This is a genomic window from Paenibacillus sp. FSL R7-0273 (assembly GCF_000758625.1).
Taxonomy (GTDB): Bacteria; Bacillota; Bacilli; order Paenibacillales; family Paenibacillaceae; genus Paenibacillus_AQ.
In genome coordinates this window covers 3986725-4217410 of sequence record NZ_CP009283.1, presented here as the reverse complement: position 1 = coordinate 4217410, position 230686 = coordinate 3986725, and the positions used below count along the sequence as shown (strand labels likewise).

Sequence of the window (230686 nt, the reverse complement as noted above, 5' to 3'; positions counted from 1 at the left end):
GAGCTCAAGGTGATGCTGATCCGGCGCAAGAAATGGCCGTGTGCCGGCATGTGGGCGCTTCCGGGCGGTTTCTGCCAGGAGGACGAGTCCATCTATGACGCGGCAACCCGTGAATTAAAGGAAGAGACCGGCGTTGACGGCGGTCATCTGGAATACCTCGGCGTATACAGCACCCCTGGACGGGATCCGCGCGGCTGGATTATCAGCCATGCTTTTTTTGCGCTGGTCGAAGAATGGATGCTGGAGCAGAGACAGGCCTCGGATGATGCCGGTGAGGTCGGGCTGTTCACACTGCAGGAGGCGCTTGAGGAGCTGGAGCTGGCCTTTGACCACCATGATATTATTACGGATGCTTACCTGCGGATTCAGCAGCAGATGCTGCAGACGACGATTGCCCGGCAGTTTTTGCCCCGGCATTTTACGCTGAGTGAGCTGTATCAGGTTATACAAACGGTAGTACCGGAATTCAAGGAGCCAAATTTTATCCGCAAAATCACGTCAACCCGCAGCCGGCAGGGTATATTAAAGGAAGTGCGTGACGAAGCCGGCAACCTGGTCAGCTCGAACCAGTACTCGCAGCGGCCTGCACAGCTCTACATGTTCACTGACCATGAGCCTTTATTGTCTATTTATACTTAAAGCGCGCTGAATCTGCACTACGCACCACCTACCCATTTTCCAGGAGGTATGTACAATGAAGGCATTGATCGTGATAGATTTCACCAATGATTTTATTGACGGCAGTCTGCCGGTCGGACAGCCGGGAATTGATATTGCAGCCAGAGTGAACGAATTGACAGAGCAGTTTGTGAAGAGCGGGGATTATGTGGTTATGGCGGTAGACCTGCATGAGGAGGCTGATCCGTATCATCCCGAGACCAGACTGTTTCCGCCCCACAACCTGCGGGATACACCGGGACGGGAGCTGTACGGCGGTCTGAAGGCGGTCTATGAAGCGAACCGGGAGTCTATCTACTGGATGGACAAGACGCGTTACAGCGCCTTCTGCGGCACGGATCTGGAGCTGAAGCTGCGTGAGCGGGGCATCAGGGAGCTGCATCTGACCGGCGTCTGCACCGATATCTGTGTGCTGCACACAGCGGTGGATGCTTACAATAAGGGCTTTGATATCATCGTGCACGAGGATGCGGTGGCCAGCTTTAATCCGGACGGCCATACATGGGCGCTGGGGCACTTCCGGGGCAGCCTGGGTGCACAAGTGGTACGTGCCGATGCAGAATAAGACAGGTCTAGGAGATGAGGATTTGAGGAGAGAGCTTGCTCTACATACAGACAAATATCAGATTAATATGATGTACGCCCATTGGGTGAACGGTACCCATAAGCGCAAAGCGGTATTCGAGGGTTATTTCCGCAAGCTGCCGTTTGGCAACGGCTTTGCTGTCTTTGCCGGACTGGAGCGGATTGTCCAATATATCAGGGACCTGCGTTTTACGGAGGATGATGTCCGTTACCTCTCGGAGCAGGAAGAGAATTATGCGCCGGCCTTTCTGGAGGAGCTGCTGCAGTTTCATTTCAAGGGCAATATCCATGCGATGAAGGAAGGGGCGCTTGTCTTCCCGGATGAGCCGCTGGTACGCGTTGAAGGCACCATTATGGAGGCCCAGCTCGTCGAAACGGCGATCCTGAACTTTATGAACTATCAGACCCTGATCGCTACGAAGGCTTCACGGATCAAGCAGGTGGCTCCTAACGACACTCTGCTGGAGTTTGGTACCCGTAGGGCGCAGGAGGCAGATGCGGCAGTGTGGGGCGCACGGGCGGCTTACATCGGCGGATTCCATGCCACCTCAAATATGCTGGCCGGCCGGATGTTCGGCATCCCGACCAAGGGCACGCATGCCCATTCCTGGGTGCAGAGCTTCAGCAGCGAGCAGGAGGCCTTTGATGCTTATGCCAAGGTGATGCCGGACGGCGTTACGCTGCTGGTCGACACCTTTGATACGCTGCGCAGCGGGGTGCCGCATGCGATCAATACGGCCAAGAAGCTGGAGGCCCAGGGCAAGAAGATGAACGGCATCCGGCTGGACAGCGGCGATTTGGCTTACCTGTCGCAGCAGGCCCGCAAGATGCTGGACGAAGCCGGGCTGGACTACGTGAAGATTGTAGCCTCCAATGATCTGGACGAGAACACGATCATGGACCTTAAGCTGCAGGGTGCGGCAATCGATACCTGGGGCGTCGGCACGCAGCTGATTACAGCTGCCGACCAGCCTTCCCTGGGCGGCGTGTATAAGCTGGTAGAGATTGAGTCAGCTACCGGTGAGATGATCCCGACGATCAAGATCTCCTCCAATCCCGAGAAGGTCTCTACCCCGGGTAAAAAGGATGTATTCCGCATTGTCGGCGCAAACGGCAAGGCGATGGCTGACTACATTAACTTCCCTGATGAGGCTGCCCCGCTTAACGGCGCCCGCATCAAGCTGTTCAACCCGCTGCATCCGTATCTGCGCAAGAATGTCGACAAGTATGAGGCGCTGCCGATGCTGGAGCCGATTTTTGTGAACGGGTTCCAGGTGTACTCCCTGCCGACACTAGAGGAGATCCGCCGCTACCATGAGCAGCAGCTCGATCTGTTCTGGCCGGAATATCTGCGTAAGCTGAATCCCGAGGTGTACCGCGTGAACCTCAGCGAGCAGGTATGGAACCGCAAGCAGCAGCTGATCGCCGAGCATATGCAGCTGGATAACGAATAGCAGATGTCCCCTTTTAAATGCGAATAAATCAGGCTGTCCTTCCGCAATCAGGCTATGCGGGCAGGGCAGCTTTTTTCATGTTGACAGAGATAAAATGGAATATTATAGTAAATGTGCTGATTCAGCATAGCTGTTAGCTTCGCCAGTCCGCTATGCGGACAGTGCATGTATGCATTGGCTGCAGGACTGATCCCATTTTAAGGAGTGAAGCGTTATTAATAAGACAACCAAGCATACACTGGGGTGGAAAAGCTGCTTAATCCTCTGTCTGGCGCTGTTTATGCTGCCGGCCGGCTCCGCACTGGCTGCGGTCAATAAACCGTTCCCGCAGCATACCGTCTATACAAGCGGCACGATCAAGCCGAACCATGTCACGCAGGCAAGTATGGACAATGCCGTTAAGACAAAGTGGAATGAGTGGAAGGCGGCTTATCTGAAGCCCGCCGGCACGGGTAAATATTATGTGAAATATAATTCGGACGGGGAAACCGCATCCGAGGCCCATGGCTACGGGATGCTCTTCACTGTGCTAATGGCGGGATATGATGCCAACGCGCAGACTTATTTCAATGGACTCTATCAATATTACACCGCTCATCCCAGCTCCATTAACCCGTATCTGATGTCCTGGAAGCAGAACAGCAGCTTTCAGAATATTGAGGGGGAGGACTCCGCAACGGATGGCGATATGGATATTGCCTTTGCCCTTCTTCTTGCCGACCGGCAGTGGGGCAGCACCGGCACTGTAAACTATCTGGCGGCTGCCGGCAATATCATTGGAGCCATCATGGACAATGAGATTAATCAGACGCAGTGGACGATCCGTTTGGGCGACTGGGGCAACAGCGGCTCTTATAATACAGCGACTAGACCTTCGGACTTTATGCTGGGTCATCTGAAGGCCTTCAAGACGGCTTCCGGGGACGCACGCTGGGGAAATGTGACCGACAAGACCTATTCCATTATTAACAGCCTGTATACTGGCTACAGTGCCTCTACGGGCCTGCTGCCGGATTTCGTTATTTATTCGGGAGGTGCCTATAACCCGGCTGCAGCCGGGTTTCTGGAGGATGCCAATGACGGGAATTACAATTATAATTCCTGCCGGACACCTTGGAGGATTGCGACGGACTATCTGATCACCGGCGATAACCGTGCAATCAGCCAGCTTACCCAGCTTAACAGCTGGATCAAGACAAAGGTAAGCAGCTCGCCTGGAAGCATCAAGGACGGCTATAAGCTGAACGGTACAACATTCGGAAGCTATAACAGCGGAGCTTTTTACGCCCCCTTTGGCGTCAGTGCGATGATTTCTTCATCTAATCAGAGCTGGCTGAACTCGCTATGGAGCCATACAGCCGGCAGCGCGGCGGAGGATTATTATGAGGACAGCATCAAGCTGTTTTCGATGATCGTAATGTCGGGCAACTGGTGGACGTACTAGAAACGGATATACTGCAGGCCAGCCCATCTCCGGATGGGCTTTTTGCCTTGTTTTTATTGCGCGGAAAGTGTTTCAGGCACCTGCGGATTGTAAAAAATTCCTCTGTCAAAAGCTATAAAAATCATTGACGCCCATGTCATTGATATGCATTCTCAATTGAAAAATGTGATGAATTTAACATCTTAATTTTTAATTTTATTGCTAAATTAAGAAGACCCTTGTATCCACGGAGCTTTGGAAAATAGCGGATTACACACAATTTTCACATTCTGCAATTTCTATGGCAGGTTATCTTCTTTCTAGGTAACGCAGTACTGTCGCATATAAAGAAATCGCTTGAAATCTATAAATTATTGTGATTCCCTAAGCCGTGGAAATGCAAGATTTGTCACATTCGTTACCATCATTATCACGTTACAATTATTGAAAAAGTCAAAAGGAATGTTTTATTTGACACTCGAAAGGGGTTATGTCGGTGGTACAACTACCAAAAGTCAACAGCCTGGGATTCTTTGAAATCCGGCTGGAATCCATCGGAGGGCTAGGGGCAAACCTGGCTGGTAAGATGCTAGCAGAAGCAGGTGTAGTAGGCGCGGGACTGAACGGCGTGAGCTTCTCATCCTATGGCTCAGAGAAAAAAGGCTCAGCTGTAAAAGCCCATATCCGGTTCTGCGATCTGAATACGCATATCCGTGATACTTCTCCGGTAGAGCGCCCGCATGTGGTCGGCGTATTCCATGAAGCACTTGCCAAGACCGTCAACGTTACCAGCGGAATCAGTGAGGACAGCACCGTTCTTGTGAACTCGGCCAGGACGCCGGAAGAACTCAGAGAATTGCTGAAGCTGAAGGGCGGAACGATTGCAGTCATTGATGCGACCAGCATTGCGCTGAAAGAGAAGAATCGCGTAAATATGGCGATGCTCGGCGCGCTGTTCCGGCTCTGCCCGTTCCTTGACACCGAAACGATGAAGGGCGTTATCGAGAAATCGCTCGGGAAGAAATATCCGCAGGCAGTGCAATCAGCAATCACTACCTTTGAGCGCGGCTACAATGAAGTGAAGTTTATGCACTTCGAGCTGCCTGAGGGAGAGGTCATGCCTGAGTATGTTCGCTCTGACATCTCTCCGCTTGGTTATGAAACTCAGCCGATGGGCGGATCGATTGTCAATCCCGGCAACAGCTTCCTGAAGAATCTCAGTATTTCCCGTTCCGGCATGATTCCGGCTTATGAGAACGAGTCCTGTATCAACTGTGCACAGTGCGATACCGTCTGTCCGGACCAGTGCTTTGTCTGGGAAGAACGGCTTGACCGCAAGGGGCGTTCGCAGATGTTCCTGCTGGGTATCGATTACCAGTACTGCAAAGGCTGCCTGAAATGCGTCGGCGCCTGCCCGACCTCGGCCCTGTCCATCATCCGTGAGCAGGAAGGCTATGCGGACAGCCATACGGTGCATCATACGTTTGATTTGGTCTCGCAATTATAAATCCGGTAAGAAGGGCGGAATGAACAATGGCTATTGATTATGAAAAAGAAATAGGCTCTTCCAAGGTAGAGCAGAAATTCCTCTATGAATCAGGCAATGAAATGGCAGCTTATGCTGCGCACCAGATCAATTATCATGTTATGGGATACTTCCCGATCTCGCCGTCGACCGAGGTAGCCCAGTTCCTCGATACAATGAAGGCGAGCGGGCAGCACGATATTATGCTTGTGCCATCAGACGGTGAACACAGCTCGGCGGGGATCTGCTACGGTGCCTCGACTGCGGGCGGACGCGTATTCAACGCAACCAGCGCACAAGGCTACATGTTCATGCTGGAGCAGCTGCCCGTACAGGCAGGTACGCGTATGCCTATGGTTATGAACCTGGTCTGCCGTTCGATCTCAGGCCCGCTGAATATTCACGGTGATCACTCCGATTTGTATTTTGCACTCAATACCGGCTGGCCGATTCTGATGTGCCGTGACCCGCAATCGGTCTACGACATGAATCTGATGGCACTGAAGCTGGCAGAACATGCGAAGGTCCGTCTTCCGGTAATGGTTGCTTCCGACGGATATTTCACCTCACACCAGAAGCGCCGTGTGCAGGCTTTTGCACACCGTGAGGATGTACACAAATTCGTAGGCGAACAGCCGCCGGCAGGCTTTACAGATACGCTTGACCGCAACAACCCGGTTACCGTCGGTCCTTACATGAATGAGCCGGATTATATTAACAACCGTTACCAGCAGTCTGTAGCAATGTATAATGCCGGTGAGGTGTTTGAAGAGATTGCCCAGGAATTTGCTGAGCTGACCGGCCGCCGCTATGAGATGATCGAGCAGTACCGGATGGATGATGCTGATGTTGCCGTCTTCCTGATGAACTCGGCGTCCGAGATCATCAAGGATGTCGTTGACCAGCTGCGTCTGCAGGGCATTAAGGCCGGAGCGATTTCACCGAATATGATCCGCCCGTTCCCGCAGAAGCAGATTGCCGAAGCATTGAAGAATGTGAAAGCTATTACTGTCGGTGACCGTGCTGACTCCGTCGGCGGACACGGCGGTAACATGGTTAATGAAATCAAGGCAGCCCTGTTCACCTATGGCAATACAACAACCAAGGTAATCAGCCGGATTTACGGCCTGGGCGGTAAGGACTTCTACGCTGAGGACGGCCATCACTTCTTCCAGCTGGCTATGGATGCAGTTGTTGCCGACCGTGTGGAAGTGCCCTTCGATTACTACGGTCACAATCCGGGCGAGCCGGACAAAGCGCCTAAGCGCCTGCTGAAGCCGATGGATTTCGACGCATTGAAATCAGGCCTGATCACGGTCACCAAGAATGAAGAAACCGGCAAGCTGGCCGTTAAGGTTCCGCCTGTACGCAGTCTGATGAAGAAGCCGAGACGTCTGTCACCGGGTCACGGCGCATGTCCGGGCTGCGGTATTTTCTCCGGTCTTGAGCTGTTCTTCAGAGGCATTGAAGGGGATATCGTTGCGCTGTACCATACAGGCTGCGCCATGGTTACAACGACAGGTTATCCGTATTCCTCCCATAAATCGACGTTCATCCACAATCTGTTCCAGAACGGTGCGGCTACACTGTCCGGTGTAGTAGAGATGTTCTGGGAACGCAAACGCCGCGGCGAGCTGGACGGACTGGGTCTGAAAGAGGACTTTACCTTCGTAATGGTTACCGGCGACGGCGGTATGGATATCGGTATGGGGCCTGCAATCGGTGCCGCCCTGCGCGGACACAAAATGATTATCGTCGAGTATGATAACGAAGGCTATATGAACACCGGAGCCCAGCAGTCCTATTCGACTCCGCTAGGTCACCGTACTTCGACTTCGAGCATCGGCAAAACCCAGCAGGGTAAGGTTACACAGCACAAGGATACTGCCCAGATTATGGCGGCTACCAACATTCCTTATGTGTTCACCGGCTGTGAGGCTTACCCGCAGGATCTGCTCAAGAAAGCAGCGAAGGCACAGTGGTATGCACAGAATGAAGGTCTGGTCTACGGCAAGATTCTGATCGCCTGCCCGCTGAACTGGATGAGCGATGACAAGGAAGGGACTAATATTGTATCCCTGGCTGTCGAATCCTGTTTCTTCCCGCTGTATGAGGTGGAGCAGGGTGTTACCAATATCACCTACAATCCTGAAGACAAGAATAAGCGGGTAGAAGTATCTGCCTGGCTGAAGACGATGGGTAAAACCCGCCATCTGCTCAAGCCTGAGAATGAGCCTGCCCTGCGCAGCTTTGAGGGCGAGGTTCAGCGCCGCTGGAGCAAGCTAAAAGCCAAGCATGAGCACCCTGATTTGTAAGCAGCATCCGCAATCCTGTAGCATAATTATTCACAGCCTGACAGAGCTCTGTCAGGCTGTGTTTTTGCCTGCAGAGAAGTTTTCACTTGCGGGGATGAAGGAAAGCTGCATTTTCAGCCGAATTTGATAGAGTAGCATTAATAATGGGTACTGTTAAGCTTCGGCAATTCATTCAATTAAATCCGGTAAAGGAGCGTGCAGGTAATGAAAAAGGTGGACTGGCAGGCTGGCATCTGGAGTAATGAACCACATTCTGTAGCGGACCAGAACGGTAAGCTGATTGTTCAGGCAGTGGAGGGCAGTGATTACTGGCAGAAAACGATGTACGGATTCCAGCATAATAACGGGCATGCGCTGCTCTCGGCATGGGAAGAAGGGACCGCAGTGGAGGTCAGCTTTGCTGCGGGAAGCCTTACCGAGCTGTACGATCAGGCAGGCATAATGCTGTGGCACAGCCCGCTGCAGTGGATTAAGGCCGGGATCGAAATCAATGACGGCGTGCCGCATGCAGGCGCTGTTGTGACGGATCAATATTCAGACTGGTCTCTGTCACCTGTACCGGAATGGGCCGGCCGGACCATTACGATCCGTGCCTCACGCCTGAAGGATGCGGTAATTATCAGAGCCAGAACCGACGGGCACCCCTGGCGTACGCTCAGGGTCGCCAGATTTCCCTATACGTCCCAGGTACAGGCCGGCCCGATGCTCTGTGCCCCGACCAGACCCGGACTGAGGGTGGAGTTCACCGGCTGGGTGATAACAGAGCCGGATACGGATGTTCATGATGAGCCGCCGGGAGAATAGCCTGGTTGGGATTTGTTATCTACAGATAAATCAAGCTTGCATAATTACCGTTTCTCTCAGCCATTCTAATCCTATAAATATCCCGCTGGGAGGAAGATGAGATGAGAGTCCCGATTATATTGCTGGCGGCTGCACTGGCTGCCGGGATAGCAGATACAGCAGGTACAGCAAGCACAGAAGCTAAAGGTAACCACCAGCAAGCCTATATCAAGTCCTCTGGACGTATGGAACGGTTATCAGAAATCCCTGCTGCAAGGCTCTATACCTCTTTGGACAAGGAGAAGGGCAAGTATACCGAGAAGATAAAGGCGCTGCTGGATCAGCTGCTGAGCGGGCTGCATGCCGCCCATTAGCCGCCTGAGTATGCCCTGCACATTAAACAGGCCGGTAGCTGCATCGACGGATGCGTTCCCGGCCTGTTTATACGTTCAGCTATTCCTTCTTATAAATCTCCCGCATCACATGGCGCAGCTCCGGCACAATCAGCCGGCTCATAGCGAGCCTGATCGCGCCTGTAGAGCCGGGCATCGAGAAGACGGCGGTGTTGCCGATCGTGCCGGCGATGGCCCGGCTGAGAATGGCGGCGGAGCCGATATCCTCTGTGAAGCTGAGCAGCCGGAAAATCTCGCCGAAGCCCGGCAGCGATTTGTCCAGCAGCGAGGCCACTGCCTCATAGGTGGTATCACGGGGAGAAATACCGGTACCGCCGGTCAGCAGCACCGCCTCGATGCCGGAATGAACGGAGCTTTTGTAGACCAGCTCGCGGATTTCCTCATAATCATCTTTTACAATAGTGCGCCCTACAACCTGATAGCCGGCTTCTTCAAGCATAGAGGCCAGAAGCTGGCCGCCGGTGTCCGTTTCCGCTGTCCGGGTATCGGAGACCGTAATAACGTAACAGGCTACAGTCTGCGGGGCTTGCTTGCGGTGCTCATCGACAGATGACATTGTATCCACTCCTAACATCCAAGTCTGTTCCTTATCCTCTTATTTACCCATATTCTCCAAATTTATAAGGGCTGCTTCATAGCATTCCTGTCGAGAGCCTTCTGTACAACCGGCATGAAAAAATTCAGAATGAAGCCGCCCAGACAAACCGTCAGCAGCGTCCCGATCCCGACAGGACCGTTAAAAATAAAAGCCGTCAGCAGGAACACCACATACAGGAGGGTCCGGGTAAAAAAGATGCTGCGTCCCGTCAGCTTTTGTAATAATAACGTTAACCGGTCTAAAGGGGAAGGTGCAAATTTGGCGTGCAGATATACGGCAGTGCCCAATCCTGTGACGATTAAGCCTATTACAAAGCAAACCACTTTGCCGCCAAGCAGCTCAGGTTCAATCCGGCTACTCAGCAGAAACAGCCACATATCGATTCCCAGGCCGGTTACAAAAGCAGTAGCCAGGCCCAGAACCTCAGGCCGCGACCGGGACAGGCAGGTGTTACCAATCAGCAGCAGCACGGCAATCAGAATTTCCCAGCTTCCGACGGTCAGCCCGACATTTCCGGAAAGCCCGACCAGGGTTGCATCAAACGGAGATGCCCCAAGGCCGGATTGTATGGTCAAGGAGATTCCAAGCGTTAGTATGAACAGCCCGCCGACGAACAAAGCGCCTGCCGTTACGCGCGGGCTGTTCATACCGGAGATACGGAAAAAGCCTTTGTCATCAAAACATGCGGGATGCCGTCTTCCATAAATTCTGCGGATGAGACCTGGTACCCCAGCTTTTCATAAAAGCCCCTGGCCTGTGTCTGGCCATGCAGCTTGACTCCGGTGAAGCCCTGTTCGTCTGCCAGCTTCTCGAGAATGGCGATAATCTCCTTGCCGATTCCGGCTTTGCGGTACGGCTCAAGAATACAGATACGCTCCAGCTTTCCTTTTCCGTCAAAAGCGCGGATCCGCCCTGTTCCTGCTGGCTGTCCGTCAGCATAAGCCAGTACATGCCGGCATTTGCCCTCCAGTGTATCGAATTCATCGAATTCATCAGCAAGAGGTACCCCCTGTTCCTCAACAAAGACCCGCTTTCTTATTGAAAATGCAGCTTCAAGCTCTTCAGGTAATGCAATAACCTGTACGTTCATTTTGTCCTCAATCCTTTCTGCACATATAAATCATCTACAAAGTATAAACAAAAATAATATTGTTGTAAATGCAATAAAAATTTCAATTGAAAGAGGTGCGCCGTTGTGTGCCTTGCTTGTGCAGTCAGACTGTAGTACACTCGCTACCATACGGAATTTTTGGGGGAGCGATGAAGCATGGAACAACAGGCATTGCCGGTTTATATATTATCCGGGTTTCTGGGAAGCGGTAAAACTACACTGCTGCAGCGGCTGCTGGATCACTGGAAAGGCCAGGGGCTGCGTCCGGCGGTTATCATGAATGAGCTGGGGGAGGTTAATCTGGACGGTCTCCTGGTCGAGCAGGAGGTCCCTATGGCGGAGATGCTGGGCGGCTGCATCTGCTGCACAAGCCGCGGCGATCTCAGCACAGAGCTGACTACACTTGTCAAAAAGGAAGCGCCTGATGTTGTGGTTATTGAAGCTACCGGCGCTGCGAACCCGCTCGAAATCGTCGATGCGGTGACCGAAACCTCGCTGTATCAGCAGGTGGAGCTGAAGGGGCTGATTACCGTCGTCGATACCGCACATCTGCTGGAGCTGTACCGCTCACAGCAGGGGGCTACCTACCGGCTCATGCAGGAGCAGATCCGCTGCGCCTCGGTGCTGATTCTGAACAAAACAGACAGAGTGAGTGCGGAGGAGGCTGCGGAAATTTCGGCGGTGCTGCGGAAATGGAATGCCTATGCCGGGATTCTGCCGGCTGTGCGCTGTGCGCTTGATCCGGAGTCCCTGCTTGGCGGTCTGGGCGGCGTACATTTGGATGGCGGAAGCGAGGACCAGGAGGCTTCCGGTGATGCTGTACTTAGTAAGGAAGAAGCTGCCGGACAACCGGGTAAAGCACACCGGACCCATGACCACGTTATGGCGTATACCCATTATTTCAAAAATGCCGTGAACAGCGAGGAGTTTGAACGGTTCGTGAAGGAGCTGCCGCGCGACGTATACCGTGCCAAGGGAATCATTACGTTCAGCGACACGGCCAGCCGGTTTTTATTCCAGTATGCCTACCGGGAAGCCGATTTTATGAAAATTACCCCGCAGGGGGATGTGCCGGATGTGGCTGTATTCATCGGCGAGCATTTCTCGTCCGGAGAGCTGCGCGATGGGCTTTTACAGCTGGAGAAGCGGTTGTTCAGCCGGCCTTCCGCAGTCAGAAGAAGCCTTTAGGCTATTTTTGGACTGGTTCGTTCCTTTTCTTGCAGGTTAATACATAGGCATACCCTATTCGAATTGCAGGAGGTTTAAGGCTATGACCCGAATTCAATATCAGGAATGCATCGACGCATGTATTAAATGTATGAACGCCTGTAACTACAGCTATGTCTCCAGCCTGAAGGAATATGATCTTGCCTCGCTCCGCGAGAGCATCCGTCTTGACCGTGAATGTGCAGATATTTGTTCCTACGCTGTTCAGGCAATGACCCGGCAAAGCCCGTTTGTGGCGGAGATTCTGCGGCTGTGTGCGGAAATCTGTGAGCGCTGTGCCGATGAGAGCAGCAAGCATATGCAGACTCATTGCCAGGAGTGTATTGATGCCTGCCGCAGTGCTGCAATGGCCTGCCGTCTGATCAGCGGTGCTGTTGAAGTATACGCCTAATGAAATGAAGCTGATATAAGACCAGAACGTTGCAGCAGGCTTGCTGCCGGGTTCTGGTTTTTTTGTGCGGACAGGAGGAAGGGGATAATCCGGCGAATATTTACAGTAGACGGCAGACAACGCTGCAGGGTCCGCTCTGTACCTGTGTCTGCGCAGAAGGAGAGAGAAACGGTATGGTCTCATCAAATACGCTAATCACATTATCCGGTGTCACCAAAATATATGGACGCAGAGCTGTCCTGAATGAAGTCTCCCTCAGCGTTGAGGAGGGAACGGCTACAGCGCTGATCGGCCGTAACGGCTCGGGCAAGAGCACACTGCTGGCTGTAATGGCCGGTCTTCTGAAGCTGTCCTCAGGTGTTCTACGGCAGTCTCCGCCCCGCCTCAGAATAGGTTATGCGCCTGAAGCCTTTACAGGAACCAAGCTGCCGGCTGAGCAATACCTGCGTCACATGGGGCGGATCAGCGGCATCCCGCCTGCCCCGCTGGAGCGGCAGATTACAGAATTGCTGGAGGCCTTTCATCTGCAGCCGTTCCGTAAGGAGCCTGTAGTCAGCTTCTCCAAGGGAATGCTGCAGAAAGTGAACCTCATTCAGAGCCTGCTGGGTGAACCGCAGCTGCTGCTGCTGGACGAGCCGTTGTCCGGTCTTGATCTGCCGGCTCAATATACGCTAATCGACCGCCTGCAGGAGCTTAAACGAAAGGGAACAGCGCTGGTATTGTCCGTCCATGAGCCGCTATGCGTGGAGGCGCTGGAGGCCGGAGTGCATGTGCTTCAGGCCGGCAGGACGGTGATGGTTACTAGTGCAGACAAGCTGCGGGGGGAGTCCTCCTCTTATCTCGTATGCACTGAACTGGCGGAACATGAGCAGCAGCGGATGACAGGCCTCCCCGGATTCATAGCTGCCCGGCCGGTTCAGACGCTCATGGCCCCCAAATGCACAGAATGGATAGTTGATACAGCTTCTGCAGATGATTTTTTGCGGTGCATTCTCCGGCAAGGGGGCTCGGTCATTTCGGTAGAGCACCGGAGCGGGCGCAGCCTGCTTGAAGAGTGGATGGATCCGAAGCAGAAGGTGGAGGAGAATGCCGGATGAGAACGCTGATTGCCTATATGCTAAAAAGCTATTCGACCTCGCAGCGTTATTTTGCACCTGTAGCGGCAATAATCATCTTCGTATTATTTCTGTATACATATAAGCCCAACCCGGTTATGAGCAGCTATGCTGCAACCGGCATCATACTGTTCATCGGCTGCGCCTGGCTGGGCATAAGCTTCCTTAATCATGAACAGGCGGTACAGCGGCAGGTAACCATTGTACAGTTGCGCAGCAGTGTAAAATACAGTCTGGGCGGCATATTGACTCTGGCTGTGCTGACATCGGTGCTGGCTATGCTGGCTGTAATGTATCCGGTCCTTACGGGCAGCTTTGCCGAGCCAGCCGGCATTTACCGGATAGCACTGGCTTTCGCCGGACATCTGCTGCTGGGTATGCTCGGGGTCTCACTTTCACTGTTTCTGCAGACATCCTGGGTACCCAAAGCCAGCTATGCCACAGGCCTGCTGCTGATCATCCTGATATTATCCGTCAGCGGCCTGAAGCTGGCTGACCTTATCCCCGGCCCGCTTGTGCCGCTGCTCCTGCCGCCGGCAGCGCTGCTGATGGATGCCATGATGCACGCGGAGGAGCGTTCCCTTCCCGGGCTGCTGGGGACATTTGCCCATGCAATGGCTTATATCCTGCTGCTCAGCGCATTTTATCTGTACCGCTCCGGACGCATGGATTATGGCAGGCATTTATGAGACAATAAATCAATAAAGAGTGAACAGGCGGGAGGAAAGATGAAGGATACACAAATTCCGGAGAGTGAACAATCCAAAGAGCTATTTGCTTATTTCGGACTGGCAGTTTACTATTGTCAAGCTCTGGAGCAGCAGCTGACCAATCTGCTGCTGCTCACAAAGCTGTCTCAGGGAAAGACACCCACAGAAGCAGATCTCACTGATTTGTATCAGCGCAAGCTCAGTAATTCACTCGGCCAGCTCATCAAAGAAATCCAGCATCATTTTCCTTTCTCGGCGGAAGAGACAAATCAGCTGCAGGACGTATGGAAGCAGCGTAATCATATTGTGCATGATTATTTCAAGGAACGCATTCAGCAGACCTTTACTCCGGCGGGCAGGGCGCACATGATCCGTGAGCTGAAACGGTTCAAGAATAAAGCCAGCAGATTGGAGATCAAGCTGCAGGGCTATTGCACGGAGATGTATGCCAAGCTCGGTCTGGAAGAAGAGCGGTTCATTGAATAGGGCTGCTGCACAGCCGGTGAACGGCCGCCTCCAGCTGACCTAGACCGCTGCCCCCGATGACCTCCGGTGAAAAAGCGACACTGCCGGCCATATTACAGTGTGCCAGACTGGATATGGCTCCGGCCAGCACCGGAATCATCGCGGCTGTCAAAGCCTCGCCGGGCTCCCACCACCAGCGGACAATATTCAGCACCCCGCTCTTCTTGTTCATCACCGGCTCCAGCCGGGCAATAAACCGGTCGCCGTAGAGCAGGGGCAGCACATAGTAGCCGTATTCCCGCTCGGCAGCCGGCTTATATACCTCCCAGCGGTACTGAAAGCCGAACAGCTGGCGGATCAGCTCTCTGTCCCACAGCAGATTGTCGAGCGGAGCCAGCACAGCGGCAAATGTATCCTCCTCAGCAGAACCGCCTCCGTCAGGAGTATTCCCGGCAAGTATAGCCTCCAGTACGTGAGCATCCTCCGTCCGCATATACAGCGGCAGCTTCACATCCTCTACACGCACCTCGCGGATGCTGTCATTCAGCAGCAGACGTTCCACAGCAGCAGTTCTTTCCTTGCTCTTTAACCCGGAAATGCCCAGCCAGCCGTCACCGGATCTGTTCCACTGCAGCCCGATGCTGCCGATCCGGCGCAGCACATACCAGTCATGATACTGTTCAGGCAGCGGATTCGGCTCCACTGCCTTCAGCAGATGCTCCGGCAGCAGTCTGGCCGTAAAATCATAGTAGCGGCGTGTATGCACCCGGTGGTGAACAGATACCTCGCCCCGGAAATACATCGTCTCCAGCGCAGCACGGGTAACTCTCGCCGGAGCCCAGGCCCAGTTCATCTTCTCTTTGCCTTCCAGATCAAGCGAGGAGAGGGGGCCGCGGGCTTCAAGCGCTCCGCGCACCTGCTCCATCGTCTGCAGCAGCAGCTCCTCCCTCTGATGCCTTGACGCTGCAGCCTCGCGCAGGCGGCTGAAATAAGGCCAGTCCTCCGTGCAGTAAATGGACATGTTCTTGTCCCAGCCGTCAATCAGCAGCCGGTCCCTGTACAGCAGCTCATTAGCCATGGCAGGAACAAAATCCGGAATCCGCGCCTGCAGCACCAGCTCGTGATTGTGCCCCGCAATGCTGAGCGGATCATACTGGATACAGCCGGCATGGCGGACATAATCATAGATGCTCTGCTTGCCGCCCGGCAGCATGCCGGGAACCAGCCGCTGGTGCAGCAGCAGGAACTGTCTGGCCTGCCGCTTGCTGAGTGAATAGGTAATCATCTTCTTGCCACCCCGCATATTATGTATTATTTCCCATTATATCCGAACGGATGTTCCGTATTCAAGTGCCAAAAAAACCCCGGCAGCACTCAGGCTGTCGGGGGTCCTAATCAAAAGGTTAGCTGTGCTTCAGCGACGGCTGCAGAACAGCTGCCGGCTTAGCCAGTGCAGCAGCGTCAGCCGCCTGCGCCCCGCCTGCGGCACCTGCTCCAAGCTGCAGCTGGTACATCCGGTAGTAACGGCCTTCCAGCGCCATCAGCTCCTCATGGCTGCCGCGCTCGACAATCTCGCCGTGATGCAGCACCAGAATCTGGTCTGCACTGCGGATGGTCGACAGGCGGTGGGCGATGATGAAGGTGGTGCGGCCTTTCTTCAGCACCTCCAGCGCTTCCTGAATAAGGCTCTCGGTCTCCGTATCGATATTGGAGGTCGCTTCATCCAGGATGAGAATCGCCGGATCGAACGAGAGCGCCCGCGCGAAGGAGATCAGCTGGCGCTGTCCGGCAGACAGCGTGCTGCCTTTCTCTACTACCGGCTCGTCAAAGCCCTGCGGCAGATGGCCCAGCAGCTTATCCGCACCGACTTCACGCAGCGCGCGTTCCACGCGCTCCCGGCTGATCCGTTCATCGCCAAGGCTGACGTTGGACGCAATGGTGCCAGTGAAGAGGTAAGGGTCCTGCAGCACAATCCCCATATGGCTGCGCAGCCACTGCTTGGGAATGGAGGTGACCTCCTGGCCGTCAATCGTAATGCCGCCGCGCTGCGGATCATAGAAGCGGAACAGCAGATTAATGATCGAGCTTTTACCGGAGCCGGTATGTCCGACCAGGGCTACAGTTTCGCCGGGGCGTGCCTCGAAGGAAATGTCCTTCAGCACGAAATCCTTTTTGTAGGCAAAGGATACGTTGTTGAATTCGACCTTTCCCCTGTAACGCGGCATCGAGCCGTCGGTAACCGGTTCTCCCGGTTCGTCCATCAGGGTGAAGACACGGCCTGCGGAGACCATCGAGCTGTCCAGGTTGGCCAGCTGGTTCACCATCCCGGTAATCGGCTGGAACATCCGTCCGAGCACATCGACAAAGGCATACAGCACACCCAGCGATACAAAGGTGGAGCCGCCTAGGCTTCCAAAGCCGAAGTACCACAACACCAGTACAAAAGAGAGATTGCGCAGCGTGTTCACCAGATTGTGTGAGGTGAAGGCATTCAGGTTAAGCATCTTGTTCTGATACTTCATATAATCATCGTTCAGGTGCTCGAATTCGGCGCGGCTCTGCTTCTGGCGGCGGAAAATCCGGATAATCGACATCCCCTGGATGGATTCGTTGATAATGGCATTAATCTCACTCAGCCGCGAGCGGATGATTGTATTGTATTTGGTCGCCACTTTGCGGTAAAGCACGATCCAGAGCACGATAATCGGCACGATGAACAAGCTGATCAGGCCAAGCTTCACATCGAGCAGGAAGAGCGCGATATACACCCCGGTGATGTTGATAATTCCTGTAAAAAAGTTGGACAGCACGGCAATGAACAGATCCTTGACGGCCTCTGTATCATTGGTGACCCGGGAGACGACCTTGCCCGCCGGCAGATTGTCAAAAAAGTGCACCGGCAGCCGCTGGATATGGGCGTATACATCGGTACGAAGCTTGCGGATAACCTGATTGGCCGAAGACTGCAGCCAGTAGGTTTTGCCGAACTCAGCAAGGATAGAGATGACGAGGAAGATGGCATACAGCCCTACCAGCTCATAAATCCCGGGAAACTCCGGCTTGTAAAAAGCAAACACTTCATCTGAAGACAGCTTCACGGCAGGATAAACAGTGATTGCATCCCCGTATTTGACCTCCAGCGCCCCGTCCTTAAAAGTCCGTTCGCCTTCTGCCTGGGCAACGGCTTCATTGATGAAATAGAAGCTTCTGCCAGACTGCAGCAGCCGGACCTCCTGGCCCTTGGCTTCACCCTCGGCAAAGCGGTCGCCGCGTTTGTAATAGTTATTGTTATATACAGCGGCCTCTTCAGGGGAGGCAGTCTGGAAGTAGGGCTGCTCAATGGCAAGCAGATGGTTATCGATCATATTTTTGGCGATAAACGGGCCGGCCAGCTCGGCGGCCACGCCGATGGTAAGCAGCAGAAGGGCTGCGATAAAGGTTTTTTTGGCAGTCAGTGCATACTGCAGCAGGCGTTTGCCTGTACTCTGTGTCAACGGTGACACCTCCTAAAGGGTTGTAAGTCCCAAGCTATAATTCGGGTTATAAAATTTCGGGAAAGGCATCCTGCGCCGCCCTTATTCACCGGTCAGATTGTTCTCCACCTGCTGGCGGTCGAACTGCTCACGGTACCAGCCGTTCAGCTCAAGCAGCTCCTGATGCGTACCGCGCTCTATAATATGCCCGTTCTCCAGCACCAGAATCAGATCGGCGTGCTCGACAGCGGAGAGGCGGTGGGTGGAGATCAGCGTCGTTTTACCGGCGCGTTCCTCACGGATATTCTCAATAATCCGGGCTTCGGTCCGTGCGTCAACAGCGGAGAGGGCATCGTCGAGAATCAGAATATCCGGATTTGCGATAAAGGCTCTGGAGATCGAGACGCGCTGCTTCTGGCCCCCGGAGAGGGAGACGCCGCGTTCGCCGACCATCGTATCCAGGCCGTCGGACAAGGTGCCCAGATCGTTCTGGAAGGCTGCAGCCGTAATGGCCTGCATGATCCGCTCGTCACTGGCCTCGTCATAGCCGAACTGGATATTCTCACGGACGGATTTGGAGAACAGGATCTGCTCCTGCGGAACATAGCCCATCCAGCCGTGCAGCTGGTCGAGGGCGATCTTTTCAATTGGGACATCAGCAATCCTGATATCACCTTTGCCGGCCGGGTATTCATGGAGCAGCTGCTTCAGCAGGGTGGATTTCCCGCTGCCTGTGCGTCCGACGACACCGAGCGTCTGGCCCTGGGACAAGGTGAAGCTCACTCCGCTCAAATTATCGACAGTGGAGGTAGGATAACGGAAGGTTACATCCTCGAAATCGATCCGGGTTGGCTGAGCGACCGCTACCGGACTGGCCACATCTGCCACATCCGGGCGTGTGTTGGTGGTTTCGTCGATCCGCTCAAGTGAAGCACTGCCGCGCTGCATGATGTTGATCAGCTCGCCGATCGCGAACATCGGCCAGACAATCATCCCCAGATACATATTGAACGAGACAAGGTCGCCCAGCGTGATCTGATTGCGGAATACGAGATAGATGCCATATGTAAGTGCGATGATATAGCTCAGACCCACACAGAAGCGGATTGTCGGCTCAAAGAAGGCATCTACGCGCGCAACCGCCATATTTTTTCGGTACACATCTTCAGTAATATCTGCAAAACGCTTCTCATCCAGCCGCTCCTGCACATAGGCACGGATAACGCGCACACCGGATACCGACTCCAGCACCTGGTCATTCATATCCCCGAAGGCATCCTGGGCCAGGCTGTAACGGTCGTGGATTGCTTTGCCGTAGAAAATCATTGCGATGGCAATCAGCGGCAGCGGCAGCACTGCGGCAAGCGTCAGCTTCCAGCTGACCAGAAAGCCCATCGCCAGCAGGACCACACTCAGATAGATGGTGGAGTCAACAAGCGTCAGCATCCCGAAGCCGACGGTGGTCGCCACGGCGCGGATATCATTGGTGGCGCGGGCCATCAGGTCGCCGGTACGGTTTTTTTCAAAGAAAGAGGGGGTCATCGTCATCAGGTGGTTCATGAACCGGGAACGCAGCAGGCGCTCGACCAGGTTGGAGCCGCCGAACAGCTTGTGCATCCAGACATAGGTGATCCAGTAAATAATCAGCATCATCCCGGTGATACCGCCGATGTATTTCAGCAGTGACCCGGTGGTGATGGAGCCGCGGACAATTTCGTCGATGGCATTGCCAAGCAGACGCGGAGGCAGCAGCTCCATTACACCAACTACAATAAGCAAAATCAGGCCGATGGAATAGCGCCTTTTCTCCCGGCGGAAAAACCAGCCGAGATCGCGGAGTACGGAGAACAAGGGTAATCCCTTCCTTTCATGTTTGGGGTGTTGTTGTCGGTTGTTGAATGTGTCTTTGAATGATGATGAAAATAGCGGAAGTCCATTAACAGCATGCAAAAAGGCATACCCTCCGTTAACCGGATGATATGCCTGTAAGATACAGTGATAATCATGTCCACGGTGCTTTAGCGCAGCACAGAAGACATGGAAGAGACTTGCCTGGTGAACTCAAGTACGGTGGATGTACTTGCTTCAGAAGGTTTCCACTATTCGGGCTGCTTCGGTATGAGGTTGTGTATAGTCGCCGACAAAAAAGTAAAAATCAACTGGTACAATAGTCAACACCGAGATCACCCTTTCGTTCATTTTTGGTAATTACTTCAAGACGCTTCGTATGTTCAGAGTTTATCATCAGTATCTGAGACATGTCAAATAGAATTTTGAACAAATTGCGAAGAGGGAGTATCATAGAGAAGGAACGGCTGATCTGGAATATTGCCGGCTGTTAAGGTTCATAATCAAACAAACGGAGGTGCATAAGCAGAAATGGATATGACAATCAGCCCGGAAGCGGCTGCCTGGTTCAAGAAGGAGCTTGCCCTGCAGAGCGGGGATTCTATTCGTTTATTTCCGCGTTACAGCTCGGGCGGAGGGCTGCATCCCGGGTTTTCACTGGGGATAGCCACAGAAGCACCCTCGCGTCCTGCCGTTAAGGCGGAGCAGGAAGGACTTGTTTTTTATATGGAGGAGCAGGATCTCTGGTATATGGAGGGCTACAGCCTGTCCATCGTTTATATAGCGGGGGAAGATGATATCGAGTATGTGTACCAGCCGCTGACCGTGGCCGGTCAGGCCGAATAGACAGACGCGGAATATAATCAGAACAAGGTGGCGTCCATTCAGGGTAAATAGAATGGACGCCATTTTTTTGCTGCGCGCGCCTGTTAGCCGGGAGTTTGTTATGAAGGTGGCACTATGCTAAGGTGTCAATAGCTAAAGCACTTATATTAATTCTTAGGAGGCCGTGAAATGGATTACTCCAAGTCGAAAGCTGCTATTGCAGAGCAAGCTGCCTTATACACCCAGAAATATAAAAAGTACGCCTGGTTTCATGAGCCTGCTTCCCTTTATGATCTGGATACCCTGAAGCTGCTGCAAGTCAGAAAGATCACAACCTACGAGCCGTTAAAAGAATTTACCAGCCTCAAGAAGCTGGAATTCGGCACCACAGACTCCAGCATGACGATCCCCGATCTTGCCGGTCTTGAGGCCGCTGAAAGTCTGGAGCACCTGAGCTTCATAAGCAAATCAACGATTAAGAAGAATATCGAAGCCTTGTCTAAGCTTAAGAAGCTGCAGTCGCTCCAGCTCTTTTATGTCCGGCATACACTGCCTGACCAGCTGCTGGCTCCGCTTAAATCACTAAAGTCGGTCAGCTTTTCGAAATATAATTATGACAGCCAGACGGTTCTGCCGGACAGCCTGGAGACGGTCAGCATGAGCTTTGATGAGATTGTGAATATACCGGCTTTTGCGCCCCATCAGGGCGTGAAGCAGGTGTCTCTGGGCGGACAAACCTGCCAGCTGGAGAGCCTGGATTCCTTCCGAGTTTTCCCGGAGGTAGAGGAGATCAGGCTGATCGCCCCCAAAAAGCTGGCGGATCTTTCCTATGCCGCCGAGCTCCGGAAGCTGAGGGTCCTTGACGCCAATTTTGCTGCCGCGGCGGATTTAAGCCCCTTTTCCGGGCATGGCAGCATTGAGGAGATACGGCTTAGGGGCTCCTCTGTGGAGCAGGTTCACGATATGGGGGTATGTCCAAACCTTAAGACACTGTACCTTGAAAAAAGCAAGCTGAAATCAATCGAGGGCATACGGGAGCAGTTTCCGCAGCTGGAGCTGCTCTGGATATGGGAAACCCCGTTAAAGGATTTGCAGCCATTGACCGGAATGCACAGCCTAAAGAATCTCGACCTGACGAAGCTTAAGCCGGAATCGTGGGATTTCATTTCTACACTTACGGGTCTGGAGGTGCTTGATTTATGTAAAACCTCCTTTTCCGATCCGGGCCTTCTCCTTGAGCTTCCCCGGTTAAAGAAGCTGCGGCTGTCAGGCAGCAATGCTGACCCCCATTCCGGCGTATATAAAGAATTGGAGGACGCTATCCTTAACCGGAACGGCGAGCTGATTCATTAGGCATATAAGCGGACATAAAAAGAGGGCGCCCATTCTAAAGAATGGACGCCGGCTGTGCGGGCAGCGGGGGATACAATGTTGAAGCATTATTGCGAGCTGCGGAAGCTTTCTTCCTCCATCGCAAAGTCAAAATCGTCAATATCATACACCTGGACGGGAATACCGCCCTCAATAATGCGCTGAATCAGCTCGAACTGGTCGGTTAATACGGGTAATTTCTCGCGCACGGAAGTCAGCAGCAGCTCGGTCTCGATCGGGTCGAAGGCCTCGCCATAGGCTGCGTTATCCATGCTGTTGATGATTGTAATCTGTGCATGCTCACCCAGCAGAATACCGGAGCTCTTCTGCCAGGGAACAGCCAGGCAGCGGTTGATTTTCTTGGAATTAAGCGGCTCCTCGAAATAGGCGATCAGCTCACGGATTTTGCTTTTGACATGCAGATCATCATCGGCCCGGTTCATCAGCGGCTCATCGCTGTCCCGCAGCTCATACAGCTCCATAACCGTTGTGTAGGGCACAATATATTCCACAGGGCTTTGCGGCACGAGAAGCTGGCCGTATATGGCGATCATGACTGCTTCCGTCACAAATTGTCTAGACATCCTTATCCTCCTGAAGATCGGTACTGCAATCGTACTTATAGACCTAAAAATATAAAAACACTGTGGGCCGCAAATGTCAACACCACCCAAGCAGGTCATAAAAAAAGAAAGGGCGTAACGTTCTGTGAAGCAATGGAAAGCTTTTTACACCTTTGTCCGGCCTTATATGAAATGGATTGTGCTGACGCTTATCATCGGCATGATCAAATTCAGCATTCCGTTAACCCTGCCGATGCTTATGAAATATGTGGTCGATGATCTGCTGACGCCTTCAGGTCTGACTGCAGCGGAAAGAATCTCGAAGCTGTTCTATGTACTTGGCGGCGCGTTCGTGCTGTTTGTAGTGATCAGAGGGCCAGTGGAGTACTACCGCCAATATTTTGCCCAGCTGATCACAAGCAGAGTGCTGTTCGATATGCGCAACAAGCTGTACAGCCATCTGCAGCGCCTGTCCCTGCGGTATTACCAGAATACGAAGGTGGGCGAAGCGATCTCCAGGTTCATTAACGATGTGGAGCAGTCCAAGAACCTGGTCGAGGTCGGCATGATGAACGTCTGGCTCGACATGTTCACACTGGTCTTCGCGCTGGGGTTCATGTTCTATCTCAATCCGGTGCTGGCGCTCGTCTCGATTGCAGTTCTGCCGCTGTACGGCATTGCCGTTAACACCTTGTACAAACGCCTGAAGGTGCTGACCAAGGACCGGTCCCAGGCGCTGGCGGTCATTCAGGGCTATCTGCATGAACGCATTCAGGGCATAGCAATCATCCGCAGCTTTACGATGGAGAAGGCGGATCAGAAGCAATTCGAGGGCATCAACGGCAGGTTTCTGGAAAAAGCGATGGCCCAGACCCGCTGGAATGCGGTCACCTTCGCCATTATCAATACCCTGACGGATCTCGCCCCGCTGCTTGTTATCGGGTACGGCGGCTACGAGGTGATCCGCGGCAATCTGACAATTGGTACCTTTGTCGCTTTCTTCGGCTACCTGGACCGTATGTATGCGCCGCTGCGGCGGCTGATCAACTCCTCCACCGTACTGACCCAGGCCTCAGCTTCGCTGGAGCGGGTGCTGGAGCTGCTGGATGAGCCTTATGATATTGCAGACCGGCCCGGTGCGAAGCCGCTCAAGAATGCAGCCGGTGCAATTGAGTTCGACCGGGTATGGTTCAAATACAGGGAAGAGAACGAGTGGGTACTGAAGGAGATCAGCCTCAGCATCAGCCCGGGCCAGACGGTTGCGTTTGTCGGGATGAGCGGGGGCGGGAAGTCCTCCCTGATCAGCCTGATTCCGCGCTTCTATGATATCAGTGAAGGCCGGCTGCTGATGGACGGTGAGGATATCCGGGACCTGACCCAGGAAAGCCTGCGGCGGACGGTGGGCATGGTGCTGCAGGATAATTTCCTGTTCAGCGGCTCGGTACGCGACAATATTCTGTTCGGCAACCCGGAGGCAGGTGAGGCAGAGGTTATTGCCGCTGCGCAGGCTGCCAATGCCCATGATTTCATCATGCAGCTGCCGGAAGGCTATGATACCGAGGTCGGTGAGCGCGGGGTGAAGCTGTCCGGCGGGCAGAAGCAGCGTGTGGCCATTGCGAGAGTCTTCCTCAAGGACCCGAAGGTGCTGATACTGGATGAGGCCACCTCGGCGCTCGATCTGGAGTCGGAGCATCTGATCCAGCAGTCGCTGCAGTCACTGGCTTCTGAGCGCACCACGCTGATCGTCGCCCACCGGCTGTCGACCATTACCCATGCAGACCAGATTATTGTTCTGGAAAATGGGGAGATTACGGAGCGCGGGACACATGACGAGCTGATGCTGCTGGACGGCAGCTATGCCCGGCTGTTCAATGTGCAGCGGCTGGACGGGTAGAGGATTGTAACGGCTTCCTTAACAGGGAGGCCGTTTTTTATTGCATTATCGTTATGGTTACAGTACACTGTAACTATAACATCTGACTGTAACTTGTGTGATCTGGAGGCTGATACGATGAATACCTATACCGGCAAACAGCTGGCTGAGCTGGTACAGCAGGAAGCTCCCGATATGAATCTGCGGACGGTGCGGTATTACACGCAGATTGGATTGCTTCCGCAGCTTACGCTCTCCGGTAATAAACGCGTCTACACCGACCGCCATTACAGGCATCTGCTGGCTATTTTGACTTTGTCCAGAAGCGGGGAGAGTCTGGCGGATATCCAGTCCAAGCTGGCGGACATGCCGGATGAAGAGATAGCGAAGATAGGCGGACGCCTGAAGTTTCTGCAGCCGGAACAGCTCCTGTCCGGTGATACGCTCATGGTCAGCGAGGATATTATGCTGACGGTCAGCCCGCGGATTTCTGCAGAGCTGAGGCTGGAGCTTCAAGAAACGATCAGCCGGATGCTGAAGGAGGGGCAATAAGGATGATAACAGCGCGTTTGGCCAAATCGGTGCTTGAGCATGAGGAAGGGCTGAATCATCTATTCATTCAGATCCATCCGCCGGAAAAGTGGGAGCATGCGGTAGTCCGGCTATTAATGCCGGAGGGGATTAGCGCGGGAAAGGCTTACGGTGAGTGTGAGACAGCCGGCTCAGGCGATCTGCTTCTGCTTATTCCCGGCATTATGAATGAGCTGCTGGTGGAGCTTTATACTGGGGAGGCTATCGCCTGCGGCGAAGTAAGTTTAGCTATAATTGTCACGTATACGGACCATCATGGAAATGTTGAGACCGGGCAGCTTGCCCTGCCGCTTATGATTGCGGATGCTGACAGCGCGGAAGCTGAGCAGCCGGAGCTTGACGAGGAGGTTGTTAATAAAGTTAAAGCACTCGCAGGGCTAAAGGGGAAACGTTCAGGACGCAACGAATTTATTGACTGTACGCCGCAGCGTAAGCAGACCGTCTTTGATCCGCATTACCGTTCTGAACTGGAGAAGCAGTATCGTGTAGACGGAGGCGTTAACACCTTAGGCGAAGGGTGAGAAGTCAACGGACCTTGCACCGGCATCCCGGTAAAATATAAAGGCTGGCATCACCGCCTGATTCATGCGGAAGATGCCAGCCTTTTTGAGCAGAGTACGGCAAAAAGATTATCCTCTCCCGATAATCAGCGACAACAGCCCGGCGGCGATCAGCGGCCCGACCGGTACGCCCTTGAACAGGGCTACGCCCAGAACGGTGCCGATCAGGAGACCGGCGATAACGGTCGGCTGGCTGCCCATCAGCACGGCGCCGCGGCCGCCGAGGTAAGCAACCAGCATGCCGATGCCGATGGCAGTCAGCGATTTCCAGTGGAAAAAGGACTGCCAGACCGTATTCAGCGAGATTTTGCCGCTGGCCAGCGGGGTCATCACCCCGATTGTCAGGATGATAATGCCGATCGTCAGGCCGTGCTTTTCCATCCACGGAAAAGTCTGCTGCAGTCCGAGTACTCTCAGCAGCAGTAATACGACCATAGCGATGGTAACCGGCGAGTTGCTGCTGATAATGCCAAGCGCGGCCAGGCCGAGCAGCAGCAGGGAGGTGATATCCATGTAAGCGGGCACTCCTTGTCTTATTTGAGCTTTTGTGAAACGATGTGATCGGCAATCAGCTTGCCGTGCCCGCGTCCGGTCTCGATAAATACCTCATTGGCATTACGGCCGGAGGCGATAACTCCCGCTACATAGAGGCCGGGAATATTACTCTCCATAGTCGAAGGGTCGAACGACGGTTTGTCCAGTGCATCGTCCATGAGCACCCCTGCCGATGACAGCAGTGCCCTGCTAGGGCGGAAGCCGGTCATTGCCAGCACAAAATCATTGTCCAGCTCACTGGCTTCCCCGCTGTGTCTGGTTACAATGACCGAGGACGGAGTAATTTCCGTAACCCGTGATTCCAGGTGTAGTGTGATAAGGCCTTTTGTCACCATGCTCTCAAAAATAGGCCGTACCCATGGCTTAATATTATCGGAGATGCTCGCCCCACGGTAGACCATATCTACGGATGCGCCAACACGGATCAGCTCCAGCGCCGCATCTACTGCGGAGTTGCTGCCCCCAATGACCGTGACCTTCATTCCGGTATACGGATGGGCCTCGCCAAAATAATGTGTAACTTTCGGGAGCTCCTCACCCGGGATGCCGATCATATTCGGCTGGTCGAAATAACCGGTCGAGATGACCACATGGGCAGCCTGCCGGCTCTGACGTTCTCCGCGCTTGTTAACAGTATGTACTGTAAAGCTGCCATCCTCATTATTTTCCACACTCAGCGCTTCTTCATACGCGGCAATTGCAAGGCCGTGCTGTTCAGCTGCCCGGCGGTAATAGACAAGTGCTTCATGGCGGAACGGCTTGTCATTAGGGGAGGTGAAGGGAACATCGCCGATCTCAAGCAGCGAGGTTGTGCTGAAGAACTGCATGCTGGTCGGATACAGATAAATGGAGTGCACGATAAAGTTTTTCTCAATAATCAGAGTGGACAGCCCCTGACGCTGGCATTCAATAGCTGCTGACAGTCCGCAGGGACCGGCGCCGATAATAATAACGTCTTTCATAATGACTTGCGACCTCCTGATGGATAAGTTCTATCTCTGAATGTTACCTTAATTTTTAATTTAACGCCAATGGAGACGTAAAAATCCAGCTGCAGCGGTTGCCGGAAATCCTTAAATTTGATATAATTAGATGTATATCTAAGTATTCTTTCTTTTTGCTCCAGTTTATAAATGTTACGGGAGTGTGACCCTACGTGCAGCTTGATAAAATAGTCAATTACCATAAGGCCTTATCCGATCCGACCAGACTGCGCATACTGCTGCTGCTGTCCAAGGGTGAAGAAATTCACGGCCAGGCGCTGGCGCAGCGGCTAAATCTGTCGCAGCCCACTGTAACCCATCATGCCGCCAAGCTGCGGGAAGCCGCGATGATTACAGAGCGCCGGGACAAAAACACCGTCTATTTTAGAATGAACCCTGAGTTTATCCGGGCAGGCTCCGAGGCTTCGCTGAGTTTTATTTTTTCTAAAGGAACGCAGGAGATGGAGCAGGAATCACCGGAGAACAACCTGAGGGAGTCGGTGCTGCGTAACTTTTTTGCCAAAGACGGAAGGCTGCGCCAGATTCCCGCCCAATACAAGAAGAAGCTGATTGCGCTGCAATTTATGGCCGAGAAGCTGACTCCGGGAACGGTCTACAGCGAGCAGGAATTGAATGAGTTCATTAAGCAATATCATGAGGACTACGCCACGATCCGCCGGGAATTCATCATGCACCAGTTCATGTACCGCGAGCACGACCAATATGAGCTGAACCCGACCGAAATGTGGACGCGCTGGGAAAATGTAAGATAGACGGTTCTTGTCACTTAATGCTCTTATAGTTGAGGAGATTCTGTGACAATTGTTGCCACTGCTGATTAAAGGGATAGAAAAGTGAATAAACTGGAATTGTAAGCGTTATCTGACATATACTTCGAAAGGAGACTTTCAGTATGATATTCAAACGCGCTAAAAAAAATACAATCTCTGAGCCGATCACTGTCACCTTGCCGCAGATCAAACAGGCTGTCAGGCAATTCGAAGAGGATATGCCTGCCCCGATTAACCGTACCGCACTGATACTGGAGGATAAAAGCATTGATGTGTCCCGGCTGAAGCGCTACCTGGGCGGGATTCCCCAGCAGAAATTTTATATGTCGCGTGAAACCTATGAAATTTTTGAGGAAGCTGACAAGCTGGTGCCGTATTATCTCGATCTCGTTCAATCTGCGGTGGATCTTTATATTAGCGATACCGGCAAGCTGCCGCTCATCGAGGATGCCTGGCTGCCGGAGGTGCATTACCGCCTGCTTCATACGGAACGCTATCTGAAGGAGACGCCGCCGTTTCCGCTGTATATTACCGAGGAAGAGATGATGCTGACCCACCGGGCTGAGCATTTTGAATAACCGGAGTAATCTTTTAATAGACCTGGAAGACTGTTCAGCAGGACGTGAGCTTAGAGCACGGTTCTGCGGGACAGTCTTTTCTTTGACCGGACATGCATAGTACAATAAATCTCTGGAATCCAAGCGGATAAGGAGAGTTAGGAATGAGAATGAAAGAGGCTTTGCTGTTTGATCTGGACAACACCCTGATGGACCGCGACCATACCTTCCGCAGCTTCAGCACACAATTCGTAAAGGATGCTCTCGGGCATCTGAGTGAAGAAGAGGCGCAGCGGGTAGTCGAGGATATCATCGTGCGGGATGCGGACGGGTACCGTGACAAGAACGGTTTTTTTGCCGAGCTGAGTGAGGTGCTGCCCTGGCAGACCCCGTTAAGCGCGGCGGAGATCCGGGCATACTATGATAAAAATTATGCCGGCCATGGTGCGGCTATGCGGCATGCGGCAGAAATACTGCAATACAGCCGGGAGAAGGGATATATGCTGGGCCTTCTAACGAATGGCTACAAGGAGCTGCAGGACGGCAAAATCGATCTGCTTGGCCTGCGCGGCTACTTCAAAACGATTGTCATTTCGGAGGAAGCCGGAATCCGTAAGCCGGATCCGGCCATCTACAAGCTGGCGCTGGAGCGTCTGGGCGCCTCTGCAGAGCAGACACTGTTCATCGGCGATCATCCGGTCAATGATATCTGGGGGGCCGGCAAGGCGGGAATGGACACCATCTGGCTCAAGCGGAACCACCCGTGGGATGAAAGTCTGGATGTGCAGCCGTGGAGAACCATTAATGAGCTGGATGAGCTGAAGGATATTATTTAAATTTTCGGGTAGAGTTTGTATATAAAAAATACTTTACCGGGGTCCGGCGTTGACAATGCACAGCCGGGACGTTTATAGTTACAGCATATTAACCGGAAGGAGACGATGTAATATGACAGTTTATACAGCACGTTCATTATCGGTAACAACTGTTGTAGATACGTGTCTTCCGGGAACAGCGGCTGCTCAGCAAGTGTGAAGCAGCTTAGCAGGTAAGCTCTTAGAGTGCCTTTTAGAGCCGTCCGGGACCGTATGTGTTCCGGCGGCTTTTTTGCGTGGCCAGGCGATATTTAATGCGGATCATTCCGTATTTGATGTGCCTGGGGACCGCGCACAGAAATGTGCGGTTCTCCCCTCTCCGGGGAAGACCGCAGCTTTCTGTACCTGATTTTATCACAGCCCTTTCTTATGAGCGAAAGGGGGAAGCTGATGAAATCCGCCGCCGGAACGTTAGGTTCCGGCGGCTTTTTGTGTTCCCGGACAGCATGAGTGGAGAAATAAACAAATATCAGGAGGAATTAACACTACAATGAGGATTGAACAATATGGATGGAATAAGAACTGGCAGGACAAATGGGACGGAATGACCCAGAATCAGGAGCAGGCAGGCAATACGCGCGTTCCCGGGCGGATCACCGGTGACTTCGGCAGCAAATACCGTGTGATGACTGATGCGGGCGAAACCTGGGGTGAGCTGGCCGGAAAGCTCCGGCATACACTGACTGATTCGGGAGAGTATCCGGCCATCGGTGATTGGGTAAGCCTCGCTATGCAGGACGGGGGAGAGCATGCGGTCATTCACGGGGTGCTTCCGCGCCACAGTGTCATTTCCCGCAAGGTGGCCGGAAATACGCAGGCTGAACAGATTGTTGCAGCCAATGTGGACACTCTGTTTCTGGTCAGCGCCTTGAACGATGATTATAATGTGCGGCGGATGGAGCGGTATCTGATTATGGCCTGGAACAGCGGGGCGAATCCGGTCATTCTGCTGACCAAGGCCGATCTGTGTCCGGATGCGGATACAAGAATTGCAGAGATGGAGCGGGCCGCCCCGGGTGTGCCTGTCCATGCGGTCAGCGCCCTGCTTGGCGACGGCCGCGATGAGCTGCTGCCGTATATCCGCAGCGGCCAGACAGTGGCCCTGACCGGCTCGTCCGGCTGCGGCAAATCCACTATGGTCAACTGGCTCAGCGGCCAAAACCTTCAGCTGACCAAGGACGTCAGAGAGGGCGACAGCCGCGGGCGGCATACAACGACGCACCGGGAAATGTTCGTCCTGCCTGAAGGCGGAATTATCGTGGATACTCCCGGAATGCGCGAGCTGCAGCTGTGGGAGGATGAGGGAGGGCTTGAGCTTGCCTTCGGCGATATCAGCAGTCTGGCGGCGGAATGCCGCTACAGCGACTGCAGCCATGAGCGGGAGGAGGGCTGCGCTGTACTGGAAGCAGTCTCCTCCGGCCTGCTGGAGGAGAAGCGGCTTTTGAACTACCGCAAGACGCAGAAGGAGCTCCGCTTCCAGAACAGCAAGGAGCAGCGGCAAAAGCGGAAGGCTGCAGCCCCTGCAGGCAAAGCAAGCGCCCCGCGGCCGCGCAGTGCCTCCTGGCAGCGTCAGCTTGAGGAATATTGATTCACTTTAATAAATAGAAGAAGGCCATCCGTACCCTGCAGCTGACTGCTCAGGTAAGGATGGCCTTCTTATGCTGCAGAGGCGCTGCTCATCTAGGGGCAGCGCCTCTGCTATATATAAATAAAAGTCCGGATTGTGAGCATAACAGATGCCTGATAAGTAATCCTGATGTCTAAACCGTGTACCGGACCTTTAACGCTGGTGCTGTATTAGAACGATGCAGCAGCGGATTTAGCTTCTTCCAGACCTTTTGCAATGATGTTGGCAGATTCCTGCGGGTTCTGGTTGTGGCCTTCGATGATAACCTGGGTGATATCCTGGAAGCCCCAGAAGCTCAGGTTGTTCACGATGAAGTTAACAGCCATTTCAGCGTTTGCTGCAGGGCCTGTGGAGTAGATGCCGCCTCTTGCGTTCAGGACAGCCGCTTTTTTGCCGGTAAGCAGGCCTACAGGACCTTCAGCTGTATATTTGAAAGCAGTACCAGCCTGGTTCACATAGTCAATGTAAGTGTGCAGAACAGCAGGAACCGTCATGTTCCAGAGCGGGAAGCCGAATACTACCTTGTCAGCAGCAACGAACTGGTCCAGGTATTTCTTAACAAGCGCTGCGCCTGCAGCTTCTTCAGGAGTTGCTTCAAAGCCCTGTGCGGCTTTGTAGATACCAGTGATCAACGTGTTGTCGTAGTATGGAAGCTCTTCAGCGAACAGGTCCAGCTCAGTAACCTGATCTTCCGGGTGGGATTCTTTGTAGCTTGCAAGGAATGCATTGTAAAGTTGAACACTTACAGCCTGTTCCGCAGGGCGGTTGTTTGCTTTGATGAAAAGTACGTTAGACATTATGATTTCTCCTTAGATATATATTTAATACTTACTATATTTAATATAGCATTGAATAATTAGTTTGTAAATATCCGTCGAAAGAAAAATATATTTCAGCGACAGCAAACGTCTATGTTTTGCAAAACCACCATATCTCCGGCTGGACGGCAAAAGAAGGGGAACAGAACATCAATATGTAGTAAAAGGAATACGACAACCCTATTTCTTCCAGAAATTAGAAAGTTTGAGCTGCCGGGGACCCGGTTATATAGGTGATACAAGGGAGACAGGAAATCATTTCCTGAATTCATAACCCGCAAGCTATATTGAAAAAGGAGCGATTGACATGTCCATTGACCGTTTCATCATTAAAAAACTGGACAGCTGTCACGAAGAACAGACACGAAAAAATTTAGTGAAGTTGTTCAAGCTGCGTATTCAGAAAGCGGAAAAGGAAGAGAACAAGAGTCACCGGATCAGCTGAAAGCCAGCCGCTGACGTACCGTAAATCAGCCGACATATAGAGCGGAGCACCTTCTTTCCGGGCGGAAGAACGTGCTTTTTTTTGTGCAAAAAAAAACTACCCCTCTGTTTAATAGAGGGATAGGGCTAGTGAATCATTTTCACTGTAACTGTGCAATATAGCTTCGGAGCCTTTAATTTCGATACTGATAAGTGAATTCAAACATTTCTGCAGGGCGCTTTTGCCCTTCTGGATCTTGAGCTCCAGTGTATTGTTCAGGATTCGAAGTACCTTTTGGGTAGGCTGTTTATTTTCTGTAGTGAAGTATACCGGGACTGACTTGTTCTGAAATGTGATGAGCATTCTCATAATTGAAATCACCTCGCTAAAAGTATTTCATGGTATGATCATACCCGTCATTTCTTAATTTTACCTTAAAATTAGCTTATGATAACATAAAGATTGCTAGCTTGATAGATTGAAGCTTTTTTATTGCTGGGCGATTCCTGTATTCCTGGGAATCCGGGAAGGAAATAGGACTGTGAATAATAATGAAAAGGTATATTTAGCGCGTTTTCTGTTTCCCGAAGCAGCGCTGCACGGGAAGGGAATATCCGGTTTGCTGCAAATGGCGGTATCCGCAGAACGAATATGCCGGCTGAAATATTGTGAAGGAGAGCATAATCAGGATCTTTGTCTGCAAGTACATAAAGAACGGACTATTATATCCAGCATAGATGATGAGGATTCGTTCGGATATGAGCTTACGGAGCCCGCCAAGGTGAAACGGGCCTGCTATTATCTGTTTGACTGTGCTGAACAGACGGAAGCGAAGCTTGACGATACAGATATACCTGCACTGCAAATGTCGAAGAGCAGGTTCAATGAGCTTAAAGACAAGGCGGCCACCTCCACCCTGTACTTTTTGGCAGAGTGCCTGACTGAGGAGACGGGAGATCTGGTCCGGTCCGCCCAGCTGGCCAGAGCCTTGAAATACCGGACGGCTGACGGCGAGCTGAGGCTCTGCTCCCGCGGCACGGACAGCTGGACCTTCCAGCATGCCGGATACATCGGAGATACCTCCGGCGGCTGGCTCCTGCGGATGAGCTGTGAATCCGCAGAGGACTGGATCATTGCCGTCCCCGCAAGCAAGGCTGATGTGTGTTATGCATTGTATGAATGGATGCTGCATTCCTCAGAGGTGGCTAATCCAGAATAACAGATGAATACGGCGGCAGGGTGAGTCCGGCTCCGTTCAGCTGCGCCTCCCCCGGAAGAGCCTTGACTACCCGGGTATAGGAGTAACCGTCTGTTCCCTGTACCAGGTTAACCTTCTGGCTGCTGCCTGTAAGATTATGCAGAGCGAGCACCTGCTGCCCGGCCGTTATCCGTTCAAAGGCCATTACCCCGTCATTTCCCGAGGCATAGTCCCGGATGGCTCCATCCCGGAGCGCGGGTATCTGATTGCGGAGAGCGATAAGCTGACGGTACCAGTCCAGCAGCGAGGTGCTGCTAAGCTGGCTCTCCACATCAGCGCCTGTATTCCCCTTATTGTTAGTGTCGGGTTCCCATGTGGTCTGGCCGGCACTGCCCCTGTCTGCAGACCAGGGCATAGGCTCCCGAATTCCTTCATCCGGCTTGCGGCCTAACATCCCGATTTCCTCCCCGTAATAAATAAACGGATTACCCGGAAGCGTGAGCAGCATTGCCGCTGCCATTCTGGCATGATCCGGATTGCTCTCCAGCACGCTCATTACCCGGTTCTGGTCATGGTTGGTCAGGAATGTGGCATCGGTGAAGCTTCCCCCGGAAATTTGGGCAAACAGCTTGTAGGTCCGTTCCAGCGTGAAGGCGGCGCCGCTGTCCTTTTCGCTTTTGGCTGCACTTACCAGCGTTTCACCCAGCCCGAAATTAAAGCCGGAATCAAAGGCTTTATCGAGATAAGCGCCAACCGACACGGCTGAATTCTCCCACACCTCCCCGACAATATAGGCCTGCGGGTTGACCTCGTTCATGGCCTGGCGGAATTCCTGCCACCAGGCTACATTTTTGGCGGTTGTTTCCTCGCTTTTATCGGTTACAAGATCCTCATAAATATGCTTGGCCGCATCCAGACGGAAGCCGTCGACACCCTGCTCCAGCCAGAATCTTCCGATATCCTTCATCTCATTGCGGACCTCCGGATTGTCGAAATTGAGATCGGGCATCCCGTCCCAGAAAATGCCCAGATAGTGGCTCCCCCGTGCAGAATGCCACGGGCTTCCGCTGCCGGCTGCACTGCTCCCGCTGACAGGGCGGCTCTGGTCTTCCGCCCAGACGTAGTAGTCCCGGTATTTGCTGTCCTGCTGTGTAGCAGCTTCCACAAACCACGGATGCTCCTTCGAGGTGTGGTTGACGACAAGGTCCATTATGACCTTGATTCCCCGCTTATGCGCCTCCCGGATCAGCTCCTGCATATCCTCAAGTGTGCCGTAATCCGGGTTAATGCTGCGGTAGTCGGTAACATCATAGCCGTGATAGCTGGGGGAAGGGTTAACCGGCATAAGCCAGATGCCCCCGACGCCCAGATCGCTGGAAGTATCAGGATTTCCGTCATTTAAATAATCCAGCTTCTCTGTCAGCCCGCGCAGATCACCGATACCGTCGCCGTCCGAATCATAAAAGGACCGGACAAAAACCTCATAGTAAACGGTGGACGGCTGTTCATCGATTGCAGTGCCCTGGGCGGTGCCCGGCTGCTGTGCTCCCTGCGGTGCCGGGCTGCTGTCAGGCGCTGGTGAGGCTTCTCCGGTTGTGACTGGGAGTGGTCCTCCATTATCACCGCCGGCAGTATTTCCGTTATTTGTGCATCCGGCCAGCATAGCGGCAGTTAATCCGGTAATGGCTAAGATATTCAGCAGGCGGCGTCCTTTAGGTAAGCCGGGTTCGTATTTCATTGGTTATCATTCCTTCCCGTTTGATTTCTACATTAATATGTATCTCAGTAAGCGCTTTACTAAATATAGTAGTGGAATAATCCTTTTAGGTAAAACGTTTGCACAAGGCTAATAAGAGTATATATGAGCGATTTAGTTCATTTTCGGCATTTAATACCAATAAATCTCTTCAAATCGGCTGAATACTATGAATTTCTTATGAATATAACCATTATTATCTTTTGGGGCCTGTAAATGAATATGATCCGGCGTTTAAATCCAAGATTTCTGGGGCTAAAGAATGCGCAAACGGTGGTCATTTCTGCTTTTAACCAATCTGTAGGCATGTGCATATCCTTTAGGTAAGGGCCAAAGACCCGGGAAGAAAGGAGAATGAAGAATGAATATCAAGAAAAAGCTGATGCTGCCGCTGATGCTCCTGGTCTTGTGCTTCTCAGTGCTCGCCGGCTGCGGCGGAGAAGGGGCGGGAGTAAAGGTGAAAATCGGCGAAGTCACCCGTTCCGTCTTTTATGCGCCTGAGTATGTGGCATTGTCGCAGGGCTTCTTCAAGGATGAAGGGCTGGATGTCGAGCTGCAGACCATTCCGGGCGGCGATAAGACAATGACGGCTCTGCTCTCCGGAGCGATAGATGTTGCGCTTGTAGGGTCTGAGACCTCAATTTATGTAGCCCAGCAGGGTGCGGATGATCCTGTTATCAATTTTGCCCAGCTTACACAGCGGGACGGGACCTTCCTGTTTGCCCGCAAGGCAGAGGGTGAATTCAGCTGGGAGCAGCTGAAGGGGGCGACGTTCCTTGGGCAGCGTGCCGGCGGTATGCCGCAGATGGCTGGTGCATTTACTCTGCATAACAAAGGAATCGATGCCGGGCAGGATCTCACGCTGATTCAAAATATTGATTTTGCCAATATTGCCGGCGCGTTTGCCTCCGGCACGGGGGATTATGTGCAGCTGTTCGAGCCGCAGGCCTCAATTTTTGAAAGCGAAGGCCGAGGTGCAGTCGTAGCCTCATTCGGCGTGGAAAGCGGCTATCTGCCATACACCGTCTTTATGTCCAAGCAAAGCTATATCAGCAAAAACGGGGATACCGTGCAAAAATTCACTAATGCGGTCCAGCGGGCCCAGCTGTGGGTACAGGAGCATACTCCGGAGGAGATTACGGATGCGGTCATGCCGTATTTTGAGAACACCGACCGGGGAATTGTTGTCTCAGCGATCAAGCGCTACAAGGAGCAGGATACGTATGCGCTCAATCCTATTATAGAGGAAACAGAATGGAACAATCTGCTGGATGTCATTGACAATGCCGGTGAGCTGCAGGAGCGGATTCCGCTGGAGAAAATCGTAGACAACAGCTTTGCGGAAAAGGCGGAGGCCGGGATTAAAACTTCATCCGGGAAATGAGGGGCTGAACTATGCTGCCAGTTGTGCAACTGAAGGGCGTGACGCACGCCTACCTGGGGGACCGGGAGGCTTCTCTTGCCATCGAGGACTTAAGCCTGGAGGTGGGGCAGGGTGAATTTGTCAGCCTGGTCGGACCAAGCGGCTGCGGCAAGACAACGCTGCTCTCAATCATTGCCGGGCTGGTGCGGCCATCGCTCGGTGAGGTGACAGTGAGCGGGCGGACCATTGAGGGGCCGTCCTCCGAAGTGGGTTACATGCTCCAGCAGGATTATCTCTTTCCGTGGCGCACCATTCTGGACAATGCATTGCTCGGACTGGAGCTGACCGGAAATTTGACCCCGGAGTCGAAGCAAAAGACGCTGGACCTGCTGGCGGATATGGGGCTGGCCGGCAAAGAACAGGCTTATCCGGCCCAGCTGTCAGGCGGTATGCGCCAGCGGGTGGCACTGGTGCGCACACTCGCGACAGATCCCGGGCTGCTGCTGCTGGATGAGCCGTTCTCCGCGCTGGATTATCAGATCAAGCTGCAGCTGGAGGACCTGGTATCGGAGACACTGCGCCGGCGCGGGACTACAGCGGTGCTGGTGACCCATGATTTGTCCGAAGCGATTGCCGTCAGCAGCAGGGTCATCCTGCTGCAGCGTAACCCCGGCCGGATCCGCAAAATATTTGAGGTGCCGGAGGAAATCCGCAGCACGCCTCCGCTGTATGCGCGCGACCTGCCGGGCTTTGCGGAGCTTTTTCATGAAGTGTGGAAGGAAATGGAGCTGGCAGGAAAGGAGGGACAGTGAGTATGAACGGGCTTAACGAAATGCCGGATTCCCGCGGAGAGTGGCTGCAGCAGAAGCATCTGGATTACAAGAAGCAAAAGCGCCGCTGGGGCAGCCGTGTTATGGCCGTGCGGGCCAGTCTGCTGGTGCTGTTCTTCTTGTTCTGGGAGGCCGGTGTCAGGCTGGGCTGGATCGATGAGCTGCTGTTCAGCTATCCGACGAAGGTATTCCGTCAAATCTGGAAGGACATGGCCAGCGGCAGCCTGTGGCCCCATCTCGGGATGACAGTCGGGGAAACGGCGGTCGGCTTTGTGCTCGGCACACTGCTCGGCACGCTGCTTGCGGTCATCATCTGGTGGTCGCCATTTTTATCAGCGGTGCTTGATCCGTATATGGTTGTGTTCAACAGCATGCCCAAGGTCGCGCTCGGCCCGATTTTTATCGTGATGTTTGGAGCAGGCTTCACAGCCATTGTTATTACTACCTTATCCATCACTGTCATTATCACTACACTGGTTGTCTATAACAGCTTCTGCAGCGTTGATCCCAATCTGGTCAAGGTGGTCCGGTCCTTTGGGGCCTCGCGGGTGCAGGAGTTCAATAAAGTCATTCTGCCTGCCTCTTTTCCGGCAATTGTCTCAACCCTGAAGGTAAATGTCGGGATGTCGTGGGTCGGGGTCATCGTCGGTGAGTTTCTGGTGGCAAAATCGGGACTCGGCTATCTGATCATTTACGGCTTTCAGGTGTTCAATTTTACACTGGTGATGTCCAGCCTGCTCATTATTGCTGCAGTCGCGACGGCGATGTATCAGCTCGTTGTCTACGTGGAAAAGCTGCTTTTGTCGCGGCTTTGAACCGTATGTCATATTGTGTCTCCCTGAAAAATCCTGTACCATGTCTATATCTTACAAGCAAGCTGAAGCAGACAGTCAAGGAGAGGTATTTACATGGGATTCAGGGTTATCAAAACAGCGGCTGCCACGCTGCTGTCCATACTGCTCGCAGCCGCTGTGGGTATTCCAAATGCGCAAAGCGCGGGCCTGCTGGCTATTCTCGGGGTGGAAACAACGCGGAAAAGGAGCCTTCGGACCATTATCGCCCGTTTTTCCGCCTCGCTGGTAGGTCTTTTTATGGGTTGTATCTTATTTGCAATGCTTGGCTTTCATTACTGGGTTCTCGGGCTTTACGTGCTGTTCGGCTTTCCGCTGATCGTCAGATCGGGCTTCAAGGAAGGGATTGTCACCAGCTCCGTCATTGTGTTCCGCGTGTTCGGACAAGCTGAGCTCTCCGCCCATATCCTGCTGCAGCAGATTGAGCTGCTGGCCATCGGGCTCGGCTCGGCCGGGCTGGTCAATCTCATCTATATGCCGCAGACCGCCGGCGTGATCTCGGGCATCCGCAAGGAGGTGGACGGGTATTTCTCGGTCATTTTCAAGCAGATGGCGACGACGCTGCGTGAACCTTCCTATGTATGGGACGGAAAGGAGCTGATCGGGGCAAATGCTGCGGTCCAGCGCGGGCTTACAGCAGCAACCAGGGAGCTGGAGAATCATGTGATTCATCCGGACGAAGCCTGGAATGTCTACTTCTATATGCGTAAGGAGCAGCTGGAGTCCATCCAGAATATGCTGCAGCTTCTTTCCCAGGTGTACCGGCAGCTTCCGCACGGGGATATGGTAGCCGAGCTGTTCGACCAGCTGAGCGGTGATGTGCTGGCCGAAGAATATACCGGGCGCACGGAGCGGCTGCTGGAGGGCGTTGAACAGGAGTTTCAGCGGATGGAGCTTCCTTCGACACGCGAGGAATTTGAGGTCCGCTCAGCCATTTTGCAGGTATGCCGTGAGCTTGCGCTCTATCTGAAAATTGCCAAGCAGCACAAGGTTCCCGTCGAAGTCAAGCCTGTCAAGCGCATGCTGACCCGCCGCGGCAGCTGATATACATAACAGGATTTGAAGAGTATTTCCGGTGCCGGCCAGGCAGAAGACGGCTTACAGTGAGTCCTCCCGTGAGGGCTCTTTTATATACCGGCGTAAGAGGAGGGGACTGTCGCCAGAGGCCTTTACCGGGGTGCCGGAGGCTGATATTGACGGGTGGATATCAAAGATATAACATGGGATGTAGTTGTTGTATGTACAGGTTCTCTTTTTATTTGTTCATTTAATATTCATTTATTAGATGTAAAGAACGATAAAAAAAGTAAGCACAAAAAGTGAGCCGGTAATTTTTTTGCCGTTCATGTAGAGAAGAAGTTCAATTACTGCAGACTGTTCGCTTATGTGAATTTCTGCTCTGGCAGGTGAGGACAATGAACATCAACAATGAACAATATCTCGGCAAGCAGCTTGCAGCCAATCTCTTCAATCATACCGGCGTCTTTGTTCTGCCCGCAATGACACTGCTCAACAGTGACCATATCCGTCTGATCGGCCAGCATAGGATTATACTGGAGCCTCAGGATGTCATTCAGGTGGACAGTGCGGCCTTCTATCAGATTGCCGTTGATGATTGTACGGCTGCGATGGAGAATATTTTTGAACAGCTGCGTTATAACAAAAGCAAACGGTTACCGATGATTGAGCTCAGAAATGAAGTTATTCCTTTTATCCAGCAGGTTAGTGAGAAGAATGATTTCTATGGAATACTGGCTGCACTCCAGCCGAAGGACGATTATACATACAGGCACAATGTCGCGGTCGGTATTCTGTCCACAATGCTCGGCATGTGGCTTAAGCTGAGGCCGGAGGAGCTTGGGATGCTGACGATCGCCGCTACGCTGCATGACATCGGCAAAATCATGATTCCTTCGGAGATCCTGACCAAGTCCGGTTCGCTGGACAAGGAAGAAACGGCCCTGATGCGGAAGCATACTACCTACGGCTATGAGATGATCAGAGACACTGTCGGCACGAATCATATGCAGGCGCTTGTTGCGCTGCAGCATCATGAGCGGATGGACGGCAGCGGCTACCCGTTCGGCGTACTGGGGCACCGGATTACGGATTTCAGCAAAATCGTCGCGGTGGCCGATGTATTCCATGCGATGACCTCCGAGCGGTTCTACCGTCCGGCTGCGCCGTTGTATGAGGTTTTGCGGCAGATGGAGAATGATGTCTTCGGCAAGCTGGATCCTTATATCTGCAGAGTCTTCATTAATAAGCTGATGCAGTCTATGCTGGGCAATGAAGTCGTGCTGTCTGACGGCCGGACCGGCAGAATCATCCTTATCCTGGCCCATGACCCGCTGAGTCCGCTCGTGAACATCGGAGAGGAGTTTTTGGATCTCAGCAGGCACCGGGATCTGGGGATTGTACGGGTCATCCCGCAGTAAGCGGTGTATAGCCGGCAGACCATGATTGCAGAACATGTAAATGACAACAGCGCTCTCCGCAGGGAGGCGCTGTTGTTTTTTTGCCGTGAAGGCCGGGCTGCTATGTATCATAACCTGCTCATTTCAGCAATAAAATGAACTAGAAAGCTCATACTGGACGGACGGGAGGGCTTACCCAAATTTATTTCTACTCTAACAATCAACAAATGCCCAGAACGTGCATACACTTGATAGTGAATGATTGTATGGAGGAGGTTCAAACATGTCATTAAGCCATAAACGTCAAACAAGGGAGATCATTACGAAGGCAATTTGCGGCAAAGGTCGTAAGTTCTCTACCGCAACCCATACCGTAACTCCGCCACATCATCCGACTAGTATCCTGGGGGCTTGGATTATTAACCACCAGTACGAAGCGGTTGCAGCCGGAAACGGAATTGAAGTAATCGGTACTTACGATGTGAACATCTGGTACTCGTATGACAAGAACAAGCAGACTGAGGTAGCCAAAGAAACGGTCTCCTACGTTGAGCTTATCCCGCTGTCATACCTGGACCCGAGACACCGTGCTTCCACGGTTGAGGTCTCTGCGGAGGCAACGCAGGAGCCGAACTGTGTGGAAGCAGGAGTATCGCCGGGCGGCGGGAGTGTAACTCTCCGTGTGGAGCGCGAGTTTGAGGCGGAACTGGTGGCTGAGACCAAGGTCCGCGTGTATGTCAGCGATCAGGCCGACGATCTGGAAGACAAGGATTATGACTTCGAAGGGGAAAGCTTCGACTATGATGATCTGGACCCTGACGCCCTGGACGATGAGCTGTAAAAAAGGAGGGCGCCGCCGCTGATTTCCGGTGGGTTATGGTCCATTATATGTGGAGAGGGCGGCGGCGAAGAGGGCGAACGCCCTCCTTTTTTAATTTTTTTTTGGTGATGGGATATGGGGCGCACAACTCTGCAGGCAGGGATGCTCAGCAAAAATGGAGCGGGCCCGCGAGTTGTTCAAAAGGTACGCTTGCTACGTGGTGCTCAATCATTAGATGGATTTTGAACACTTAATTCCATTCGATTCCTCCTTTTTGAACGATTAGTTGTAAAATCGCTACTTAATTTTGCCCGAAAAGCCCTTTTAACGCCGAAACGGAGAATTTAAGTATCTTTTTTCCAATTAGTCTCTTCTTTTCTGTGGTAAGTCTAAGAATAGTTGACGATTTTCTACTTATTTTAATCAGCAGCAAACTACAAGCTGAACGGCTGCAGAAACTGTTGGGAGGGATAGACCGTGAATGAAGGACTGAGCGTGTTTGTCAGCTTAACACTGCAGCAGCGGGAAGCCAGATTGCGGCGCTGCGGCCTGGAGCCCGCGATGACTCCTTCCGGCCGGGCACAGCTGGAGCTGCCGGGGATTTCTACAGCAGTAGTAAACCCCATACATACAGGTTACTCAAGGCAAACAGGCAGAATCCACAGACAGCAATATATTGTCAGTGTATTCAACCTGCAAGTGGTAGACATTCAGACGCTGGGAACGGGACAGGCTATGCGGCAGAAAGCGGGTATCCATCAGCCGGGAGCCCGGGCGGTGATTAACGGAAGAGATGGCGGGAGCGGGGGAAGGCTGGCGGCTGGTGGTAGCAGCGGGGGAGTGCCGGGAGGTGTGCAGGGTGCGGGCAGTCAGACGGTAATTAACGGAAGAGATGGCGGGAACGAGGACTGGTTGGCGGAGGGCGGTAGCGGGGGAGTGCCGCTTAACGAGTACAATCGCCGCGGGACGGCCGGGCAGCTGCGGGAAATTGCGGTGCGTGCATTGTATAACTTGGGGCTGGATAGCGGAGAGGTGCGCCTGACCGCACTTGGCGGCAGGCAATTTGCTGTTGAGGATGTCATTCCGCTTACTCATGCAGACGCAGGGAAATGGCCGACTGCATATCAGGCGGCTTCGCAGGCGCTGAGCACTGCGCTTGCCGCTGAGCAGCCCGGTCGTACAGGGCTGCTCATGGGCATGGACCCGGAGTTTCTTCTGCTCCGGGAATCCACCGGCCGCGTCGTGCCCGCGTCGCGGTACCTGCCCCTGGACGGCGCCGCTGGCTGCGACGCCGGACCACCGGGAACGCGCGGCACGTTCCCGGTCGCCGAGCTGCGCCCTGCACCGCGCGGGGAACCGCGCGCGCTGCTGGCGCAGCTGATGTCCGCCGCGCGCACGGCGGACCGGCTCATCGCCGACCGCGAGCTCCGCTGGCGGGCGGGCGGCATGCCGCTGCCGGGCTGGGCCCTCGGCGGCCACCTGCACTTCAGCGGCGTGACGCTGACGGCGCCGCTGCTGCGGGCGCTCGACAACTACCTCGCGCTGCCGCTGATGCTGCTGGAGGACGCCGGGGCTGCCGCGCGGCGTCCGCGTTACGGGGTGCTCGGCGATTTCCGGATTCAGCCGCATGGCGGCTTTGAATACCGGACCCTGCCGAGCTTCCTGGTCTCCCCGGTCATCGCCAGAGGCGCGGTCTTCCTGGCTCACCTGATCGTGAGCCGCTACGAAGACCTGGCGCTTCGCCCGCTCGACCGGGAGGAACTGCACGCCGCCTATTACAGCGGCGACAAAACCCCGCTGCGCGCAGCATTCACCCCGCTGCAGGCGCAGCTAAGGGGGCTGCCCGGCTATGCGCAGGCAGCCCGCTATATCGAACCGCTCCTAGGCTACATAGCCGCGGAGCGGACCTGGGATGAGTCGCGCGACATTCGCGGACTGTGGCGGACACAGGAAGCTGCTCCAGCAGCTTCTATCGAGGTACAAACTCCCACGCACCCTCTCACTTAACCTTGCTGCTTATCGATATAGAGCATCGCCCAGGAGCCGATTGTCTGGAAGCCAAGCTTTTTGTAGATCAGACCGGCCTGGGGGTTGTCGTAGAACAGGCAAAGGGATTTGCCCTCAGCCAGCAGCTCAGAGCACAGCCGTGCCATTACATTACTCGCCAGCCCCCGGCCCCGGTAGCCCGGATGGGTTGCTACACCTACAATCATGGCCGACAGGGAGTTTTCAGCGGTGGTTGAAGCCACAGCGATCACCTGACCGTCCTGCTCAACAAAAAAGGTACGGCCGGTGCCGCTTTCCAGCGCTGTCCGCAGGCTTTTCCGCGAATTCTCAGTGCTGCCGGCAAATTCCTCGATCTGGTCAGTGAGTGTGCAGACGGCTTCGACATCATCCACGGTTGCTTTTTTAAACACAAGCGGCAGAGCGGCTGCAGAAGTAATTCTCTCATTCAGCTCCTTCAGCTCGGCGAAAAGCATCTGCTTTTCCTCACGGACCGGAACCCTTCCTTTAAAAGCCTCAACAACCCCGGCATCGCCCGAAATCATCTCAGCCTCACTGTTTTTGCGTATCAGCTCCGCCAGACCCTCTGCATCAAATGCGCCGTCCGCATAAGGCAGGTAACTGCCGTAAAAGCGCAGCAATACTGCTTTTAACGGACCGTCCGGAGATTCGCATTCGCCCCACAGCTCCATAAACTCCTGCTCGAAGCCGAAATTTTCCACGTCCCCGATTATAAACAGATTGATCGACGGGTTACGGCCTGCCAGCTCCATCACCCGTTCCCGGTCTGCCTCATACAGTCTGCGTATCATGCCTAGTCCTCCCCAAAGGTATATTTTGACGTCTGCCCCTAATCTTACATCAAAGAGCAGCGCGGCTGCACCGTAATCTTTCTGTACCTGCGAACCTCTTTCTTCCTATTAGCTGTGAGAGTAACTTTGCCCGGTGACTTTCTGCTATAATAGAGAGTATTGAAGAAATGGCATGGAGGTTAACGATGGCTAAATATACGCCGATGATGGAGCAGTATTTGAAGGTTAAGGAAGGGGCGAAGGACGCGTTCCTTTTTTTCCGGCTGGGCGATTTCTATGAAATGTTCTTTGAGGATGCGATCCTTGCCTCGAAGGAGCTTGAGATAGCATTAACCGGCCGCCAGGGCGGCACCGATGAGAAAATTCCGATGTGCGGAGTGCCTTATCATGCGGCCGAAGGTTACATACAGCGTCTGATTGAAAAAGGCTACAAGGTCGCGATCTGCGAGCAGCTCGACGATCCTGCGGTAACGAAGGGCATGGTGCGGCGCGATATTGTACGCGTGGTCACACCCGGGACTGTCATGGACGGTAAAATTCTTACGGATAAAAGCAATAATTACCTCGTCTGTGTCACTGAGGAAGACGGGATGCTGGCGCTGGCAGCCTGCGATCTGACAACTGGTGAGCTGTATGTGACCTCTGTCCTGTCCGGTTCAGAATGGCTGCGCGATGAGATCGGCATCTATGAGCCGGCAGAAATTATCGGGGATGCGGCATTGCTGGACCAACTGCGCAGCGAGGCGTCATTGCTGGCCAAGCCGGTGGTGTACACTCCGTGGGATAAAAAAGAAGAAGAGCTGGCCCGCCGCCAGTTCGGCGAAGCTGCCTGGGTCCGGCTGGAGAAGGAGCGGGGCAGCTGCCTGGCGCTGCTGATCTCCTATTTAAGTGAAACCCAGCGCCGCTCGCTTGGACAGCTTAGCCAGATTTCGCCGTATGAGCCGGGCAACTATATGATTCTTGACCCGTTCACCCGCCGCAATCTGGAGCTTACTGAAACGGTGCGCGAACGCTCGAAGAAGGGCTCGCTGCTCTGGCTGCTGGACCGTACCGAAACCTCAATGGGCGGACGCCTGCTGCGCCGCAGAATTGACAAGCCGCTGCTGCAGCGCGCGCCGATAGAGCGGCGGCTGGAAGCCGTCGACTATCTCTATAACCAGTTTATTGAACGCGAGGACCTGCGCGGCGCCCTGAAGGAGATTTATGATCTGGAGCGGCTTGTCGGACGGATTGCCTTCGGCAGTGCCAACGGCCGCGACATGAACGCCCTTAAGCTGTCTCTGGACCAGATTCCGGCATTGAAGGAGATGTGCCTGAGCTCCGGCTCGTCAACACTGCGGGATATTGCGGCTTCGATGGATGTGTGCGCCGAGCTGCGTGATGATATTGACTCAGCCATTGTGGAGGATCCGCCGGTATCCGTGAGGGATGGCAACATTATCCGGACCGGCTACCATGAACGTCTGGACGAGCTGCGTGAAGCCAGCACCAGCGGCAAGCAGTGGCTCGCTGAGCTTGAAGCGAAGGAGCGTACAGCTACAGGCATTAAGTCGCTGAAGATCGGCTTCAACAAAGTATTTGGCTATTATATAGAAGTTACCCGTTCCAACCTGTCCTCTTTGCCGGAAGGCCGCTATGAGCGTAAGCAGACGCTGGCCAATGCCGAGCGCTTTGTTACACCGGAGCTGAAGGAGAAGGAAGCGCTGATCCTCGAAGCCGAGGACAAAATGACGGATATTGAGTACAGCCTCTTTACCGAGCTGCGCGACCGGATTGCCGCACAGATTCCCCGCCTGCAGGCGCTGGCCGAAAAGGTGGCGGAAATTGACGTGTACCAGTGCCTCGCCGCAGTCAGCGCCGAGCACCGGTTCGTCAAGCCGAAGCTGTCTGACGGTTACGACCTGCGGCTGGAGGGCGGACGCCATCCTGTCGTGGAGGCGGTGCTGAAGGATTCCAGCTTTATGGCTAACGGCAGTACGCTTACCAGGGATGACGGCAATATTTTGCTGATTACCGGACCGAACATGGCCGGTAAGAGCACCTACATGCGCCAGGTGGCCCTGATCTGTATACTGGCGCAGATCGGCTGCTTCGTTCCGGCATCCAGTGCGGAGGTGCCGCTGATTGACCGGATTTTTACCCGGATCGGAGCGGCGGATGACCTGATCGGCGGGCAGAGTACCTTTATGGTGGAGATGGCCGACATTCAGGTCATGACCGAAAAGGCCACCGCCCGCAGTCTGATCATCATTGACGAGCTTGGCCGGGGAACCTCGACGAGTGAAGGGATGGCTATTGCCCAGGCGGTCATTGAGTACGTGCATGATACCATTGCGTGCAAAGCGCTTGTCTCCACCCATTTCCACGAGCTGGCCCATCTGGAGCAGAGCCTTGGAGGACTGCGCAACTACTCCATGGCGGTGCAGGAGAGCGGCGACAAAGTCAACTTCCTGCGCAAGCTGGTGCCGGGAGCGGCGGACAGCAGCTATGGGATTTACTGTGCCCGGCTGGCCGGCCTGCCGGAGGGCATCATCGACCGTGCGTACGGGCTGCTGCAAAGTATTGAGCAGGCTGCGCCTCCGGGCAGTGCAGCTTTGAATTACGGCGGCAGCGCAGGCGGCGGACTGGGCAGCCAGGTGAAGGAAGCTTCGCAGCCTTCCGGAGAGCTGCACAGTGCGCAGGATACGCAGTCCACGCGGTTAGCGGAGCCTGAAGCCCAGTCTGCAGGCCATGCACATCCGGCTGCTGCTGCCTTCGGCGGCGGTTCTGCTTATGCGGAGGCTGCCGCATCACTCGCTTCCGTGGAGGAGAGTGCCGGACAGGAAGTGGTCCAGCTCTCCATCTTCGGGGAAGAGGAGCCGCGCAAAGGCCGTAAGGGCGGTGCTGACGCTGCAGCTGCCCCGGCCAAGGAGAATCCTGTCCTGAAGGAACTGGTCGCTGCCGTACAGGGCGCGGACCTGATGAACATGACGCCGCTGCAGGCGATGGGCCTGCTGAACGAGCTGAAGCAGAAGGCTAAAGGCTTGTAATGTAGCAGTAGCAGTGGCTAAGCGGCGGCTCCCATAGCAACGGCCCCTATAACAGCGGACTGTCATTGCAGGGAGCACCTTAGAATCAGCTATATAGACGCTTCTGTGTTTGATATTACTGCTGCTGCGGATGATGAATGAGGGATGACTGCCAAGTTAAGTGGAAATTTGTCATCTAATTCCTGGCTGGCATCTGCCAGGAGGATAATAGTTTGATAAACGTCACTTAATTCCGGGGTTTTAGGCTTCTAAGCGGGATATTGGCTAATTTAGATGACCATTTTCCACCTAATGCTGAAAATGGCTGCGGAATAGCGGAATTAGGTGGCGGAAATCCAACTAAATGGTGTGGAGCGTGGAGCCATCATTGAGGATGGTCATTGTGGATGGCCATTGAGGGTCGCGATACCGGTGGACCATGATATGGTCCCCGGTCCCTGCCATCCCGAAATTATTCCTCCCTAAACCTGTCCTCCAGTGGCCCGCTATCTTAGCTCTACCGGTTATTTGTGGATAAGTAAACATAGCTTCTTATTAATATATAAACCGCGAGGTGAAGGACAATGGCCAAAATTCATGTGCTGGACGAGCATATTGCCAACCAGATTGCTGCAGGGGAAGTAGTGGAGCGGCCGGCTTCTGTTGTAAAGGAGCTGGTGGAGAACGCAATTGACGCCGGCAGCACCCGTATTGAGGTCACCGTGGAAGAAGGCGGCCTGCAGAGCATCCGGGTCAAGGATAACGGCTCGGGCATTGAGCCGGATGATTGTGAGACCGCGTTCTACCGCCATGCGACAAGCAAGATTGCGAGCGGCCGCGACCTGTTCCAGATTACAAGCCTCGGGTTCCGGGGCGAGGCGCTGCCCAGTATTGCGGCGGTGTCGAAGCTTACGCTGCTGACGGCCAGCGGCGACGACGGAAAAGGGCGGCAGATCGACATCGAAGGCGGGAAGCTGATCAGGAATGAGGACCAGCCGTCCGCCAAGGGCAGCGATATGGCTGTGCGTGAATTATTCTATAATACGCCGGCAAGGCTGAAGTATATGAAGAGCATCCAGACCGAGCTCGGGCATATCTCGGATGCGATGTACCGGATGGCGCTGGCCCATCCGGACATCTCTTTTACGCTGCAGCATAACGGCAACCAGCTGCTGCGTACACTCGGCAACGGCGATCTGCTGCAGGTCATTGCTGCTGTCTACGGCACCTCCGCCGCCAAAGCGATGCTGCCGGTCAGCGCGGAAGATCCGGATTATAAGATTTCGGGATATATCAGCCGGCCGGAATGGACCCGGTCCAACCGCAATGCGGTAACCACGATTGTCGGCGGACGTTACATCCGCAGCAACGGGCTGAACGCCGCCATCATGCGTGCGTATCATACACTGCTGCCGATTAACCGTTATCCGCTGCTTGTGCTGAAGCTGGATATGCATCCCTCGCTTGTCGATGTCAACGTGCATCCGGCCAAGCTGGAGGTGCGCTTCAGCAAGGAGCCCGAGTTGTATGCTTTTGTGGAGCAGGAGCTCCGCAAGGTGCTGCTCGGCCAGAATCTGATTCCCCGCCCGGGCAGGGAAACGGTGGGCGGGAAGGGCAGCAGCTCCTTTATCCAGGAGCAGTTTGCCTTCTCTAAAGGGACTGCGCCGGCTCCACAGGAGCCCGGGGCAGACTCTTTAGCAGCAGTCTCCGGCGCAAACGCCACAGCAGCATCCGATACAAATGCCCCGGCAGCACCTGGAGCCAACGCCCCGGCGGCAGCCGCAGGCGGCAGTAACCCGCAGCCGTTAGCACCGTCCGGCAGCACCCAGAGCCCGCCTGTACCAGCCGGCAGCTACGCGCCGCCGGGAGCGGCCCCGGGCGGCTCCAGCAGCGCGCCCCTGTTCAGCAGCGGCTCTGCCGGTGCGGCCCTGCGGCCCGGCCAGGCCCAGCCGCAGGCCAGAGAGAGTGCGGCCGCGTACAGCGGCAGCTTCTCCCAGGCACCGGCCCGGCCGCGAACGGACGGGGGAGCAGGCGGCTACCGGCCGCCCGCGGCAGCAATACCGGCCCGCGGCAGCCTGCCGTCTGCGGAGGAGCTGTATGCGCCGGGCCAAGGCGCGGATCCCGGTCTACCGCAGTTTCCGGAGCTGAACTATATCGGACAGCATCACGGCACTTATATTATCGCCCAGAACGACGGCGGGCTCTATCTGATCGACCAGCACGCTGCGCATGAGCGGATTAATTATGAATATTATTACGAGAAATTCGGGCGTCCCGAGGATGCCTCGCAGGAGCTGCTCCTGCCGATTACTATGGAGTTCACGCCGTCGGAGAGCCGCCAGCTCAGTGAACGGCTGCACTGGTTCGAGAAGGCCGGTGTATATCTGGAGCATTTCGGGGGCCAGACCTTCCTGGTCCGCTCCCTGCCTTACTGGTTCCCGGAAGGGGAAGAAAAGGCACTGGTAGAGGAGATGGCCGAATGGGTGCTGAGCGAGCGTTCGATTGACCTGGCGAAGCTGCGCGAGAAATCGTCGATCCTGTGCTCCTGCAAGGCCTCAATCAAGGCTAACCAGAAGCTGACTGAACCTGAGGTAGATGCGCTGCTCTCACGGCTGGCAGCCTGTAAGCAGCCTTACACCTGTCCGCACGGCCGGCCGATCGTCGTATCGTTCTCCGCTTATGACCTGGAGAAGCTGTTCAAGCGGGTCATGTAAGAATCAAGAATGAAGTGAGTACCGGAAATGGAGGCAACATGATTATAACGACGGGCTTTGACCCGATACCGGAAATCGTTCAGCGGGCCAAGGCGCTGGCGGAGCATACCGGAACCCAATTTGTACCCCGGGGTAAATTATCTGTAAGGCGGCTGGTTGAGCGCTACGGAGACGAGGAGATTCTGGTCATTCTCCAGGAGGCGGTCCGGCTGATTACGCCAGGTACACCCCCGATGGAATTTCATCCGAGCATGGGCTTTGTCCGTGCCAAGCGGATTATGAAGGGGGAGCCGGATGCAATGCTGGAGGCAGCGCGGATGGAGCCCGGCGACAGCGTGCTGGACTGTACGGCCGGACTCGGCAGCGACTCGCTCCTGTTCGCCGTGCTTGGAGGAGAGGGCTCGACTGTCACTGCGCTTGAGAGCTCACTCCCGCTGTATGCGCTGCTCTCGGAAGGCATGAAGCACTATACCTCAGGCCAGGTTAAGGTTAACGAAGCGCTGCGCCGCATCCGGGTAGTCCATGGCGAGCATCTGGACTATCTGCGCGCATTGCCGGACAAGAGCGTGGACATCGTCTATTTTGACCCGATGTTCCGGGTTCCGCTGATGGATTCCTCGGCGATTTCTCCGCTGCGCCAGTTCGCCAACACAGCGGCTCTTTCAGAGGAGACGGTTACGGAGGCGCTGCGTGTAGCCCGCAAAACCGTCCTGCTCAAGGAAAAGGCGCTGAGCGGTGAATTTGCCCGGCTGGGCTTCACGGAGCTGCTGCGCGGAAGCGCCAAAATATCGTACGGGGTGATTTACATTGACAACTGAGACGAAACCGAAGGTGCTGGTGCTGCTGGGCCCGACGGCCGCCGGCAAAACCCGGCTGAGCCTTGAGCTGGCCGAAGCCTATAATGCCGAGATCATCTCCGGTGACTCCATGCAGGTCTACCGGGGCATGGATATCGGTACCGCAAAGATCAGCAAGGCAGAGATGAAGGGCATCCCCCATCATCTGATAGATATCCATGATCCCGAGGAAGCCTACTCTGCAGCAGAATTTCAGGAGCAGGGCAAGCGGCTGATCACCGAGATCAGCGGACGGGGCAGACTGCCCTTTATCGTAGGCGGAACAGGGCTGTATATTGAATCACTGTGCTACGGCTTCCGCTTCTCCGAAGCGGTTGCGGACGAGGCCTTCCGCGCTGAACAGGATGCCTATGCGGAAGCGCACGGCGCTGAGGCGCTGCATGCCCGGCTTGCTGCGGTGGACCCGGCCAGCGCTGAGCGGCTGCACCCGAATGACCGCCGCCGGATTATCCGGGCGCTGGAAATTCATCACCAGACCAATACGACCCTGTCCGCCTCCAAAGCGGAGCAGACCAAAGAATCGCCTTACGAGCTGTGCCTGATCGGCCTTACGATGGACCGGAAGATCCTTTACGGGCGGATTGAGGAACGGATTGACCAGATGCTGGATCAGGGGCTGATTACTGAGGTGCAGGGGCTGCTGGATAAGGGCTATCACCGCAGCATGGTAGCCATGCAGGGGCTTGGCTACAAAGAAATCGCCGCTTATCTGGAGGGGGAGCTTACCTATGAGGAAGCCGTGACCCTGCTTAAGCGTGACACCCGCCGGTTCGCCAAGCGCCAGCTGTCCTGGTTCCGCCATATGAAGGAGATACAGTGGATCGAGGATTTCAACGAGCAGAATTATGCCGGCAATCTGGCTAAGGTGCGTGAGATTATCTCCCGCAAGCTTGACAGATAAGCTGAACGTCATTGCCTGCTTCTGATATTTTATGCAGCATGTGAGGGTCCTGGAAGTGTGTGCACACATGCTCCGGGGCCTCTTTTTTATACATTGGAGCATTCACACTCTGCTAATATTCTTCCTTTTTTGCCGGGGTCGGCCTAGCACTTCTAGCTGAATTTGTTAATAGGATGCTAGTGAATTTATAATCGGCAGGAGGCGGACAGAGGATGCAGAACAGGCGCACACATAAACAGAACACAGGCCATCCAAGACATGCGCAGAGGCATGTCCATGAATTTGCCGGCAGCACCAAGCTGGCTGAGGAGGGGGAGGACCGGCACAATCACCGTTTTGCAGGATTTACAGGCCAGTCTATATGGATTGGAAGCAGTCATATCCATGAGATTGACTTCAGCAAAACCGATTACGCCGGACACTTCCACACCCTGAGAAAAATCCGCACCGGACCGGCTATTCCCGTCGGCGACGGCAAGCATGTCCATTTTGTGAGCGGGGAGACCTCTGAAGCAGGCGGCCATGTCCATGGCTTTAATTTTGCAACGCTGATTCAAGCCCCGCTGATTTGAGGTAGAAGATTGGGAGGGCCTTCAGCACTAACCGGAGTACAGGGAATTGACGGGAAGGGGGCGGAAGATTTAACATGTATTTTAGAGAGAACGGACGCTGCATGCTGCCGGAAGCCGCCCCGGCTGTATCAACGCTCATGTTATATACCTTAACTCCGCTCTATTTCGCGAATTGCTGTAACCGCAAATTACGTGGTATAATAGCAGGAAAGTTTCTCTCAGGTGTTGAATATACTTCTGAACAATCTAATTGAACCATTGGGGGTACGTCATATGAACAAGTCCATTAACATCCAAGATACGTTCTTGAACCAGCTGCGTAAAGAGAATATCCCTGCTACAGTATATTTAACCAACGGCTTTCAGATCCGCGGAATTATCAAGGCATTTGATAATTTCACCATTGTGATTGACAGTGACGGGCGTCAGCAGATGGTGTACAAGCATGCGATCTCGACCTTCACGCCGCAGCGCAGTGTCTCGCTTATGCAGGACAACGGAAGCGACGAGTAACATTTTACAGCCTTAAAGCGAAACTTTTTTGTTTATAAACCGTTTGAATAGAGTGCGCGAGAGCAACCTGCGAAGGTTGTTCTTTTCATTCGTGCAGACAAATATGAAGATATTTCCGAAAGGGAGTCAGGAGGCAGTATGTCCAGAGACGAAATATCCAGGACGAACAATAGACACAGACAGCAGAGCCCTGCCAATGGCAAAGGGAAGCCCAAGAAGAAAAAGAAAAAGTTTTTGACCAAGAAGCGTGTGCTGTGGAGCCTGTTTTTTGCGATGGCGCTGGCGATTTTTTGTGCGCTTGGCGGCTACATGTTCATCATGCTGAACGGCCAGAAGCTGCTGACCGCGAACCAGGATAAGCTGACGGTCAATCCGCCGACGCAGATTTTTGACCGGAATGCCAATCTGATCGCCGAGCTGTCACTGGAAAAAAGCGATCCGGTAGAATACGAAGATCTTCCCGCACAATTGATCAACGCGTTCGTAGCCACGGAGGATAAACGCTTCTTCGAACACAAGGGCGTCGACTTCTGGTCAATCGGCCGCGCAGCGGTGAAGGATATTGCGGCACGCAGCATGGTGGAGGGCGGAAGCACCATCACCCAGCAGCTGGCCAAAAATATTTTTCTGACGCGGGACAAGACGTTCTTCCGTAAGGCGACCGAGGTATCCATTGCGGTTGCGTTGGAGAATACCAAGAGTAAAGAGGATATCATTACGATGTATCTTAACCGTATTCCGTTCGGCGGAACGATTTACGGCATCAAGGCCGCTTCCATCCGCTATTTCGGGAAGAGGGATTTGGCTGATCTGGATCTGTGGGAGATGGCTACACTGGCTGCAATGCCGAAGGGGCCTTCCCGTTACAACCCGCTGCGTAATCCCGAGCTCTCCAAAGAGCGGCGCGCAGTAGTGCTGCAGCTTATGTATGATCAGAATTACATCACCAAGGCAGAGATGGATGAGGCCAAGGCGGTGGATTATAACTATAAGCCGCCGGAAAGCAAGCAGCGCTATCAGGCTTTCATTGATTTTGCGATCGATGAGGCTGAAGAACGGTTCAGTCTGACAGAGGACGATTTGAACATCGGTGGCTACAAAATCTACACCACCATGGATAAGCATGCCCAGCAGACGGTGGAGGATGCCTTTGCCGACAGCGATAACTTTGAGAAAAGCGTTGATGATGAGCTTGTCCAGGGCTCGATGACGATCATCAACCAGGAGAACGGCAGTATTGTGGCCCTGATGGGCGGACGCAATTATGAGAAAAAAGGCTTCAGCCGTGTGAACGACAGCCGCCGTTCCCCGGGCTCGTCCATCAAGCCGATCGTGGCTTATGCGCCGGCTCTGGAATCCGGCAAATTCACAAGCTCCTCGATGCTGAGCAATGAGAAGCAGTGCTTCGGCAGCTATTGTCCGAACAACCTGCACGGCTACTCTTCAACCATCAGCATGAGTACAGCGATTACGAAGTCCGAGAATATTCCGGCAGTCTGGCTGCTGAATGAGATCGGTGTAAATACCGGCTTCCAGTTTGCCAAGAAGCTCGGCATTAATCTCAGCGATGATGACAAGAACCTGGCGCTGGCGCTGGGCGGGGTATCGCAAGGCACCAATACACTGGAGATGGCCCAGGCTTACAGCGCCTTTGCTAACGGCGGTGAGCTGCGCGAGGCTTACTCCATCAAGTCGATCGAGAACAGTGACGGCGATACAGTGTACCGTGCCAACACGAATCCTGAGCGGGTGATGAGCGAGGAGACCGCTTATCAGATGACCGAGATGATGCAGGAGGTTGTGACAGACGGTACCGGTAAAAAAGCGAAGATCAGCCGTCCTGTAGCGGGCAAGACCGGTACTACGCAGAGCGGTTACTCCGGAATCAGCTCGAACCGTGACGTCTGGTTCGTCGGCTATACTCCGGAATGGACTGCAGCGGTCTGGATGGGGTATGACAAGCCGAGCAAAACACATCTGCTGAAGAACAGCAGCCCGCTGGCGGCGGCATTCTGGGGCAAGGTGATGGAAGAGGCGCTCGAAGGGGTTCCGGCCAAATCCTTCCCGTCGCCGTCCGGCTCTAATGAACCGGAGCCGACGGCAACACCGGAGGCGGTACAGACGGTAAACGGTCTGTCAGCTGCTTATGATCCGTCCACTATGACGGTTAATCTGAGCTGGGCACCAGTGCAGGTTGACGGTGTGGAATACCGGATCTACCGGCGTGAGAGCTCTGAGGGCGAATTTACGGCGCTCCTGAATACGATGTCTGCCAATGTCGGAGATATCAGCGCGATGCCGGGCTTGACCTACGAATACTATGTGACTGCCTATTATCCGGAGCTGGATCAGGAAAGTGAGCCTTCCGGGCCGGTCACTGTGTCCGTACAGGACGAGATGCCGACTATGGAGCCTGAACCGACACTGGATCCGAATCAGCCGACTGACGATCCCGGCAGCGGCAATAACGGGAACGGCAACGGTGAAGATGGCAGCAACGGCGGTAATAATGGTAACGGCGGTAATAACGGTAATGGAAATAACGGCAACGGTGGCGGTAATGGTAACAACGGGAACGGCAATGGAAATGGCAACGGTAACGGTAACGGTAACGGCGGCGGAGTACCGGTAAATACGCCGGAGGCCTTGCCTACACCTCCTCCGGCCACACCTGCGCCGACCTCTCCGCCTGAAGCGCTGCCGGGCGGCGGCAATACCGGACCGGATAACGGGGCGGCAGATGCAGCCGATCCTGCTGCTGGCATAACAGAAGAGGACGGCAGTGCACAATAGCTTGCTGCAGAGCATTGTCTGAGCACAGCAGTAATATGGCAGGCGGGTTTCTTTCCTACAGGAGGGAGGCCTGCCTGTCTTTTTTACAATCTGGGAATTTATAAGCTCTGTCGTATTATGGAAAGTCTTGTTTTGAGTGTGTCTGCTAAATATGTTAAGCTGGATACACCATTATTCGAGAGGGTCATTCATATGAAACGTAAATTCGGAGACCGGGCCAACTGGCGCCGGATTACGCGCCGCCATTTTGCCTGCCGCTATGTGGAGACCCGGGAATTCAGCGGTTATATTACACTTTATACGATCTACGGGCTGAAGGAACCGCTCTGGAAGAGCTATGGCAGGCATACATACCGTATCGCGGACAAGGGATACTCCTGGCTGCAATATTTCCCCAAGGACAGTCATTATATTGTTACAGCCATGTTTGACGAGCGGCAAAATATCGTACAATGGTATATAGACACCTGCAAGGTCCAGGGTGTTACCGATCAGGGGGTTCCCTGGTTTGATGACTTGTATCTGGATGTGGTGGTGCTGTGGAACGGGGAAGTGTTTTTGCTGGATGAGGATGAGCTTGAGGAGGCGCGGGAACGCAATGATATTACAGACAGTGATTATAAGCTGGCCTGGACAACAGCCAAAGGGATCCTGCGCAGCATAGACGCACACGCCTTTCCTTATTTTTCCCTTTCTCTGAAGCATCGTGCCGAATTGTTTCATCACGGAGAATTCAGGAGGAAATAGAAATGGAATGGTATGCTTATCAAAAGGGCTCGTCACCAATCCGCAAAGTATCGCGGAAAAGACGGTCCCGCCTCAAACGCAATCTGCTGATCGCCTGTGTTACTCTGGCGGCGGCCGGGTTGCTTTGGTGCGCAATCGTGTTTAATCGTGTGAATAGTGCAGCGACGGCTTCGCCGATGGTGCCTGCTGATGCTGGGGTCATTCTCGGCATGTCCATGTGGGGGGACAAGCCCAGCCCCGGCCTCAAGGAGCGCCTGGATTACGGGCTGAAGCTGTATAAGGAAGGGAAGTTCAGCCGTTTCATTGTGTCCGGCGGTCTCGACAATCCGGATTATCAGTACACGGAAGGCCAGGGGATGCGCAATTATCTGGTGGAGCAGGGCGTACCGGAGGAAGTTATCCTGATGGAAAATGAATCTACCAGCACCTATGAGAATCTGAAGTTCAGCCGGGAGATCATGCAGCGCGAAGGCATGACAACCGCTGTGATTATCACCCATACCTTCCACGGGCAGCGGGCGATAGAGATGGCAGCTGAATTCGGCTACACTTCTCCGCAGCTGGGTGTAACAGAGTCGCAGACGATGTCCATGCTCAAATACAAATCACGGGAGATTCTGGCTTATACCAAGTGGAAAATCCAGCAGCTGTTTATGTAACCCTCCAGGGTAAGGATAAAGTTCCCGAATCTGCTAATAACGTCCCATTATCCGGAATAGACTTGAGTTAGAGCAAGCCAGCCCCGGATAGAGGTGATCGAATTGGATGATGCAAGACAGATTACAATTAATGAATCCAGAATGAATATTACCTTCAAAAGCAATGAGGAAAGTGCTAAAGCAACCGTGGCTGTTACCGAACACGCGGCTGCACCGGCACCGGGTTATGCGGATTCCATTAAAGAGATTTTCCATGAACTGGACGATATGATTGGGCTTGAGAAGGTGAAGGAGCTGGTTTATGAAATCTATGCTCTTTTACAGATCGAGAAAGTAAGACAGGAAATGGGCCTTAAGGTTAATCATCATGTGTACCATATGGTGTTCAAGGGCAATCCCGGGACCGGCAAGACCACTGTCGCGAGAATTGTCGCCAAGCTGTTCCAGCGGATGGGTGTGCTCAGCAAAGGGCATCTGATTGAAGTGGAGCGCGCGGATCTGGTCGGTGAATATATCGGGCATACTGCACAGAAAACCCGGGATCTGGTCAAAAAAGCCATTGGCGGTATCCTCTTCATTGACGAAGCATACAGCCTGGCCCGCGGCGGTGATAAGGATTTCGGCAAGGAAGCCATTGATTGCATGGTGAAGATGATGGAGGATAAGCATAACGACCTCATTATCATTTTGGCAGGCTATCCGGATGAGATGGATATGCTGCTGGAGGCCAATACCGGCTTGCCGTCCCGGTTCCCGATAAAAATTGAGTTTAGTGACTACAGCATCAATGAACTGGTTCTGATCGCCGCCAAAATGGCTGCGGAGAGGGACTATACGCTGAGCACCGAGACTATAGCCAGACTCAAGGAGATCATTCTGGACGAGAAGCTGGATGATACGGTCTTTAGCAATGCCCGGTTTGTCAGAAACGTAATAGAAAGATCGATCAGGCAGCAGGCAGTCAGGCTGATGAGTAGGCAAACCAAATTGTCCAGGCAGGATCTGATGCTGCTGCTGCCGAGGGACATAACGTTTATTGAAGAGAGCTTACGGGCAGACAGTAATATAGCCCAGACCAATAAAAAGATACAGGTAAAAGAAGAAGGAGCATTCTATTAATGTCACTAACCCATGATACACAGACAGATGTGCAGGACCGGGCGATTCTCGTCAGTCTCGTCACAGACAAAATCAAACGCACGGGCATTGATCCTGAGCTCTCCCTGCAGGAGCTGGTTCAGCTGGCCGAAACGGCCGGAGTGGAAGTGCTGGATGTACTCCGCCAGAACAAGGAAACCCCTGATTCGAAGTGGTTCATCGGCAAAGGGAAGGTGGAGGAGCTGCGGATGGCGGCAGACGGCCTTGGCGCCAATACCGCAATCTTTGATCAGGAGCTGTCGGGAGCCCAGGTACGTAACCTGGAGGAAGCCCTCGATATGAAAATTATCGACCGTACACAGCTGATTCTGGATATTTTTGCGGGCAGAGCCAAGACCAGAGAGGGCATCATTCAGGTGGAGCTGGCGCAGCATTCCTATCTGCTGCCCCGCCTGTCCGGGCACGGTAAAAATTTGTCCAGGCTCGGCGGCGGTATCGGCACCAGAGGTCCGGGGGAGAGCAAGCTGGAGACAGACCGCCGGCACATCCGCGGACGGATTACAGAGCTTAAGCGTCAGCTTGACGAGGTGGTCAAGACGCGCGAGCTGCACCGTGAACGCCGTCGCAAAAGCGGAGCCGTGCAGGTTGCGCTGGTAGGCTACACCAATGCCGGCAAATCGACGCTGCTCAAGCAGCTGACTGATGCCGATGTCTATATTGAGAATCAACTGTTCGCAACGCTGGACCCTACCTCACGTGTGCTCCAGCTGCCGGTGGGCAAAGAGGTTGTGCTGACGGATACCGTCGGGTTCATCCAGAACCTGCCGCATGATCTGGTCGCCTCCTTCCGTGCGACACTGGAGGAAGTGAACGAGGCTAATCTTGTGCTGCATGTGGTTGATGCCTCATCCCCGATGCGCGAGGAGCAGATGGAGGTTGTAGACACCATTCTTCAGGAGCTCGGAGCTGCCGGCAAGCCGCGGGTGGTCCTGTTCAACAAGTGTGATCTCTGCCAGCCGGAGCAGCTGGAGATGCTGCCGACCGGCCAGGGGTATCTGAAAATCAGTGCATTTAATGCTGAGGATCTGGCCCGTGTCACCGCTTTGATTGCCGATGAGCTGGCCGGAGATACACTGGTATTCCGCATTCCCGGTGACCGGGGGGACCTGTCCTCCCTGCTGTACCGGGTAGGAGAGGTGCTGGAGACCAATTATGAAGAGAACGATGTGCTGTACAGCGTCCGCCTGAACAAAGAGGATTACGACAAATGGGGCTACAAGCTGGAAGCATTCGTTGTGCAGTAAATAATGTTAGGAGCGAATAAGGGGAAATGGCTGTTTTTGCAGAGGATATTTTACAGGCGGCAGAGGCCGCAGAGCTCGAAATAGAAGGTGCGGTAAAAGCACTGGATAAAATTGTGGATCACAATCAATGGAAGGTGATCGAGGCGTTTCAGCGCCAGCACGTCAGCGATTTCCATTTTGCCGGTTCTACCGGATACGCCTATAATGACCGGGGCCGCGAGGTGCTGGACCTGGTGTATGCTGAGGTGTTTGGTGCGGAAAGCGCACTGGTACGACCGCATTTCGCCTCCGGTACCCATACGATTTCTACGGCACTCTTTGGTGTGCTGCGGCCCGGAGACGAGCTGCTGTACATCACCGGCCGTCCATATGACACGCTGCATAAAGTGGTAGGCAAGCCGGGGGACGGAACCGGCTCCTTGGCTGACTTCGGGATCACTTATAAGGAGACGGCCCTTACGCCGGACGGGAAGATTGACTGGGATGAGGTGGAGCTGTCTGTCAACGAACGCACAAAGGTAATCGGCATTCAAAGGTCGCGCGGCTATGACTGGCGTTCTTCCTTTACCGTAGCTGAAATCGGAGAGATGACAGCCAGGGTAAAGGCGCTGAAGCCGGAGGTCATTGTATTCGTCGATAACTGCTATGGTGAATTTACCGAAAAGCTGGAGCCGCCGCAGGTCGGCGCTGACCTCGTCGCCGGCTCATTGATCAAAAACCCCGGCGGCGGCATAGCCGAGACCGGAGGCTACATCTGCGGCCGCAGCGATCTCGTAGAGCTGGCAGCCTACCGGCTGACAGCGCCGGGCATCGGCGGCGAGGTAGGCGCGATGCTCGGGACGACGCGCGGCCTCTACCAGGGGCTGTTCATGGCCCCGCACACGGTCGGACAGGCCGTTAAGGGCAGCATCTTCGCGGCGGCTGTCTTCCAGCGCTGCGGGTTCACGACCAAGCCGGCCTGGGATGAGCCGCGTACGGATCTGATCCAGGCGGTCTCTTTTGACAGTGCTGAGCATCTCATCGCCTTCGTACAGGGCATTCAGCGCGCAGCTGCGGTGGACAGCCATGTCGTTCCTGAGCCTTGGGACATGCCGGGCTATGAGCATCCGGTTATTATGGCAGCCGGAACCTTCATCCAGGGCGGCAGCCTGGAGCTGTCGGCGGATGCGCCGATCCGTGCGCCGTACATCGGCTACATGCAGGGCGGATTGACTTACTCCCATGTGAAATTCGGCGTTCTGATGGCGCTGCAGAGCATGCGGGAACGTAAGCTTTTGTAGAGTGGAAGAATAGATATTGACGGTAGCCCGTTTAACGCGGGAGATCATATGCTGCAGCCCTGCTTATTTGAGCGGGGTTGTTTTTTTGTCTGCGGGCACTGCCGCTGTTCTGAGCCTAGTTAGACAAGGATAGATAGCGGGAAACAGGGAAAAATACCACCGGAGGCAGTGTCCGGACGTGTTAGCTACTTTTGCTTCCGGATTGCCGGGTGTGATATACTGCGGTTGAATTCATCCTATGTAGCTTACACCCAAGTAACCTTCTGTTTCGCAGTAGTCTACTAATGTTGTAAAGAAAACTTACATACCATTGACACGCCAAATTAAGAAATGTACAATGAGATGAGAAAAAGATCATTGGAAGGTTGGATGAGTCATGGGTGATGAAATCCGCAGAAATATGGCATTATTTCCTATAGGAATCGTAATGAAGCTAACCGATTTATCTGCTAGACAAATTCGTTATTATGAGCAGCACAGCCTGATTGTACCTGCGCGTACGTCCGGCAACCAGCGTTTGTTCTCATTCAATGATGTTGAGCGCCTGTTAGAAATCAAAGCACTGATTGAGAAGGGAGTTAACATTGCCGGCATTAAGCAGGTGATGAATCCTGTCTCGAAGGAATCCGAAGAAGCTACGGTTATTACCCCTGACACAGAGGTTAGACGTAGAGAGTTGTCTGATTCACAGCTTCACCGTTTGCTTAAGCAGGAACTGGTTTCCGGTAAAAGACCGGGACAAGTATCTCTTATTCAGGGCGAGCTATCCCGGTTTTTTAATAAATAAACTAATTAGAGTGTTGAAAGGGAGAGGGTATCGTGAGCTTTTCTAAAGAGGATATTATCCGTATTTCCAAAGAAGAAAACGTCCGTTTTATTCGTCTGCAGTTTACTGACCTGCTGGGAACGATCAAAAACGTTGAAATTCCCGTGAGCCAGCTTGAAAAAGCGCTCGACAATAAAATGATGTTCGACGGATCTTCCATCGAAGGTTATGTTCGTATCGAGGAATCCGACATGTACCTGTATCCGGACCTTAGCACTTGGGTTATCTTCCCTTGGGTGACAGACAGCCGGGTAGCACGTCTGATTTGTGATGTGTACATGCCTGACGGAACACCGTTTGCCGGCGATCCGCGCGGTATTCTAAAGCGTTGTCTCCAGGAAGCCGAAGAAATGGGCTACACTGCGATGAACGTTGGACCTGAGCCGGAATTCTTCCTGTTCAGAACGGACGAGAAGGGCAATCCGACACAGGAACTGAATGACCAGGGCGGATATTTCGATTTGGCGCCGATGGATCTTGGGGAGAACTGCCGCCGCGAAATCGTATTGACCCTTGAAGAAATGGGCTTTGAAATCGAAGCCTCCCACCATGAGGTTGCTTCCGGCCAGCACGAAATCGACTTCAAATATGCGGACGCGATCAAAGCCGCTGACCAGATTCAGACCTTCAAGCTTGTCGTGAAGACGGTAGCCCGTCAGCACGGTCTGCATGCTACATTTATGCCTAAGCCGCTATTTGGCATGAACGGATCCGGTATGCACGCACACCAATCCTTGTTCAAAGGCAATGAGAATATGTTCTACGATGAGAGCGATTCGCTCGGCCTGAGCAAAACGGCACGCTATTACATGGCGGGTATCCTCAAGCACGCACGTGCTTTTGCCGCTATCACTAACCCTACGGTTAACTCTTACAAGCGTCTGGTTCCAGGTTACGAAGCGCCTTGCTACGTGGCATGGTCTGCGAGCAACCGCAGCCCGATGATCCGTATCCCGGCTTCCAGAGGCCTTAGCACACGTGTCGAGGTCCGCAATCCAGACCCGGCGGCTAACCCGTACCTTGCACTGGCTGTAATGCTGAAGGCAGGTCTTGACGGCATCAAGCGCCAGCTGGATCTTCCGGCACCAATCGACCGCAACATCTATGTGATGTCTGAGGAAGAACGCATTGAAGAAGGCATCCCGAGCCTGCCGGCTGACCTGAAGGAAGCCCTGAACGAACTAATTCGCAGCCATGTCATCACCGAAGCCCTCGGCGAACACGCGCTGGCTCACTTCTACGAGCTGAAGGAAATCGAGTGGGACATCTATCGCACCCAGGTTCACGAGTGGGAAAGAAGCCAGTACATGACGCTTTACTAGGATGGAGTAACCCCTGACGCCGTTGGCGTTGGGGGTTTTTTTGTGTGGAGAAATGGTTTGGCTGGACATAAAGAGGAGGGAACTGGAAGTAGTAGGCGGCAGACGCATTTTGTACATAAACATGGGGTGCCTGACATTAACTCTATTGCTGTGTTAGATAAATATTGAACAAGCCGTAAAGAAGTAAAATGAGTACAAGGATGCCCGTAATCCGACTCATCAGTAGGGTAGTATAACTTGGTTCAATAGCATCCTTTAATATGTAATTTCGCAGCTTTACAAGGGATGCCGGAAAAATAATAACCCAGATTGCAAGAGCCATTAAAATTTTCACAGTGAAGATAAGTATGATTGCTCAACTCCTTTTTAGGTAATACGCCTTGATGCAGTATAGGTAACTGATTTTCTTGTATGCTGTATTGCGCAGTCGAAGAGGATATGAGTACTGATATTGAGTTTTCTTAAGGGGAGTTCGAAAAAAAAAGCCTCTCCGATAATATGTAAGGAGAGGTTGAAGAATGTAAACGACACAATTAAAAGCAACTATTATTGTCGATCTTCTGTCTCTGCAAAGACTATGAAAGACATTGAGCCTTTTGGCTGTATTCCCTTTTCAATCATCTTCGGAGAAACAACTTTAAAGAAATTGAGAAGCTTTACGAATTTCGGATCTTCCGGAATAGGAACCGGAGCTGATAAAGAGACTCCAATTTGTTGTATATCATTGATTATTCGGTTACCTTGTTCATCTGTTTCTAATGGGAAATCAATATTAAATGAACTTATCGCTGCCCAGCACCTTTTTACAGGGGCATCAAATTTTACAATGCGTTCAACCACATATGCACTTGCGTCGCCGGTATCAATTATGCGGTCAGGGAATGGGGTCATTTCGTGCCCAAAAACTCTAAAATCAAAAGCCATTTTTTAACACATCCTTTTATTATCTATCACCGGTATCATCATTTGGGCGTCCGCTGCCAGTTCAAACATAACATGGAAGAAACTTAGCTATGAATGGAACAAAAATGACGGAATATAAGTTGATAATTTTGATCTGTTTGATTTAGATTTGAAGAAATTATGCGTAGGGCTCCTGAAGAATTGACATCGCAGAAGAACAAAAACGTAGTAACGGGCATATCACAGTGCAGATCCAGCCTACTAGCTCCTAGGCGACTGGATCTCAGCGGTTAAAAATATAGATTGATAACGTTAACCGGTTACGTCAATACAATCCGGTTTTACCCAGTGGGACAGCGGACAGAAGGGAATACCCCAATACCTTAAAGGTGTGTTGGAAGCGCTTGTTTTGGGCATGGTGGTTTTGCGGTAGCATTGTGTACATAATCCTCCAAAGAGTGGGGAGCGAAATCATAAAGATGAATTTGTTGATTTTGTCTTTAATTTACTGAAAATTGATCCAAATGATTTGAAGAATCAGTATAATGACATAGCTAAGATTCAATTTATTTAATTGTATAAAATGCCTATATGTATTTTTGAATATAAGCGCCTCACTGGCGCTTTTTATTTTGCCGCGTGCCCAGAGGCACGCATTATCTAGTTAGTGCAAGTCCAACCATGGGAGGGGCCAAGCCACCTTTGTAGCTAGAATACCTAGACATGGCGAAATTTGTGCGTAGAAGCGTATCGATCGGATCTTTTTGCGTGTGAAAGATTTATTTAGTTAGATCGTTCGATTTTTGGGCGATTTCATCAATTTTCGTCCATGGGTTAGCACCTAACGGTAAATTGAATAGAATACACCGTTAGTGAAAATATTCCCAAGGGAGAGATGAGAATGAAAAATGTTCAGAACAGTAAACGGGGAACTCGCGGAATATTCCCATTGTTACAAGTTGCCCAAGTAAAACCATTTTTGAATCAAACAGTTGACTTTACTTTGAACAGTGGGGAGCGATTGTGCGGGGTTTTCATACATTCAGTTTCACCGGAAACAAACCCTAATAACTCCACTTATGGAGCTTTTACCTATTTGTTTTTCCAAAACGGGAAGTTCCACATGGTTCAAAATAATGTGGCTAATGTGTCCCAAATTGGACTTAGTGGATCCATATGTTTATAAATTTTGAGGCGACACCCTGATTGGGTGTCGTTATTTTTGTACGCTCAGCATGGGGGCATTCCTATAGGGGTGAAAGTCCCTATAGGAGGGATTATACACACCTGCCGTTAAACAAAGGTCCCCACCACGAGGTGAATCTGAAAGATACCGAATGGGAATACACGACTTGAGGGGGCGAATTCGCGAGCTCCGAATACTTGGAGTGCCGGATGAGTCTTTCTCGTGATGGCAAACTTGGGTGAGGCGTACGGGAGTTGTCCCGAGAACACAAATAGTGCATTCCCACTACGAGAGAGCGGAGGATTTCCTCCCTCATTCACTCGATTGTGTGAGAAGAGTGTTTTGGATGCTGGCGTATATTTTGAGTTTGACTAATCAACTAGGGGAATGCCATGGCTTTTTTCATTATAGAACCTGTTGCCTATAGTGCGGTAATAACTCTGGCGACCAATCAAAATAAATATTACTCCAGTACTTAGACATATTAAAGCTTAAAGCGTTATTTTTCAATGAGTGAACATCATTGGTGGTATTCAATCCACGATTAGCAAAATGTACTAGCTTTGATTCAGGTTTTAAGTATTGGAACAGATTTTCTTTTAGTGTAGGCAGAAATCGAAGATCACTATATTTTCCTGAAAAGGGTAGTGCTGAAATACATGCTGAAGAAAAACAGCAGCGAATAGCGACTGCCAAAATAAAGAGACCCTTTCAGTAAAAAGGGTCCCCAAGGGGTACAACTCAAACCAGACTTCTGCTATGTGCCTCTAACAACTCAATAACAATCGTTTGCCCCGTGACGCCGAAATTCCTCAAGCAAAGCAATTCAGTCAATGAAGCCTTCATTAAATCACCAATAGTGACGTAGTTGCTGTCATATAACGAATTAAGAATACGGGAAATGCTTTTGGGGTTTCTGGACGTTCTCTGCCTTAAGGTGTGGATGGATTGCGCATATAAGCTGCGGTCAATGTCAATGTAAGACATGAGGGGAAGCGTATCTGTAGTAGACAAGATCACTTGATGTCTCCCTTCATTCACCTGGTAAATATTATAAATAATTGAGACGATTTTGCAATAGTTTTTCTGTTGAATTTACACTTAAATCTATAGTATTTACATATTGTTGCAGAGCCGATAAAATAGTACTGGCCTATGTTTATACTCTGCCTTTCTAGCATGTCCGGAGGAGAAGCTTTTGAAGAATGATTTTACTGAAAGGCGGAGATATTAGTATGAAAAAAGAAGACATAAGCAAAGCAGCCCGTGCATTGCTCCCGCTTATTTTTATTCTTATCCTGACAGCTGTGCTTAATATGACTACCTTTGCAATAGGTGTTATGGAGCGTTTGGTTAAGGAATCCTATAAGATCGGCTATATGTTCGGCAGTCTGCTGGAAGTAATTATCTAGTCATACATAATAAATGAACCGCCCGGAGTAACATTCCGGCGGTTTTTTGCGTTTAGTTAGAGTACGGAGTTTATCCGGATAGATAATATGTCAGCTATGTGGGTAATAAGTGTTAATCAGACGAGGAGGTATAACATGAAAAAATCGATGCTAGCTACAGCAGCAAGTGTTCTTCTTTTGTCAGCCTCAATTCTGGGTGCATGCAGCAATAATGAGACAGCGAATGAGGCGGAGCCTACAGCGTCTGCTCCAGCCGCAACGCCTGTCAGCGAAGCGACAGCCAGTCCTGAGCCGACTGTGTCACCTGCAGCCACTGCGGCGCCGGCGTCTGCCAGCCCTGAGGCGAGCGCTCCTGCCTCATCCGAGCGTCCGCAGACACAGAGCTTCGGTGAACAGGAGGGTGGTGTTCCCGGGCAGGATGGGACCCTTGAACAGGGTGACGGCTACTCGCTCTATATATTTGACGGCTATACCTTTGATGCGCAGACCGGGCGTCTGTCGCTGACTGCCGACTCCAGCTATTATGCGGAGATTGAGCCCCTGCCGGCCGGATATGATCTTGCTGCCCTGAAGCAGCAGGGACAAACCGAGCTTGCTGGCGCTAAAGACTACAGCGGGGAGCTGTTTGAGCATCCCCTGCGCTTTGCAGAGCTGTACCTGCAGGTAAGTAACGAAAAGGGTACGGAGGATTATATGGTCTGGAAGAACGAGGCCGGAGATGCCTACCTGCTGCGGATACACACACCGGAAGGGGATTCGGCAGACCAGTTTAGTCCGTGGACAACAGTGTCGCTGTCTACCATTGAGGCGGAGTAATCCGCTTTCGCGTAATCCTGTACAGAAGCAAACGGCATGCGGTACCTGAGGGGGACTTCCCGCCGGTATCCGCCGCAGCACAAAATCCGTAAGAATGAGCCTGTGTAAGCAGGCGGAATTCTTACGGATTTTTTTTAATACATAATAATGACAGTGGAGGAATATACTCATGATTGATTAGAGAACACATGTTTGGTTATAATACAAACAAATGTTCTTATTTGTTGGGGGCGATCGGTCATGAGAATGGCTATGGGTCAAATCATTGAAATTGTATATCTGGACAAAGCGGGCAAGATCACTCAACGGAAAATCGAAGTGCTCGCCATCCGTGACGGGCGCATCCGGGCAACCTGTTTGACGGCGGGGGCGCCGCGGGTGTTTCTGCTCTCGAATATTCTGGCATGGCACCCGGTACGGGGGCAGAAATATGCCTAAAGAGCGGATTATTGTGCTGTCGGACTGCCAGTCCTTTTACGCCAGCGTGGAGAAGGCGGCCCATCCTGAATATAAAGATCTGCCGGTGGCAGTGGGTGATCCGGCGCGGATGAACGGGATTGTGCTGGCTGCCTGTCCGCTGGCCAAAGCCCAGGGGGTCACTACTGCCTCGCGTGTTGGGGAAGCGATGACCAAATGTCCCGGACTTGTCGTGATCCGGCCGCGGATGAGCACCTACATTACGGTTTCCCTGCTGATCTCTCAGATCTACCAGAGCTATACGGATATGGTTGAGCCGTTCAGCATCGATGAGCAGTTTCTGGATGTGACGGGCTCACTGAAATTTTTTGGCGGGGAATTACAGGAGGTCATTTCTTCGATACAGCAGCATGTGATGTTGTCCACCGGCGTCTGGACCCGGATGGGGGTCGGTCCAACCAAAATCCTGGCCAAAATGGCCAATAATCTGGCTAAGAAGCAGGCGGGCGGTGTTTTCCGGCTCGGATATGACAACCTGGATGAGGCCCTCTGGCCGCTCCCTGTCCATGACATGTTTATGGTGGGCGGACGGATGACCAAAAACTTTTTCCGGATGGGCATAACCACGATCGGTGACATCGCCCGGATGGAGCTGGGAGAGCTCAAGCGGAGAATGCGGATGACCATGGGCAAGCAGAGTGATATTCAGGCGGAATATTACTGGCAGACAGCCCGCGGGATCGACCCCAGCCCTGTCGTTACGGGAATCCGGCACCAGATCAAGTCTGTGGGCCACGGCAAGGCGCTGCGCTGGAATCTGTATACAAGGCTGAGTGACATCGAGGTGGTGCTGCTGGAGCTGGTGATTGAGGTGTGCCAGCGGGCGCGCCGGTACCGTTATATGGGCTCGGTGGTTTCGATTGCGGTATCTGAGACGGACGGCAGCACTTCCCATTCCTACAGCCGGCAGATGACCCTCCCGGAGCCGTCCTTTCTGACGCATGAGGTGGCGGCAGCGGCCTACCGCCTGTTCGTGGACCACTGGACAGGTATGCCGTTAAGCCGGCTGGCGATATCCGTCTCCCAGTTGACCGATGACAGTGTGATGCAGCTGACCTTGTTCGATGACCGGATCCGCACCTACAACAAAGAGAAAGCCATAGACCAGATCAAAACCAGATACGGCAGCCGGGCGCTCATTCGTGCATCCTCTTTGCTTGAATCAGGGGTTGCTCTGGAGCGAGCTGAACAGATTGGGGGTCATTATAAATGAGCAAGCTGGACGGGAACGAGAGATGGAAGACCAAAATGCTCATGAGCGAGCATGTGGACCAGTATGAGCAGCAGGAAAAAGGAGAGAAGGAGACTGACAGCAGAACGATGCTCACAAATGCTGAACGCACGATGGTCCGGGATCTGATTCTGCTGCCCTACATAGATACGATGGTGAGCAAGAGCATTGAGGAGATCGAACGGTCGGGCAACATGCTTACCAAGATGTACTTAATGGCCGGACGCTATATCCAAAGCCGGGTGATGCAGGACACCTACCGGCTGCAAAAGGAGCTCAGACAGCGTAACATCAAGGTTCTGGCAGATGAGCAGGAGGACTTTCTGATGTATTATAAAATCTTTTTCCGCGGCTACCAGGAACGGTTCGGGCTTACGCGCGATATTATGCGGACAGAGATCAGCCTGAAGCTTACCCGGTACACATCTGAACTAGGGGCAGTGCTTAAGGAGCAGCTGAAATGAAGCGTTCTGTAGAGGCCGGACGGCTGCTATTCCCGTTATTTTGAAAAAAATGAGCAAATAAGGTATACATTAAGGCTGGGATAGGTTAAGGTTAAATTAACTTATTCGTGTGATTCTTATCCAGGGGGCCCTTCACTGCGTGAGCGACAGAAGGGCCCTTCTTGCATATTTTAGGTTGGAAGGGAGTGTTAAATGCATAATGACAAGGCAATAATGGAACACTACGAGGCGATTGAAGAGAGGGTTATCAGGTTTATTACAAATCATTCAGGTGTTGAGTATATGAAGGATTCAGAGCAGATTGTGGAGGGCGGAGTCTTTGCCTGGGCGAAGCTGAGGTCCGGTGACAAAGAAATTCAGACGCAGCTGAGGCTTGATTATGTCAAAGTCTTTGAACTCGCAAGACAACGCATGGAGCGGGCCGGGAGCGAGCATCTGAGTGATTTTGACCGGAGCAGTGAAGCCGTACTCCATTACATCAGGCAAGATTCCATACTGTGGATTCCGTCTCTTGAGGCAGCCGCGGAGGCAGCCAGGACTGAGCTTGCCCTACAGAAGTTTCTTCTTGCTCAAACTTAAATATATAATGTTCGAAGGAACCTGTCAGGATGATGCTGGCAGGTTTTTGCTGTTATTGATACGAGAAGATCAAAGAGGTTACCGGAGCTGCGATGCAGGATCGGCTATTGTATAATTGTGTAAAAAAGTGTTTGACCATTCTCACGCAGGGTGTTAAGCTAGGCAGATGATAAGGCATTTCGCAGAGAGCTGCGGAATGTCTTACTGTTTATTTAGGGCTATTTTACATTAAATGTTAGTGGAGGGGTGATGCGCCATGTGCATTTCGCTGCTATCTAATACATGTGTACCAATATAATGGCAAGTATGTGAACAATGAAAAGGAGAATATCATGATACAGGTAAAAGAGTTTGTGGACGGGGATAATTTTTATGCGGAGAACAAGGCCAATGAATTCCTCAAGGGCTTGGCGGAAGAGCAGGTAGTGAACATCTGCTACGGATCTGTAGTTAAATCTTCACGTGACGGGGCAGAGCATCAGCGGAGTACGATTTTGGTGGTTTATAAGACAGATGACAAATAAGTTCTGGGACCGGGTGTTTACCTGGATGTCATTTGCTTCGACGCTAACGATTGTGATTTTAGTGCTCTTTTACGGACTGGGCTAAAATCAGGAATAGGGCATTATCGGCGGGCTTTCTGCAATAGGGAAGCTCGCGGTAATGCTTTTTTTATATGCCGGCAGTAAGGGGATTATCACATACATACATTACCAATTGTGTTATATTTGAAAAGTATATGTTTATTTGGAAGATAGACAGCTACAAGGGGGAAGCGGATGAACACGACGTATAAGGTACTGGTGTGTGATGCTGATTTGTTTGCTGCGGCGCTGGCTGAGGCGGATATATATGTATTGCAGGTTCGGGAGGGGCAGCCGCCGGTCTTTGCGGATTGTGCCGGTCCGCTGCAGAGGTGGACACCGGAATACATAGAGCTGGGCGGCATGACCTACAGGCGTAAGGATTTTGAATTCCGTGTGCGTATACCCGAAAAATAACAGCTGCCGGATCACACAGGCAGGAGGAGCCATTACAGCATCTCTTATACTATAAAACAGTAAAAGAGGTGTTAATATGGCAGAAAGAGAACGTGTAAGAATCCGCAGAGCAATCCGGGCCCTGCTGGCACAGCGGTCGGTCCTCCTGGAGCGGCTTGAAGAAATCAACGAGAACCTGCGCAGATTGCCTAATCCGAGCCGGGCCAGACGTGAATTGCTGGCGGCAAGGGTGTCGATCCGGGAAGCCCTGCGCTTGAACCGCATCGCTATCAGATTATTGCGCAGTGTGCTGTAGAACAACGCAAATATAGAACAATAAGGGGCATCCCGCAAGCCGTAACCGGCTGCTTGGGATGCCCCTTATTTGGTGATCGTTACTCTTATTGCCTGATAGTGACCCGTGTTCCGACCGGAACAAGCCGGGACAGGGCAAGTACATCTTCGTTATACATCCGGATGCAGCCGTGTGAAACCATGTGACCGATTGAAGCGGGATCATTGGTGCCATGGATACCGTAATGCGGTTTGGACAGTCCCATCCAAAACGCGCCGAACGGCCCGCCCGGATTAGGCTGCTTGTTAATAATGGTGTATTCGCCCTGGGGTGAAGCGGTCAGCATCGTACCGATGCCTACAGGAAAACCACGGGTTACAATGTCGTTATCCAGCAGATACAGCATACGCTGCGACAGATCAACAATGATGCGATAATTGGGCATAGTGATCAGCCCTCCTTCTCATACCAGCATATGTGCGGAATAGGGAGGCGGTTACCTGTGACGGGCAAGGAGGGCAGGACAGCGGGAGAGCGGTGTATCTGTATAGCTGGGTGCGGAGGCAGGAAAAAGGCTGTTACGCAGTTATGCGCAACAGCCTCAAGACAGGAGAATTAATGAATATCGCGGAAAAGTCCGATGACTCTGCCCAAAATGGTAACGCGGTTCAAGCGGAGCGGTTCATAAGCCGGGTTCTCCGGCTGCAGGCGGATATGGTCACGTTCTTTATAGAAGGTCTTAACAGTAGCTTCATCTTCTTCGGTCATTGCTACAACGATATCCCCGTTGTCTGCCGTCTGCTGCTGGCGGACAATAACATAGTCGCCATCCATAATTCCGGCTTCCACCATGCTGTCTCCCAGTACGGAGAGCATAAACACCTTGTTGTCGCCGACATAATGCGTAGGCAGCGGAAAGTAATCTTCGATATTCTCGGTAGCGGTAATCGGCACCCCGGCGGTGACTTTACCAACAACAGGAATACGGGTAACCGTCTGTACGAACTGATGTACATTCTCTGAATCTTCCTGTCCAAGCAGTTCTATCGCACGAGGCTTCGTAGGGTCACGGCGGATCAGGCCCTTCTTCTCAAGACGGTCCAGATGACCATGCACGGTAGAGCTGGAGGCAAGACCGACAGCTTCCCCGATTTCGCGGACGGACGGAGGATAACCCTTGCTGCGGACTTCGTTACGTATGAATTCCAGGATCGCCAGCTGACGACTCGAAATCTTTGACATTGGAATCAACCCCATATAGTATGTTTGGGAAAATTATAACATAGAACTTCCGTTCGTACAAACATAAGTTCTAACTCTTTGGTATGCCCGGAAACAAAGGGGAACAATTGTTCGAAAAAATATATTGATCAAAACACATGTTCGTGTTATATTAATCTCAAATTTAAGAACAAGTGTTTGGAGGTCGATGATATTGTTAAAATACAGTACTTACCGCAGCATCTACGACGAGACAAGTGAGGTTCAATCTGCCGGTGTCTCTGCTTTTGAATATGGTATTAGCCTGAAGAATGGAGTAGTATCCCTGTGCGGAGCAATGATGAATCTGTTCCGGGGAGGCCAGCTGGTGAAGCTTGCCCTGATTTTGATGCTGGTGATTTCCGGTTTTACAGTGGTAGGTAATGTATTTGCAGGTTCAGTATCCTCGGTAACACCAGCTGAACGCGTAGTTGTAGAACGCGGAGACTCATTGTGGAGCATTGCGCTTGAACATAAGCCGTCGGATATGAGGACGGTTGTATATATAGAAGGAATTAAGAAGGCAAGCGGGCTTGAGGGCAATGCTATACAGGCCGGGGATGTGCTGACACTGCCTGCATACTAATAGTTGCAGGAACAGAAGTTACGACAGGAAGAGCTTTCAGGGAGGAGACCTTGACAAGCTCTTTTTCTCATGGCAAAGTTAGAATGAATTTATAGGGGAGGGGAAAGCATTGAATATAGACGAATTGGTCGCACGCATCAATGAATTGGCACGCAAGCAGAAGAGCAGCGGCCTGACAGAAGAGGAACTGGAGGAACGCGCCCGGCTCCGCGAGATTTATCTGGGCAACATCCGCAAGAACTTCCGTGCACAGCTGGATACGATTGAAATCGTGGACAACGATGATCAGGGCAATAAGGGGCTTACACATTAGTCCTGCGGCTTTGTCATAGATATTTTAGGATGACTAGGGGGAACTCACATGGCCCGTTCTTGGGAAAGAATGGTTCAACGCAACACCAAGCAAGTCAATATGCAACGGAAGAAGCAAGGCAAGGATTCCATTTATGCCTCCAAATCATCATCGTCTGCAGGAGGCACTGACATTTTTAAAGGCCGCAACATTGTATTTCCGATCGTTCTGCTGCTGCTCGGGATGATGTTCTGGGTAGTGGGCTCCATTGATGAAGCCCGGGGGCAGGGTATACTGGCCAACTGGCTGGGCGTTGTCCTGTACTTTTTACTGGCAGCCCTGATTTTCTTCCGCCGTCCTTTTCTCAAGGTTGAGCGGGCCAGAGTTTCCACCATTAAATTTAACCGTGAGCGCTGGCTGCAGGCATCAGAGATTGAGAAGATTATCCTGTCCCGCAGCATGGTTTCCCTGAAATATAAAGGCAAACGCAAGCAGTGGGTATTCTCCAGATGGCTGAACCGTTATGATACCGAAGCGATGGGCGCCCGCCTTGAGCAGTTCGCCAAAGCCAATAATATTGAAGTAGTGCGTGAGTAGACAGATAAGATAGACCAGCATAGGGAGAGGGAGCGATATTATGCCGATTACTGCCGTACTGTTTGATCTTGACGATACACTGCTCTGGGATGAACGGAGTGTTGAGGAAGCCTTCCGGGCCGCCTGCGAAGCAGCCGGTGACACTGTTGATCCTCAGGAGCTGGAGGCCGCTGTCCGCAGGGAGGCCAGAAGCCTCTACGAATCTTATGAGACATTTCCGTTTACGAAGATGATCGGGATTAATCCGTTTGAGGCGCTGTGGGCGAACTTTACTGCCGGAGAGCAGGCTGAGTTCCGGCAGCTGGAACAGCTTGCTCCGGCATACCGCAAGGAAGCCTGGCGCCGCGGCCTGGCAGCTCTGGGTACTCAGGATGAAGGACTGGCTGAGCGGCTGGCTGCAAAGTTCGGCGAAGAGCGCCGGAGCCGTCCGTATATGTATGAAGAGACGCTGCAGGTGCTGGATGAGCTGCGCGGCAAAGTAAAGCTGCTGCTGCTTACCAACGGCTGTCCGGCCCTGCAGCAGGAGAAGCTGGACGGCGTGCCTGAGCTTATTCCTTACTTCGATCATGTAGTCATCTCAGGCAGCTTCGGCAAGGGCAAGCCGGATAAGGCAATTTTCCAGCATGCGCTTGAACTGCTTGATATCGCTCCTGAGCAGGGAATCATGGTGGGCGATAAGCTCACAACAGATATTCTGGGCGGCTTGTCCGCAGGTCTGACTACGGTCTGGATCAACCGGACAGATAAAGCACCGGATCCCGAAATTCAGCCGGACTACAGAATCGGCCATCTTTCCGAGCTGCTTCCGCTGGTACAATCACTATAAATTTACGTAAGCCGGCTTCCTCTAGAGGGGCCGGTTTTTTGGTATATAAGTTTATTCTGACTTGAATTAGAGCTTTTTTCGCATACATAATGTTCCAAATAGAGTATACTCGGTTAATACTTTCTGGAAGGAGCTGAGTTACACGATGGTGAGTCAACCCGGATTATTTGTTGGTGGTGCATTTAGTATCTTTTTCTTTTTGATGTGGCTGGCATGCATAGGGGCAGGAGTCGTTGCTTTTGTTCTTTTTGTAAAGCTTGCGCTTAGGGCTATCACGGCGCTGGATTTATATAACCATTCCAAAAACCTGGAAATCCGTGAACGTGAAACGGTCAGAAAGGAATAGGGCAACGGATATAAGACATTAACGCCAATAAAACCAGTCAAATTTGTACCCGGCGATGAAAAATAAAACAATCCATGCCCATAGCATCAGCTTGCGGAAAGATCTGGGTATAACCAGATACTCGGAGTATAGCTTTTTCAGTAATTTCAGTTAAATCTCCCCCTTTATGTCTATTTTAACATGAAATACCCGCAATCCTGTGGATCGCGGGTATTTATGCTGTTATGCTGCTTAGTCCCGGCTGTCATTGCTCCTTCTTTCGTAACCGGTAATGTAATCAAGCCCGGCCTGAGTGACTCCGCTTCCGCTGCTGTCTATATAACCGGCTTCGACAATATGCTTCAGTGCAACAGCAAGGTCTCTTTCGTCCATGCCGGTTTGCCTGAAGTTAGGCGCTCCCTGTTCCTGCAGCAGCTTTAAAATGTGATACACAGGATCTTTGCTAATCAATCTGTTCAACAACCCTTCTGCAGTCATTATGGCGACAGCATATGCAGAGACCGGCCTTATGGTTACAAAAAGAGGCGATGAGACAATAAAAAAACTATGCGCCTGTTTTTAATCCGGTTAACGATTTATACCGGGGCAATATTTAAAATTGTATGTATAATAGAAGCAGAATGGATTACTCGCGCTGTAAGCTTCGAATGGAACCTATTATCCAATCGGGAGGATGCCGGATGATCAAACCTAAGCAGCTGGCGGCTGCACTGTTCGTTATTGCCGTAACTTCGGTGGTCGGCTGCTCGTCAAACAGCACGGAGCATAATCATATGCATGCTGCGGCCAATGTATCCATGGAGCCGATTCAGGTAGAATTAAGCTGGAATCCGGAGCAGGGGAAGGTGGGCGGACAGATCACCTTTCAGGCAGAAGTTACCCAGGCCGGTGAACCCGTGAATGACGCACGGGAAGTGCTTTTTGAAATTGTAAGCAAGAACGACGGTACAGTGAAGCTTGAGCTGGAGGGAGTAGCTGCCGGCAATGGCGTGTATGAGGCGGAGACGGCGTTTGAACTGGAAGGCGTATACACTGTAACTTCGCATGTTACGGCCCGGACGCAGCACTCCATGCCCAGTAAAAAGCTTGTGATTGCACCTTGACGGTGCTGCCGCCCCGGAGCCGCCAAATAATAACAATTATGCAGAGTGGAAAGCAATGCTTTCCGATTTCGCTTTCTTCTGCTAAACTAACTCTAATGTTTTTCGGGGGGGATATGAAGTGGCTAAATATACACTTGCTGAGAGCTTGCAGCGGCGAATACTGATTCTGGACGGAGCAATGGGTACAATGATTCAACAGGTTCCCCTGACCGGAGAGGATTTTGGCGGAGAAGAGCTTGATGGCTGTAACGAAATGCTGGTGCTTACGCGCCCGGAGGTCATCCAGACTATTCATGAGCAGTATTTGGAGGCCGGCGCAGATCTGATTGAGACCAATACCTTTGGCGCGACCTCTGTCGTGCTTGCGGAATATGATATCCCGCAGAAGGCGCGGGAGATTAATCTGGAGGCGGCCAGGCTGGCCCGGAATGCCGCAGACAAATATGATACGCCGGAGCATCCGCGTTATGTAGTAGGGGCAATGGGGCCGACTACGAAGACACTGTCCGTTACCGGCGGCGTAACCTTCCAGGAGCTGGTGAGCAGCTATGAGGAGCAGGCTGTTGCCCTGATCGACGGCAAGGTGGATGCATTGCTGCTGGAGACGTCACAGGACACATTGAATGTCAAGGCGGGCAGTATCGGGATCCGCAATGCTTTTGAACAGACAGGCATTACGCTTCCTGTAATGATCTCCGGTACGATTGAGCCTATGGGCACTACGCTGGCCGGTCAGAACATTGAGGCGTTTTACATTTCGCTTGAGCATCTGAATCCGGTTTCCATCGGACTGAACTGTGCCACAGGTCCGGAATTCATGCGTGACCATATCCGTTCGCTGTCAGAGATTTCATCGGCGGCGGTGAGCTGCTATCCGAATGCCGGACTGCCGGATGAGAACGGCAATTACCATGAGTCGCCGGATTCGCTGGCCCGCAAGCTGGCGGGCTTTGCCGAGAAGGGCTGGCTGAATATAGCCGGCGGCTGCTGCGGAACAACCCCGGATCATATCCGTGCTATGGCTGAGCAGATTACGGTCTATCCTCCCCGTCCGCTGAACGGGGCTCATCCGCCTGCACTGTCGGGAATTGAGCCTGTGTATGTGGAGGATGCGAACCGTCCTTATATGGTCGGGGAGCGGACGAACGTGCTGGGCTCGCGGAAATTCAAGCGGCTGATTGTTGAAGGCAAGTATGAGGAGGCCTCGGAGATTGCCCGGGCACAGGTCAAGAGCGGTGCACAGGTGATCGACGTCTGCGTACAGGACCCGGACCGCGACGAGAGCGAGGATATCAAGAAGTTCCTTGAGCTAGTGGTCAAAAAGGTAAAGGTGCCGCTGATGATCGATACAACGGACCCGAAGGTTATCGATCTGGCGCTGCAGTATTGTCAGGGTAAAGCGATAATTAACTCCATTAACCTTGAGGATGGCGAGGAGAAGTTTGAGCATGTTACCCCTCTGATCCACAAGTATGGTGCTGCCATTGTAGTCGGTACCATCGATGAAACCGGACAGGCAATCAAGGCGGATGACAAGCTGGCAGTTGCCAGACGTTCCTATGATCTGCTGGTCAACAAATACGGCCTGCAGCCGGAGGATCTGATTTTTGATACGCTTGTATTCCCGGTAGGCACCGGGGACGAGCAGTATATCGGATCGGCGAAGGAAACGATTGACGGTATCAGGCTGATCAAGGAGGCCCTTCCGGGAGTACACACCATCCTGGGGATCAGCAACGTCTCCTTCGGTCTGCCGGAAGCCGGGCGGGAAGTGCTGAACTCTGTGTTCCTGTATGAGTGCACCAAGGCCGGGCTGGATTATGCGATCGTCAACACGGAGAAGGTTGAGCGTTATGCTTCAATTCCAGAGGAGGAGCGTAAGCTTGCCGAAGAGCTAATTTATAACACGAACGATGAGACGCTGGCTGCCTTTGTCGCTGCCTTCCGTGAGAAGAAGGTGGAGAAGAAAGAAAAGATCTCCAATCTTTCACTGGAGGAGCGCCTGGCCTCTTATGTTGTCGAGGGAACCAAGGAAGGGCTGATTCCTGACCTGAATGAAGCTCTCACCAAGGACAGTCCGCTGGAAATTATCAACGGTCCGCTGATGGCCGGTATGTCCGAAGTGGGACGGCTGTTCAACAACAATGAGCTGATTGTTGCAGAAGTGCTGCAAAGCGCTGAAGTAATGAAGGCTTCAGTTGCTCATCTGGAGCAGTTCATGCAGAAGGATGAGACCGCTGTGAAGGGCAAAATTATGCTGGCGACCGTTAAGGGTGATGTCCATGACATCGGCAAAAACCTGGTGGAGATCATTCTGTCCAACAACGGCTACCAGATTATCAATCTGGGGATCAAGGTACCGCCGGAGAATATTATCGAAGCCTTCCGCCGTGAAAAAGCGGATGCCATCGGCCTGTCCGGCCTTCTGGTTAAATCGGCGCAGCAGATGGTCACGACTGCGCAGGATCTGCGTTCCGCAGGCATTGACGTACCTATTCTGGTAGGAGGTGCGGCGCTGACCCGCAAGTTCACCAAGACCCGGATCCGGCCGGAATATGACGGCCTGGTCCTCTATGCGAAGGACGCGATGGACGGGCTTGATATCGCCAACAAGCTGATGAATCCGCTGGAGCGGGTCAAGCTGGAGGAAGAGGTGCGCGAGGAAGCCGAGGCTGCTGTGGCGGTTGCTCAGAAGCAGGAGCTGCCGGAATTGACCCGGGCCGTCCGCTCGAAGATTTCAGCGGATGCACCGGTGTTCACGCCGCCGGATCTGGAGCGGCATGTGCTGCGTAATTATCCGCTTGGCCACATCGTTCCTTATGTGAATATGCAGATGCTGCTCGGCCATCATCTTGGCCTGCGCGGCTCGGTGGAAGCCCAGCTCGCGGCCGGAGACCCGCGTACAGTTGAGCTCAAGGAGACGGTGGATGATATCCTGCATCAGGCGATGGTTGAGGGGACGATTGCCCCCCATGCGATGTATCAGTTCTTCCCGGCCCAGTCGCGCGGCAACGATATTCTGATCTACGATCCGCAGGACCAGTCGAGTGTGCTGCATACCTTTACATTCCCTAGACAGAGTGTAGAGCCTTATCTGTGCCTTGCCGACTTCCTGAAGCCGGTGGACAGCGGGATTATGGATTACGTCGGCTTCCTGGTTGTAACGGCAGGTCACGGGGTCCGTGAAATGTCGACCGTGCTGAAGGAGAAGGGGGATTACCTGCGCTCCCATGCCCTGCAGGCAGTTGCGCTGGAGGTGGCCGAAGGACTGGCCGAGCGCGTCCATCACATGATGCGGGATACATGGGGCTTCCCTGATCCGGCGGATATGACGATGAAGCAGCGGCACGGCGCGCGGTACCAGGGCATCCGTGTATCCTTCGGATATCCGGCCTGCCCGGATCTGGAGGATCAAGGGCCATTGTTTAAGCTGATGAAGCCGGAGGACATCGGTGTAGAGCTTACAGACGGCTTCATGATGGAGCCGGAAGCCTCCGTTTCGGCGATGGTTTTTGCCCATCCGGAAGCGCAGTATTTCAATGTGGAGAAGCTGTAATATCCCTGCCCTGAACCACAACTAAGCGCAGGAGGAGTCATCCTCCTCCTGCAGCAGCGGACCTCCCGTAACCGGGAGGTTTTTTGCTTATTAATATGCTGTTTGCGGGGCAAAAGAAAGTGAAGGTGCTTTCAGCGCCAAAAAAGGGTAAAATTCAGAACAGAGACTAAGCAGCTAAGGCCGCTCTGCATATTAAGCGTGAAGAAGGAAGGATCTGAATGGAAATCTATTTTCTTGGCACTAATGCCGGAGTGCCGACACTGCAGCGCAATGTAACCTCCGTAGCCCTCAGGCTGATGGAGGAACGGCGCAGCTTCTGGATGTTCGATTGCGGGGAAGGGACGCAGCATCAGGTATTGCGTTCACCGCTGCGGCTGGGCAAGCTGGAGAAGCTGTTTATTACCCACCTGCATGGTGACCACTTGTTTGGCTTACCCGGCCTGCTGTCCAGCCGCGGCTATCAGGGAGGTACGGCGCCGCTGACGGTATACGGCCCGCCGGGCCTGAAGGCTTTCCTGGACGTGTCTTTATCCGTCAGCCAGTCCCGTGTTCCCTATAAGCTGGAGGTTGTAGAGCACACGGGCGGGCTGATCTTCGAGGATGACACCTTCAAGGTGGAGGCTGGTCTCCTGGAGCACCGGATTGACAGCTACGGATACCGGGTAACAGAGAAGGACAGTCCGGGCAGCCTGAATACAGAACTGCTGCTGAGCTACGGGCTGAAGCCCGGCCCGTTGTACGGAAGGCTGAAGAAGGGCGAGGATATAACGACAGAGGACGGAACCGTCATCCGGGCAGCTGAAGTGGTCTGTGAGCCGAAGAAGGGGCGGATTGTCACGATACTGGGCGATACCCGTCCATGCCCGGGCAGCCTGCCGCTCGCCCAGGGGGCCGACCTGATTATACATGAGGCCACCTTTGCCCATGATCTAGCGGACATGGCTTATCAGTATCATCACAGCACAGCTGCCCAGGCGGCGGAGCTGGCCAGTCAGGCCGGCGGCCGTGAGCTGCTGCTGACCCACTTCAGCTCACGGTATGTAAACCAGGAGGAGCTGGCTCCGCTGCTGGCCGAGGCACAGGCGATTTTCCCCCAGACTCTGCTTGCCGAGGAGTTCTGCACCTTCCCGGTATACCGGAGAAAGTAAGCCCGGAAATGAAGCGGGAAATCAAAATTATTTTCCGGGAAAGCGCAGGAAATGACAGCGGGCTGTCAAAAAAGCACCGTCACTGCAGCGGTTCGCTAACGTTCGACCGGGTGTGTTAAATTTTAAGTAAACAGGGGCCGTTTACTCTACGAAGCAGTGGAGATTATGACGAAACCGGGACATCTCCGGCGGTCTCCAGTGGTCCATTGTGACTATTAAGATCGCCCGGGAGAAGTACTCGCTTGAGCTGTTTCCTTTAAATTAATAGCGTTATTGATTAACAACATGAATTAAAACTGCGGAGACGGAGGGTAAGTGATGAACAATATCGGAGGCTTGCTGATAGATCTGGACGGGACACTGTTTCACGGGGGGCGGATGATCCCCGGTGCGGATAAGCTGATCGAGGGGCTGCGGACGGCAGGAATCCCTTTTTTATTCGTAACAAATAACTCGTCACGTACCGCTGCAGGTGTAGCAGCACATTTGCGGGGAATGGGGATTGAAGCCAGGGCAGAGGAGGTATGCACCTCCTCGCTGGCGGCTGCCCGTTATATCGCCGGGGAATTGCCGGAGGCCAGGGTGGCGATACTTGGGGAAGAGGGCCTGATTGATGCCTGTGCGGCGGCTGGCCTGAATATTGTTGAGGAAAATCCGCAATATGTGGTGCAGGGCATCTACAGGGCTTTTACATATGATTCGCTGGCACGGGCTTCCCGCTGGATTATGGGCGGAGCGAAGTTCGTGCTGACCAATCCGGATCTGATGCTGCCGTCCGATGACGGGGTTATGCCCGGGGCGGGAACGATCGGTGCAGCGATTGAGGCGGCAAGCGGTGTTGCACCGGTGGTGATCGGCAAGCCGGAAGCGCACCTGATTACTTATGCTGCGTCTATCCTTGGCATCAAGCCGGAAGAAGCGGTCGTTGTCGGAGATAATATGCGGACAGATATTTCTGCGGGTGTAAACGCCGGCTGCAGGACGGTGCTTGTGCTGACAGGCCTGACTACAGAGGAGAATCTGGAGCATTATAAAACGGTCACAGGTGTGATCCCTGATGAAATTTGCCGTGATTTAGCTGAACTTATGGTGATGCTCGGTGTATAATGGCAAAGGTGCGATTTTTTTACCAACCTAGAAGGGACGATGAACAATGCCGGAATTGCCGGAAATGGAGAACTACAGAAGGCTGCTCAGCCAGCATCTTATAAATGTGCCGATTACGGGAGTGACCGTAAACCGGGAGAAGACGATTAACATAGAGGCCGAGGCCTTCAAAAATGCCCTGCTTGGTGCACGCATTGTATTTGTGGAGCGCCGGGCGAAGCATATTCTGTTCCATCTGCATGACGGGCGCAGGCTGCTGCTGCATCTGATGCTGGGCGGACTGCTGTATTACGGCACTGAGGCGGAGCGTCCGGACCGAACTACCCAGGTAGAGCTGGCTTTTGGTGATAACATCCTGTATTTCATGGGACTGCGGCTGGGCTATCTGCATCTGCTGTCGGTGAAGGAGGGCGAAGCAGCGATGGGCAAGCTGGGACCGGAGCTGCTGGACCGCCGGATGACGCCCGAGCGGTTCGCTGCACTGCTGAAGGGCCGCAGGGGTGCGCTGAAGAGCCTGCTTGTGAACCAGCAGGTAATGGCGGGGATCGGCAACTGCTACGCGGATGAAATTGCTTTTGAAGCCAGGCTGCTGCCGTCAGCCCTGGTGCAGAATCTGTCCCCGGAGGCCGTTACGCGGCTGTATAACAGCGTGCGCAAGGTGCTGACAGAAGCAACGGATATCGGCGGATATATGGAAATGCCGTTTATGGCCGGTGATACGGTGACCGGCTCGTATAATGACCAGTGCAAAGTGTATGACCGTGAAGGCGAACCGTGCCTGCGCGGCGGGGGAAATATCGTCAAAATTGAGCTGTCCGGACGCAAGGTATTCTACTGCCCGGACTGCCAGCATGAAGGATAGCCCCAAAATCGGGGCTCATGTCAGCATCCGCGGCGGATACGGCCGTGCGGCCCGGTTCGCCTGGGAGAGCGGTGCGGCATGCTTTCAATATTTTCCGAAAAATCCGCGCAGCCTGAAGCTGAAGCCGCTCGATGTGCGGGATGCTGAGGATTGCGCAGCCTTTTGCCGTAAGCAGCAGATGGTATCGATTGCCCATACCCCGTATCCGACCAATCTGGCGGCCGGGACTGCCGGCGCTTCCTCAAGAAGGATTATGGTGGAGTCACTGCGCAATGATCTGGAAATCGCTGAAGCGTGCGGCTCGCTCGGTATTGTGGTTCATTTCGGGACCTTCGGCGCGCTTGAGCCGTTACAGGGCTATCAAAATATTATACAATGTATGAATGAAACGCTGGATTCCTGGGAAGGCCGGGCCAAGCTTCTGATTGAGAACCAGGCCGGCAATCACGGCAGTGAAGGCATGACGCTGGAAGAACTGGTCAAGGTCCGTGAGCTTAGCCGTTATCCTGAAAAGATCGGCTTTTGCTTCGATACCTGCCACGCCTTTGCCGCCGGGATCTGGAACCCTGAGCAGACAGCTGAGCTGCTGGGGCGGGGAACGGAGCTGGGCTATTGGCCTCACCTTGCCGCAGTGCATCTGAATGATTCCATGTTTCCCTACGCACAGCGCAGGGACAGGCATGCGGGTATCGGAGAGGGATATATCGGTGAAGACAAGCTGCGGGAGCTGCTGCTCACAGCACCGTTCCGCCGGGCTGCAGTTGCCATGGAGACTGCCAAAGGTGCTGACGGTACCCACCGCCGGGAAATCGCAGCTGTACGGAAATGGTATGAAGCGGAGGGGTAGCTGTGATTAATATATATATGGACGATTACCGCAGACGCCCGGAAGGCTTCACGCTGGCCAGAACGACAGAGGAATGCCTGCTGCTCCTGCGTGAGTGTGAGGTGGGTATCCTGTCGCTGGATTATGATATGGGACCGGGGGATTACAGCGGGGATGAGGTGGCCAGAAGGATGGTGCTGGAGGGGCTGTATCCGCGCGAAATCTATCTGCATACTTCAAGCCCCGAGGGGCGCCGGGCAATGTATGAACTGCTGTATCCTGCTGTACCCGCAGGAACGGCACTGCATAACGGGCCGCTCAGTCTTGATCAGCTTGCGGGAATAGCAGCCGGAGCTGCAGGAGAATCAGGACAATGACAATATTTAAGCAGATGAATGAACAGGAGCTGACGTTAGCGCTGGAGCAGCCGGGAGAGCCGCTGGTGGTCTTTCTGCATACGCCGCTGTGCGGCACCTGCAAAGCCGCCCGGCGTATGCTGGAGGTTGCAGCACATCTATTGCCTCCGGGCCTCCTGATTGCTGAAGCCAACGTGAACATGCTGCCCGGCATCGTCAGCCGCTACCGGATATCAAGTGTGCCTGCGCTGATGGTCTCCGGGGCTGAACGGACCGGCGGGCCGGACATTCTATATTCGATGGGCTCTGTTGAGCAGATGCTGGATTACATAAGGAGAGTGACCTCATAAATGATATCATTACAACATCTTACCCTGCGTAGAGAGCAAAGCCTGATACTTGACGATGTATCCCTGGAGATGAAGCCGGGCGAGAACTGGGTCATTCTTGGACGAAACGGCTCAGGCAAAACAACCATTCTTGAGATGATGACCGGATACCTGTTCCCGAGCAGCGGCTCGGTGGAGGTGCTCGGCTACAAATTCGGGCAATGCGATGTGCGTGAGGTGCGCAAGGAGATCGGCTATATCGGACCTTCCCTGATGGAAAAGCTGTCCCTGAGCGATCCTGTATGGGAAGTGGTGGCTACCGGTGCCTATGCTTATCTCCGGTTCTATCAGGCCATTCCGCAGCATGTGAAGGAGCGGGCAATTGCATTGCTCGAAGATATGAACCTGGGCGGACTGGCGCATCATCCGTTCGGAACCCTGTCCCAGGGTGAGCGTAAGAAGGCGATGCTGGCCAGATGCCTGATGGCCGAGCCCAAGCTGCTGATCATGGACGAGCCCTGTGCCGGTCTTGACCTGTATGAGCGCGAAAAAATGCTTGCCGAGGTAGATAAGCTGAAGCAGCACAATGTTTCGGTCGTCTATGTTACCCACCATGTGGAAGAGATCGTACCGCTCTTTACCCATGTGGCGCTGATCCGTGACGGCAAGCTGGCCGGCTCCGGCCCCAAGGAAGAAGTATTGACGAAGGAAATGATCATGGCTACATTTGATGTTCCTGTGGATGTTGAATGGGATAGCGGTCGTCCCTGGATAAAAATCAGACCTGGAGGCAATTGATTTGAACGATTTAACACAAGAAACCGGAGAGCAGGCTGCTGCTCCTGAAGAAAAAAGTCTGTCCCGCTATATTTGCACTGCCAATCACGGCTTTGCGCCCTATGCCCAGGAAGAGCTGCGCCGCCTGTTCGGGGCGGTGAAGAGCACGCTGCTCTTGCCGGGCGAGATTTTCCTCGCAACGCTGGAAGGCGCTCCTGCCGATATAGCAGGAACGCTCCACAGCAATCCGCCCGTCTTCCTGCGGCATATCCAGCCGGTGCAGTTTCAGGACCAGGGTGATCTCGCGGCCCTGGAGCGGCTGGCCGTCTACTTAAGCCGGCGCAGCGAGCTGGAGGGCGAGAAGGTATCCCTGCATGTCCGCAAGGGTACTGCTTCCTTCTGGCCGGACAGCCCGGGCGAGCTTCGCGAATGGCTGCAGGAGCGGCTGGCGGACCTGGAGGCAGACTTTACAGTACAGGAGCCTTCGTGGATCATTTCCGTCTATGCGGACGGGGATGCGCTGTATGCCGGGGTTTCCCGGCCGGAGGATAATCTGTCCAGCTGGAACGGCGGAATGATCCGCTTCCGTAAGGAGGACGGGCAGATTTCACGGGCCAAGTTCAAGCTGATGGAAGCCGAGAAGGAATTCGCAATTCCGTTCTCAAGCTTCCGCAATGCCGTGGATATTGGCGCTTCGCCAGGCGGCTGGACCTCCTTCCTGCTGGAGCGCGGCCTGAAGGTTACGGCTATCGATCCGGCGCTGATGCATGAGTCGCTCCGCAATAAGCCGAACCTGAAGATTCTGCGCAAGAATGCTGGTGAAGTCAAATTCAGCGACAATGAATTTGACCTGCTCGTCTGTGACATGAGCTGGAGCCCCAAGCTGATGGCCAAGCTTGTCACCGGTCTGCTGCACAGTCTGGCTCCGGGCGGCACGGCTGTAGTAACCGTGAAGCTGATGCACAAGAAGCCTATGGCTGTAATCAAGGAGATCATCGCCATGTTTGAAGGGGAAAGGATGCAGCTCCAGCGGGCGAAGCAGCTGTTCCATAACCGGGATGAAATAACGCTTTATATGATTAAATATTAATTAGACTAAATATCAGGATGAACAGGGAAAGCCTCCCGTTGTCTGCTCCGCCGGCCTTGTGCCGGCGGCTGCAGCGCGGGAGGCTTTCTTTTTTATAATCAGCTAAGGGGGAGATGACTGATGATTTTTGAATCAAGGCTTGCTGCGGGAACTCTTTTGGGTGGACGATACCGGATTGTACGGAAGCTCGGCTCCGGGGGGATGAGTCATGTATTTCTGGCGGAGGATATGCGGCTGCAGGGCCAGTACTGGGCAGTAAAAGAAAGCTTCGGCCTGCAGGACAGCCTCAGCGGCATAGAGGCTGAGGCTGTTCTGCTGATATCGCTTAGCCACCGGCTGCTGCCGCGGATTGCCGATTTTTTTCCGCCGGATGAGCAGGGCTGCTGTTATCTGGTCATGGATTATATCGAGGGAATGACGCTGGCGGAGTTCATGAAGGACAAGCCGGGACCGCTTGCTGCCGGGTTAATTGTATCCTATGCCTGTCAGCTGCTTGAAGTGCTGCAGTATTTGCACAGTCACCGGCCGCCGGTTATTTACCGGGATCTGAAGCCGGGGAATATTATGCTGACAGATAACGGTGAGCTGAAGCTGATTGACTTCGGCATTGCCCGGAGCTTCAGAAGCGGTGCCGGAGAGGATACGGAGAAGCTTGGGACTGCCGGCTTTGCGGCACCGGAGCAGTACGGAGGCGGGCAAAGCGGACCGGCGGCGGATTTGTATGGTCTGGGCGCCCTGCTGCTGTATATGGCCTCGGGCGGAAAGTACAGCCGCTGGGAGCCCGGAATGGAAGGTAGTCTGCCCGGATTGCCTGACTGCCTGATTCCGGTCATCCGCAGGCTGCTGCGGTATCATCCCGAAGAGCGGTTCCAAAGCGCAGAGGCTGTATTGGAGGCTCTTCAGCCATTGCATGAGCTGGCGGGCCAAGCCCGTCGTGTACGGGGTGCGGCCCCTGTGGTATCCGCCAGGCGCCAGCCCGTTGTTATTACTCTGCTTGGAGTAGCCGCAGGTCTTGGTACGACTCATACCTCACTTGCAGCCTGCTGCGGTTTGGCGCGGCAGGGTGAGACGGCATGGATTGGCCTGAGTCCGGATTCACCGGTGTATGAAGTGATCAGCAGCCAGCTGGATAATCCGCCGGAATCAGCAGAAGCAGGTGCTGCAGAGCTGCCTTTGAGGTGGAACAACATCGACTTCTGGCAGACTCCGGCCCGGGACGGCCTGGCCAAGCTGTATGACAGGAACTATAAATATATTGTTGCAGACCTCGGTACAGGCGGTTATGACGGGGCGTTTGAGGTGTTTGCAGACAGTGATATTCCACTGCTAGTTGCGTCAGGGGCAGACTGGCGGCTGGAGGATACGCTGCGCTGGCTTCGCCGCAGCGGACTGCGGCCTGATAACGGCATACGCATTTGCCTGCCGCTTGCAAGCCGAAGAGCGGCAGCATTGCTTGCGTCGATTCTGGGCGGACAGGCTAAGGTGTACAGTCTCCCGGTTCAGGAGAACCCATTTCAGCGTAACGGCAGGCTGGTTCACACGCTGGAGCAGCTGCTGAGCGGTACCGGCATGCTGGCCGATTCTGCAAAACGCAGCAGTTTGTTTCAGAAAAAAAGCCGGGACAGGTAAAACCCTATTCCGGCACAGCGCATACATGTGCTAAAATGGTCGTTATATGTACAGACAGACTGTTCCTCATGCTAAGCATCATAGGAATTAGACAGAAATAGATAGGAGCTTAACGAGAATTTATGAGTTTACTTACTGTAGAAGACGTTTCCCATAACTTTGGTGACCGACAGCTGTTCAAGGATGTGTCCTTCCGCCTGCTGGACGGCGAGCATGTCGGATTTGTGGGGGCGAACGGCGCCGGCAAATCGACGCTGATGAATATTTTAACCGGAACCCTGCTTAAGGACAGCGGAAAAGTAGAATGGACACCACGGGTCCGGTATGGTTATCTTGATCAGCATACGAAGCTTTCTCCGGGAAAGACGGTCCGCGATGTGCTTAAGGATGCTTTTCTGCCGCTGCTGGAGCTGGAGAAGGAAATGCTGGCGATTACCGACAAGATGGGCGAGGCCTCACCTGAGGAGCTTGAGCTGCTGCTGGAGCAGATGGGAGAAATCCAGGAGCAGCTGGATATCGGCGATTTTTATCTGATCGATGTTAAAGTGGAGGAAATGGGCAACGGTCTCGGCCTCTCGGCGATCGGACTGGACCGTGATGTCGCTTCCCTGAGCGGGGGACAGCGGACCAAGGTGCTGCTGGCGAAGCTGCTGCTTGAGAAACCGACCGTGCTGCTGCTGGATGAGCCTACCAACTATCTGGATGTTGAGCATATCGACTGGCTGACCAACTACCTGAAGCAGTATCCTTATGCTTTTATGCTGATTTCCCATGATACCGAATTTATGAACAAGGTTGTTAATGTGGTTTATCATCTGGAATTCGGCAAGCTGACCCGTTATACGGCTAATTATGAGAAGTTTCTGGATATGGCTGAAATGAACAAAACCCAGCATATTGAAGCTTATGAGAAGCAGCGTGAATACATCAAGAAGCAGGAGGAGTTTATCCAGAAAAATAAAGCGCGTGCCTCGACCTCAGGCCGGGCCAAAAGCCGTGAGAAGCAGCTCGACCGCATAGAGCGGATTGACCGTCCGGAGGAAGCAGCCAAGCCGAGCTTCTCCTTTAAGGAGAGCCGGTCCAGCGGCAAAACGGTATTTGAAGGCATTGACTTCGAAATCGGCTATGACCGCCCGCTGCTGCCGAAGCTGAGCATGACGATTGAGCGCGGAGACAAAATTGCGATCGTCGGCAGCAACGGTGTAGGTAAATCCACGCTGCTGAAGACGATTTTGGGTGTAATCCCGCCATACAGCGGCAAAACCTATCTCGGGGATTACCTCAATTCCGCGTACTTCCAGCAGGAGGTTAAGGCTGCCAATGTTACGCCGATTGATGATGTCTGGAATGAATTCTCCAGTCTTACCCAGAATGAAGTGCGCGGCCATCTGGCCCGCTGCGGTCTGAAAAACGAGCATATTACCCGCCCGCTGAGCATGCTGAGCGGCGGAGAGCAGGCCAAGGTGCGCCTGTGCAAGCTGATGATGCGTGAGAGCAACTGGATTCTGTTCGATGAGCCGACCAATCACCTTGATATCATTGCCAAGGCTGAGCTGAAGCGCGCCCTGCAGGAATATAAAGGCACGGTTCTTCTTGTCTCCCATGAACCGGAATTCTATGAGGATTGGGTAACGAAAACATGGAATGTAGAACAGTGGTCTGCGCAGAAGGTATAGACTAATTTCAGAATCCGGGTACAAGCAGCCTTGAGAGGCTGCTGTTTCCCGGATTTTCAATATAGGGGGCTGTTCAGGAATGAATGACAGTGATAATATCCAAATAACCGGTCGGAACGGCCGCTATTCCCGGCAGGTCCGGTTCGTGCCGTTCGGAGCTGACGGACAAGCAGGGCTTGCCGCGGCAAGTGTCCTGATTGTGGGAGCGGGTGCACTGGGCACCGGCATGGCCGAGACGCTGGCCCGGTGCGGTGTGGGCCGGCTGATTCTGGCTGACCGGGATTATGTGGAGTGGAGCAACCTTCAGCGGCAGCAGCTGTATACCGAAGAAGATGCCCGCCTGCGGATTCCCAAGGCTGAGGCGGCCAAGGCCAGGCTGGAGCAGATTAATTCGGAGATCCGTATCGAAGCTCACATTATGGATGTGCGGGCGGAAGAGCTGGAGCGCCTGCTGCCACATGTGGATCTGATTATGGATGGTACAGATAACTTTGATACCCGCCTGATCATCAATGATATGGCTCAGAAGCATGGTATCCCCTGGATATACGGCGCTTGTGTCGGCAGCTATGGAATCACCTACACTATCATTCCCGGAGAGACGCCGTGTTTGAATTGCCTGCTGGGTACCGTTCCTTTGGGTGGAGACACCTGTGACACTGCAGGGATTCTGCCGCAGGCGGTTCAGCTGGTTACAGCCAACGCGACCGCAGAGGCGCTCAAGCTGCTTGGCGGCCGGCGCGAACAGCTGCGCGGCAGGCTGCTGAGCTTTGATGTGTGGCGCAATGAGCATCAGGAAATCGGAGTGAAGGCGGCTAAGAAAGAGGACTGCCCGTCCTGCGGAAGCCATGCTGTCTATCCTTATCTGACTGCAGCGAATACGGAGCGCAGCGATGTGCTGTGCGGCAGGGATACTGTGCAGATCCGTCCGGCGCAGCGCCGTCAGCTTGATCTGCAGGAGACGGCCGCAAGGCTTGCGAAGCTTGGGAGCGGCAGAGTGGAGAGCAATCCGTTTCTCGTCTCTTTCACGGAGGAGCCTTACCGGCTGGTGATTTTTGCCGACGGGCGGGCATTGATTCATGGAACCAGTGATATTGCTGCCGCGCGCAGTGTGTATCACAGGTATTTTGGCTAAGAAAGGGGACAGATAGCAATGGATACAGGAACGATCAGGCATATGGCGCTCTTTACCTTGAAATATCCCGCTGAGTCACAGGAGGCGCTGGCCTTTTTGAAGGATGGGGAGGAGATTCTGAGTGCAATTCCCGTTGTGCGCCAATTTGAGGCGCTGCGCCAGATAAGCAGCAAGTGTGACTATGATTATTGCTTCTCGATGGAGTTTGCAGGCCAGGTAGAATATGATGCCTATAACAACGATCCGGCCCACCGGGCATTTGTTGCACAGCGTTGGGAGACTGAGGTTGCGAAGTTTCAGGAGATCGATCTCCGGGTTTAGCCGGGCCGGTATCCTGCTGGCTTAGGAAGCTCTTAATAAAACAGCTGGAAAGACCCTTCCTGCGGAATGGTCTTTTTGCTTTGTGGAGATTCTACATTTTATCTGCAGCGGAATTACAGCTCTGCAAGGCCGAATGGATGCGGGGGAACAACCGATGAATGAGATCATTGCCTGGTTTACGGCAAACCATACACCTTACGACGCCGGAAGCGCCGGGGACCCCCTGCCGCAGGCAGAAGCGCACCGTCAGATGGAGGAGCTGCTCAGTGAGCTCGGGCTCCAGACGGCAATAAGCGAAGATCCCGGGGATCTTCGCTTATTGCTGGACAGGGTGCGGCCAGTGCTTCTGCTTGCGGAAATCAGCGATGCCGGGGCATGGCCGGGGTGGGATATCATATCGGAGTACCGGTCACAGGGGGTTTTTATACCAGTGATGGTGATATCAGCCGAAGGGGGAAGCGAGGAGGCCGTAGCTGTATTTGAAGCGGGCGGAAACGAGTATATGAAGCGGCCGCTGCATGCCGGAGAATTCAGATGCAGAGTGATGAATCTGCTGTGGCTCACCGGCCGGCGCCGGGGGCTGGAGGCCCTGATCAAAATTGACGGCCTGATGCTGGATTCCAGCCGGCGTCTGGTCAGCCGGGATGGAGTCCAGATCAACCTGACCCCTAAGGAATTTGACCTTCTTCATTACCTTGCCGTCCATCAGGGAGAGGTCAGCCCGCGCGAAGAGATTCTAAAGCATGTCTGGGGCTACCATTTTCATGCGGATACCAATGTTGTAGATGTCTATATCAGACACATCCGCTTGAAAGTGGATAAAGGCCACCGGAGCAAGCTGATTCATACAGTTCGCGGTACCGGTTATATGCTGAAGGCGCCTGAGGGCAGCCCTGCGGGACATTAGCTAAATAATCAGAATGTCTACAGCACGCGGCGCGCCTTCAGGTAGGTCTTTTTCCAGTTGCCTGAATTCAGGTCGGAAATGGTAACACCCGGTGAGCCGTAGGTGTGCAGGATTTTACCGTTGCCGGCATAAACCGCTACATGGGTAACATTTTTACCGTTGGCTCTGCTGCCGCTGGAGAAGAATACGAGGTCACCGACACGCAGATTGGATTTGGAGACCGCTTTTCCGACCTTGGACTGTGCTACAGAGGTACGCGGCAGGTTAACGCCATATTTGGCAAAAATATATTTGGTAAAGGATGAGCAGTCGAAAGATTTAGTAGTTGAAGTGGATGCGCCGAACTTATAACGGGTACCCAGGTATTTTTTGCCCAGGTTAACTATGCTTTGTCCGGTCGATGCCTTTACAGAAGCTGCAGCAACAGGTGCTGTTCCGGCTCCGGTCGCCATAAGAGTACTAAAGCCGATTGCAGTACACATCCCCACGACAACCGCCTGTTTAAACCATTGATGCTTTTTCATGTTGTAATACCTCCCAGGATTATATCTCTCTTGCATTGTTCTTCCTCTGTTTCGTAGTATAGCAGTTTATCTTAGGCCTATATTTTTCCATAACTGTCTTAAAATCAAGCCGGGCACGGGTTGTAAACGTTTTATTAAAAAAACATTAAAAGTTACAAAAAATTAATAATTAGAGTCCAAACCAGCAGGAAAAAACCGGGGACCCCTTATGGATAAAGGAGATTCCCGGTTTTTCACTTTTGAAACAAAGGTTACAACGATGTCTCCAAGTATGTATCAATCCTTGCTCTGAATGATCAGCAGCAGTCCGCTTTCAATGGTAACCGTACCGGTCTCTTCCAGCAGGCGGTTGCTGACAGCGAGGGATTGGCCCAGCTTAAGCGTTGCATTTTCAAGCGGATACTGGAAGCCCTGCAAGGTAATTCCCGTTACCTCTGGTGTCATCGGAAGCAGGGAGACATAGGTAAAGCCCCGTTCATGAACCAGCGACTGGGAGCCGGTGAGTGTAATGTAATTGTTAGAGTCCATCACAGAACAGCTTACCTGACGCTGCAGTGCCCGGGTCATCATCTGGATGCTGGCCAGCGTATGGTCCATTCTTGTGCCAGTAACCCCCATCAGCAAAATGTATTCAGGCCGGGTGTTTAGCGCCAGGTCGAGCGCCAGCTCACTGTCGGTCAAATCCTTGTCCACCGGGTCGCACGTAACAGTCTCCCTGCTGCCTGCCCTGATCCGCTCCAGCGCCTCCTGAGTGACAGAATCGAAATCACCTACTGCTATATCAGGTGTGATGCCGTGCTCAACAAGAAACAAGGCCCCGCTGTCGGCTCCGATTATAAAATCCTCTTCATCAATATGGCGCAAAAAGTCTGCGGACAGCTCGCCGCCGGCGAAGATAACCACGCGATTGGATGGCAATGTAATCTCCTCCCTCTATTGGTGTTATAGTTCGTCATCCTCCACAAAGTATAAAGCAATCCCAAAAGTTGTACAATTGCAGCCGCTGACGCTAAAATGGATATAGCGGGTTTCTTCTATATAAGAATAGAACAGAACCCGCAACCTGATAACATCGTCAGAGGCTGCCGGGAGGTGAGAGAAATCGTAAACGTATTATTCGTATGTCTGGGCAATATTTGCCGTTCGCCGATGGCGGAGGCGGTTCTCCGCAGCAAAATTGCGCAGCGCGGCCTGCAGGAGTCCATTAAGGTGGATTCAGCGGGAACAGGTGACTGGCATATCGGTAAAGAACCCCATGAGGGGACACGGCGTATTCTCGATCAGTATGGGATCAGCTATGCGGATATGACAGCACGTCTAGTGAACAGCAGTGATTTTGACAGCTTTCAGTATATCGTCTGTATGGATGATTCAAATGTAGTAAATGTCCGTAAGGTTCCCGGAGGAGAGAAGGCGGAGCTGCTGACTTTTATGGATCTGCTTCCGGATGAGGAGCTGCGTGAGGTGCCTGATCCTTATTTCACAGGGAATTTCGAGCAGGTCTATGGTCTTATGGATGCCGGCTGTGATGTGCTGCTGGACAAGATTGTTTCGGAAAAGCTGTAGCCGGCCAGCAGGCGGGCGGAGGCAGTGTGCAAGTTATGTGCAAGCAAGTTTAACCGGTAACCGTCCTTGGCCAAAAAAAGAGGACGGGCACCGTGTGCCCGCCTCAGGATGGAAGCGCAATCAATCTGTATCTATACATAAGCCGGCTGATCGTTCACCGTTTCGTCATTTTATGCTGTTTCATGGGGTTAAGAAATAGAGTAATGATTCTGGGAGCTCTTTTTGCCAAAAACCCCAAAGATGCTTTCCGTCCTTCTCACGGTAGGAGACGGTGGCACCGCGGGCTTCCAGCAGCGCCTTTGTATCCCGGTTCATCTGTACAAAATCATATACGCCGGTGTCTGTCTGATAATCCGTCTCCTGCAGGCCTACCACCATATTGATGTTAAGCCAGGAGAGGTCATCCTCGAGGGCAATAAGATCACGGGATTCCGGATAATATGCTCCGGACAGGCTCAGCACACGGTTGAACAGGCCGGGATAGGCGAGGGCAAGATGCAGCGAGACACTGCCGCCCAGTGAGTCTCCGGCGATAATCCGCTGATCGGGGGTGCGGCGGACCGGATAATTATGTTCAATGAAGGGAATAATTTCTTCGGCGAAGCAGGCTAGATACTGCTTGAACCGGCTGCCGAAGGGAGCGTATTCCTGCGTCCGGACGGCCACGTTCACCTCAACGCCTACAATAATGAACGGCTCAATGTCTTCCTCTATAATGAGCTGTCCGGCGAGGGTGGCGATTCGGCCGAAATTAAAGAATTCTTCGCCGTCCTGGCAATAAATTACCGGATAGCTGAGTACTTCATTGTAGCCCGGGGGAAGATAAATGCGAAGCTTGCGTTCCTCCTGCAGCTGTTCACTCCAAAGGGTTTGCTTAACGATTGTACGTTTCAGAAAAACAGGTTCACTCATCGCTGAATCGTCACCTTTCTTGTCGAATTTTGCATTACACATGCGGTTACGTTAAAATTACCCAAGCGGCAAATGTATCAAAGATCATTTACTAGCTTGAAAAAAACAAATCTGTTATAGGATATTCAAATCCCTGTTATACATACAAAATTTATGGAAACATAAATTTTATGCGTATTTCTTTGACGAAACAGATAAAACAGGTGTATAATAATTCTATAACAGATACCACTGATGTTCAAATTTTTTTATTGAGGTGAAAATGATGACTAGAGTTCCTTATGAAGTGTATACAGAGGACGTGGAGGCCCTTTCGGTGCTTTCTCCGGATGGAGAGGTTATCAACAAAGAAATGATGCCTGCACTTACCGACGATCAGCTGAAAGAGATTATGTACCGTATGGTATTTACCCGCACTTGGGATGACCGTGCTGTTAACCTTGGCCGTCAGGGCCGCCTCGGCTTCTATGCTCCGGTATCCGGACAGGAAGCAACCATGATCGGCAGTGAATTCGCACTGCAGAAAGAAGATTTCGTATGCCCGGGCTACCGCGATATTCCTCAGCTGGTATGGCACGGACTTCCATTATATCAGGCTTTCCTGTATTCCCGCGGTCATCAGCACGGCGGACAGATTCCGGATGGTGTTAATGTGCTTATGCCGCAGATCATCATCGGCGCGCAGATTCTGCATGCTACCGGAATTGCAATGGGCTTCAAGCTGAAGAAGCAGCAGAATGTAGCAATCACCTACACAGGTGACGGCGGTTCTTCCGAAGGTGACTTCTATGAAGGCCTGAACTTTGCCGGACGCTTCAAACTGCCGGTAATCTTCTTCGTACAGAACAACGGTTATGCGATTACGACTCCGTTCGCTAAGCAGACGGCTTCCAAATCCATTGCCCACAAAGCAGTAGCTGTTGGTATTCCGGGAATCAAAGTAGACGGCATGGATGTCTTTGCTGTAATCGCTGCGGTTCAGGAAGCTGCAGAACGTGCACGCAGAGGCGAAGGTGCTACGCTGATTGAAGCTGTAACCTACCGTTTCCGTCCGCACTCTCTCTCCGATGACGCCAGCAAATACCGTTCCAAGGATGAAGAAGGCCAATGGAACGAGAAGGATCCTATCGCCCGTCTTGCCAAGTATTTGGAGAAGAAAGGCCTTTGGACCGAAGAAGATACACTGCGCGTAAGAGAAGAAGCGAAAGCGACTGTAAACGAGCAGATCAAGAAAGCAGAGCAAACCGAAAAAATGACCGTTTCAGGCTTGATCGACAGCATGTTTGAGGTAACTCCGAAACATCTGGAAGAGCAAAAAGCCGATTTCGAATAAGGGGGATATCAGGCAATGGCACAAATGAATATGAAAGAAGCAATTCGTGACGCACTGCGCGTTGAACTGAATCGCGACCCTAATGTTATGATCTTTGGGGAAGACGTTGGTAATGTAGGCGGCGTTTTCCGCGTAACTGAAGGACTGCAGAAAGAATTTGGCGAAGACCGTGTATTTGATACACCGCTTGCCGAGTCCGCAATCGGCGGTCTGGCGTTTGGTCTCGGGGTACAAGGCTTCCGTCCAATCGCTGAAATCCAGTTTATCGGCTTCATCTACGAAGCTCTTGACCAGATCGTTATCCAGGCTGCGCGCCTGCGTTACCGTTCCGGCGGTAAATATAATGCTCCAATCGTATTCCGTACACCATTCGGCGGCGGCGTTAAGGCTGCTGAGCTTCACACGGATTCCCTTGAGGGCCTGATCGCTCAAAGCCCGGGTATCAAGGTTGTTATTCCTTCCAATCCTTATGATGCCAAAGGTCTGATGATCGCGTCGATCCGCGACAATGACCCTGTATTCTTCATGGAGCACCTTAACCTGTACCATGCATTCCGTGATGAGGTGCCAGAAGGTGAATACACCGTTGAACTGGGCAAGGCTAATGTTGTACGCGAAGGCTCTGATGTAACCATCATCACTTACGGTCTGATGGTACATACTTCGACCAAAGCAGCTGACCAGCTGGAGAAGGAAGGCATCAAGGCTGAAATTATCGATCTGCGCACCGTTAGCCCGATTGATATTGATACCATTGTAGCTTCCGTGAAGAAGACTAACCGTGCGATTGTAGTACAGGAAGCTCAGAAGAGCTCCGGTGTTGCCGCTGAGGTTATCGCACAAATCAATGAAAAAGCAATTCTGCACCTTGAAGCACCTGTACTCCGTGTAGCAGGTCCGGATACCATCTATCCATTCGCCCAAATCGAAGATAGCTGGATTCCTACACCGGCGCGCGTAGTTGCAGCCGTGAAGAAAGTTCTGGAATTCTAATAGAGATTATTTCTGCCGTCCTTGCACAAAGGGCGGCACCACTTTCTGCAATATACTTACTACATTAAGCGAATGCTTTCGCTATCCAAAATGAAGCTAAAAACTTTTAGGAGGTTATCAAGGTGGCAAAATTTGAGTACCGGTTCCCTGAGCTGGGCGAAGGTTTGCATGAAGGCGAAATTATCAAAATGCACATCAAAGCCGGCGACAAAGTAACCGATGACGATATCGTAATGGAAGTGCAAAATGACAAGGCAGTGGTAGAAGTACCATGCCCGGTTAACGGCACAGTGCTTGAAGTATTCACTAAAGACGGCCAGGTATGCCGCGTTGGTGAAGTTGTAGCAATCATTGATGCAGAAGGCGATGTTCCTGAGCAGGAAGGCGGCCATCCGGCAGAAGCAGCTTCCCAGGAAGCAGATGCAGCTAAAGGCGGAGCAGATACTACTTCTTCTCCGGCAACCAGTGCTCCATCAGCCGGCGGTGCTGTAAACTTCGAATACCGTTTCCCTGAGCTGGGCGAAGGCCTGCATGAAGGTGAAATCATCAAGATGCACATCAAAGTCGGCGACAAGGTTACCGATGATGATATCATCATGGAAGTACAGAATGACAAAGCTGTAGTGGAAGTGCCTTGTCCGGTTAACGGAACTGTAACTGAAGTTCGTGTTAAAGACGGCCAGGTATGCCGCGTAGGCGAAGTTGTGGCGATTATCGCTGCAGAAGGTGAAGTTCCACAGCAGGAAGGCGGACACGCTGAAGCTCCTGCAGCACAGGAAGCTGCAGCACCGGCAGCTGCACAGGCTACTGCTCCAGCGCCTAACCGTGATATTCTGGCTACTCCAAGCGTCCGCAAAGCAGCACGTGAGCAAGGTGTTGACCTTGCGAAGGTTAACGGCAGCGGCAAGAACGGCAAGATTACCCATGACGATATCGCGGCCTTCCTGAAGGGCGGCTCCGCAGCTCCGGCTGCAGCAGCACCTGCGGCATCCGCAACTGCAGCAGCACCGGCGGCAGAAGCCAAAGCGCCAGCAGCAGCACCGGCTGCAGCAGCATCCGGCAATGCCAGCCTGGAAGAAGAGCGCGTACCATTCAAGGGTATCCGCAAAGCAATCTCCAATGCTATGGTTAAATCGGCCTACACAGCGCCGCATGTTACCATCATGGACGAAGTGGATGTTACTGAGCTGGTGGCTTTCCGTACCCGCATGAAGCCTGTTGCCGAGAAGAAGGGCGTTAAGGTTACTTACCTGCCATTCATCGTTAAGGCTCTGGTTGCCGCTTCCCGTCAGTTCCCTGCGCTTAACGCAATGATTGACGAAAGCACGAATGAAATTGTGTACAAAAAGTACTACAACATCGGTATCGCTACAGACACAGACAATGGTCTGATCGTGCCGGTAATCAAGGATGCTGACCGTAAGAGCATCTGGATGATCGCAAGTGCGATCACAGACCTGGCTGTGCGCGGACGCGACGGCAAGCTGACTGCTAATGAAATGAAGGGCAGCACGATCTCCATCTCCAATATCGGTTCCGCCGGCGGTATGTTCTTTACTCCGATCATCAACTTCCCTGAAGTTGCGATTCTGGGTACAGGCCGTATCACTGAGAAGCCTGTTGTGAAGAACGGTGAAATCGTAGCAGCTCCTGTTATGGCGCTGTCCCTGAGCTTTGACCACCGGATCATCGACGGTGCGACTGCCCAGAACTTTATGAATTACATTAAGACCCTGCTTGCAAATCCTGATATGTTAGTTATGGAGGTGTAATAAATGGTAGTCGGAGACGCTTCAATTGAAATCGACACATTGGTTATTGGTGCAGGTCCCGGCGGGTATGTGGCGGCAATCCGTGCCGCCCAGCTCGGCCAAAAAGTCCTCATTGTAGATAAATCGGAGCTTGGCGGTGTCTGTCTGAACCGCGGATGTATCCCTTCCAAAGCGCTGATCTCTGCAGCTCACAGCTATGAGGCTGCACAGCACGGCGATGTTTTCGGTGTTACTGCCGAGAACGTGAAGGTAGACTGGGCCAAAACCCAGGAATTTAAGAACGGTGTAGTTAAGAGAATGACCACCGGCGTAACCAGCCTGATGAAGGGCAACAAAATTGAAGTGTTCAGCGGCGAAGCAATGTTCATCAGCACAAACGAAGCCCGTTTGTTCAATGACCATGAATCCCCGCGCTACAAATTCAATAACTGCATCATCGCGACAGGCTCCCGTCCGATTGAGCTGAAGCCATTCCCGTTCGGCGGACGTATCCTGTCCTCGACAGAAGCTCTGGATCTGCCAGAGATTCCTAAGAGCATGATCGTAATCGGCGGCGGCTATATCGGCGCTGAGCTGGGTCAAATGTACTCCAAATTCGGCACTAAGGTAACGATCATCGAAGGTCTGGATACTGTACTGCCAGGCTTCGATAAAGATATGACCCGTCTGGTTGCCAAGAACATGGCGAAGACCGGCATCGAGATCGTAACGAATGCCAAAGCGGAAAGTGCTGTTCAGAACGACAAGGAAGTAACCGTTAAGTACTCTGTAGGCGGCGAAACCAAAGAAGTTACAGCGGACTACCTGCTTGTGACAGTAGGCCGTCGTCCGAATACAGACGGCGAGCTGGGTCTTGACCTGATCGGCGTTGAGCTGGATGAGCGCGGTCTGATCAAAGTCGACCACCAGGGCCGCACCAACGTGCCTAACATCTATGCAATCGGCGATATCGTTGCAGGACTTGCTCTGGCACACAAAGCTTCCTACGAAGGTAAGATTGCTGCTGAAGCCATCTCCGGCCACAAATCCGTAGTTGACTACAAAGTCATCCCGGCTGTTGTGTTCACCGATCCAGAGTGCTCCAGCGTCGGCCTGACTGAGAAAGAAGCTAAGGACAAGGGCTACAAGGTAAAAGCCGGCAAATTCCCGTTCGCGGGCAATGGCCGTGCGGTTTCCCTGAACGCTCCGGAAGGCTTCATCAAGATTGTAGCTAACAGCGAGAACAACCTCGTCCTGGGCGCGCAAATCGTAGGTCTGGAAGCTTCCAACTTGATTGCTGAGCTGGGTCTGGCAATTGAAATGGGCGCTACGCTCGAAGATATCGCTCTGACCATCCACGCGCATCCAACCCTTGGCGAAATCGTCATGGAAGCGGCTGAGCTGGTAGAAGGCCATCCAATTCACGTAGTGAAATAATACATTACCGTCTGCTGTAAGGCAGAATCATCATAGAAGGGACTCCCAATGTCATGGTAATGGCTGAGGGGGTCTCTTCTTTTTTTGTAAGACAAGGAAAGGAGTCATCCCATGAAAGCACCTAAACTGCAGGCCGGCGACGAAATTCGTATCATCTCACCGTCGAACAGTCTCGGTATCATAGCACCGGAACAAATTGCGGCTTCTACAAAGCTGCTGGAGGGCTACGGCTTTAAGGTATCTTTTGCAGCGCACGCTTATGAAATGGATCAATTCTCCTCGTCTTCTGTCCGCTCCAGGGTGGAGGATATTCATGAGGCTTTCCGTGATCCCGATGTCAAAGGCATTCTGACCACACTTGGAGGACATAACTGCAACCAGCTGCTCCGCGAGCTCGACTACAGGCTCATTGCAGACAATCCTAAGCGTCTTTGCGGTTACTCAGATATAACAGCGCTGAGCAGTGCCATCTACCGGAAAACCGGGCTGATCACCTATTCAGGTCCCCACTTCTCCACCTTATCCATGCGCCACGGCAATGAATATACGATACGGCATTTTATCCGGATGATGATGGAGGATGAACCGGTTCTGATGCAGCCATCGGCAGAGTGGAGTGATGATGCGTGGTTTCTGGATCAGGAGAACAGGAGCTTTGAAGCTAATGAAGGGCCTTATACAATCTGTTCCGGCTCAGCAGAGGGGATCATTATCGGCGGCAATCTGTGCACGCTCAACCTGCTGCAGGGAACGGGGTATATGCCAAGCCTGAAGGACGCTATACTGTTTCTGGAGGATGATTTTGAATCGAGTCCGGAAACGTTCGACCGTGATCTCCAGTCGCTGATTCATCAGCCGGGCTTTGAGCAGGTCAAGGGGCTTGTCATCGGCAGATTTCAGCGGGCTTCAAGGGTAAATGCGGATATGCTCAAAATAATCATTCAGAGCAAGAAGGAGCTACTGCATCTTCCGGTCGTTGCTGATGTGAATTTCGGTCATACCTCGCCGATATTTACTTTTCCTATTGGCGGCCAGGCTGAGCTGAGGGCGGCTAAAGACACTGTAGAGCTGAAAATCTGGGAATAACAGGAGAACGACAGGAAATTGCATTTTCTGCGCTTAACTAAGTTACAAGGGTGGTCAGGTCATGGTAAACTGGGAGAAGAAAAAAAGGGGGAGTTAAACCTTGCGCAACTATTTAGATTTACTTCAGGATGTACTGGATCACGGCACGGCAAAAAGTGACCGTACCGGTACTGGTACCATATCCGTATTCGGGCGTCAGCTCCGCTTTGATCTGTCCGAGGGTTTTCCGCTGGTTACGACCAAGCGTATTCATCTGAAATCTGTTGTTCATGAGCTCCTGTGGTTTTTAAAGGGAGATACTAATATTTCTTATCTGAAGGAGAACGGGGTTTCGATCTGGGATGAATGGGCAGACGAGAACGGTGAGCTGGGACCTGTATACGGCTCACAGTGGCGTGCCTGGGAGAGCAGTGACGGCCGCCATATTGATCAGATTTCTGCAGTTATTGAATCCATCAAGAGCAACCCGGACTCCCGCCGTCATATCGTAAGTGCATGGAATGTAGGGGAGATTGAACAGATGAAGCTTCCTCCATGCCACTTTGTGTTCCAGTTCTATGTGGCTGACGGCAAGCTGAGCTGTATGCTGACCATGCGTTCAGTGGATACTTTCCTTGGCCTGCCCTTTAATATTGCCAGCTATGCCCTGCTTACCCATATGGTCGCACAGCAGACCGGCTACGAGGTGGGAGACTTCATCTGGTCCGGAGGCGATGTGCACATTTATACAAATCATTTGGAGCAGGTGGCCACCCAGCTGTCTAGAGCGCCGCATCCGCTGCCGAAGCTGAATATTCTCAGAAAGCCTGAGAGCATTTTTGATTATAAATTTGAAGACTTTGAATTTGAAGGCTATGTATATCACCCGGGAATCAAAGCACCGGTTGCCATTTAATCTTTCCGGGACATGATGATTCTTGGAAAAGGAGGGCATAAATATGAGTATAACCATGATTTGGGCTATGGCGGAAAACGGTGTTATCGGTAAAAATAATGATATGCCGTGGCATCTTCCGCTCGATTTTGCCTATTTTAAAGAGCAGACTCTGGGAAAAAGAATGCTTATGGGCCGGAAAACCTGGGAATCGCTTGGCGGTAAGCCGCTGAAGGGCAGAACGAGCATCGTTATAACGCGGGATACCGGCTTTGAGGCAGAAGGGGCAAAGGTCATCCATACGCTGGAGGAAGCCGTCGCTGAAGGGCAGAAGGACGATGAGCTGATGATTATCGGCGGAGCTGAAATCTACGGGATGATGCTTCCTTATGCGGATAAGCTGCTGGTAACCCGGATTCATGAGGATTTTGCAGGAGAGACTACCTTTCCGGAAGTGCGCTGGGAAGAATGGAATGAGGTCTCCTGCGTTCAGGGAATCCGTAATGAGCAGAACCCGTATGATTACCGTTTTTACGTTTACGAACGTACGGTTTAATGAAAAAGCGTTTTCTCTGACACAACATGTGAAATAGTACAAATAATCAGCAGATTAATCCATTACAGTGCGAAAGTATAGAATGCTACTATAGTTAAAATTAGAATTGCTAAACTTAAAAATAGTATAGAATGTGCAGGTACTTCATTGCGCTGAATCGACACGAATCTGCCGCAGTATGCTACAATGTACTATACATCAACACGAAGAGAACGGATGGGGGAAACGTAATATGTCTACACCTACTGGATTTATGGAGTATAAGCGCCAGCTCCCAGGTGACCGCGATCCTGAGCAGCGCGTTAAAGACTGGGAAGAATTCCATCATCACCTTACCGAAGACGAGCTGCGCACACAGGGTGCACGCTGCATGGACTGCGGAACCCCCTATTGCCATACCGGCATTGATATGACCGGAGGGACCTCCGGCTGCCCGGTCCATAACCTGATTCCCGAGTGGAACAACCTGGTCTACCGAGGGCTGTGGAAGGAAGCGCTGGAGCGTCTGCACAAGACAAACAACTTCCCTGAATTTACTGGCAGCATCTGTCCTGCTCCCTGTGAAGGCTCCTGTACCGTTGGCCTGATCGGCCAGCCGGTTACGATCAAGACCATTGAGCTTGCCATTGTAGATAAAGGCTTCGAGGAGGGCTGGGTTGTACCGAATCCGCCTGAGAAGCGCACAGGCAAAAGAGTCGCCATCGTCGGCTCCGGACCGGCCGGACTGGCGGCTGCCGCGCAGCTGAACAAGGCCGGACATACAGTGACCGTATTTGAGCGCAGTGACCGCGTCGGCGGCTTGTTGACATATGGTATACCTACTATGAAGCTGGATAAGCGCGTTGTTCAGCGCCGGGTGGATCTGCTGGCTGCCGAAGGCATTAATTTTGTCGTGAATACCGAGATCGGCAAGGATATACCGACTCTGCAGCTTGTGGATGAATATGATGCTGTCGTGCTGTGCGGCGGGGCAACCAAAGCTCGCCAGTTCAATGTCGAGGGCAGTGAGCTGAAGGGTGTCATGTACGCGATGGATTACCTGACCGGCACGATCAAGAGCTACCTGAACTCCAATCTGGAGGATGGTAACTTTGTCTCGGCAGCAGGTAAAGATGTTGTTGTACTGGGCGGCGGGGATACCGGATCGGACTGTGTAGCGACCTCCCTGCGTCACGGCTGCAAGAGCATTACCCAGTTCGGCACACATGACAAAGCGCCGCTTGAGCGTGACCCGATTGCCAACCCTTGGCCGCAGTTCCCGAATGTGTATACGCTTGATTATGCACAGCAGGAAGCCAAAGCGATCTTCGGTGATGACCCGCGTGAATTCTCCATTATGACAACCAAGTTTGTCGGTGACGAGGAGGGCAACCTGAAGGAGCTGCATACGGTGCAAATCCGCCGTATGGTTGACGAAACAGGCCGCAAGATCTATCAGCCTGTACCGGGAACCGAAGCGGTCTATCCGGCGCAGATTGCGCTGATAGCGATCGGCTTCGACGGGCCGGAGCAGGATATTATTCAGGAGCTGAACCTGGAAACGGACCGCCGCAGCAATGTGAAGGCCCGTTACGGCAAATTCAATACAAGCGTGGACAAAGTCTTTGCCGCTGGTGATATGCGCCGCGGACAGAGCCTGGTGGTCTGGGCTATCAATGAAGGCCGTGCAGCCGCCCGCGAAGTTGACAGATATCTGATGGGATCGACTGTTCTTGTATAAAGCATTGCTTGCATAAAGAATATCAAACCGCCTCTCCAGAGCATCCTGGAGGGGCGGTTTTTTCATTTCATTTCTTTTCATTTCGCCCGCCAGCTCCCTTTTGGCGGAATCAGAGGTATTTGTGCTCTTCATTTCGCCCAACCGTCCACTTTTGGCGAAATCAGAGGCATTTATGTTCTTCATTTTGCCCAACCGTCCACTTTTGGCGAAATCAGAGGCATTTATGCTCTTCATTTCGCCCAACCGTCCACTTTCGGCGGAATCAGAGGCACTTTTGCTCTTCACTTCAGCCGCCAGCCCACTTTCGGCGGAAGCAAAGGTCTTCCTCCCCAGCACCAATAGCAAAAGCCGCCCGGAAGGGCGGCCTAGCTTCTATCTATTCAACCAATTTTAAAGCAGCATACCAAACAGATGCCGTCACATATTGTGCGGCATCTGTTTGGTGTGCTATATCCGGTTTTCTTTACGGTACGAAGCCAAGCCGGATACTAGTCTTCCAGCTTAAAGCGTTCGATCTTGACCTGCAGGTCCGAAGCCATTCTGGAAAGCTCGCCGGAGGATGCGGTAATCTCATCCATGGAGGCCAGCTGCTCTTCCGTCGCTGCTGTTACGCTCTGGAATGCATCTGAGGTGGTACGTGCAATATTGGAAATCTCGACAACGGACGCGGCAACCTCCTCGGCACCCGCTGACATCTGTTCAGTGACAGCAGAAATGTCATGGATCTGGCCGTTGATTCTGGCGGCAGACTGCTCGATATTCAGGAAGGCTGCTTTAGCCTCTTCCGTCACCTTAAGCCCCAGATCAACGTCGGCAGATACCCGGTTATGGATTGCATCATAGGTCTGGTCTATAAGGACGGTCATTTGTTCGATGGTCTCCTGGATATTACCGGCAGTTGTCTTGGACTGGTCAGCCAGCTTGCGCACTTCGGTTGCTACTACAGCGAAGCCCCGGCCGTGCTCGCCGGCGCGGGCGGCTTCAATTCCGGCGTTGAGCGACAGCAGGTTGGTCTGTACGGCAATGTTGGCAATTGCACTGCTCATAGCGGACACCTGGCTATTCAGGCCGTTTAACTGGCCGATCAGCTCCGAGGACAGGTGGGTAGATTCGCGGATCGCATCCATCTGCCGGCTGACCTGGCTGATTTTCTCGCTGCCGCTATGCACATCTGCTTCCGTGTCAGCAGACGAGCTGACGATAGAGGAAGCAGCCTCGGCAATTTTGTTGATGCCGGCTGACATCTCCTCCATTGCGCGGGAAGTCTCAACCATGGCTGCAGTCTGTGTCTCGGCTCCGGCTGATGAATCCTCGACCATCTTGGCCACATAAGCTGTAGCTGTGGCGTTCTCTTGCGTGGTTGCGGTCAGCTGCTGGCTGGAGGCGGCCAGCAGTCCGGAGGTTTCAGTAATATCTGTAACAATAGAGCGCAGCGATTCTACCATGTGATTATAATTTTTTGCCAGATCACCAATCTCATCGGCCCGGTCAATCACGATCTGTTCATTCAGGTATCCTTCACTCACACGGCGGGCAGACTGGTTGAGTCTGGTAATAGGCCGTGAAATTGCCCGTACTATGAAGAACATCAGGATAAGGGAGATAAGCAGGGCAACACCCAGTACCATAAGTCCTTTATAAAGCACCGGAAGAGAGGCGTCAGAGAATTCCTTGGTAGTAATTACACCCACGACAGTGAAGCCTGTTGCAGGGTCCGTGGTATAATAGCCGCGCATATCAAGCCCGGTATCCGGGTTGGTATAGGCCAGATCGCCTTTATCATTGACCAGCAGCTCGGCTACATAGCCGGCGATATCTTCACCTGCTTTTTTGACCGGATGTGAGACGAACTTGTTATTGCGGTCTACTACATAATAGTAGCCTTCTTTACCAAGCTTGTTCTGACTGATCCGGTCACTCATTGCTTTCAGATTGAGGGTGGTGGCGATGGCGCCTTGTCCATCCTCAAGGGTTTTGGAGACAAACAGTGTATAGTTACCAGTGGTTAAAGAAACGGTAGGGTCCGTAAGAGTAACTTGGCCGGGATTATTTAGTGCGGCAGTATACCAGTCCCGTGTGCGCGGATCGTAATCCTGCGGACCGGGGTCCGGCGCTTTCATCCAGGCACCTTTCTCATTTCCGGCAACGAAGAGTTCAAGCTCGGGATGCTCTTTTATAAACAGTTCAATAAGTGTACGTGTAGCAGCCGGTTTGTTATCCACATTAGCGGAGGTCAGCTGCTGGCTGAGCTGTGAGACATTTTGTTTAGCGGCCGTAACCGATTCGTTAATATTAGCTGCCAGCAGATCAACGCTTGTACGCATGGATTGCTGCATGGTCTGTTCCATCTGCTTGCTGGAGCTGTTATAAGATGAGTAGCTTACCAGTACGATTGGAACAACCAGCATAACGGTGAAGATTAACAGCATTTTTCTTTGCAGTGAACGGGATGTGAGATTGAATACAGCGCTTTTGATTTTTGTGAACATGGCTATGACTCCCCCTTGGATGCATATGCTTAGAGGCTTGACCAGCAGGCAGCTTCCTCTTGAAATGCTCTATTCATATATTTCGGTTTGTTTTCAAGAAAATTTCATATGTAAGAAGGTTTACCGGAAAGAATTAATTTACAAACCGCCCGAAATAGTGTAAGCGTATCCAAAAAAATGATGGTAAACATGGCAGTTTTATGACGGGCTTGACGCAATGGGTTCCTTGGTATACATTTAATAGCAATTCAATAACGCAGCTGCGTTAACCAAGGATCTGCGTCCCAAATACCGCCAGAACAGAGAGAGGATTCACCGGCTGAAAGGTCCTCCGAGCCGCGACGGGAGCGCACCCTGCCTTGCAAGCTGCAGCAATAAAGGTTATTCTTTGTTTGCTGCCGGCCCCGGCCGTTATCCGGATAGAGGACTGCCAGGCATAGCCCGGCGGTTGAAATAGGGTGGTAACACGACGCATTCGTCCCTGACGGATGCGTCTTTTTGCGTTTCTTGCGTACTTGCGGATCTGTGTAAGATCCGGACAATCAGAGGAGATGATTTAGATGCGTCAAAGCCAGCTTTTATTAACTACACTGCGTGATGCTCCTGCGGATGCAGAGACGGCCAGCCACCAGCTGCTGCTGCGTGCCGGCTATATTCGTATGCTTGCAGCAGGGATATACAGCTATCTGCCCCTGGGCCGCCGGGTTCTGCGCAGGATTGAACAGATTGTCCGGGAGGAGATGGACAGCGCCGGAGCCCAGGAGATGCTGCTCCCGTCTCTGCTGCCTGCCGAGCTCTGGAAGGAGTCCGGCCGGTTTGAGCCGTACGGCAAGGACCTGATGACGATGCATGACCGCCATGAACGCCAGTTTGTACTCGGACCAACCCACGAAGAAGCGTTCACTTCACTGGTCCGGGGTGAAATCAGCTCCTACCGGAAGCTGCCGGTAACGCTGTACCAGATTCAGACCAAATTCCGCGACGAGCTCCGTCCGCGCTCCGGTCTGCTGCGGGGCAGGGAGTTCCTGATGAAGGATGCCTATTCCTTTGATACAGACTGGGAGGGTCTGGATGAGACTTACAGCCGTATATTCAAAGCCTATGAACGGATCTTTACCCGCTGCGGGCTGAATTTCAAATCTGTGCAGGCGAATGCCGGCGCAATGGGCGGTGAGGGCGGCAATCACGAGTTTATGGCGCTTGCGGATATTGGAGAAGATACGCTCGCTGTATGCTCAAGCTGTGACTACGCGGCAAATCTGGAGGAAGCTGAAGCAGGCGGTATGTTAACCGGCATTAGCGAGAATTTAATGACCCAGCCGGCTGCAGAAAAATTTCATACCCCGGATCTGCGTACGATTGAGCAGCTGGAGAATAATCTGCAGATAACAACGGATAAGATCATTAAGACGCTGATCTACAGCAGTGGTGATACCTGCTTTGCCGTGCTGGTCCGCGGTGATCATGAGGTAAATGAGCTCAAGCTGGCGTCTGCTGCCGGCGTTGCTGCAGTGTCTCTCGCCGATTCTGAAGCAGTCAGGACAGCTGCCGGTGTAGAGAGCGGATATGTCGGACCGGTTGGCCTGCAGCTGCCAATTATCGTGGACAGGGCTGTAGCCATGATGGCAGCGGGGATTACAGGTGCCGGAGAAAAAGACTACCATCTGCGCAATGTAGTGCCTGGCCGGGACTTTCTGCTGGAGCATGTAGCTGATATCAGAAATGCTGCTCGAGGGGAGACCTGTCCGAAATGCGGCCAGGGCGTATACCATTTTCATAAAGGAATCGAGATCGGACATATCTTTAAGCTGGGCACAAGGTACAGCGACAAGCTAGGCGCCGTTTACCTGGATGCCTCCGGCAGGAGTAAACCGGTGATTATGGGCTGCTACGGCATTGGCCTCTCCCGTCTGATGGCTGCAATAGCTGAACAGACCCATGATGATGAAGGCCTGCTCTGGCCGGAGGAGCTGGCACCTTACCGTGTGCATATTCTTCAAATGTCCGCCAAGGATGAGGAGCAGACTCTGCTTGCTGAAGCACTATATGAGGAGCTGAGCGGGCTGGGCTTGGAGACTTTACTGGATGACCGGGACGAACGCGCCGGAGTGAAGTTCAAGGACGCCGGGCTGATCGGCATTCCGGTTGTACTGGTGGTCGGCAAGGCTGCCGGTGAAGGAAGGGTTGAGTACTGGGACCGGAGAAGCGGTACGAAAGAGGTTGTATCCGGTGCTGAGGCGATCTTGCGGATCGGAAATAGAACGAGATAGAGAGCCGCGTTACCCATTTAGTTACATCCTGTGTCTCTGTGAATGCCGCATCCAGGGCGTTGCATCTGAAGCTGGGCTTCCGGGAGGAGGGAGTACGCCGCAGAAGCATTTACATGAACGGCAGATTTTATGATGATCTTCTGCTTGGACTGCTGCGTGAGGAGTTTGATGAGGCGGAAGAGCTGCTGAACAAAGCGCAATGATCAAAATGCCCGGCCGGTCAGCAGACCGGCCGGGCATTTCCAGTTCTCCGCAGCATGCTCATGCAGGGTTATTATATCTCGCCATCATATATGTGCTGTAATATTTTCCGTCTGACAGAGTGCGGTCCCGCTTCAGCAGCCCTTCAATTTCAAAGCCAAGGCTTTTATACAGCCGGATAGCCGGCTCATTGGTTTCCAGGACACCGCTTAAAATCATTTTGGTTATACCGTTTGCATCGGCCCAGTCAATGGAAGCCTTCAGCAGGTTCCTCCCGATACCATACCCCCAGTATTGCTTAAGGACACCCACCCCGAACTCTGCCTTATGCAAAAACCGCTTCAGATCATTGCCCTCACATCTGGAATAGCCCAGGATCGAGCCGTTCCTTTCCGCCACCAGGCATAGATTGCGCGGATGCTGCGTATCGTTCTCAATAATCGCCTTAAATCCGTTCTCATCGATAAAAGCTTCCCCGGGTATCCGGTCCATATGCTCCGTCTCCCCGTCCACCTGCAGCCTTACTGCTGACAGCTCCTTCGCATCCTCCGGGGTTGCAGAGCGGATCGTATAATGAAGACCGTTCACCTGAAAGCTTTGCGGGCTGATGATCATAGTATCTTCCCCTTTCTTTCTTATATCAATTATTCCTCTCCACTATAAGCCAAAGGCTTCCCTCTATTCAATTGCGGTAGAAGATTAATAGCAGGTAATTATTTTAACAAAATGGTATAATAGAAAATCTGGATACGTTTTGGAACAACGAAGGGTAAGGAGCGATATTTTTGAAAACACTCATTATTGCGGAGAAACCGGACATGGGGCGGAATATCGCCGCCGCAATAGAACCGAAGGCCAAAAATCACCGTTCCTATCTGGAAGGGGAGCAGTACATCATCACCTGGGCTATCGGTCATCTGATCGGACTCGCCGAACCGGATGCTTATGATGACAAATACAAAAAGTGGAACATTAACGATTTGCCGATTATTCCCGACCAGTTCAAGCTGGTGCCGAATGCCCGGACTGTTGACCAGCTGAAGGTGATCGGCGAGCTGGCCAAACGCAGCAACCTGCTGGTCAACTCCTGTGACGCGGGGCGAGAGGGTCAGCATATTTTCTCGCTGATTCAGCGGCATTTGAAGCTTAGCCAGCCGGTGAAGCGGCTGTGGATTTCCGACCTGACACCGGAGACGATCCGCAAAGGCTTTCAGGAGCTGAAGGACGGCTCGGAATATGAGAATCTGACCAAAGCTGCCCGGGCACGCAGTGAGGCGGACTGGCTGATCGGGATGAACGGCTCGCGCGCTTTTACTACAAAGCATAATGTGCTGCTGTCCGTGGGGCGGGTGCAGACACCCGTACTGGCGCTGATCTATGACCGTCAAAAGACGATTGAGGCGTTTTCGTCGCTGAAGTTTTTTGAGGTGGAAGGCCATTTTGCACAGAATGAGGTTGCTTATAAAGGCATGTGGCAGGGGGACCGCCTGACCGACAAGGAGAAGGCTGATGCGCTGGCCGCCAAGGTTAAAGGTAAGCCCGGCCGGATAGCCTCTTACGAGGTCAAGGATACGAAGGAGTACCCGAACAAACTGTATGATCTGACGCTCCTGCAGCGTGAGGCGAACGGGAAGTACGCATTTTCGGCCAAAAAAACGCTAGATATCGCCCAGGCGCTCTATGAGAAGCATAAGGTTATTTCATACCCGCGGACGAACTCCAACTATGTTACCGAGCAGAACATCCCGGAGATGCATAAGACGCTGAATGCCCTGCAGGGCACCTCCTATGACGAGCTGGTCAAGGGCGCGAACCGCAGCCTGGTCCATAAAGGCAATAAATTTGTCTGCAATCCGTCCAAGGTGGAGGATCACCACGCAATCCTGCCGACTAACCGCAAGGCTTCGGGGCTGAGTGCGGATGAGGCGAAATTATATGATCTGATTGTGAGACGTTTCCTGTCCCAGTTCTATCCGCCCGCCGAATATAAGGTGCATACCGTTATAACGGAGGTTGAAGGTGAAAACTTCAAGACTACGGTTAAGGAGCTGCTGAGTCTGGGCTGGAAGGTGATTTATGCCGACCAGAAGAAGGATAAGGCGAAGCCGGCCAAAGGAAAGGGCAAGGACGACGAGGAGGAAGAGGAGATCGAGGTGAATGAGCCGTTCTCTATCTCTCCTGCGGATGAGGTGCTGTGCAGCGATGCGGTGGTCAAAGAGAAGGATACGCAGCCGCCCAAGCATTACACAGAAGGCACCCTGCTCAAAGCGATGGAAAGCGCGGGCAAGCAGATCGAGGATGAGGAGCTGCGCGATGTCATGAAGGATTCCGGACTCGGAACGCCGGCAACCCGGGCAGCAACCATCGAGCGGCTGAAAAATGTCGGCTACGTCGAAATGCAGGGTAAAAAGATTGCCATCACCCAAAAGGGGCGGACGGCGATTGAGCTGATACGCGGAGCGGGCATCGAGCTGCTGACCTCACCGGAAATGACCGGGCAATGGGAGCGGAGGCTCAATGAAATTGCCCGGGGTACTGCGGCGGACGGGCAGTTCATGGAGAACGTGAAGCGCTTTGCTTCCATGATCGTCGACAAGGTGAAGGTTCAGTCCCGTGCGGCCAAAACCTCCTTTGAAGGCGAGACGCCTTCTGTCCGGGCCGGCGCCAAAGGCCGGAGCAGCGGGGCAGCCTCCAAGGAAGGCGGGGATAAGCCGGCTGCCGGTACACGCAAGCGCAGCAGTGCAGGAGACGGTGGAGCCGGCGCCAAGCCGGCCGCTGCAAGAACGGCCAAGCCTGCAGAGCAGGGGAGCGGAGGGCCGAAGATTATCGGCAGCTGTCCGCGCCCGGGCTGCGGCGGCACCATCTTCATGGGCCGCAAGGGCTACGGCTGCTCTCATTACAAAGAGGGCTGCAAGTTTGTGATCTGGAAGGAAACCCATGGACGTACGCTAACAGACACCCAGGTCAAGGCGCTGATCGAGAAGGGGAAGACCGGCAGGCTCAAGCTGGCCGCCGAGGACGGCTCGCCGCTGGAAGGCAAGCTGGTGCTGGCCAATACGGATACAGGGCAGCTAGGCATAGAATAATGCCGTGATGATCCGTTAGAAAAGTAAAAAGAGGATGCAGCCTGACCGCGGGATATCCCGGCAGGCTGCATCCTCCTCTTTTTCACAGATATATACTTATTTCGCAGACTCCGCCAGACTGCTGTCAATTGCGGCCGTCAGTCCCTCATAAGAGGAGTCGGGCAGCAGGACGCCGTCCACCATAAATTTCGGGGTACCGTTAACGCCGTAGGCTCCGGCAATTTTGAAATCCTCCTTAACATCGTACATATAGGTGTGGTCCTTCACATCCTGCTCGAACCTGGCATAATCTATGCCTTCAATGTTCTCTTTGACGAAGTTAAGGATGAATTTCTGGGTGGCCCAGATGGTGCTTTCGTCGCCCTGATTGATGTACAGCTCGTGAACATACTCCCAGAACTTCTCGTTGCTCTGATTGTAGATGGCTTCTCCGGCACTGGCTGCCAAATAAGAATCGCGGTCGATAAAAGCGAAGTTCATGAAGTAGAGCTCGGCTTTTCCGGTATCCACATAATCTCTGATGAAGTTATCCAGATTGGCTTCGGTCCATTTCTTGCAGGCCGGGCATTTGAAATCAGCGAATTCAATGACCTTGACCTTGGCATCCGGACTGCCCAGATGCGGCTGCTTCTCATATTTCAGACCGTCAACCACAATAGTACCCTTTACATCCGTGTAATTCGGCAGCCCTTCGAGCACATTGTCCTCTTTGGAATTGCCGTCCGTAAGGACATAGATAAGTACAATTGCCAGAATGACAGCGATGATGCCAAGCAGCATAGGCAGCAGACGGGAGCCGGAGTGGTTCCGGGCAGACTGCTTATTCGGTGTGCGGTTAGGACTAGCTTGCTTGTTCATTCCTACCTCCTGAATGAGATGAAAAATCTACTCAAACAGTATAAACACAGCAGCTGCAATATGCCTATGGCATTTGTAACAGGAGGCCGGACTAAATGAGGCAAATATTAGCCGTGATTCTGCTGCTTGGAGGCTGTGCGGATGACGGGCGGAACCTCGCTGATGGAGGAGATCGTCATAACCGACTGCTGCATCTCACGCTGTAGCTCAATCAGGTTGTACAGCCATTCGTTCTGCTGCTTCAGATAGATGCTGTTAATGCCGGCAGTCAGGGCCGGAAGCACGTCAGTACGCAGGGAATTGCCGATCATCCAGGTGCGCTTGCGTTCAAACGGGTGCGAGACCAGGATATTTTCAAGCGATTCAATATTTTTATGCTGACGGATAAAGATCCTGTCGTCAAAATAGACATCAAGCTTCATCTGTTCGATTTTACGCTGCTGAATGATGTCATCTCCGCCTGTGTACAGGTAGAGGTTATGGCCGTCATGCTTGAGCGCATCAAGGGTTTCCACCATTCCCGGGTAGGCTTCGACCTCCTGGTCGTAGACACTAAGTCCGAGCTTCATAAGCTGCTGCTCATGATAAGGATCGCCAGTCCGGTTATATTTGGCGCAGAAAAATCGGTAGGTGGCGATCAGCGATTTAGGGAAATTGTCGCTGGCCAGGCCGCTGGTGCTGACTGTTTCCACATCGATCTCTACCTGCTTGCTGCGGAAATCAGCGGTTGTCGGCCCGTATTCCCCGAACCAGTCGGACATCAGCTCGAAATACTGGCCCAGAATGAGGTCGAAATATTTATTGCAGTGCACCAGGGTATCATCCAGATCAAAAATAACTTGTTGAGGCCTATACTTCATAACGCTCACTCCTATAACCTGTAAGTTTGTCAGTAATTCTCTGCTTGAATATAGCTATTATAAACGAATATAAGACTCCAGGAACATCTGCAGATCGGAGGCACCGTCCGGGCGGACACTATAGCGCTCATTCCCTTCGCCTTCGCTGCCCAGGTGTACGCGCAGCAGTCCGGCAACACGGAGCATCAGCAGATGATGCATCATCGTATCATTGGTCTGGCCCAGCACTGACTGAAGCTCCCACAGCGTTTTGGGTTCATGGGCAGCGTAGCGCAGCAGCCGGAGTCTGGTCGGATCGGACAGCGCCTTGGTCAGGCGCAGCAGAACAGTGGGAGGCTCGTCCTCGTTGTCGGAAGGAACATCGACCGGGTACTGGATAATCATCAGTGTATTATAGAAGCAATACATATTGATCGGCCGGTTATGAATGGTCGGCAGCAGCACAACTGTCTGCAGATCCGGAATATCCTCGATGACTACACCGCCTGAGGCATATTCGATCAGGGCAGCAGAGCCCATTTTGCTTTCCAGCATTTTTTTCTCGGAAGCATCCTCAATAAGAAGCGGCAGCAGCTTCTGCTCGGTATGGCGGAAATACTGCTCATACCATAGACGCAGGAGCGGCGGATAATCGCGTTTGATCCGTTCACATTCTTCTAATGTGAAATCAGGAAACAGCGGCGCGGTCTGCTCAAAGCACTCCTCCAGTGACTGCTTCTCCAGTTCATCCAGGAACTGCAGCACCTTGGAGGCCGGCTGGCGGCGGTAAGCCCAGACATACAGGACATCATAATCGGTAAAAGGCCATTCGGCTGCCTGCCGGAGTGCGGACACCTGCTGAGGAGGAATTCGGCCGTCTATATCGCGGATCCAGTCAGGACCGATGTCCAGGTTGGAAATCCATTTGCGCGTTACATATAACATAAAGCTGTCAATCAGTTCATAGACAGGCGAGACATCAATTTTGAGTTCATAAGTCATGAAGCTTGCACCCCCAGGAAATCGGTCACTTCTATATATTATCTCTTGTTTTGAAGAGGGTTGTCCACTATAATGTTCCATGTTTGCCTTCAAGGGCAAGTTTTGTCCGCTATTACCTGAATACCGTTCAAGGAGGATTCATCTGTGTCAGACCGGCTTTTAGCAACACGCTCCAACAGTAAGCTGAACTATTTTATTCTCATTACCGTTATTATCGCCGCGGGCCTGAGCCAGGGGCTTCTGCTGCCAGTGCTGTCTATTCTGCTGGAGCAAAAGGGAGTGTCATCTTCGCTCAACGGCCTGAATGCGGCAGCGCTTTATGTCGGCTCATTTGCCATGACCCTGGTGGCAGAGCGGGTGCTCGGCGCCATCGGCTTCAAGAGGCTGATTGCCGCCGGCTTAAGCCTGGTCCTGGTTTCGCTGCTGCTGTTCCCGCTGCTGCCTGGCGTCACCGCCTGGTTTGTGCTGCGGCTGCTGGTCGGCATCGGCGATTCGGCTATTAATTATGCCGCCCAGCTCTGGGTGCTTCTGATGGCACCGGCAGAGCACAGGGGCCGCAATCTCTCACTGTACGGAATGTCCTACGGCCTGGGCTTCAGTCTCGGACCGGCAGGGATCAGCCTGCTGCGCTTCGGCCAGGCGGCCCCGTTTCTTATTCTGGCCGGCTTATTCCTGCTGGCACTGCTGCTGGTGCTGCTCAAGCTGCCCAATTCCCGTCCTGACAAGGTGGAGCACAGCGAAGGCCAAGCCCGCCGTTTCGGCCGCAGCTATAGCCTTGCCTGGTACGCATTGATTCCAGCGATGCTGTACGGGTACATGGAAGCAAGCCTGAACAGTAATTTCCCTGTCTATGGCCTGCGCTCTGGCTTCACCACTGACCAGATTGCTACACTCCTGCCGTTCGCTGGCATCGGCGGCCTTCTGCTCCAGCTGCCGCTCGGGCTGTGGAGCGACCGCTACGGGCGCAAAAAAATTCTGATCCTTGCCGGAACCTGCGGTGGCCTGGGCTTTACACTGCTGCCGCTGGCAGGTGACCATTTCATTCTAACGCTGCTTCTGCTGCTGGTGGCCGGTGGGCTGGTAGGCTCGTTCTTCTCGCTTGGGCTGGGCTATGCTGCAGATATCCTGCCGCGTAATCTGCTGCCTGCGGCCAATGTTGTTTCTTCTTTTCATTTTAGCATCGGCAGCATCCTCGGCCCGGGCGTCGGCGGCCTGCTGCTGGAGTTCGGCTGGGGCAGCGGGATTTTCGTGCTGCTTGGCGTTCTCTATATTTTGTTCGGTCTGACCGGGTTATTATTCTCGCCACGGCAGCAGAATTGAGGTAAGATAAGAACAGATGTGCGCATGGCAATTGGTCCCGCTTTCAGAGTACACTATAGAGTAGAGACCAAAACAGGGAGAGGCTGAACTATGATTACAGTTGAACATTTAGCCAGAGCAGTCGGGGAAGATAAAATTCCGGTTTTACAGGATATCGGTTTTCAGTTAGAGCCGGGGGAACTGGTAGTGCTGGTGGGAGCCAGCGGAAGCGGCAAGTCGACGCTGCTGCGCTGTCTGGCGCTGCGCGAGAAATGGGACAGGGGCAATTTCCGGGTGGATGGAGTAGACATCATGAAGAGCCCGCTTGCCGGCAGACGCAAAATCCGCCGCGAATGGGCGTATCTGGAGCAGAACGCCGAGCTTAACCCGAACCGGACCGCACTAAAGAATGTACTGATCGGCCAGTCCTCGCAGACGCCGCTGTGGCGGATGGTTACGGGCATGGTCCGGCAGGATGATTATATGGGGGCGATGGACGAGCTGGATACGCTTGGCCTGCTGGACAAAGCGAAGCTGAAGACGAGCCAGCTCAGCGGGGGCGAGCGCCAGCGTGTAGCTATTGCCCGTGCGCTTGTGCACGGAGCAAAGGTTATTCTGGCCGATGAGCCGGTAACCGGTCTTGATCCGCGGACGGCCGAAGGCGTCCTGGAGACGCTGCGCAGACTCTGCAAGGAAACAGGACTGACTGTAATTACTGTACTTCCGCTGGAGCTGGCGGAACGTTATGCCACAAGACTGTGGGTGCTGGAGAACGGCAGAATCAAGCATGATGTGAGAGGACGCCGCCTGACCTCACAGGAGCGTATTAACCTGTAGCAGACCTGTGCAATGAAACAAGGAAAGAGTGATGAAGCTTGAAGCTATGTGTTGCTAGACGTCTGGCGGCGGCTGTCGTGTCATTGTCCGTACTGTCGGGCTGTACCTTCATCAGCGATCCTGTTTCAAAGATGAAGGCTCCCGAGCTGACCGCCGATAAGGCTTCCCTGATGACAGCGATCAAGTCACAGATGCCGGCCAGCGCCTCGCTGATCCGCCCGTCCGGGGAAGAGGACAGCTCGATTTTTACAGAGGATTTAGATAAGGACGGCACCCTGGAGACGCTGGTGTTCTATTTAACTGAGAATGAATCCGTTCTGATTCACGGCATGATCCTGGAGAAGACGGAGGACGGATGGGTGAAGAAGCTTGATTTTGACGGCGACGGCACCCAGCTGGAGTCGGTTGACTTAAAGGATGTGACTGGCGACGGAAAGCTGGATATCATTGCCGGCTATTCGCGCGGCGTGGAGAAGGGAATGGTCGTCTATACGTATTCCGGCGGTGAGCTGGAGGAAGTGCTGTCGCAGCCTTACACCAGATTCATGATAGACGATCTGAACGAGGATGATATTGCCGACATTACCGTGGTGTACTTCAAACGTAATGAAACGAACAAAATTACTACCTATCAGTTTGACGACGGCTTCAAGGTGCTTGACCAGCTTGATGACCTGGACCCGTATTTTAATAATTATTACAATATTGTCTCAGGAAAAGTAGCAGAGAATAAAGAAGGTATTGTACTGGATGCGGCGGTGGATTCCCGTTCAGCCTATACCACAGTGGTAGTGATGGAGAATAATAAGCTGCGGGTGGTTATTCCAGGCGATGCCAAGACATTTAAAGACAGAAAGATTGTCAGTGAGGATATCGACGGCGACGGCATTATCGAGATTGGTATGCTGGAGGCGCCGGGCGGCTGGGAATATTTTGACCCTGAAGCCATTCCTTACTTCACTTCCTACTATAAATGGGACGGCAAGGACGGCCTGAGCTTTACCGCGCAGAAGTACCGTGACCCGTCAGACCGGTTCATTATCGATTTTCTGCCGGAGTGGCACGGCAAGATCACAGTGGATACCAAATCGGTACAGGATAAATCGCTGAAGTTTGTCATGTCGGATACGGGCGAGACGGTGGTGGAGGTAACCTTCTTTACCCAGCCGGAATGGGACCGTGTCAAGAACAGCGGCTGGAAGGTGCTCAGCCGGGATATGGACAAGATTATCGGCTACCGCGGAGAGCTGGTACAGAGCACGGGCGGGAGCGACAGCGATAAAATAACCGCTCCAATTGAAAGGAAGGGAATCGATGAGTAAAGTACTGATACTGGAGGATGAAGAATCTATCCGCAGTTTTATTGTAATTAACCTGAAACGAAACGGCTTCGAGGTGCTGGAGGCGGCGGACGGCAATGAAGCGCTGCACAAGCTGACCACCATACCTGATATTGATATCGCACTGCTGGATGTAATGGTTCCGGGCATTGACGGCTTCGAGGTATGCCGGCGTATCCGTGAGACCAATGAACGGCTCGGAATTATTTTCCTGACCGCCAAGGTGCAGGAGCAGGATAAGGTCTATGCGCTTTCTGTAGGGGCTGATGATCATGTCAGCAAGCCGTTCAGCCCGACCGAGCTGATTGCACGCATTCAATCGCTGCTGCGCCGGGTTAATGTGCACCGTGAGCAGTCGGCTAAGGTATCCTTTCACTCCGGCCCGTTTACGCTGGATCTGATCTCCAAGCAGTTCAAACGCAGCGGGGAGGCAATTGAGCTGACGCCGACAGAATTTTCACTGGTGCAGTTTTTCCTTGAGAAGGAGAATACGCCGCTCAGCCGCGACTCGCTGCTGGATCATGTCTGGGGCAAGGAGTATATGGGCGATCCGAAGATCGTCGATGTGAACATCCGCCGGCTGCGCCAAAAAATTGAAAACAACCCGTCTGAGCCCGAATACTTGCAGACTGTATGGGGGCACGGCTACAAATGGAAAGGCCAAGGACAATGATCAAGAAGGGGATGCGCAGACAGATCGTACTGCACTATATTCTTGTAGTCTTTGTAGCGCTTCTCCTGGTAGAGGTTATCTTCCTGCTGGCGATCCGCACGTATTATTATGACAGTGTGTACAGCAAAATCACGACTAATATTGTCACGGCAGAAGGCTTCCTGAAATACGCGATTTCGGGCGAGCGGTCGCCGAACCAGATGCAAAAGGTGCTGGATCTTTTCGGCATGGAGTATACAGAGCTGGAGGTGCTGTCCACCAGCGGGGATATCCTGACCAGCTCGACCGGCTTTCAGCCTGACCGGACAATCACTACAAGTGATGTGCCGGAGGCGGTAGGCGGCAGCATCGGCAAATGGGTAGGCAGACAGGCAGGGACGAACGAAAGTGTCATGGCGGTATCCAAGCTGATTCAGCTTAACAGCCGCGATAAATATGTGATCCGCTACATCACCTCGATGGAGCGGATTGATAAGGATCTGCTGAACCTGACCCTGGTGTCGATCGGGATCGGTGCGGCGGTTATGGTGATTGTCGTCCTGTTCAGCTTCGGACTGGCGAATTCCATCGTCAAGCCGCTTAATAATATTACAGCCGTCTCAGCGCAGATGGCGAAGGGCAGGTTTAACGCCCGGATTAAAGGGGACTACAAGTACGAGATCGGCGATCTGGCCACCACCTTGAATTATATGGCGGATGAAATCATCCGCAGCAATCAGATCAAGGATGATTTCATCTCCTCCATCTCCCATGAGCTGCGGACTCCGCTGACGAGCATCAAGGGCTGGAGTGAAACGCTGATTTCCGGCGGATATGATCCGGAGGAGACGAAGCTTGGCATGGGAATCATCTCCAAGGAAAGTGACCGCCTGATCGGTCTGGTGGAGGAGATCCTGGATTTCTCCAAGCTGCAGCAGAATGAAATGAAGCTGTCGATTGTGCTGACCGATATCAAGGTGGTGCTGCAGGAGACGATTCTTAACATTTGGGCCAAGGCCGAGAAGAAACGGATTCATCTGGTGCTGGAATGCGAGGATTCGGTCTATATCAAGGGAGATCCGAACCGGCTTAAGCAGGTATTCCTGAACCTTGTGGATAATGCCGTCAAGTTCTCCCCCGAGGATTCCAGTATTGTTCTGTCTGCACAGCGTCTGTCAGAGAAGGAAATGGCAGTTATCGTAAGGGACAGCGGAATCGGAATCAGTGAGGTCCATCTCACCAGAGTGCGTGACCGCTTCTTTCAGGTCGATGCACTGAACGGGGGGACCGGCTTAGGACTGGCGATTTCCCAGCAGATTGTAGAGCTGCACCACGGCAAGCTGGAGATGGACAGCGAGCTGGGTAAGGGGACTCAGGTGACGGTCATTCTACCGTTAACCGATGAGCGCCCTCCGGCTGCAGAACAGCCGGTTACGGCTGAGAGCAACGATTATGAGCTGTAGTGAATAAGCAATTGCTTGAGGACATAACAGAAAGGGCTGCAATACGGTCATCTGACCCGTATTGCAGCCCTTTTTGTTGAGCTGAAAAGAAGGAATAATAAGGCTTAAGAAGGAAGTCCTTCAGCACGCAGTCTGCCGGTTTTCTCATACACTTCCTGCAGCAGGCGGGAAGGCTGGGTCCGGATGACCGGCTTGGCGGCAACAATCTCGTTAGGACCGACAACCACTACGTTGTCAGGACTGCCTTTGATCACAGCACCATCCTTAATAACTGCTCCTTCGCCGATAATCGCATTCTCAATCAGCACACCGCGGCCGATTTGTACACCCGGCATAACGATACTCTGATGTACCCGGCTGAGCTTGCCGATTTCCACGCCACCGAAGATTACGGAGCGCTGCAGGCTGCCTTCCAGCAGGCAGGCTTCGTTCACCAGGCAGTCATCAGCCTGAACCGGGATACGGGGCTTAACAGCTGCCGGCTTGGTGCGCCGTGCCCGGCTATACATCGGCCACTGGGCGTTATCCAGCTTGAAGCCGTTGTCCGCCTGCAGCAGATCCATATGAGCTTCCCACAGGCTGTCAACTGTACCTACATCTCTCCAGTAGCCCTGGAAACGGTAAGCGAACAGATCATCGTTGCTGTCCAGCATCGCCGGAATCACGTCCTTGCCGAAATCATGGCTGGAGGAGGAATCAGCGGCGTCAAGCAGCAGATATTCCTTCAGATAAGCCCACTCGAACAGATAGATACCCATGGATGCCAGATTGCTCTTCGGCACCTTCGGTTTTTCGGCGAACTCGGAAATTTTCAGCTCCTCGTTCACATTCATAACACCAAAGCGGCTCGCCTCATCCCATGGAACCTCCATGACAGAGATTGTCGCTTTGGCTGCTTTACTGATATGATAATCCAGCATTTTGCGGTAATCCATATGGTAGATATGATCGGCAGAGAGGATCAGCACATGCTCCGGATTTTGGCTGTCAATAAAATCTATGTTCTTATAGATGGCATCTGCTGTACCGGTATAAGTATTTCGTCCGTCCACACCGGAAGGCAGCAGTCTGACACCCTGATCAGGTTTGGAATGCAGCCCCCATGGCTCGCCTGATCCGATATGCTGATGCAAGGAATTAGCTTCGTACTGAGTCAGTACGCCCACAGTATCAATGTTTGAATTCACACAGTTGCTGAGGGGAAAGTCAATGATTCTATACTGTCCTCCGAAAGGGACTGCAGGTTTTGCCATCGTGGTGGTTAAGGGGGCCAGTCTGCGGCCTTCCCCGCCAGCCAGCAGCATGGCGACACATTCTTTTTTACTCATTTGTTATCCCTCCCATTTTTTTGTCAATGCTTGTAATATAAACTCCCCACAAGCGCTTGAAACGGCATAAGTGAAATATATTGATGTCCTGCTGAAATAATTACATTTTTATTTTTTCGTTCAGAAAAAACCTATTTTTTCCTTAAAACGCATTTTCAAAACCGGGACATTCGGGTAATGTTATAGGTGCATCCTATACAAAAAAGGTGGTGATGATTTGCCTGACATACAACAAACAGTAAACCTCCCGTCAACTGAAGATATTTATCTGTTCCATGAAGGCACGAATTATCGCAGCTATATGATGCTTGGCGCGCACATTGCCGCTGAAGATGGAATGAAGGGCGTTCGCTTTACCGTGTGGGCTCCTCATGCGACATATGTAGGACTGGCTGGTAATCATAACGGCTGGGACGGAACTGCAGAAGCGGACTCGTTATTTAAGATACCCGATTCAGGATTTTGGAGTCGTTTTTTTCCGGGAATAGAGCCGGGAACTTTTTACAAATACAGGATTATCTCAGCTGACGGAGACAGCTTCCTCAAAGCGGATCCATATGCCTTCAAATCGGAGGTCAGACCGGCGACAGCTTCGGTTGTGGCGGATCTCACCGGCTACCAGTGGGGGGACAATCTGTGGAGACGCAAGAATAAAGCCCCATACAATGGACCGATGAACATTTATGAAATGCATTTTGGTACCTGGAAGCAGAAGGAAGACGGAGAATTCTACACTTATAAAGAAATGGCCGAGCTGCTGATCCCGTATCTGGTGGAGATGAGCTATACTCATGTTGAGTTTATGCCGCTTGCCGAGCACCCCTATGATTTATCGTGGGGTTATCAGGGGACGGGGTATTTTGCTGCGACGAGCCGTTACGGCGAACCTCAGGAGCTGATGTACCTGATCGACAGGCTGCATCAGGCGGGCATCGGTGTCATTCTGGACTGGGTGCCGGCGCATTTTGCCAAGGATGCACACGGACTTAGAATGTTTGACGGCTCTCCGCTGTATGAATATGCTGATCCAATGCTGGCCGAGAAGCCGGGCTGGGGTACACTGTCCTTTGATTTCAGCAAGCCGGAAATTGTTTCATTCCTCATCTCCAATGCGCTTTTCTGGTACGACGTCTACCACATAGACGGAATGCGGGTGGATGCTGTAACAAGCATGCTGCGCCTTGATTTCGAGAAGCAGAGCCACCAGTATAGACGCAATGTTAACGGCGGGCTGGAGAATCTGGAGGCAATCCGGTTCATTCAGCAGCTGAATAAGACGATTTTTCACTATTATCCAAAAGCACTGATGATGGCAGAGGAATCCAGCGCCTGGCCGGGCGTTACAGCTCCTGCACACGAAGGCGGCCTTGGATTCAATTACAAATGGAATATGGGCTGGATGAATGACACTTTAGGTTACATAGAACATGATTTCGGGGCCCGTCCCTATCATCATAATTTGTTGACCTTTCCGATTGCCTATGCCTATTCTGAAAATTATACGCTGCCTTTATCCCACGATGAGGTTGTACACGGTAAAAAATCGCTGCTGGACAAAATGCCGGGCACCTACGAGCAAAAATTCGCCGGTCTGCGCCTGCTGCTGGGCTATCAGATCTCCCATCCCGGTAAAAAGCTGCTGTTCATGGGCGGTGAATTCGGACAGTTTATCGAGTGGAAGGATCAGGACCAGCTGGACTGGCTGCTGCTGGATTATGAGGCTCACCGCAGGATGCTGGCCTATACAGCTGCGCTTAATAAGCTCTATGTAACCGAGAAGGCGATGTGGGAGCTGGATCATGATTTTGAGGGCTACCAGTGGATTTACGCGGACGATAACCACCAGAGTGTGCTTTCGTACATCCGCAGAGGCAAAAAGCCGGTGGATACGCTCGTTATCATCGCCAATTTCCAGCCGGTCGAGCGGAAGAATTACCGGATCGGCGTTCCGCGTCCGGGCACGTATGAAGAGATTTTCAGCTCAGAGACGGTGGAATTCGGCGGTACAGGCTATCATAACGGTCCGATGAAGAGCACGAAGAAGGAATGGCATAATCAGATGAACAGCCTGGAGCTGACGATCCCGCCGCTAAGCTTTATTGTGCTGAAGAAGGCCGGACGCAAGCCCAAGACAGTTGTGGAATAGAGAAGCTGTGGAATTGAGAATCCGTACTTTATAAGGGGGAAATCTGCATGAAACTATTATTTGCAGCCGCTGAAGCTCATCCGTTTATCAAAACGGGAGGCCTGGCCGATGTTATTGGGGCTCTGCCCAAAGCGCTGAAGGGTGCAGGGGTAGATGTACGCGTCATTTTGCCAAAATACAAAGGAATTCCTGAAGCCTACACCGCCCAGCTGGAGCAGGTAACGGTTGTGGATGTCCCGGTGGGCTGGCGTAACCAGTATTGCGGTATTGAAAAGCTTGTATATGACGGCATTCCGGTTTATTTTATCGACAATGAATACTACTTCGGGCGGGACGGCATTTACGGTTATATGGACGACGGCGAACGGTTCGCCTTCTATAACCGGGCTGTGCTGGAATGCCTGCCTGCCATCGGTTTCCAGCCGGATGTACTGCACTGCCATGACTGGCACGCTGCGGTTATACCAATGCTGCTGAAGGCACATTACCGTCACCTTGAATTCTATAGCGGCATGCGTACCGTATTCACCATTCATAACCTGCTGTATCAGGGAGTTTTCCCGTACTCAGTGCTCGGCGAGCTGCTGGGTCTGGATCACAGCTATTACGACAGTGTCGAATACTACGGTAACATTAATTACATGAAGGCCGGGATTGTGCATAGTGATCATGTCACTACGGTCAGCCCGACTTATGCCGAGGAAATCCGCACACCGTATTACGGCTACGGACTTGACGGCCTCCTGAACCACCGGGCTGACAGCCTGAGCGGGATCGTCAACGGGATCGATACCAAGAGCTATAACCCTAATGCAGACAGTAAGATTTTTACGAAATACCGTTCGAATCTGGCCAAAAAAACAGAAAACAAGCTGGGTTTGCAGCAGGAGCTGGGCTTGCCGGTTGCACCTTACATTCCGATGGTAGCTATGGTTACCCGGCTGGTGGACTCCAAGGGACTGGATTTGCTGACCCGGGTGCTTGACGAAATCCTGTACTACGACGATATCCAGTTCGTCCTTCTCGGCACAGGGGATGAAACGTATGAGCGCTGGTTCCGTGAGGCGGCGTGGCGTTATCCGACCAAGCTGTCCTCACAGATCCTGTTCAATGATGCGCTATCCCGTAAAATCTATGCGGCCAGCGACATCTTCCTGATGCCGTCCAAATTTGAGCCGTGCGGCATCAGCCAGCTGCTGGCGCTGCGCTACGGCAGTATTCCGGTCGTGCGTGAGACAGGCGGGCTGAACGACACTGTCCAGTCCTACAACGAGGAGACGGGTGAGGGCAACGGGTTTACCTTTAAGGATTACAACGCTCATGATATGATGTTCACCCTCCGCCGGGCCGTATCGCTCTACCAAAAGCCGGAGCACTGGAAAAAAGTAACCAAAAACGCCTTCGCCGGCGATTACAGCTGGAACGTCTCAGCCCAGCAGTACATTGATATCTACAATAAAATAAGTGAATAATTGCTAACCGTTCTTCCTTGTCCGGTTGTGCACCCCAAAATACTCCGTAAAGCGTGAAGCTTTGCGGAGTGTTTTGGTTTTTGAGTAAGGAGCGGAGTATCTGGATTTAAGTAGAAGAGTGATGGAGGTAGTGAAGGGGAAGTTGATGGAAGGATTAAAATGGTAAATTCTTTTTAGGCGGTTTTCTTAGTGTTAATTGGGTGTGATAAAGGGGAAAAATCCCGTTAATGACGGTATTATTAGGTGAATAGTGTAATTAAGCAGAAAAATCCCATTAATGGCGGCGATTTGAGGAGGGGATAAGCACAATAATGGGAAAAGTCCCATTATTCTCAACATCCCGTGTGATCGACGGGCGAATCAAGGGCACAAATGCCCTTGATTTCAGCCTGAACGGTGAAATGGCCGGAATGAGAGGCACATATGTCTTTGATTTCAGCCTGAAGGGTGAAATGGGCGAAATGAGAGGCATAAATGCCTTTGATTTCAGCCTGAGTAGTGAAATGAGCGAAATGAGAGGCATAAATGCCTTTGATTTCAGCTTGAAGGGTGAAAAGGGCGAAATGAGAGGCATTTTTGCCTTTAAATGTCTAGCCCAACCGGGTAACCAACGTTAGCCAGTAACCACCCGCCACCAACCCGCCGCGAACCACCATCAGCCAGTAACCAACCGCCGCCAGCCCGCCTCAATCCATCCATCAGCCTGTCAACATACACACCCGCCCACCCGGCGCTATACATCATCACCACTAACCAACTAACCGGTCACCCTCCGTAAAATAAAAAAGTAACCCAGCTTCTGCTGGTTTTTAAAATCCATCACGCCAAGCAGCGTATCCGCATCAATCCGCCGGAAATGGTCAATAATCGCCTTCTGGTCATAGACCATGGAGGCGGTGACCTTACCCCGGTACCCGATCATCCGCAGCCGGGCTTTACTGGAGCGGGTCCGGATAAACGGTGAAATCAAGGCGAAGAGCGGTCTGACTATCCGTCTGGGGATGAGCTGAAAGGGCAGAGTCAGCGGGAGCAGTCCGGGATTCACACGCAGCAGCCGGCCGTTGCTTTTCTGGAACAGAAGAGGATGGACCGTCTCGGCATCAATGAATGCTTTACCGTACCAGCCGGTCAGCTGAAGCAGACCATCCATGGGATGGCCGGAGGGAAGCTCGCTGCCGCGCCATTGTCCACGTAACTGCTCCAGCTCCACAGTCTCCAGCAGATCGAACCAGCTGAAGGCTTCCTGCTGCGTCAGCTGCCCATTTTGCAAGTATAGCTCCTGAAAATCGTTTGCACTAAACGGTGACACAATTGATCCCTCCGATGAAATAACCCTCCGCATGTGCTATCTGCAAGTTATCCGTAATTATATTTCTGCTTTTAGACCAGATACTGCTCCAAATTCCTGCATAGAATCCGGTAGCCATATGGGTCAAGTGAAATGTGCATCATCCCGTCTTCGGGTGCGACATGTTCACCGGTCAGCGCATCCTGCCAGTCGTCGGTTTCCATCGGATGGCTGAGTGTGCGCGGCACAGACGAATTGTTCATCCAGACTGTAAAATGGATAAGCTCATCCGCCCGCTCATACACAATGCAGGGATCGTTCTCACAGGCCAGGAGGATGCGGAAACGGCCTTCCCGCAGCGCTTTGTGCTGCTTACGCAGTGCGATCATCATCCGGTAAAAATCATACAGCTCCCTGTCCTGCTTCGCCTTGTCCCATTCCATACATTTGCGGCAGTCGGGATCATCATGGCCGGTTAAGCCAATCTCGTCCCCGTAATAAATGCAGGGAGTGCCCATAAAGGTGAAAAGAAACACCACCGCCAGCTTCAGCCGCCTTTTATCTTCACCGACCACCGTCAAAAGCCGGGGAGTGTCGTGGCTGCCGAGCAGATTGAACACGACCTCGTTCGTCTGCTGCGGATAACGCATCAGCAGGCCGCCGATCCGGTGTCCGAAGGTGATGCCGTCCATACCGCCGTTGAAAAACTCCAGCACCGTACCGGAGAACGGATAGTTCATGACAGAATCGAACTGGTCACCGAGCAGCCAGGTCAGGGAGTCGCTCCATACCTCGCCTACGATATAGGCCTCGGGATTGGCCGCTTTAACAACCTTGCGGAAATCACGCCAGAAATGATGATCCACCTCATTAGCCACGTCCAGCCGCCAGCCGTCCACCTTGATTTCCTTGATCCAGTATTCCGCTACCTCCAGCAGGTAGTTTTTGACCTCACGGTTAGCTGTGTTGAACTTGGGCATATTGCCAAAAAAGCCGAAAGTGTCATAGGTAGGGATACCGTCGACAACCTCAGCGGGGAAGGAGTTCATATGAAACCAGTCTTTGTACACGGAATATTCACCCTTTTCCAGCACGTCCTGAAACGGTGGAAACTGGTCACTGCAATGGTTGAACACAGCATCGAGCATTACGCGGATACCGCGGCTGTGGCACTCTTCGATGACCCGCTTCAGCAGCTCATTGTCGCCGAAATGCGGATCAACCTTTTTATAATCAACGATGTCATATTTATGGTTGGAGGGGGAGACGAACAGCGGTGTGAAATATACAGCATTGATGCCGAGCTCATGCAGATCATCCAGATGGTCCAGCACACCCTGCAGATCCCCGCCAAAAAAATTATGAAACGCCGGCTTGCCTCCCCAGGCCTCAGTTCCTTCCGGATCGTTGGAGGGGTCACCATTTGCGAAGCGCTCGGTCATAATCTGATAAAACACGGCATCTTTGGCCCATTTGGGCACCTGAAACAGATCGATCTGATGGATATAAGGAAACTCGTAAAAATGGCTTGGCGGCTGCGGACATTCCGTACGGATGCTGTTGTCCAGCAGGTACACATGATCCGGCCCTTTGCTGACCCGGAACGTATAGCTGAGCCGCTTGTATTTAGGGCGGACGGCGCATTCCCAGTAATCAAATTTGTCGTCAGAGGCTGCTTTGTCCAGCTTGATTTCGTAAAAAGTATGCTCCCAGTTATATTTATCACCGGTGAGGGCTGTAACACAGTCCACATCGTCCCGTTTGGTGCGTACACGCAGATGTATAGTTTTTGTATCGTAGGCATAGGCCCACTTGTCACGGGGCACATGGTACATAGCTTCCAGCAGCATGATCGCACCTCCTTAAAGATTGTGTTTAATAAACGGCTTGAACTGCGTCACATTTTACCGAAAGCATACGCTTGGTTTGTGAGTTAAGGCTGCATCACAATAGCAAACTTAGTCCGGTGTTAGGTAAATATTACCACACGGCCTAAGGCCTTGAACCAGTCCGGTTAATTTGCCGGCGGCCGGGGATAGTAGTAGTATACCCCTCTTTTTCCGGAATGTGCAAAATGCCGTGGCACTGTCACAATACTGATAGCGTTTTCCTGTCAATTATGCTGTTGATGATAAAAAATGTCTTTGCATATTCATGCGCAGTGATTTATAATAAATCGGTCACTGAACAACATAGATAACATAATGAGAGAATAGGGGAGATATAAAGATGAAAAAATGGGGTAAACTTTCACTGGGTATGCTGCTTGCGGCTTCACTTCTGGCAGGCTGCGGCAACAATAATGATAATGCGGCTACAACTGACAACGCTGCAGGCAATACCGGAGCTGCCGCTACAAAGACTCTGACACTGGGTACCAGTGCAGACTTCCCTCCATATGAATTCCACAAAGTCATCGACGGTAAAGATACCATCGTAGGCTTTGATATTGATATTGCCAAGGATATTGCAGCTGACATGGGCGCTGAACTCGTGATCAAGGATCTGCCGTTCGATTCCCTGCTTAACGAGCTGTCCAGCGGCAGAATCGATCTGGTTATTTCCGGCCTGAGCCCAACTGAAGAACGCAAAAAAGCTGTGGATCTTTCCGACATCTACTACAAAGCAGAGCAGGCGGTAGTTGTGCGTGAAGCCGATAAGGATAAGTTCGCAACTATGGATTCCCTGAAGGGAGCCAAGATCGGCGTGCAGACCGGTTCTATTCAGGAAGACATTGCCAAAGGCATCGAAGGTGCACAGCTGACCTCCCTCGGCAAAATTTCTGAAATCGTTATGCAGCTGAACTCCAACCGCGTTGATGCTTCTATTATTGAAGGACCGGTAGCCAAGTCTTTTGTCAAAAATGTTGAAGGACTGGTTATTACCGATGCCAAGCCTGAGGTTGAAGATGACGGTTATGTAATCGGCGTGAAGAAGGGCAACACAGAGCTGCTTGAACAAGTGAATACTACCTTGACCCGCCTCAACTCCGAAGGCAAGATTGAAGAGTACGTAGCGGCAGCAAGTGAGCTTGCTGAGAGCGAATAAGTTTTTAATTTAAGAATTCAAGCTCTTTAAGTAGAAAATAGCGGTCATACGCTGTTTTCTATTTTTTTGAACAGGATAAGAAGAGGAGGTTTTGCCGTCAAATGAATATTTTTGATATGGCCTATGAATACCGCAATTTTTTCTTTGCAGGTCTGAAGTATACCTTGCTGCTGGCTGTGCTCGGCGTGTTCTTCGGCTTTGTGCTGGGGATTATCGTTGCACTGCTGCGCATGTCCAAGTGGAAAGTCCTGCGCTTCATCTCAACCGCCTGGGTTGAATTTTTACGCGGAACACCAATGCTGGTACAGCTGTTCCTGATCCACTACGGCTTAACAGAGCTGGGGCTGGAATTTACACCGATTCAGTCGGGGGCAATAACCCTGACCATTAACAGCTCTGCTTATCTGGCGGAGATTTTCCGCGCCGGTATTCAGGGGGTTGACCGCGGCCAGGTTGAGGCAGCCCGCTCGCTCGGGATGAAGCAGGGGATGACGATGCGCTATATCGTATTCCCGCAGGCACTGAAGAATGTACTGCCGGCAATCGGGAATGAGTTCATTACCATTATTAAGGAATCCTCAATTGTCTCCATGATCGGGGTAGCGGATTTGTTTTTCCAGGCCAAGACGATTACAACGATTACGTACGAGGGTCTGACCCCTTATGTCATCATTGCGTTAATGTATTTTGTACTGACATTTACCTTGTCCAAGCTGCTGGGTATACTTGAACGGAGGCTGAATACAAATGATCACCGTTAAGAAGCTGCAGAAGCATTTTGGCAAGCTGGAAATTCTCAAGGGTATTGACCTGGAGATCAAAAAGGGTGAGGTTGTCGTTATTATCGGTCCCAGCGGCTCGGGAAAAAGCACCTTCCTGCGCTGTCTGAACCTGCTGGAGGACCCGACTGGCGGCGAAATTTCCTTTGAAGGCCAATCCATCACGGACAAGAAGCACGACATCAATAAGACCCGTGAAAAAATGGGCATGGTGTTCCAGCAGTTCAACCTGTTCCCGCATATGTCCGTCCTGCAGAACATTACGCTTGCGCCGCTAAAGGTGAAGAAGCAGCAAACTACGGAAGCGGAGAAGATTGCTGTTGATCTGCTACGCACCGTCGGCCTTGAGGACAAACGTGATGCCTATCCGGCACAGCTGTCCGGCGGACAGAAGCAGCGTATTGCAATTGCCCGCGCACTGGCGATGCAGCCGCATGTAATGCTGTTTGATGAGCCTACCTCGGCACTGGACCCGGAAATGGTCGGTGAGGTTCTGGAGGTAATGAAGAAGCTGGCTGAGCAGGGCATGACCATGGTTATTGTTACCCATGAGATGGGCTTTGCCCGTGAGGTGGGCGACCGCATCCTGTTTATGGACGGCGGTTACATCGTCGAGCAGGGCACTCCGGCAGAGGTATTCGGCAATCCGCAGCATGTCCGGACACAGGATTTCTTGAGTAAAGTGCTGTAATAAAGCAATAACGGCCCCTGGAGGATGATCCGGGAGCCGTTTTTTTTGACTTATAATTTTGGCGGTCAGGCTAATGGGTGATATAGTATAACAAATGGCCAATCAACTTGAAAAGGAGTACATACAGATGAGAGATGAACTATGCCGGATTGGCATCATTGATATTGGTTCCAACTCTATCCGACTCGTGATCTATGATACAACCCCGGAAGGAGGCTACAAAATAATCAAGGAGTGCAAGTACTCTGCCCGTCTGAGTGAAAAGATTACTAAGGAAGGCAGACTGGAGCGCAAGGATATGGATACTATTATCCCGGTTCTGCGCCAGTTCAGGGAAATCTGCAGCGCCTTCGGTGTAGAGAAAATCCGCGCCGGAGCGACAGCCGCAATCCGCAATGCTGCTAACTCCTCTGAGATTATAGAGTATCTGTCGTCAAACTCCTCGATTACCATTGAGATTATCAGCGGCCATCAGGAGGCCTATTTCGGATTTCTGGGGGTTATCAACGCCTCAGACGTGCAGGACGGCTTCGTTATTGATATCGGCGGAGGAAGCACGGAGATTACCCTGTTCCGCGGACGCCGCTATCAGCACAGCATCTCTTTCCCTTTTGGTGCAGTCAACACGAATCTGCTCTTCAGCCACAACGGAAACTGGAATGCGGAGCAGGTCAAGAAGCTTCAGGCCTATGTAACCGGAAGGCTGGTTGAGCATGACTGGCTGGGCACTGGAGCCGGGCTCCCGCTGTACGGCCTTGGAGGTACGCTCCGGTCCCTCGGCAAGCTGGACCAGAAGAACAGGGACTATTCGCTGCCGAATTCCCACGGCTACACCTTATCTGCTGACACGGTCAACCGGTTTATGGAGATTCTGCCGGCTACGCCTTTTGACAAGCGCAAGGATCTGGACGGGCTATCCAAGAGCCGGGCTGATATTATCGTGTCCGGGCTGATTATTTTCCATACAGTGTATCACTATATCGGGGCAAGCCAGGCCGTCATCAGCGGTGAGGGGCTGCGCGAAGGGATGCTGCATGATCTCCTGCGGCCGGAGCAGCCGGTGCGTGACAGTGCGCTGGAATTCAGTCTGGATACCATTGTCCGCTTTGACATCCACACCTCCAAGCAGCATCTGGATCATATTCATAAGCTGGCTTTACGCCTGTTCAGCGCTTTTGAGCCGGGAGGGGACAAGGCGGAGCAGGAGATGCTCATCTATGTCTCTGTGATGCTGCATCGTACAGGCTCCAATATTAACTATTACCAGTCCAAGCGGCATACCCGCTACTGGCTGATGAATTCACCGATCCGCGGGCTGACGCACCGCCAGCTGATACTCTGCGCAATGATCGCTTCGTACAGCACAAAAAGCCGGAAGCAGAAATTGTCCCTGGCACATAAGGACATATTGCTGGCTTCCGACGAAGAGCTGATTCATAAGCTTGGAACGCTTGTGCAGCTGAGCATTGCGCTGGACAGCACCGAGATTGGTATCATCCGTGACCTGAACGTCCGCCTGCACGGAGGAACGCTTGATCTGGAGCTGCACGGCACGACGACTGTGCTTATCGGGCAGGAGGACATTGAGAACGCCCTGAAGGCGTTCAGGACTGCTTGGTCTGTGAAGGTAAAGCTCGGTTACCTTTCCAGCGTCTAACATCCATAGCGGCGAACTGGCTCCGGAACGGGGCCTTTTTGTCGTCCGGACGCTCATAGTATCCGTTCGGCTGGAGGAAGCTTGCCTTCATATTGTCCTTAAGTGACATATCCAGCACCTTGACGATCTGTTTCTTGATTACGGTATCCTTCACCGGGCACATCAGCTCGATCCGCCGGGTTAGGTTGCGGGTCATCCAGTCGGCACTGGACAGATAAATCTCAGGATCGCCGCCGTTTTCAAAATAATAAATCCGCGAGTGCTCCAGGAACCGGTCAACAATGCTGCGTACTGTAATCCGCTCACTGAGGCCTTCGATACCCGGACGAAGGCAGCAGACGCCGCGTACGATCAGGTCTATGGAAACTCCGCTCTGCGCCGCACCGTAGAGACTGTCGATGACCTCCTGGTTGGAGAGGGAGTTCATCTTGGCAATAATTCTGGACGGGCGTCCGGCAGCCGCATGCTCGGCTTCACGCATAATCAGCTTCTGCAGCGACAGGCTCATACTGGTCGGAGCAACGATAAAGGAGTTCCACTTATAGTTGGCCGAATAGCCGGTCATCTGATTGAACAGCTCAGAAGCATCAAGGCCGATTTCGTCATTAGCCGTGAAGAGGCTGAGGTCGGTATAAGCCTTGGCGGTGCTGTCATTATAATTTCCTGTACCGACATGGACGTAGCGGCGCAGCTCATTGCCTTCCTGACGGACGATAAGCGTGACTTTGGCATGTGTTTTGAGGCCGACAAGGCCGTATACAACATGACAGCCGGACTGCTCCAGCTTGCGTGCCCAGGCGATGTTGCGTTCCTCGTCGAACCGGGCCTTCAGCTCAACTACAACGGTAACCTGCTTGCCGGATTCGGCAGCATGGGCCAGCGCAGCAATCAGCGGAGAGTTGCCGCTCACACGGTACAGCGTCATTTTGATAGCCATTACAGATTCATCCTCGGAAGCCTGGGTAATGAAGTCAACCATCGCATCAAACGATTCGTATGGATGGTAGACAAGCACATCACGCTCACGCAAAACCTCGAAGAAATCCTCATTCTCATCAAACTCTGCCGGATACTGCGGCTCAATCGGGGAATCGAACAAATAATTGAACCCCTTCAGACTATTTGCGAAGCCGCGCAGGAACCCCAGATCAAGCGGACCGTCTATTTCGAACATGAAATCCTCCAGTTCGAATTCAGCCTGCAGCTGCTCAAGGGCATAAGGATGGATGCCTTTTTGAACCTCAAGCCGGGCCGGTACGCCGCGGCGGCGTTTGCGCAGCTCCTTTTCAATCTCCTCCAGCAGATCCTCCGCGCCTTCCTCATCAATCGTCAGATCGGAATTACGGGTCAGCCGGAACTCATTAACCGCTACCGGCTCATAGCCGCTGAACAGGGTCTGGATATGGTGGCGGATTACATCTTCAATGAATACGAACTGCCGCTTTTTGCTGTTGGACCGGTGGGGAAGAGGAATACATCTAGGCAGATTAGACGGAATTTGCAGAATAGCAAAGTAAGGCTCTTCCTCCTGGGTATTCTTACGGGTAAGCACGACTGCCAGATAGATGAACTGGCTGTGCACAAGCGGAAACGGCCGGCTCTGGTCAACCGCCATCGGCGTCAGGACAGGGAAAATGATATCCCGGTAATATTGCTCAATAGACTGCTCCTGGGCATGGGTGAGGTCTTCATAATTGACAAAAACGATCCCTTCCTTGTGTAAATTGCGGGACAGATCCCGGAAGGTACGGTATTGGTCGGCGATGATTTTGGTCACCCGTTTGATCAGACGCTTATATAAGCCGGAGGGCGTGTAGCCGGTGAAATCTTTTTTAGTATAGCCTGCCCGGATCTGATCCTGAATGCCTGCTACACGCACACTGATGAACTCATCCAGGTTGCTGGATACGATTGCCAGGAATTTGGCCCGCTCCATCAGCGGATTTTCCGGATCCTGCGCTTCCTGCAGTACCCTGCGGTTAAATTCAATCCAGCTTAGGTCCCTGTTAAGATAAGCAGTTGCAGGACTGTTGTTGTGTATGATCTTTTTCTCATCTGTAGTCACGTTGATTGACCCTCCAAGTATGCTTAAGTATCTATTTAATAACCATATTCTATTATTCTACTACCTGCAAAAGCTTAAAATGTTAACGCTGTGTAAAACTTTTGCCGGAGACCGGGAAAATGCCTGTATTTATTGACGAATCTGCAACAATTAATAACCATTATGTAATGACTATCGCCCTCCAAACCGCGGAAATTATCGCATTTCTAACAGAATGGTAACATTTTCATAGGCATAGGTTACAAAATTGTGATATATTCGTTACTGTCAGTTAACAAAGCACTGCACTTTAGATGCCGGATAAGATGAAGGTACATAAGTCCAGAGTTACTTCGGTGTGAGAACGGGAAATTCCTGCACACCCCATTAATGAAGGAGGCATATATGAAAACCAGATTCAGAGCCGTTACATTATTTGCTGCCGCAATCGGGATCAGCACATTGCTGCATTCAGCACCTGCACAGGCAGACAGCGTACATATTGCAGGAGCAAGTACCACCTATTATACTCTATCGGGCTATTATGACATAAGCATCGAAGACATTATGAATGCCAATCCGGGTATTGAAGCAGGCAATATTTATTCAGGCCTAAGCCTTACCATTCCCGGAGTTACCTCCCCTAAACCGGCAGCTTTACAAAAAGCAACCGTTGCAGCTTCTTCAGCTGTCCCGGCTTCTGTGATCTCTGCCAGCCTGAATGTCGAAGCGGCCTCCAAAACAGTGGAGGCGTGGGGCAAGGAATTCAGCTATGACAAGGTGATTCAGGTTAAAGCCTCCGCTTATTCCTCTGCAGCCAGCGAAAATGGGGAATGGGGAGCTGTTGACTACTTCGGAAATCCGCTGAAGCTGGGTACCATTGCTGTTGATCCGAGCGTAATCCCGCTTGGAACCAAGGTGCTGGTGACCGGACACTCCCACCCGGGGCTGCCGAAGATAGCCTTCCTGGCTACGGCTACTGATAAAGGCAGTGCCATTAAGGGTAACCGGATCGATATTTTTATTCCGGGCAGCCAGAGCTCGGTTGCAGAGTTTGGATACCAGTACGTAAATTTGTTCATAATTGAATAGATGGCTGATGTGCTGTTGCCAGCATTCTTTACCGCAAAACGGATACCGTCCTGCACAGGAGGTATCCGTTTTGCGGCTTTATTTGTTTTTGGGGACCTGCAGCATATAAGGTACGGTCACGAAGGTGTAACCCCGTTTACGCATGATTGAAATGACTTCGGGCAGCGCCTGAATGGTGCCCTGCAGATTGCTGCCTTTGCCTCCGCCGCCGTGCTGCAGGATGATCGCCCCTTTGCCGGCATGAGCTACAATATTGTTTCTTACCTGTGTTTTGGACAATCCCCGCCAGTCCAGAGAATCCACATTCCAGTTCACCAGCTTGTAGCCGTGCGCTTTGGCCCACTTCAGCTGCGGCTCGCTTATATCACCGTAGGGAGGCCTGATCAGCCGCGGCTTGTAGCCCGCCTGCGCTGAAATAATATTTTCTGTCCGGATAATCTGGGTGCGGAATTCATTTATGCCCAGCTTGCCGAATTCGGGGTGGTTATAGGAATGGTTTCCAATGACATGCCCTTCACGGATAATCCGCGCAACGAGCTCCGGATGGCGTTCAGCCCGGCTGCCCACTACAAAAAAGGTCGCTTTAACATGATACTTCCGCAGGACATCCAGCAGCTGGGGCGTAAACCGCGGGTCGGGAACATCATCGAAGGTCAAGGCGATCATCCTGTTCCTGGGCCCCTGGGTCAGAATAGTCTCCGGATATTTCCGGATCAGCTGGCTCAGCGTAAGCCCTTTGTTCCGTTTGCTGCGCCGGGCGGCTGCCTGCAGCCGGGACTCAGCGGGAATTGCCTGTGGTGTGTCCTCCGCAGCTTCCTGAAGCTGATCAGAGCCCGGCGGGGATAGGGCAGCTCCGGAAACAGCAGGAGCAGCATAACCGCGCGGGCTTATGCTGCCGGTAATCAGCAGGAGAAGGCAGAGCAATATATGTAGCTTCCGGTTTTTTAGCAGCTGCTCCACAGCTTCACCTCCTTACGTTTTATTCGCATGGCAGAGCCTCTCTCATTGAAAATAACTGGTTTCTTTGTTATCCCCAGTCAGCACACGATTTATGCCGGAGTCTGTGCTTGAGGCAAAGTTTCAACACCGGCTTTTTTCCGTGTATACTTAAGTTATTCGGGAGTTTAACCCGGCAATCAAATAGACCTGAGTGAAGGAAGGGAACGGAAATGTCAGAATTGTTCAGCCCGTATGAATTAAAGGCGCTTACCCTGAAGAACCGGGTGGTCATGCCGCCGATGTGCCAATATGCAGTAGATAAGGAGGACGGCGTACCCAATGACTGGCATTTCGTGCATTATGTCAGCCGGGCAGTCGGCGGTACCGGCTTTATTATTGTAGAGATGAGCGGAGTGCATCCGGACGGGCGGATTACCAATAAAGACACAGGCATTTGGGATGACGGCCAAATACCGGCCTTCCGTCAAATCACGGATGCAGTTCATGCTCACGGTGCCAAAATCGCCATTCAGCTGGGACATGCCGGACGCAAGGCACAGGATGCGAATCCGCCTGTAGCACCTTCGGCTATCCCGTTTGATGAGCGCTCCAAAACGCCTCAGGCACTAAGCGCCCAGGGTATAGCCGAGATGATCGCCGCTTACCGGGAGGGTGCGAGAAGAGCGGTGGAGGCCGGCTTTGACATGGTTGAGCTGCACGGTGCGCACGGATATCTGATCCACCAGTTCCAATCGCCTCTGACGAATATCAGAGATGATGCATATGGGGCAGACCCGGTTTTGTTTGGTGAACAGGTTGTCCAGGCGGTCAAGGAAGTGCTGCCTCCGGAAATGCCGCTGATCATGCGTATCTCAGCAAGAGAATATGTAGAAGGCGGCTATGATGAAGCCTATGCGCTGGAATTCTGCCGCCGTTATAAGACGGCCGGTGTGGACATGTTCCATGTCTCTTCAGGCGGTGAAGGTCCGGTTGGCTCGGCAGGTGTGCCAAATGCCGGACCGGGGTATCAGGTAGACCTGGCAGAGTATATCCGCAGCGGCCTGCAAATTCCGGTTATTGCTGTCGGCAAGCTGGATGACTACCGGGAAGCGCAAGCCGTTATCGAGGAGAAAAAGGCAGAGCTGGTAGCGGTCGGAAGAGCAATGCTTAGCGATCCTTACTGGGCGCTGCATGCTGAGGAGGCGCTCGGCGGAGTGGATAAAGCTAATGTTCCTGTTCCGTATGAACGCGGGGTCTGGAAAAGAAAATAGATTGTTAATAATGTGAAGTAAGTCACAGATTTTCAGCTCCTTCTAAGGCATGGTTAATAAGATAAAATTTGAAGGAGCTTGATAACGTGGCGACGGTAATCAGTAACGAACGGCTGGCTAATGGAGTATATCACCTTCGGGTTGAAGGGGAGCACGGCGGTAAAATGGGTCAATTCTACATGCTGCGGGCATGGGGAGCCTATCCGCTGCTGTCGAGGCCTCTTAGTATACATCAGGTGAATGATGACGGTGTAGAGTTTCTGTATCATGTAGTTGGTGAAGGAACCGAAATTTTTGCCGGACTGACTCCCGGGGATCCGATTCAGCTTGAGGGCCCCTTCGGTAACGGCTTCCCTGAGGTAGAAGGGAAGGTTGCCCTGATCGGCGGGGGAATCGGGATAGCACCGCTATATTACTGCGCCCGTCAGCTCCCAGACAGTGATGTGTATCTGGGCTTCAGCAGAGAAGCCTTCCGGACAGAAGCCTTCCGGCCCTTGGCAGCTGAACTTACCGTTGACGTCGGCGGACTTATTTTGAACAGCGTGGATTTTGACAGCTACGACCATATCTTCGTCTGCGGGCCTCAGCCGATGCTGAAGGCGGCACAAATGAAAGGGGCTGCAGCCGCAGCCGGCGGCAGAAGCCCTAAAGTGTACCTGTCTCTGGAGAACCGGATGGCCTGCGGAATAGGCGCCTGCCTTGTCTGCAGCGTATCCTGCCGTGACGGACAGCGGAAGGCCTGTACAGACGGTCCTGTATTCCTTGCTGAGGAGGTTGTTTTCCATGATTAGTACTTCGGTTAATACAACAGCAACAATCGCTGGTGTTCATTTTAAGAACCCGGTCGTAATGGCTTCCGGGACCTTCGGCTTCGGCAAGGAGTATGGCAAGCTGTATGATGTCGGCATGCTGGGCGGAATCTCCGGTAAGGGGCTTACCCTGCAGGCTAAAGCCGGTAACCAGGGCATCCGTGTATATGAGACCGCATCCGGTCTGCTGAACAGTGTCGGACTGGAAAATCCGGGTGTTGAGGCCTTCCTGAGCAAGGAGCTGCCATACTGGGAGAAACTGGACACCGCGCGCATCGTGAACCTCGGCGGCAACACACTGGCTGATTATGTGCTGGGGGCAGAACTGATACAGCGGGATGCCAACGAGCGGGCACTGGAGGGCAGAAGGGCTGTAGATATGATTGAGCTTAATATTTCCTGTCCTAACGTTAAGGAAGGCGGGATTGCCTTCGGCGTCAAGACACCCGCTGCCAGGGAGGTTGTCCGTGCCGTGAGGGCCGCTACAAGCCTGCCGCTTGCTGTAAAGCTGTCACCGAACGCTGAGGATATTGCCGAGATGGCCGAGATGTGTGAAGCGGAAGGCGCAGATGCTGTTTCGCTGATCAATACGATATCCGGAATGAAGATTGACGTGCGCCGCCGCCGCAGTGTTTTTAATAACCTATACGCTGGGCTGTCAGGCCCGGCGATTAAGCCGGTAGCCTTGCGGATGGTGCATCAGGTTGCTCACCGGGTAACCATCCCTGTAATCGGAATGGGCGGTATTACTTCAGCTACAGATATTATTGAATTCATTATGGCCGGTGCCACGGTTGTCCAGGTGGGAACCTATAATTTCATGAACATGCGGGCCGGCAGCACGCTGGTGGAGGAGCTGCACCAGTTTATGGTGGAGGAGAGCATTACCTCACTGGATGAAATCCGCGGAATCGTCTAGATCCTGCAGGTTTGTGAGATAACCGGCGGAACAAAGGTTAATATTATAGATAGGGGGAGCACAGTTGTCAGCGGAGACACAGGAGTTTGATGATATTGAGCTGTCAGCCATTCGAGTTGGAGCCGATCTGCTGCTGCTCATTACAGGCGGTGTCCGCCATATAGGTGCTGCAAGCACAGCCTTCATCGACGGCGGTGCAGTGAGCGCAGGGACCACGGCCGTTCCCCATCATAAGGAGCATACGATCAGTGAGGATATCTCCCGCAGAGCTGCGGCTGCGCTGAACTGCACGGTAACGGTTGTGATGGGCATCCACTATGATCATTTGAGTAAAGAGGGCATCATGCAGGTCGTCCGGATGGTTAATAATAAAGTGGATCAATATTTAGCGCAACAAAAATGAAACGATAATGGCACTCCCTGCGTAAAAGAATACCAAGTGAGCATTTAACTTTTATTTTGGAGGAATGAACCATGTCTATATTTAAACGTTTGCGTGATTTGACCATGTCCAATGTGAATGCGATTATTGACAAAGCCGAAGATCCGATCAAGATGACCGACCAATATATCCGTGACATGACGGAGGATCTTGAGGACGCGGAGAAGGCAGTAGCCGCACAAATCGCAATTGAGAAGAAATTCAAGCAGCTGTACGAAGAACAGGAAGCTCTTGTTGCCAAGCGTAATCAGCAGGCGCATACTGCAGCCCAGGCCGGCAACGTGGATCTGGCCCGCAGAGCGCTGGAGGAGAAGAAATCGGCTGAAGCGAAGCTGGTGGAATACAAGGCAAGCTTTGATCAGAACAAGGCATCTGCGGACAACCTGCGTGCCAAGCTGGATGAAATGCGCAAGCAGCTTACCCAGATGAAGAACAAACGCGAGACGCTGGTTGCCCGTTATAATGCAGCCAAGGCGCAGACTGAGATTAACAAGGCGATGAGCGGATTCAGCTCTGATTCGGCATCAGCCGGTCTGAAGCGGATGGAAGAGAAGATGCTCGCTGCTGAAGCGCAGGCTGAAGCCAGCAACGAAATGAACTCGGGTACCAAGTCACTGGATGATGAGTTTGAGAAGCTGGGCAAGGATCAGGCTGTAGAAGATGAGCTTGCGGCACTGATGAAGCAGTACGACAAGCAGTAACATAGGTTAAGCCGGTCCTGAGCCGGTTACAGCAGGCGGAGGAGAGACGAATGCAGTATCTCCTTCGCCTTATCTATGCTTGCTGTACCGGTCAGGTAAAATGAACAAGCGGGGGCTAATGAAATGGATTTCCATACTCTGGTGTCCATGGTTGTGTGGACGGTGAGCGGCGCAGTGCTGCTTTTTGTGCTGATGTACGTGGATTCGCTGTTTACCCGTTATAACGATCTGGAAGAAATGAAGGCAGGCAATATGGCAGTCACGGCCCGTTTTCTGCTGAAGCTGCTGGCGCAGGGCTATATTCTGTCCTGTTCCCTTGCTTCATCCAGCAGTCTGGGAGATGCACTTATCGTATCCATCGTATCCTTCTGGCTGCTCTTTATTGTAGAAAAGGCCGTTGAGCTGCTGCTCGGCAAGTGGGGCAAAATTGATCTAGATCACGGAACACGGCTGGGCAAAATCGGTTACGGCCTGCTGGCCGGTTCCCTTCACATGAACGGTGCTTTAATCATTGCTGCTTTTATCCGGGGATAAGGCAGGGTATTGAAGGGTAATAATCATTAATCAACTTACTGAAGGAATGATGAAACATGAGCATCTGGAAAAGAATCGGCAATCTTTTCTCCAAGCCTCCGGCACCGGAAGCGCCCAAAAGCATGCTGAATCTCGCACCCGGTGATATCTGCGAAGTCTCTCTGGTCACCTACGAGGTAACCGGACGGACGAAAACTACAGGTCGTAATGCAGTCGTGCTGACACTGCGGGACGGAAGCCGGATTGCTTATCTGCATGTCGAGGAGCGGGAGCAGCTGCAATATGCGCTCTATCAGCCGATTGACGGGCGTCTGGACAACCCGGCCGAGGTGCCGGCAACGCTGGAGCTGGACGGATACACCTTTCATCTGGAGGAAGAATACGAAGGCTACGCTGCAGTTACCGGACAGACTCCTTATATGAACGGCGGAACCCAGCATGTCTGGCAGTACCAGTCAGATGATTACCGGCTGCTGCGGGTGGAGTGGCAGAACGGGCGTTTTATGCTCTATGACGGCGAGAAAATCATCCCTGCGGATGTCCGGGTCATCCGGGCGTCCTAGCTGGAACAGCTGAATTGCTCCGCAAAATATAACAGTTTTCTGTAAAAGTTGATTACAATAAAGGATGCCTGTGCGGTTTCGCCGGGTGTCCTTTTTTTGTGCTTGTATGAGAGTAAATTTATCTTTATACCGCCGCATGTTAATATAGTGTGAGCAAATCATCAGTAAAAACGGAGGTAGACATGGACAGACATCGGGATAAAAGTGATCAGAAGTTCCAGCGCAAAGCGCTGCAGGTACAGGAAGCCCAGGCACGGGTTATGCAAAATGCCAAGCTGCTCGGTACAGAGCAAGTGCCGCTAAGCCAGAGCTGCGGACGTGTGCTTGCTGATCCGTTAAGCGCACCGCATCCGTTTCCGGCATTTAACCGTTCGGGCATGGACGGCTATGCGGTTATTGCTGCGGATACTGCGTCCTGCAGTGCGGAGCAGCCGGTATGGCTTGCGGTCGTGGATAACATCCCGTGTGGCGCAGTGCCTTCTGCAGACCTCACAGCCGGTACGGCAGCGCGGATTATGACTGGGGCGCAGGTGCCGGACGGTGCAGATGCGGTGGTGATGGTTGAGATCACCGAAACCAAAGAAATGGACGGGAAAGTGTACGTAGTTCTCCGCAAACCGCAGCAGGCGGGCAGCAATATTACACCGCTCGGGTTTGAATTAAAGGCTGGCGGCCAGGTGCTTCCGGCAGGACGTTGCATTACGGCCGGGGATATTGCGGTGCTTGCTGCATTCGGCGTTCCCCGGGTTACAGTACGGCGCCGCCCGAAGGTGGCGATTTTTGCGACCGGATCAGAACTGCTGGAGGTGGATGAACCGCTTGCGCCCGGTAAAATCCGCAACAGTAATTCGCCGATGCTGGAAGCGCTGGTCAGGGAGGCCGGTGGAGAGGCGGTAATGCTGGGTGCAATTGCCGATGATCTGGAGCTGGCCCGCAGCAGGGTGCAGATGGCACTGGAGACCCATGATTTAGTGATTACAACCGGGGGGGTATCCGTTGGCGACTATGATATTATGGGTGATCTGGTTCGTGAAAAAAGCGGTGAAATGCTGTTCAACAAGGTGACCATGCGCCCCGGAAGTGTTACGACTGCAGCTGTACGCGGAGGAAAGCTGCTGCTAGCACTGTCAGGGAATCCGGGAGCAAGCTTTGTGGGGTTCCATCTGTTTGCCCGGCCGGTTATCTCGCTGATGCTGGGAATGACCCAGCCCTTGCTGCCGGAATGGACCGCCGTTATGGGCGCGGATTACAGCAGAGTAAATAATTACACCCGGTTTGTACGGGCTAAGCTGGCAGTCCAAGACGGAGTTGTTCAGGCCTATCCGGCAAATATCGATGAGTCCTCCGTTATGGTTACCATTAAGGACAGCGACTGCCTGATCGTTGTTCCGCCTGAAGTACGCGGACTTAAGACCGGGGATAAAGTAAAGGTATTGAAGCTTCCGGGTGAGCTTCGCGGGCAGGAATGAAAGGGGAGGTACGGTTGCGGCGCGGGAAAAATAACAATAAAAGCGGAGGACAGCACCAGCAGCAGACTCATGGGCGGCGCGCTCGGGGCGTACAAGTGAGGAGAACCTCCTCCTTGCAGGCAGCGGGGAACAGAGACACAGGGAGCTTGAATAAACCGGTTGTCTGCCAAATTGTCGGCTACAAAAACAGCGGGAAAACCGCCTTGGTCTGTGCGCTTATCCCCTTTTTACAGCAGGAGGGAAAGCGCGTAGCTGTCATTAAGCATGACGGCCATGATTACGACATGGATCATCCCGGTACAGATACGTGGAAGCATAGGCAAGCGGGCGCGATGGCGGTTGCCATTACGAGTGCGGCACGAACTTCTGTTATTGAAGAGCGGGGCAGCAGCCTGCAAGAGCTGATTGCGGGTTTTTCCGGCTATGATTACGTTCTGGTGGAAGGGTTCAAGCAGGAAGCTTACCCGAAAATAGTCCTGATAAGAAGGCAGGAGGACCTTGAATTACTGCAGCAAACCCGTAATATTGCCGCAATAGCGGCATGGGGACAAATGATCCCGAAGGCCGGTGCGGCTGCTCCGCAGCAGCGCTCACGGATTTTTGAGATTAATGATATTGCGGGCATGGCTAACTTTTTATACAATCACCGCTCTAATTTTCAAAATTTCAACATATGAAAAATTCATAATAGAGTGACAATAAAACAAATAGCTGCTGCTCAGCAGCTATTTAACACCTGTATAAAGGAAGGGCGGCGCCGGACCCCAAAAGAGGAGACGGCGCCGCCCGGAAACATTAAGCTTAATTGTTTACACAGGAGGATTGCACGAATGACAATCAGCAAGCATAATGCAGAGCACTATGTATGGGGAGAGGCGTGTGACGGATGGCATTTAGTACAGGATGAAAAGCTTAGTATCATCCACGAGCGGATGCCGGCGGACACAGCGGAAGTTAGGCATTATCATGAGAAGTCACGGCAGTTTTTCTTTATACTGTCCGGTACGGCTACACTGGAAGTGGATGGGGTCGAATATACTTTATATCCCCAGGAGGGAAAAGAGGTCCCGCCGCTAATTGCTCATCAAATGTTAAATAAATCCGATAGTGATGTCGAGTTTCTGGTTACTTCCCAGCCGCCCAGTAAGGGCGACCGTATAATAGTTGAGCAGGCCGATTAAGCTTAGCTAGATAGTGATTGCACTGCACCAGAGGCTAATGTGCCTTCATGCCAGCCCAATGATCAGGCCGGGTTAAAGATCCGGGAAGCTGCGTAGCTGCATCTCCCTTGGCGGCATTTACCTGAAACTGGGTCAGGAACAGGCTGCCGGTTAGATCGGCGCCGCAGATATTGGCATCGCGGAAATCGGCTCCGATCAGATCCGCTGCCCTGAGGTCTGCTCCGCTAAGGTCCGCAGCGATGAGCCAGGCCCCGCGCAGGCTGACCCCGCGCAGATCGGCTCCTTTGAGCCGGGCTCCGATCAGGTCAGCACCGCGCCCGTAGGTTTTCTGGCGCTTAGGCGCCGGCTTTAGCTCCCTCCGGGCGGCCTCTCTTGTAAGCTCGCTTGCCTTTATCAGCAGCTCGTTAACCTCCTGCCGGAGTACAGGGATATCAAGCGACAGCAGTGACTCCGGGTCAAGCAGTGTAAGCTGCTCTGTCCGGTCCCAAGCAGCAGCCAGTGAGACATGTACGGGCTCTGCGGCCGGCCAGCCAAGCGCCTCAGCTATGTACCACAGCAATTCGTGAAGCTGGCGCATTACCGGGAAGACCTCGAACATCTGGCCGGCAGTGGAAGGTGCCTTGCGCCAGTCAGCTCTGCCATAGGTAGTCAGTGATACCTTTTGTCCTGCACCGAAGCAGTCATATACGGTGCAGCCGCGCATGCCGGACTCTCTCAGCTTGGTGTGAATTCCGCAGCGAAAATCCTCCTTCAGGTTGTGGCAGGGCTGACCGGCCGCTTTATCCATAGCAAAATCAGAGGACAGGGCGAACGGAAGAGCAGCACAGCATAATCCGAAGCACTGCTCACAGTCTGTGCGAAGGCTGAGCAGCTTATCACCGGCAGAACGGATTGATGTTTCTTCTTTTTCAAACAACGAAATTCCCTCCAGCGTTATAACTAAGAATTAATAATAGATAGGTTAATAGTGCCAGATCGGCTCAGCCATCCTGACGGCGCTCGATCGCTTCAGACATCGTTTTGTCTGTCAGGTGGGCATAGACCTCAGTCGTTTCTGTTGAGGCATGTCCAAGCTGCTCTTTAGTCTTGTAGATATCATTCTGCAGATAATAGTCGGTAGCGAAGGAATGGCGCAGCTTATGAACAGTAAGGTAGGGCTTGCCGAAACGCTTGGCGTACTTGATAATCATCTCCTGAATCGCCCGCTTGGTCATGCGTTTGCCTTCCTGGCTGCCGTTGGGAAGAGCGATAAAAAGCGCTTTTTCACGCTTCGGTGTTTTGTAACGGACCTGACGGAGGCTCAGATACTGGGCCAGGTCGTCCTTGGCCTGCTCGCGGAAATAGACCGGCGTCTTGAAGGTTTCATCGTTATTACCTTTGCGGTATACATAGAGCAGCTTGTTGTTCACGTCCAGATCATCGATATTCAGGTTAACAACCTCGGATACCCGCAGCCCGGAGTTCAGGATCAGACTGGCGATACAGGCATCCCGTTCCCGGTTCTGCTGGAAGGAATAGTAGGCCTGCTTGTTGGCCTCGACATCCCGTCCGTATCCTTCATAAATATAGCCGACGAACTCCAGCAGCTCCTCCTCTTCGAGGATTTTACCTTTAAGCTTGGCGGCGGTGTCTTTGGGTTTATGGATGCGCTTAATTTCTACTTTGGCCATAATGTTGCGCTTGAGCAGCGGATAAAAGTTCTCGTCCTCGGCAATCTGGCTCAAATAATGGAACAGGGAGCGCAGAGCAGACAGCTTGCGGGAGACTGTAACCCGGGAGTTGGCACTCTCAGCGCGGGTGGTCAGGTACAGGCGGTAGCCGACAATGCTGTCCATATGCAGGGTTTCGAGTTCAAGCAGTGTAATGCCGGAATTGCTGTCCGCAGCGGACAGCCCTTCAGCCCTCAGCCAGCCGAAAAAGGATTCATAATCCCGGATATATTCCAGCAGGGTAGAGGGGGAGAGATCCGGACGTTTAAAATCAATGAACTGCTGTACAAACCAGGGCATGTGGACTACACGCTGATCCAGATGCTTGCGGTCGCTGTTTTTTTGAATGCTCATGCGGATCACCTTCTTCTGCGTTTGCAATTTTATAGGAAATACGGCTGTATGTATACGTGGGTTTGTCTATTTTATCATAAAGTTATATGATGTGTAGTAAAAACGTGAAGCACAGAGGTGAGCCTAATGGAGCTTGGAATCGAGCTGGTTCCCAAGGAGCAGAAGCAGATTATCAGCAGGCTGATGCAGTTTTATCTTTATGATTTTACCCGCTATCTGGATATTCAGGTGGACCGTGAGGGCAATTTCCCGGCATATCCCGGTCTTGAAGCTTACTGGAGCAGCGGCAACAATAAATTTGCTTATCTTTTTACTGCGGACGGGAATATCGCCGGCTTTGCACTAGTGGACCGTCTGCTGCGGGACCCGGAAGGGCAGTTTTATATGACGGAATTTTTTGTTATGCAGAAGTACCGCCGCAGCGGAGTAGGGACCTGGGCAGCCCACAGGCTGTTTGATATGTTCCCGGGAGACTGGAAGGTCTCGCAGATCCGCGCCAATACACCGGCCCGCAATTTCTGGCACAGGGTAATCGGCGAATACATGAGCGGGGATTTCAAGGAGCGCTTTAACCCGCGGCAGGGTAATCCAAGCCAATATTTCAATACATTAAATGCCGCCCGAGTAAAAAAGTAACGAAGAGATGCTATCAGATTGCAGGGAAGCTGGAAAAGAGGTTTGAAATGAAATCAGCAACAGATATAACAGGCCCGCTTAAACTGGCAATAACACTGACGACTGCATTTGCAGGCGGAGGGATCTTTATGCTCCTCGGCCTTCCGGTTCCATGGCTGCTCGGACCGATGATTGCAACGCTGATCGGTTCCAACCTGGGAAAACGATATTATAGCTGGCCGGGCCCGCTAAGGAACACCGGCATGATTATCGTCGGTTATACGATTGGACTGTCGCTGACGGCACCGGCCTTGAAGGAAATGGCGGGGGAGCTGCCGTCTATGCTGCTGATGACGGGGCTGCTGCTGCTTTTTTGTGCGGGTATTGCTGTCATCGTCTCCAAAATATCTGGGATGAACTACAAAACCATTCTGCTCGGCAGCATACCAGGCGGCCTGACACAGATGATCGTGCTGGCGGAAGAATCAGATGACGTTAATCTGACTGTTGTTACCGTTATTCAGGTGGTCCGGCTGATGATGATTATTATCGGGGTGCCGCTGCTGATCTTTAGCCCGCTGTTTGGACACGGCTCAGGTGTGGGGGCGGCTGCACCTGCTGGAGTAGAAGTGACGGCTGGATGGCCGGATTTATTTCCGAATATCCTGATCTATGGCATTGCCTGTATATTGTGTGCAGTTGCCGGTCAAAAGGTCAGATTCCCGACAGCCTATCTGCTCGGGCCGGCGCTAATCACCGCCATTCTGCAGATCAGCGGACTGGCCGGACCCGCCTTGCCGGCCTTGCTGCTGAATGCAGCCCAGCTGATGATCGGTGTTTTTGTTGGCCTGCTGCTGGACCCGCGCAAGCTGAACAAAAAGCTGCTTACCTTGTCACTGGCTATCGGCAGCGGTATTGTACTGATTGGCGGTGCTTACCTGCTGAGCCTTATTTTTGCCTATATTGATGCTGTCTCTCTATCTACGGCAATGCTAAGCCTGGCGCCGGGCGGTATGGACCAGATGAGCCTGATCGCACATGAGGTGGGGGCGGATTTGCCGACGGTAGCCGGTTATCAGCTGTTCCGGACTTTTTTTATCTTTTTTGCCGTCCCGCCGTTGTTCAAGCTTATTTTTCGGAGGAAGAAGAAGCAGGCAGCTGCAACTGGTTAACATAGCTATAGTTATGTTAACCTTATTTATGTTTAAGCATGGACACGGATAAAGAACGTCAACTCAAAGCATTAGGTTAACATAATAAATAATAAGTTAACCATAACACAAAGGACATCCATTTCATGACTAACATTACCTTATTTCAACATATGAAAAATTCACAATAACAAACACCAAAACCAGTGCTCCTTACATACACAATCCCGTAACCCACACCAAACTTTTTCCTAGCAACTAAAAAAACACAGGAAAAAGGGAGGGGGCAGCCCCTCCCGGAAAATCAGCGGTAGCTTCTAATGAAGAAAAAGGTACGTTCTGTAATTAAAACACCATAGGCTAATGGAGCACATTCGTCAGCCGTTTCTTCAGCTCAAGCGCGGTATTAAGGGCAGACAATGCATGATCCAGCGAGAGTTCAGATTCTCTGCCGTCCTCGAAGCATTGCAGAGCATATCGCAGACTTTCCTCATAAGGGTTGACCTTATCCAGTACAATATCCTGTCTGCCGGAAGTGCTGTATTCATAGAGAGCTGTATCAATCCCGCCCTGCATATCATCTTGTTCATGAAATTCCAGCTTGGCCTGCTCGAAGTAGGCTTTAAATCCGACCGAAAAGGGATATGCCGGCGGCATTAAAGAAGCTGCGACTACCTGCGCATTGACCAGTGGTGTGTTAAAAGCTGCCTGGACCAGTGCCTGGCCGGCCTGAGGGCCTGCTGTACCCCACACACCCGTTAAATCTGCGTCCTTCAATATCCATGTGATGAAATCCAGCTCATGTATCATCAAGTTAACGGTAATCTTATCAAGCCCCAGATCGCCCCATAGGGGCGGGGTTTCCCGGAGCAGGTCCACCTTGAGCAGCCTTCCGTATTTCTCCTGCTGCAACGCCTCATACAGGTACCGGTAAGCAGGATCAAACTTAATGAACTGGTTGACCAGCACTTTTTTATCCGACCGGGCTTCTGCCTGCTTCATAGCCAAGGCATCCTCCACAGTGAGGCAGACCGGGGTTTCACAGAAAATATGCTTTCCGGCCTGTAATGCCTGCAGGGTATAACGCTTATGTAAGTCCGAAGGCAGGCAGATATCGATGATATCAAGTCCGGGATCGCCGATGACCTCATCAATGGAGGTGGAAATTTCTATGTCTAATTCCTTCTTGAGCTTCAGCAGCTTTTCCTCATTTCGTCCGAAGACAACTACACGGCTAACATTCTCAAATTTCTTTAGTATGCCGGCGTGGTAAGCCCCGAATCCGGTGCCCAGTATGCCAATATTCATTTACAACAGCTCCTTTTGTCTGATACATTTCATAATAAACTTTGATTACTGACAACTGATTGGCAAGAATAGCAGAATATACGTTAAAGAAGTTAAGGAGGACCTTATACTGTGCGTCTACACCGCTTAATAGCAATTCTGCTGCTGATTGAGTCCCGTGGGAAAATGAAGGCCAGTGAGCTGGCAGATGCACTCGAAACCTCAGTCCGTTCCATTTACCGGGATATCGATGTGCTGGCGGAAGCCGGACTTCCGATGGTGACATCTACCGGACCTAACGGGGGGATCTCCCTGATGGAGGGCTATACTGTGAATCTGCAACAGTTGAACGGTGATGAGGTGATCCGTCTTTATTTAACGGGTATGGGGTTTCATGCAGGACAGCAGGGGGAATCGGGACTACAGCTCAAGAACGCCCTGCTCAAACTGGAAAAGACTCTGCCGGCAGCCTATCAGGCGGATATACACAAGGCCAAAAATGTTTTTTATTTTGACAATACACCGTGGTGGAACGAACATCCCCCAATTCCCTGTCTGGAAAAGCTTAGGGCGGCCCTATGGCGTTCTCACAAAATCAGAGCCGAATACAGCAAGGTAAATGGAGAGCGTTCCAGCCGTATTTTGCAGCCTTATGGGCTCATTGTGAAGCAAGGAGAATGGTACCTTGTCGGCTATTGTGAATCGGCAGAGGAGCTGCGAACCTTTAAGTGTGAACGGATTACAAAGGCAGAGCTGCTGGAAGAGGAATATGCGATTCCCGCAGATTTTTCATTGGAGGCATTCTGGTGCGGCAGGGAGAAGCAATTTAAGCAAAGCCGCAGATTCGAGGAAAATTATCCGGTGACACTCCGCTTGAAAAGGCCTTATCCGGAGCTGATCAAGCAGCTGGAGGTTCTAAATATCGCTGCTGATCAGGGGCAGCATAGCATAACTGTTAATATGTACTGCTTTGAACAGGCCTGCGGTAAAGTAATGGCATTGCCTATGGATATAGAGGTTCTGGAGCCTCCGGTGCTTAGGGAATATATTAAGGAGAGGAGCCTGCTGTTGCATAAAATGTATACTTAAGATGTAATTCATTCAATAACAAGCGTTAGGTTGACATATATAATGTTATGTAAACTAAAAGCTGCACGACTACATTTACAATTGATTATATGTATATATAGAGGTAAAATTATACATTGGTTGTAATGCACGGAAAGATTGATCAGATGGCTCATAGCCTGCTGATGAATCTGCAAATTTTAAAAGGAGGGAGTGAATTCCGGTGAGAAGTATTAAGCCTGGCCGCGGGCCTTCAGGTATGAATGCTGTAGGAAGCGTTGCCGTGGGAGTATTCGGAATCTTTTGGACGATTATGGCTGTACAGATGGGTGCACCGATATTTTTTGCAGCGTTTGGCATCATTTTTGTCGGGTTGGCTATCGGGCAGGCCATTTATCACTTTAAGAACGCAACGGGCAAGAACCGGATGTCGCTGCTGGACATCACAGAGCATAATGAAGAGCCGGATCCCTTGGACCGTTTTTATCAAAAACCCCCAAGCTCCGCTCCTCACAGCCGCGGGAATAACGCTAATGATAACGAGAATGAGAATGAATTAAGCTATTGCCCCTATTGCGGCAGTAAGGTGACTAATGCGGCTTACCAGTTTTGCCCGCGATGCGGGAAGGCCTTGGAATCATAATGTAAAATAAACCGTGCATTAAAACAGCGGCAGTCGAGGGACGTTAGGTTCCACGGCTGCCGCTGTTTGTGTACTGTCAACTTGCATGAAAGTCCTGGTTAAAAGCTGCTTTTTGCCTCCGCCAGTTCCCTGGCTTTAAGCCTTTTGTGGGCAGCAATCAGGAATGGCAGACCGAGAGCCGTAGTCAATGCCAGCGGCACGAACACAGCGGGACCGCTTGAGGCGCCGAACTGATCCAGCAGCAGGCCGCCAAGTATGGGTGCCATGACACCGCCGAGCCCGTTGAAGCCGATTGTTCCGAAATAGGTGCCTTTCCATTCCGGCTTGGCAATCCGGTCAATCAGCATATCCATCATGGTGAACAGCAGCACCTCACCGATGGTGAACAGAATGACGCCGGTCATCATCAGCCCGATTCCCCCTGCGGCGCCGAACAGCAGCATACTGAGGGCGACACAGATGTTACCAAGAATCAGCGGGACAATCGGCGAAAAACGGCTTGCCGTACGGACAATCGGATACTGTACAACCAGCACCGTGACAGCATTCAGCGACAGCATATAAGAGAAGACCTTTCCGCCGTCAGTGAAATGCGGATTCATCGCCAGGTATTGCGCCAGGGTAGAGCTAAAATGCCCGTAGCCAAGCACACAGAAAATAGTACCAAGCAGCACAGGCAGGAAGACACGGTCCCGTCCGGTTACGGCAAGTGCGGCACGGAGCTTAGGCGCATCCCCAGCCGGACGTTCAGGCAGGGTTGAATGGTGAATCCTGAATTGCATGAACAATACCAGCCCGTAAGCGATATAGACAATCCCCGCGATCACAAACGGAAAGGTGGATTCAGCAGAGCCAAGCTGAAGGCCGATAATAGGCCCGAACACGACACCAAGGTTGACCGCCGCATACCTGAGGTTGAATACCAGCAGCTTATGCTCAGGCGGGGTAATATCCGATAGCATGGCCCGGGAGGTTGGCTCGAATACCGCACGGCAGATGCCATTTAAGGTATTGACGAGGAAGAACACCCATAAATGCTGGGCGGCGGCAAAGCCGAAGAAGACGCAAGCCCAGCCGAAGACGGAGACGAGCATGACAATTTTGCGTCCGATTACGTCGGAAATATAACCGCCGTAGAAGCTGATCATCACGCCGGCGAGCGAGCTGACGGCTACCGTAAAGCCGGTTTGAGTCGGCGATGCACCGAGTACCTGGGTTAAGTAGATCGACAGGAACGGGATGCTCATCGAGGTAACCAGCCGGCCGAACATAGTGCCGATAATAATGGTCCAGGCTAAGGGATGAATATGCTGCAGACGCTGTTTCATAAGTGAGTGAATCTCCTAATCTGTTGGATGAATTTTGAGGACTGCTGCCATTCCAGGCGGTGTCATGTATAATTGTAATGTAAAAAGGGGGAAATAAAAGTGTAAGGTTTACACACTCCCTTTCACCTTTAGAGGAGCGATCAGGATGGACAATCATATCTCGCATTACCTGAGGATAGCAGCGGGCTTAGGCAGTCCCGGCAGGCTGCTGGAGCCGCTTCCCGCTAGCATTGATGCGCTGGCTGAGGTGCTGTGCTGCACTCCGCGCAACGTTAAATTTATCCTGCGCCGGCTTGAAGAGGAGCAGCTGATTCTCTGGCAGCCTGGCAGAGGCAGGGGGCATTACTCGGCCATAACTTTTCTGCGCAGCGTGGAGGATGTGCTGGAAGAGCAGCTGCAGGGGCTGCTGGACAAAGGCAAGGTCAAGCAGGGAATCGACCTGATCGGCCTTCAGGAAGTGCAGGGTCCGCTGAAGGAACGGCTGCTGGCTGTCCTGAATAAGCAAATGGGCTATCATAGTGAAGCAGAGACCACCACGGGGCTGGATATTTTGCGGATTACCAGCAACCGGCATGTGCTGGAGCTGGATTCCTCCTCTGTATATACCGCTTTTGAGGCTTTTTTGCTTGGCCAGATTTACAGTACGCTTGTGACCTATGAGGCGTCCAGCGGCAGCTTTTTGCCGGCGCTTGCCCATATGTGGGAAGTTAATGAAGCCTCCACGAGCTATATTTTTTATCTGCGCAAGGGCGTCCGCTTCCATCACGGCCGGGTCATGACCTCCAGAGATGTGAAATACACGCTGCAGCGGCTAAAGGACCTGGACAGTCCTGCAATATGGCATTTCCGCGACGTTGCCGGGATCGAGCTGCTTGGCGACCACCGGATCCGTTTTGACCTGTCACGCCCGAACCGTTTTTTTCTGCATGCGTTAAGCTCAATCTATATGTCGGTCCTTCCGTATGATCTGGAATTCAATCCGCTTACTCCGTCAGGGACAGGACCTTACCGGGTCAGCAGGCTGAGCGGTGAAGTGCTCGAGCTTGCCGCCTTCGACGATTATTACGGAATCCGTCCGCTGCTGGACCGCGTGGAAATCTGGTCTTTGCCGGACCAATGGGCCAGTGTACGCCAATATCAGCTCCCGGAAGCAGGGGAGAACCGCCCTTCATCAACGCTGTGTACCAACAACAGTATCGATTATCCCGCCCTGGGCTGCAGGTATCTGCTGACCAACCTCCGCAAAAAGGGGCTGCAGCATAACCGGCATTTCCGCCAAGCGATGAGCCTCCTGTATCATCCGCTTGCCTTGATGAAGGAGCTCGGCGGGAACCGGATCACCCCGGCGGCGAGTTTTCTGCCCTGGCTGAGCCGTCAGACAGACTGGAGCGAGCCTGGTATGGACCAGATAAAGGAGCTGCTTAAGTTAGGCGGGTATAACGGTGAAGACATTATTCTGGCACATACGAATAAAAAGGATGAGCGGGACGAAGCAGAATGGCTGCAGCGGCGCGGAGCTTTGGCCGGGGTAACCTTCAAGGTGCTGAACTATAAGGATTTTCAGCTGGACGAAATCACCGGCCGGGCCGATTTTGTATTTTCTGAAGAGGTGCTTGAGGATGACTGGCAGTGGGGCATGATTAATTACTTCGTCAACCGGTCCAATCATCTGCACGGGCTCCTGCCGGACAGCCAGCTGGCCGAAATTGAACAGAAGCTTAGCTCCTTCACAGAGCTGGAGGATGACAGCAGAGGCCGCCTGCTGCAGCAGACGGAGAGCCTGTTGCGGGATAATGCCTGGGTGCTTTACGGCTGCCATCTGAACAAAAGAGCCCAGCATAACCAGAGCCTGTTCGGCCTGCATACCGGCTCCTTCGGCTTTCTTGATATTTCAAGGCTGTGGATCAAATCAAGCTTTCCGGAGGAACATATCCGTCCTGGTTAACGTTTCCTTTTTTCGTCAGGGGGTATAATGTTTAAGATGTCAGCTGCACAGCGTTCTTGAATGCATACCAAACAGATAATAGGAGGCAGCCAGGATGGAAAAACGCAAATACGGCAATACGGATATGGAAGTCAGTGTGCTGGGGTTTGGCGGGTCTGAAATCGGCAGCTCGGATCAGAAAACGGTGGACCGCTTGCTGGGAAGCGCAGTAGATGCAGGGCTTAACCTGATCGATACTGCCGAATGCTATGGAAACAGCGAGGAGCTCATCGGGAAGGCGCTCGGCTCACGCCGCAGTGACTATTACCTGTTCACCAAATGCGGGCATTCCGCAGGGATGGATTATCCGGATTGGGATCTGGTCCTGCTGGAAAAGAGTATTGACCGCAGCCTCAAGCGCCTGCAGACCGACTATGTGGATATGATCCATCTGCATAGCTGCCGGGAAGAGGTGCTGCGTGACGGGGCCGTTATAGAGGTGCTGCAGCGTGCGAAGGAAGCCGGCAAAACACGTTACATCGGGTATAGCGGTGACCGGAAGGATGCGTTATATGCGGTGCAGACAGGTGTGTTTGACAGTCTCGAAATCTCGGTCAACATTGCGGATCAGGAAGCCATTGATCTGACATTGGAAGAAGCGGTCAAACGGAACATGGGAGTAACCGCGAAACGTCCAATCGCCAATGCGGCCTGGATGTTCGAAAGCATGGATGAGAGCGAATACCCTTTTATCTACTGGAACCGGCTGCGCGAGCTGTCCTACGGATTTTTAGCTGATCCGCAAAAGGCAGTCGGCACCGCTCTACGCTTTACACTCAGCACACCTGGTGTGCATACGGCTATCGTCGGCACGACCAAGCCTGAACGCTGGCAGCAGAACGCCGCCCTGTTGAGTGAGGGGGCTTTGCCTGCAGCGGAGTACGAAGAGATCCGCAGCCTCTGGCGGAGCATTGCCGGAGCTGATTGGGTGGGCCAGACCTAAACCGTTGCTTATGTCTGCGATCCGGGCTCATGCCGTTTTTACGGTATGGGCTCTTTATTTTGCATAGTATTCTGGTCCGGCTGGTAGAAATTCAGTTCATCAGGTTAAGTAAATACATATGTATATGAGTGAGGAGGCAGCTGAGACCTATGGCAGAACATACGGAAAGTCTAATGAGCTTGATTAAAAAAGGAAACAAGTCTTCAGGCTCGGCAGCCATCGGCAATACCTGCATTGCCGTCGTGAAGGGGATTGCTTTTGCGCTGACCGGCAGCGGCTCGATGTTTGCTACGATGATGCATTCTATCGCGGATGCCGTGAATCAGATGTTTGTTTTTACAGGCAGTGTATTGGCTGAGAAAAGACCGACCCGGCGCTTTCCGGACGGCTTCGGACGGGTCATTAACCTGTTCTGTATGGTAGCGGTAATCGTTGTGAGTATCATGGCTTATGAGACCATGCTCGAAGGCTTCCATTTACTTCGGCATCCCGCAGCAGAGTCGGGCGGATACTGGATCAATGTGGCCGTACTGCTGCTGTCCATCGCTGCTGACGGCTTTGTGTGGGTGAAGGCGATGAATGAAGTGCTCCATGATGCCCGGGTTGAGGCAAAGGGCTTTGACAAATTCACAGCCTCGCTCAAAAATGTAAAACGGGCTGCACCGCCAACCCGGCTTGTCTTTTACGAGGATCTGGTAGCTACAACCGGAGGATTGCTGGCACTGATTGCTGTACTGGTTACTGCGCTGACCAACTTCCACCTGCTGGACGGAATATCGAGCATCCTGATTGCTTTTATGATGATCGGAGTTGCCTTCCGTGTCGGCTATGATAACATGGTTGGACTGATCGGTGTAGCTGCACCGCCGGAAATCGAGGAGAGAGTCGCGCGGATTATTTTCGATGAGCCCCAGGTCACTGATATTTATCAGCTGCGTATTTTGCAGGAAGGCCGTTATTATCATGTAGAAGGGCTGATTGAGCTGAAGACCGGTCTTACACTGGCGGATGCCGATGATATCAAGTTTAAGGTGAGGGACAAGCTGCTGGCAGATCCCAATATCTCGGACGTGACCTTGGGGATTCTGGAGGATAACGGGGTCCGTAACTATGTGCCGCAGAATGAGCTGCAGGATTTGACCCGGACGTAACAATACAAGGGGAGTACCGTACAAAACGGTACTCCCCTTAACTATGAGTGCGATACACAGACTTTGCTAAACCGGGCTACTCAGCTGGCGGCCTGCTTGTCGTCACACTTTTTGCAGACATCCAGCTTGCTGCCGTCCGCCTTTTTGCCGATATAGAGCAGCTTAATCCGTGTACTGCCGCAGATTGGACAGGTTCCTCTGCTGCGTGACGGCATCCGCCAGAGTGCTTTGCCGCGTTTATTCTTGGACATGAGTATTCCCACCTTCACTCGTTATACCCTATCCTATGCCTGTCCTGATCTGACTAGTACTTTTCATATTGACATACCAGTTATTACTAATATAGTGTGAAGATGTATATCATTAACCGTTCACTAAAACGATTGCAGGAGGATTCTATGCACACTTTCATCTATATGGTAAGGCACGGTGATTCACCAAAGACAGAAGGCAACGAAAGAACCAGAGGGCTGACAGAAAAGGGGAAGGCGGATGTATTCCGGGTGACTGATTTGCTGCAGCGGGAAGAGATAGATATGTTTGTCTCAAGTCCCTATGAAAGAGCAGTTATGACCATTGAGCATTTGGCCGAAGCCAGCGGCAAGGAAGTGCTATTATATGAGGAGCTTAAGGAAAGGATTTTTCTGAATGAAGACAAGCGCCTGCCTGATGAGGTGCTGATCCCTTTATTGGAGAAATCTTTCGTAGACCCGGATTATTCATTGCCGGGCGGAGAATCGAATGCGGAATGTCAGGGCCGGGCAATGACCGTGATCCAAGAGCTGTTACAGGAGCATGAGGGGAAAAAGATAGCTATAGGCACCCACGGTGCTGTGATGGTCCTAATTATGAATGCTTATGATGCAAAGTATGATCTGGATTTCCTGCTGAACTTGTCCAAGCCTGATGTATACAGACTGGAGTTCGACGGGGTTGAGCTGGTTGAGGTTGTGAGACTGTGGAGTTAATCAAGCTGCAAATGCGGATCACTTGCCCTGTTTCGTAGGTTATGGCACGGCATCATGAATGAGTTAGGTTGAAATAACTGTACTTTCTGCAACTAAACTTGGCTAATTAGCTTTGCTGCAGGTTTTAACTGCACTCTATACATTTATATTTGCCGAAAATGCCCCGAACCGGCTTTTTTGCGAAAAATAGATGTATAGAATACAGTTATCTCCTTAAAATGACTGAATTCCCCTGTTTTAATTGCACAAACTACACTTAAAACTCTTTTGGCTTCGAACCGACTAACTGAGGTTAGAACTTTGGCAAGGGAGAACCATCCGCTGGTCAACGCTTTACGTAAGGCAGGAACAGGAGACGGTTTGTTAGTCTCGTAATGACGTTCTATATAGCTGCTCTGTTTACATGCTTTTCTGGTATTGAACCATCAGATAGTGACTCATGAAATGGTAGATCAGAAAAACAACCACTACAGCGAGGGTCACCCATAACGGGGCTGCAATGAGAATCGTAACGTAGGCGATCGCCATGATCAGCCATTGTGTGATATCTGCGGCCTTGGCTTTGGCGCGGTTGCGGATCACTGTATTTCGTTCGTCGTTATAATCGATGCGGGCTTGTTTATCAAGCTCAGGATTCTTGCGTGCTGTACGGATCATTAACAGATTAGATAGACTAACCCCCGCACTGCCAGCCCCGATTCCGAGCAGCGTACCCGAGACCGCCTTAAATTCCTCATTGTTAAAAAAGAAGCTTGCCGCAATCGCGCAGATTCCCATGAATAGCAGCATGACGTAGAAAGCTCGTGATCTTCTCATTTCTGTTCCTCCTCATAGATAAAAATCTCCTCAACCGACAGGTTAAAATAACGGGCGATTTTAAAAGCCAAAATGATGGAAGGGTTGTATCTTCCGTTTTCGAGCGAGCCGATTGTCTGCCTGGATACTTCCAAGGCTGCCGCAAGCTCTTCCTGCTTAATGCCGTGCTGTTTACGAATTTCCTCAAGCCTGTTTTTCAAGGGACCACCTCACAGTGAAGGATGGAAAGCAGACTTTCCATATTTAAAATAGCATTAAAACCGAAAAATGGAAAGCAGGCTTTCCATTTTGCCGAGATTACATTAAAGGGTGCGGTCAGGCTTGAAATTCGTTATTTTAGGTGAAAAAGCGGATAATTATCGGCTGAAAAAAACAGCGTATAACATAAATTATACGCTTTTTTGATTTTAATCGATTTTTATTACACCTCACGGACAAGAACCCAGCTTAAAATGAGCTCAATTTAACATTATATTCCAGTGTCCCTAGACTTCATCCGTAACTCCACCCGTCATGCTATAATGATTCAAAAACAGACAGGTGGAGAGTTATGGCAACCGGAAAATCAGGCGCTGTCCAAAAATGGAGATCGGACAAGCTTTCACATTTAGGCTCTTCAATTTTTGCCGAGGTGGCAGGCTGGAAGGAGGAGGCGCGTACTAACGGTCATGACATCATTGATCTGGGTATCGGCAGTCCGGACCAGGCACCCGCTCCGGAAATCCGGGAAGCGCTCAGTGCAGCGGTGCTCCGGGATGACAGCTATTCTTACCCGGCTTCCAAAGGGAGTGCTGTATTCCGTGAGCAGGCTGCCAAGTGGATGAGCTGGCGGTTTGGCGTGGACGTTGATCCCGGGGAGGAGCTGGTGTCGCTGATGGGCTCCCAGGACGGGCTGGCCCATCTGGCCTTAGCGGTGTGTAATCCCGGAGATTTGGCAATCGTGCCCGACCCGGGGTATCCCATCTATTCGGGATCACTTGCTATCGCCGGGGTGAAGGCCTGGCCGCTGCCGCTGCTTGCCGAGAATGATTTCCTGCCCGATCTGGACAGCATTCCGGATGAGGTGTGGCGGGAGGCTGCTTTTATTCTGCTTGCCTTCCCGGGGAATCCGATTTCGGTTACGGCAGACTATGCTTACATGGAGAAGCTGGTGGCGCTGGCTCTGAAATGGGAGGTGCTGATCATCCATGATCTGGCTTACTCGGAAATGGGCTTTGACGGCTATCGTCCGCTGAGCATCCTGCAGGTGCCTGGAGCGATACATACGGCGGTGGAGTTTCATTCCTTTTCCAAAAGCTTCAACATGGCCGGCTGCCGCATCGGATTCATGACCGGCAACCGTGAAGCAGTAGGTGCGCTCCGTGAACTCAAGAGTAATGTGGATTACGGCGTGTTCAATCCGGTGCAGGAGGCGGCGGTGCTGGCATTGGAGCTGGCAATGCGGGGAGATGGGCGCCTTGAGGTTGCTCCGCTCTATGAACACAGACGGGACATGTTCGTGCAGGCGCTGGCTGAGGAAGGCTGGAGCGTTCCGGGCCCGAAGGCCACGATGTTTATCTGGGCACCGCTGCCGGAGGGTTTTTGTACTGGTCAGTCAGGGCGGTCACGGCAGTTTGCGCAGGAGCTGCTGCTTAAGACCGGAGTGGCAGTAATCCCGGGGGATGCTTTTGGCGCACAGGGAGAAGGCTTTGTACGGATTGCGCTGGTAGAGGATGAAGTACGGCTTAAAGAGGCTGCGCGGAGAATCGGCGGATTTGTCCGGGCGTTATAATAAGCAAAACAAACAGGGCTTCCCTCGGTGGAGGCCCTGTTTGTATTGAAGCTATTTATTGCGGCTGAGCAGGCGAAGCTTTTGAAACAGACAGATCCCAAGCAGACCCAGGCACACGGAGTCCACAATTCTCACAACATGGACACCATAGCTTGATAGGGATACAGGTGCAGCTATATACCAGACTAATAGAATGACAACAGCTGACAGGCAGGCGGCGGCCCAGAAGATCGCTTTTTGCTTAACGGATTTGCTGAATGGCTCCTGCTTGTTAGACCGGCTCCTGAGAACCAGATAAATGAAGATCAGGCTTAGCCCAAGTAATGTGCTGCCATGCTGCAAAAATTTGTATAAAGGTATGTCATAACCGTACACGCTGAAGCTGTGGTTGAACACTCCCGGGAATTTGGTCACCATAAACCCCTGCTTGTGGGTAAAAGCATCCCAGGCCACATGCGTGAGCATGCCGAAGAGCGCTGAATAGAGGAAGACAGTGATCCGTGTAACGGGACTTGCTGCTGTACGGTGTGTGTAAGTGTCCTGGAGGAAACGCGGCAGATGGATCATTAAAGTCCGGTGCACCAAATAGTGATAGATCAGACAAATGACGGCGACCAGCGGCAGATTAAACACAATAAATCCGGTAAAAGAATGTCCGATCTCAGCCACCGGCCGGCCTCTGACAAAATACTCGAAATCCGGAGACATGCTGCCCAGGACCATCGCGGAAAAATGAACGTAGGTGCTTTTGCGGGAAAAGGGTAATATGATTGCCGGGTGTGCAAAGGTTAAGGGCATAATTACTGGCTCCTGGTTTATTTATTCTTGTAGCAATGCTTCGGGCATTTCCAGTGCAAATGTTTTGTTCTCAAAACGCACCAGTGCTGTTGTTCCGGAGATAATGATATCTCCAAAATAGGTGTAGGATAGACCGGTGTCCATTTGACCTGCTGTCACTCCGGTACGGGCATCCATAAGAAGGAAGCTGCCGTTATCATAGCTGGCGAATACAGCATTTCCCTGCTTTTGAATCAGCGTATTCCATTGGCTGGAGCAGTGAAGGTAACGGTCCGGTCATCCGCAAGATGAACACCAGTCAGCACATTATTCTGGCGGAAAAAAGCCATACCATCTGTAGGACCGGCTGCCAAAGCACCGTACTCATCGTAGCTTTTAGCGCTGGAGCCTTCTGTTTGACCCAGGGTAAACCGGGTAAGGCGGCTTTCTGTTTGATCCAGTGTACCATCAACCGTATAGACATAGGGCTGTTCAATTAGAGCCTGGCTGCTTCCCGTCAGGCTGACATCCGCAAGGGGCTGGTATTGCTCTTGCCCGGTCAGTTGTCCTGTCGCAGAATCCAGTCTTACAAGGGTCAGAAGGTGACCTGCAACCGGTGAGTCTCCGGGAATGTACTGCTCAGCAGCCGTCTCGCGCAGCACCAGGTCATCTTCATAGGTTGTAACCGGACTTAAGATACCTTCCGTGCGCCACAGCTGCTTTCCGGTCGCAGGATCCAGCCCGAAGTATTGCGAGCGGATATTATCGATGGTACCGGATACGATCAGCACTCCTTCATGCTCACCGTGAATGGTGCCGGCATACATCGGGATATCCGGATTTGACCACAGCTGCCGGCCTGTATCAGGGTCGTAGCCGGCTATACCGCCGCTTTCATTGGCAAAAATAATGGTCCTGCCGGTCAAGCGGGCATGTCCGCCTACTTCCATAGGCTGCTTGGCAACCTGTGTGCTCCAGAGCTGCTGTCCGGTGTCCGCTGACAGCTTAATGAGGTGATCACTGCCGCTTATGGTATAAATAGCGTTATCGCTGATGATTTCCGGCGTTCCGGCGTTCTCAAAAGTCCAGGCGATTGAACCGGAGGGGAGGCTGGCGGCATTTAGAGTATTATTGTATGAGTAGAAGAAACGGCCGTCCGAGACAGGGGGAGCCTCCGAATATATGCCGCTGCCGTCAGTATCAGCCTGCCACCTAATCTGAAGCGGCTTGACAGCTTCCTGAGACGGTTTTGGCGTAATTTTCGCTGAAGCAGCTTCAGTTACTTCCTTCGGGTCTTGGTTTTGGCTATTCTGGCTGGAATCCGCTCCATGCGAAGCGGTGACAAGACCGTATGTAAGCAGGCCGGCGGCCAGCAGCAAAGCGAGTCCAAGGGTGGTTTTGGACAAAGGGATCAGCTCCTTGATAGTTATTATACTTTATTGACCCCCGGATCAGGCGATTAGTTGCTGTTTGGTCATGAAAATATTAAATGGTTTACATAACAATATATATGTTACCTATATTCGCGGTTAACGGATTTGGGTAATAAAGAAGCAACTACAACTCAGAGGAGGAACAATCATGGGGTTTAATTTGGGCGGACTGGGCGATAAGGTCCAGGGTCTTATGAATACAGTCAAAGATGGAAATATAGGTGAACTGCTGCAAAAGCTGCCGCTGGATAAGCTCCCGTTAGATCAGCTATTGGACAAGCTTCCGCTGGAGCAGCTGCTGTCCAGCCCGTTTCTGCAGAAGTTCACCTCCTTCGGGTCGCTGAAGGAGCTGCTGCAAAGCGGCGGATTCTCCGGCTCCTCGGCTGAGGACCTGAAGTCGCTGCCCCAGGAGCAGCTGGACGAGCATGTGAACAAAACGACCTCGTTCGGCTCGCTGAAGGATATGCTGCTGAAGGCGGCTGAGTTCTATGCCCAGCGGAAATAAGAGGTCCACACTCCTTATGATAACAAACAGGCCGGCCCCGATATTTCTGGGGCTGGCCTGTTTCATGTATAAAGCGGGCTGAGCTGGCAGGGAAATCGCAATTATTGCTTTAACCAGGCAGTTGCCAGCAGCAGGGCGCCTTTTTTCGCTTCGGTATCTGCCATTGCATTCAGCATCACGAAGTCATGGATGATGCCCTGGAATCGTACGGCTGTAACCGGTACACCGGCTTCGCGCAGCTTATTGGCATAGGCTTCACCTTCATCACGCAGCACATCTGCTTCTCCTGTAATGATCAGCGCCTCGGGCAGACCGCTTAGCTGCTCCAGGCTTGCCCGGAGCGGAGAGGCGGTGATCTGCGCCCGTTCTTCCGGGTCAGCCGTATATTGATCCCAGAACCATTGCATGCCTGTACGCTGCAGGAAATAGCCTTCTGCGAACAGATGATACGATTCAGTATCAAAGGCGGCATCCGTTACCGGATAGAAGAGCAGCTGCTTGGCAATCTTCGGTCCGCTGCGCTCCTTGGCCATGAGCGTAATAGCGGCTGTCATATTACCGCCGACACTGTCACCCGCCACGGTAATGTTTCCGCTGTCCAGCCCGTTTTTTCCGCCCTCCCTGGAAATCCACTCCAGAACAGCATAGATTTCTTCAATAGCCGTTGGATATTTAGCTTCCGGCGACAGGCTGTATTCAGGAAAAACAACTGCAGCTTCAGCACCGGCTGCCAGCTCACGGATCAGCCGGTCATGGGTGTGGCTATTGCCGAAAACCCAGCCTGCGCCATGAATATAGAGGATGACCGGCAGGTCGTCACCGACTCTGTTCAGCGGGCGGATAATCCGCACCGGCACTTGACCGCCGGGGCCGCCAGAGACAGTAGTATCCTGAATGTCGACTGCAGGCTTATCAATCTGGCCGGACTGAACATTATTTACTGTTTCCCGGCCTTTTTCCGGGCCAAGGTCTGGGAGAAAAGGGGGCTCCGAGTTATCATTCGCAAATTGCAGAGCAGCTGGCTCCAGCACGATTTTGTTATAATTAGACATATATTTATCTCTCCTTCGCGTGATGATAATAGGTAGTCTCTCCTTCATCCATAACCCGATGCGTATAGTCTGAAACGATTCACTCGGGCCGGCGGCCCGCAGCAGGACTGTTAGGGTAATGATGAAAAGCAACATTTTACCAAATGCTGCGTCTATACAGAGATGAGGTGAATACTATGAAAATTTATCTAAAAATCCTTTCTATGGCTCTGCTTATGCTGATGATCTCTGCCTGCAACCAGTCTAATACTGCCGATAATCCAGTGACTAAAGCGCCGACAGCAGAGCCGGAGCTGACAGCCAAGCCAGCCGATCCCATTGCGTCTTCTAAACCAGAGGGTACCTCTGCTATTCAGGGAACGACCCAAGCAGATAGAGCGTATAGGGCCAAGCCCCCGCTGCCTGTAATAACGGCTGGAGCTTTGGAGATTCCGGCAGTACAGAGCGGCTACTGCTGGGATTATCTGGGGTGTCTAGACACTGCCATTGGAAAGCAGCTGTACCACGGCCAGACGCTGACGGTTGTTCAGCCGGGGGATAGAATCGATATTGTCCTGAATTATGAGCCGCAGCCGTCAAGCGTTGTAGTAACAGCAGTTGAGGAGGATAATCCCTATATTCCGGTGCCCTTAACAGAAGGCGGGTTTACAGCACCGGAGGAGAAGGGTGTTTACTACTATATGTATTTTGCCAATTGGACCACAGAAGACGGAATATATACGCTGAATCAGACGTCGGCGGTGTTTGCCGTTGAAGTTGAATAGTACGGACTTAAATATTAAAAGGCCGCGATTCCTTATCGGTTAAGGAGCTTCGCGGCCTGTTTACGTACAGCAATTATACTCATACTTATCTGTATTAAATTACATTGGACTTTTTGTGTTGCGGCTCTTTCTCGGGCAGATCAGGCAGCGAGCGGCGGCTGTTCCGGAGCCAGACAAGGGCCGCAAAGCATGCCGCAATCACGAGCGGATAACCGATCGCCCAGCCGGTAAACGGAAACACTGCCACAGTCGCAGTAAAAGAAATCCAGCTGATAGTTACTCCCAGGCGGCTGCCTTTAAGCAATCTTATGCCTGCCGCGCAGCCGCCGATATAGGTCAGGATGAAGGTAGCATTCGGAAACTGGATCAGGGTGGTTATAGACAGCAGTCCGCTTCCGTACAGAAACAGGATTACTGCATAGCAGCCCATAAGGAACATCGTGGCACCTGATGGTGTCTGATACCGGGCGGATAACCGGCTCATCCATCCGGGCGCGTAGCCCTGACGGGCTAAAGCGAAGGCCACACGTGAAGCCGCGCTTGTATAGGCGATGATGGTGGCTGTACAGATGAACATCCCGGTAAGTCCGGCGATGAAGCCTCCCCATGCTCCCAGCGGCTGGCTGATGATCCAGACCAGCGAGGAATCTGCTCCGCCCCGGAGATAGCTTTGTGTGCCGACCGTTGCCAGCGCGGAGAGGAAATAGAGTACACCTACAATGACAGCGGCAATGGTAACGCCTTTAATGGCAGCCCGCTGCGGATCTTTAAATTCCTCTGACAGGTGAGACACGGCTTCCCAGCCGATGAAGCACCAGAAGAGGATCGCAGCCGCCTGCCCGATGCTGGTCCAGCCGTGTGGAATAAACGGAGTAAAATGAGAGCTTTCCATCCGTGGCAGCGCCGCGGCAAAGGAGAAAACCAGTACAGAGACAATGGCGATCACGACGGCAATTTGCACCTTGCCTGCGACCTGCATCCCGATCCAGTTCGTAATCAGCCCCGCTGCCAGCATACCGGCAGCAATCGCGATTCTTGCACCGTCACCCCAGCCCATGGCTGCGGTCATATAGCCTGCCCCGGTTAGCGCGGCAACGGGACCGCCGATTGGAACGGACATCAGGAAGAACCAGCCGACCATCGCTCCGGCCCGCGGCCCGAAGGCCAGGGTAACAAAGTGGGACACGCCGCCTGCGTTCGGAAATTTGGCGGATAAGAGTCCCATTGACAGCGCCAGAGGAAGAATCAGCAGCGTCATAAAGCCCCAGGCCAGCAGGGACGCCGGTCCGGCCATTTCTGCCACCAGGCCGGGAACGATCAGCACCCCCGATCCGAGCACGGCCCCGATGTAGAGGGCGATGGCCTGGGGCATGCCGATATTGCGTTGCAGAGAATTGCTTTGCTTCATATTTGATTGTCCCGCTTTCCTTGTATTTATGTATAGAGTATCAGATAATAGATCCATTGGAAAAACGGAATTATTAAATACTATCCATTCAAAAAACCGATGGTAACCTATTCATAAGGAGGCTGGCAGGCAAGCTATGGAATCACGGCATTTATTCACCTTTCTGGTTGTAGTCGAGGCAGGCAGCTTTACAAGAGCCGCCCAGAAGCTGGATTATGCGCAGTCGAGCATTACGGCGCAGATTCAGGCGCTCGAAACGGAGCTGGGCCAGCCTTTATTTGACCGGATCAGCAAAAAAATCATCCTGACCGATGCGGGACGCCGCCTGCTGCCTTATGCCCAGGAGATTTCCCGGATGCATGCCCTGGCCCAGGATGCGCTGCGTTCAGAAACGGAGCTGTCCGGGGTGCTGCGCATCGGTGCCCCTGAATCACTGGCCGCTTTTCGTCTGCCGGGTATTATCAAGGAATTCCGTGCCAGCCATCCCCAGGTGCAGATTACCCTAAAGCCGGGGGTGTGCTGGGAGCTGACGGAGTTTGTCCGCAGCGGCGAGCTTGATCTGGCTTTTCTGCTTCAGCCGGAGACCGAGTACAAGGAGCTGACCTGCGAGACGCTGGTCCAGGAGGAAATGACTCTGATAGCACCGCTCGATCACCCGTTGACCGCTTTACAGGAGGTTATGCCGTTTGACCTGAAGCAGGAGACTATTCTGCATACAGAAAAAGGCTGCACGTACCGCACTTTATTTGAGCGTCATCTGAACAGCCATGGTGTATTTCCCGATCCCAATCTGGAATTCTGGAGCATAGAGGCTATCAAGCAGTGTGTAATGTCCGGGCTCGGCATTTCCTTCCTGCCGCTGATTACCGTCCGAAATGAACTGGCTGAAGGCAAGCTGGCACGCCTGGGCTGGAATGATGAGTCCCAGCGGGTAGCTACGCAAATGGCCTACCATAACAAAAAGTGGGTATCACCCGCACTTCAGGAATTTTTGTCAATCGTTCAGATACACGCAGCCGCATGGCGCATAAACGGAGGTGAACGGAGGTGAATGATCTGGAAACGGACTATGAAGAGGAACTGGAGGCTTTTGTAATCTGGATGAAGGATGCCGGGTTTACCGCATATACCCGGAAGTCTTATCTGGCTGATGTGCGCGAATTTCTGGACGGGCTTAACGGTAAGCGGCTTGAATCGGTCAAAAAGCTGCATGTAGTTTCTTACCTGACCTCCGTGCGTGAACGGGGGGTCAGTGACTCGACAAGGAACCGGAAGCATGCCTCCGTCAACTGCCTGTTCCGGGCGCTGATTGAGCTTGAGCTGCTGACCGTTAATCCGGCTGCAGGCATCAAAAAATCCAAGACTGAAAAGAACCGTGAGCCGGTTTACCTGGATGAAGGTGATCTGCAGCAGTTCCTGTCAGCAGTCAGCGGTAAATACCGCATCCGTAATCTGGCAGTCTTCCTGTTGATGTCCTATATGGGGCTGCGGGTAGGGGAAGTGCATACCCTCAATCTTAATGACTACAGTCCGGACCGCCGTTCGCTCCGTGTGTTCGGTAAAGGCCGTAAATGGCGGAATGTCCCGGTTCCGGAGGCTGTCGCACCGTATCTGGAGGAAGCGGTGAGGGAGCGTTTGACGCCATGGCGCAGCAAAGAGGAGGCCATGTTTATCTCGCAAAAAGGCCGGAGGCTTTCCATCCGCGGCATCCAGGGTATTGCAGCCGATACCTTTGAGCGGTTCCAGCAAGGCGTGCCCGAGGCGCACCGCCGGCCGTATTCCAGCCATAAGCTGCGCCATTCCTTCGCCACGATGCTGCTCCGCAAGGGGGCGGATCTGCGCACCGTGCAGGAGCTGCTGGGTCATTCGTCAATTCAGACAACTACCGTTTATACACATATTACGAGCCGTGAAAAGGAAGAAGCGATGGCCAGGCTGCAGATCAGCATGCCGGAGAAGGAAGCGGCGGTTACGGAATGACTCGTATTTATATATTAGAACAGCCGGAGGCCCCCAGGGTCCTCCGGTTTTTATGTTTTTATTAGTGATGAAATTTTGTTAGTATATGTTTAGTGAAATAATAACTTGTTATTATAATGTTTTTGAATTATGCTAACAAATATAGATGCTATTTATACATGTAATACAGCGGAGAGAAGCTGCTAACTTTATCAACGGGAGGATACAGCGGTGAACGAAACATTTTTCAAAGGAATGACCTACGGCTGGGAATCAACAAGAGGGGCATACAGACAGCCTTATGCGGAGGACTCCCTGCGCAAGCTGGCGGAGACGGGAAGCGAATGGATTGCATTGTCCTTTTGGACTTGGCAGGATACTGTGCATTCCACCGAGATTTATTTTGACTACGGATATACAATGACTGACCGCGATATTGAGCATACAGTGAAGCTGGCGAAGCAGCTCGGGCTGAAGGTGTGCCTGAAGCCGGTGGTTAACTCCAGGGACGGGATTTGGAGAGCGCGGATCGGCTTTCCTGAGGACGGGGATGTGTATTGGGCTGCCTGGTTCAAATCCTATACTAACTTCATTAAGCATTATGCCGAGCTGGCAGAGGAGCTGGAGTGTGAGCTGTTCTGTATCGGCTGTGAGATGGTGGCTACAGAATCGCGTGAGACAGAGTGGCGCAATCTGATCAGCGAGGTCAAAGGCCTGTATAACGGCCCGATCGTGTACAATGCCAATCACGGCAAAGAGGAAGGCATCGAATGGCTTGACGAGGTGGATTATATCGGAACAAGCGCATATTATCCGGTAGCTTCCGTTCCGGGCGACACCTTAGAGAATATGAAGGCCTCCTGGGAGGAGCAAAAGCCGCGGCTGAAGGCATTGGCTGACCGGTTCGGTAAAAAGCTCGTCTTTATTGAAATTGGCTGCCGCAGCGCATTAGGCTGTGCAACCATGCCTTGGGATTTCTCGCATAAGGAGCTTCCGGCTTCGCAGGAGGAGCAGGCGAATTTCTACCGTTCGGCACTGGAAACCTTCTGGGATGAATCCTGGTTCGCCGGCTTCTTCTGGTGGGACTGGAGTACGAAGCTGTATCCGGCCGAAGAGGCGGCGGCTAATGTCGGGTTCGATATATACGGTAAGGAAGCAGAGCAGGTGTTAAAGGAATATTACCAGCGTCCGGTGATCCGTTAATCTGGAAATTACACCCAGGATATTAATTTCATTGTCAGATAAAAATGATTCATGTTATATTAACAAAATGACATGGCAAGTAAACTCCGTCCTTTTACAGCGGTTGTGTGCGATACACGCTGAAGGACGGATTCTTTTGTGTGCGGCAGTACGCAAACAAGGGCTATCTTCCGGTCCGAATAAGCGACCGGGAGATAGCCCTTGATCTGTAATGGACGGAGCTGCTTACAGCTCCAGCTTGGAAATCTCTGATTTGAGCTTGTCCGCCGATTTCTGGAACAAGGCCTGTTCTTCTTCGTTCAGCGGCAGGTCCAGAACTTCGCGTACACCGGAGCGGTCTACGACACATGGCGCGCCAAGGAATACATCTGACACTCCGTTGTAGTTATTAAGCAGGGTGGAGACATTTAGCACAGCGCCTTCGTTATCAAGGATGGAAACAACAATCCGGTCCAGGGCGAGCGCAATGGCATAGGAGGTAGAGCCCTTGGCATCGATAATTTCATAGGCGGCATTTTTGGTGTCTTCGAAGATGTCCTTACGTTCTTCCTCATCGAAGCCAAGATCAGTTCCGGCAATATTGGCCAGACTCCAGACCGGAAGCTCGGAATCTCCGTGCTCACCGATAATCTGCCCGTGAATGCTGCGCGGATCGATTTCCTTATGCTTGCCGATAAGGTAACGGAACCGTGCGCTGTCGAGCACTGTACCGGAGCCGATGACCCGTCTGCGGTCGAAGCCGCTGATCTTCAGGGTGGCATAAGCCAGAATATCCACCGGGTTCGTAGCGATCAGCAGGATAGCGTGGTGATTGTATTTGGTGATCTTTTGGATGATGTCTTTGAAGATGGCAATGTTCTTGCGCAGCAGATCAATCCGGGTTTCTCCCGGCTTCTGCGACGCTCCGGCGGTAACAATGATGATATCCGCTTCGCGGCAATCCTCATAGGTTCCTGCCCATAGCTTCACGCCGCCGACAAACGGCATGCCGTGATTCATGTCCAGCGCTTCACCAAGTGCCTTCTGATGATTGACATCTATAAGTACCAGTTCTTGCATACGTCTGCGAAGCAGCAGGGTATAAGCAGTTGTAGTTCCTACTGCACCGGTGCCGATGACTACGACACGATTGGGCTTAAATGGGGGGGCCATTGATACATCTCCTCCGAAGTTCGAATTTTTTGTGTCCAATCTTAACCATCATAATCGTTAAATGTAGTGTTTTCAAGCATGCTGTTTTTAATCCATTACCCCGGAAGCGGGCATGCTAACAATAACATCTGGCAGAAGTGCTGCCGATTCCCGGTTCCGGTATTATCTTGGCTTACTGACTGTAAAGGTCATTAGCGATAAACCACTATTATTGACAGGAGAGAAAATGAAGTATGGATTTATTCCGTAAAAAACCGCTGGCTGCACCTCCCGGTGATAATGCCAGTAAGCTCAGCAAAACCCTCGGTGCCTTTGATCTGACTACCCTTGGGGTAGGCGCGATTATCGGTACCGGCATCTTTGTCATGACTGGGGTTGCTGCTGCAGAGCATGCCGGGCCCGGACTGGTGCTGTCCTTCGTGCTTGCCGGAATCGCCTGCGTGCTGTCTGCGCTCTGTTATTCTGAGTTCGCCTCCACGCTCCCCGTATCAGGCAGCGCCTATGCTTACAGCTATGTTGCCTTCGGCGAGCTGCTGGCCTGGATACTAGGCTGGGATCTCGTGCTTGAATACGGGGTAGCGGCTGCAGCGGTGAGCAGCGGCTGGTCCGGGTATTTTCAGGGGCTGCTGGAGGGCTTCGGAATCCATTTGCCTACAGCACTATCCGGGGCTTATAATCCGGACACAGGTACCTTTATTAATCTGCCCGCAGTGATTATCATCCTGCTGATTTCTTATCTGCTTACACGCGGCATCAAAGAAACAGCGCGCTTTAACGCCATAATGGTAGTAGTGAAGCTGGCTGTAGTGCTGCTGTTTATTTTCACCGGGATCTTCTATGTTAAACCGGAGAATTGGACACCGTTTCTTCCTTATGGCTTCCACGGGGTCGTTAACGGGGCGGCCACTGTATTTTTTGCTTACATCGGCTTTGATGCCCTATCCACCGCAGCTGAAGAGGTTAAACGCCCCCAGCGGGATTTGCCGATCGGAATTATTTCTTCACTTGCCATCTGTACGGTCCTTTATATCTCTGTCTCGCTTGTGTTGACCGGAATTGTACCTTATCAGAGCCTGAATGTCAGCGATCCGGTTTCCTTCGCGCTGCGTTTTGTGGATCAGAATATGATTGCCGGACTTATCTCTGTCGGAGCTATAGCCGGAATGACTACCGTTCTGCTGGTGCTGCTGTTCGGGCAGACCCGCCTGCTGTTCGCGATCTCACGGGACGGGCTGCTTCCTGAGGGCCTGGCCAAAATTAATGCCAAGACACAGACACCGGTACGCAGCACCTGGATGGTCGGCGGTATTATTGCCGTGTTTACCGGCTTTGTCCCGCTGGACCGGCTGGCTGATCTGACAAGCATCGGTACATTATTCGCCTTTCTCGTCGTATCACTGGGCGTCATTGTGATGCGCCGCACGCATCCCGGCCTTAAACGGGGGTTCAGAGTGCCCTGGGTACCGGTTATACCGCTGCTAAGTGCGGCAGCCTGCGGTTATTTGATGTATAATTTGAGCAGGGAAACCTGGACAGGCTTTGTTGTCTGGTTGTTAATCGGGATTGTGATCTACTGGTTATACGGGTACAAAAACAGTAAACTGAACAAGAAGTAAGCTAGCAGAAAAGGGGGGAGAGCATTGTTATCTAATACCGCAGGTTACCGGAAGCTGCAAATAACCGCGGCGATTCTTATAATTCTGCTGATTTTATCGGCCTGTTCCTCATCCCCGGCACCACAGCCGACTCTGCCTCCTCTGCCGACGGAAGCGCCCGAGGAAGGGCAGACGATAACACTGATTACTCCTGGCGATGCCAGAAATGTAACGAATGAAAGCACGCCGAAATATCAGATCCAGACCCGGCTGACGGATTTCCGGCTGCTGAATGAATCGGTAGGCCTGGCATGGGGTGTCACCAAAAAAGAACTGCGGATCTATATGACCCAAGACAATGGCGGAACCTGGGCCAATATCTCGCCCTCAACAAATGTGCAGTTTTTGGCCAATCCGGTGTACGGTGAAGAAATTTTTTTCACAGACCCTGATCATGGCTGGATTATCCGCAGCTCCTTCGGGGCCACAGAGACGGTTGTCCTGCGCACCACAGACGGCGGGCAGAGCTGGAAGGTATCTTCTTTTCCTGATTCCAATACGGTCTCGTCCATTTATTTCAGTTCACCGCAGAACGGCTGGCTTATGACCGCCTGGGATGCAAATGCCACGAAGTCAAGCAAGGCGCTCTATGCCACCAAGGATGGGGGCGCTACCTGGAACATGGTCATGCAAAATGAACAGTATAATCCCAACCTGCCAAATAATACAGTTCCGATGGCCGGTATTGTTACCGGGATGATTTTTAAGAACAAGACGCATGGGCTGGTGACCCTGCAGACCGGTGCACTGCCCAAAATTTATATGACCAGCGACAGCGGTGTTACCTGGCATCCGGGCCAGGAGATTCTGGTCAATGAAGAGTGGGAGGGCTGTGACAAGGTGATTACCGGAGAACCGGAATTTTTCGGCGGCAACAACACCACCGGCTTTCTTCCGGCAGCCTGCCAGACCGACAAGCAAAACAGTGTTACGTACAACGGTTATTTTACGGCAAACGGCGGGGACAACTGGAAATTTGTTGATTTTGCGCTGAGCAGCCAGACCGGAGTCAACCGCTATCTGCCGCCAGCCTTTATCAATGCCGAAACCGGCTGGATGCTTAACGGCAATCTGATCTTCAAAACCTTAAACCAGGGGCAGACCTGGACCCAGCTTCCGGCCAGCAGTGTGCTCCAATCGAAGCTGCTGGAATATCCGGAAATCGTGAAGCTCCAGTTTATTTCGGAGGATGTAGGCTGGCTGCTGATCCAGAAGGAGGTGGACCGCAGGTCCATCCTGCTGCAGACGACCAACGGCGGGGTCAGCTGGCGGGTGATGTAATCTTTTATTAATCAGGAGAAGGCTGCTCTATGCGGTCTTCTTTTTTTTGATACAATAATAGACAGCTGCTGTTGAAATAAATACATATGGAGGTTGCTTATGTCTGAATATAAGAGCATTGGAACGGAAGCGGAGCTGCGTGAGTTATTAGGTTATCCGGGAGAACTTGTGCAGCATAAGGTTATTGGTGTGATTGATGAGCATTGCCGGGGGTTTATCGCCCAGTCTCCCATTCTGATGCTGGCCACCTCGGATCATGCCGGTCATGTTGATGTTTCGCCAAGAGGGGATGCCCCGGGCTTTGCGCTTGTTCTGGATGAGCACCGGCTGGTCATTCCCGAACGTCCCGGCAACCGTAGAATGGATTCGCTGATTAATCTGTTGTCCAACCCGAGGGCGGGGCTGATTTTTATGATACCGGGGCTTGAGGAGACTCTGCGGGTGAATGGACGGGCCTCGATTGTCCGGGATGAGCAGCTGCTTCAGAGGATGGAAGCTCACGGCCGCAGACCGCTGGTCGGAATTTTAATAGAAGTGGAAGAATGTTATACCCATTGTGCAAAAGCATTCAAGCGTTCAAGCCTGTGGAATCCGCAGTCCTGGCCGGATAAGGAGCAGCTGCCTGATATACCGAAGATGATAGCAGACCATGTGAAGCTGCCCGGCATCAGTGCAGAACAGGTATCAGCCTCGCTGAATGAGAGCTATACCAAAAGGCTGTACTAATACAAGCTTTGTCCAAAAATTGAACAAAAAAACGTATTTCAAATTTTCTTTAAAAATGTGAAAAAAATCACATGACAAACAAAATAGCTTGTGATATATTTAACACATAGAAAACAAGTTCATTTTTTCACAAACTTTCATCCACGAATAGGAGAGATTATAATGAAAACTTTTGAAACGGATTATGTGACTAGAAACCTTCTGCAATTGTGCTATAACTGCGATGACGCTCACCTGTGTGAAACCGAAGAACAATGCAGAGCCTGCTGGGCTGACAACGGCATGATGCCGACTGAAGATAACGAAACCAGACAATTACTTGATCTCGTACATGCATAGAATAATAGAGCGGCAAGAAGCAGCTAAAGACCACATACGTTCTCGTAACTGAGAACAGAGTGGTCTTTTTTGCGCGGTGAGAATTGAAGCAGGAAAAGCTGCAGCTTTAGGACATTTGTAGGATTAGTGATGCTGTATTTCCGGGATAAGGCATATACATGTACAGAAGCATCCCGGTGAAAACGCGGGAAGCGGCAAGTACTTGGGGTATGAGGGGGAATAAGCATGGGAATGGGCTCGGATCCTTCTTGGATGTTTGATCTTACCGGAACCGTAATACCGATCTTCCTTGTGGTGATGATTGGAATAGTAGCAGTATCTGCAGGCAGAGGCTTGTTTCAATGGAGCCGCAATAACAGCTCTCCCTTGCTCACTATCCCCGCCCGCATTGTAAGCAAACGGAGCGAGGTCCGCCAGCAGCAGCTTCAGGATGACAGCCAGTCCAGCCGGACCAGCACCACTTATTATCTGACCTATGAGCTGCAGGACGGGGTGCGGCTGGAGTTCAAGGTGGACGGAAGTGAATTCGGTATGAGTGCGGAAGGGGACAGGGGGATGTTAACCTATCAGGGAACGAGGTATCACGGATTTCAGCGGCATCCCCATTATTCAACTGCAGAATGATGTAATACGGAATGAGCAGGCGGTCACGGCTGCAGCTTGTTTACTATATAATAGGTTTGCTGTACAATCCCCTTGTTTCCATATCCGGAACAAGGGGATATTTATATTATGGCTGCAATACCCAGCTTAGGAGGAGAACGATTAATGAACTATGCCAATAAAACAGTAATTGTTACCGGCGCCGGCCGAGGGATCGGCAGAGCGGTCGCGGCTGCTTACGCTATGGAAGGAGCAACTGTGGTTGTAGCGGAGCTGGATGCTGCCCTGGGGCAGGAAGCGGCAAGAGGAATCACTGCAGCAGGGGGACAGGCTGAATTTGTAGCTTGTGATGTCAGCTCGGAGGAACAGATTGTCGCGCTGGTTGCCCATACGGCTGAGAAATATGGAACGGTCGATATTCTGATCAATAATGCGGGGATAGCTGATCCGCATGCAGCTTCATTGTACGAGCTGTCTGCAGATGTCTGGGATAAGGTGCTTAATACCAATGCCCGGAGCGTATTTCTTGCGACCCGGGAGGCCGCCAAACATATGCGGAGTAACCCGGGCGGCGGGTCAGTCGTCAACTTGTCCTCTACCCGGGCGCTGATGTCCGAGCCTGATACGGAGGCTTATGCCGCATCAAAGGGGGCGATAACCGCCCTGACGCATGCGATGGCTGTAACCCTGGGAAAGGATGGCATAACCGTGAACTGTATCAGTCCGGGATGGATTGAAACCGGGGATTACAGTGAGCTGCGTGAGATTGACCATAAGCAGCATCCTGTCGGCCGGGTCGGTAAGCCGGAGGATATAGCCAGGGCCTGCCTGTATTTAACAGCCCCGGAGAATAACTTCATTACCGGAGCACAGCTGGTGATTGACGGCGGCATGACCCGCAAGATGATCTATGAGCCATGATCTGCCGTAACGGGAAGCTGAGGCGGGCAAGAAATTCATAACGGACTGTCACCTCTTAGGCGAATGCACATACAATACAGCGAGCAGGAAAGAAGGAGGAGAACACATGGCCGTCATCAAAACGAACTCGGAAGATGTGAGGGTGCTGGCACGGCTGATGAGGGCGGAAGCCGAGGAGGATGGGGAGTCCGGCATGCTGATGGTCGGCAATGTCGGGGTCAACCGGATTCTCGGAAATTGTCTGGACTTCAACAACATCCGTAATGTGAACGATATGGTGTATCAGAGTCCAGGCGGCTTCGAGGCCCCGCAGAAGAGTTATTTTTACCAGCGTGCCAGAGAGTCAGACATTAGGCTGGCTAAACGGGCTATCGCAGGTGAACGAACCTGGCCGGCCTCCAACGCCCTATGGTTCTTCCGTCCAGTCGGAGCCTGTCCGGCAACGTGGTATAACCAGCAGAATACCGGACGTTATAAGGCCCATTGCTTCTTTACCCCGACCGCTGAGGATTGCCCGGCTGTATACTAGGCAACCGCAGGCTGCAGGAGACAGAACGGCTGAATCCATTCACCGGAGCTGTCTCCCTGAGCCAACATTTACTTAGGAGGTTTTACAAAAATGATCAGCCAACCTTACCGTCCCGTTACTTATATGATCGGCAGCAACCCCGGCGGGGCCATGATGCCGATGGGAACCATGAATCCGGGCAGCACCATGCCGCCCCAGGTGACCAGCGGAAGCCCGATGACTCCGACCGGAGCAGTAGTGCCTACAACCGCACCCGTTTTTGAACAATCGTACATCGAAAATATTTTCCGGCTGAACCTCGGCAAGGTCGGAACGTTCTACTACACATACGAGAATAACAAAGAGTGGAATGCCAAAGTATACAAAGGTGTGCTTGAGGCTGCCGGCCGCGACCACATCATCATCAGTGATCCGGTTACCGGACAGCGCACCGTGCTGCTGATGATCTACTTCGACTATGCCACCTTTGATGAGCCGCTGGCGTACCAGTATCCCGGCGTAATCGGCAATCCGCCTACCCGGAACTGCCGGTAAGGCACAGTAGCATTTCCTTAAAAAGGGCAGACCCTCAATAGCGGGACTGCCCTTTTTTTGCCGCGTTATGAGGTCCGGAATCTATTCAATTTCAGGGGATGTCCTTGAGACTGGCAGCAAAATCATATTTTTACACTAATAATACCTGTTTTTATTCAGCCCTTAATAATATAATACAGTATATCTTTAACATTCGTGATTACAGTCAGGAGATGAAGGCATTGGGAAATTGACGATGAAAGGAACAGCTGCAACGACGCAGACTGACACTCTGAATAAACGAAGGAGGTGGGCCTATCCGCTGAACAAGGACTCGGTGGATAGGAGTATAATTTGAGCGACCCTTTACCCGGTATATTACATGTAGGTCTTATTATCATGCTGGTGCTGTTTAACGGCTTTTTTGTTTCGGTTGAGTATGCAATGGTCAAGGTGCGCAGCGGCCGCATTGAATCACTGATTGAGGAAGGCAGCAAGAGAGCACTCGCGGCTAAAAAAATCGTGCATAACCTCGACGCCTATCTGTCCGCCTGCCAGCTGGGCATTACACTTGCCTCACTTGCACTCGGATGGCTCGGCGAGCCGGCGGTAGCCACGATTGTCGGACCGCTTGTAACAAGTTTGGGCTTTGGCGATACTGCTGTTTATGTGATTTCACTGATTATTGCTTTTATGTTTATTACAGTGCTGCATATTGTTCTCGGCGAGCTTGCTCCCAAGACGATTGCGGTTAACAAGGCTGAGTCGGTGCTTCTGCTAACTTCGGGGGCCATGAATGTCTTTTACCGGATCATGTATCCGTTTATCTGGATCGTGAACGGCCTGGCACGCGGCCTGCTGCGCATTTTCCGTCTGGCACCGGCATCGGAGCTGGCAACAGCGCATACGGAGGAAGAAATCCGGATTATTATGCAGGAGAGCAATAAGAGCGGCCTTATCGACAATACCGAAATGACACTGGTAGACAATATTTTTGAATTTGCCGACACTATGGCGCGCGAGATTATGATTCCCCGGACCGAAATGATCTGTCTGAACAGCCATCTGCCGGTGGAAGAGAATCTGGAAATTGCCTTTGACGGGATGAGAACACGCTATCCGGTCTGTGACGGCGATAAGGACCATATTCTCGGGTTCATTCACATTAAGGATTTAATCCGCGAGAATACACCGCAGTACTCTGAATTGATCCGTCCGATTCTTACAGTACCTGAGTCCATCCAGATCAGTGCGCTTCTGAAGGTCATGCAGCGGGCGAAGACACAGATTGCGGTACTGATTGACGAATACGGCGGTACCTCCGGCATGGTTACCCTGGAAGATATCATGGAAGAGATTGTCGGAGAGATTCAGGATGAATTCGATGAAGAGCGTCCCGGCGTAGAAAAGCTGGGGGAGGATGAATATTCCATCGACGGTCTTATGCTGATTGAAGAAATCAATGATCTGCTGGGGCTTCATATGGAGACAGATGATTATGATACGGTCGGAGGCTGGCTGTATTCTAAGCTTGAGGTGAATCCTCCGCAAAAGGGCCAGACGGCCGAATTCGACGGCCACCTGTTCGTAGTAGAGGAAACAGAAAACAAACGGATTTCCCGGATTAAGCTGCTAAAGCTGCAGATCCTGACTGAGGAAGCCGGAGCATAAGCTGTACATTGAGGCATGGCGCTGGAAAGAGGCGCTATGCCTTTTTGGTATGCCCAGGCAATTAGGCAAATGCGGTTCATCCAGTATTTGGACGATTCGTGGCGTTTCTTGGAGGGTAAAGGTAGGTTAATACATTATTTGTACATTTTTAAAAGAAAGGAGAGGAGCGCATGCTGCAACATCCGGATCATTACCGTGACCTGCTGGTGCTCTTTTCTGTTATTATAGCGCTTCTGTCCTGCTTCTCCTCTCTGGATCTAGCCGAACGGCTGATCCGGGACAGCCGGGGACATAAATTTATTCTAATGCTGTCCTGCTTATTCGGAACGGGCATGTGGAGCATGCACTTTATCGGGATGCGGGCGATGCGGACGGACATAGCCGTTGCCTATGATTTCCCCTTACTGCTGTTGTCGCTGATTGTTCCGGTTGCAGCCTCTTATGCGTTCTTTTTGCTGCTCAGCAGCCCGCACACCCGAAGTCGGCTGTTTTTGGTGTTCGGCGGTGTGCTTTTCAGCAGCGGGCTGCTGATTATGCATTATTGCGGCATTATGTCGATGAAATTTTACGGGAATTATGAGCAGAGCCTGCTCTCACTTCTGATCTCCTTTGGCTTTGCGCTAATTGTTCCGGCCATAGTCTGCTTCTATCATCCGAGGTGGATTGCCGGACCGTACAATATGTTTACATTGCCAAAGGTACTGCTGGTGCTTACGCTTGCTGCCTGCCTGAGCGCATCCCATTATGCAGCAATGAACGGGGCGGTATTCTCGGCTTCCGGGACTTTCAATTACAGCGGAACTGTCCCGCTTTTGCCTGATTCCCTGCTGGCAGTCTCTTTGGCTGTATCCTTTCTGGTCATTGTGACAGCTGTTATGATTCTGCTCTACAGAGACCGGCAGCGAGTCCTTTTCTCAGCCAGCTTCAATGAGCAGCGTTATACAGCCTTATTCGACTCCAGTCCTGACATGGTGCTGTGCATTGATCCGGTCCGCCGGAAGGTCATCAGCTCTAACCCGTCCCTGCTGCAGACAACCGGCTACCGCAACGAGGAGCTGGGTGATTATAAGAGCATTTTCTGTACGCCGAAGGATGAAGCCATGCTGAAGGAGGCGGTAGGCCGTGCAGTGTCAGGCCATTCCTCCAAAATCGAGCTTGAGGTGAAAATAAAAACCGGCGGAACTATAATCTGCAGCACCACCGTATTTCCGCTCGTCCACGGCAACCAGAAGCTGGTATATCTGGTTGCCGAGGATATCACGGCCTTTATCCGGTTTCAGCAGCAGCTGATCGTAGCGAAGGAAGCGGCAGAAAGCGCGGACCGGATCAAAAGCGAGTTCCTGACAACCATGAGCCACGAGATCCGTACGCCGCTGAACGGCATCATCGGGATCAATCAGCTGCTTGCCGAGGATGCAGTAAATCCGGAACAGCAGGAGCTGCTGCAGCTGCAGTTTAACAGCAGTCAGGCGCTGCTGAATGTCATCAATGATGTACTGGACTTTTCCAGGCTGGATTCGGATGGTCTGCAGCTGTGCAGTGAAGCATTTCCCCTGCAGGGCTTGCTTGCGGAATGCTCCGGGCTGTTCGAGGCCGCGGCCAAGGAGAAGGGGCTGCAGCTCCGGATGAATGTGGATGGAAATGTCCCTGATTATGTAAAAGGAGACAGCCTGAGAATCCGCCAGATTCTGGTGAATCTGATCGGCAATGCAGTCAAATTCACACCGGCGGGTGAGGTGGCGGTGCATGTCGGATTCAGCCGTTCGCAGGGAATCGAGGGAGAATATACCTTCCGGATCAAGGACACCGGTATAGGCATTCCTGCTGACAAGCTGCCCTTGTTGTTTCAGCCCTTTACCCAGCTGGATGCCTCGTATAACCGGCTCTATCCCGGAACCGGTCTGGGTCTTGCCATCAGCAGAAAGCTGGTGGAGCTGATGAACGGACGGATTATTATGTATTCCGAGCCGGGCAGCGGGACGGAGGTTGTCTTCAGCCTGAAGCTTGAGTCCGCAGTGACGGAGCCTGAGCAGTCTCAGGACTTCGAAGAGACGGTCTCCCTGGAGCTGAATACGGAGGCTGTGTAAGCCCGGGTTTGCCAAAGTGAGAACTTTAATTATATAATTTTAAATTATATGATTCATATTTAAGCGGTCCTCAGGACAGAAAGGAACTCTCACTTGGGCAAAAACAAACGCAAAAGCGCTGCACTTCCTGCAAAAAGCAAAAATGAGCAGCTTGTAGCGCAAATGGAGAAGCAGAAGAAGAAAACACTGATAGTGATTGTTGCTACGATCGTGCTGGTGGCGGTTATTTTTGCCGGGCTATTCATGCTGGCGAACAAAGACAGCTCTACAGCAGGCACAGCAGCTGAGCCTGTTGAATTCAATTACAGCACTCTGACAAGACTCGGCAGTGAGGATGCTCCGGTCAAAATCGTCGAGTTCGGCGATTATAAATGTCCAGCCTGCGCCCAGTTCGCAGGTGTAATCAAACCGCAGCTGGTGCAGGAATATGTCAATCAGGACAAGGCAGCCCTGTATTTTGTAAACCTGGCTTTCCTCGGGCCTGATTCCACAACGGCTGCCCTTGCAGCATTGTCTGTGTATAATCAGAACAGCGATGCCTTCTGGAAGTACTATGATGCAATTTATGCGAATCAAGGCGATGAGAACAAGGAATGGGCTACAGCCGATTTCCTGGTTGAGCTGGCACAGAAGGAGAATCTGCAGATTGATTATGATCTGCTCCGCAAGGATATTGAAGAGAAGACCTACAAGAGTCAGATCGACAGTGAAATTCAGCTGGCAACAGCATCCGGTGTATCCTCTACGCCATCGCTGTTTGTGAACGGGGTAATGGTCGATGAGCCGTTCAATATGGAGGCGATTGACGCCCAGATTCAAGCCGCGTCCAAAGCGGTGAGTGCCGAGTGACAAGCTTTACTGCCTTTTGCCGGCGACATTGTCTGTATCTGGCCTGGTTTGTATCCATCATTGCTGTGGCCGGAAGCCTATACCTGAGCGAAGTTTTGAAGTTCGAGCCCTGCAAGCTATGCTGGTTCCAGCGTATCTTCATGTATCCGCAGCTGTTTCTGCTGGGAATTGCCACATACCGGGGGGATAAAAAAATTATCCCCTACGTATTGCCGCTGAGCATCATTGGCGGAAGCATCTCCATCTATCACTATGCGGAGCAAAAGATTCCTGCACTGAGCAAGGTGCTTCCGTGTACGATAGGCGTTCCCTGCAATGAGGATTATATTAATCTTCTCGGCTTCATCACCATTCCGCTGATGGCCTTGACCGCCTTTGTTCTGATTACAGTTCTGCTCTGGACAGGGCGCAAGGAAACCGACGCAGAATAAGCTGCCGGCAGGCGGGCTTTAAACGCTGATCATTCCTGATTTTTTTGTCACAATTAACATCCAAAACACGCTAAAACCAAGGTACAAAGGGATAATGCAAGAGAATGAAAGATCTCTTCATCCCCGATCTTGGAATTGCGGGTTTTGGATGTTTTTTCATGTCTTTTCATTTGTTTCACAGCTTTACTGGAAATGATTTGTAGACTATCATTAAGCCTTGTGAGAAGTTGAATATGCGCTGAATTTTCCGCAGGGAAATCGGGGGAACCATACTTGGCCGCAAGGCCGACGGGGTGAATCGGAAGCAGGCTCAAAAGCCTGCAGCCGTAGGGCTTTCCACAGCCCGAATCCGCCAGCTAACCTCGTAAGCAAAGGTGGGATAATGACCATGCCATAAGCATGCGGATCATTTCCGTAGGCTTATTTTTTTGCCTGCATTTATGAAAATCCACCTATGAAAGCGATGAAAACAGCGCACGGTATAACCGGTTCAACTAACAAAGAGAGGAACTGTTACAACAATGGTAAGCAAGGTAAAGCGGCTATTGATCGGGCGTCCGATGAAATCCAATGAGCTCGATCAGGAAAAGCTATCCAAGGTGAAAGCGCTGGCTGTCCTGTCTTCTGATGCGCTCTCGTCAGTAGCCTACGGAACGGAACAAATTCTCCTGGTGCTGGTGGCTGCAGGCTTCACGGCCATCTGGTACTCACTGCCAATCGCGCTTGCCGTACTGGGCCTGCTGGCCATCCTCATTTTATCCTACCGGCAGACGATCTTTGCTTATCCGCAGGGCGGCGGGGCCTATATTGTAGCTAAAAGCAATCTCGGTGTCCCCACCGGCCTGTTAGCAGGCGGCTCGCTGCTGGTCGATTATATTCTTACGGTTGCCGTCAGCGCCTCGGCGGGCACGGACGCGATCACATCCGCTTTTCCAGCCTTGCATGATCATACTGTACTTATTGCTGTATCCGTCATTTTGCTGCTAACGATCGTCAATCTGCGCGGGGTTACGGAATCGGCCTCTTTTATCGCAATCCCGGTATATTTATTTGTCGTTTCGATCTTCTTTCTGATCGGTGCCGGGGTGTTCAAATATTTGACCGGCGGCGCCCATGCCAGCGTTCCTGAAATCGGCTCGGCCGTGTCCAATGTCAGCCTGTTCCTGCTATTGAAGGCCTTCAGCTCCGGCTGCTCAGCCCTCACCGGGGTAGAGGCGGTATCCAATGCCATCCCGAACTTCAAGGCTCCTGCGGAAAAAAATGCTGCCAAAACGCTGATGATGATGGGGCTTATCCTCGGTCTGATGTTCACAGGTATTACCCTTCTGGCTTACTGGTATGGGGTTACCCCGGATGAAAAAGCCACAGTAGTGTCACAAATTGCGGAATCAACCTTTGGCCGCGGCGGTTTGTACTTCTTCATTCAAGGGGTTACAGCTGTCATCCTATTCCTGGCTGCAAATACGGCTTATTCGGCGTTCCCGCTGCTGGCCTTTATGTTTGCCAAAGACAAATATCTGCCGCATGCGTTTATGGTGCGCGGAGACCGGCTGGGCTTCTCTAACGGGATTATTTTTCTCGGCGTCCTGTCGGCAGTGCTGGTAGCCGCTTTTCACGGAAATACTGAAGGTCTGATTCCGCTGTATGCAGTCGGCGTATTCATTCCGTTCACGCTGTCCCAGCTCGGCATGATGGTCCACTGGTTCAAAACAAGACCCAAGGGCTGGCAGAATAAGTTTGCGGTTAACACGGTCGGTATGCTGACCACACTTACGATCACCCTGATCTTTATTATTACGAAATTCTCCAGTGTATGGATGGCGTTCATCTTCCTGCCGGTGGTTATGTTTGTCTTTCACCGGATTCACCGCCATTACCTCAATACTGCGGATCAGCTGCGGATTTGTCCGGCAACCGACAAGCCCTGTATTAAAGGCAGCACAGTAGTCGTTCCTGTGGCGGGTGTGACGCGCGCTGTACTGCATTCGATCAGCTATGCCAAGTCCCTGACGGATAATGTGGTGGCTGTATATGTTGGGTTTGATGAAGAAGAGATCCACAAGATGGAGCAGAAGTGGGAGGAATGGAATCCGGGCGTGCGCCTGATCGTTCTCCGTTCCCGGTACCGGAGCATCATCCGTCCGCTGGTGAAGTTTATTGATACCATAGAGTGGAAGACTGCTGCTACAGACCATATTACAGTGCTGATTCCGCAGTTTATTACGAAGCACTGGTGGCAGGCCGTCCTCCATAATCAGACCAGCCTGTTCATCCGCTCTTACCTGATGAATCAGAAGGATATTGTAGTGGCAACAGTGCCCTATCATTTGCACAAATAGACAGGTAATTCAAGCATCGGCTGCTTCCGTTAATAACGGGGCAGCCTTTTTGTGTGAACTCTTGTACAACTTTCAGATATTTGCGATAATGATAAATGAGAAAGAATATCAGTTGAGTGATAAAGAATTTCAATTGAACCGGACTAATACAAAATACAACTATACATAAATATTTAAGGAGTGGGATTATGTCAGAACGTTTGAACACAGAGCAGCTAAGTATCGGGTACGCGGAAGCAACCATTGTGAAGGAGCTGAACCTGTCACTGCCGACAGGGAAAATCACCGCTCTGGTCGGTGCTAACGGCTCCGGTAAATCCACAATCCTTAAAACAATGGCCCGGATTATGAAGCCGAAGAGCGGAAGTGTCATGCTGGACGGTAAATCTATCCATACACTGTCAACCAAGGAAGTCGCCCGCCAGCTGGCGATCCTGCCGCAGAACCCGACCGCACCGGACGGTCTGACTGTATCCGAGCTGGTCAGCTACGGACGTTATCCGCATCAGAAGGGCTTCGGCACAATGACGCCTGAAGACCGTGATATCATTGCTAATGCCATTCAAGTAACCGGCATGGAGGAATTCCATAACCGGCCGATCGACCGTCTCTCCGGCGGCCAGCGCCAGCGCGCCTGGATCGCTATGGCTCTGGCCCAGCAGACGGAAATCCTGTTCCTGGACGAGCCGACCACGTTCCTCGATATGGCCCATCAGCTGGAAGTGCTGCAGCTCCTGCAGAAGCTGAACCAGGAGGAAGGACGGACCATTATTATGGTCGTGCATGATCTTAACCATGCTTCCCGTTATGCCCAGCATATGGTGGCGATCAAAGCAGGCACGGTCATCAGTGAAGGGGCTCCTGCTGAGGTTATGACACCGGAAGTGCTCCGCAAGGTGTTCGGGATTGAATGTGACATCGTTGCCGATCCGCGGACCGGTGTGCCGCTGTGCCTGCCGTATGAGCTGGCGGCTTACAAGGCTGCCGGTTTGTAAGCAGGTTTAAGGGAAGCAACAGGAGGAGGAAATGAGATGACAGAAGCACAGCAGCAGGAACAGATAAAGGACTTCAGCAGCAAGTTTGATTTGCATCCCGGCATACCTGAAGGCACCGTGTATTCCTTTAATGCCGGGGAGATGGCTGATGAAGCCGGAATGAGCGCTTTTGTTGAATGCTACAGGCCGCTGATTAAAGGTCTGGATGATAAGGTGGCAGCAACGTATTTTGCCGGAGCTTTCGGTAATGTGGCTCTTGCAGTCCAATACGCGCTCACTGTATATTCTTCAGTTCCTGTAATCAGTCTGTCTGCACTGTCCGTGCATCTCATTCCGTCCCAGGGGTACTGGCGTGTCGCCTTCTCTCTGGAGGACTGGTCTTTTGAGCCGGCTCCGGCCGAAGCAGGGCAGCGGACAGAGTGGCGTAATGAGCAGCTGAGCCAGTTCTACCGGGATACGGCTGCCCCGCTGCTAACCATGCTGTCCCGTGTCACCGGTCTGGCCGGGGGCGAAATCTGGGGACAGCTGCCCACCAAATTTAATTATTATCTTGAAGTCTTTACTTCCGGTGGCCTTCCTGTCAGCCTGCTGGATACCCTGCTGGATGACTACAGGTATCTGTGCGAAGAAATGCCGGCAGAGATATTCGGCTTGAAAAGAAATCCGTTTCAGGTCAAGGTGCGCAAGATCGAATCGCTGGCTGAGCCGGATAAGACTGTGAATATGCGCAACCGCTGCTGTCTCTATTACCGGACCGAAGGCGGAAGCTACTGCTATACCTGCCCGCGGCTGAAAGAGGAAGAACGGTCCGCACGCCGGACGGAATACCGGAAGACGGCATCTGCCGGACATGCATAGCTATAATATTTCGTAAAATGTCCGCATAAGCTCTATTATCACAGCAGCAGCAACAGGCTCCCGTCATTGACAAGGGAGCCTGTTCGTTGTTACAGTTGTGGATGCCATCAATCAGGCTGATCACCGGATCATGTATTGATTATAAAGGAGCATGAAAGATGAACATAAGCCAAACCGAAAAGGATTTGCAGCAGCTTCTTCCGGCTGGAACGGTAAGAAGCCGGGAAATGCTGAAGACCTATGTGTTTACACAAATCGGCGGCATTGCCGACATTCTGGCAACACCTGCGAGCTATGAGGAAATTCAACGTGTGGTTACATATGCCAGGGAGCATAATATCCCTTTAACCGTGCTGGGCAACGGATCTAACGTTATTATCCGTGACGGCGGAATCCGGGGAATTGTGCTGTATACTTCTATTTTGGATAAGATGACTATAGAGAACGGCCTCCTAGTTGCCCAGTGCGGAGCCAAAATTATCGACGCATCAGCCTTTGCGCTGGAGCAGGAGCTGACAGGTCTGGAATTCGCCTGCGGTATTCCCGGAACCGTAGGCGGGGCGCTGTATATGAATGCCGGTGCTTACGGCGGTGAGGTCAAGGATGTGCTGCACAGTGCACTGGCTGTCAACAAGGCCGGAGAGCTAGTAACGCTGCAGGGTGAGGAGCTGCAGTTTGGTTACCGGCACAGCATTTTTGCCGGCGGGGACTATACTGTGCTGGAGGCGCGCTTTGCCCTGCAGCCGGGAGATCCGGCAGCTATCAAAGCCAAGATGGATGAGCTGACCTATCTGCGGGAGTCGAAGCAGCCGCTGGAATATCCCTCCTGCGGGAGTGTATTCAAACGGCCTCCGGGCAGGTTTGCCGGTCAGCTTATTCAGGAGAGCGGACTGCAGGGTGTCAGAATTGGCGGGGCCGAGGTATCTCTCAAGCATGCCGGCTTCATTGTGAACGCAGACAATGCTACGGCCAATGACTACATCGGGCTGATCCATCATGTCCGTGCTGAGGTCAAGAATAAGTTCGGTATCGAGCTGGAGACAGAAGTCAGAATTATCGGTGAAGACTGAACAGGAGGAGGCCGCAGCACATGTGCTGCGGCCTCCTGTTATTGTTGCCCTATTGTTATAGAACGTTATGCCTGACCAAAAGCGATGGTATATTTAGCACGGTCTGTCTGCAGCTCCGCCTTGTCCGCTTCTGCGGAATGCAGCTGCAGGCCGCTGACTGCGATTTCATAGCTGGGCTGCGGGAGAGGCACAAGCTCTCCGTCCCCGTTCAGCGTATTTCCGCTTCCTCGGAGGATTAAGGCATCTCCAAGATAATCGTCGATTACATCCTCTGAGCTCCGGTAATCCACAGACTCCAGGCTGAAATGAACGGTGTCTACGTCGTCAAGCTCTTGCTTGGTTATGACAACCGTCTGTCCTGCTGCTGAGGCTAACCATTCTTTAAGCTGCTCTACGGCTTGTTCCATAAGCTATCCCATCCTTTATGTAGGAGATTATATTTTAAGTTACCCCTTTCGGTGCAATTGAATCCATCCGTTATCATTAATCGTTGAGCAGATGCATGTGCTTGCCAGCGGAAGGGGAAACATGATATAGTTCACCAGTACAAAAATAAGAAGATTCTGTGCAGCTGCACAGGAGAGGTTCGCAAACTCCCTCTATAAAAAACTATTTAGTAGAGCCAAGTTTTCGAAATCTCGTTCTTCTTTCCTATTCCGGCAGCAAGCCGGGGGAAAAGAGAGGGGTTTTTTGTCATGTCAGAAGGCAGACTGAAAGAGGAAATGCCGGAGGTAACCCTGCTGGGTAACCAGGGAACCAAATATAATTTTGGTTACGACCCGGAAGTGCTGGAAGCGTTCGATAACAAGCATCCCGGCCGCGATTATTTTGTCAAATTCAATTGTCCGGAGTTCACCAGTCTGTGTCCGGTAACCGGGCAGCCCGATTTCGGCGTGATGTACATCTCGTACATTCCCGATATCAAAATGGTGGAATCCAAATCACTCAAGCTGTACCTGTTCAGCTTCCGCAATCACGGCGATTTTCATGAGGACTGTGTCAACATTATTATGAATGACCTGATCTCCCTGATGAATCCGCGTTATATTGAAGTGTGGGGCAAGTTCACACCGCGCGGCGGCATCTCCATTGATCCTTACTGCAACTGGGGGCGTCCGGGTACCAAGTATGAGGCCATGGCCGAGCACCGGCTGATGAATCATGACCTGTATCCTGAGAAAGTGGACAACCGGTAGACAGAAGGCAAGGGAGGAGAGAATAAACGTATGAATAAAAAAGCACTCGTCGTATTCAGCGGCGGACAAGACAGCACCACCTGCCTCGTATGGGCACTTCAGCAATTTGAAGAGGTGCAGGTCGTTACTTTTAACTATAACCAGCGTCATGCGGCAGAGATAGAGGTAGCCAAAGAGATTGCCGCTACCTTCGGCGTAAAGCAGCACATTCTTGATCTGGGACTGCTTAATCAGCTGGCGCCTAACGCGCTCACCCGGGATGATATTGCGATTGAAGCGGGGGAAGACGGAGAGCTGCCGAGCACCTTTGTGGACGGACGCAATTTGCTGTTCCTGTCGTTTGCAGCCATTATGGCGAAGCAGCTGGGCTATGCAAACATTATTACGGGAGTGTGCCAGACTGACTTCAGCGGTTATCCGGACTGCCGGGATGTGTTTGTAAAATCATTAAATGTGACACTTAACCTGTCAATGGATTATGAGTTTGTTATTCATACCCCGCTGATGTGGCTCGATAAAAAAGAAACCTGGAAGCTCGCCGACGAGCTTGGCCGGTTCGATTATGTCCGTGAGCATACCTTGACCTGCTATAACGGCATTATCGGCAGCGGCTGCGGCACCTGTCCGGCCTGTCTGCTGCGCCAGCGCGGGCTGGAGCAGTATGTGGCGGAACGAAAGCAGGGTGATCTGTAATGCTGGGTGAAGTAACAGTCTGCAAAATATTCACCTTTGACTCTGCACATCAGCTGGTCGGGCATAAAGGTAAATGCAGCAATCTGCACGGGCATACGTATAAGCTGGAGGTTATGCTCAAAGGCAAGCCCCTGGCGGAGGCCGGGCATTCGGATGAGGGCTTCGTCATTGATTTCAGCGATATAAAGGCGACCGTACAACAGCAGCTGGTGGACCGGCTGGATCACGCTTTTCTGGCCATGGGCAATGAGCCTGTGCTGGAGACGCTGAACCAGACCGGCTCCAAGGTGGCGCTGCTGGGCTTCCGTACCACTGTCGAGAATATGTCTGCCTATATCGCCCACCGGCTGAAGCTGGCTGAGCTGCCGCTTTATTCAGTGAAGCTGTGGGAAACGCCGACCTCCTGGGCGGAGGTGCTGGCTGAGGATATTCCGGAGGACGGGCCGGCCTACCGGCTGCACGGAGGCTGTGATTGTGAGTAAAATTCCTGTAATTGAAATTTTCGGCCCGACGATCCAAGGAGAAGGGGCCGTCATCGGCGTCAAAACGATGTTCGTCCGCACCTACGGCTGTGATTACCGCTGCGGCTGGTGCGATTCCGCATTCACCTGGGACGGCTCCGCCAAGGATAAGGTGCAGCTGATGGAGCCGGAAGCGATCCTGGCTGAGCTGCTGGCGCTTGCCGGCGATAACTTTGATTGTGTAACGATCTCCGGCGGCAACCCGGCTCTGATCGGCGAGGGTATGGCTGCCTTTGTGAAGCTGCTCCATGAACGCGGCATCCAGGCGGCCATCGAAACCCAGGGCAGCCGCTGGCAGGACTGGTTCTATGATATTGATGTGCTGACCATCAGTCCAAAGCCGCCCAGCTCGGGTATGCCGACAGACTGGGGGAAGCTGGATGATATTATTGATAAGCTGCAGCAGGCGGGCAAAGCAGCCCATAGCCTGAAGGTAGTTGTATTCAACGAGGAGGATTTTGCTTACGCACGGGAAGTTCACCGGCGTTATCCGGAGATTCCGATGTTCCTGCAGCCAGGAAACGAGGATGTCACGGAGCCGGGAGATATCTCTGCCCGTCTGCTCGGCCGGCTGGAGTGGCTGTTCAATCTGGTCATTGGCGACCCGGCTATGAACCGGGTAAGAGTACTCCCGCAGCTGCATGCGCTAATCTGGCATAATAAACGCGGGAAATAGCTGCAACCGGCTTAAGGGTCATGTACACCATCTGAGGATGGCTGCACATGACCCTTTTTTTAGATTGATATTGAATGTCATGAATCACTACTATAGTATTAGAAGAGTTATTTATTGGAATTTATGCTGTCTCTGCGCTTCCGGATGCAGTCCGGTTCACAGCTTGTATGCAGGAAGCAGTTGTATCTTAATCTACCATTAAATCTAAGGAGGAATTATTAATGACTACGGCATTATTGATTATTGACGTGCAGGAAGCGATGTTTTCATATCCTGGAATGAGCCTTTACGACGGGGAACAGGTCATGGACCGTATTGTTGCACTGCTCGGTAAGGCGCGCTCGGCGGGAGTGCCGGTTGTCTACATACAGCATACGGAGGATGAGGAATATACTAAAGGACTGCCTACCTGGGAGATCAGCAGCCGGATCACTCCCTTGAGCAGCGAGACTGTAGTGGAAAAGCCGACCTGGGATGCGTTTCACCGCACAACACTGCATGAGGAGCTACAGCGCCTGGGGGTCACCGAGCTTGTCATCTGCGGCATGCAGACAGAATTCTGCCTTGATACTACCTGCCGGCGTGCTTACAGCATGGGTTACCGCAGTACTCTGGTTCAGGATGCGCACAGCACGTTTGATAACGCGAATTTCAGCGGGGAAGAGATTGTGCGCCATCATAACGGGGTGCTCGGCGGAAGATTCGCCAGCCTTCGCCCGGCAGACGAAATCGATTTTGCATGAGTAAAGCCAAAGCTGCAATGAAGCCGATCCGCCGCTCAAGACTGAGGCTGTTTGCCGGGAAGCGGTACTACACCTGGAAAAGATACTGGCAGTGGCTGACCGCCTCAGGTACAAGGGCAAGGACTCACAGTGCGGAGGTGCTGGCTTATACAGCCGCCGCTCATGCGACCCCGCTGCTTCGTAAGCTTCGTAACGTGGACATGCAGCTGCAGTATAACAAAATAACTAACCTGAAACTGGCGGCAGCGAGGCTTGACGGACTGCTGATCAGGCCGGGTGAAACCTTCTCCTACTGGCAGAGCATCGGCAAGCCGACCCGCCGTAAAGGTTATCTGGACGGTATGGTGTTATTCTATGGCGGGTTCCGCTCCGGAACGGGCGGAGGCCTCTGCCAGCTGTCGAATCTGATCTACTGGATGGCTCTGCATACCCCGCTGACAGTAACGGAGCGGCACCGCCACAGCTATGATGTGTTTCCGGATGAGAAGCGTACCCAGCCCTTTGGCAGCGGTGCGACCTGTGCTTATAACTATCTGGATTTGCAGCTCACCAATCATACGGAGCATACCTATCAGCTGAAGCTATACCTGGATGACGCTCATCTGCACGGGGAGTGGAGATGTGATGCTGAGCAGCTGTATCAGTATGAAATTTATGAAGCGGAGCATGTAATCAGCCTGGAGCCGTGGGGCGGTTATATCCGCAGCAACCGGATCCGCCGCAGAGTGCTGACGCGCAGCGGAGAGCTGGCCGGAGATGAGGCTGTGGCTGACAATCATGCGCTGATGATGTATTCGCCGCTGCTGTATCCGCCTGCAGGGACGGAAGAAGGGGCGCTGTAAACATTGCTAAACTTTCTGGATCGGGGATAATCTGCAGGATTTTGGGGTTATAACATAATAGGCTTTGTTATAACCCTACTTTCGAAGGAGTGGTCCTCATCATGAAAGCTGTTACTTACCAGGGAAAGAAGAAAGTGGAAGTAAAAGAAGTTGCTGATGCCAAGCTTGAGAAAAAGGATGATATACTGATCCGGGTAACCTCTACAGCCATTTGCGGCTCGGATCTGCATATTTACAATGGGGCAATTCCGGGCATGCATGATGATTATGTCATCGGGCATGAGCCGATGGGGATTGTTGAGGATGTCGGGCCGGATGTAACCAGAGTCAAAAAAGGGGACCGCGTTATTATACCGTTCAACGTCGCCTGCGGACACTGTTACTTCTGCCAGCATGAGATGGAGAGCCAGTGCGATCACGCGAATGATGCCAAGGATACCGGCGGTATGCTCGGTTATTCCGATTCGTACGGCGGATTTGCGGGAGGGCAGGCAGAGCTGCTTCGTGTGCCTTACGGTAACTTCGGGCCGTTTGTGGTTCCGGAGGATGCGGAGATGGAGGACGAAAAGCTGCTGTTCCTGTCTGACATTGTGCCGACTGCCTGGTGGGGCGTTGAGCATGCAGGAGTAAAGCCGGGAGATACAGTTATTGTACTGGGCTGTGGTCCGGTCGGGCTGCTGACCCAGAAGTTTGCCTGGATGAAGGGCGCTTCGCGGGTTATTGCTGTTGATCATGTGCCATACCGGCTGGAGCATGCCAGACGGACCAACAATGTGGAAATTTTTAATTTTGAAAAGATCAAGGACATTGAAGTCCATCTGAAGGAAATTACACGCGGCGGTGCAGATGTGGTTATTGACTGCGTAGGCCTTGATGCCAAGAAGACAGTGGTAGAAAAGGTAGAGACTGCTCTGATGCTCCAGGGAGGCTCACTCGGCGCATTCCGGATTGCATCGGAGGTGGTACGCAAGTTTGGTACGATCCAGCTTATCGGTGTGTATGGCCTTAACTATAACATGTTCCCGCTGGGTCATCTGTTTGAGCGCAATGTAAGCCTCAAAATGGGCCAGGCACCGGTTATCCATTACATGCCGCTCCTGTACCAGATGATCAAGGAAGGCAAGTTCGATCCTACGGATATTATCACCCACCGTCTTCCGATCAGCCAGGGAGAGCATGCCTATAAGGTGTTTGGGGAGAAGGAAGAGGATTGCATCAAGGTTATACTGAAGCCGTAGCTGAATATAAGTGTGAACAGAGACAGCCTGCCGGATTCTCCGGCGGGTTTTTTGGTTGACTGAAAGGGCAGTCAGGATATAAGCTCTAAGTTAGGTTAAATTATGGTCTTCAACCCTGAAAGGACGCTGCCCTGTGAATCTCAAAAAACCGCCGGTTCCCGTTCCGCTGCTCATGCTGACCGGTATTGTGGCCATCTCATTCTCCGCTATTTTTATAAAATGGTCATCTGCACCGGCTTCCATACAGGGGATGTACCGGCTATTATTCACCTCGCTGCTGATGCTGCCCTTCGTCCGGCCTTACAGCGGGGCTGCCTTCGCGCTTAAGAAGAAGGATTGGCTCCTGCTCGGATTCTCCGGCTTCATGCTGGCACTGCATTTCCTGCTGTGGATGGGCTCGCTCAAGTTCACCTCTGTAGCGAGTTCAACGATGATTATGGCGCTGGAGCCGGTATTCATTATGATCGGTTCATATGTGCTATATAAGGAAAGAAGTACAAAAGCTGCGATTCTCGGCCTGGGGATTGCCATTTTTGGGACAGTGTTCATCGGCTGGGGCGACATCGGGCTGTCAGCAGATAATCTAAAAGGTGACCTGCTGTCGCTCGGCGGTACAATCGCGGTCTCCGTACATATGATGGTAGGCCAGCGCCTGGTCTCCCGTATGCCTTCTTATTTGTACAGCCTGATTGTTTTTCTCTCCGCTTCTGTAGTGTTTGCCGTTTACAACCTGGCTGCCGGCATCCCTTTCTTTGACTATCCGCCCAAGGAGTGGGGGATTTTTGTGCTCTTGGCTATAGTACCTACTGTATTTGGCCATATCCTGTTCAACTGGCTGCTGCAGTATGTGTCGGCTACGACAGTATCCATGAATATTCTGGGTGAGCCGGTCGGTGCCAGCATCCTGGCGTTCGTGCTGCTGGGTGAAAGACTCAACAGCCTGCAATGGGCAGGCGGCATCCTGGTCATGAGCGGACTGGCAGTCTATTTGTATGCCGGCCGCAATAAAAAAGCACCGGCGGCAGAAACACTGCCGACAGCATCATAGGTAATTCCATTTCAAATGTATAAAAGGGGTATTTAATATAATGAATGAACAGAATTTGAATGAACAACAGGAACCGCAGACTGCGGTTCCATCCAGTGAAGAGACCTGGAACGAGGATACGTATGCTGCCTGGACAAGCAGATTCGGGACACCGGCAGAAGCGGCTGCTAAGCTGAAGAAGGACCCGCAGGGCAGATTGTTCCCGCTTAATAATTACCTTGGGGAGATTGAGGGCAGGAAGATTATGAACCTCATGGGCTCGAACGGGATGAAGGGGGTTGCGCTTGCTCTGCTTGGTGCAGAAGTAAGTGTGGCTGATTTCTCCGAGGCTAATGCCAGATATGCTGCAGAGCTGGCAGAGGCAGCCGGAGTTGAGCTCAATTATCTGGTGTCAGATGTTCTGAAGCTGCCGGAGGAGGTGCTGGACGGTTCTTATGACATTGTATTTGCCGAAATGGGCATCGTCCATTACTTCACCGAGCTTGCACCGTTTATGGATACGGTCTGCCGGCTGCTTACTTCCGGAGGCCGGTTCGTCCTGCGTGACTTTCACCCGGTTACGACCAAGCTGATTTCCTCAAAAGGGTCCACCGCCAAGGTGCGCAAGCATAAAGTGGACGGCGATTACTTCGACACAACACTGGAGGAGAAGAAGGTATCCTACTCCAAATATCTCCCGTCTGCCGGCCAGGTGCCCGGAAGCGAAGTGAAGCAAAGTGTCGTGTACTGGCGGCGCTGGACACTCGGCGAGCTGGTGACGGCTGCGGCGCGCAGCGGGCTTATCATCAGCGAGCTGGCAGAGGAGCCGAACCTGTCATCGGATGTGTATGACAAAGGCATCCCCAAAACCTTTACCCTGGTAGCCGAAAAGAGATAGACCTAAATAAACGGACTGTTCGTCAGTGCTTTTCTGAAAGCTGACGGAACAGTCCGTTTTTTGTTATCTATTTTATTAATGCTATTAAATATTAACCTGATGATTTAATTTATACCTGATGCCGTATCTAAAAAAGCCTGCTGCAGTGGCGTTAATGCCTGATCCTTGCGCCAGGCGATTGCAAAACGCGTAGCTGCCGGCTTAATGCCGGGAAGCGGGGCGCAGTGCAGGCTGCCTAAAGCCAGCTCTGCGGTGATGCCGGCTTTGGAGAATATGCCTATGGTTCCGCCCTCCATGACCATCCCTTTATAGGCTTCAGGGGAGTTTACAACAGCATGATTCCACAGCCGTACAGTATTGGCCTGCGCCCAGCTGTCCGCTGCATTAGCCAGATATGAGGCCTGCTCATGCTGAATCCAGGGCTCAAGTGCTACAAGCTCTGGCGTCAGCACTGCTTCCTGCGCCAAGGGATGATCCGGCGCGAATATGAGCACCGTCTCATCCGCTGCGATATCCTGTGTCTGAAAGGCTTCATTGTCATTGTCCGTCATATGAAGCACTGCCAGCTGAATATCCCGGCTGCGCAGCCGCTCCCTGAGTGAAGCGTCATTGTGTACGTTCATTGTGACATCGATCCCGGGATGAAGGTGAATGAATCGGGAGAGTATTTTTGGCAAAGTATATGTACCAGGTATATAGGAAGCTTCCAGCTCCAGGTTCCCGGAAGTGAGGGAAGAAAATTGTTTGACACTGCGCTCGGCCTCTACAGCAAGCGATACAATCCGCACTGCATACTGGTAAAGCGCCCGTCCGGCCTCCGTTAACAAAACTCTGCCGCTGCGGTATTGGAACAGGGAGGTCCCGAGCTCTGTCTCCAGGCTTTTCATATGAAAGGACACGGTGGGCTGCTTAAGGCCGAGCTCGGCGGCGACATCTGTAACTTTTTTATATTTTTCGATCAGGACTACGATTTGCAGTTTGGTTATATTCATGACTTTCCTCCGCTTAAATGGTGAACAGATGTTACTTTATCTATCTAATATAGATTATATCTATAACAATATACATTTTCTATTAGTATTTTTATCTTTCGCTTTACAAAACGAAGACTTTTCTCTAACGAACGAGCTCTAGAATAAGAAGAGTAAAGCGGAGAGACAACATAGAGGAAGCTTCCAAAGTGAGTTTTGTAGAAGCAGATTCAATGGTGCACTAAAACACAAACTTTAGGAGGAACAAAATCAATGCAATTCAGAAAATCGTGGATCATGGCTCTGGCACTAACAAGCGTAGTAGCACTTTCGGCATGCGGTAACAGCAATAATGCGGCAACTAATAACGGGGGCAATAACGCAGCTGCGACAAACACACCTACAGAAAGCAGCAGTGGTGCAGATTTAAGCGGATCGATTCTGGCTTCAGGCTCTACAGCATTACAACCATTGGTTGAACTGGCAGCTGAAAGCTTCATGGATGCTAACAGCGGCGTTGATATTCAGGTTCAGGGCGGCGGCAGCGGTACCGGTCTTACCCAGGTTTCTGAAGGCCAGGTAGATATCGGTAACTCTGACGTATTCGCAGAAGAGAAATTGAAGGATGCCGATGCTGCAAAAGCGGAAGCACTCGTTGACCATCAGGTAGCGGTTGTTGCAATCTCAGCAGTATCCAACCCGGATGCAGGTGTTGACAGCTTGACTAAACAGCAGCTGGTTGACATTTTCACTGGTAAAATCACTAACTGGAGCGAGGTTGGCGGTGCCGACCAGGCGATTCAGATCATCAACCGTCCAAGCAGCTCCGGTACACGTGCTACCTTTGAAGCCTTCGCACTTGGAACGAAGACAGAAGACCTTCAAGGCTCTGTACAAGAGGATTCCTCCGGTACCGTTAAGAAAATGATCGGTGAAACTCCGGGAGCGATCGGTTACCTGGCACTGTCCTACCTTGATGAAACGGTTAAGACTATTAACTACGACGGTGTTGAACCTTCCGTAGACAACGTAGTGAGCGGTGACTATCCGGTGTGGGCTTACCAGCACATGTACACTAACGGTGAACCTAATGAAGTTGTAAAAGCATTCCTTGATTACATGCTGACGGATGAAGTACAGAACGGTGATGTTGTTGAGCTGGGTTACATTCCTGCTTCAGCAATGCAGGTTTCCCGTGATGTTGAAGGTAACGTAACAGCGAAATAAACAAGGCTTTACACAGGATATTATCCAGTAGAACTTCATGTGAATTAGAGGCGGAGCTCTTCTGCCTCTCTTTTCACTTTAGAAAGAGGGAGCATCTTGCGGGGAAAAACAAACAAAAAAAAGATCGAAAAACATCATATTGAGGACATGGTTGGACGTATTTATATGTCCTTTTGCGTACTGCTTCTAATCGTGATCATTGTTTCAATGGTCTATTTCGTAGCGTCCAAAGGTTTAGCTAACTTTATCAGCGGCAGAGTGAGCCTGACTGATTTCCTCTTTGGGACAAAATGGGCGCCTGAAGCAGCTACCCCTTCCTTCGGGGCACTGCCGTTTATTTCCGGTTCATTCCTGGTAACACTGCTTGCAGCGCTGATTGCAAGCCCGCTGAGTATTTGTGCAGCACTGTTCATGACTGAAATTGTCCCTGGGTGGGGGAAAAAGCTGCTGCAGCCGGTAATTGAGCTGCTCTCCGGTATTCCATCCGTCGTATACGGCTTTGTAGGCCTCAGTGTTATTGTTCCATTCCTTCGGGATACGTTTCCCGGCCAGGGCATCGGGGTTGCTGCAGGCGCGCTTGTGCTGTCGGTCATGATCCTTCCGACGATAACAAGCGTGGCTGCAGATGCGCTTTCTTCTTTGCCGCAAAATTTGAAAGAATCTTCATTTGCGCTTGGTGCCACCCGCTGGCAGACGATCTCACGGGTCATTCTCCCGACTACAATGCCGGCCATCATGACCGGCGTAGTGCTGGGGATGGCCCGCGCGTTCGGTGAAGCGTTGGCTGTCCAGATGGTTATAGGTAATGCGCCTTTCGTGCCGCGCTCACTCTTTGAATCGGCCTCCACGCTGACGAGTGTCATTACGCTCAGCATGGGGAACACAACAATGGGGTCGACGTTAAATAACGCGCTGTGGAGTATGGCGCTGGTTCTTATGCTGATGACGTTTGTATTCGTCCTCCTCGTAAGAATGCTCGAAAGGAGAAATAAGATTTGAAGCCGAAAACAGCAGACAAAATAGCCACTACCTTCATCGTCTTTTTCGCATTGCTTATTGTAGCCATACTGATTGGCCTTTTGGGTTACATCCTGGTACGGGGGCTCAACCATATCAGCTGGGATTTCTTAACCTCTGCACCACAAAAAATCCGTGCAGGCGGCGGGGTAGGGCCGCAGCTGTTCAACTCGCTCTACCTGCTCGTGCTGACCTTGCTTATTACAGTTCCGCTCGGCCTTGGCGCCGGTATCTTCATGGCGGAATATGCCCGTCCCGGCAAGCTTACGAACTTTATCCGGCTGATTGTGGAAGTACTGTCGTCCTTCCCTTCGATCGTCGTCGGCCTGTTCGGCCTCTTGCTGATCGTGAACTATTTTGACCTCGGATTCTCATTGATTTCAGGCGCTATCGCCCTTACGTTCTTCAATCTGCCGCTGATGGTGCGGATTACGGAGCAGGCTTTCCGAACAGTACCGAAAGCGCAGAAGGAAGCCGGCTTCGCCTTGGGGCTGTCCAAGTGGAAGATTGTAACCTCGGTGCTGTTCCCGGTAGCTCTGCCTACGATCATTACCGGAACCATCCTGTCTGCAGGCCGTGTATTTGGTGAAGCTGCAGCACTTATGTTCACTGCCGGAATGAGCAGCCCGCGTCTGAATTTCTCAGACTGGAATCCGCTGCATTCCAACTCACCGCTGAACCCGTTCCGTCCGGCTGAGACGCTGGCGGTTCATATCTGGAAAATTAACAGTGAGGGTCTTGCACCTGATGCGATACAAATTGCAGCCGGAGCTTCGGCGGTACTCGTAATAACAGTGCTGCTGTTCAACCTGCTGGCCCGTTTCTTCGGAAGATATATCTACCGGAAGCTGACAGCATCCAAAAGAGTAAACTAGCAGGTATTCATTAGAGATAAACAGGAGGAGTAAGAGATGGGAACAGCGGCAGCGGTGCGCGAATCATTTCAGACAGAGAACCTTAGCATTTTCTACGGGACTTACGAAGCGGTAAAGGGAATTAGCCTTCCTTTTGCCCAAAATACAGTTACAGCGTTGATCGGCCCCTCGGGCTGCGGTAAATCGACCTTTCTGCGTTCGCTGAACCGGATGAATGACGATATTTCCGGCTCAACAACCAAGGGCAGCATCTGGATTGACGGAGTGGATATTAATGCTCAGGGTACAGATGTTATCAAGCTGCGCCAGAAGATCGGAATGGTCTGGCAGAAGCCGAATCCGTTCTACAAATCCATTTATGACAATATCGCCTTTGGTCCAAAATATCACGGCATCAAAGGTAAAGCTGCGCTGGATGAGATTGTTGAGAGCAGCCTGCGCCGCGCCGCCCTGTGGGATGAGGTCAAGGACCGGCTGAAGGATTCCGCGCTTGCCTTGTCCGGCGGCCAGCAGCAGCGTCTGTGCATCGCCCGCGCCTTATCGGTTAACCCGCAAATCCTCCTGCTCGATGAGCCTGCTTCCGCACTTGACCCTGTATCCACAGGCAAGGTGGAGGAGCTGATCAAGGAACTCAAAGAGGAGCTGCGCATTGTTATCGTTACACACAATATGCAGCAGGCAGCACGTATTTCGGATTACACGGCTTACTTCTATCTTGGTTCGCTTGTGGAATATGACAGGACCGAGAAGGTATTCAGCAATCCGGAGAACCAGATGACCCAGGAATACATTATGGGCCGTTTCGGCTGAGTCCGGTTAGGCATGAAAGGAAGCATCCTTAGGGGTGCTTCTTTTTTTGCTTGTAAAACTAATGGTATTAGTTTATATTGTAACTAATATCATTAGTTTTGTGGAGGGATATTATGAGAACTACTCATATTGGAGATTTAGTGCAGCTTACCTGGCTGCCGAATTTTTTTCCTGTAAATTGTTATCTTGTTGTCGAAGAAACGGAGCTGACTCTGATTGATGCAGCCATGCCCTTTAGCGTAAACGGCATTCTTTCCACTGCCGCCAGACTAAACAAACCGATTACACGAATAATTCTGACTCATGCCCACGGAGATCATGTGGGGGCGCTGGATGAGCTGAAGAGACGGCTTCCTGCAGCGAAAGTATATATATCTGAACGGGATGCAGCCCTTTTAAGAGGAGACCGGTCGTTACGGCCGGATGAGCCGCAGACACCCATTAAAGGATCAGTGCCTAACAAGCTAACGACCAGACCTGATGTTGTGCTCAAGGATGGTAATCAGGTCGGCTCCCTTCAGGCCATCAGCACACCGGGCCATACTCCGGGATCGATGTCCTTTATGGACAGCCGCAGCAGGGCAATCATTGCCGGCGATGCCTTCCAGGCTTTCGGCAGGACGGCTGTAGCAGGCACCGTAGTGCCGTTCTTTCCTTTTCCGGCCATGGCAACCTGGAATAAAGAGCAGGCGCTGGCAAGCGCCATTAAGCTCAGAGAGCTGTCACCGGCTGTACTGGCGGTAGGACATGGCAATCTGCTGACAGAACCCGCCGGGGAAATGGAGCAGGCGATCCGGAAAGCGCAGCACTCCCTCGGCAAAGGAGGCCGTTAAATGTCTCCCAGAGCCGGATTGGACACACAGACACTGGTGCTTGCCGCTGCGGAGCTTGCGGATGAGCACGGGATGGAAGGAGTGACGCTGGCCTTGCTTGCGGCCAAGCTGGGCGTACGTTCCCCATCCCTGTATAATCATGTTAACGGGCTCAAGGAGCTTCGCACTCTGCTGGCTGTATACGGGCTTAAACAGCTGTATACAGAGATGTCAGCCTCATTGGAGGGAGTAAGCGGCGGAGAGGCGATCCATTCCATGAGCAGGGCATACGTTGCTTTTGCGGAGCGGCGCCCCGGATTGTACGAAACTACCATACAAGCGCCGGAAGCAGGGAATACAGCACTGGAGGAGGCAGGTGACGAGGTACTTCGCCTGATCATCGAGGTATTGTCCGGCTATGAGCTGGGCACGAGCGGAGAGCTGCACGCGGTACGGGGACTGCGCAGCATTCTGCACGGCTTCTCGTCTCTGAAGAACAAGGGCGGGTTCGGAATACCGCTGGATCTGAACGAGAGCCTGACCCGGCTGATTGAATCGTACCTTGCCGGAATCGGCTGTATGAGAACCGGAGATTAACACACAAGGCCTGTAAAGCGGGCAAATATTAAGGAGGAATGGCAATGAGCAGTTCAGAAGGACACACGATTGTAACCACCTTTGAGGAAATGACGGAGGTAGTATCCAGATTGGGGATTCTTCCGCTTGCCCAGCTGATTCCGGGGCATCCTTCGCTTAACGGGCTGACTAAGGCTGAGAATTGGCATACCGGGTCAGAGCTTGATCCTTGGTCCTGGCGGGCCAGATTTCCCGGCGAAGGTCTGGCGGGCTACGGCAAGTTCATCCGCAAGAAGGCCATTCTGGTCTCCAGGGAATGGTTCCCGGCCTTTGTAAAGGCTGTGGGAAGCCCGACGGAGCTGGAAGAGCGGTACAACAACGGGCTGGCCAGCAGGGAGGCCGTACAGCTGCTGCAGATCATCCGCGGCAATGAGGGGATAGAGACACGCGAGCTTCGTACACTGGCGGAGATGAGAGCCAAGGAGAAGAAGACCGCATTTGATAATGCCCTGAACGAGCTGCAGGGCACAGCAGATATTGTGATCTCAGGAGTCAAAGCCCGGCTGAATGCAGAAGGTGAGGTCAACGGCTGGAACAGCACTTCGTTTGAGACGGCCGGACACTGGATGAAGGAGAACAGCCTGCACGTCTTCGGAGGATCGCGTGAAGAAGCCTCAGAATGGCTGCAAACGGCTATGGAAGCCCGGTGGTCGAATGAGGCCAAGGTGTGGATCCGTAAGGTGCTGTCTCTATAAAAAACGAGGGATGTCCCGTTGGCCGGAAACGGCCGGCAGAACATCCCGGTAAGCGCTTACCAAAACGATTATATAGTCAGTCAGCCTTACAGCATGGGCGCCAGATAGGCAATCAGAAAATAAAGGAATCCGAATAAAAGCATGATGTAGGCTGTGTATTTGATTGCGTTGGAGGCTACGATGCTTGCGTCCGTCGGCGGCTGAAGCTTGGGGCGCCCGGTTTCGGGCTGCTCCTGCTCCGGGGACATCGACTCTTTCATAGCGTTCCCTCCTACTATTCATGGATTATATTTAGCAATACAATCCTTAAATGTATTGTGACATATTTGTGAATAAAATTCAACGATATTGTGAACGAATTTTGAGCGAAAGGTTGAAATTGAGCAAAAAGCCCCCTGTTGTGCTCGGCGAGCACAGCAGGGGGCTTACTATTTGCAGCATAAACAGTATCGCAGAACTGATTCTATGCCCAGTTTCCGGAGCGGAAGATTGGCTCTGACTTGCCGTCATCAGTAATACCGTCAATGTTCATCTCAGGTGAACCCATCATAAAGTCCACATGAGTAAGGCTGTGGTTCATTCCATGCTCAGCAAGCTGATCCTTGGTCATATGAATACCATCCTGAAGCGTGAAGGCGTAAGCCGCTCCCAATGCCAGGTGGCATGAAGCATTCTCGTCATACAGGGTGGTAAAGTATAGAATGCCGCTCTCGGAGATCGGGGAGTGGTAAGGAACCAGGGCAACTTCACCGAAGTATGCCGCACCTTCATCCATAGCCAGCAGGGAAGCCAGCGCTTCATAGCCTACCTCTGCCGTGAAGTCGGTTACTTTTCCGTTCTCAAGGGTTAAAGTAAAGCGGTCAATAATATTACCGCCGTAGCTTAGCGGCTTGGTGCTGCTGACGGTACCGTTCGCACCGGTCTTGAGCGGTGCTGTAAATACCTCTTCAGTCGGAATGTTGGCGAGAAACGGCACGCCGCGGCCGTTAACCGCACCGGCCTGACACCAGATATGTCCTTCCGGCAGCTCAAGAGTAAGATCAGTGCCGGGAGCCGTGTAATGCAGCTTGCGGTATTTCCGCTCATTCAGGATATCACAGCGCTGCTTCAAGCCGCCAAGGTGCCGGCTCCAGGCTTCAACCGGGTTCTCCTGATCGGCGCGGACCGCCTTAAAGATTGCATCCCACAGCAGTCCAACCTGTTCTTCAGGTGCGGCATCCGGGAACACCTTCGCCGCCCAGGAAGGCGACGGGTAGGCTACGATGCTCCAGCTGATCTGATTGGACATCAGCATTTCACGGTATGCAGCCATAGCTGTACCGGCTGTACGCTGATTATCGGCAATCCGGCTGGCTTCAATGCCATTCAGCAGATCCGGGTTAGTGGATACTACGTTCAGGAAAGCCGCACCCTTTTTACCCAAATCCTCCAATTCATCCGCATGCCACTTAGGCGGCTCCAGAAAGCTTTCGGCCGGGGCAAGCTCATATCGTGCCCGTGTTACCAGCTCATCGCTGTAATTCACTTTGACCTGCTTAGCTCCTGCTTCATAGGCCTGACGTACAATCAGACGCACCAGCTCTGCAGACTCGATATCTGCATTGATAACCAAGGTTTGGCCCTGTTGGACGTTGACTCCGATTTTTACTGCAAGCAGTGCGTAGTTATCCAGCTTTTGCTTGAAATCCAGCATTGGTCCAGCTCCCCTCAAATGTCTCTGTTTAGTTTAAAATGCCCAGTTTCCCTGCAGGAAAACAGGCTCCTGTGAACCGTCTTCATTGATTCCGTAGATGTCCATCTCAGACGAGCCGATCATGAAGTCAACATGGGTCACACTGGTGTTAAGGCCGTTTGAAACCAGCTCATCCTCGGTCATTTCTTTACCGCCTTCCAGACAGAAGGCATAAGCTGTACCGATCGCAAGGTGGTTGGAGGCATTTTCATCAAACAGGGTGTTGAAGTACAGGATGTTCGATTCGGAAATAGGTGACTTGTGCGGCACGAGTGCAACCTCACCCAGATACTTGGCGCCTTCGTCGAGACCAATCAGATACTCCAGTGAATCCTGGCCTTGCTCGGCACTGACACTGATAATACGGCCGTTCTCAAAGGTGATGGAGAAGCCGTCGATAATATTACCGCCGTAGCTGAGCGGCTTGGTGGCTCTGACTGTTCCGTTGACTCCGGTCTTAAGCGGTGCTGTAAAGACTTCCTCGGTTGGCATATTGGCAACAAAGGAATGGCCCTTGGCATTAATACTGTCGCCTTGTGCCCACAGATGGCCTTTCGGCAGCTCAATTGTAAGATCGGTACCCGGTGCTATGTAATGCAAGCTTTTGTATTTCTTGGCGTTAAGGACGTCAGCCTTCTGCTCCAGCGTGTCCAGATGCTCCTGCCAGGCGGCAACAGGATCTTCGCGATCCAGGCGTACCGTATGGAAAATAGCCTCCCAAAGCTTATCTACGCGTTCCTCAGCCGGTGCATCCGGGAATACTTTATCTGCCCAGGCCTGCGACGGGATGGCAACAATGCTCCAGCTGACCTTGTCAGACATCTGCAGCTCACGGTATTTTTTGAGGGCGGCTCCGCGTGTCTTCTGGAAGTTCGCAATCCGCTCCGGATCAATACCCTTCAGGGCATCCGGGTTCTCTGCGATTACATTCAGGAAGGCTGCACCGTTCTCGGCAAATTCCGTTACTTCACCGGCGAACCAGGTAGGTGCTTTGGTGAAGACTTCAGGAGCGGCATGCTCGAACTGCTGGCGGGTAACAAATTCATCGCTCCAGTTCACTTTAACCAGACTTGCTCCCAGGCTATACGCTTTGGCAGTAATCAGGCGTACAAATTCGGCTCCGGCAACCGGTGCATTCACAACCAGAGTCTGGCCCGGCTGGACGTTAACGCCAACCTCAACGGCAAGGTCTGCATACTTACTCAGCTTTGCTGCAAAATCAGTCATTGGTTTTCCTCCATATTTTTTCTATTTTTACTTCTGTAAAGCATTGTACTAAATTATTAACCGCCGGATGAAAAAAGTCAATTGCGCCGTAAAGAGAGGGAATTTAACGTATATAAATGCTATACTGTGAATGTGAGATTGATCAGAAGAAAGGCAGGAAGCAGCATGAACGTGGAAATTATTAAGGCAGAGCTGAAACGTGAGGAGGACAAGAGCTTTATCGGGAGAACCGTGTTCACCGTAGAGCAGCACACCTCCCCTTATGAGATTACCTTTTTCAGCAAAAGAGGCAGTGAATGGGATTACAGCCTGAGCTTTGCCGGAGAACCGGGCAGTGAGGAGCAGTTCCTGGAGGTGGACGGGCTGCTGGAGAATGATGATGATTTCTTTAACCAGCTGCTGGATGCCGCTCTGGACACCCAGGAGGAGCCTGCAGAATAACAACAAAAATGCGACTCTTAGGGCATCAGCTGCCTGCTAAGGGTCGCATTTTGTTATCCGATCGTAATATTGCCTTCGGGATAGCGGAAGAGCTCTTTGTTCTTCTTGGGCTTAATTGCATAGGCCAGCGTAAGCGGGCCGGTACGGCCGACAAACATCAGGATGATGACCAGTATTTTACCCGGGGTGGTCAGCTCAGGTGTCAGGCCCATCGTAATGCCGGAGGTGCCGAAGGCGGATACCGCCTCAAACAGCACAGTCAGGAAATCAGCACTTTCCGTAACGGACAGCAGCATGGTGGCAATAACGATTAGCATTAGAGAGAGGAGTGTCATCGTAATCGCTCTATAGACATTGTCTTTGGAAATCCGGTGCCGGAACATGACGATGTCCTCTTTGCCTCTGATTTTGCTGTAGGCGGTGACGACCAGGATGGCAAAGGTGGTGATTTTGATCCCGCCGCCGGTGGAACCCGGAGCTGCGCCGATGAACATCAGCAGGATCATCATAAACTGCGTCGATTCGCGCAGCAGCGGAATATCAATCGTTGTCACACCGCCGGAGCGCGGGGTTATGGCCTGCAGGAAGGACGCCATAATTTTGCCGCCGGCGTGCAGTGGTTTAAGAGCCTGATTCAGCTCCAGCCAGAAAAAGATCGCCGCGCCGACAAGAATGAGTGCTGCCGAGGCAGAAAGCACGACCTTGGAATGCAGAGTCAGCCGTTTGCGCTTCGGGAAGTCAACGATATCAGACAACACGATAAAGCCGATTCCGCCGAGGAAAATCAGCAGCATGGACGTGATATTGACTATCGGGTCCTCCACATAACGCGTAAGCCCGCTGAACGGCCCGTGAACATCACCGAACAGGTCAAAGCCGGCATTGTTGAAGATAGAGACGCTATGGAAGAGCCCGTAATAAAGCGCCTTGCCGGCAGGCATATCCATCAGGAACCTGAGCGAAAACAGCAGGGCCCCGATGAGCTGAATGACCAGGGAGTAGATGAGCACCCGGCGGATCAGCTTTACAATGCCCTGCATAGAGTTCTGATTCATTGATTCCTGAAGCAGAAGGCGTTCCTTAAGGGAGATTTTTTTATTCAGCACCAGCGTAATCAATGTGGCCATGGTAACAAAGCCAAGCCCCCCGAACTGGAACAGCACCAGCAGGACGATCTGGCCAAACACGGTAAGCTGGGTTCCGGTATCGATTACGGCAAGCCCGGTTACACAGGTTACAGACGTGGCCATGAATAAGGCATCGATAAAAGAAATCCGTCCACTGGTTGAAGCGGCCGGCAAGCAGAGCAGGAGTGTCCCGATTGCAATCAGCGCTATGAAGCCAAGAGACAGTATTTTGGGCGGTGTCAGTTTTAAATGCCCCAGTGATATATTAGCCAAACCATCAATCCCCCGAAGTCTTGTAATTATCCTTCAAGATTATAGCATAAGTAGCTGCCGGTCACTAAGGGGGCAGGAGAAGGGGAGATTGAGTCGAATAATTTTGATTATGTTAAATTGTGCTGTTTACTAAGAGGAGGTTATGCTTGCTGTGACAAGTCCGATTCTGAATCAGTTTGGTGCCATCAGAGAAGCATTGCCGCAGGATGCCGGCGCGCTCGAAGCCTTATACCGGCAGCTGCTGCCGGATCATTCCGACATCCGGGTATCTCCGGACCGGCTTAGCGCCATCCGCACAAATCCGGACAGCTTTTTGTTAGTCTATGAGATACAAGGTGAGATCGTAGCTACGGTGCATCTACATCTGTGTATGGATGCGCTATGCAGCGACCGCCCTTTCGCTGTTATTGAACGTGTCGTGACTGCCTCACATGTACGCGGGCAGGGATTAGGAGCCATTCTAATGCGTCATGCCGAAGAAACGGCTAAGAGCCGGGGAGCCATAAAAGTAATGCTCTCAAGCAATGCCCGCAGGGCAGACGCCCACCGTTTTTATGAACATCTGGGCTATGACGGCGGGGGCAGCCGGCTGTTTAAGAAGTACCTGGATTAAGTAAACCAATAACCTGAATTGTAACGGAGGATTTTATAATGCGTTTAATATACAGAGAGCTTGTTCCGGATGATGCCGGCAGCCTGCTCAGCCTGCAGCACTCCTTGGATGAGGAGACGGCATTTATGCTGCTGGAGCCGGAGGAACGGCAGACAAGTGTGCAGCAAGTCAGAGAGAGAATTGAAAGCACGGGGAATTCGGCGAATTCTATTCTGATCGGTGCCGAAGCAGACGGTGAGCTTGCCGGATACATATCGGTAAGCGGCGGGGAGCTGAAACGGATCAGGCACAGCGCCTATATTGTTATCGGTATCCGCAGACAGTTCCAGGGCATGGGAATCGGCAGCGGACTATTCCGGGAGATGGAGGCATGGGCGCGCGCCGAAGGGCTTGTAAGGCTGGAGCTTACAGTTATGGCGCATAACGAGCGGGGTATTGCGCTCTATAAGAAATGCGGCTTTGAGATCGAAGGGATGAAGAAAAAGTCGTTATACATAGACGGAGAATGGATAGACGAATATTATATGGGCAAAATTCTTGAATAGCTTATCTGCATAGCTGTAAGGCACAAATAAAGGCGCTTCCGTCACAGGAGCGCCTCTTGGTATTGTATATAATATTATTCCGATAATTGCCCTTCAGTGTCTTTCTCGCCGATAAACACTTCGACCTTGCGGATCCGGTTCTTGTTCATTTCACGGACAGTCAGTGTAATATGCTCATGATTAATGCTCTTGCCGATAGCAGGCTCAGCCATATGGCTATACAGCCAGCCGCCGATCGTGGTTACTTCATCATCATGCAGGTCGATACCGCCGCGCTGTTTAAGCTCCATCAGAGACACCTTGCCGTCGAACAGGTAGCGGGATTCATCCAGCTGCTCCACATTTTTGCTCTCGTCACCGTCGAATTCGTCACGGATTTCGCCGACGATCTCTTCCAGAATATCTTCAATCGTGATAAGACCGGAGGTTCCGCCGTATTCGTCAAGCAGCAGAGCGATATGTACGCGTTCCATCTGCATGCGGGTCAGCAGGGTCTTGACCGGAGTTACCTCAGATACAGTCAGAAGCGGCAAGATCAGTTTTTTGAAATCAAACTCAGTATTATTATTGTCGTATTGCAGATACAGCTGCTTCGTATTGATCATCCCGATAATATTGTCTTTACTGCCGTCCGCCACCGGGAAGCGGGTATACTGCTCTCTGCGGATAATATCAAAATTCTCCTGCAGGGAGTTGTCAGTGAACAGGCAGATCATGTCGGTACGCGGCACCATAATTTCTTTTGCCAGCATTTCGTCAAAATTAAAGATCCGGTTCACATAACCATATTCGGCTTTGTTAATCTTGCCGTTCTCGTAGCTCTCGGAGAGGATCAGTCGGATCTCTTCTTCAGAGTGCGCATCTCCGTGCTCGCTGGCCGGTTTCATACCGAACAGGCGGACGAGCATATTGGCCGAGCCGTTCATCAGCCAAATTAAAGGGTAAAGAATTTTGTAGAACCAAATGATCAGCGGTGAGGTAAATTGACCGATTTTTTCCGGAATGTTAATGGCAGCTGTCTTAGGAGCAAGCTCACCCACAACAACATGCAGGAATGTGGCAATGATAAATGCCAGTGCGAATGCGATAGGCTCACTTATACTGTGGCTGACATCCGCCATATCGAACAGAGGCAGAATCAGCTGCTCAAAGGCCGGTTCAGCGAGTGCCCCGATCCCGAGTGCAGTAATCGTAATCCCGAGCTGACAGGCTGAGAGATAACCGTCGAGGTTAGCCGCTACCCGCTGCACAGCCAAAGCATTCTTCTTGCCGTCGAGGACCATCTGGCTTACCTGGCTGCCTCTAAGCCGTACCACTGCAAATTCCGTCGCTACAAAAAAAGCGGTTAAAACAATCAAAATAGCCACCAACGTCAAACTGAGTCCTATACCCATAAAATCTTTACCATCCCTCTCGTCGTTAAAATAGGTTATACTCATATTATGAGTTCATATGAACTCATTGTACGAACTTTCGGTTAAAAAATCAAATGGCGGAGGGGTGCCATCAATGCAAGCTTTCTCATTAAGCCGTAAGGAAATGTCTGCTCTCTTGCTGTCCCTGACGGAAAAAAGTGAACGCAACACGCTGAACATCCTGCAGGAGGCGTGGGCGAAATTTCATCAGGAGGAAGTACGCAGGGGGATGTCGCTCACTGCTTTTTTGTCCACTGATATCCCGCCGATCATGCAAAAAATCATTAAAGGTACGTCAATTAACGGTTTGTCGCTCGCTGACATCGCGGCCTTGGGCCAATTGATCGAATATTCCACCTTATCAGGCACCGCTATGCAGAACTGGGTCAAGCGCGATTTTAAGGAATACCTGGGCTCTCCCAGGCTGGGCAGGAAATACTCTGTGAATCAGGCAGCTCTTCTATATATAATAGATGACCTTAAGGCGGCCCTGGATTTTGAAAGCATACGCCAGCTGTTCAGGATTCTGTTCCTGGCGCCTGAGCGTGATGACGATGATCTGGTTGAGCCGGCGGAGCTGTATTTCGGCTATGCAGAGCTGATTGAGGATATTAAGCGCAGTCCAGTGCTGCAGGCGCAGGGGATTGCCGAGCGCAGCGCCCGGACCGAATATTCCTGGAAGACGGACAGCACGCTGAAGGATGCGATGGAGAAAATGATGGACAGGCTTACGCATCTTAACCCGTCGGAGAAGGACGCTGTGCGCAACATGCTGATGATAGCGGCAATTTCTGTGCAGACCTGTTATTTTCAGTCACTGGCAAGACAATACTGTAATGCCGCTTTATTCCTTGATTTTTGACCCATGCAAATTTAAAATGTACAGGAGTAAATAATGGTTCCGGGTGCACCGCATAGCCGGATTAAGGAAGAGGGGCTTGGAAAGATGGGTCAAATGACGCTGTTACGCAATCCGAAGCAGCGCAAGCTGCTGCTGAGCGCAGGCTTAAGCTGGATGTTCGATGCGATGGATGTCGGGATGATATCATTTGTCGTTGCAGCGCTGGCCAAGGAATGGCAGCTGGGTCCGGAGCAGATCGGGCTGTTAACCAGTATAAATTCCGTCGGAATGGCGGTAGGCGCGGCGGCGGCCGGGCTGCTGGCTGACCGCTTCGGACGCAAATCAGTTCTACTGTGGACACTGGTAATCTTCTCTGCGGCAAGCGGCCTGTCTGCATTTGCCACAGGGTTCGCCATACTGTGTGTGCTGCGGTTCATTGCAGGCTTTGGTCTGGGAGGAGAATTGCCGGTAGCTTCGACACTGGTGTCCGAGAGCATGCCTGCTGCTGAGAGAGGACGGGCTGTTGTTCTGCTGGAGAGCTTTTGGGCGGTAGGCTGGATTGCTTCTGCTTTAATCGCTTTCTTCGTCATCCCCGACTATGGCTGGCGGGTTGCTTTTGCGATAGGTGCGGTTCCGGCACTATACGCTTTGTACTTGCGCAAGGCTATCGATGATTCACCGCGCTACAAAGAGATGAAGAAGCAGAAGCCTGTGCCGCTGGGCAAGCGTATTACAGCGGTCTGGTCCTCGGAATACCGGCGGTCAACGATCATGCTGTGGATTCTCTGGTTTACCGTTGTATTCTCCTATTATGGAATGTTCCTCTGGCTTCCTACAGTCATGGTGCTGAAGGGCTTCAGCCTGGTCAAGAGCTTTGAGTACGTGCTGATTATGACGCTGGCCCAGCTGCCCGGCTACTTCACTGCCGCATATTTCATTGAGAAGTACGGCCGTAAATTCGTACTCGTCATCTATCTTCTGCTGACGGCTGTCAGTGCCGCCTGGTTCGGCAATGCCACAACAGAAGGGATGCTGATGGCTGCGGGAATCTGCCTGTCCTTCTTCAATCTGGGGGCCTGGGGCGGTATGTATGCCTATAGTCCTGAGCTCTACCCGACAGCGGTCCGTTCGACCGGTGTGGGGCTGGCTACCTCCTTCGGGCGGATCGGCGGCATTATTGCCCCGCTGCTGGTAGGTGTGATGGTAGGGAAGGATGTTAGCATCAGTACGATTTTTATGCTGTTCTTCGTAACGATATTAATCGGAGCATTTGCAGTGCTGCTGCTCGGTAAAGAGACAAAGGGAACGGAATTGACTTGAGCAGGGCCTATACACCCATATAGCTGACTGTGCCGCCGGAGCGATCCGGCGGTTTTTTGTGTGATGATGCAGCGCAGGGACAGCCCGTCGGAGTGTTTGAATGCCCATGGAATCCTCCTTTAGGATAGTTTTCAAGAAGTTGCCTGCTGTTTATCTATTTATAAAGGAGAGGAAGATAAGATGGGGAAAAAGAAATTAACATTGCCTGCTAATTTTGACCAGCTGATCAAAACGAATAATATCTCTGACCTGAAAGAGGTTTTTGAACGCTGCGAATGGGATGCACGCGGGGGCTACAGTAAAGGTACCGCCCTTAGCTTCCGGCAAATTCCGGATGAAATGGTCCGCTGGCTTGTGAAGCAGGGAGCTGACATTAACGCTGCCGATACCTATAAGCGGACCGCTCTTCATGCCCAGGCTGCAGCCTGGTCAGGAAATGTACCCTTGCTGCTTGAACTAGGCGCTAATGCTGAGGCTCTGGATTACCATAATGAGACCCCGCTGCATGCAGCAGCAGCAGCTTACCGGACCACAGCGGTACGAGAGCTGGTAAGCAGCGGCGCGAATGTACATGCGGAAAGTAAGCGGAAAAACACACCTCTTGCCAAAGCATTGTTACAATGCCGTAATATCGACATAACCCGCATGGCGGAAATCTCGGAGGTTCTGCTGGATGCCGGGGCCGCCATTACGCCGGAGATGAAGGAATCTGTATGCCGGATCGGTAAGGACTTTGAATTCGTCAGAGCGAATTACAATAAGGAGGATCTGGATCACACTGTACATTCACTGATGAAGCTGTACCGGCAATTTGATGTCGAGCCTGTAGCAAGATTGGACAAACATGATGGAACCTCCTTTATTAAGGTAAAAGCAGAGGCATGGCCGCTACAGCACCAGGAGCTGTGGGATTTACTTGTCCCCGCTTCAGGGCACGCCCAGACGCTGCAGGGAGAGGTCATCCGAATCACAGGCCGTGTGTCTTATGAAATACTTAATAACGGCGGAGGAAACTGGGATGCCGATTACCGTAAAATGCTGGATGCACTGGTCCGTTACTTGGGCACAGGAGCACCTTTAGAACCTGGACTTCTGGAGGAGGCCTCTTCAATCGCCAGACGTTTCCATAATATCGCCGGCAATGAGCAGCCTTCCAGATTAAGCGAGCTCGCGGTACAATGGGTACTTGCCAATCCTCAGCCCGTTTCTATGCCGGAACCTGATTATGCCCGTTAGGGGCAAATGCCTATCATAAGATCTTGAGGTGCAGGGCGCTCAGGGTCTTTTTTTATGAAAACATAACAAAACGAATAGACCTGTGTCCCTGGAGCGTTTGGATGCCGGTATATGCTGCATCAGGCAGACGAGGTATATGATATAATGTTGAAATTACTATGGCAGACGAGTGGGGAGATTACGGATGGCGAGAGACAGGGAGGGCCTGCATTTTTCAGAGCTGGTCTGGGAGAGTACAGAACAGGATATGGCGGTTCCTCCGCGGGAATCCGGACACAGCCCGGGCGGCGGCGCGGTTAACAAAAAGACAGACAAAAGCAGACAGCCTGACGAAGCCGCTCCGCAGCAGCTGCAGCTGTGGGATCTGGAGCAGGGCAGTCCGTCCGCGCCAGCGGAACCTTATATGCAGAAGGCGGATCAGCCGAAAGAGTGGAATGTGCCGGCAAAGGAGCCACGGATGAAGTCTGCTCCTCCGTTACCGCGCACTCCGGTATCTGTTTCCTCCGCCAAGAAGGAGACGGAGAGCGAATTCGTGCTGCGGGCGGCTGAGCTGGAGGATATGACTGCAGATGAAGCGAAGCTTGTTCCGTTCAAAAGCTACTGGCCTAGCTACAGCCATATGACCGCTGAGCAGAGCCGCTGGTACTTCTACTGGCGGAATGAAGTAAGACAGGGGCGCTATCCCAAAACGGATCTGTCTTACATTTTTCTGCATGTGTATGAGCTGATTAACGGTATCGGCTGGCGAGAGCCGGGTGACGGTTACCGGCAGCTGGGGCTGATCTGGGAAGCTTACCGGGCCCAATATAAACGGCTGGACCAGTATCTCGGCAGCTGGATGGCGGATTTCTCCTTTGTGCACAAGCTGGATGTTCCGCTGTCGCTAATTGTTGCGCGCACTCGCGGGCTGTCCGGCGATCTGGCGGAAATCGAGCTGCTGCGCTGTCTCAGCTCCGCCCCGGAGCAGCTGACCTTTGAGGTTCTGACTGTGATGTCCGATTATGATATCAGCAAGTCCAAGTTCTATGCCGGTGAAGGAAAAGAAGCGGCTGAACGCTACATACCGCAGGTAGTAGCCTTAATCGATGCCTATGTCGCGAGAAAGCACGGCGCACGTCTGATTGAAAAATTCCCTCCGGGTCCTCCGGTCATGCGGGAGCGCTATTTGTTCCGCAGTGCTGTTTATGATATCTCACGTTACGGCTATTCCGTACTTGTGCCTGTCGTACGGATCAGCAAGCTGCTGCCGCTGCGCAGCCTGATTACCCGCCTGTTCCGGCTGACCGAGAACAAGCTGCGGGAGCTGACGGGCTTCCGCGGACGGCTGAAGGATATAAGGATTGACCCGGACATGGACGAGCTGATCACCAAATATCTGCAGCGGGAATTCCGCAAAGCGGAGCAGGAGGCCAAGGGGCCGGCGGTTGTGATCGACAGGGCGAAGCTGGAGCAGCTGCAGAGTGATTCCGAGGTTGTCCGCAGCCTGTTGACGGTTGAGGCTTATGAGGAGCCGGTGGTGGAACAGGAGCAAATTCTAATAGAAGACAAGATAAGCTTGGAACAGGATTACGGCCAGCCGCTTGAGGACAATACTGCTGCTGAAGAAGAAGCTGCTGTACTGACATCTGCCGGTGTTCCTGCAGAATGGGTGGAGCTAAGCGCAGAATTACTTCCATTGCACCGGCAGGTGCTGCTGGCCCTGGCTGCGGATAACGGGCTTGATCAGGTTGAGATAATGGCTGCAGCAGCCGGAACGATGGCGGAGCTGCTGTATGATGAGATCAATGAGCTTGCGGTGAACCTGCTCGGTGACCTGCTGATCGACGGCGGGGAGCTGGCTGAGGAATGGAAGCCGCTGCTGTATTTAATTAATGAGGTGAATGATTAAATGGGTGAATTAAAAATACCAAAGCGGATGACAACGGCCCTGGTCAATTCCCTGACTGCCGGAGTCGTGCCGCGGATCGGACTGGAGCATATCGCTGTAGGACGACGGCCAGAGGTGGAAGCGATTCTCCGGGATATGGAGAATATCGCAGACGGCGGCGCTGCCTTCAAGCTAATTACCGGCAAGTTCGGCAGCGGTAAAAGCTTTTTGCTGCAGATTATCCGCAACTATGCGATGGACCGTGACTTTGTGGTCGCCGATGCCGACCTGTCGCCTGAGCGCAGGCTGGTGGGAACGAAAGGACAGGGGCTGGCAACCTACCGGGAGCTGATGAGCCATTTGTCGACCCGCACCCGTCCGGACGGGGGAGCGCTGGAGATCATGCTGCAGAAATGGATTATGGGTCTTCAGCAGGCTGTGCTGCAGGAGAAGGGTCTTACTCCGGACGACCCGCAGCTGGCAGAGGAAGTGGAGCAGCGTATTTATACGGTCGCATCCGGTATGCGCGGGCTGGTGCACGGCTTTGATTTTGCCAAGGTGCTGGCCTCTTACTGGAACGGCCATAAGCTGGCCGAGGACGAGCTCAAGCAGGATGCGCTGCGCTGGCTGCGGGGCGAATTCGCTACCCGGACAGAGGCGCGCAAGGCGCTGGGTGTCGGTGTCATTATTGACGACGATAACTGGTACGATTATATGAAGCTCTGGGCGGAGTTCACCGGGGCGATCGGTTACAAAGGATTGCTGCTGTTCATTGATGAAGGTGTGAATCTATACAAAATCACTAACAGCATCTCCCGGCAGAGCAATTATGAGAAGCTGCTGACCATGTTCAATGATACGATGCAGGGCAAGGCGGAGCGACTGGGTATCTTCATCGGCGGTACGCCGCAGTTCGTTGAAGACGGACGGCGCGGCCTGTTCAGCTACGAAGCCCTACGTTCCCGGCTGGTGGCAGGGCGTTACGGTGCAGCGGGGCTTAATAATTTTACCGGGCCGATCATTGCGCTGGAGATGCTCTCGCATGAAGAGATTCTGGTGCTGCTGCAGAAGCTGCGGGACATTCATGCCCTCCACTACGGCTATGAGGCAAGACTGACCCAGGAGCAGCTGGTGCATTTCATGGAGGAAGCAGTGGGCCGGCTGGGGGCGGACGAGCTGCTGACCCCGCGCGAAATTGTGCGTGATTTTATGGATCTGCTGCACACGCTGAGCCAGCATCCTGAGCTGTCCTTTGAGAAGCTGGTCGGGGAGCGGACGATTAAACCGGATGCAGACGGTGAGAATGAGCTGGACGGCCTGCTGGCGGAGTTTGACCTATGAGCAGCAACCCGTTCTACAGGCTTGCTCCCTTTATTAAAGAGTTCATCTACAAGAACCGCTGGGAGACGCTGCGCGAGGCCCAGGTGGATGCCTGCCGCGTGCTGTTCGACACGCCGCATCATCTGCTGATCGCCTCCGGAACGGCTTCGGGGAAGACGGAGGCGGCTTTTTTTCCGGCGCTGACCGAGCTGTATGAGCGGCCGTCCGACTCCGTGGGCATCCTCTATATCGCGCCGCTCAAGGCGCTGATTAATGATCAGTTCACACGGTTAAATGATTTGCTGCGCGAAGGCAATATCCCGGTCTGGCACTGGCACGGCGACGTGCCGCAGGCGGACAAAACCAGGCTGATGCAGAAGCCCTCCGGCGTCCTCCAGATTACTCCGGAGTCGCTGGAAGGCCTGCTGATGAACCGGCCGAATGCCATTCCGGCCCTGTTCCATGATCTGCGCTTCATCATCGTCGATGAAGTGCATGCGTTTATGGGCGCGGACCGCGGCATCCAGGTGCTCAGCCAGCTGGCGCGGATCTCGCGGATGGCCGGCTGCCATCCGCGGCGGATCGGGCTCTCCGCTACGCTCAGCGACTATGCCTCCGTGACGGAGTGGCTGGCCGCCGGCACGCGCGAGAGCGTAGAGGTGTCCGCGCCGCAGGGCGGGCGCAAGCTCCGGCTGAGCGTGGAGCATTTCTCGTTCCCGGATGCGCGGGACGAGGTGCAGGCCGAGCGGCTGGAGCAGGCGCGCCAGGCCTATTACGGGTTCATCTACGACCATACGCATCTGAAGAAGGCGCTGGTCTTCACGAACAGCCGCACGGATGCGGAGGAGACCATCCTCGAGATGCGGCGGGTGGCCGCGAAGCGCGGGGAGCGCGACGTGTTCCATGTGCACCACGGCAGCATATCGGCGATGCTGCGCGAGGAGACGGAGGCCGCGCTCCGCGAGGGCTCCGGCCCTGCCGTTGCCGCAGCGACGCTGACGCTGGAGCTGGGCATTGACCTTGGCGAGCTGGAGCGCGTGCTGCAGCTCGGCGCGCCTTACAGCTGCGCGAGCTTCGTGCAGCGGCTGGGGCGGTCCGGACGGCGCGGCGATGCCGCGTCCGAGATGATCTTCGTCACGCCCGAGGAGGAGGACGAGGAGGCGCAGCTTCCCGCGCGGATGCCGTGGACGCTGCTGCGGGCCATTGCCGTCATCGAGCTGTACGTGCGCGAGAAATGGGTCGAGCCGCTGAACGTACGGCAGCTGCCGGTAGGTCTGCTCTATCATCAGACGATGAGCATCCTCAAGAGCATGGGCGAAGCCGAGCCGGAGGAATTGAAGGAGGCGGTATTGACCCTCCCTTCCTTCCGCGGGATTGATCCGGCGGACTATGATGCTTTTATGGAATACATGATCGCGATGGGCCATATCGAGAGGATGGATGAGGGCACGGTGCTGATCGGCCTGGCCGGCGAGAAGATTGTGAACAACTTCCGCTTCTACGCGGTGTTCAAGGACGATGAGGAGCATGTCGTGTATAACGGCACCGAGGAGATCGGCTCCATTACCACGGTGCCGCCGCCGGGCTACTGCTTCACGCTGGCGGGCAAGCTGTGGAAGATCGAAGAGGTCGACAACCGCCATAAGGCGGTCTATGTCAAAAGCTCGCGAGGCAAGGTAGACACCCTATGGCTTGGCGCCGGGGGTGATGTGCATACCCGCATCATGACCAAGATCCGTGAAGTGCTGGGCTCGACAGCGATATATCCGTACCTTGCGCCAAGTGCTGCCGCCAGGCTGGAGCGGGCGCGCCGGCTGGCAAAGGAGAGCGGGCTGCTGACCCGCGAGGTGCTGCCGGCCGGGGGCGATTCGATCTTTATTCTGCCCTGGGCGGGCAGCAGGCAGTTCCGCACACTGGAACGTCTGCTGAAGAACAACCTCAAGGGCAGGCTCGGCCTGCGCTCCGTTGTGCCGATGGAGCCCTATTACATGGTCGTAGCCGGCAAGGCGGATGCGGAGACGCTGGAGGCGGAGATCCTGGCCGAGACTGCCGCTGCATCCGACCCGCTGTCCTTGCTCAGCAAGGATGAGGCCCCGTACCTCGGCAAATATGATGAATTCATCCCGCATGATCTGCTGCGCAAGGCCTTTTCCCTGGACGGGCTGGATGTTCCGGGCCTTAGAAATGTTCTGAAGCAATGGAAGCCGGCAGAATAAGATAACGCTGATTGCAGGCCCAACAGGCGGCAGCCAAGGATAATGATATCCTTGGCTGCCGCTTTTATTTGCCTTTAAAAGAACGGATGATTCATAGTTTAAACGCTAATAATAGTCACGCGAACTTAAGTTATGAGGTATGAGGTGATCCGTTGATGCTGTTGTGGTCCAAGCGAAAGAACCGGAAACCGGATAAAGCCAAAGTGAATTTGCCCGCTGATCCTGAACATGCCGCCCCTAAAAAACAGCTAAGCGAAGACCTTCTGACCAATGAGCAGACTTTAAGGGAGCTTTTCAGGAATTGCTCGGATGTTGTCTTCCGCGAAGTTTTATTAGCAGCTGATCATAGACTGCTAATTATTTATATAGATGGACTGGTCGATACAAAAGCCCTGGATCAGTTTGTCCTCGAGCCGGTCATACGGGACAGCTTAAGGGAGGACAGGCAGCCGGAGCAGCTAAGGGAAGTGATTGAAAACCAGCTTATAGCTGTAGCTGCGGTCCGTAAGCTCACCTGCCTGCATGAGGCTGTCCAGGATATCCTAAAGGGCCATGCCGTGATCCTCTTCAACAATGAATCTCTTGGACTCAGCGCAGAATTAAAGGGCGGAGATGTCCGCAGTGTGGAGGAGCCTTCTTCAGAGCCGGTGGTCAAGGGACCAAGAGAAGGATTTACTGAGGCGCTGCGTACAAATACAAGTATGATACGCCGAAAGCTGAAAACCCACCGCTTGAAGATGGAGAGCTTGACTGTAGGGGAGCTGTCACAGACCAATATTGTAATCTCCTACATCGAAGGAACCGTCAAGGACACGATTGTGCAGGAGGTCCGCAGCAGAATCGGTCGAATCAAGATCGACGCTGTTCTGGAGTCGGGTTACATAGAGGAGTTCATAGAGGATGCGCCGCACTCCCCGTTTCCGACAGTCCAAAGCACGGAGCGCCCGGACATCGTGGCTGCCAATCTGGTTGAGGGCAAGGTAGCTATTTTTACGGACGGCACTCCCTTTGTCCTGATTGTCCCCTTTACCTTCTGGGCAGGCCTGCAGTCCGCCGAAGATTACTATAACCGTTCCTTATATTCCTCCGCAGTCCGCATAATCCGCGGTGTGCTGTTGACTACATCGGTATTTCTGCCTTCGCTGTATGTTGCCATTGTTAACTTTCACTCGTTAATGCTTCCCACCAGTCTGGTACTCAACTTCTCGGCAGCGCAGGAGAACACGCCTTTTCCGACAGTAGTGGAGGCGTTCATGATGGAAATGATTTTTGAAGGCCTGCGCGAAGCGGGGGTCAGGCTGCCCAAGCAGGTGGGATCGGCGGTCAGCATTGTAGGCGCACTGGTTATCGGCCAGGCAGCCGTGCAGGCGGGAATTGTGTCGGCACCCGTAGTCATTATTGTTGCAGGGACCGGGATTGCCTCTTTTACCATTCCGCGCTACACCCTGGGCTATGCTTTGCGTCTGCTGCGCTTTGTTATGCTGATTCTGGCCGGAACCTTAGGGCTGTACGGAATTGCACTCGGTACACTTACCCTACTCCTTCACCTGGTGAGCCTTCGCTCGTATGGTGTTCCGTATTTCAGTCCGGTTGCCCCGCTGATGCCTGAGAGCTTAAATGATGTCCTGTGGAGGGCGCCGCGCTGGAAAATGACCAACCTGCCTAAGCAGACGACTCCGGATCGTCTCGAACGCATACCCGAGGGACAGGAGCCAAAACCGACCAGATAAGGGGGGACCTTCATGTTCAACAAAAAAGCTGGAGCTTTAATGGTTAGTCTATGCCTGGTCCTCATTACCGGCTGCTGGGACAGCAGAGAGCTGAATGATCAGGCCCTGCAGATGGGGGCAGGGATTGACCTGGATGAGAATGGGGAATTTGTACTCAGCAATCAGTTTGCGCTCAATTCCAAAGGCCCTTCCAGCGAAGGGAACCAGCAGCAAGGCTCCTACACGGAAGTAACGAAAGGAGAGAACGTGTTCCAGGCATCAGTCAGTATGCAGACCAGAATCACCAGAAAGATTAACCGGGGACAGCGCACCAGTCTTGTGCTGGGTGAAGAAGTAGCCAGACAGGGGATTCAAAAAATTATTGACATCTATACCCGGGTCTCAGAGGCCCAGCTCAGAAATGACTTGTTTGTCGTCAAGGACGGGTTAGCCGTAGATTTGTTAAGAAGCACAACACCGTTCGGGAGCCTCTCGCAAAGAGAGTATTTCAAATTGCACCAGGCTCAAAATGAAGTGGCAGACGTCACCTTTATGAATCTGCTTCGTTCTGTAAATGGCCACACCCAAAGCGGGGCTATCGTACCGGCCATGGAGCATGTCCAGACACCGTTATCCAAGACGCAGGACGAGAAGAAGGAGATGCAATTTGCCTATTCAGGGATAGGCATTTTTGATAATGACCTAAAGCTGCAGGGCTTTCTGAATCTGGAAGAAGCTGCAGAGGTATTGTGGCTGCTCAAAAGAGGGCATAATCAAAGCATTTCTGCCTACATTCAGGAAGGCTCGGGGCTCGTCACCGCGCAATTAAGCCGTTTAAAATGTAAAATGAAGCCCGTCTTTGGAGAGCAGATTGAATTTCGTATTGCGTTAAGCGGAAATGCCGATCTGATGGAGAATGGAACCGATCTGGATCTGTTCGAGGAAGCTAACCTTAAGCTTATTGAGCAGGCAATGGAAAAAAAGGCAGAGAAGCAGTTTACTCAGCTGATCAAGAAGATCCAGACTGAATACAAGACGGATATTCTTAATTTTGGCGATACCATCTTCCGTAAATATCCGAAGCAATGGCGTTCATTAGAGAACCGCTGGGAAGCGGAATTCCCGAAGGTTGCCGTTTCGGTTAAGGTGAATATTAAAGTTAAACGGGTTGGTTTAACGGGTGCACCTGTGCAGATGCGGGAAGAGGAGATTAAAAAATAATCCCCCTCTTCAAATGCCTGCTTTCCTGCGTATCCAGGTTACCAGGAGCAGGATGGCCGGTATTACCATAAATAAGGGTACCCAGACGTAGGGCGTAATGATCCTGACAGCCATCACATAGATGTGGTTGATGATATTGGTGGAAATGGTAAAGCCGATGAGTAAGGTGCAGGCAGCAGCCGGCCAGATCAGCGGACGGATGCTAGATAATTTCAGCAAAACCTTGAACCCCAGCAATGCGGCATACAGTTTAATATACAGCTTAATGAACGTAGTGCTGATAAAATAAACGACCACAAAGGGGTTCAAATTGGTAATAAACCCTCCGATATTCACCATCCCGGTCAAGGAATAAAGCGGATATATGCTTCTTTTGAAGAAGGCATCCCCAAAAACTGTAATAGCCAGCACATCAGAAAGAAGAAAAAATATCGAGGCCAGAATCGTTGCGGTCATGGTTATTCTCCATACCTTTTTCTGCGGTTTGGCCAGTGTCCAGATCATCGCTAAGGCAATCGACTCCCCATAGGTCTGGTTAATCCCCTCCGGATAGACACTTTTCAGAACGGGAGCCCATCCATCCCATAATACAGGCAGCAAAAGCTTAAACTCGATAATATGGGAGTTTAAGAGCAATACAATCTCGAGACCGAAGAGGGTAAGGATTATAGGCGTTAATATTTCACCCAGCCGGGCCACATTTTCTATTCCCAGATAGAGGCCATATATGAGCACTAGCAAAAAGGCAACGACAATGACAACCGGCGGCGTTTTGGGCAGCAGCGTGGTAGGAACCAAATCTCTTAGGGCACCCACCCCCCGGCCTGCGTCGAACAGAAAACTGAGCGGATACAGCCAGGCTATGGGGATGCCGATCCACTTGCCGAATTGTTTGGGGAACCACTCTACCAGGGTCAGTCCGGGATTCATATTCATCAGTGCTAGGTACATTGAGATTATGATCATGCCGGCAATAGAAGACAGGATCGTAACGATCCAGGCATCACGTCCCGTACCCGCTGCAAATCCAAAAATAATGGTCGTACCCAATTGGTACAGGAATGTGATGGTAAACAACTGATAGCTGGATATTCTAACCAATCCTATCGCTCCTGCCCTGTTGCAAAATAATGAAATCCAATCAATAACAGTCATTATCGCCACCAACAGATGAAGATAATCACATACCGGTTTGCGGCGGATATAGAAAAAACAAACCTTTATTCTGCAGTTCGCACCTTGTTGGAAGCGCTTAAACGAATGATAATTAGCCTATCACGAGTTAGGGGGCATATCAGACATGGTCAAAAGAAACATGCAGAAAACACTGGCAATAGGATTCAGCGTAGTAATGGCACTTAGCCTGGCCGCATGCGGTAACTCTGGCAATAAGGCTGACGAATCCGCAGCCACCAACGCGCCTAAGAGCACGAATAGTGCCAACAGCGGCGGAAATGCAGCAGAGCCTGCACCGGACAGCGGCAAAAAAGTAACACTTACGTTCCAGAACATCTACCCGGACCCGGCAACGCCTTCACACAAGATGATCAACGAGCTGACTGAACAGTACATGAAGGAGCATCCGAACGTCACGATTGAGCTGGATACGCTGAATACGGATCAGCAAAAGGTTAAATTAAAGACACAGGCCGCTTCCAAGGAAGTCCCTGATATTACAATTGTTAACCCCGCTGCGCAGATGAAGCCGTTCGTGGATGCCGGACTGTTCGCCCCGCTGAACGATATGCTGGACCAGAACGGGCTGAAGGATACGTACCAGGAAGGTTTACTGGACTATTACAGCTTTGACGGCAATGTGTACGCGCTCCCGGACGGCAATAACATCGAGGTTGTGTACTACAACAAAGAGCTGTTCGAGCAGGCAGGCATTGCCAATACGCCCACTACATTCGAGGAAATGCTGCAGGACGTCAAGATCCTGAAGGAGAAGGGCATCACACCGCTGGCGATCGGGGAAAAGGACTCCTGGACCGGTTCCTTCCTGTTCATGAATATCCTGCTGCGCACCAACGGCGGCCCGGGCTTCCTGCAGGATGTGCTTGACGGCAAGAAAACGTTCGAGGACCCTGCGTTCATTGAAGCGGTAGACGCGTTCCAGCAGCTGGTGCAGGCCGGGGCCTTCCCGGATGGGGCAACCTCGATTGATGCCAACGCCGGCGGCAATATTTTTAAATCCGGCAAAGCTGCCATGTGGGTCATCGGCTCCTGGGAAACGGGTGCAATCGACGCTTCCTCTGTAGCCGGCAAGGTAGGCGCATTCCAGTTCCCGACGGTTAACGGCAAAGGCAATCCGAATGAGTTCATGCTGGCCCCGGGCAGCGCCTTCGCGGTCTCCGCAAACAGCGAGCATCTGGCCGAAACCAAGGATTTCCTCAACTTCTTTGCCTCCAATCTGCCGAAAAAGCAGTTCGAGCTGAAAAATGCCGTAGGACTCGGCCAAAAGGTTGACGGTGACCTGAAGGCGGCAGGCTACTCTGATCTTGCTGTTAACATTGCCGGATTGTTTAATCAGGTGCAGGGCGGGGATCTCGCTTTTGACAATACGATGAATCCGGCCACCGCACAGGTTCACCTCAGCAGCATCCAGAATCTGTTCGTGCAGAAGGTGGATTCTGCGGCAGTAGCCAAGGAGCACCAGCAGGCTTTTGAAGCCAACAAGGAGTAAGCATTAACGGTTAACCTCTTCACCGGCTCCGGCCGGGCATCATCACATAATCCCCTTCACCGGTGCGGATAACAGCTGAGCTTAGGCTGCTCCGCGCCGGATTGTAATGGGCATAGATATAAAGAATCTGCTTGATCTGGAGGCGGGAAAGATGAAAGTTCTTAAGGTGCCAGCGCGTACAATAGCCGTCTTCGTATTGCCGTGTCTGCTCTTATATGTGTGCCTGGTGTTCATACCCATACTGGTGTCCGTATATACTGGCCTGCTGAAGTGGGACGGCTTGTCGGCGGCAACGTTTATCGGGCTTGGCAATTTCAAGGATATGTTCCTTAATGACCCTGTGTTCTGGCCTTCGGTAAAAAGAACCCTGCTGTACGCCGTCGCCTCCATGGTGGAAATTCCGCTGTGTCTGCTGATGGCTATTCTGCTGAACCGTTATCTGCGCAGAGGCAATACGCTGGTGTCGATTTATTTTACACCGGTTATTCTGTCTGTCGTTATCATTGGACAGCTGTGGAAGACCGTCTACAATCCTACCTCCATGGGCGGTATGCTGAACGGAGTGCTGGTCTCCCTGGGGCTGGAGAGCTGGACGCATAACTGGCTGACAGAGCCGCAAATTGCGATGTACGCGCTGTATTTCGTATCCCTCTGGCAATACTTCGGCTATCATCTGCTGATTCAATATACAGGTGTGCAAAATATTCCCGATGAGCTCTATGAAGCAGCCAAAATCGACGGGGCAGACGGCTTCAAGGCCGACCGTTACATCACCCTGCCGCTGATCGTCCCGATTTTCAAAATATCGATTGTGCTTGCTTTTATCGGCTCGCTGCAGGCCTTTGATCTGGTAATGGTCATGACTGCCGGCGGCCCGGCTCATGCAACTGACGTGATTTCCACGCATATGTACAACAGCTCGTTCGGCTCCTTTAAATACGGGTACGGCAGTGCGATCGCGACCTTTCTCGTTGCGGTGTGCCTGGTGTTCACCGGCTTTATCAATATGATTTTTAATAGAATCGACCGTAAATTCAATTAGACAAGGGGTGCACGGTGATGCAAACATTCAAAAAAGGAATCGTGTATCTGCTGTTCGCCGTTCCTGTAGTAACCCAGCTGTACCCGCTGCTCTGGCTGCTGCTGTATTCGCTCAAGACGAATGAGGAGATTATGGACGGGAGCTTTTTTTCCTTGCCGAAATCGTTTCAATGGCATAATTACAGCGAGGCTTATACCTCGGGCAATTATCTGAAGTACCTGGGCAACAGTGTATTTGTTACGGGGATAACGATGGTATGTGTCATTGTGCTGTCGTCTATGGTGGCTTACGCCATCTCCAGGTTCCGCTGGAAGTACGGCGGTGTGGTGATGACTGTTTTCCTGATGGGGATGATGATCCCGATGCAGGCCACGCTGCTGCCGCTGATGATTATTTTCAAAAATATCCATGTCCTCAACACGCACTGGTCGCTGATTCTGCCGTACATCGCTTTTTCCACACCGGTCGCGGTCTTTATCCTGTCGGGCTTTATGCGCGACATTCCGCATGAGATTGAAGAATCGGCGTTTATCGACGGAGCGAGCGTGTACCGGATTTTTACCAGCATCATTCTCCCGGTGTCGGTGCCGCCTGTCATGACGGTGTGCATTCTGACCTTCATCAATATCTGGAATGAGTATATTCTGGCCGCCACGTTCATCTCAGCCGAGAAGCTGAAGACGCTGCCGTTTGGGGTGTACACCTTTGTCAGCCAGTATTCGGTCAATTACGGGAATATCGGTGCTTTTCTCGTCATGGGGGCCTTGCCGGTGATCCTGATCTACTTCTTCCTGTCGAACCGGATTACGAAGGGGATGGTCGCGGGGGCGGTCAAGGGCTAAAGGCCGTTGCTTTCCAAAAAGCGTTGGAATTATAATAGGGAACGGCAGGACAGATCAGGTAGGGCGAAGGAGGAGAGTCTTATGCGAAACGGCTTTCATTCCATCCATAACCGGTTGTTTCTGCTGTTTCTTTTTTGCATGTCCAGTATTCTGCTTAGTGTCAGTCTGCTGTATTACAACCGGACAACGGAGCAGCTGCATGACAAGATCAGTGATTTATCGCAAAAGAACGTCGCTCAGACGGCCGGGCTGTTCACCCTCCTCTATAAGGGGTATGACGCGCTGTCGAAGTCACTCAGCAATAACTTTGAGATGGTCCGCCTGCTGAATGAGACAACCGATGAACCGGCGGTGGCCTACATAAATGAACAGACCATTACGAATATTATCGGCTCTATTTTTTATTCGCGCGATGATCTCGTAGGCATTCATGTCATTACCGACAAGGGCAAAATCTATAATTACGGCAACTATATGAATGTGGTCGATCCGGACTACAGGGCAACGGACTGGTACAAGCAGCTGAGGGCATCCTCCGGTAAAATGGTCTGGCTCGGCGTCTACGATCATTCGCTGATTGACCAGGTGGAGGACAGTCCTGTATTTGCCTTCGGGCGGCAGATTTTTGACCTCAATGAGCATAAGCCGATCGGCATTGTGCTGTATGAGACCAATCCCGAGCCGGTGCTGGATGCGCTGGATAATCTGAAGCTCGGTGAGCACAGCCAGGTGTATCTGATGTCGCAGGACGGCCGGTTTGTCTCCTCCGCTACTGATCCTACTCCGGCGGTAGAGAATCTGCCAGCCTTGCCCGTCTATGAGAAGGTGATGGTGAAGCAGGAGGCGGACAGGCTGATTGTGGCCTCGAAGCTTTCTTTTTCAGGCTGGTGGGTCATGTCGATTACGCCGGATAAGGATCTCAATGTGGAGCTGGTCGAGCTGAAGCGCTATCTGCTGATTGTCATTTCGGTTCTGATTCTGGTGTCCACGCTGATTGCGTTCATCGTCTCAAGAACCATTTCCTCACCGCTTAAGAAGGTTATCCGCGAAATGCGGCAGGTGGAGGTCGGGAACTTCCGCGGGATGGTCAAGGTGTCCTCGTATCAGGAGATCAACATTCTGGTTGCAGCCTTCAACCGGATGGTCCGGCGGATCGAGGAGCTGATTGAACGGGTGAAGCTGTCGTCCGTCAGTGAAAAGAACGCTGAGCTGCACGCGCTGCAGTCCCAGGTGAACCCGCATTTTCTGTACAACACGCTCGATATGATCTATTGGATGCTGGATGAGGAGGGCAACGAGCAGCTTGGTGAGCTGGTGCTCTCCCTGTCCTCGATGTTCCGCTACAGCAGCCACTGGGAGGACGGGGCCGAAGTGACACTTGCGGAAGAGCTGGAGCAGACCGGCCATTATCTCGCCATCATCTCGATCCGCCTGGAAGGGCGGCTGCAGATTGTAACGGATATCGGTGATCGCTGGCTGGGCATCACGCTGCCGAAGATGACGGTGCAGCCGGTCATTGAGAATGCGGTTAAGTATGGGCTGGAGCCGCTGGACCGCCAGGGGATTCTCAAGGTGTATACCTGTGAAGAAGACAATATACTTAAATTAGTAATAGAAGATAACGGTAACGGCATGACGGAAGCCGAGCTGCAGCGGCTGCTGGATTCACTGGACGGCAGAGGGCCCAGGGAGCCCGGCAAAGGCGGCATCGGCCTGCAGAATCTGCACCGCCGCCTCCAGCATATGTTCGGGGACAGCTACGGGCTGCAGATTCAGAGCTATCCGGGAATCGGGACAAGAGTTTCAATCCTGCTGCCGCCCGCCGGGGAAGGAGATTCCATTACGTGAACATACTCATCGCCGACGATGAACGGGTCATCCGTGAGGGCATTATGCGCACCATCAAGCATCTCTACCCTGAGTATGAGGTGTATGTTGCGGAACGGGCCGAGGAAGCGGTCAGGCTGATGGAGGAGCAGCATATTCACATTGTTCTGACCGATATTCTGATGCCGGGGATGAGCGGTCTGGAATTTATGAAGATGTCCAGGCGCAGATTTCCGTATGTGAAATGGGTGGTCATCTCCGCCCACAGCGAATTTGCCTACGCCCAGGAGGCCGTCCGGCTGGGTGCCAGGGATTATCTGCTCAAGCCGATCGGTAAAAGCAAGGTGCAGGAGATAATCAGCAGTTTGACGGAGGAGATCCAGAGGGACCATGATCTTACCAGACAGGGGGAGCGGCTGCGGGCCAGTCTGCGCTTCCTGCGGGAAGGGGTATTTCAGCGACTGGCTTCAGGACTGGATATCGGCAACCTTGATCTTAGCCCGTTTATTGCGGACTACAGCAGCTACTATCTTGTGATGGTGCAGCTTGATCCTGGTGAAGGCGGGGTAAGGCTGGAGCATTATATCGTGGAAAATGTGCTGTCAGAGCTTGTTGAGCGGCACGGGCGCGGTTTTGTAGTCACCTATGACCGCCGGAGCCTGCTGGGTCTGATTACTTTGGGCGATCATTCGCAGATTGGACAATTTCAGGCGGAACTGCAGGAGCATCTTAGCCATTATCTGAAAATCCCCTTCCAGCTGCTGCATTCCGGCTTAAGCCATGACTTCAGCAGCGTGCCGCAGCTGGTGAAGCGGATGCGGGAGGCCTCGGCTTCGCCGGCCTTTGAGCTGGAGCCGCTGAAGGGCAGCGGGGAGAAGGCGGTCGAGGTGGCGCTGCACTATATCCGTGAGCATTATGCCGAGGATCTCTCTCTGGAGCGGATGGCTTCAGTCGTCTTCCTCAATCCGGCTTATTTCAGCCAGCTGTTCAAGCAGAAGACCGGACAGGGCTATAAGGAATACGTAACCTCACTCCGGCTGGAGCAGGCCAAGCTGCTGCTGCTGAATCCGAAGCTGAAGCTGGCCGGAATTGCCGAGCGGGTCGGTTATCAGGATGTGAAGCATTTTACCCAGATGTTCCGCAAAAGGACCGGGCTTACACCGACCGAATACCGCCAGCAGGCGAACATCAACATTCAGCTGTCCAAGGGGAACCCGGCGCAATAAAACAGCAGCAGATTCCGGTATCGAAACCGGTGTCTGCTGCTGTTTGCTTTAGATTATGCCTGCTCTGTCAACCGTGAGCGAAACGCTCTTAAATGTCATTAGTATTAAAATTTAGCGTTCTGATTGTTTCTACATCGTTCATTTTAACGGCTGCGAAAATAACAAGTAATAAGAAAATAATGAGCAGGGCGTAAATAATCGTGCCGACAATTCCGCAGACCAGCCCGGCAATGGCCAGCCCCCGGCCGCCTTCATAACGGTTACGGATCTCCTTCAGGGAGAGCGCAGACAGGATAATCGCCACGATTCCGAACAGGAGGCCGATATAAGGGGTCACGATGGAGAGAATCCCCAATACCAGCGAGGCAATGGACTTGCCGTTTGTCTGGGCCGGCGGTGGCGGCGGGGGAGGATAGTAATCCTGTTGCTGACCATACGGTTGATAATTCATGAATAAACTCCTTTAAGAT

Annotated in this window: 223 protein-coding genes and 2 riboswitches (1 of these 225 cut by a window edge); of the genes, 170 read left to right on the top strand and 53 right to left on the bottom strand. The window is 52.4% G+C overall.

Features of this window, described 5'->3' with window-relative positions; all coding sequences use genetic code 11:
- The 8 genes from R70723_RS17905 to R70723_RS17870 all read left to right on the top strand — a co-directional run.
- Positions 1-639, top strand: the 3' portion of a protein-coding gene (locus R70723_RS17905; protein ID WP_039873930.1) for an NUDIX domain-containing protein. The gene continues 132 nt to the left of window position 1, outside the view; 639 of the gene's 771 nt are visible here — the last part of the coding sequence; its start codon lies off the left edge, out of view; it ends in the stop codon at positions 637-639.
- A 55-nt stretch (positions 640-694) separates the two neighbouring features.
- Positions 695-1243, top strand: a complete 549-nt coding sequence (locus R70723_RS17900; RefSeq protein WP_039873928.1) for a cysteine hydrolase family protein — start codon at positions 695-697, stop codon at positions 1241-1243.
- Positions 1233-2717: a nicotinate phosphoribosyltransferase gene (locus R70723_RS17895; RefSeq protein WP_047171158.1), complete on the top strand. Its 1485-nt coding sequence runs from the start codon at positions 1233-1235 to the stop codon at positions 2715-2717. Before R70723_RS17900 ends, R70723_RS17895 begins: the two co-directional genes overlap by 11 nt.
- Positions 2718-2997: 280 nt before the next feature.
- Entirely contained in the window at positions 2998-4161 is a 1164-nt protein-coding gene (locus R70723_RS17890) for a family 8 glycosyl hydrolase (RefSeq protein ID WP_081957422.1), read from the top strand.
- A 475-nt stretch (positions 4162-4636) separates the two neighbouring features.
- Positions 4637-5647 (top strand): 2-oxoacid:acceptor oxidoreductase family protein, encoded by a 1011-nt coding sequence (locus R70723_RS17885; protein WP_039873923.1) that lies wholly within the window; start codon positions 4637-4639, stop codon positions 5645-5647.
- Between the two features lie 26 nt (positions 5648-5673).
- Positions 5674-7980, top strand: a complete 2307-nt coding sequence (locus R70723_RS17880) for a thiamine pyrophosphate-dependent enzyme (RefSeq protein WP_039873922.1) — start codon at positions 5674-5676, stop codon at positions 7978-7980.
- A 204-nt stretch (positions 7981-8184) separates the two neighbouring features.
- Positions 8185-8784 carry a DUF1349 domain-containing protein gene (locus tag R70723_RS17875; protein WP_039873921.1) on the top strand — a complete coding sequence of 200 codons (600 nt, stop codon included), beginning with the start codon at positions 8185-8187 and terminating at the stop codon, positions 8782-8784.
- A gap of 101 nt (positions 8785-8885) precedes the next feature.
- Complete coding sequence (locus R70723_RS17870; RefSeq protein WP_039873920.1) at positions 8886-9137, top strand: hypothetical protein; 252 nt, start codon at positions 8886-8888, stop codon at positions 9135-9137.
- A gap of 79 nt (positions 9138-9216) precedes the next feature.
- On the opposite strand, the gene R70723_RS17865 is transcribed toward R70723_RS17870, so the two are convergent.
- The 3 genes from R70723_RS17865 to R70723_RS17855 form a co-directional block, all read right to left on the bottom strand.
- Positions 9217-9732, bottom strand: coding sequence for a MogA/MoaB family molybdenum cofactor biosynthesis protein (locus R70723_RS17865; RefSeq protein WP_039873918.1), 516 nt, complete (start codon positions 9730-9732; stop codon positions 9217-9219).
- A 62-nt stretch (positions 9733-9794) separates the two neighbouring features.
- Positions 9795-10421, bottom strand: a complete 627-nt coding sequence (locus tag R70723_RS17860) for a YczE/YyaS/YitT family protein (protein WP_039873917.1) — start codon at positions 10419-10421, stop codon at positions 9795-9797.
- Positions 10418-10864 carry a GNAT family N-acetyltransferase gene (locus R70723_RS17855; protein ID WP_039873915.1) on the bottom strand — a complete coding sequence of 149 codons (447 nt, stop codon included), beginning with the start codon at positions 10862-10864 and terminating at the stop codon, positions 10418-10420. Before R70723_RS17855 ends, R70723_RS17860 begins: the two co-directional genes overlap by 4 nt.
- 177 nt (positions 10865-11041) lie before the next feature.
- On the opposite strand from R70723_RS17855, the gene R70723_RS17850 reads away from it, so the two are divergent.
- From R70723_RS17850 to R70723_RS17830, 5 genes are all read left to right on the top strand, one after another.
- The gene (locus tag R70723_RS17850) at positions 11042-12073 is read left to right on the top strand and encodes a CobW family GTP-binding protein (RefSeq protein WP_039873913.1); all 1032 of its coding nucleotides are present in this window, start codon (positions 11042-11044) and stop codon (positions 12071-12073) included.
- An 82-nt stretch (positions 12074-12155) separates the two neighbouring features.
- On the top strand, positions 12156-12503 hold the full coding sequence (locus tag R70723_RS17845; protein WP_039873911.1) for a four-helix bundle copper-binding protein: 348 nt from the start codon (positions 12156-12158) through the stop codon (positions 12501-12503).
- 173 nt (positions 12504-12676) lie between these two features.
- Positions 12677-13600, top strand: a complete 924-nt coding sequence (locus R70723_RS32150; RefSeq protein WP_052421373.1) for an ATP-binding cassette domain-containing protein — start codon at positions 12677-12679, stop codon at positions 13598-13600.
- Entirely contained in the window at positions 13597-14307 is a 711-nt protein-coding gene (locus R70723_RS17835) for a hypothetical protein (RefSeq protein WP_039873910.1), read from the top strand. The genes R70723_RS32150 and R70723_RS17835 overlap by 4 nt, the downstream gene beginning before the upstream one ends.
- Before the next feature lie 39 nt (positions 14308-14346).
- A complete protein-coding gene (locus tag R70723_RS17830; protein WP_039873909.1) occupies positions 14347-14814 on the top strand; it encodes a hypothetical protein in 468 nt (155 codons plus the stop codon).
- On the opposite strand, the gene R70723_RS17825 is transcribed toward R70723_RS17830, so the two are convergent.
- The 3 genes from R70723_RS17825 to R70723_RS17815 all read right to left on the bottom strand — a co-directional run bounded on the left by R70723_RS17825 (position 14804) and on the right by R70723_RS17815 (position 20117).
- Positions 14804-16078 carry a winged helix-turn-helix domain-containing protein gene (locus R70723_RS17825; RefSeq protein ID WP_039873907.1) on the bottom strand — a complete coding sequence of 425 codons (1275 nt, stop codon included), beginning with the start codon at positions 16076-16078 and terminating at the stop codon, positions 14804-14806. The genes R70723_RS17830 and R70723_RS17825 overlap by 11 nt on opposite strands.
- 118 nt (positions 16079-16196) lie before the next feature.
- Positions 16197-18287, bottom strand: a complete 2091-nt coding sequence (locus R70723_RS17820; RefSeq protein WP_144026995.1) for an ABC transporter ATP-binding protein — start codon at positions 18285-18287, stop codon at positions 16197-16199.
- 81 nt (positions 18288-18368) lie between these two features.
- A complete protein-coding gene (locus R70723_RS17815) occupies positions 18369-20117 on the bottom strand; it encodes an ABC transporter ATP-binding protein (RefSeq protein WP_039873903.1) in 1749 nt (582 codons plus the stop codon).
- A gap of 528 nt (positions 20118-20645) precedes the next feature.
- Here R70723_RS17815 and R70723_RS17810 point away from each other — a divergent pair.
- Positions 20646-20960, top strand: a complete 315-nt coding sequence (locus tag R70723_RS17810; protein WP_039873902.1) for a HesB/YadR/YfhF family protein — start codon at positions 20646-20648, stop codon at positions 20958-20960.
- A 168-nt stretch (positions 20961-21128) separates the two neighbouring features.
- A complete protein-coding gene (locus R70723_RS17805) occupies positions 21129-22292 on the top strand; it encodes a leucine-rich repeat domain-containing protein (protein WP_039873898.1) in 1164 nt (387 codons plus the stop codon).
- A gap of 86 nt (positions 22293-22378) precedes the next feature.
- Here the strand turns inward: R70723_RS17805 and R70723_RS17800 are convergent, their stop codons facing one another.
- Positions 22379-22894, bottom strand: coding sequence for a hypothetical protein (locus R70723_RS17800; protein WP_039873895.1), 516 nt, complete (start codon positions 22892-22894; stop codon positions 22379-22381).
- A gap of 124 nt (positions 22895-23018) precedes the next feature.
- Here R70723_RS17800 and R70723_RS17795 point away from each other — a divergent pair, with 124 nt between their 5' ends.
- The 3 genes from R70723_RS17795 (at position 23019) to R70723_RS17785 (ending at position 25858) form a co-directional block, all read left to right on the top strand.
- A complete protein-coding gene (locus tag R70723_RS17795) occupies positions 23019-24767 on the top strand; it encodes an ABC transporter ATP-binding protein (RefSeq protein WP_039873892.1) in 1749 nt (582 codons plus the stop codon).
- 117 nt (positions 24768-24884) lie between these two features.
- Complete coding sequence (locus tag R70723_RS17790) at positions 24885-25298, top strand: MerR family transcriptional regulator (protein WP_039873890.1); 414 nt, start codon at positions 24885-24887, stop codon at positions 25296-25298.
- Positions 25299-25300: 2 nt separating this feature from the next.
- Entirely contained in the window at positions 25301-25858 is a 558-nt protein-coding gene (locus tag R70723_RS17785) for a hypothetical protein (RefSeq protein ID WP_039873888.1), read from the top strand.
- Between the two features lie 108 nt (positions 25859-25966).
- Here R70723_RS17785 and R70723_RS17780 read toward each other — a convergent pair whose 3' ends face one another.
- Both R70723_RS17780 and R70723_RS17775 read right to left on the bottom strand, forming a co-directional pair.
- Positions 25967-26410, bottom strand: coding sequence for a DUF441 domain-containing protein (locus R70723_RS17780; protein ID WP_039873885.1), 444 nt, complete (start codon positions 26408-26410; stop codon positions 25967-25969).
- A gap of 20 nt (positions 26411-26430) precedes the next feature.
- A complete protein-coding gene (locus R70723_RS17775; protein ID WP_039873881.1) occupies positions 26431-27414 on the bottom strand; it encodes a YpdA family putative bacillithiol disulfide reductase in 984 nt (327 codons plus the stop codon).
- 194 nt (positions 27415-27608) lie between these two features.
- On the opposite strand from R70723_RS17775, the gene R70723_RS17770 reads away from it, so the two are divergent.
- The 4 genes from R70723_RS17770 (at position 27609) to rsgA (ending at position 31246) form a co-directional block, all read left to right on the top strand.
- Entirely contained in the window at positions 27609-28208 is a 600-nt protein-coding gene (locus R70723_RS17770; protein WP_039873877.1) for a DUF2087 domain-containing protein, read from the top strand.
- Positions 28209-28348: 140 nt separating this feature from the next.
- Positions 28349-28804 (top strand): DUF3939 domain-containing protein, encoded by a 456-nt coding sequence (locus tag R70723_RS17765; RefSeq protein ID WP_039873875.1) that lies wholly within the window; start codon positions 28349-28351, stop codon positions 28802-28804.
- Positions 28805-28947: 143 nt separating this feature from the next.
- Complete coding sequence (locus R70723_RS17760; protein ID WP_039873872.1) at positions 28948-29619, top strand: HAD family hydrolase; 672 nt, start codon at positions 28948-28950, stop codon at positions 29617-29619.
- 529 nt (positions 29620-30148) lie between these two features.
- Positions 30149-31246: a ribosome small subunit-dependent GTPase A gene (gene rsgA / locus R70723_RS17750; RefSeq protein ID WP_039873865.1), complete on the top strand. Its 1098-nt coding sequence runs from the start codon at positions 30149-30151 to the stop codon at positions 31244-31246.
- A gap of 209 nt (positions 31247-31455) precedes the next feature.
- Here rsgA and R70723_RS17745 read toward each other — a convergent pair whose 3' ends face one another.
- Positions 31456-32082: an FMN-dependent NADH-azoreductase gene (locus R70723_RS17745; RefSeq protein WP_039873862.1), complete on the bottom strand. Its 627-nt coding sequence runs from the start codon at positions 32080-32082 to the stop codon at positions 31456-31458.
- A gap of 328 nt (positions 32083-32410) precedes the next feature.
- Between R70723_RS17745 and R70723_RS33780 the strand changes: the two genes are divergently transcribed.
- Entirely contained in the window at positions 32411-32548 is a 138-nt protein-coding gene (locus R70723_RS33780; RefSeq protein ID WP_179087995.1) for a hypothetical protein, read from the top strand.
- Between the two features lie 108 nt (positions 32549-32656).
- On the opposite strand, the gene R70723_RS34070 is transcribed toward R70723_RS33780, so the two are convergent.
- Entirely contained in the window at positions 32657-32896 is a 240-nt protein-coding gene (locus tag R70723_RS34070; protein WP_039873859.1) for a hypothetical protein, read from the bottom strand.
- 172 nt (positions 32897-33068) lie between these two features.
- On the opposite strand from R70723_RS34070, the gene R70723_RS17735 reads away from it, so the two are divergent.
- Positions 33069-33746: a hypothetical protein gene (locus R70723_RS17735; RefSeq protein ID WP_039873857.1), complete on the top strand. Its 678-nt coding sequence runs from the start codon at positions 33069-33071 to the stop codon at positions 33744-33746.
- Here the strand turns inward: R70723_RS17735 and R70723_RS17730 are convergent.
- Positions 33733-35463: an alpha-amylase family glycosyl hydrolase gene (locus R70723_RS17730; protein WP_039873853.1), complete on the bottom strand. Its 1731-nt coding sequence runs from the start codon at positions 35461-35463 to the stop codon at positions 33733-33735. The two genes, R70723_RS17735 and R70723_RS17730, sit on opposite strands and share 14 nt — an antisense overlap.
- 379 nt (positions 35464-35842) lie before the next feature.
- On the opposite strand from R70723_RS17730, the gene R70723_RS17725 reads away from it, so the two are divergent.
- The 7 genes from R70723_RS17725 to R70723_RS17695 all read left to right on the top strand — a co-directional run bounded on the left by R70723_RS17725 (position 35843) and on the right by R70723_RS17695 (position 43769).
- Positions 35843-36865: an ABC transporter substrate-binding protein gene (locus R70723_RS17725; RefSeq protein WP_039873851.1), complete on the top strand. Its 1023-nt coding sequence runs from the start codon at positions 35843-35845 to the stop codon at positions 36863-36865.
- A gap of 11 nt (positions 36866-36876) precedes the next feature.
- Positions 36877-37656 carry an ABC transporter ATP-binding protein gene (locus R70723_RS17720; protein WP_039873847.1) on the top strand — a complete coding sequence of 260 codons (780 nt, stop codon included), beginning with the start codon at positions 36877-36879 and terminating at the stop codon, positions 37654-37656.
- A 2-nt stretch (positions 37657-37658) separates the two neighbouring features.
- Positions 37659-38489: an ABC transporter permease gene (locus tag R70723_RS17715; protein ID WP_039873844.1), complete on the top strand. Its 831-nt coding sequence runs from the start codon at positions 37659-37661 to the stop codon at positions 38487-38489.
- Between the two features lie 93 nt (positions 38490-38582).
- Positions 38583-39569: an aromatic acid exporter family protein gene (locus tag R70723_RS17710; protein WP_039873839.1), complete on the top strand. Its 987-nt coding sequence runs from the start codon at positions 38583-38585 to the stop codon at positions 39567-39569.
- Positions 39570-39940: 371 nt separating this feature from the next.
- The gene (locus R70723_RS17705; RefSeq protein WP_039873835.1) at positions 39941-40963 is read left to right on the top strand and encodes an HD-GYP domain-containing protein; all 1023 of its coding nucleotides are present in this window, start codon (positions 39941-39943) and stop codon (positions 40961-40963) included.
- Positions 40964-41225: 262 nt separating this feature from the next.
- Positions 41226-41783 (top strand): outer spore coat protein CotE, encoded by a 558-nt coding sequence (locus tag R70723_RS17700; protein WP_039873832.1) that lies wholly within the window; start codon positions 41226-41228, stop codon positions 41781-41783.
- Positions 41784-42239: 456 nt separating this feature from the next.
- Complete coding sequence (locus tag R70723_RS17695; protein WP_052421372.1) at positions 42240-43769, top strand: putative amidoligase domain-containing protein; 1530 nt, start codon at positions 42240-42242, stop codon at positions 43767-43769.
- Here the strand turns inward: R70723_RS17695 and R70723_RS17690 are convergent.
- A complete protein-coding gene (locus R70723_RS17690) occupies positions 43766-44578 on the bottom strand; it encodes a GNAT family N-acetyltransferase (protein ID WP_039873829.1) in 813 nt (270 codons plus the stop codon). The genes R70723_RS17695 and R70723_RS17690 overlap by 4 nt on opposite strands.
- A 185-nt stretch (positions 44579-44763) precedes the next feature.
- On the opposite strand from R70723_RS17690, the gene mutS reads away from it, so the two are divergent.
- The 14 genes from mutS to glnA all read left to right on the top strand — a co-directional run bounded on the left by mutS (position 44764) and on the right by glnA (position 63172).
- A complete protein-coding gene (gene mutS / locus R70723_RS17685) occupies positions 44764-47607 on the top strand; it encodes a DNA mismatch repair protein MutS (RefSeq protein ID WP_039873827.1) in 2844 nt (947 codons plus the stop codon).
- A gap of 563 nt (positions 47608-48170) precedes the next feature.
- Positions 48171-50300: a DNA mismatch repair endonuclease MutL gene (gene mutL / locus R70723_RS17680; protein ID WP_039873825.1), complete on the top strand. Its 2130-nt coding sequence runs from the start codon at positions 48171-48173 to the stop codon at positions 50298-50300.
- A gap of 38 nt (positions 50301-50338) precedes the next feature.
- Entirely contained in the window at positions 50339-51118 is a 780-nt protein-coding gene (locus R70723_RS17675; protein ID WP_039873823.1) for a class I SAM-dependent methyltransferase, read from the top strand.
- Positions 51108-52058: a tRNA (adenosine(37)-N6)-dimethylallyltransferase MiaA gene (miaA, locus tag R70723_RS17670; RefSeq protein WP_039873822.1), complete on the top strand. Its 951-nt coding sequence runs from the start codon at positions 51108-51110 to the stop codon at positions 52056-52058. Before R70723_RS17675 ends, miaA begins: the two co-directional genes overlap by 11 nt.
- Positions 52059-52270: 212 nt before the next feature.
- The gene (locus R70723_RS17665) at positions 52271-52630 is read left to right on the top strand and encodes a YmaF family protein (protein ID WP_039873820.1); all 360 of its coding nucleotides are present in this window, start codon (positions 52271-52273) and stop codon (positions 52628-52630) included.
- A 273-nt stretch (positions 52631-52903) separates the two neighbouring features.
- Positions 52904-53143 carry an RNA chaperone Hfq gene (gene hfq / locus R70723_RS17660; protein ID WP_039873818.1) on the top strand — a complete coding sequence of 80 codons (240 nt, stop codon included), beginning with the start codon at positions 52904-52906 and terminating at the stop codon, positions 53141-53143.
- Between the two features lie 138 nt (positions 53144-53281).
- Positions 53282-55936 (top strand): transglycosylase domain-containing protein, encoded by a 2655-nt coding sequence (locus R70723_RS17655; protein ID WP_039873816.1) that lies wholly within the window; start codon positions 53282-53284, stop codon positions 55934-55936.
- Positions 55937-56128: 192 nt separating this feature from the next.
- A complete protein-coding gene (locus R70723_RS17650) occupies positions 56129-56683 on the top strand; it encodes a ribonuclease FAU-1 family protein (protein ID WP_039873814.1) in 555 nt (184 codons plus the stop codon).
- A gap of 2 nt (positions 56684-56685) precedes the next feature.
- A complete protein-coding gene (locus R70723_RS17645) occupies positions 56686-57342 on the top strand; it encodes a YdcF family protein (RefSeq protein WP_047171157.1) in 657 nt (218 codons plus the stop codon).
- Between the two features lie 141 nt (positions 57343-57483).
- The gene (locus R70723_RS17640; RefSeq protein ID WP_047171458.1) at positions 57484-58461 is read left to right on the top strand and encodes an AAA family ATPase; all 978 of its coding nucleotides are present in this window, start codon (positions 57484-57486) and stop codon (positions 58459-58461) included.
- Positions 58461-59744 (top strand): GTPase HflX, encoded by a 1284-nt coding sequence (gene hflX / locus R70723_RS17635; protein WP_039873812.1) that lies wholly within the window; start codon positions 58461-58463, stop codon positions 59742-59744. The genes R70723_RS17640 and hflX overlap by 1 nt, the downstream gene beginning before the upstream one ends.
- 26 nt (positions 59745-59770) lie before the next feature.
- Entirely contained in the window at positions 59771-61024 is a 1254-nt protein-coding gene (locus tag R70723_RS17630) for a methionine gamma-lyase family protein (RefSeq protein WP_039873811.1), read from the top strand.
- A gap of 376 nt (positions 61025-61400) precedes the next feature.
- Positions 61401-61811, top strand: coding sequence for a MerR family transcriptional regulator (locus R70723_RS17625; protein ID WP_019910684.1), 411 nt, complete (start codon positions 61401-61403; stop codon positions 61809-61811).
- 32 nt (positions 61812-61843) lie between these two features.
- Positions 61844-63172 (top strand): type I glutamate--ammonia ligase, encoded by a 1329-nt coding sequence (glnA, locus tag R70723_RS17620; protein ID WP_039873808.1) that lies wholly within the window; start codon positions 61844-61846, stop codon positions 63170-63172.
- Between the two features lie 546 nt (positions 63173-63718).
- Here the strand turns inward: glnA and R70723_RS17610 are convergent.
- Together R70723_RS17610 and R70723_RS34400 are read right to left on the bottom strand one after the other, a co-directional pair.
- Positions 63719-64096, bottom strand: coding sequence for a hypothetical protein (locus tag R70723_RS17610; RefSeq protein ID WP_039873804.1), 378 nt, complete (start codon positions 64094-64096; stop codon positions 63719-63721).
- Between the two features lie 1906 nt (positions 64097-66002).
- Positions 66003-66248 carry a DNA-directed RNA polymerase subunit alpha C-terminal domain-containing protein gene (locus tag R70723_RS34400; protein WP_372238223.1) on the bottom strand — a complete coding sequence of 82 codons (246 nt, stop codon included), beginning with the start codon at positions 66246-66248 and terminating at the stop codon, positions 66003-66005.
- A 248-nt stretch (positions 66249-66496) separates the two neighbouring features.
- Here R70723_RS34400 and R70723_RS17605 point away from each other — a divergent pair, with 248 nt between their 5' ends.
- The 9 genes from R70723_RS17605 to R70723_RS17565 all read left to right on the top strand — a co-directional run bounded on the left by R70723_RS17605 (position 66497) and on the right by R70723_RS17565 (position 71536).
- On the top strand, positions 66497-66673 hold the full coding sequence (locus tag R70723_RS17605) for a hypothetical protein (protein ID WP_156123828.1): 177 nt from the start codon (positions 66497-66499) through the stop codon (positions 66671-66673).
- 135 nt (positions 66674-66808) lie between these two features.
- The gene (locus tag R70723_RS33775) at positions 66809-67489 is read left to right on the top strand and encodes a DUF8580 domain-containing lipoprotein (protein WP_047171156.1); all 681 of its coding nucleotides are present in this window, start codon (positions 66809-66811) and stop codon (positions 67487-67489) included.
- Between the two features lie 240 nt (positions 67490-67729).
- Positions 67730-67927: a hypothetical protein gene (locus tag R70723_RS17595; protein ID WP_039873800.1), complete on the top strand. Its 198-nt coding sequence runs from the start codon at positions 67730-67732 to the stop codon at positions 67925-67927.
- Positions 67920-69179 (top strand): DNA polymerase IV, encoded by a 1260-nt coding sequence (locus R70723_RS17590; RefSeq protein WP_039873799.1) that lies wholly within the window; start codon positions 67920-67922, stop codon positions 69177-69179. The genes R70723_RS17595 and R70723_RS17590 overlap by 8 nt, the downstream gene beginning before the upstream one ends.
- A complete protein-coding gene (locus R70723_RS17585; protein WP_039873798.1) occupies positions 69176-69661 on the top strand; it encodes a YhjD family protein in 486 nt (161 codons plus the stop codon). Before R70723_RS17590 ends, R70723_RS17585 begins: the two co-directional genes overlap by 4 nt.
- A 192-nt stretch (positions 69662-69853) precedes the next feature.
- The gene (locus tag R70723_RS17580) at positions 69854-70240 is read left to right on the top strand and encodes a hypothetical protein (protein WP_039873797.1); all 387 of its coding nucleotides are present in this window, start codon (positions 69854-69856) and stop codon (positions 70238-70240) included.
- Between the two features lie 332 nt (positions 70241-70572).
- Entirely contained in the window at positions 70573-70764 is a 192-nt protein-coding gene (locus R70723_RS17575; protein WP_039873796.1) for a sporulation protein Cse60, read from the top strand.
- A 255-nt stretch (positions 70765-71019) separates the two neighbouring features.
- Positions 71020-71241, top strand: a complete 222-nt coding sequence (locus tag R70723_RS17570; RefSeq protein ID WP_039873795.1) for a hypothetical protein — start codon at positions 71020-71022, stop codon at positions 71239-71241.
- Positions 71242-71317: 76 nt separating this feature from the next.
- Positions 71318-71536: a hypothetical protein gene (locus tag R70723_RS17565; RefSeq protein WP_039873794.1), complete on the top strand. Its 219-nt coding sequence runs from the start codon at positions 71318-71320 to the stop codon at positions 71534-71536.
- A gap of 85 nt (positions 71537-71621) precedes the next feature.
- Here the strand turns inward: R70723_RS17565 and R70723_RS17560 are convergent, their stop codons facing one another.
- Both R70723_RS17560 and lexA read right to left on the bottom strand, forming a co-directional pair.
- Entirely contained in the window at positions 71622-71960 is a 339-nt protein-coding gene (locus R70723_RS17560) for a L,D-transpeptidase (protein ID WP_039873793.1), read from the bottom strand.
- Between the two features lie 170 nt (positions 71961-72130).
- On the bottom strand, positions 72131-72757 hold the full coding sequence (lexA, locus tag R70723_RS17555) for a transcriptional repressor LexA (protein WP_039873792.1): 627 nt from the start codon (positions 72755-72757) through the stop codon (positions 72131-72133).
- A 193-nt stretch (positions 72758-72950) separates the two neighbouring features.
- Between lexA and R70723_RS17550 the strand changes: the two genes are divergently transcribed.
- The 5 genes from R70723_RS17550 to R70723_RS17530 all read left to right on the top strand — a co-directional run bounded on the left by R70723_RS17550 (position 72951) and on the right by R70723_RS17530 (position 75422).
- Entirely contained in the window at positions 72951-73361 is a 411-nt protein-coding gene (locus R70723_RS17550; RefSeq protein ID WP_039873787.1) for a LysM peptidoglycan-binding domain-containing protein, read from the top strand.
- A 109-nt stretch (positions 73362-73470) separates the two neighbouring features.
- A complete protein-coding gene (locus R70723_RS17545) occupies positions 73471-73674 on the top strand; it encodes a DUF896 domain-containing protein (RefSeq protein WP_039873786.1) in 204 nt (67 codons plus the stop codon).
- Positions 73675-73722: 48 nt separating this feature from the next.
- Positions 73723-74250 (top strand): hypothetical protein, encoded by a 528-nt coding sequence (locus R70723_RS17540; RefSeq protein WP_039873785.1) that lies wholly within the window; start codon positions 73723-73725, stop codon positions 74248-74250.
- A 40-nt stretch (positions 74251-74290) separates the two neighbouring features.
- A complete protein-coding gene (locus R70723_RS17535; protein ID WP_039873782.1) occupies positions 74291-75076 on the top strand; it encodes an HAD family hydrolase in 786 nt (261 codons plus the stop codon).
- 145 nt (positions 75077-75221) lie between these two features.
- On the top strand, positions 75222-75422 hold the full coding sequence (locus R70723_RS17530; protein ID WP_039873780.1) for a hypothetical protein: 201 nt from the start codon (positions 75222-75224) through the stop codon (positions 75420-75422).
- Between the two features lie 231 nt (positions 75423-75653).
- Here R70723_RS17530 and R70723_RS17525 read toward each other — a convergent pair whose 3' ends face one another.
- Positions 75654-75881 (bottom strand): hypothetical protein, encoded by a 228-nt coding sequence (locus tag R70723_RS17525; protein ID WP_156123827.1) that lies wholly within the window; start codon positions 75879-75881, stop codon positions 75654-75656.
- 221 nt (positions 75882-76102) lie between these two features.
- Here R70723_RS17525 and R70723_RS17520 point away from each other — a divergent pair, with 221 nt between their 5' ends.
- From R70723_RS17520 to R70723_RS17450, 15 genes are all read left to right on the top strand, one after another.
- Positions 76103-76525: a FixH family protein gene (locus R70723_RS17520; protein WP_052421370.1), complete on the top strand. Its 423-nt coding sequence runs from the start codon at positions 76103-76105 to the stop codon at positions 76523-76525.
- A gap of 178 nt (positions 76526-76703) precedes the next feature.
- The gene (gene metH / locus R70723_RS17515; protein WP_372238224.1) at positions 76704-80081 is read left to right on the top strand and encodes a methionine synthase; all 3378 of its coding nucleotides are present in this window, start codon (positions 76704-76706) and stop codon (positions 80079-80081) included.
- Between the two features lie 218 nt (positions 80082-80299).
- Positions 80300-81229, top strand: coding sequence for a ribonuclease Z (gene rnz, locus R70723_RS17510; protein WP_039873774.1), 930 nt, complete (start codon positions 80300-80302; stop codon positions 81227-81229).
- 318 nt (positions 81230-81547) lie between these two features.
- Positions 81548-82336, top strand: coding sequence for an HAD-IIA family hydrolase (locus R70723_RS17505; protein ID WP_039873771.1), 789 nt, complete (start codon positions 81548-81550; stop codon positions 82334-82336).
- A gap of 46 nt (positions 82337-82382) precedes the next feature.
- Positions 82383-83198, top strand: a complete 816-nt coding sequence (locus R70723_RS17500) for an Fpg/Nei family DNA glycosylase (RefSeq protein ID WP_039873770.1) — start codon at positions 82383-82385, stop codon at positions 83196-83198.
- Entirely contained in the window at positions 83188-84045 is an 858-nt protein-coding gene (locus R70723_RS17495; RefSeq protein WP_081957419.1) for a deoxyribonuclease IV, read from the top strand. The genes R70723_RS17500 and R70723_RS17495 overlap by 11 nt, the downstream gene beginning before the upstream one ends.
- 5 nt (positions 84046-84050) lie before the next feature.
- Positions 84051-84401, top strand: a complete 351-nt coding sequence (locus R70723_RS17490; RefSeq protein ID WP_081957585.1) for a cyclic-phosphate processing receiver domain-containing protein — start codon at positions 84051-84053, stop codon at positions 84399-84401.
- Entirely contained in the window at positions 84398-84730 is a 333-nt protein-coding gene (locus R70723_RS17485; RefSeq protein ID WP_039873766.1) for a thioredoxin family protein, read from the top strand. Before R70723_RS17490 ends, R70723_RS17485 begins: the two co-directional genes overlap by 4 nt.
- Entirely contained in the window at positions 84731-85507 is a 777-nt protein-coding gene (locus tag R70723_RS17480) for an ABC transporter ATP-binding protein (RefSeq protein WP_039873765.1), read from the top strand.
- A gap of 1 nt (position 85508) precedes the next feature.
- Entirely contained in the window at positions 85509-86576 is a 1068-nt protein-coding gene (locus R70723_RS17475; RefSeq protein WP_144026997.1) for an SAM-dependent methyltransferase, read from the top strand.
- A gap of 120 nt (positions 86577-86696) precedes the next feature.
- Positions 86697-88205, top strand: a complete 1509-nt coding sequence (locus R70723_RS17470; RefSeq protein WP_039873762.1) for a serine/threonine protein kinase — start codon at positions 86697-86699, stop codon at positions 88203-88205.
- Positions 88206-88327: 122 nt separating this feature from the next.
- The gene (locus R70723_RS17465) at positions 88328-89881 is read left to right on the top strand and encodes an ABC-F family ATP-binding cassette domain-containing protein (protein WP_039873760.1); all 1554 of its coding nucleotides are present in this window, start codon (positions 88328-88330) and stop codon (positions 89879-89881) included.
- A 79-nt stretch (positions 89882-89960) separates the two neighbouring features.
- Positions 89961-91016 carry a ThiF family adenylyltransferase gene (locus R70723_RS17460; protein WP_081957418.1) on the top strand — a complete coding sequence of 352 codons (1056 nt, stop codon included), beginning with the start codon at positions 89961-89963 and terminating at the stop codon, positions 91014-91016.
- Positions 91017-91034: 18 nt separating this feature from the next.
- Positions 91035-91337, top strand: a complete 303-nt coding sequence (locus R70723_RS17455) for a Dabb family protein (RefSeq protein ID WP_039873759.1) — start codon at positions 91035-91037, stop codon at positions 91335-91337.
- A 154-nt stretch (positions 91338-91491) separates the two neighbouring features.
- Positions 91492-92244 carry a response regulator transcription factor gene (locus tag R70723_RS17450; protein WP_052421369.1) on the top strand — a complete coding sequence of 251 codons (753 nt, stop codon included), beginning with the start codon at positions 91492-91494 and terminating at the stop codon, positions 92242-92244.
- A gap of 17 nt (positions 92245-92261) precedes the next feature.
- Here R70723_RS17450 and R70723_RS17445 read toward each other — a convergent pair whose 3' ends face one another.
- On the bottom strand, positions 92262-92768 hold the full coding sequence (locus R70723_RS17445; RefSeq protein ID WP_039873758.1) for a C40 family peptidase: 507 nt from the start codon (positions 92766-92768) through the stop codon (positions 92262-92264).
- Between the two features lie 276 nt (positions 92769-93044).
- Positions 93045-93686 carry a thiamine diphosphokinase gene (locus tag R70723_RS17440; protein ID WP_039873757.1) on the bottom strand — a complete coding sequence of 214 codons (642 nt, stop codon included), beginning with the start codon at positions 93684-93686 and terminating at the stop codon, positions 93045-93047.
- A 183-nt stretch (positions 93687-93869) separates the two neighbouring features.
- Between R70723_RS17440 and R70723_RS17435 the strand changes: the two genes are divergently transcribed.
- Positions 93870-94334, top strand: a complete 465-nt coding sequence (locus R70723_RS17435; protein WP_039878942.1) for a low molecular weight protein-tyrosine-phosphatase — start codon at positions 93870-93872, stop codon at positions 94332-94334.
- 180 nt (positions 94335-94514) lie between these two features.
- Here the strand turns inward: R70723_RS17435 and R70723_RS17430 are convergent, their stop codons facing one another.
- Complete coding sequence (locus R70723_RS17430) at positions 94515-95246, bottom strand: alpha/beta hydrolase (RefSeq protein ID WP_039873756.1); 732 nt, start codon at positions 95244-95246, stop codon at positions 94515-94517.
- 265 nt (positions 95247-95511) lie between these two features.
- Here R70723_RS17430 and pdhA point away from each other — a divergent pair, with 265 nt between their 5' ends.
- From pdhA to R70723_RS17390, 8 genes are all read left to right on the top strand, one after another.
- Positions 95512-96579 carry a pyruvate dehydrogenase (acetyl-transferring) E1 component subunit alpha gene (pdhA, locus tag R70723_RS17425; RefSeq protein WP_039873753.1) on the top strand — a complete coding sequence of 356 codons (1068 nt, stop codon included), beginning with the start codon at positions 95512-95514 and terminating at the stop codon, positions 96577-96579.
- 15 nt (positions 96580-96594) lie between these two features.
- Positions 96595-97572 carry an alpha-ketoacid dehydrogenase subunit beta gene (locus R70723_RS17420; protein ID WP_039873751.1) on the top strand — a complete coding sequence of 326 codons (978 nt, stop codon included), beginning with the start codon at positions 96595-96597 and terminating at the stop codon, positions 97570-97572.
- A 122-nt stretch (positions 97573-97694) separates the two neighbouring features.
- A complete protein-coding gene (locus R70723_RS17415) occupies positions 97695-99344 on the top strand; it encodes a 2-oxo acid dehydrogenase subunit E2 (protein WP_039873750.1) in 1650 nt (549 codons plus the stop codon).
- A 3-nt stretch (positions 99345-99347) separates the two neighbouring features.
- Positions 99348-100760, top strand: a complete 1413-nt coding sequence (lpdA, locus tag R70723_RS17410; protein WP_039873749.1) for a dihydrolipoyl dehydrogenase — start codon at positions 99348-99350, stop codon at positions 100758-100760.
- A gap of 111 nt (positions 100761-100871) precedes the next feature.
- A complete protein-coding gene (locus tag R70723_RS17405) occupies positions 100872-101846 on the top strand; it encodes a S66 family peptidase (RefSeq protein ID WP_039873746.1) in 975 nt (324 codons plus the stop codon).
- 100 nt (positions 101847-101946) lie between these two features.
- Positions 101947-102741, top strand: coding sequence for a thymidylate synthase (thyA, locus tag R70723_RS17400; RefSeq protein ID WP_039873745.1), 795 nt, complete (start codon positions 101947-101949; stop codon positions 102739-102741).
- 43 nt (positions 102742-102784) lie between these two features.
- Positions 102785-103276, top strand: coding sequence for a dihydrofolate reductase (locus tag R70723_RS17395; RefSeq protein WP_039873743.1), 492 nt, complete (start codon positions 102785-102787; stop codon positions 103274-103276).
- A 232-nt stretch (positions 103277-103508) separates the two neighbouring features.
- Complete coding sequence (locus R70723_RS17390) at positions 103509-104996, top strand: glutamate synthase subunit beta (RefSeq protein ID WP_039873742.1); 1488 nt, start codon at positions 103509-103511, stop codon at positions 104994-104996.
- Positions 104997-105484: 488 nt separating this feature from the next.
- On the opposite strand, the gene R70723_RS17385 is transcribed toward R70723_RS17390, so the two are convergent.
- Positions 105485-107485: a methyl-accepting chemotaxis protein gene (locus R70723_RS17385; RefSeq protein WP_039873739.1), complete on the bottom strand. Its 2001-nt coding sequence runs from the start codon at positions 107483-107485 to the stop codon at positions 105485-105487.
- 560 nt (positions 107486-108045) lie between these two features.
- Between R70723_RS17385 and R70723_RS17380 the strand changes: the two genes are divergently transcribed.
- Positions 108046-109755, top strand: a complete 1710-nt coding sequence (locus R70723_RS17380; protein ID WP_039873738.1) for a proline--tRNA ligase — start codon at positions 108046-108048, stop codon at positions 109753-109755.
- 261 nt (positions 109756-110016) lie between these two features.
- On the opposite strand, the gene R70723_RS17375 is transcribed toward R70723_RS17380, so the two are convergent.
- Complete coding sequence (locus R70723_RS17375) at positions 110017-110571, bottom strand: GNAT family N-acetyltransferase (protein ID WP_039873737.1); 555 nt, start codon at positions 110569-110571, stop codon at positions 110017-110019.
- Between the two features lie 170 nt (positions 110572-110741).
- Between R70723_RS17375 and R70723_RS17370 the strand changes: the two genes are divergently transcribed.
- Complete coding sequence (locus R70723_RS17370; RefSeq protein ID WP_039873735.1) at positions 110742-113042, top strand: type IA DNA topoisomerase; 2301 nt, start codon at positions 110742-110744, stop codon at positions 113040-113042.
- A 96-nt stretch (positions 113043-113138) separates the two neighbouring features.
- Here R70723_RS17370 and R70723_RS17365 read toward each other — a convergent pair whose 3' ends face one another.
- The 3 genes from R70723_RS17365 to R70723_RS17355 all read right to left on the bottom strand — a co-directional run bounded on the left by R70723_RS17365 (position 113139) and on the right by R70723_RS17355 (position 115741).
- Complete coding sequence (locus R70723_RS17365; protein ID WP_039873734.1) at positions 113139-113900, bottom strand: DsbA family protein; 762 nt, start codon at positions 113898-113900, stop codon at positions 113139-113141.
- A 107-nt stretch (positions 113901-114007) separates the two neighbouring features.
- Positions 114008-114760 (bottom strand): HAD family hydrolase, encoded by a 753-nt coding sequence (locus R70723_RS17360; RefSeq protein ID WP_039873732.1) that lies wholly within the window; start codon positions 114758-114760, stop codon positions 114008-114010.
- Positions 114761-114817: 57 nt separating this feature from the next.
- A complete protein-coding gene (locus R70723_RS17355) occupies positions 114818-115741 on the bottom strand; it encodes an ArsR/SmtB family transcription factor (RefSeq protein ID WP_039873730.1) in 924 nt (307 codons plus the stop codon).
- Positions 115742-115885: 144 nt separating this feature from the next.
- Here R70723_RS17355 and R70723_RS17350 point away from each other — a divergent pair, with 144 nt between their 5' ends.
- The 5 genes from R70723_RS17350 to R70723_RS17330 all read left to right on the top strand — a co-directional run bounded on the left by R70723_RS17350 (position 115886) and on the right by R70723_RS17330 (position 121332).
- Positions 115886-117061, top strand: a complete 1176-nt coding sequence (locus R70723_RS17350; protein WP_039873728.1) for an MFS transporter — start codon at positions 115886-115888, stop codon at positions 117059-117061.
- Between the two features lie 90 nt (positions 117062-117151).
- Positions 117152-117877, top strand: a complete 726-nt coding sequence (locus R70723_RS17345; protein WP_039873726.1) for a phosphonate ABC transporter ATP-binding protein — start codon at positions 117152-117154, stop codon at positions 117875-117877.
- A gap of 38 nt (positions 117878-117915) precedes the next feature.
- Positions 117916-119199: a hypothetical protein gene (locus R70723_RS17340; RefSeq protein ID WP_047171155.1), complete on the top strand. Its 1284-nt coding sequence runs from the start codon at positions 117916-117918 to the stop codon at positions 119197-119199.
- On the top strand, positions 119192-119890 hold the full coding sequence (locus R70723_RS17335; RefSeq protein ID WP_039873724.1) for a response regulator transcription factor: 699 nt from the start codon (positions 119192-119194) through the stop codon (positions 119888-119890). Before R70723_RS17340 ends, R70723_RS17335 begins: the two co-directional genes overlap by 8 nt.
- Positions 119887-121332, top strand: a complete 1446-nt coding sequence (locus R70723_RS17330; protein WP_039873722.1) for a sensor histidine kinase — start codon at positions 119887-119889, stop codon at positions 121330-121332. The genes R70723_RS17335 and R70723_RS17330 overlap by 4 nt, the downstream gene beginning before the upstream one ends.
- A 104-nt stretch (positions 121333-121436) precedes the next feature.
- Here the strand turns inward: R70723_RS17330 and R70723_RS17325 are convergent, their stop codons facing one another.
- Positions 121437-122660, bottom strand: a complete 1224-nt coding sequence (locus tag R70723_RS17325; protein ID WP_039873721.1) for a glucose-1-phosphate adenylyltransferase — start codon at positions 122658-122660, stop codon at positions 121437-121439.
- Between the two features lie 217 nt (positions 122661-122877).
- On the opposite strand from R70723_RS17325, the gene glgB reads away from it, so the two are divergent.
- The 3 genes from glgB to R70723_RS17310 all read left to right on the top strand — a co-directional run bounded on the left by glgB (position 122878) and on the right by R70723_RS17310 (position 126895).
- Positions 122878-124806 carry a 1,4-alpha-glucan branching protein GlgB gene (glgB, locus tag R70723_RS17320; RefSeq protein WP_039873719.1) on the top strand — a complete coding sequence of 643 codons (1929 nt, stop codon included), beginning with the start codon at positions 122878-122880 and terminating at the stop codon, positions 124804-124806.
- 47 nt (positions 124807-124853) lie between these two features.
- Positions 124854-126278, top strand: coding sequence for a glycogen synthase GlgA (gene glgA, locus R70723_RS17315; RefSeq protein WP_039873716.1), 1425 nt, complete (start codon positions 124854-124856; stop codon positions 126276-126278).
- Positions 126279-126589: 311 nt separating this feature from the next.
- A complete protein-coding gene (locus R70723_RS17310) occupies positions 126590-126895 on the top strand; it encodes a hypothetical protein (protein WP_039873714.1) in 306 nt (101 codons plus the stop codon).
- 140 nt (positions 126896-127035) lie between these two features.
- Here R70723_RS17310 and R70723_RS17305 read toward each other — a convergent pair whose 3' ends face one another.
- Positions 127036-127548, bottom strand: a complete 513-nt coding sequence (locus R70723_RS17305) for a DUF4334 domain-containing protein (RefSeq protein WP_231574743.1) — start codon at positions 127546-127548, stop codon at positions 127036-127038.
- Positions 127549-127658: 110 nt separating this feature from the next.
- Positions 127659-129416: an alpha-glycosidase gene (locus tag R70723_RS17300; protein ID WP_039873710.1), complete on the bottom strand. Its 1758-nt coding sequence runs from the start codon at positions 129414-129416 to the stop codon at positions 127659-127661.
- Between the two features lie 379 nt (positions 129417-129795).
- Between R70723_RS17300 and R70723_RS17295 the strand changes: the two genes are divergently transcribed.
- The 4 genes from R70723_RS17295 to R70723_RS17280 all read left to right on the top strand — a co-directional run bounded on the left by R70723_RS17295 (position 129796) and on the right by R70723_RS17280 (position 133741).
- Entirely contained in the window at positions 129796-130614 is an 819-nt protein-coding gene (locus R70723_RS17295; protein ID WP_039873709.1) for a transporter substrate-binding domain-containing protein, read from the top strand.
- A gap of 101 nt (positions 130615-130715) precedes the next feature.
- Positions 130716-131375, top strand: coding sequence for an amino acid ABC transporter permease (locus R70723_RS17290; protein ID WP_039873708.1), 660 nt, complete (start codon positions 130716-130718; stop codon positions 131373-131375).
- Positions 131362-132084, top strand: coding sequence for an amino acid ABC transporter ATP-binding protein (locus tag R70723_RS17285; RefSeq protein ID WP_039873706.1), 723 nt, complete (start codon positions 131362-131364; stop codon positions 132082-132084). The genes R70723_RS17290 and R70723_RS17285 overlap by 14 nt, the downstream gene beginning before the upstream one ends.
- A 127-nt stretch (positions 132085-132211) precedes the next feature.
- Positions 132212-133741: a Ppx/GppA phosphatase family protein gene (locus R70723_RS17280; protein WP_039873705.1), complete on the top strand. Its 1530-nt coding sequence runs from the start codon at positions 132212-132214 to the stop codon at positions 133739-133741.
- Here R70723_RS17280 and ppk1 read toward each other — a convergent pair.
- Positions 133689-135806 (bottom strand): polyphosphate kinase 1, encoded by a 2118-nt coding sequence (ppk1, locus tag R70723_RS17275; RefSeq protein WP_047171154.1) that lies wholly within the window; start codon positions 135804-135806, stop codon positions 133689-133691. The genes R70723_RS17280 and ppk1 overlap by 53 nt on opposite strands.
- 384 nt (positions 135807-136190) lie before the next feature.
- Between ppk1 and R70723_RS34275 the strand changes: the two genes are divergently transcribed.
- Positions 136191-136877, top strand: a complete 687-nt coding sequence (locus R70723_RS34275; protein WP_052421367.1) for a 3D domain-containing protein — start codon at positions 136191-136193, stop codon at positions 136875-136877.
- 78 nt (positions 136878-136955) lie between these two features.
- Here the strand turns inward: R70723_RS34275 and R70723_RS17265 are convergent, their stop codons facing one another.
- Positions 136956-137837, bottom strand: coding sequence for a polysaccharide deacetylase family protein (locus R70723_RS17265; RefSeq protein WP_039873702.1), 882 nt, complete (start codon positions 137835-137837; stop codon positions 136956-136958).
- A 209-nt stretch (positions 137838-138046) separates the two neighbouring features.
- Here R70723_RS17265 and R70723_RS17260 point away from each other — a divergent pair, with 209 nt between their 5' ends.
- The 10 genes from R70723_RS17260 (at position 138047) to R70723_RS17215 (ending at position 145705) form a co-directional block, all read left to right on the top strand.
- Complete coding sequence (locus R70723_RS17260; RefSeq protein WP_039873701.1) at positions 138047-139087, top strand: NADH:flavin oxidoreductase/NADH oxidase; 1041 nt, start codon at positions 138047-138049, stop codon at positions 139085-139087.
- Positions 139088-139173: 86 nt separating this feature from the next.
- Positions 139174-139878 carry a dihydroorotate dehydrogenase electron transfer subunit gene (locus R70723_RS17255; protein WP_039873699.1) on the top strand — a complete coding sequence of 235 codons (705 nt, stop codon included), beginning with the start codon at positions 139174-139176 and terminating at the stop codon, positions 139876-139878.
- Positions 139871-140815 (top strand): dihydroorotate dehydrogenase, encoded by a 945-nt coding sequence (locus tag R70723_RS17250; protein WP_039873697.1) that lies wholly within the window; start codon positions 139871-139873, stop codon positions 140813-140815. The genes R70723_RS17255 and R70723_RS17250 overlap by 8 nt, the downstream gene beginning before the upstream one ends.
- 64 nt (positions 140816-140879) lie before the next feature.
- Positions 140880-141218, top strand: coding sequence for a prenylated flavin chaperone LpdD (locus R70723_RS17245; RefSeq protein WP_039873696.1), 339 nt, complete (start codon positions 140880-140882; stop codon positions 141216-141218).
- Positions 141219-141289: 71 nt separating this feature from the next.
- Entirely contained in the window at positions 141290-141958 is a 669-nt protein-coding gene (locus R70723_RS17240; RefSeq protein WP_039873692.1) for a PspA/IM30 family protein, read from the top strand.
- A gap of 123 nt (positions 141959-142081) precedes the next feature.
- Positions 142082-142492: a DUF350 domain-containing protein gene (locus tag R70723_RS17235; RefSeq protein ID WP_039873691.1), complete on the top strand. Its 411-nt coding sequence runs from the start codon at positions 142082-142084 to the stop codon at positions 142490-142492.
- A gap of 56 nt (positions 142493-142548) precedes the next feature.
- Complete coding sequence (locus tag R70723_RS17230; RefSeq protein WP_039873689.1) at positions 142549-143055, top strand: DUF4178 domain-containing protein; 507 nt, start codon at positions 142549-142551, stop codon at positions 143053-143055.
- Positions 143056-143237: 182 nt separating this feature from the next.
- A complete protein-coding gene (locus R70723_RS17225; RefSeq protein WP_039873687.1) occupies positions 143238-144524 on the top strand; it encodes a molybdopterin molybdotransferase MoeA in 1287 nt (428 codons plus the stop codon).
- A 146-nt stretch (positions 144525-144670) separates the two neighbouring features.
- Positions 144671-145201: a molybdopterin-guanine dinucleotide biosynthesis protein B gene (gene mobB, locus R70723_RS17220; RefSeq protein ID WP_039878938.1), complete on the top strand. Its 531-nt coding sequence runs from the start codon at positions 144671-144673 to the stop codon at positions 145199-145201.
- A 153-nt stretch (positions 145202-145354) separates the two neighbouring features.
- Positions 145355-145705 carry a cupin domain-containing protein gene (locus R70723_RS17215; protein WP_039873684.1) on the top strand — a complete coding sequence of 117 codons (351 nt, stop codon included), beginning with the start codon at positions 145355-145357 and terminating at the stop codon, positions 145703-145705.
- 34 nt (positions 145706-145739) lie between these two features.
- Here R70723_RS17215 and R70723_RS17210 read toward each other — a convergent pair whose 3' ends face one another.
- Both R70723_RS17210 and xerS read right to left on the bottom strand, forming a co-directional pair.
- Positions 145740-146621 (bottom strand): pentapeptide repeat-containing protein, encoded by an 882-nt coding sequence (locus R70723_RS17210; protein ID WP_052421365.1) that lies wholly within the window; start codon positions 146619-146621, stop codon positions 145740-145742.
- Between the two features lie 64 nt (positions 146622-146685).
- Positions 146686-147768 carry a tyrosine recombinase XerS gene (gene xerS / locus R70723_RS17205; RefSeq protein ID WP_039873683.1) on the bottom strand — a complete coding sequence of 361 codons (1083 nt, stop codon included), beginning with the start codon at positions 147766-147768 and terminating at the stop codon, positions 146686-146688.
- Between the two features lie 126 nt (positions 147769-147894).
- On the opposite strand from xerS, the gene R70723_RS17200 reads away from it, so the two are divergent.
- Both R70723_RS17200 and R70723_RS17195 read left to right on the top strand, forming a co-directional pair.
- Positions 147895-148404 (top strand): GNAT family N-acetyltransferase, encoded by a 510-nt coding sequence (locus R70723_RS17200; protein ID WP_039873680.1) that lies wholly within the window; start codon positions 147895-147897, stop codon positions 148402-148404.
- Between the two features lie 47 nt (positions 148405-148451).
- A complete protein-coding gene (locus R70723_RS17195) occupies positions 148452-149555 on the top strand; it encodes an AbrB family transcriptional regulator (protein ID WP_039873679.1) in 1104 nt (367 codons plus the stop codon).
- Between the two features lie 339 nt (positions 149556-149894).
- Here R70723_RS17195 and R70723_RS17190 read toward each other — a convergent pair whose 3' ends face one another.
- Positions 149895-150842, bottom strand: coding sequence for a Gfo/Idh/MocA family protein (locus tag R70723_RS17190; protein ID WP_039873677.1), 948 nt, complete (start codon positions 150840-150842; stop codon positions 149895-149897).
- Positions 150843-150953: 111 nt separating this feature from the next.
- On the opposite strand from R70723_RS17190, the gene R70723_RS17185 reads away from it, so the two are divergent.
- Complete coding sequence (locus R70723_RS17185; protein WP_039873675.1) at positions 150954-151910, top strand: helix-turn-helix transcriptional regulator; 957 nt, start codon at positions 150954-150956, stop codon at positions 151908-151910.
- A 202-nt stretch (positions 151911-152112) separates the two neighbouring features.
- Positions 152113-152532: a zinc ribbon domain-containing protein gene (locus R70723_RS17180; RefSeq protein WP_039873673.1), complete on the top strand. Its 420-nt coding sequence runs from the start codon at positions 152113-152115 to the stop codon at positions 152530-152532.
- A gap of 98 nt (positions 152533-152630) precedes the next feature.
- On the opposite strand, the gene R70723_RS17175 is transcribed toward R70723_RS17180, so the two are convergent.
- The gene (locus R70723_RS17175; protein WP_039873672.1) at positions 152631-153860 is read right to left on the bottom strand and encodes an MDR family MFS transporter; all 1230 of its coding nucleotides are present in this window, start codon (positions 153858-153860) and stop codon (positions 152631-152633) included.
- Between the two features lie 145 nt (positions 153861-154005).
- Between R70723_RS17175 and R70723_RS17170 the strand changes: the two genes are divergently transcribed.
- The 3 genes from R70723_RS17170 (at position 154006) to R70723_RS17160 (ending at position 157938) form a co-directional block, all read left to right on the top strand.
- The gene (locus R70723_RS17170) at positions 154006-155805 is read left to right on the top strand and encodes an ABC transporter substrate-binding protein (RefSeq protein WP_039873670.1); all 1800 of its coding nucleotides are present in this window, start codon (positions 154006-154008) and stop codon (positions 155803-155805) included.
- Positions 155806-155899: 94 nt separating this feature from the next.
- Positions 155900-156787, top strand: a complete 888-nt coding sequence (locus R70723_RS17165) for an aldo/keto reductase (protein ID WP_039873669.1) — start codon at positions 155900-155902, stop codon at positions 156785-156787.
- Positions 156788-156936: 149 nt separating this feature from the next.
- Positions 156937-157938, top strand: a complete 1002-nt coding sequence (locus R70723_RS17160; RefSeq protein WP_179087996.1) for a cation diffusion facilitator family transporter — start codon at positions 156937-156939, stop codon at positions 157936-157938.
- 80 nt (positions 157939-158018) lie between these two features.
- On the opposite strand, the gene R70723_RS33770 is transcribed toward R70723_RS17160, so the two are convergent.
- Positions 158019-158189 carry a hypothetical protein gene (locus R70723_RS33770; protein WP_179087997.1) on the bottom strand — a complete coding sequence of 57 codons (171 nt, stop codon included), beginning with the start codon at positions 158187-158189 and terminating at the stop codon, positions 158019-158021.
- Between the two features lie 147 nt (positions 158190-158336).
- On the opposite strand from R70723_RS33770, the gene R70723_RS17155 reads away from it, so the two are divergent.
- Positions 158337-158906: a histidine phosphatase family protein gene (locus R70723_RS17155; protein ID WP_039873668.1), complete on the top strand. Its 570-nt coding sequence runs from the start codon at positions 158337-158339 to the stop codon at positions 158904-158906.
- 399 nt (positions 158907-159305) lie between these two features.
- Here the strand turns inward: R70723_RS17155 and R70723_RS17150 are convergent, their stop codons facing one another.
- Both R70723_RS17150 and R70723_RS17145 read right to left on the bottom strand, forming a co-directional pair.
- Positions 159306-159722 (bottom strand): hypothetical protein, encoded by a 417-nt coding sequence (locus R70723_RS17150; RefSeq protein ID WP_039873667.1) that lies wholly within the window; start codon positions 159720-159722, stop codon positions 159306-159308.
- Positions 159719-159922, bottom strand: coding sequence for a helix-turn-helix transcriptional regulator (locus R70723_RS17145; RefSeq protein WP_039873665.1), 204 nt, complete (start codon positions 159920-159922; stop codon positions 159719-159721). Before R70723_RS17145 ends, R70723_RS17150 begins: the two co-directional genes overlap by 4 nt.
- A 350-nt stretch (positions 159923-160272) precedes the next feature.
- On the opposite strand from R70723_RS17145, the gene R70723_RS17140 reads away from it, so the two are divergent.
- On the top strand, positions 160273-161493 hold the full coding sequence (locus tag R70723_RS17140) for an aminotransferase class I/II-fold pyridoxal phosphate-dependent enzyme (protein ID WP_039873663.1): 1221 nt from the start codon (positions 160273-160275) through the stop codon (positions 161491-161493).
- A 51-nt stretch (positions 161494-161544) separates the two neighbouring features.
- Here R70723_RS17140 and R70723_RS17135 read toward each other — a convergent pair whose 3' ends face one another.
- From R70723_RS17135 to R70723_RS17130, 3 genes are read right to left on the bottom strand one after another with little or no spacing between them, the layout of a single operon-like run.
- Complete coding sequence (locus tag R70723_RS17135) at positions 161545-162291, bottom strand: DUF4184 family protein (RefSeq protein WP_039873662.1); 747 nt, start codon at positions 162289-162291, stop codon at positions 161545-161547.
- 21 nt (positions 162292-162312) lie between these two features.
- Positions 162313-162468, bottom strand: coding sequence for a hypothetical protein (locus tag R70723_RS33450; RefSeq protein ID WP_156123825.1), 156 nt, complete (start codon positions 162466-162468; stop codon positions 162313-162315).
- A 56-nt stretch (positions 162469-162524) separates the two neighbouring features.
- Positions 162525-163676 (bottom strand): outer membrane protein assembly factor BamB family protein, encoded by a 1152-nt coding sequence (locus R70723_RS17130; protein WP_039873659.1) that lies wholly within the window; start codon positions 163674-163676, stop codon positions 162525-162527.
- A gap of 175 nt (positions 163677-163851) precedes the next feature.
- Here R70723_RS17130 and R70723_RS17125 point away from each other — a divergent pair, with 175 nt between their 5' ends.
- Entirely contained in the window at positions 163852-164208 is a 357-nt protein-coding gene (locus tag R70723_RS17125) for a hypothetical protein (protein WP_052421364.1), read from the top strand.
- 101 nt (positions 164209-164309) lie between these two features.
- Here R70723_RS17125 and R70723_RS17120 read toward each other — a convergent pair whose 3' ends face one another.
- Positions 164310-165260 carry an alpha/beta hydrolase gene (locus R70723_RS17120; RefSeq protein ID WP_039873658.1) on the bottom strand — a complete coding sequence of 317 codons (951 nt, stop codon included), beginning with the start codon at positions 165258-165260 and terminating at the stop codon, positions 164310-164312.
- A 176-nt stretch (positions 165261-165436) separates the two neighbouring features.
- Here R70723_RS17120 and R70723_RS32145 point away from each other — a divergent pair, with 176 nt between their 5' ends.
- Positions 165437-166024 (top strand): hypothetical protein, encoded by a 588-nt coding sequence (locus tag R70723_RS32145; protein ID WP_052421363.1) that lies wholly within the window; start codon positions 165437-165439, stop codon positions 166022-166024.
- Between the two features lie 94 nt (positions 166025-166118).
- Here R70723_RS32145 and R70723_RS17110 read toward each other — a convergent pair whose 3' ends face one another.
- Positions 166119-167432 (bottom strand): amino acid permease, encoded by a 1314-nt coding sequence (locus tag R70723_RS17110; RefSeq protein WP_039873655.1) that lies wholly within the window; start codon positions 167430-167432, stop codon positions 166119-166121.
- A gap of 136 nt (positions 167433-167568) precedes the next feature.
- Between R70723_RS17110 and R70723_RS17105 the strand changes: the two genes are divergently transcribed.
- The 3 genes from R70723_RS17105 (at position 167569) to R70723_RS17095 (ending at position 170594) form a co-directional block, all read left to right on the top strand.
- Positions 167569-168483 (top strand): LysR family transcriptional regulator, encoded by a 915-nt coding sequence (locus R70723_RS17105; protein WP_039873653.1) that lies wholly within the window; start codon positions 167569-167571, stop codon positions 168481-168483.
- 50 nt (positions 168484-168533) lie between these two features.
- Complete coding sequence (locus R70723_RS17100) at positions 168534-169412, top strand: tyrosine-type recombinase/integrase (protein ID WP_081957582.1); 879 nt, start codon at positions 168534-168536, stop codon at positions 169410-169412.
- Between the two features lie 210 nt (positions 169413-169622).
- On the top strand, positions 169623-170594 hold the full coding sequence (locus R70723_RS17095) for a glycoside hydrolase family 113 (RefSeq protein WP_039873651.1): 972 nt from the start codon (positions 169623-169625) through the stop codon (positions 170592-170594).
- A 225-nt stretch (positions 170595-170819) separates the two neighbouring features.
- Here R70723_RS17095 and R70723_RS17090 read toward each other — a convergent pair whose 3' ends face one another.
- Positions 170820-171746: an L-lactate dehydrogenase gene (locus R70723_RS17090; protein WP_039873649.1), complete on the bottom strand. Its 927-nt coding sequence runs from the start codon at positions 171744-171746 to the stop codon at positions 170820-170822.
- Positions 171747-171979: 233 nt separating this feature from the next.
- Between R70723_RS17090 and R70723_RS17085 the strand changes: the two genes are divergently transcribed.
- The 16 genes from R70723_RS17085 (at position 171980) to murB (ending at position 188613) form a co-directional block, all read left to right on the top strand.
- Positions 171980-173362, top strand: coding sequence for a branched-chain amino acid transporter BcaP (locus R70723_RS17085; RefSeq protein ID WP_039873648.1), 1383 nt, complete (start codon positions 171980-171982; stop codon positions 173360-173362).
- A 24-nt stretch (positions 173363-173386) separates the two neighbouring features.
- Positions 173387-174682 (top strand): VPS10 domain-containing protein, encoded by a 1296-nt coding sequence (locus R70723_RS17080; protein ID WP_052421362.1) that lies wholly within the window; start codon positions 173387-173389, stop codon positions 174680-174682.
- Between the two features lie 99 nt (positions 174683-174781).
- Entirely contained in the window at positions 174782-175408 is a 627-nt protein-coding gene (locus R70723_RS17075; RefSeq protein WP_039873647.1) for a pyridoxamine 5'-phosphate oxidase family protein, read from the top strand.
- A gap of 162 nt (positions 175409-175570) precedes the next feature.
- The gene (locus tag R70723_RS33765) at positions 175571-175747 is read left to right on the top strand and encodes a hypothetical protein (protein WP_179087998.1); all 177 of its coding nucleotides are present in this window, start codon (positions 175571-175573) and stop codon (positions 175745-175747) included.
- Positions 175748-175978: 231 nt separating this feature from the next.
- The gene (locus R70723_RS17070) at positions 175979-176371 is read left to right on the top strand and encodes a DUF2500 domain-containing protein (RefSeq protein ID WP_039878930.1); all 393 of its coding nucleotides are present in this window, start codon (positions 175979-175981) and stop codon (positions 176369-176371) included.
- 144 nt (positions 176372-176515) lie between these two features.
- Complete coding sequence (locus R70723_RS17065; protein ID WP_039873646.1) at positions 176516-177271, top strand: SDR family NAD(P)-dependent oxidoreductase; 756 nt, start codon at positions 176516-176518, stop codon at positions 177269-177271.
- 106 nt (positions 177272-177377) lie between these two features.
- A complete protein-coding gene (locus tag R70723_RS17060) occupies positions 177378-177800 on the top strand; it encodes a cell wall hydrolase (protein WP_039873645.1) in 423 nt (140 codons plus the stop codon).
- A 90-nt stretch (positions 177801-177890) separates the two neighbouring features.
- Positions 177891-178334, top strand: a complete 444-nt coding sequence (gene gerQ, locus R70723_RS17055) for a spore coat protein GerQ (RefSeq protein WP_039873644.1) — start codon at positions 177891-177893, stop codon at positions 178332-178334.
- Between the two features lie 333 nt (positions 178335-178667).
- Positions 178668-179984: a hemolysin family protein gene (locus tag R70723_RS17050; RefSeq protein WP_039873643.1), complete on the top strand. Its 1317-nt coding sequence runs from the start codon at positions 178668-178670 to the stop codon at positions 179982-179984.
- A gap of 170 nt (positions 179985-180154) precedes the next feature.
- Positions 180155-182071: an ATP-binding protein gene (locus R70723_RS17045; protein WP_052421361.1), complete on the top strand. Its 1917-nt coding sequence runs from the start codon at positions 180155-180157 to the stop codon at positions 182069-182071.
- Between the two features lie 93 nt (positions 182072-182164).
- On the top strand, positions 182165-182920 hold the full coding sequence (locus tag R70723_RS17040) for a thioredoxin domain-containing protein (protein WP_039873642.1): 756 nt from the start codon (positions 182165-182167) through the stop codon (positions 182918-182920).
- Positions 182917-183351, top strand: coding sequence for a disulfide oxidoreductase (locus R70723_RS17035; protein WP_039873641.1), 435 nt, complete (start codon positions 182917-182919; stop codon positions 183349-183351). Before R70723_RS17040 ends, R70723_RS17035 begins: the two co-directional genes overlap by 4 nt.
- Before the next feature lie 226 nt (positions 183352-183577).
- Positions 183578-183737, top strand: a riboswitch (cyclic di-AMP (ydaO/yuaA leader).
- 135 nt (positions 183738-183872) lie between these two features.
- Positions 183873-185690: an APC family permease gene (locus R70723_RS17030; protein ID WP_039873640.1), complete on the top strand. Its 1818-nt coding sequence runs from the start codon at positions 183873-183875 to the stop codon at positions 185688-185690.
- 188 nt (positions 185691-185878) lie between these two features.
- The gene (locus R70723_RS17025) at positions 185879-186685 is read left to right on the top strand and encodes an ABC transporter ATP-binding protein (RefSeq protein ID WP_039873639.1); all 807 of its coding nucleotides are present in this window, start codon (positions 185879-185881) and stop codon (positions 186683-186685) included.
- A 36-nt stretch (positions 186686-186721) separates the two neighbouring features.
- Positions 186722-187543 carry a (2Fe-2S)-binding protein gene (locus R70723_RS17020; RefSeq protein WP_047171152.1) on the top strand — a complete coding sequence of 274 codons (822 nt, stop codon included), beginning with the start codon at positions 186722-186724 and terminating at the stop codon, positions 187541-187543.
- A gap of 158 nt (positions 187544-187701) precedes the next feature.
- Positions 187702-188613: a UDP-N-acetylmuramate dehydrogenase gene (gene murB / locus R70723_RS17015; RefSeq protein ID WP_039873638.1), complete on the top strand. Its 912-nt coding sequence runs from the start codon at positions 187702-187704 to the stop codon at positions 188611-188613.
- A 65-nt stretch (positions 188614-188678) separates the two neighbouring features.
- Here murB and R70723_RS17010 read toward each other — a convergent pair whose 3' ends face one another.
- Complete coding sequence (locus R70723_RS17010; RefSeq protein WP_039873637.1) at positions 188679-189020, bottom strand: protein YmzB; 342 nt, start codon at positions 189018-189020, stop codon at positions 188679-188681.
- A 168-nt stretch (positions 189021-189188) separates the two neighbouring features.
- Positions 189189-189232: riboswitch (PreQ1 riboswitch) on the top strand.
- A gap of 76 nt (positions 189233-189308) precedes the next feature.
- Here R70723_RS17010 and queF point away from each other — a divergent pair.
- The 9 genes from queF (at position 189309) to R70723_RS16965 (ending at position 196447) form a co-directional block, all read left to right on the top strand.
- Positions 189309-189809 carry a preQ(1) synthase gene (gene queF, locus R70723_RS17005; protein WP_039873634.1) on the top strand — a complete coding sequence of 167 codons (501 nt, stop codon included), beginning with the start codon at positions 189309-189311 and terminating at the stop codon, positions 189807-189809.
- A gap of 30 nt (positions 189810-189839) precedes the next feature.
- Entirely contained in the window at positions 189840-190502 is a 663-nt protein-coding gene (gene queC, locus R70723_RS17000) for a 7-cyano-7-deazaguanine synthase QueC (protein ID WP_039873632.1), read from the top strand.
- Positions 190502-190984 carry a 6-pyruvoyl trahydropterin synthase family protein gene (locus R70723_RS16995; RefSeq protein WP_039873630.1) on the top strand — a complete coding sequence of 161 codons (483 nt, stop codon included), beginning with the start codon at positions 190502-190504 and terminating at the stop codon, positions 190982-190984. The genes queC and R70723_RS16995 overlap by 1 nt, the downstream gene beginning before the upstream one ends.
- Positions 190977-191699, top strand: coding sequence for a 7-carboxy-7-deazaguanine synthase QueE (gene queE / locus R70723_RS16990; RefSeq protein WP_039873628.1), 723 nt, complete (start codon positions 190977-190979; stop codon positions 191697-191699). Before R70723_RS16995 ends, queE begins: the two co-directional genes overlap by 8 nt.
- Positions 191700-191920: 221 nt before the next feature.
- Entirely contained in the window at positions 191921-192442 is a 522-nt protein-coding gene (locus R70723_RS16985; RefSeq protein ID WP_039873627.1) for a cysteine hydrolase family protein, read from the top strand.
- Positions 192439-193284 (top strand): VanW family protein, encoded by an 846-nt coding sequence (locus R70723_RS16980; protein ID WP_231574742.1) that lies wholly within the window; start codon positions 192439-192441, stop codon positions 193282-193284. The genes R70723_RS16985 and R70723_RS16980 overlap by 4 nt, the downstream gene beginning before the upstream one ends.
- Positions 193285-193385: 101 nt before the next feature.
- Positions 193386-194522: a zinc-dependent alcohol dehydrogenase gene (locus R70723_RS16975; protein WP_039873625.1), complete on the top strand. Its 1137-nt coding sequence runs from the start codon at positions 193386-193388 to the stop codon at positions 194520-194522.
- Between the two features lie 133 nt (positions 194523-194655).
- Entirely contained in the window at positions 194656-195570 is a 915-nt protein-coding gene (locus tag R70723_RS16970; protein WP_039873624.1) for a DMT family transporter, read from the top strand.
- Between the two features lie 40 nt (positions 195571-195610).
- Positions 195611-196447: a class I SAM-dependent methyltransferase gene (locus R70723_RS16965; RefSeq protein WP_039873623.1), complete on the top strand. Its 837-nt coding sequence runs from the start codon at positions 195611-195613 to the stop codon at positions 196445-196447.
- A gap of 104 nt (positions 196448-196551) precedes the next feature.
- Here the strand turns inward: R70723_RS16965 and R70723_RS16960 are convergent, their stop codons facing one another.
- Complete coding sequence (locus R70723_RS16960; RefSeq protein ID WP_052421360.1) at positions 196552-197439, bottom strand: LysR family transcriptional regulator; 888 nt, start codon at positions 197437-197439, stop codon at positions 196552-196554.
- Positions 197440-197691: 252 nt separating this feature from the next.
- Between R70723_RS16960 and R70723_RS16955 the strand changes: the two genes are divergently transcribed.
- From R70723_RS16955 to R70723_RS16925, 7 genes are all read left to right on the top strand, one after another.
- Positions 197692-198645 carry a phosphate ABC transporter substrate-binding protein PstS family protein gene (locus tag R70723_RS16955; protein ID WP_039873622.1) on the top strand — a complete coding sequence of 318 codons (954 nt, stop codon included), beginning with the start codon at positions 197692-197694 and terminating at the stop codon, positions 198643-198645.
- A gap of 147 nt (positions 198646-198792) precedes the next feature.
- The gene (gene pstC, locus R70723_RS16950; RefSeq protein WP_231574929.1) at positions 198793-199644 is read left to right on the top strand and encodes a phosphate ABC transporter permease subunit PstC; all 852 of its coding nucleotides are present in this window, start codon (positions 198793-198795) and stop codon (positions 199642-199644) included.
- Positions 199641-200537 carry a phosphate ABC transporter permease PstA gene (gene pstA, locus R70723_RS16945; protein WP_039873618.1) on the top strand — a complete coding sequence of 299 codons (897 nt, stop codon included), beginning with the start codon at positions 199641-199643 and terminating at the stop codon, positions 200535-200537. Before pstC ends, pstA begins: the two co-directional genes overlap by 4 nt.
- A gap of 36 nt (positions 200538-200573) precedes the next feature.
- Positions 200574-201347 carry a phosphate ABC transporter ATP-binding protein PstB gene (gene pstB, locus R70723_RS16940; protein WP_039873616.1) on the top strand — a complete coding sequence of 258 codons (774 nt, stop codon included), beginning with the start codon at positions 200574-200576 and terminating at the stop codon, positions 201345-201347.
- Positions 201348-201460: 113 nt separating this feature from the next.
- Complete coding sequence (locus R70723_RS16935) at positions 201461-202180, top strand: MBL fold metallo-hydrolase (protein WP_039873614.1); 720 nt, start codon at positions 201461-201463, stop codon at positions 202178-202180.
- Positions 202181-202756, top strand: coding sequence for a TetR/AcrR family transcriptional regulator (locus R70723_RS16930; protein ID WP_039873612.1), 576 nt, complete (start codon positions 202181-202183; stop codon positions 202754-202756).
- Between the two features lie 44 nt (positions 202757-202800).
- Positions 202801-203490: an AlkZ-related protein gene (locus tag R70723_RS16925; protein WP_039873610.1), complete on the top strand. Its 690-nt coding sequence runs from the start codon at positions 202801-202803 to the stop codon at positions 203488-203490.
- Between the two features lie 86 nt (positions 203491-203576).
- Here R70723_RS16925 and R70723_RS33445 read toward each other — a convergent pair whose 3' ends face one another.
- The 3 genes from R70723_RS33445 to R70723_RS16915 form a co-directional block, all read right to left on the bottom strand.
- Positions 203577-203750, bottom strand: a complete 174-nt coding sequence (locus R70723_RS33445) for a hypothetical protein (protein ID WP_156123824.1) — start codon at positions 203748-203750, stop codon at positions 203577-203579.
- 203 nt (positions 203751-203953) lie between these two features.
- On the bottom strand, positions 203954-205183 hold the full coding sequence (locus tag R70723_RS16920) for an aminopeptidase (protein ID WP_039873609.1): 1230 nt from the start codon (positions 205181-205183) through the stop codon (positions 203954-203956).
- Between the two features lie 33 nt (positions 205184-205216).
- Positions 205217-206449 carry an aminopeptidase gene (locus R70723_RS16915; RefSeq protein ID WP_039873607.1) on the bottom strand — a complete coding sequence of 411 codons (1233 nt, stop codon included), beginning with the start codon at positions 206447-206449 and terminating at the stop codon, positions 205217-205219.
- A 165-nt stretch (positions 206450-206614) separates the two neighbouring features.
- Between R70723_RS16915 and R70723_RS16910 the strand changes: the two genes are divergently transcribed.
- Positions 206615-206890: a hypothetical protein gene (locus tag R70723_RS16910; protein WP_039878919.1), complete on the top strand. Its 276-nt coding sequence runs from the start codon at positions 206615-206617 to the stop codon at positions 206888-206890.
- A gap of 53 nt (positions 206891-206943) precedes the next feature.
- On the opposite strand, the gene R70723_RS16905 is transcribed toward R70723_RS16910, so the two are convergent.
- Entirely contained in the window at positions 206944-208290 is a 1347-nt protein-coding gene (locus R70723_RS16905) for a TrkH family potassium uptake protein (RefSeq protein ID WP_039873605.1), read from the bottom strand.
- A 151-nt stretch (positions 208291-208441) separates the two neighbouring features.
- Between R70723_RS16905 and R70723_RS16900 the strand changes: the two genes are divergently transcribed.
- Both R70723_RS16900 and R70723_RS16895 read left to right on the top strand, forming a co-directional pair.
- Positions 208442-208903 (top strand): GNAT family N-acetyltransferase, encoded by a 462-nt coding sequence (locus tag R70723_RS16900; RefSeq protein WP_231574741.1) that lies wholly within the window; start codon positions 208442-208444, stop codon positions 208901-208903.
- Between the two features lie 38 nt (positions 208904-208941).
- Complete coding sequence (locus R70723_RS16895) at positions 208942-209448, top strand: GNAT family N-acetyltransferase (RefSeq protein ID WP_052421359.1); 507 nt, start codon at positions 208942-208944, stop codon at positions 209446-209448.
- Between the two features lie 74 nt (positions 209449-209522).
- Here R70723_RS16895 and R70723_RS16890 read toward each other — a convergent pair whose 3' ends face one another.
- Complete coding sequence (locus R70723_RS16890) at positions 209523-210842, bottom strand: hemolysin family protein (protein WP_039873604.1); 1320 nt, start codon at positions 210840-210842, stop codon at positions 209523-209525.
- Positions 210843-210957: 115 nt separating this feature from the next.
- Here R70723_RS16890 and R70723_RS16885 point away from each other — a divergent pair, with 115 nt between their 5' ends.
- The 8 genes from R70723_RS16885 (at position 210958) to R70723_RS16850 (ending at position 222593) form a co-directional block, all read left to right on the top strand.
- Positions 210958-211725, top strand: coding sequence for a DUF1836 domain-containing protein (locus tag R70723_RS16885; protein WP_039873602.1), 768 nt, complete (start codon positions 210958-210960; stop codon positions 211723-211725).
- 84 nt (positions 211726-211809) lie between these two features.
- Complete coding sequence (locus tag R70723_RS16880) at positions 211810-213024, top strand: MFS transporter (RefSeq protein ID WP_039878914.1); 1215 nt, start codon at positions 211810-211812, stop codon at positions 213022-213024.
- A gap of 180 nt (positions 213025-213204) precedes the next feature.
- Positions 213205-214260 carry an ankyrin repeat domain-containing protein gene (locus R70723_RS16875; protein ID WP_039873600.1) on the top strand — a complete coding sequence of 352 codons (1056 nt, stop codon included), beginning with the start codon at positions 213205-213207 and terminating at the stop codon, positions 214258-214260.
- Positions 214261-214444: 184 nt separating this feature from the next.
- Positions 214445-216148, top strand: coding sequence for a TerB N-terminal domain-containing protein (locus R70723_RS32140; RefSeq protein ID WP_052421358.1), 1704 nt, complete (start codon positions 214445-214447; stop codon positions 216146-216148).
- The gene (locus tag R70723_RS16865) at positions 216149-217468 is read left to right on the top strand and encodes an ATP-binding protein (protein ID WP_039873598.1); all 1320 of its coding nucleotides are present in this window, start codon (positions 216149-216151) and stop codon (positions 217466-217468) included.
- The gene (locus R70723_RS16860) at positions 217465-219663 is read left to right on the top strand and encodes a DEAD/DEAH box helicase (protein ID WP_039873597.1); all 2199 of its coding nucleotides are present in this window, start codon (positions 217465-217467) and stop codon (positions 219661-219663) included. The genes R70723_RS16865 and R70723_RS16860 overlap by 4 nt, the downstream gene beginning before the upstream one ends.
- 152 nt (positions 219664-219815) lie before the next feature.
- Entirely contained in the window at positions 219816-221393 is a 1578-nt protein-coding gene (locus R70723_RS16855; protein ID WP_039873596.1) for a spore germination protein, read from the top strand.
- 12 nt (positions 221394-221405) lie between these two features.
- On the top strand, positions 221406-222593 hold the full coding sequence (locus tag R70723_RS16850) for a Ger(x)C family spore germination protein (RefSeq protein ID WP_039873595.1): 1188 nt from the start codon (positions 221406-221408) through the stop codon (positions 222591-222593).
- Between the two features lie 9 nt (positions 222594-222602).
- Here the strand turns inward: R70723_RS16850 and R70723_RS16845 are convergent, their stop codons facing one another.
- Positions 222603-223694, bottom strand: coding sequence for a GerAB/ArcD/ProY family transporter (locus R70723_RS16845; protein ID WP_039873593.1), 1092 nt, complete (start codon positions 223692-223694; stop codon positions 222603-222605).
- Between the two features lie 199 nt (positions 223695-223893).
- Here R70723_RS16845 and R70723_RS16840 point away from each other — a divergent pair, with 199 nt between their 5' ends.
- The 5 genes from R70723_RS16840 (at position 223894) to R70723_RS16820 (ending at position 230216) form a co-directional block, all read left to right on the top strand.
- Positions 223894-225279, top strand: a complete 1386-nt coding sequence (locus R70723_RS16840; RefSeq protein WP_047171150.1) for an extracellular solute-binding protein — start codon at positions 223894-223896, stop codon at positions 225277-225279.
- A gap of 151 nt (positions 225280-225430) precedes the next feature.
- Positions 225431-226321, top strand: coding sequence for a carbohydrate ABC transporter permease (locus R70723_RS16835; protein ID WP_039873592.1), 891 nt, complete (start codon positions 225431-225433; stop codon positions 226319-226321).
- A 17-nt stretch (positions 226322-226338) separates the two neighbouring features.
- Entirely contained in the window at positions 226339-227163 is an 825-nt protein-coding gene (locus tag R70723_RS16830) for a carbohydrate ABC transporter permease (RefSeq protein ID WP_039873589.1), read from the top strand.
- A gap of 81 nt (positions 227164-227244) precedes the next feature.
- Positions 227245-229011 (top strand): cache domain-containing sensor histidine kinase, encoded by a 1767-nt coding sequence (locus R70723_RS16825; RefSeq protein WP_039873588.1) that lies wholly within the window; start codon positions 227245-227247, stop codon positions 229009-229011.
- Positions 229008-230216: a response regulator gene (locus R70723_RS16820; protein ID WP_039873586.1), complete on the top strand. Its 1209-nt coding sequence runs from the start codon at positions 229008-229010 to the stop codon at positions 230214-230216. Before R70723_RS16825 ends, R70723_RS16820 begins: the two co-directional genes overlap by 4 nt.
- 88 nt (positions 230217-230304) lie before the next feature.
- On the opposite strand, the gene R70723_RS16815 is transcribed toward R70723_RS16820, so the two are convergent.
- Complete coding sequence (locus tag R70723_RS16815; protein WP_039873584.1) at positions 230305-230667, bottom strand: DUF4190 domain-containing protein; 363 nt, start codon at positions 230665-230667, stop codon at positions 230305-230307.
- Between the last annotated feature and the right edge of the window lie 19 nt (positions 230668-230686).

Excerpts from the sequence above, each read along its gene's own strand:
- R70723_RS17805 (WP_039873898.1), top strand. The coding sequence starts at position 21,129 with ATGGATTACTCCAAGTCGAAAGCTGCTATTGCAGAGCAAGCTGCCTTA.
- R70723_RS17705 (WP_039873835.1), top strand. The coding sequence starts at position 39,941 with ATGAACATCAACAATGAACAATATCTCGGCAAGCAGCTTGCAGCCAAT.
- R70723_RS17725 (WP_039873851.1), top strand. The coding sequence starts at position 35,843 with ATGAATATCAAGAAAAAGCTGATGCTGCCGCTGATGCTCCTGGTCTTG.
- R70723_RS17665 (WP_039873820.1), top strand. The coding sequence starts at position 52,271 with ATGCAGAACAGGCGCACACATAAACAGAACACAGGCCATCCAAGACAT.
- R70723_RS17445 (WP_039873758.1), bottom strand. The coding sequence starts at position 92,768 with ATGAAAAAGCATCAATGGTTTAAACAGGCGGTTGTCGTGGGGATGTGT.
- R70723_RS16915 (WP_039873607.1), bottom strand. The coding sequence starts at position 206,449 with ATGACTGATTTTGCAGCAAAGCTGAGTAAGTATGCAGACCTTGCCGTT.
- R70723_RS16930 (WP_039873612.1), top strand. The coding sequence starts at position 202,181 with ATGTCTCCCAGAGCCGGATTGGACACACAGACACTGGTGCTTGCCGCT.
- R70723_RS16860 (WP_039873597.1), top strand. The coding sequence starts at position 217,465 with ATGAGCAGCAACCCGTTCTACAGGCTTGCTCCCTTTATTAAAGAGTTC.
- R70723_RS17690 (WP_039873829.1), bottom strand. The coding sequence starts at position 44,578 with ATGATACGCAGACTGTATGAGGCAGACCGGGAACGGGTGATGGAGCTG.
- R70723_RS17700 (WP_039873832.1), top strand. The coding sequence starts at position 41,226 with ATGTCATTAAGCCATAAACGTCAAACAAGGGAGATCATTACGAAGGCA.
- R70723_RS17610 (WP_039873804.1), bottom strand. The coding sequence starts at position 64,096 with ATGGCTTTTGATTTTAGAGTTTTTGGGCACGAAATGACCCCATTCCCT.
- R70723_RS16960 (WP_052421360.1), bottom strand. The coding sequence starts at position 197,439 with ATGAATATAACCAAACTGCAAATCGTAGTCCTGATCGAAAAATATAAA.
- R70723_RS17485 (WP_039873766.1), top strand. The coding sequence starts at position 84,398 with ATGACAATATTTAAGCAGATGAATGAACAGGAGCTGACGTTAGCGCTG.
- R70723_RS17720 (WP_039873847.1), top strand. The coding sequence starts at position 36,877 with ATGCTGCCAGTTGTGCAACTGAAGGGCGTGACGCACGCCTACCTGGGG.
- R70723_RS17775 (WP_039873881.1), bottom strand. The coding sequence starts at position 27,414 with ATGAAAGACGTTATTATTATCGGCGCCGGTCCCTGCGGACTGTCAGCA.
- R70723_RS17215 (WP_039873684.1), top strand. The coding sequence starts at position 145,355 with ATGACAATCAGCAAGCATAATGCAGAGCACTATGTATGGGGAGAGGCG.
- R70723_RS17800 (WP_039873895.1), bottom strand. The coding sequence starts at position 22,894 with ATGTCTAGACAATTTGTGACGGAAGCAGTCATGATCGCCATATACGGC.
- R70723_RS17835 (WP_039873910.1), top strand. The coding sequence starts at position 13,597 with ATGAGAACGCTGATTGCCTATATGCTAAAAAGCTATTCGACCTCGCAG.
- R70723_RS17495 (WP_081957419.1), top strand. The coding sequence starts at position 83,188 with ATGAAGGATAGCCCCAAAATCGGGGCTCATGTCAGCATCCGCGGCGGA.
- R70723_RS17540 (WP_039873785.1), top strand. The coding sequence starts at position 73,723 with ATGGCCCGTTCTTGGGAAAGAATGGTTCAACGCAACACCAAGCAAGTC.
- R70723_RS16895 (WP_052421359.1), top strand. The coding sequence starts at position 208,942 with ATGCGTTTAATATACAGAGAGCTTGTTCCGGATGATGCCGGCAGCCTG.
- R70723_RS17460 (WP_081957418.1), top strand. The coding sequence starts at position 89,961 with ATGAATGACAGTGATAATATCCAAATAACCGGTCGGAACGGCCGCTAT.
- xerS (WP_039873683.1), bottom strand. The coding sequence starts at position 147,768 with ATGAGCATTCAAAAAAACAGCGACCGCAAGCATCTGGATCAGCGTGTA.
- queC (WP_039873632.1), top strand. The coding sequence starts at position 189,840 with ATGAATAAAAAAGCACTCGTCGTATTCAGCGGCGGACAAGACAGCACC.
- R70723_RS17195 (WP_039873679.1), top strand. The coding sequence starts at position 148,452 with ATGAAATCAGCAACAGATATAACAGGCCCGCTTAAACTGGCAATAACA.
- R70723_RS17760 (WP_039873872.1), top strand. The coding sequence starts at position 28,948 with ATGAGAATGAAAGAGGCTTTGCTGTTTGATCTGGACAACACCCTGATG.
- R70723_RS17785 (WP_039873888.1), top strand. The coding sequence starts at position 25,301 with ATGATAACAGCGCGTTTGGCCAAATCGGTGCTTGAGCATGAGGAAGGG.
- R70723_RS16880 (WP_039878914.1), top strand. The coding sequence starts at position 211,810 with ATGGGTCAAATGACGCTGTTACGCAATCCGAAGCAGCGCAAGCTGCTG.
- R70723_RS16975 (WP_039873625.1), top strand. The coding sequence starts at position 193,386 with ATGAAAGCTGTTACTTACCAGGGAAAGAAGAAAGTGGAAGTAAAAGAA.
- R70723_RS17390 (WP_039873742.1), top strand. The coding sequence starts at position 103,509 with ATGTCTACACCTACTGGATTTATGGAGTATAAGCGCCAGCTCCCAGGT.
- R70723_RS17450 (WP_052421369.1), top strand. The coding sequence starts at position 91,492 with ATGAATGAGATCATTGCCTGGTTTACGGCAAACCATACACCTTACGAC.
- R70723_RS17590 (WP_039873799.1), top strand. The coding sequence starts at position 67,920 with ATGCCTAAAGAGCGGATTATTGTGCTGTCGGACTGCCAGTCCTTTTAC.
- R70723_RS33770 (WP_179087997.1), bottom strand. The coding sequence starts at position 158,189 with ATGTCCAAGAATAAACGCGGCAAAGCACTCTGGCGGATGCCGTCACGC.
- R70723_RS17325 (WP_039873721.1), bottom strand. The coding sequence starts at position 122,660 with ATGAGTAAAAAAGAATGTGTCGCCATGCTGCTGGCTGGCGGGGAAGGC.
- R70723_RS17675 (WP_039873823.1), top strand. The coding sequence starts at position 50,339 with ATGATTATAACGACGGGCTTTGACCCGATACCGGAAATCGTTCAGCGG.
- R70723_RS17895 (WP_047171158.1), top strand. The coding sequence starts at position 1,233 with ATGCAGAATAAGACAGGTCTAGGAGATGAGGATTTGAGGAGAGAGCTT.
- R70723_RS33780 (WP_179087995.1), top strand. The coding sequence starts at position 32,411 with ATGTCCATTGACCGTTTCATCATTAAAAAACTGGACAGCTGTCACGAA.
- R70723_RS16890 (WP_039873604.1), bottom strand. The coding sequence starts at position 210,842 with ATGGGTATAGGACTCAGTTTGACGTTGGTGGCTATTTTGATTGTTTTA.
- R70723_RS16995 (WP_039873630.1), top strand. The coding sequence starts at position 190,502 with ATGCTGGGTGAAGTAACAGTCTGCAAAATATTCACCTTTGACTCTGCA.
- R70723_RS17235 (WP_039873691.1), top strand. The coding sequence starts at position 142,082 with ATGGATTTCCATACTCTGGTGTCCATGGTTGTGTGGACGGTGAGCGGC.
- R70723_RS16980 (WP_231574742.1), top strand. The coding sequence starts at position 192,439 with ATGAGTAAAGCCAAAGCTGCAATGAAGCCGATCCGCCGCTCAAGACTG.
- R70723_RS17285 (WP_039873706.1), top strand. The coding sequence starts at position 131,362 with ATGATCACCGTTAAGAAGCTGCAGAAGCATTTTGGCAAGCTGGAAATT.
- R70723_RS17830 (WP_039873909.1), top strand. The coding sequence starts at position 14,347 with ATGAAGGATACACAAATTCCGGAGAGTGAACAATCCAAAGAGCTATTT.
- R70723_RS32150 (WP_052421373.1), top strand. The coding sequence starts at position 12,677 with ATGGTCTCATCAAATACGCTAATCACATTATCCGGTGTCACCAAAATA.
- lexA (WP_039873792.1), bottom strand. The coding sequence starts at position 72,757 with ATGTCAAAGATTTCGAGTCGTCAGCTGGCGATCCTGGAATTCATACGT.
- glgA (WP_039873716.1), top strand. The coding sequence starts at position 124,854 with ATGAAACTATTATTTGCAGCCGCTGAAGCTCATCCGTTTATCAAAACG.
- R70723_RS17150 (WP_039873667.1), bottom strand. The coding sequence starts at position 159,722 with ATGAGAAGATCACGAGCTTTCTACGTCATGCTGCTATTCATGGGAATC.
- R70723_RS17085 (WP_039873648.1), top strand. The coding sequence starts at position 171,980 with ATGGATTTATTCCGTAAAAAACCGCTGGCTGCACCTCCCGGTGATAAT.
- rsgA (WP_039873865.1), top strand. The coding sequence starts at position 30,149 with ATGAGGATTGAACAATATGGATGGAATAAGAACTGGCAGGACAAATGG.
- R70723_RS17345 (WP_039873726.1), top strand. The coding sequence starts at position 117,152 with ATGATTACAGTTGAACATTTAGCCAGAGCAGTCGGGGAAGATAAAATT.
- mutS (WP_039873827.1), top strand. The coding sequence starts at position 44,764 with ATGGCTAAATATACGCCGATGATGGAGCAGTATTTGAAGGTTAAGGAA.
- R70723_RS17535 (WP_039873782.1), top strand. The coding sequence starts at position 74,291 with ATGCCGATTACTGCCGTACTGTTTGATCTTGACGATACACTGCTCTGG.
- R70723_RS34400 (WP_372238223.1), bottom strand. The coding sequence starts at position 66,248 with ATGTCTTACATTGACATTGACCGCAGCTTATATGCGCAATCCATCCAC.
- R70723_RS17200 (WP_039873680.1), top strand. The coding sequence starts at position 147,895 with ATGGAGCTTGGAATCGAGCTGGTTCCCAAGGAGCAGAAGCAGATTATC.
- R70723_RS17165 (WP_039873669.1), top strand. The coding sequence starts at position 155,900 with ATGGAAAAACGCAAATACGGCAATACGGATATGGAAGTCAGTGTGCTG.
- R70723_RS17160 (WP_179087996.1), top strand. The coding sequence starts at position 156,937 with ATGGCAGAACATACGGAAAGTCTAATGAGCTTGATTAAAAAAGGAAAC.
- R70723_RS32145 (WP_052421363.1), top strand. The coding sequence starts at position 165,437 with ATGAAAATTTATCTAAAAATCCTTTCTATGGCTCTGCTTATGCTGATG.
- R70723_RS17855 (WP_039873915.1), bottom strand. The coding sequence starts at position 10,864 with ATGAACGTACAGGTTATTGCATTACCTGAAGAGCTTGAAGCTGCATTT.
- pdhA (WP_039873753.1), top strand. The coding sequence starts at position 95,512 with ATGACTAGAGTTCCTTATGAAGTGTATACAGAGGACGTGGAGGCCCTT.
- R70723_RS17030 (WP_039873640.1), top strand. The coding sequence starts at position 183,873 with ATGGTAAGCAAGGTAAAGCGGCTATTGATCGGGCGTCCGATGAAATCC.
- pstC (WP_231574929.1), top strand. The coding sequence starts at position 198,793 with ATGGTTGGACGTATTTATATGTCCTTTTGCGTACTGCTTCTAATCGTG.
- R70723_RS17710 (WP_039873839.1), top strand. The coding sequence starts at position 38,583 with ATGGGATTCAGGGTTATCAAAACAGCGGCTGCCACGCTGCTGTCCATA.
- R70723_RS17630 (WP_039873811.1), top strand. The coding sequence starts at position 59,771 with ATGGCTGTTTTTGCAGAGGATATTTTACAGGCGGCAGAGGCCGCAGAG.
- R70723_RS17850 (WP_039873913.1), top strand. The coding sequence starts at position 11,042 with ATGGAACAACAGGCATTGCCGGTTTATATATTATCCGGGTTTCTGGGA.
- R70723_RS17170 (WP_039873670.1), top strand. The coding sequence starts at position 154,006 with ATGGACAATCATATCTCGCATTACCTGAGGATAGCAGCGGGCTTAGGC.
- R70723_RS16955 (WP_039873622.1), top strand. The coding sequence starts at position 197,692 with ATGCAATTCAGAAAATCGTGGATCATGGCTCTGGCACTAACAAGCGTA.
- R70723_RS17240 (WP_039873692.1), top strand. The coding sequence starts at position 141,290 with ATGTCTATATTTAAACGTTTGCGTGATTTGACCATGTCCAATGTGAAT.
- R70723_RS17125 (WP_052421364.1), top strand. The coding sequence starts at position 163,852 with ATGGGGTTTAATTTGGGCGGACTGGGCGATAAGGTCCAGGGTCTTATG.
- R70723_RS17385 (WP_039873739.1), bottom strand. The coding sequence starts at position 107,485 with ATGTTCACAAAAATCAAAAGCGCTGTATTCAATCTCACATCCCGTTCA.
- R70723_RS33445 (WP_156123824.1), bottom strand. The coding sequence starts at position 203,750 with ATGAAAGAGTCGATGTCCCCGGAGCAGGAGCAGCCCGAAACCGGGCGC.
- R70723_RS17405 (WP_039873746.1), top strand. The coding sequence starts at position 100,872 with ATGAAAGCACCTAAACTGCAGGCCGGCGACGAAATTCGTATCATCTCA.
- R70723_RS16965 (WP_039873623.1), top strand. The coding sequence starts at position 195,611 with ATGAATGAACAGAATTTGAATGAACAACAGGAACCGCAGACTGCGGTT.
- R70723_RS17075 (WP_039873647.1), top strand. The coding sequence starts at position 174,782 with ATGTCTGAATATAAGAGCATTGGAACGGAAGCGGAGCTGCGTGAGTTA.
- hflX (WP_039873812.1), top strand. The coding sequence starts at position 58,461 with ATGTCACTAACCCATGATACACAGACAGATGTGCAGGACCGGGCGATT.
- R70723_RS17260 (WP_039873701.1), top strand. The coding sequence starts at position 138,047 with ATGTCAGAATTGTTCAGCCCGTATGAATTAAAGGCGCTTACCCTGAAG.
- R70723_RS17105 (WP_039873653.1), top strand. The coding sequence starts at position 167,569 with ATGGAATCACGGCATTTATTCACCTTTCTGGTTGTAGTCGAGGCAGGC.
- R70723_RS33765 (WP_179087998.1), top strand. The coding sequence starts at position 175,571 with ATGAAAACTTTTGAAACGGATTATGTGACTAGAAACCTTCTGCAATTG.
- R70723_RS17395 (WP_039873743.1), top strand. The coding sequence starts at position 102,785 with ATGAGTATAACCATGATTTGGGCTATGGCGGAAAACGGTGTTATCGGT.
- R70723_RS17295 (WP_039873709.1), top strand. The coding sequence starts at position 129,796 with ATGAAAAAATGGGGTAAACTTTCACTGGGTATGCTGCTTGCGGCTTCA.
- R70723_RS16850 (WP_039873595.1), top strand. The coding sequence starts at position 221,406 with ATGTTCAACAAAAAAGCTGGAGCTTTAATGGTTAGTCTATGCCTGGTC.
- pstB (WP_039873616.1), top strand. The coding sequence starts at position 200,574 with ATGGGAACAGCGGCAGCGGTGCGCGAATCATTTCAGACAGAGAACCTT.
- R70723_RS17875 (WP_039873921.1), top strand. The coding sequence starts at position 8,185 with ATGAAAAAGGTGGACTGGCAGGCTGGCATCTGGAGTAATGAACCACAT.
- R70723_RS16920 (WP_039873609.1), bottom strand. The coding sequence starts at position 205,183 with ATGCTGGATTTCAAGCAAAAGCTGGATAACTACGCACTGCTTGCAGTA.
- R70723_RS17175 (WP_039873672.1), bottom strand. The coding sequence starts at position 153,860 with ATGAAACAGCGTCTGCAGCATATTCATCCCTTAGCCTGGACCATTATT.
- R70723_RS16830 (WP_039873589.1), top strand. The coding sequence starts at position 226,339 with ATGCAAACATTCAAAAAAGGAATCGTGTATCTGCTGTTCGCCGTTCCT.
- queF (WP_039873634.1), top strand. The coding sequence starts at position 189,309 with ATGTCAGAAGGCAGACTGAAAGAGGAAATGCCGGAGGTAACCCTGCTG.
- R70723_RS17880 (WP_039873922.1), top strand. The coding sequence starts at position 5,674 with ATGGCTATTGATTATGAAAAAGAAATAGGCTCTTCCAAGGTAGAGCAG.
- R70723_RS17585 (WP_039873798.1), top strand. The coding sequence starts at position 69,176 with ATGAGCAAGCTGGACGGGAACGAGAGATGGAAGACCAAAATGCTCATG.
- R70723_RS34070 (WP_039873859.1), bottom strand. The coding sequence starts at position 32,896 with ATGAGAATGCTCATCACATTTCAGAACAAGTCAGTCCCGGTATACTTC.
- hfq (WP_039873818.1), top strand. The coding sequence starts at position 52,904 with ATGAACAAGTCCATTAACATCCAAGATACGTTCTTGAACCAGCTGCGT.
- R70723_RS17625 (WP_019910684.1), top strand. The coding sequence starts at position 61,401 with ATGGGTGATGAAATCCGCAGAAATATGGCATTATTTCCTATAGGAATC.
- R70723_RS16840 (WP_047171150.1), top strand. The coding sequence starts at position 223,894 with ATGGTCAAAAGAAACATGCAGAAAACACTGGCAATAGGATTCAGCGTA.
- R70723_RS17225 (WP_039873687.1), top strand. The coding sequence starts at position 143,238 with ATGGACAGACATCGGGATAAAAGTGATCAGAAGTTCCAGCGCAAAGCG.
- R70723_RS17595 (WP_039873800.1), top strand. The coding sequence starts at position 67,730 with ATGAGAATGGCTATGGGTCAAATCATTGAAATTGTATATCTGGACAAA.
- R70723_RS17845 (WP_039873911.1), top strand. The coding sequence starts at position 12,156 with ATGACCCGAATTCAATATCAGGAATGCATCGACGCATGTATTAAATGT.
- R70723_RS16815 (WP_039873584.1), bottom strand. The coding sequence starts at position 230,667 with ATGAATTATCAACCGTATGGTCAGCAACAGGATTACTATCCTCCCCCG.
- R70723_RS17825 (WP_039873907.1), bottom strand. The coding sequence starts at position 16,078 with ATGATTACCTATTCACTCAGCAAGCGGCAGGCCAGACAGTTCCTGCTG.
- gerQ (WP_039873644.1), top strand. The coding sequence starts at position 177,891 with ATGATCAGCCAACCTTACCGTCCCGTTACTTATATGATCGGCAGCAAC.
- R70723_RS17335 (WP_039873724.1), top strand. The coding sequence starts at position 119,192 with ATGAGTAAAGTACTGATACTGGAGGATGAAGAATCTATCCGCAGTTTT.
- R70723_RS17365 (WP_039873734.1), bottom strand. The coding sequence starts at position 113,900 with ATGAACAAGCAAGCTAGTCCTAACCGCACACCGAATAAGCAGTCTGCC.
- R70723_RS17500 (WP_039873770.1), top strand. The coding sequence starts at position 82,383 with ATGCCGGAATTGCCGGAAATGGAGAACTACAGAAGGCTGCTCAGCCAG.
- R70723_RS16910 (WP_039878919.1), top strand. The coding sequence starts at position 206,615 with ATGAACGTGGAAATTATTAAGGCAGAGCTGAAACGTGAGGAGGACAAG.
- R70723_RS17380 (WP_039873738.1), top strand. The coding sequence starts at position 108,046 with ATGCGTCAAAGCCAGCTTTTATTAACTACACTGCGTGATGCTCCTGCG.
- R70723_RS17810 (WP_039873902.1), top strand. The coding sequence starts at position 20,646 with ATGGATATGACAATCAGCCCGGAAGCGGCTGCCTGGTTCAAGAAGGAG.
- R70723_RS16885 (WP_039873602.1), top strand. The coding sequence starts at position 210,958 with ATGCAAGCTTTCTCATTAAGCCGTAAGGAAATGTCTGCTCTCTTGCTG.
- R70723_RS17655 (WP_039873816.1), top strand. The coding sequence starts at position 53,282 with ATGTCCAGAGACGAAATATCCAGGACGAACAATAGACACAGACAGCAG.
- R70723_RS17580 (WP_039873797.1), top strand. The coding sequence starts at position 69,854 with ATGCATAATGACAAGGCAATAATGGAACACTACGAGGCGATTGAAGAG.
- R70723_RS17640 (WP_047171458.1), top strand. The coding sequence starts at position 57,484 with ATGAATATTACCTTCAAAAGCAATGAGGAAAGTGCTAAAGCAACCGTG.
- R70723_RS17605 (WP_156123828.1), top strand. The coding sequence starts at position 66,497 with ATGAAAAAAGAAGACATAAGCAAAGCAGCCCGTGCATTGCTCCCGCTT.
- R70723_RS17530 (WP_039873780.1), top strand. The coding sequence starts at position 75,222 with ATGGTGAGTCAACCCGGATTATTTGTTGGTGGTGCATTTAGTATCTTT.
- R70723_RS17310 (WP_039873714.1), top strand. The coding sequence starts at position 126,590 with ATGGGAAAAGTCCCATTATTCTCAACATCCCGTGTGATCGACGGGCGA.
- R70723_RS17070 (WP_039878930.1), top strand. The coding sequence starts at position 175,979 with ATGGGCTCGGATCCTTCTTGGATGTTTGATCTTACCGGAACCGTAATA.
- R70723_RS17120 (WP_039873658.1), bottom strand. The coding sequence starts at position 165,260 with ATGTCTAATTATAACAAAATCGTGCTGGAGCCAGCTGCTCTGCAATTT.
- mutL (WP_039873825.1), top strand. The coding sequence starts at position 48,171 with ATGGCCAAAATTCATGTGCTGGACGAGCATATTGCCAACCAGATTGCT.
- R70723_RS17280 (WP_039873705.1), top strand. The coding sequence starts at position 132,212 with ATGAGAGATGAACTATGCCGGATTGGCATCATTGATATTGGTTCCAAC.
- R70723_RS16865 (WP_039873598.1), top strand. The coding sequence starts at position 216,149 with ATGGGTGAATTAAAAATACCAAAGCGGATGACAACGGCCCTGGTCAAT.
- murB (WP_039873638.1), top strand. The coding sequence starts at position 187,702 with ATGAACATAAGCCAAACCGAAAAGGATTTGCAGCAGCTTCTTCCGGCT.
- R70723_RS16875 (WP_039873600.1), top strand. The coding sequence starts at position 213,205 with ATGGGGAAAAAGAAATTAACATTGCCTGCTAATTTTGACCAGCTGATC.
- R70723_RS17420 (WP_039873751.1), top strand. The coding sequence starts at position 96,595 with ATGGCACAAATGAATATGAAAGAAGCAATTCGTGACGCACTGCGCGTT.
- R70723_RS17300 (WP_039873710.1), bottom strand. The coding sequence starts at position 129,416 with ATGCTGCTGGAAGCTATGTACCATGTGCCCCGTGACAAGTGGGCCTAT.
- R70723_RS17045 (WP_052421361.1), top strand. The coding sequence starts at position 180,155 with ATGCTGCAACATCCGGATCATTACCGTGACCTGCTGGTGCTCTTTTCT.
- R70723_RS17790 (WP_039873890.1), top strand. The coding sequence starts at position 24,885 with ATGAATACCTATACCGGCAAACAGCTGGCTGAGCTGGTACAGCAGGAA.
- R70723_RS16835 (WP_039873592.1), top strand. The coding sequence starts at position 225,431 with ATGAAAGTTCTTAAGGTGCCAGCGCGTACAATAGCCGTCTTCGTATTG.
- R70723_RS17025 (WP_039873639.1), top strand. The coding sequence starts at position 185,879 with ATGTCAGAACGTTTGAACACAGAGCAGCTAAGTATCGGGTACGCGGAA.
- R70723_RS17565 (WP_039873794.1), top strand. The coding sequence starts at position 71,318 with ATGGCAGAAAGAGAACGTGTAAGAATCCGCAGAGCAATCCGGGCCCTG.
- R70723_RS17505 (WP_039873771.1), top strand. The coding sequence starts at position 81,548 with ATGAACAATATCGGAGGCTTGCTGATAGATCTGGACGGGACACTGTTT.
- R70723_RS17020 (WP_047171152.1), top strand. The coding sequence starts at position 186,722 with ATGACAGAAGCACAGCAGCAGGAACAGATAAAGGACTTCAGCAGCAAG.
- lpdA (WP_039873749.1), top strand. The coding sequence starts at position 99,348 with ATGGTAGTCGGAGACGCTTCAATTGAAATCGACACATTGGTTATTGGT.
- R70723_RS17330 (WP_039873722.1), top strand. The coding sequence starts at position 119,887 with ATGATCAAGAAGGGGATGCGCAGACAGATCGTACTGCACTATATTCTT.
- R70723_RS33450 (WP_156123825.1), bottom strand. The coding sequence starts at position 162,468 with ATGGATGCCCGTACCGGAGTGACAGCAGGTCAAATGGACACCGGTCTA.
- R70723_RS16825 (WP_039873588.1), top strand. The coding sequence starts at position 227,245 with ATGCGAAACGGCTTTCATTCCATCCATAACCGGTTGTTTCTGCTGTTT.
- R70723_RS17250 (WP_039873697.1), top strand. The coding sequence starts at position 139,871 with ATGATTAGTACTTCGGTTAATACAACAGCAACAATCGCTGGTGTTCAT.
- R70723_RS17135 (WP_039873662.1), bottom strand. The coding sequence starts at position 162,291 with ATGCCCTTAACCTTTGCACACCCGGCAATCATATTACCCTTTTCCCGC.
- R70723_RS17870 (WP_039873920.1), top strand. The coding sequence starts at position 8,886 with ATGAGAGTCCCGATTATATTGCTGGCGGCTGCACTGGCTGCCGGGATA.
- R70723_RS17730 (WP_039873853.1), bottom strand. The coding sequence starts at position 35,463 with ATGAAATACGAACCCGGCTTACCTAAAGGACGCCGCCTGCTGAATATC.
- R70723_RS17645 (WP_047171157.1), top strand. The coding sequence starts at position 56,686 with ATGGAATGGTATGCTTATCAAAAGGGCTCGTCACCAATCCGCAAAGTA.
- R70723_RS17190 (WP_039873677.1), bottom strand. The coding sequence starts at position 150,842 with ATGAATATTGGCATACTGGGCACCGGATTCGGGGCTTACCACGCCGGC.
- R70723_RS17065 (WP_039873646.1), top strand. The coding sequence starts at position 176,516 with ATGAACTATGCCAATAAAACAGTAATTGTTACCGGCGCCGGCCGAGGG.
- R70723_RS17780 (WP_039873885.1), bottom strand. The coding sequence starts at position 26,410 with ATGGATATCACCTCCCTGCTGCTGCTCGGCCTGGCCGCGCTTGGCATT.
- R70723_RS17140 (WP_039873663.1), top strand. The coding sequence starts at position 160,273 with ATGGCAACCGGAAAATCAGGCGCTGTCCAAAAATGGAGATCGGACAAG.
- R70723_RS17100 (WP_081957582.1), top strand. The coding sequence starts at position 168,534 with ATGAAGGATGCCGGGTTTACCGCATATACCCGGAAGTCTTATCTGGCT.
- R70723_RS17520 (WP_052421370.1), top strand. The coding sequence starts at position 76,103 with ATGATCAAACCTAAGCAGCTGGCGGCTGCACTGTTCGTTATTGCCGTA.
- R70723_RS17765 (WP_039873875.1), top strand. The coding sequence starts at position 28,349 with ATGATATTCAAACGCGCTAAAAAAAATACAATCTCTGAGCCGATCACT.
- R70723_RS17060 (WP_039873645.1), top strand. The coding sequence starts at position 177,378 with ATGGCCGTCATCAAAACGAACTCGGAAGATGTGAGGGTGCTGGCACGG.
- R70723_RS34275 (WP_052421367.1), top strand. The coding sequence starts at position 136,191 with ATGAAAACCAGATTCAGAGCCGTTACATTATTTGCTGCCGCAATCGGG.
- R70723_RS17290 (WP_039873708.1), top strand. The coding sequence starts at position 130,716 with ATGAATATTTTTGATATGGCCTATGAATACCGCAATTTTTTCTTTGCA.
- R70723_RS17360 (WP_039873732.1), bottom strand. The coding sequence starts at position 114,760 with ATGAAGTATAGGCCTCAACAAGTTATTTTTGATCTGGATGATACCCTG.
- R70723_RS17860 (WP_039873917.1), bottom strand. The coding sequence starts at position 10,421 with ATGAACAGCCCGCGCGTAACGGCAGGCGCTTTGTTCGTCGGCGGGCTG.
- R70723_RS17110 (WP_039873655.1), bottom strand. The coding sequence starts at position 167,432 with ATGAAGCAAAGCAATTCTCTGCAACGCAATATCGGCATGCCCCAGGCC.
- R70723_RS16935 (WP_039873614.1), top strand. The coding sequence starts at position 201,461 with ATGAGAACTACTCATATTGGAGATTTAGTGCAGCTTACCTGGCTGCCG.
- R70723_RS32140 (WP_052421358.1), top strand. The coding sequence starts at position 214,445 with ATGGCGAGAGACAGGGAGGGCCTGCATTTTTCAGAGCTGGTCTGGGAG.
- R70723_RS17715 (WP_039873844.1), top strand. The coding sequence starts at position 37,659 with ATGAACGGGCTTAACGAAATGCCGGATTCCCGCGGAGAGTGGCTGCAG.
- R70723_RS17570 (WP_039873795.1), top strand. The coding sequence starts at position 71,020 with ATGAACACGACGTATAAGGTACTGGTGTGTGATGCTGATTTGTTTGCT.
- R70723_RS17745 (WP_039873862.1), bottom strand. The coding sequence starts at position 32,082 with ATGTCTAACGTACTTTTCATCAAAGCAAACAACCGCCCTGCGGAACAG.
- R70723_RS17155 (WP_039873668.1), top strand. The coding sequence starts at position 158,337 with ATGCACACTTTCATCTATATGGTAAGGCACGGTGATTCACCAAAGACA.
- R70723_RS17090 (WP_039873649.1), bottom strand. The coding sequence starts at position 171,746 with ATGGCCCCCCCATTTAAGCCCAATCGTGTCGTAGTCATCGGCACCGGT.
- rnz (WP_039873774.1), top strand. The coding sequence starts at position 80,300 with ATGGAAATCTATTTTCTTGGCACTAATGCCGGAGTGCCGACACTGCAG.
- R70723_RS17375 (WP_039873737.1), bottom strand. The coding sequence starts at position 110,571 with ATGATCATCAGCCCGCAAAGCTTTCAGGTGAACGGTCTTCATTATACG.
- R70723_RS17455 (WP_039873759.1), top strand. The coding sequence starts at position 91,035 with ATGGATACAGGAACGATCAGGCATATGGCGCTCTTTACCTTGAAATAT.
- R70723_RS33775 (WP_047171156.1), top strand. The coding sequence starts at position 66,809 with ATGAAAAAATCGATGCTAGCTACAGCAGCAAGTGTTCTTCTTTTGTCA.
- R70723_RS17230 (WP_039873689.1), top strand. The coding sequence starts at position 142,549 with ATGAGCATCTGGAAAAGAATCGGCAATCTTTTCTCCAAGCCTCCGGCA.
- R70723_RS17470 (WP_039873762.1), top strand. The coding sequence starts at position 86,697 with ATGATTTTTGAATCAAGGCTTGCTGCGGGAACTCTTTTGGGTGGACGA.
- R70723_RS17430 (WP_039873756.1), bottom strand. The coding sequence starts at position 95,246 with ATGAGTGAACCTGTTTTTCTGAAACGTACAATCGTTAAGCAAACCCTT.
- R70723_RS17560 (WP_039873793.1), bottom strand. The coding sequence starts at position 71,960 with ATGCCCAATTATCGCATCATTGTTGATCTGTCGCAGCGTATGCTGTAT.
- R70723_RS16985 (WP_039873627.1), top strand. The coding sequence starts at position 191,921 with ATGACTACGGCATTATTGATTATTGACGTGCAGGAAGCGATGTTTTCA.
- R70723_RS17010 (WP_039873637.1), bottom strand. The coding sequence starts at position 189,020 with ATGGAACAAGCCGTAGAGCAGCTTAAAGAATGGTTAGCCTCAGCAGCA.
- metH (WP_372238224.1), top strand. The coding sequence starts at position 76,704 with ATGGGTACAATGATTCAACAGGTTCCCCTGACCGGAGAGGATTTTGGC.
- R70723_RS17355 (WP_039873730.1), bottom strand. The coding sequence starts at position 115,741 with ATGACTTATGAACTCAAAATTGATGTCTCGCCTGTCTATGAACTGATT.
- R70723_RS17865 (WP_039873918.1), bottom strand. The coding sequence starts at position 9,732 with ATGTCATCTGTCGATGAGCACCGCAAGCAAGCCCCGCAGACTGTAGCC.
- R70723_RS17650 (WP_039873814.1), top strand. The coding sequence starts at position 56,129 with ATGAAACGTAAATTCGGAGACCGGGCCAACTGGCGCCGGATTACGCGC.
- R70723_RS17465 (WP_039873760.1), top strand. The coding sequence starts at position 88,328 with ATGAGTTTACTTACTGTAGAAGACGTTTCCCATAACTTTGGTGACCGA.
- R70723_RS17900 (WP_039873928.1), top strand. The coding sequence starts at position 695 with ATGAAGGCATTGATCGTGATAGATTTCACCAATGATTTTATTGACGGC.
- R70723_RS17480 (WP_039873765.1), top strand. The coding sequence starts at position 84,731 with ATGATATCATTACAACATCTTACCCTGCGTAGAGAGCAAAGCCTGATA.
- R70723_RS16925 (WP_039873610.1), top strand. The coding sequence starts at position 202,801 with ATGAGCAGTTCAGAAGGACACACGATTGTAACCACCTTTGAGGAAATG.
- R70723_RS17890 (WP_081957422.1), top strand. The coding sequence starts at position 2,998 with ATGCTGCCGGCCGGCTCCGCACTGGCTGCGGTCAATAAACCGTTCCCG.
- R70723_RS17575 (WP_039873796.1), top strand. The coding sequence starts at position 70,573 with ATGATACAGGTAAAAGAGTTTGTGGACGGGGATAATTTTTATGCGGAG.